Below are 230,686 nucleotides of genomic sequence, written 5' to 3' on the forward strand. Positions count from 1 at the left end.
AGTTTCCGACAGTTGCATCTACTTTGTCGGATGAAATACCGGATTTCAATTGTTCAAAATCCATTTTCACCAAGTTAACGTCGAGGCCCTCATCCTTAAAGAAACCTTTCTCATATGCTATATAAAGCGGAGCTTCGCATGTGCCGCCAGAATATGCAATCGTAAACGGATGAGTAGAACCCTTGCTTCCCTCAGATGTTGATGCAGTTTTCTCATTTCCGCACGCCGTCATAAGCCCCATGGCGAGCAGAATCGATAGTGCCCCTATTTTCTTTGCTTTCCTCATCGTTTTCCTCTCCTGCCCCTCTTTAATTTGTTACGTGATTTTGTACTGCCACTTTTTGGAGTGCTTGCTCGAGATCGGCAATCAAATCATCTGGATCTTCAATGCCAATGGACAGTCGAATTAAATCAGGTGTAACCCCTGCCTCTGTTAATTCTGCTTCCGAAAGCTGTGCATGTGTCGTGCTGGCCGGATGAATTACGAGAGATTTTGCATCCCCTACATTAGCTAAAAGAGAGAAAAGCTCCAGGTTATTGATGAAGGCTTTTCCTGCTTCAAGACCACCTACAATGCCGAATGTAAAGATTGCACCCGGTCCTTTCGGGAAGTATTTCTTTGATAGCTCGTAATATTCGTTATTTTTTAACCCTGGATAGTTAACCCACGCTACTTGCGGATGATTTTGTAAGAACTCGACAACTTTTTTCGTATTAGCTACGTGCTTTTCTACGCGGAGCGATAACGTTTCAATCCCCTGTAGGAACAAAAAGGAGTTAAACGGACTAATCGCTGCTCCTGTATCTCGTAAATACTGCACGCGTGCCTTTACCGCATACGCGGCCGGTGCAAAGCTTTCTTCAAAACGAAGGCCACCGTAATTGGCATTCGGTTCAACAAATTCCGGGAACTTTCCGCTGGCAGCCCAGTCGAATTTCCCACTATCGACCAGTAGTCCACCAATGGATGTACCGTGACCGCCAATAAATTTCGTAGCGGAATGAACGACGATATCTGCCCCATGTTCAATTGGTTTCAGCAGATACGGGGTAGCAAATGTATTGTCGACGATGAGTGGAATACCATTCTCATGTGCAATATCCGCTACTGCCTGAATGTCGATGATATTAATACCTGGATTCCCGATACTCTCGATGTAGATGGCTTTTGTCCGATCTGTAATGGTAGCACGGAAGTTTTCCGGATCGTCTGGATCAACAAATGTGGTATGAATCCCGAGTTTTGGAAGCGTAACGGAAAACAGATTGTACGTACCGCCATACAATGTGCCAGCTGATACGATCTCGTCTCCCGCACTCGCTACATTGAGGATCGAATATGTAATTGCTGCGGCGCCGGAAGCGACGGCCAGTGCTGCAACGCCTCCTTCAAGAGCGGCAATACGTTGTTCTAATACTTCATTCGTTGGATTACCAGTACGCGTGTAAAGATGCCCTGCTTCCTTGAGTGAAAATAAAGAGATCGCCTGCTCTATGTTCTCAAAGGAAAAAGATGTTGTCTGATAAATCGGCACCGCACGTGCACCCGTTGTTGCATCCGGCTTTTGTCCAGCATGAACTTGCAATGTGTCAAACTTCAAGTTTTTGTCTCCCATATCTCTTCCTCCTGTTACATGTGTCAACCAACAAAAAAAGACCAAATTTATTGTCGAAATAAATTTGGTCTCCAGACGTCTGGTCAACACGCACTAATAATAAAGTATTCTTATTAAATTTGTTGGTTTAATAATATAGTGCTTAGTTGTTTCTGTCAACAATGATTTTGAATGTAGAGTATGTACCAAAATCAGGCTCGAAAAGCGGCCTTTGTCCACAGATGTTTGTCCATACGTCTGTAACTGTACTCTCATATGATGGAAATATACCAGAGCAAAGGAAGTGTTAGAGTAATGTGTAACCGTGGATTCGATTCCTTCTTCAACGATATCGATTTTGGATTCCCATCATTTGACCGCTGCGATGACTTCTTTGATGGCTGCGATCGTGATTGTGACTGCGATTGCTGCTGTCGCCGAGTAATCCGCCGCCGTCGTCGCCGTGTAATTCGCCGCCGCATAGTCCGTCGTCGTGTACGTCGCGTAATTCGTCGCCGTGTATTTTAAATAAACAAAAACAGCCGGCTTTTTACCTAAGTCGGCTGTTTTTTCTGTTCCTTACGATACATCTTCAATACGCATGGAGCGAGTATGAGCGGTATGGCTCCATTCTGTATTGTTGCTTGTAAAGAAAGCAACCACAGTTACGGGAATCCATGTAATCAAAAACACCGGATACGCCAATAACCCAAGGTATCCCCTGAGAGGTACGCGCTCAATCATCATTGCAAGCGGTGTTTGTGCGTACAAGGCAATATTAATCGCCCACCAGAACCAGTTTGGCAGTGTTTTCGTTAGCCCAAGCTGGTCATACAGCGGAGTTGCCACCTGCAAGTACAGCATAAGCGTTGTCATCGCCACAATTAAGAGCCGCATCGGCTGGAACAAATACAGAGCCGCATCGAACTGAGAAAGATTACGAGTGCGGGCGGATTTGAACAGAAGCGGCCAGAAATAATGACGCGCACAGTAAAAATGCCCCTGCATCCAGCGCAGACGCTGCTTCATCGAGCTCGCAAGCGTCAGCGGTTTTTCATCATATACAATCGCATTATGCGCCCAGGACGGATAAATCTCCCGCTCGACACAGCGGGCCGTGAACTCCACATCTTCTGTAAGCGATGTAGCGTTCCAGCCCATTTCTTTGAGCAGATCTGTATCCACACAAATGCCTGTCCCTCCGAGTGAATTAGCCATTTTGAGATTATAGCGGGCAAGCTGCCACATCCGGTTCATAAACCAGTACGTCACTGCATACGAAATTGTCACCCAGGAATCGTACGGATTTTTTGTATCCAGATACGCTTGTACAACTTTCGAGCCGTCGACAAGCTTTTCATTCATTTCACGCAGGAAATTGCGACTGACAAGATTGTCCGCATCAAAAATAACGACCGCATTATACTGACGCTTGCGCTGCCATAGCTTTTCAAACATCCATTCCAGCGCATGTCCCTTGCCACGCTTCTCGCTATTAAACCGCTCCATCGCATACAAATTGTGCGCCCGAACGATATCTGCGGTACGATCCGTGCAATTATCACAAATAACAAAAATATCGAACAGCTCTTTCGGATAATCAAGCAACTTTAAGTTTTCAAGCAGCGGCGCAATGACTTGTTCTTCATTATGTGCAGCCACAATTACCGCAAATGATTTCTCCGGTGCATGCACACATTGTTCTTTCTTGCGAAAAAAGCCGGCAAGCCCAATCGTAATTTGATAGGTGCTAATGGTTCCGGTAATAATCTGCAGTATGATAAATAAATCATCCAGCAAATTTGCCAACATCGTCATAAACGAACATCCTCCTAATCTTTTTACCGCTTGTTTGGTTGAAAAGAAAGACTGATGTCTACCCCTTGATGTTTTGTCTCCCAGACGCCGATATCGGCACGGCCATTGCCGTCAAAATCCGCACACAGCGCCATGCTTCCCCCGCGTGCCCACGGCCCGTATGTCGGAAGAAGTTTCGTAAACGAAGAACCTGTACTCTGCCATACATCCCAGAGACCACTTGCGGGGTCATATGCGATCAGATCACATTTCCCATCCCCGTTCGTATCTCCAGTCAACCATTGTATATTCTTCCACTGATCACAAGATTTTAAAGCAATACCATTTGTTTTAAAATCTCTTCTATCTCGAAAAATATGCACCATGTGAGAAGATGATGATACTTCCATCCATTCATCTACTCCATCCCCGTCAATATCCCCTGTCAAAAGGACCGCATCTGCCGCTATCGTACCGGTTCGTCCGACTGTAAATTGCCCATTTGTATTGCGCATAAGCTTCCAACTCGTTGCATTCTGCCAGAGCACATCTTCATGCCCATCTCCATCAAAGTCTCCTGTTAGAAGAGCTACCCCCTCAGGTGGAAGTTGACCATATGCACGTGCCTTGGCAAAAGAAGTTCCAGTCGATTCAAAAACAGCCGTGCGACCAGATTTACGATCATACGAAAGCAAATCTTTTCGTCCATCTCCACTTATATCTGCGAGAGTAAGAATCTCGTCCGATCCAAAAGCGTGCCTCAGAAAACAACGTCTATCCGGCTGACTACGATTACGCGGCCAGCGGAAGTCCCCCATCTGTACGTAAATCGCTGATCCATCGTCTATGACAAGCGAAGCGAACCCGCTCCCCGTAACATCTCCCGTCATCAGGTGTACAGGCGCACCCGACAGCGACAGGCGATGCGCTGGCGTAAACGGCACAACCTCATGAAGCGACATCCAGGTAAACCCGCTTTTTCGCACACCGGCTACAAGCTGCTGTAGGCCCGATGTTTCTCCGGCACGGTATCGATAGAGCGGCAGGCCATCTTGCATAACCGGTGTACCATCTGAATGATGGACCGGCTCCATATGTCCGAATTCAAGATATGGATGATAAAACAGCGAGGCAAGCCCTTTATACGTCTGAAGTTTTTTGACGATCGTAGCCGATGAATGACCGGCATGCACATACGACAGAGGTGCAGGCACATACACAGAACCGGCCGTTTCCTTGTGGTATGTATTGGTTGTTTCATACACATTCATATCCCGTAACGAAACAAGCGAGTGAAAATCAGGCTGATATAAGATTCCCATATACGAGCGAAATACTTCTTCCTGTGCCCGTGTATCCGTGTAATGGGGCGATTCCCAGAATGCCGGAACAAGTCCAACACGGTCAAATGCCCGCAAACTTTTTTCGATTCGTTCTGCAGCATATGATGTTGTTTTTGTATCCGGGACACCCGCTACATTAAACTCAAATCCAACGCCTGTATTTTGAGTTCCATCTGGAAGTGAACGGTCACCGTATTGATGCGTATAGCCGTGCATGCCAAGCACCGCCCCCTTCGCCTGTGCATCCCGAAGCAGGCGAGCTAACTGGCGAACATTCTCCGCTGGCTTCTCATCATCAAACCCGTGATCATAACGTGAACCGTCCCCTCCTATGGATACCGCTCGTGGAATGACCGCTACAGAAAATGGGACGTTCTGTTCCTGCAAGTACGTAAATACCGCTCGCAGCCGTCCCAGTTCCTCTGGCGATCGATACGGGCTTCCCGGTGTAATATCCTCCAGCCTGAGAAGTGCATATCCTTTGCTGTAGTTTGGCAGTTCATTCGTGCGCCCAATCGATGGGAACGGGCTTGCGAGGACTGCGATAAGCAGTAGAATAAGCCCCCATCTTTTCATACATTCCCCCTGGTTTTCGACTATCCAAGCTTGGCAGCCGGGCAGATTTGGCGATAGTTGCACATGATACAGGTAGACGGCTCTCCCACACCATGGAAGGATTCTTCCGTGAGTGGGCGATTATAGTAATCATCTGCACTATACTGCTTCATGCTTTCCGTACTGACACGAATTTTATGCGCGATTATATCAAGCTCTTCTTCATTCGGCACCGTTCGATCGCATATTCCGTCCAGTAAATATTCAGTCCGTACCTCGATCTGCTCAAGCGGAACCCCATAGCATTCATTCACATACAGGGCATATAGCCAGAGCTGCTCGCGATTTTTTTCGCTAATCCGGCCGGTCTTCCAATCCGCAATTACCCAGATGCCATCCGGGCGGCGATACAAGGCATCCAGTTTGACATATACTTTTGTATCATGAATCGTAATGTGATTAAGCTGCTCTACTTCTACAATGGTGCACGTTTGATCTCTCACAAGTTCCCGCCACGTGTCGCTTTCCAGTAAGCCATGGGCGCATACAGGCATCCGGGCAGCGATAGCCTCTACACGAGCGGGAGCAAGCTCTCCTTCATAATACATCTCGTGTAACATCGTATATTGCTTCGGGTATGCCCACCATTCATCCTTCTTTTTTGATTCGACATATGCTTGATTCAGTGACTGGCGTAGAAAACGGTTTACCGCTGCTTCATCTGGATACGCTTGCTGCGTCTCCCGTAAATCAAGGAGCTTCTGAGCAGCCGTATGGACGGCATCTCCTAGCAGGATATATAAATTCTTCAGTTGCTTAAGCCGGTAAGCGGTGCGGGCGGTATCCGATGCAGTCATCAGCCACCCGCCATGCGCACCATAGTAATGGTAATAGTACTGACGCTTGCACGTATGAAACATATGATCGCGCGAAAGCGACCATGACCATTCTGGATAAGGTGAAGTCTGGTATGCCATGTCTTCTCTCCTTTCTGCTGGAGCATCCGGTTTCTTGTCCAGAGCCAAAAAGCCGGTATAATAATCATATGAAATATAGGATGGGGCATACACGGATAAATCTCACTAGTAGTATTTGTCAGTGATCCCTATATTTCCTCTATTTTTGCATAATCTATTGTACTTGATTTTCTAAAATATACGAGGACACATATATGACACCAAAAGCTTTGCTAGACTATCTTGTTTATTTTCACGCAAAACGTGATTATTTTGAATGCCACGAAGTTCTAGAAGAATATTGGAAAAGTCTTGACTCGGACCAAAATCGCGATGTATGGGTCGGTCTTATTCAGATTGCGGTCGGACTGTATCATCAGCGGCGCGGTAATCTGGCAGGTGCCAAGAAAATGCTGACTGCGGCTCTCACCCAGCTTGCACCTACAGAATTAGAGCAGCTCGGCTTTGCAGGAGATGCTCTTCGAAACGAGATCAGCAAACGCGTGCTCGATATCGAAGCGGGCATGTCGTATACCGATTTGAATCTTCCGCTACACCTGGAGTTAGCCGCACGATGTGAAAAACGGTGCGCAGCAGAAGGGATTCACTGGCTGTCTGCTACGGATTTTTCTGATACCTTTCTCATCCATAAGCATAAGCTGCGCGACCGCAGCGATGTTATCGCGGAACGAAATCGCCGCCTTACCAAGCGCAACCAGAGCGAATAACCTTTCATAACTAACCCCGCCCATTTACATGTGGGCGGGGTTAGTTTATCTCAAACAATTATTTTTATTTGAATTTTTTCCAATCGAGCTTACTTTCATCTAGCAGCTCAGAAAATGACTTGTTTTTCTCCCGCGCCTTCTGTTCCGCACGCTGCTGCTCTACTGCTGCTGCACGCTTTTTTTCCTCTTCCTCCCGCATCGTCCGCGACATATCTTTTAATTTATCGAGCGTTCCTTTTCCAAGCAAGTCTTTCAAAGTTGCTCCTTCCTCAGAAGGCTTCGATACTTGTCCGCCTGTTCGTTTTTGTTTCGCCATTCGACATTCATTCCCTTCTATTTACAAATTTTGTAGTTCTATTAGTCTCGTCCATGCATATACATGTACATAATCACCGGTGAAATCCAAATCCATTCTGTAGCCTTGTATGCAGACGAAAGGAGCTAGCACATGTTTACTTTTGTTAGAAGATTAATTTCGTACTGGATCATTGTTCTACTGGTACCCGTGTGTACTTTGTTTCTGGACACCCATACAACCCCATTATCGCATACGCCGTCGCGTGAGAAACTCCAGCAATCAGCCTCATCCGCTGATCTTCTTCCGAATCCGTTTTTGGCCCATCCTGCCTCTCCTCCCGTATCTACCCCGCTTATGGTGTCAAAAAAGTCAGCGCCAACCGTTCTGTCCGTTTCGACACCGAAGCGCATCCCTTCAATCGCTGTCCAGAGGAAACGTAACGAAATTCCTTTAAAAACAGCAACGTCTCCTCCTACGTCTACAACTAGCACGCAGAAACGCACAATCACAGCCAACAGCCAGACTCCTAAACAATACGCAGAAAAGTTCCGCGGCAATATCTCCGCGTATACGAACGGGCTAAGTGAAACCGGAAAAACGTCGCGCCATCCGGACTATGGAATTACAGCAAGCGGACATCGTGCAAAAGCAGGTGTTACGGTTGCAGCAGGTCGCCATATTCCGTATGGAACGGTGTTATACATTGAAGGCATCGGCTACCGGACTGTATATGACCGGGGTGGGGCCATCAAAGGAAACAAAATCGATGTGTTTATGTCTAATATGGCACAAGTGAACGCATTCGGTCGTCGCCATCTTGATGTATACATCGTCAAATGGGGCGATGGCAAACGAAAGCCTCGCTAGCTGTGCTGACTGATTGTTCGCTTACTCTCTTAGAGCACTTCATGATGTACCGTGCTTCCACGCCCGGACGGTTCCGCAGGGGTAACAATCAGGCGCTGCGGCAGGCGGGCGCGAAGCTCGGGCACATGGCTAATAATGCCGACCGATAAGCGATCGGTATGAAGCTTCTCTAATGCTGTAATGACCGTATCAAGCAATTCCTGATCCAGTGTCCCGAACCCTTCATCCAGGAAGAAAAACTCTAGCGGATATTCGCCGCGCAGCTGAATCTGTGCAGACAGCGCAAGCGCAAGTGACAAAGATGTCAGGAAGGTTTCCCCGCCGGATAATGTTGTCACCGGGCGTCGTACCCCGCCATTCGCATCGTCCCGCATGACAAACCCGCCGCTTGAATCGACTTCAATGGCATAGCGGCGGCGTGTCAGTTTACCAAGTCGAACCGATGCTTCCTGACTGACCTGCATGAGCTGTTCTTCTGCAATGAACTCGACAAACCCGTTGCCACGGAATACCGTCTGCAAGGCATTCAGCCGGTTTAGTGTTTCTTGTAGGCGGATTCGTTCCTCTTCAAGTGCCTGCCAGCGTGTATGACGCTGCTCCACATCCTCAAGATCACGCGCAGCTCGCGCCTGCTCCCGGGCGGCTTCTGCTGCTTGTTCTCGGGTGATTTGCAATGTTTGTTGTAACTTGTTCCATTCCTCTTCTGTCATGTGGCGTCCGTCAAGAAGTACCGCCAGCCGATGGCGCTCATTGGCTAGCTGTTTTTCTGTATCCCGATAATCAGTAAGTTCACGAACCCAGGTTGCACGCGTCTCTTCTGATGTGAACGCTGCCGCCACATCCGCTTCACTTGCAAATGCAGTACGTGAAAGAGCGGTAGCCCATTTCTGCTCCGCTTCTGTCTTACGCGCCGTCGCAAGCTCCTTTGTTTGCTGGGCCGCACTGCTTCGTTTTTCAACCTCACGCAGAACAGATTGTTGTTCTCTGGCACGTATATCAGCGATTCGCACAGCTTCTCGCAGACGGTGCAGTGCCTGCTCGACTTCCTGTCGCTGTACGATTGCCTGCACACCGCCTGCAATCTGCTGCAGGCGTTTATTTTTTTCCTCCCAGTTCGCCCTCATGCTAGCCGTTTCTGTCTCCAGTCGGATTAGCTCCCGATCACACGCTGCAAGTTTTTCCTGACCCGCTTTGATTTCCTGTTCTTTCTCTTCAATAAACGGTACGCTGCGTGCCAGCCTTTCGCGCAGCTGTTCCACCTCTGCATCCCACGCCGCAATTTGTGCGGCTTCCTGCTCAACGGTTTCGAGTATCCATTCACCGAAGCGCTCGGTCCATTGCATACGGGATTCCTCTACCTGTTTATGAAGTTCCTGTTCCTTGCCTTGCAGTTCAGTTGCTTGCTGAATACTTACGTCGTATGCAGTTTGCGCTTGCACCATTTGTTCTGCAAGACGGGAGCGCTGGATAACGAGATGTTTCCCATCTGTTTCACACGTTTCTGCCTGTGCTTTCGCCTGTGCCAGTTGTTCCTCTGTTCGGGTCAATGCGGCAAGCAGCTGCGCTACATTTGCATCTGCATCAGCCTGTGGTTCAAGCTTCATTTCCATATGGTTCTGTGATTGTCGAGCACAAGCAATTTCACTGTCAGCTTCATTTGTTTCTTGCAAACTATCGGCCAGTTGTTCCAATCGATACATAAAGGTATGACTCTCATGCTGTACCGTACGCGCACGCAAAAGCGCTGCTTCTAGCTCGGCAATCAGCTTTTCGGTATGTACCGTTGTTGTTTCAGTTTTCGACTGGATCGGATGAGGGTGGTTCGATGAGCCGCATAACGGACATGCTTCTCCCTCTTTCAGTTCTGTCGCAAGCTGTATCGCCAGAGCACGCCTCGTTTCCTGCACAGCAGCACTGCGAAGTTCGGACATCAGTTGTACAAGGAGCCCCTCCATATACCGTACATCCTGATTCGTACGATGAATCGTATCGTACAGCGTCTGAACATCGAGCAGCACTTCACGCGAGCGCAGCTGCAAATCACTCCATGCACTACGAACGAGCTCAACTTTTCGCCGTGCTTCTACCATGCGCTGTTCACTATTTTCGCGTTCCTGCTGCGCGGTTCTAAGCTGATTTTGTCGTGTTTGCAGAATATGCTTTTCTTGGACCGCCTGCGTGATACGCTGGCGTTTTTCATGTTTGATTGTTTTTTCTTGAATTTCTTTTTGTAGGATTGATTGTTTTGTTATTGCTTTTATACGCAGTATTTCTGAACTATCTACTAACTCTTTCGCTTTTGCTTGTTGCTGCTGCAGATCCGTTCGAGCAGCATCGGCTTGTTGGATCGCAGTCTGCAGGCGAGCTCCCTCTTCTTCTAACTCTTCGGCCTGCTTTAATTGCGCGATGCGAACCGTGCAGCCCAGCTCTTCCGCCTGCTGGCGTTCTCTAGCTGTCTGTGCATCAGCTTCGGACTGCCTGTATAGCGCCTCTTGCTTTGCAAGAATGTCCTGGGCACACGCTGCTTCTTCCTGTGCCACTTCTGCATCGCGTGTCGCGCGAAGACGTTCCTCATAGTACGGACGAATTCGCTCTGCCTGTTCGGCCCGTGCAAGCTGTTCTGCCAGTTGATCAATTCGTTCAGCATCTGCTTCGTGTAAGGCGATACGACGCTTTACTTCATTGTATTCGGCCTGCTGCTCCCAAACTCGCTTGCCTTCTTCATGTGCCGCCTCTGCCGCCTTGTTCACCTCTTCCGCCTGCACGAGACCTGCTGTCGCCTGTTTGCTTCGTGCTGCTGCCGCCTGTACGGCTTCTGCAGAAGCATCCCCTAGCCCCTGCTGTTCAGCGGCTAATTCCGCGATCTTCCCACGTGATTCGGCAGTTCGTCGTTTCAGCTTTGTATTCAACCCGTCTCCATACTGCTCCAGATGAAACAGGCGCTGCAGCATCTGCCGCCGCTCGCTGCCTTTCAGAGAAAGAAACTCAGCAAATTTCCCCTGCGGAAGCACAACAGCGCGAGTAAAATCATCCACCGTCAAACCGAGAACGTCTTCAACACACTGGGTGACGTCCCGCTCTTTACCTGCGAGTACTTTTTCACCGTCCTCCTCAATCTTAATAAAACGGCAGGTTGCGGTTCGCAGCTTCACATCATCCACCCGCTTATAGCGGCGCTCCACCCGATACCGCGCAGCGCCGTCCGCACTCCCAAGTTCAAACGTAAATGCCACGCTTAGCTGGTCTTCTGCCTGATTCATAATCCCCTGCGTACCGCCCGAGGCACGTTCTACTTTTCCATATAAGGCGAGGGTAATCGCATCTAGGAGTGAAGATTTTCCACTTCCGGTCGGACCGAAAATCCCGAACACGCCACCTTCACACAGCGTGGCAAAATCAACTTCCTGCTCATCTCGGAAGCTATTAATCCCAGCCAGCTTTAAATGAATCGGACGCATAATTACCCCTCCTTCTCCTCCAATACTTCCATAAACAGCTTCACCGTCTCTTCGTCCGGCACCGCACCACCCGTCTGCCGACTATAAAAACGGCGGAACAATTCGTCAATCGGCAGGCTAGCACGACGCTCCATCGCCTCTGCTGTTTCTTGCATATCCGGATAAATCGGACGGATGCCAATCATTCCTCCATGCAGGCGCCGCAGCTTCTGGATATCTTCGAGCGGAATTGTATCCGGTACATGCACCTCCAGATCAATCCATGCGTTCGCATCTCGTCCTTCATCAATCCAGCGGTATACCTCAGCAATGCCGTCTCGTGCCTTCCATTTTACAAGCGGACGACCACTTGATAAAAACAACTCGCTCACGTCAGCCGGAGCGCCCGGTGCAACATCTATAATCGTTACCGACTTCGCCTGCCCAGCTTCCGAGAAGCTGTAGGCAAGCGGCGAGCCGGAATAACGAGCGCGGGTCGGCGCTTTTGCTACCTCCTGCGGGCGGTGCAGATGACCAAGTGCTACATACTGCGCTGCCTCCGGGAGTGTCGTAGCCGATACCGTATACGCACCGCCTACTTGAATCGGACGCTCGGATTCACTTTCAAAACTGCCGAGCACATACAAATGGCTCATCACCAGGTTAACAGTATGCGGTGTGAAATACGCACTTTGCTTTGTAAACAAATGCGCCAAGCGCTCATCATACGCTCGACGTAATACTTCCTCTTCACTGCTCTCAGCAAGCAGCACTTGCAGGCGTGATTCAGACGGATACGGCAGGGCAAATACACGAGCCTCTTCTCCCGTACGCGGCACGGCTACCGACAGCATCTCCGCCGTCGGCAGTCCAAGCAGTGTAATGCCGTGTTTCGCTGCCAGCGGATGAGCAGCGGCAAGCCGGTCTGGATTGTCGTGATTGCCTGCTATGACAATGACCTTTCGTTTTCCGCCATCTGCCAGACGCGCCATGCTGTCGTAAAACAGCTGCTCAGCCGCAGATGGCGGGTTAACCGTATCAAATACGTCCCCTGCCAATAGCAGCACATCAATACATTCTTCCTCAACTATGCCGCACAGTTCATCAATGAACGCTTCCTGTTCCGGCAGGCGACTGCGTCCCTCCAATGTTTTGCCAAGATGCCAGTCGGCTGTATGCAGGATTCTCATGTTCTCCCCCTCTCCTACGGCACGTACAAGGTACGGCCACCATCTAAAAAGTACAAAACTTTCTCTTTGACCGATCCACCTGTAATCTGTTCGACCGCCCGGGCATAGTACGTCAGCTGCTCTTGATAACGCGCCAGCAGCAGCTCATCGGTAAGCCCTTCTGTGCGGTCCGTCTTATAATCGAGCACAATCCAGCCGTCTCCCTCGTCAATCAGGCAGTCAATGACGCCCTGTACAAGCACGCTTTCCTCTTCCGCTGCCGGCCATTCTTCCCCGTACGCTTCCCGCGCCGGAATCGAGAGAGTAAACACTTGCTCACGGTATACACGCGCCGGTTCATGCGTGCGCAGCTTCTGTCCAATCGGGCTAGTGAGAAATGAAACGATCAGTCCGACATCGATCCCATTCGCTTCTGTCTCTGTCAGCAACTCGCGTCCAACAAGCCGGTCAATAAATTCCCGAATAAGTCCCTCATCCGGCTCGATGCCGTGCGGCAGCTGCTGGAGCACCGTATGCATCACCGTTCCCCGTTCCGCTGCATTCAGCTCTTTTCTCGTAAGAAACTGCGGGCGTGGGGCGACATCACTTTTGAACAGGCCCGGCATCCACGCCGGTGCTTGCCATCCTGCTTCCTGCTGCTCAAGTGCGGCTTGCTTGCGCCGCTTTAGTTCAGATACAGATTGCTTCGGCAAAAATACGGTCGCCGCCTCATGATCGTATTTCCACGTCAGGCGTGCCACAACGTCAGCCGCATGTCCACCTGATACGGATACTCGCTCACCATTCTGCACCGCACGCGCAAGCTCTGTCCGCTCTTCCTGTTCCGCAGATGTTCCTGCCAGAAGCGACGAGGCTGTGCGGCATGTAATCGTCCAGCGCGACCGATGAGCTGCGATATCGGCTGGCGGACGTTCCGCACAGTCAATGGCATCACGCAATCCATCTGCCGCATCGTGACGCATGAGAGCAGGGCCAATCCAGTCCAGATATGTTTTGCCAGCCACCAGCTCATACGCAGGCAGATTCCAGTGCGGGGTATCCATCAGCTGTGTCCATTTTTCAATTGATGCCTGCAAATTTTTCGCCGTTCCAACTAAAATGAGCTTTTCTTTTGCCCGTGTTAGCGCTACGTACAGCACCCGCATCTCTTCAGCTAGCTGCTCCATCCGCATCCGGCGGCGCAGTGCCGCATACGGCAAAGATGGGAAGCTAATGCGTCGGTCAGGATCAATGTATTTCGGGCCGAAGCCTAAGTCTTTATGCAGCAGGAACGCTCGGTTCAAGTCCATAAAGTTATGCTGCTTAGAAAGCCCGGCCACAAACACAACCGGGAACTCCAGCCCTTTGCTTTTGTGAATCGTCATGATGCGTACCACGTCTTCCTGCTCGCCAAGCGAACGCGCCGTTCCAAGGTCGCCGCCCTGATCCTGCATGCGCTCCATGAATCGGAGGAAGCGGAACAGTCCACGGAAGGAAGTCGCTTCATACTGACACGCCCGATCATACAGCGCCCGCAAATTCGCCTGCCGCTGCTTGCCGCCCGGAAGCCCGCCCGCAAAATCGTAAAAGCCGGTATCCCGGAACACATCCCAGATCAAAGTCGAAAGCGCTCCCTGCCGCGCTTTCGTCCGCCATGTTTCAAGTTTTTGTAGAAAGGACGTAAGCCGCGTGCGAAGCACCGGATCCGCTTCTTCCATCTGTACGTAAGCGAGCAGCGCATCGTAATACGCCCCATTTTTATCGGCAAGTCGAATGTTCGCCAGCTCTTCCGCTGTCAGCTGGACGAGCGGGGAACGCAGTACACCGGCAAGAGGAATATCCTGATACGGATTATCGATCACATGAAGCAGCGAAGTCATCACTTCAATCTCTGTCGCTGTAAAATATCCCGTCGCAAGCTCCGCATACGCCGGGATGCCCAGCGCTTTGAATTCATCTGTCATAACAGGTGCCCACTGGCTTGTCGCCCGCAGCAGTACGACAACATCCCGATACTGCATCGCTCGCATTGCTTTTGTCTGCTTGTCATACACCTGATGACCAGCTGCAATCATGCTTTTGATCTTCTCGGCGATCAACCTTGTTTCGAGCTGAACATTCTCAAGTTCAGCCGTATCAAGCACATCGGAGGCTGTCTCTTCTACATCCGACTCGTCATCGTCCGTCCATGACGCCTCCTCTGCATCCGCTTCATGCCGATCAATCAGCATTACTTCTACCGATGTATCCAGTCCATCCATCTCGGGGTAATTCTCAAATCCAAATACAAGGGCGGCTTTCGTATCGTAATCAATCTCTGCTGCATCCTCACTCATAATCTGGTGAAACACAAAGTTCGCGCCATCAAGCACTTCCTGGCGGCTGCGGAAGTTTTTCGCCAGATCAATTCGCCGCCCACCCCCGGTGCCATCTGGCTGGAATGATTTGTACTTCGACAAAAACAGATCGGGTTCCGCTAATCGGAAACGATAAATCGACTGTTTGGGGTCCCCCACCATGAATAGATTCCCCGCCTCACCGTCTCCACTGCGTGAGACAAGGCGCACAATCGTTTCCTGCACACCGTTTGTATCCTGGTATTCATCGACCAGCACTTCCCCGAACTGCGCCCGGTAGTCAAGCGCTGCCGCCGATGGTGCAAGCTCGCCTGGCTTAGAATCCGGGGCACGTAAAATTTGCAAGCAGTAATGCTCCAAATCCGAAAAATCAACCAGCCCTTTTTCTTTTTTCAAGGCCGCATATCGCATACCGAATGTCTGGACGATGTCCACGAGCTTGCCGATCAGCGGTGACAATTCCTGATTGGTCACAAATTGTTCCTCGAGTGTCATGGCAAACAATTCACCGCGCAACTTCTCCAGCCGCTTCTTGGCCAGCTCGCGCACATCTTTTGCCTTCTGCACAAGAGTCGCATCATATTGATCGCCCCGACATGCCTTCAAGCGGCCAAACACAGCAGCAGCAAATTCGTCTGCCAATTCAGCCCACGACCGCTCACTGGCTGCGATCAATCCCTGCACCATCGTCAGCTCTGGGGTAAGATTAGCTAGATAAGGAGCAGGTCCCCCGTTCTCCTGTGCCAAATCCACGGCCCGTGTAAGCAGCGCCTCGATGCCTGCAAGTTCGAGCTGCACATCACGCGTAAGCGCCTGGAACCATTTCTGCTCATAAAACTCCTCCGGTGTACGGGCCTCATACATCGCCGCCATATCATGCAACCATTGATCGGGGTCAGGATGGCTGCGAGCAAAATCATACAGCCGCTGCACAAGCGCTTGCAGCGCCTCATCCCCCCGGTCCGTCGCATAGCTGTCCACCAGCCGGAAAAACCATGTATCTTCTGCTACATACTGCTCATCAAATAGCCCATCGAGCGCTTCTTGCCGCAACAACTGCGCTTCCGTCTCATCCGCGATGCGGAATGATGGGTCCAGATCAATAAAATAGTAGTAGCGCTGCAATACTTCCATACAGAATGAGTGTAAGGTCATAATCGATGCACGCGGCAGAAGGGCAAGCTGACGGCGCAAGTAAAGCGATGATTGCTCCCGTACCGCTTCTTCCAGCTTCTCGCCGATCCGCTGCCGCATCTCAGCGGCCGCTGCCTTCGTGAACGTCACAACCAGCAGATTATCGACGTTGATCGGATCACTTTCATCCGCAATCCGGCGAATGATGCGTTCAACTAGCACCGCTGTTTTTCCCGAACCCGCCGCTGCTGCGACGAGAATATGCGAACCGCGAGCGGCAATTGCGGACCACTGCTCATCGGTCCAGGTGCTTCCAACCGGTTTCTCCATCTCCATACGCTTCACCTCTCTCCTCTGCGCTCCATCTCATTCCACATCACATCATGGCCCGGACCACGCAGTACGTTATATTCACCCGGTTCGATCAACGTATCAAACTGACAAACCGGTTTAAAAGAACAGTACGTGCAAGCAGTTCGCTTCCTTCGCCAATATGGAGCAATCGTAACATCTCCAGCCGTAATCTCTGTCCCGATCTCGCGCATCAGTGTCCGCACATATTGGCGCAAGTGCGTGAACTGCTCCGCTGTCGCCACTTTGGCACTGCTATAAAATGATCCGTCCTTTTTCAACGCAACCGGCAGCATGTCCGAATACCCAGTGTCAAGCTGATTGTCCATCATCCGCACCACATCAGGGTCCGCCAGCACAAGCCCTTTCATTTTAAACTGCTTATGCAGCTCCGCTTCAATCGCCTCATCCGCAAGTGGGCGACTCGCCGCCAGCAGCGGATTGTGGACGTGGAAATACAATACACCAGCAGCCTGCGCAGACTGCCCGAAAAATGCCTCGGCATTTTCCAGCACAACATCCAAATATACAAGCATTTGCAGCGACAGACCAAAATACACGTCTTCTAATGCGAGTCCCTTTGCGCTTGACTTATAATCGAGCACGCGCAGCAAAAGTCCACCTGGCCCATCCGCACCATCTACCCGGTCAATGCGCCCAACTAGCTGCATGCGGGTGCCATCTGCTAATTCGACTTCGAGCGCAGGCAGGCCACCATCCCCCATGCCAAACGCGACTTCCAGCGCCCGCGGCGTAAATGCGCTGCGCCGTGCCTGAGCAGCCAGCACAGCCGCCGCACGCCCTACGACATTCGTCAATTTATGGGATAAGTATTCATTGCGCCGCGAGCTAAGCAAAATATTTTTCTGCAGCTTCGGCGTAAGCTCCGTCACCATTTCTTTTGCAAGCGCATGCGCCTGATCGGCTTCTAAGCTGCTCCATTCCCGCTTCTGCTCCACCAATCGATCTCCGACCATCTTAAGTGCAGCGTGAAACAATTGACCGATGTCTGGGGCTTCCAGCCGATACAACTCTCGCTCCTTCAACTTCAAGCCATACGTCGAAAAATGAGAAAACGGACACGATTTGTATTTTTCCATTCGCGACACGCTGGCCCGGATCGTCTCGCCGTACAGTCGCTTCGTGATCCGGGCAGGCAGCCGCGCTTCTTCATTGCGATAAAACAACCCGCGCGTAAGCAAACGAAGCTCGTCCTGGTTCCGGTCATACAGCACGTTATACACATCCCACCAGAGCGGGGCTAATGCATACCCTTTGTTCCACTGTCCAAGCAGCCCGATCAGACGAGATAAGGCCCGCCCAGACCCGGTTACAAATGACAGCTGCTCACTTTCGGACACATCACCCGGTTCATCAGCAGCAAATGCTTGATCGGCACCCGGGATCATCTCAGCAAAGCGCTTCAGGGCCGGAGCTGGAAGCAGCGCCTTTCCCTCTTCGTCCGCCAGCGGGCAGCTTACCCACAGCCGTTCACTTGGCGAAGCAAGCACTCGGTACAGCATCAACTCTTCATCCAGAATGCGACGACGCCCACTCGGTGCAAGCTCAATCCCCGTCGCCGTCAGCGCCTCTCGCTCTGCATCCGACAGCATTCCACTCTCGGGCGGACGTGCCGGGATCACTCCATCGTTCATTCCAAGCACAAACACACACGGCACATTCGCAAATCGGCTGCGCTCTACTTGTCCGACCAATACTTGATCAAGCGATGGCGGCACTAAAGAAAACGTCAAATCTTCCAGCCCAGCGTCCACCACATCGGCAAACAGATCGAGCGTCAATTTCTCATCTCCAAGCACTTCTACCAGTTGATCCATGAGCGTAATAATGGCCTGCCATACTTGACCATGCTCCCGTGCCTGTTCCGGCCGCCCGGCCAGCCGTGCTTCTTCACTCCACGTCTCAAGCCGGTCTGGAATCTCACACGCAAGTAAAAAATTATACAAGGCTTCACACATCGCCCGCACTGTTTTCGCTTTTCCGAGACCTTCTTCCAGATCGGCCAGTGGTTTCGCGATCCGGTGGCGCAGGGCGTTCAATTCACGTTCTATACGAGCTTCATCCGTCGACTGATCGCTTCCCTCCATTTCCGCATCCAGTCCACGATAGATGCGGTATGTCCACGAATCCGACTGCGTCCAGCGGTAGCTCTCAATGCCGTGTGCCAGTACATAATTTTCAAGCCGATCCAGGCTATGGCGCAGCGTAGACAGCTCTTCCGTCTCCTGTGGTACAAGCAACAAGTCCGTTTTCACGCAACGGAACACCGCATCATATTTCCACCCGTAGCGCACCGTCTCTAACGCTGAGCGAATCAGTTCAGTTAGCGGATGGTGCATCATCGGTCGCTTCTCATCAAGGAAGAATGGCAGCTCATAATCAGCGAACACCGTCGTAAACACATGCTCATAGGCATCAAAATTACGCACCACAACGGCAATATCCCGGAACCGGTAGCCTTCCTCCCGCACAAGTTCCACGATGCGGCGAGCTGCGGCATCCACCTCCGCACGTCGATTCGCAGCCGTACGTAGCATAATCGTCGCTGCCTCTCCCTCATATGGAGGGGCAGGGCGCTCCGACCAGTGTGCTTCTATATGCGCAAGCGCCGGATTGCGGCGGTAGCGCGGCGATGTGGCTGATGACAGCAAAATCGGGTCCTCTATCCGTACGCCACTCTCCCGTGCGAGCCGGACAAGACGCTCATACGCTACAGCCGGTGTATAAAACAAATCCAGCTCATTTGGCCCGTCTGCTTCTCCATAAATCCGGTCAAGCGGCAACGTAACCGTCACCCGATTCACCGTACGCAAAAGTGCAGCGATGACCAGCATCTCTTGCGGTGTAAACGTCTCGAATCCATCAATCCATATCTCTGCCCCTTCGAGAGCACGTACATCCGGCAGACGGGAGGCAAGCAGCGGCAAATAATGCTCACTGTCCAAATACCGCCCGGCAAGCATCTGCTCCAGCTCCCCAAAAATAAGCTGCATATCATGCAGCTTATCCGGCAGAAATCCCGCACCTTCTGTCTGTTCAGCAGTTTCCATCAGCGCAGTTCGCCGCGCTTCCAAATCGGCTGCACCTACGTTATAGCGCATCAGCTCACAATACATGCCTTCAAGCTGTTCCACGAACCCGGCACGTGATGCGGCGCGTCCGAACACTTTTAGTTCACCTGCATGATTAGCCAGAATTCGGCGCAGCGCCATCCGAATGCCCGTGCTATCAATATGAATCCGTGCCAGTCCTCCCGCTTCGCGCAGCACATTCCAGGCAAGACGCCGAAAGCTCAGCACTTGCGCCCGCATCATTCCTTGCTGCCCGGCAAGCGTCTGCTCAGCCTGAAAGCTCATCTGCGGCGGCACCATATAAATCAGCGGACTGCCAAGCGGTGAAATCGCAAGCTGTTCCCGAATTTCTGTGAGACAATGCGCACTTTTCCCGCTGCCTGCCCGACCTGCTATAATTCGTAAACTCACATGCTTCCCCTCCTCTTCTTTCCGTTTTCTATCATTCTATCATTGTAAAGCAGATCATTCGTTCGTACAAATTATTTTGTTCGCTTCTGCCAGCACCTCGCCAATCTTCCGCTCATGCACAACGAGATCGGCCAAGTAGTCAAGCTCTGTCGGCTCCATATTCACAATGACAAACTTAGCCCCATTCCGTTTTGCGACCTGTGGAAATAGATTTGCCGGTGATACTTGAAGGGATGATCCAAGTACAATAAACAGGTCAGCCGCATATGTCTCCCGCTCAGCCATATCCACCGCGTCATCTGGCAGAGACTCGCCAAATAATACGACAGATGGACGAAGAAAGCCGCCGCATTCACATACCGTTCCTTCTTCTTCGAGATAGTGCACTGCCGAATAGACGCGGGCACAGTGCTGGCAGTGTACGCGACTGATCGTGCCGTGCAGCTCAGCGACATAACGGCTTCCGGCAAGCGCATGGAACCCGTCCACATTTTGTGTGATAATCGAGTGCACAAGCCCTCTCTGCTCCCACTCTGCCAAAATACGATGTCCGTCATGAGGCGCACACGTCTGAAGCCCCTCAATGCGAGCACGGTAAAACGCGACAAATTCGTCCCGATTATGCTCCAGCGCATATGTACTCGCAAGTTTCGCCGGATCTTTATGCCGCCACATGCCTTGAGTAGCCGAACGAAAATCAGGGATACCCGACTCCGTAGACATCCCCGCTCCCGAAAAAATGACCGTATGTTTTGCTTCCATGATCAGATTCGCAAGCATGAACCGTCCCCCTTTTATCATCACAAGTTTTTCTATTATCCTACCACGAAAAAGAGCCTGCTGCTCGATAAGAACAACAGGCTCTCAAACTGAAAATGACTTACAAAATATACTTCACAATTTCACTAACTTCCTTGCGCGGTAACTTCTTCGGCTGATCCTTCGGATATCCAAGAGCAACGACCATATTGATTTGCTTTTCCGGTTCCACTTGCAAATACTCCGCCATTTTATCCTGCGCGAGTAGAATCGGTCCTGTCATCGCACAAGTTCCAAGTCCCCGTGCATGAGCTGCTAACATCAAATTCTGGATCGCTAAACAGCTGCTTTTAATTCCTTCCTCATCCCAGATAGCTGGAGGTACAAATTGCACCGGATCAAAAATTTTCTCACGGAACTTGGAGGTATAAGGAGTAGCCAGGCAAACAATCAGGACTGGCGCATCTCCAAAAGCAGTCGCATACGGGCCAAACGAGCGCGTAAGCAGCTTGCCTTCCTTCTCAAATCCTCTCTGTGCTGCCTCTTCCGATTTTTTATACAAAGCGTCCCATGTCATTTGTTCAATCGCTTTAATCGTCTCTTTGTTTTTAATCACAATAAATTCCCACGTTTGTGAGTTCGTATCACTCGGTGCATATCGCGCACAATCCATAATTTCTTCAATTTCTGCGATCGGAACCTCCTGCTCGGTAAACTTCCGAACGCTCCGTCGTCCATGAATAATATCTTTAAATGCTGTATAGTCCACGTTAAAAAACCTCACTTCTCATTTTCTTAAAGATGCTACGTCAACAATCGTATTATAGAACAAAATTCCGCCTCATTCGAATACAGTCTCCCCGGCCCTCATATCGCCATCGTACTGGAATCATTTTCAAAATATGAATAAACACTCCTCTCCTTACCCATTATAGGTAAGGAGTCTACTTTTTAAAGGAGGATGTATACGATGAGCAGCCGACAATCGCGGCCCACTGAACGCCCGCATAAATTATCCAAAACACAGGAAGTACTGTATAACCATGACTTTAAAGCAGCCGATCAGGCCGGTGGGTACCGCAATCAGACACACGCCCGCAATCCGCATACAAGTACATCTGAGAAACATTCCTAGATAGTAGGAAGCCTGCTGACTTACTGCACCAGCAGGCTTCGCTTTTTCCTACTCTTATTCACTCTTTCCTTGCTTCTCAAGCGCCGCCTTCAACAAATCCCCCAGACTTGATGAGAACGTTTCGTCCTTCGCATATTTCTGTACGAGCCGCTTCTCTTCACGCTTGTTCACCTTTTTTCCGACGCCTTTTACATCGTCTAGCTTCTCAACAATGCCGCACGGCTTACACTGAAAGAACTTACCTGCTTTACCGGTCCGAATCTCCATCTTCTTATGGCACTGTGGGCATCGATGATTTGATACTTGCGCTTCCGCAGCGCGGCGGTAGCCGCACTCACGATCCGGGCAGATTAACTGCTTACCGCGCTTACCTTTGAACTCCTGCAAATTCTTGCCGCATTCCGGGCATTTCGAACCCGTTACGTTATGCGGCTTGTATTCCACGTCACTTGTGCGAATTTCCGTCACAAGCTTGCCTGTCTGCTCCCGAATACCTGCCAGGAACTGACTGGCATTGCCACGACCGCGGGCAATATTTTCAAGCTCCTGTTCCCATTTGGCTGTCAGCTCTGGAGAGCGCAACTCACGGGCAACGAGCTTGACTAGCTGCTGGCCTTTCTTCGTCGGATGCAAACGCGTACCCTGCCGTTCAATTGTATCCGACTTTACCAGCTTCTCAATAATATCCGCACGCGTTGCCGGAGTGCCTAGATTATGCTTCTCCATGCGTGTCAGCAGATCAGACTCTGTAAACCGAAGCGGCGGCTTCGTCATCTGACTGCGCATCTCACATCGCACCACCGAAAGCTTCGTTCCTTCTGTGAGTGTCGGAAGCGATTGATCGGCCGGCTCGTCGCTGTCCGTTTCATCCTCTGGCACAGCTTCCATACCATATACCGTTTTCCAACCTGCATCTGTCACCGTCCGACCATTCGCATGCAGCGTCTCACCCGCTACATCGACCGTTACCTGAAGACTATTATATGTATACACCGGATAGAAAAGTGCAATGAACCGCCGTACAATGAGATCATACAGCTTGCGCTCGTCATTCGTCAGCTCACCGAGTCGTACCGGCTCCTCCGTCGGAATAATCGCGTGGTGATCGGTAACCTTCGCATCATTCACAATCCGCTTCGTTACCGGCAATTTCGAAAGCTTCAAAAGCGGACGCACAAGCGGGGCATACGGGCCGATTTCAATACAATCAAGGCGGCTTTTAAGCGTTCCTACCATATCGCTTGTCAAGTATCGTGAATCCGTCCGCGGGTATGTAACAAGCTTGTGCTGCTCATATAGACGCTGCAGCACATTTGAGGTCTGCTTCGCAGAAAATCCATATTTCTTATTCGCGTCCCGCTGCAATTCAGTCAGATCATACGCAAGCGGCTGCGGTTCGGTTTTCTCACTTGTTTTAACACGAATGACTTGCCCCTGTCCATTCTGGACGCGCTCACGTATCGCTTCTGCCCGGCTTTTATCAAACAGGCGGCTGTCCTGATTCGCTCGATCACGCCACATCCCTTTAAACGTACCGAAGTTTGCCTCGATTGTCCAGTATTCGACTGGCTTGAATGATTCGATTTCTTTCTCACGGTCCATCATCATCGCGAGCGTCGGCGTTTGCACGCGTCCTGCTGCCAGCTGGGCGTTGTATTTACTTGTAAGCGCCCGCGTACTGTTCAGTCCAATCAACCAGTCCGCTTCTGCCCGGCAAACCGCAGACTGATACAGGTTATCATAGTCATGCCCTGGCTTCAAATGAGCGAATCCGTCCCGAATCGCCTTATCTGTCTGCGACGAAATCCACAGGCGATAAAACGGCTTTTTCCACTTCACAAGCTCCATAATCCAGCGGGCGACCAGCTCGCCTTCCCGACCTGCATCAGTTGCGATGATCAAGTCTTTTAGGTCATTCCGCTTTACAAGCTGTGAAACGGCGCGGAACTGATGCGATGTTTCCCGAATGGTTTTTAGCCGCATTTTATTCGGGATGATCGGCAAATCCTCCAGCTTCCATGTCTTGTATTTCGGATCGTAGTCTTCTGGCTCTGCCAGTTCGACGAGATGGCCGAGTGCCCAGGTGACCACGTATTTTGGACCTTCAAAATAGCTTTTATGTTTCTGCGTGCAGCCGAGCACACGGGCGATTTCTTTCGCCACGCTCGGCTTTTCCGCTAGTACGAGTGATTTCATCTATACAATCTCCTGTTTCTCTAGTGTCGGTTTTAATTGTAGCGGGTTTACCAAAACCGAGCAAGGAGCGCATTCAGGAGCCTTCTCTTTATTTCGCAACCGTAAATCTTGCTACGTCGCTCTGCAGACGTTCCGAAAGCTCGGACAAAGCGGTAGCAGTAGCCGCTACTTCCTCTACGGTAGAAGCCTGTTCTTCTGCGGATGCAGCTGCTTGCTCGGACGCTGCCGCTGACGATTCTACCAATCCTGTAATGCTTTTAATAGCAACTAAAGAACGAGCTGCATTGTCCAGTAGATCAGCGAAAAGCACCTGAATTTGTTCGACATTCGTCTCCGTCTGTTCTACCTGTGACACGATCGTCTGCAGCGCTGCTCCGCCCGTATGAACGATATCAACCTGCTCTTCTACAGCTTGCAAGTTACTTTCCATAGCCCGCACAGTAACCGATGTTTCCGCCTGAATGTCGGTAATCAAGTCCGTAATTTTCTCGGCCGCATGATGCGATTGTTCAGCCAGCTTCCTCACTTCATCTGCTACTACGGCAAACCCTTTGCCTGCTTCGCCTGCCCGTGCTGCTTCAATGGCCGCGTTTAAGGCCAGCAGATTCGTCTGATTCGAAATATCCGTAATGACGGTAATAATGCCCCCGATCTCATCGGAGCGTCTGCCAAGCTTTTGAATCGAGTCTGTAGCCGACGAAACTGTTTTAGTGATCAAACTCAGATGCTTGATGGCTTCCCTAATCGCTTTTTCTCCCTCATGTGCCGCATGGGTTGCTTCTAATGCGTTTTCTTTCGTCTGCCGCACATAGCTTGTCCCCTGCTCGGCTTTCTCTACTGCTTCTTCCATACTTTTGAGAATATTTGTAGCTTCTGCTGCCTGCTCGCTTGATTTTTCCGCGATTTCACTTACGGTTACCGCTATCTGATTTGCAGACTCTCCCGTTTGGTGAGCGGCTTCCGACAATTCATGCGATGCGAGTGACGCATGGTTTGCTTCCTGCATCATACTGTCCACAATTTTGATTAAATTCTCATTCATAACCTGGAACGCCCTTCCTAATTGAGCGATCTCATCATTCCCCTTTGGTTGGAACAGCTCGGCTGTCAAATTATAATTCGCAATTTCTTGGGCTGAATCACGCAGTTTTCCCAATGGCGTAATCAGCATTCGTTTAATAAAGAATGAAAAAACAGCCGCAAACACAACAGCCGCTACAAATGCCACCAGTATATTTTGCAGCGCTGCTTTTTCGGCAAGCTTTTGATACGGCTCTTCTGGAACGCCTGTATACCAGATTCCAATCGCACGGCCCTGCGCATCTAAAATCGGCTCATAAGCAGCCAGGTTTATTTTACCTACTACATTCGCTTCCCCGATATATCGCTTTTTCTGCTTTATGACAACATCTTCAATTTCCGGCGTGATTTTCGTGTTAACCGCTCGCTGTCCGTCTGCTTTTTTAACGTTGGTTACCACCCGGGTATTATTTTGAAAAATTGTAACAGAGTTTCCGCCTGTCAACTCGCTAAGCTCATCGACAAGTTCAAAGTTGTTGTTGATTTTCACTGTTCCTTTATATAACTCATTATTTACGATCTCCCAATCACCAGGAACTTTTTTGTCGATATACTTGTAGCCTAACTGAAGATCAGAGATGAGCTTTTTATTAATGCTCTCGATCAGATTGTTTTTCGTCGTGACATAGCTAATCCATGATAAAACCCCGGCTAATCCGAATATACTAACAAGCATGCATAAAATGATCTTTTTCCCAATCGTCCACTTCATTTCCCCTACTACTCCCTTTTGTCCAGTTCTTTTATACCATAAAAATAGTGATTAAAGTTTTAGAACTGTTTTTATTATCATTATGAAACAATTATGTAATTTTACACAAAACACGATAACTTTACCATCATTCTCACATATTTCTCTTCTATAATCAGGAGCACGCCCTTCCTTATGATAAAGAAGCTGTAATATGAGACGAATCATGCTGGCACTCTTTCTATATTCCTCAAGATAGGGTATCTTAAAAATACCTGCATAATTAAAAAGGAGTGCGACCCTTATGACAGAAACAGAAACTTTACATAAAGAGGCAATGGATATGCTATTAGCAACCAGCCGAACGTTCTTTATTCCCATTCACCATTTACCATCCGGACTGCAAGAAGCGATTGCATCCGCGTATCTCTGCATGAGAGCGATTGATGAAATAGAAGATCATCCGACGCTTCCTTCCGATATCAAAATCCGCTTACTGCGCTCCATCAGTTCGCTTTTAGAAGAATCGGCTGAAGCAGCTGCCCTAACACAATTATTGCAGCCTTATCACGCTCTGTTACCGGACGTTACCTTGCGATTGGCCGATTGGATCAAGCTCAGCCCGTCCACCATTACCCCAAATATTTTGAAAGCAACCGCCACTATGTCAACCGGAATGGCCGATTGGGTGGCAAAGGAATGGAAGATTACCAGCGAAGAAGATCTGGACGACTATACGTTCTATGTCGCAGGCTTAGTCGGCATCCTGCTCTCGGAAGTGTGGAAGTGGTTTAACAGCGAGGTGGAAACGGATCCGGAACTGGCTGTCGCGTTTGGCCGTGGGTTGCAGGCGGTGAATATTATTCGCAATCGTGACGAAGATCTTGTTCGGGGAAGTGACTTTTTTCCTGATGGCTGGACAAGAGACGATATGTTTGCGTATGCAAGGCGCAATCTGGAATTAGCGAATCAATATGTGAGCGACATTGATTCAAGTCCGGTGCTTACTTTCTGTCGCATCCCTCTTCTTCTCGCGCACGGCACACTCGATGCATTAGAACGAGGCGAGGAAAAGCTGAGTCGGGCTGCTGTAGAAAGCCTCGTAAGCCAGGTGACCGAAGGAAAATAGACAGACAATGCAAAAACCGATCGGAGCTGCGATCGGTTTTTGTGTTTTTTTCCTTATAAACGGGAAGCTTGTATATATAACTCTCTTATTTTCGGTCCTGGCTCTTCTCGTAACTCTCTCGCCAACAATTCTTCGAAATCATGATACAAGGATACCGCTTTGGAAATATCCCCCGTACTTATGTAATGATTCATGAGTCGATAACAACATTCATCCTGATAAGGGTCCATAACAAATAACTGTTGTAATAAGCGCTCTTTTATTTTCTGGTCCTGACAATCTTCTGTGCTTACTTCCAAAAAACGAATGTACATTTCTCGCACTCGCTTTCGATATTCGCTTGCCCAGAAGAAATCTTCCTCGCCCATATAATCGCCTTTGTATGTGGTCAAAATTTTTTCTACCAAAGCATTGCTTATCGGTGTACTGCTTTCCTTTATGCCTTGCTCGATTTCTTCCACATCACTCGTCAGCTCTTGTACATTCAACGCATACTTTTCATCTGAGAACAGAACCGGCTGGGCAAATTTCATCTTTTTTAATGTACTTCGTAACTGATATACACTCGTATGCAGAAGAGATGAGGCCTTCTCCCCTGACAGATCCGGCCATAAATCGAGCATAATTTTATCACGATGGATCGCTTGACCACGATGATACCATAAATAGGCAAACAACTCTTTGGTCTTTCTTGTCCGCCATTTTACCGGTTGCCCTTCTTTATCATAGAGGGCAAATGTGCCCAGGCAGCAAATCCTTGCCGGATGTACTTCTTTTTCTTTATGTAGCTCTACTTGAACTGTCGGGGTTTGGCGGAGTCTCTCAATCGTTTTTTTCAACCGTTCTTTCCGTATCGGCTTCAGCAAATAATCAATCGCGTTAATCTCAAAAGCTTCCACCGCATATTGGTTATACGCTGTTACAAACACGATATGCACATGATCATTAATCTGCATCATGTTTTCCGCTGTTTTCAATCCGTTGATGCCCGGCATTTCAATATCAAGAAATACGACATCGATCTCTTGTTCTTGTACCGCCTTCATTGCATCAAAAGGGTTGCTATATTTACCGATAACGGTTACTCCTCCAACCTCCTTACACAAGATTTCTAGTACATCGAGTGCCATTTCTTCATCATCTACTAGTATCGCCCTCATGGTCTCCCCCTTCATGATCGGTTATAAAAGGTTTATCCAGGCACTGAATATTAGCTATAATAATCCGTTCTATCGCTTGAAATATTCTGTAATTTTTTTGTGTGCTTTGTCCCTGTATAATGCTCCGTATCCAGTCAGAGTTTTACGCAATCATTTATTACTCTAACATATTCCTTAATAGGGTAGTATGTCCGGTTTTTTATGTTCAGAATTTGTTCAGAGGCTTCTGATATAATGCGAAATTGTAAGGAAGACTTTACTTTATAGAGGGAGGAAGTAATGGAGCAGTTCGATTCAGCAATGCGACAAAAATCAAGTCTAAATCGATGCCATTTCTTTGCATGATTAAAGTCACTTGCCTCCATTGAATACTAATGAAGCATGGAAAAAAATCACTTCTAAAATTAATAAATTTTGACATGACGATCCTCGCAGAGATAAGTTCCATAAACCTTCAGCGTATATATTGGATTGGATGGATTATGGGGTTTATTAATGCCGCACATGTAATATTTTTTTGGGCTCATATTATCCCAGGCAATTCTGATCATATGATTAGATGGTCTTACCTTATTATTGTGATTCATTCTCTTATGTTATTTATAAATGGGATTTTAGGATTGCTCGCTTTTATTCTGAAAAAGAGAGAGAAACAGGCAACTAAAATTGCTTATTTTGTTCAATTTATTTCTGCTTTTATTAATCTTGTCTTTGGTGTCTTACTTTGTATAAGTGATCAGTTGGTTACTACGGACATTAATCCTCTTTTAACTGCATCTATAGGAGTTGGCGTTATTTTTTTAATTCCACCTATTGTTGCGGCGGTACTCTACTCCACTATATTTTTCTTGTTTTTCAATATGATAACATGGACACAAAATGTCCCTGAACTATTGGAACATGTGCGAGCTAATAGCTTAGCTGCTATTGGCATGGGGTTTGGGGTATCATGGTTGTTATGGATGAATAATGTAGTTAAGATTCAGCAAGAAAGACTAATCAAAGATCAGAAGAGGAAGCTTGAAGAAACAAATGAAAACTTGTGGTTTTTGGCTACACATGATTCCCTAACAGGACTTTTCAACCGATCCTATTTTATAGAATTGGTTGAAATGGAGAAAGACAAAGTTTGTGGTATAAAAAGTGAAGCTTGTATCATTGTATTAGATATTGATTTTTTTAAAAAGATTAACGATACTTTTGGTCATCCAGCAGGTGATGAAATTCTCCGGGAGACTTCACGCATACTTGTAAGTACATTAAGGAGCGTAGATGTTTCTGCACGCCTTGGGGGAGAGGAGTTTATCGTACTACTACCAGAAACTGACCTAGAAGCTGGGGAGAAAGTAGCGGAAAAATTACGCAAAATCATACAAGAATATTCTTTTTCATTTCATGGGAGATTGATAAAAGTAACAGCTAGTTTTGGTGTAGCTCGACTAACAGATTCGTTCCATATGTGTTATACCGAAGCTGATCAAGCACTTTATGTTGCTAAAAAAAGGGGACGGAATTGTGTTGAGATTGCTCATAATTCCTAAAGAATATAGTAACAGCCTGACATATTCCCTTATAGGGTAGTATGCCAGGCTGTTTTTGATGATTATAAAATACTCCATAGCACATACCAGATCGTAACAATGCTATTGCTTGTTTAACTCAACCCCGTATTTTTTTGCTAGGCTTTGCAAGTCACCAAGTAACTGCTGATCAAGTTCTCTTGCTTCTGCCATTAACTGATTAGCAGATGTCACCTTCGATGTATCTCCCGTATCAACAGCTGCAACTAATTCTGTAAAAGCTTGCACACTACTACCTACCATTTTATTTAATTTCTCATGTACATCGTGGAACTCTGCTTCTGGATGAATCGCGGCTAATTCCTCTTGCATTTTATTTCCTTCTGGAATCAGTGTATCACTAAGTAGTTTTGCAAAATCTGCATTAGAAAGTTGTCTGTTAGAAGATTGTGTTCTGGCTTCCTGAAACTTCGCCCCTAATTCCACGTTTTCCTGAAGAATTGGCCTGATGGAATCAAGATACTTTACAAAAGCATCCTTTCCAGCTTCCTCTTGTTTAGGTTGATTCTGAGTAGTCGTTTGCTTACTTTCTTGCTGCTGCGTTGAAGCACTTTTGTCGTCACCACAACCAGCCACTGTTACAGACAAAGCTGCTAAACAAGCGAGTACTTGCCATTTTTTCAAGATGATCTCCCCTTTGTATGTATGTAAACCTATTTACTCTTGCGAAATACACACTTTTACATAAATAGGCGTAAATATTAGACATACAGTGTATTACCTTTATTGTGTTGGAAAGGGTACTAGGATCTCTTAAAACAATTCACATCTGTCGTATGATATGTACCTATACGTAGCAATATGTCAGTCGACAGATCATCATGACATCACAAAAAGAAAAAAGACTGCCGCAAGCGCAAAACGATAAAGTGCAAACCACTCCAGTTTCAGGCGCTTAATCAAATTCAAAAACGTGACCACCGCAATCATCGCCACGACAAAGGCGGACACAAATCCAATCAGAAAGAGCACCAGATCATCCGCGGTCAAAAACTCGCGGCTATCATACATATCCAGCACCGTTGCCCCGAGCATAACCGGAACAGAGATGATGAACGTAAAATCTGCCGCCGCTTTCTGACTCGTCCCAAGCAAAAGACCGCCCGACATCGTTGAGCCTGATCTTGAAAAGCCAGGCCACAGCGCCAGGCATTGAAACAATCCGATGCCGAGGGCTTGCCTGTACGTAATGTCGTCCGTATTTTCAGCCGTTACGTTTCGTTTTACCCGGCTAGCTACGATCATGAGGACGCCGCCAATGATTAAACCAAGCAAAACAGGAGCCGGTCCGAATAAATACGATTTGATATAGTCTTTACAGACCAGATAAACAAGCAAAGCAGGAAACATAGCCATTGCCATGTGAATTGCATTCAATTTATTTTTGGCCGAGAAATTAAAGGTTAGAAGATTCTTTGCGATATCCACGTATCGTTTCCAATAAAGAATAAGTACGGCCAGCACAGCTCCGAGTTGGATCACGATCTTAAACGTAGTCGCCGCCTCTCCTTCGAAACGCAGCAGATGACCGACCAGAATCAAGTGACCAGTAGACGAGACCGGGAGAAATTCCGTCAATCCTTCTACAATGCCCAATAGTATCGCGCTAATAATGTCACTCATTATTGAATATCTGCCCTTCTAAAGTAGACTAGAGTAGCGATGAATCCAATGATTGAGGTAGCCAAAATAACCACATACGAATAAACCGGCGGATACGTCGGCAGAAGCGTCCCGTTTGCGATATCGAATGCAGCTGTCCACGGAACCAACCCTTTATATTCAGACTGAGAGCCCATCACATTGATCAACGTAATCACAATCGTCAGGACAATCGTCGGAACATAGTTTTTCAGCACGATCGTGGTCAGAATGATCGGAGTCGACAGGAGAAAGAGGAACACTCCAGCGACTATAAACGTCCGCAAAGTATTTACGATTAATGTGGTGCTTACCCCGTCAAACTGCCCAATCATACCTAAAAGCAGCGTCAGCCCCCATGCAAGTAACGTCAGCAGCATAATCCACAGAAACAAGAGAAGCATCTTGCTCAGTATAATGCTCGTGCGCGATACAGGAATCGTTAGCAAATTTTTCAACGTATCCTCTGTATATTCACGGCTAAAGAGATACGCCGTAACCACGCCGTACAAAGGGACTCCAATTAGTAACACCGTATACAAATGGGTATCAAAAAATAGTTCCTCAAACAGAACGACCTTTGTGGGCTCTTTCGTCTTACTATGAATATACGTAGAGATCACGACCATAAAAGGTGCCACCGCAGCGCCCATGATGCTTAACAGAAACATCCGCGAACGCTTTAGTTTTAAAAGCTCTGTATATAACAACCTACCCAATGGTGCCACCCCCTACCAATTTCGTAAAATAATCTTCGAGCCTGTCTTCACTGATCACAATTTTCAATACTTCGATATCATGCTGCACAAATACCTTATTGATCTGCCCTTGCTGTCCCAGATGAGAATAAACGCGAATATAGCCTCCGTCATGCACTTCATAGTCATAAATATGAAATTGGCTCTCCAGCAGCATCGCTGCTTTATTGTCGTTGGACACTTGAAACTCCAAATATTTACGGTTTATTTTCTGAAGTTGATCGAACCCAATCTCCTCCAGAAGTCTTCCCTCATGAATAATGCCCATCCGATCAGCTATCTGTTCAATCTCCGATAAAATGTGGCTCGAAATCAAAATCGTGATCTTTCTCTCTTCCGCCAGCGATTTAATGAGTCTTCGCATCTCCTTAATCCCAATCGGATCCAGCCCGTTCGTCGGCTCATCTAAGATCAGCAGCTCCGGATAATGGAGCAGCGCCCTAGCGATTCCCAGCCGCTGCTTCATGCCGAGAGAGTATTTCCCTACCAGCTTCCCCGTTTCATCCTGCAGCCCGACAATCTCCAGTGCTTCTTCGATTGCATATTTCTTATGAATCCCCATAATTTTGGCGTTAATCAGCAGATTTTCCCTCGCTGTGAGATTCTCATAAAAGCCAGGCACTTCAACAATGGACCCGATTCTACGCAAAATCTCCTTCTGATTCGTGAACAGATTTTCTCCAAAAATTTCGATTTGGCCGCAGGTAGGTTTGATCAATCCTAGCAGCATGCGAATTGTCGTTGTCTTACCTGCTCCATTGCGACCGAGGAAGCCGTAAATCTCCCCTTGCTTTACTGTCATATTCACACGATCAACCGACTTCTGATTGTCATACATCTTGGTCAGATCGGTTGTTTTAATCACGACACTCATGGTCGGACACCTCCTTCTTATCTGCATGGTCCCATTATAAGAAGACGGTTTTAACTGCTTCTTACCTATTTCTTAACAGTTTCTTAAATGCCATCCCAAACGTCGTCTTCTCCCACGGCATGCTTTTCACCCATATCCTTCCATCGTTCTTTTCAACGAGAGCTCTGGCGATCGCAAGGCCAAGTCCACTGCTCCCGCTGTCCAGATTCCTCGATTGGTCGCTGCGATACATTCTTTCGAACACATGCCCAAGATCCGCTTCTACAATACCCGGCCCACGATCCCAGATAAGCAGCTCATATTCATCATCATGTTCAACAAGCTCAATCCCGAGCACGTTTCCTTCTTTTCCATGATGAATCGCATTTTTAATCAGGTTGCCCGTAATGCGGAGCACACTTAGACGATCGGCGAGAATAAGACAGCTTTTATCTGGAATAAGAACCTGAAGCTCCATCCCTTGTTTTTTCAGCTCAGGCAAAAACTCGATGAGCGTCTCCCTCGTTAGTTCCGCAAAATCGAGCGGCTCCATTTTTTGTGGCATTTCGTCCGCATCCAGCTTCGCCATCGTAAATATTCCATCAATTAACTCCTTCAAACCGTTCGATTTCCGGGACAGAATCGCAAGGTACTCCTGCCTCTCCGATTCGGAAATGGCGATATCATCCCGCAGTGCATCGACATAGCCAATCATAGATGTAAGCGGAGTCCGGATATCGTGTGAAATACTGGACAACAGTCTTCTTCTGGCTGCCTGAGATTTACTTGTCTCGATCCGGTTGCTTTCTAACTGTTCCAACAATTCATTTACTGAAAAAATCACTTCATTCCATATGTAATCGTCCCTAGCAAGTAGTCTTGTCTTCAAATTCCCGTTCATAGCTCGTCTTAGCTCCCCGGACATATGTTTTAGTGCTGTGCGGGAATAGCGCCTGATCCAAAAAAGAAGTCCCGTTGTAACACAGAGCACAGCAAATAACGCCCATCTAAGCATCCCGGGCGTCTCGTCATAAAATTCAAGAAACACAAGAGCGGCGATGACGATGGATTGAACGAGCAGAAGAATGAGCTGTTGACTATGCTTCATCTTTTTCACCCGTGAATTTATATCCGATTCCCCAGACTGTTTGAATGAATTGCGGATTAGAAGGGTCCGCCTCTATTTTTTTACGGAGCTTTCTAATATGCACCATCACGGTGTTATCGTCTTCGATATAACTGCTGCCCCATACATTGCGAAATAGCTGTACCTTTGTAAATACTTGTTCAGGATGGGAAGCAAAAAACTTCAATAGTTCAAACTCTTTTGCTGTTAGAGAAATTTCTTCTCCATCAATCGTCACTGTGTATTTTTTTAAATTAATCGACATTCCTGTAAATGTAATGATCTCATCTTCCTGTGCATTTCCATTGTTGTTCAAAACGAGAAATCTCCGCATCAGTGCCTTCACTCTTGCAACTACTTCATTGATGCTAAACGGCTTGGTAATATAATCATCTGCCCCTATGCTCAGGCCTAAAATTTTCTCTACTTCCTGATCCTTCGCTGTGAGCATCACGATCGGAACATTTGTTTTATTCCGCAGGATTCGGCATACTTCAAGCCCATCCACCTTTGGCATCATAAGATCCAATATGACAAGGTTATAGTTATTTTGATCAAACAGCTGGAGTGCTTCTTCTCCGTTCACGGCAACGTCTACCTTGTATAGCTCTCGTTCCATATATTTTTTCAACAATTCTCGAATCTCTCGTTCATCATCTGCTATGAGCACTCGAACGTCTTCCATACCTCATTCTCCCCTTATTTTTCCCCAATTCCTTAAGTCCTCTCATACCCATGCATTAAAAAACCGTCATCGTATAAAATGACGGCAATGTAATGACAAGGAGTATATTGTGCTATTTTAGAAGCGCGAAAAATTCCGGTTTCAAACTATTTTTTAGTTTCGCTACTGGAATGGCGAATTCCGGTTGTCCCGCTGCATACGGTGCAATTTCATACGATCCGAAATGAATGATAATTTTCCCTTTTTCTAAAGAGAAGCTTTGCGCATCTGAAATGGATGTGAATGTATACCAATCCGCTTCGTTTTTCTTTGCCTGGATTTGCTTGCTGATTTCTTTGTTAATAATGGACTTATACCCTACTCCTGGCTTGAATAGATCAGCCAGTTGTACAGATTTCGTGTTCGGTTTATTGACAATGTTGTAGTATGTCGTATCACTATTTCCGTGTGCACCACCTGTAAATTCATACTGCGAAATAGCAAGCGATAGTATACTTCCTGTTTGTTTTACTTTATAATCCGCGAGCAGTTCATACGGAGTAAGCGGCCATCCATTCTCTTTGGCATCCGCTGCATATTCCTCTGCCTCTTTCTCCATTACTTCCTTGCTTTTCATCGCATTACGCAGCAAAATGTCGTTTAACTGCGCTTCATATTTTTTATCTTTCAGACCGGATACAATCGGAATTTTCATATCAAGATGAAGATCTGGTGTTTTACTCGAAACGTGCTTGGTTGTAACCTTGACTGCCTCTGTCTGTTTTTGTTTCGCAACAGACTGGGTCGCATATGCAGATGATGCTGGTATTAGTAGTCCGGTAGCGCTGCCTCCAACTACAATGCTTGCTATCACACCAATATGTAAAGCGCTATACCACTTATTTCCCATATATATCAATCCTTCCACTCCTGCATTTTTTGATTATATGTAAAATAGTATAAAAAATCCATAACTTGATGCTGCTCATGTGTTCCTCCTCAAAAGTTTTGACGAATTTCTCACTTAATTAGAGGGAAGGTGGCTAACTCTTCCCACATGACCTTCCGTATGATCTATATAAACTGGCACGTTACCGATTTATGGGGCAGGAATAGACCCTACGCACAAAAAAAATAACTATCAGCGCGCTGAATAGTTACGAACGAAAACCTAGTATTAAGTAATTCATAAAGATTACATCAACTTATACCGATATAATTCGCCTAAAAGTGGATAATCAATACTCGTGTTAAATATATCTACTTAAATAATTGTGCAGACCATTTTTTACCCTATCTAACGATTCATTCACTTCGAGTCTTTCATCATAGTTATCACACCAAATAAAATAATCTGATAACCCCACTCTGGGGGTATTGATACTTTTATATATCGCCCCTAATTCAAGCATCAATTCATTATATTGCTTGACATCCCGTGTTTCTTTTAAGCAATCATCTACTAATCTAATTGATATTTCCACCTGACTAATAATGTACTGTAATTCTTGATCATTCTCTGCTTTTATTATTTTCAACAAGCGATTATATAAATCATATATTAAATTTAGATTTTGTATCACTTAAATCTCACCTAATTTAACTTATTGTTGTTTTTTAGGGATTTTTATGGCATAAACCTCACATTTCACCCCTTATCGATCATCATTGATTTACCTTACACAAAACAACAAACTGAATAGTTACGTTATTTTTCCATTCGTTCTCTGAACTTTACTCATTAATTGAACTGTTATTTGATAACCATTGTCTAGCTTCTTCTCCTATAAAAACTATTGGATCTTCTGGAGTACCAACATTAATGCTTTTTATAAAATCCTCTTCTAGACTATTTATCCCTTCAAGTTTTGCTCCCTTCAGCAATACTTCTTCAAATGTTGAGGTGCTTACATCGGCATTTTGTAAGTTAGCATCACGAAAATCTGTTTGATAAAAAAGCGCATCCACTAATGTGACGTTCCTTAAATCAGCTCCGAGAAATACTGTTTCAATGCAATCACTTCTAGCAAATCTTGCATTTTGCAGGTTAGCATTCATAAAATTTGCATAAGATGCATCTGCTTTATAAAAATCTGCATTTTCTAAATTTGCATCTTCAAATGTTGAAGAACAAATTACCGAAGCAAACAAATCCTTTTTAAATAAATTCATACCGTCAAATGTGCAAGCTGTCAAATAAGCTTGATCTAAGGGATAACTTGTTAAGTCTATATTACGAAAGTCTACTTCATCAGCAGCTAATTTACTCCCCATTTTGCCAACAGTTTCAATCCATATTTTATGTGATTCTAAATGGCGAATTATTTCCCCTTTATTAAAAACGTTCATAAATTATATGCTCCTTGTTAGGGATACCAAATAATTCTGTCTAATATTCCTGCTTCTTGAATTGCTTTTTCCAATTGGTTGATATGCTTCTTAGTTAGGCTTCTTTTCAATACATGTCATAATGTACGTGCAAAGTAATCGGGGAATATTAAATATTTTCTAAATTCTATGGGGTATATTATTTGAACCTTTCTAAATCATAATATGGATTTAATATATTATCCCCAACCTCATCAATCGTTTCTAATATTTCTTTTAATATTAACTCATCTATATTTTTGTGTTGACTTATTGACTCTTTAATTTTTTGGAAACAATTCTCTAGTCCGAGGTTTACAACAATTGAAAGAATTATATCCACATCTTCATAAGAATCAGTATTCCATAGCCTACAAAGAACCTTGTCTACATCGTTTCTTACTTCGCTTTCCAATAACTCATAGGTCATAACTTGTCTATCCATCAATTGACTAGTAATTAAAAATAAATTCCTTTTGTCTATTTTTTTTAGTGTGAAATCATTCAATACATCCCGGAACATCAATGCTAATGTTTCTACTGGTAACACATCGGGTAACTTCTCAAACTCTTCTAGATTCATCATTTCCCCTCTTGGATTTTCTCACCTATTATTGGTGATATTTTCCCAAAAGAACTAGACTTATACCCATGTGCTGATACTTGAGATTCAACTAAATCTAATACATCGTAATATGCGAAGTTTGAACCCAACCTGTAAAATTTGTCCTCGACACTTTCGTCTAAAGATATAATTAAGGTTTCATTGTACTTTTCCTGAATAAGCGTAATTAAATCACTTAGGAAGTATTTGAACTGTTCATCCATTTTAATCTACTCCTTAGAATACCTTCAAAAATTTCTTTTTGTCCCATCTTCCTTTGAATGTCAGAAGGCCACTTTTTATTTATTAATACTTCCTGTTGCCTAGGGTCTAATTTCTCAAAATGCGGATTATATACGAATTCATGACTTACAAAGCTTTTAATACAGCCATGGGATGGCATTTTGCTACAACCTCTGCTAAATTTGCTCCGACAATAGAGTCAATGATTTGATCTACATCTTTATAAGCTTGCGGACATTCATCTAATATCGCATCTAATGTTCTATGATTAACAAGGATTTCTTCATCAGTCCCCACCTTCATTGATTGACTAAACTCGTCAACAGTTATCATTTGTTTTGTTGCTTTACGAGAGCGAACACGTCCTGCCCCGTGACAAATTGAGTAAAAGTTTTTTACTCCCGCATCCTTCCCGACCATTATATAAGACGCTGTTGCCATACTTCCTGGGATAAGTGCAGGATGCCCCGTTTCTTTATATGCTTTAGGATTAAGAAAATGCCCTGCCGGCAAAGCTCTTGTTGCGCCTTTGCGATGAACTAGCATGGGTTGATTCTGATGAAACTCTTTTAAAGCATAGTTATGCATTAAATCATACAGAACAGAGAACCTCACTTCTTTGTTTAAAGCCTCGCTAATTCCTTTTTGAACCCCATAAGCAATCAAGTGACGATTCGTTACTGCAAAGTTTAAAGCAGAGTACATTAAATTAATATACTGCTGGCCTTCTTGAGTATTGACTGGCGCATATACAAGTTGTGGATCAGGATTACTTACTCCCCACGCCCCCATAATGGCTTTAAACGAATTTGTATATATTCTACCCAACGAAGCCCCCCAAGCTCGGCTACCACTGTGAATCATAATCACGATTTGACCATCAAACAGTCCCCATTTTTCTGCTGTTTCTCTATTTTTCGGGTCGATCTCAATTGCTTGTAATTCAATAAAATGATTTCCGCCGCCAAGCGTCCCTAGTTGTCCTTTTGCTCTTGCCCACGACTTTTCAGGTACGTCATTTAAATAGTCCTTGTTATAGTTGAATTTGGATGTCTCTACTCGATCAGACATCCCATCAATGTAATATTTTTCAGGCAATGCATGAACGCCCTCTGTCAACACATCCTTTAAATTAACATCATCATAGTTTGACGTTGTTTTTTCGTTTGTAGGAACGTATTTTTCAATAGCGTCGATCATTGCACGTCTCGTTGATTTATCTTGAATATCATCTTTAGTCAGGTTTGTTAAATGAACACGCATTCCGCAACCAATATCAACTCCCACAATAGATGGGCTAACAAATCCATCATTCATGCTCCAAACTGCTGTAGTCCCAATGCAAGTACCAACCCCTACATGAGCATCAGGAGTATATGACATATATTGAACACGTGGAATCCTCAAGTTATTATCCGCCATTTCAAATATTCTTGACTCCATGCGATCAAAAACGGTTTCATTCGCAAAAATATGTAAACTTCCGTGTTTTAATTTTGTTTCTTTGTGGTTATTACCGTGATCTATAATGGACACCAACAAATCCTCCTTTTACCATTTTTGTTCTATTATACATTTCTATGTTTCTACCTTAATTCCTACTAACAGGTAAAGTAATCTTAAGCAACATGTAATTATTTGTATTCTATTTCCTAGCACTTATGCTTGTTAGTAGAAGGGAAGGTCACTCATTCAGCACTGGTAGCCCCTAGATGAGCAATTTACCACTACATAAAAAACGGCACACAATCCTTGCTCAATCCTCCAGCTACATATTTCATACCACTCCTGTCAGCAAACGCTACCCCATTCAACTTTCAAACCCATGCATGTTATACTAAAAGAAAAGGCAGGTAATCGGATGGAAACAAGGTGGATGAAGTTATACGTGGATTTCGCTTTCAAAAAACTATTCGGTTCCGGGGAAATGAACGCATTCTGATTGCGTTTTTGAATGCCATGCTAAAACCACCGACAGATAAACGAATTACAGGGGTTACGATTCTCGACAAGGAACTCGGTCGAGAGCATCAGGATGATCGGAATGCATTTTTGGACCTTCATGCGGAGTTGGACAATGGAACGAAGATCAATATCGAGATTCAGGTCACGAACGAGCACAATATGACGAAACGGACGTTGTATTATTGAGGACGTACGTATATGGAATGCTTTCAGAAGGACGAATCGTTTGACAAGCTGCCCCGAACGATTTCGATTTCCATCATTTATTTCATCTTGTTTCAGAAAGAAGCTACGGACCGGTACCATTTGACGTTCGATGTAATGGAGCGAGAAGAAGGCTTTTTATGGGATGACACGCTGGAGATTCACTTGGTGGAGATGCAGAAACTGGTCAAGTTATGGCGAGAGAAACGAATCGGGTTTGGCGATGATGAAGTGCTGGAATGGTTGTTGTTACTAGAAGCGGATGAGGACGCAGGACTTCGTAAAGAACTGGAGGGACGAGCAATGGACAATCCGGCATTACAGGAAGCGATGGAGAAATGGGAAGACTTAAGCCGTGACCCGAATGCAATTCGAGAGTATGAAGCACGTCATAAGGCGATGATGGACAAGTTGGCGGCGGAAGCAGAAAGTGAGCGGAGACAGTTCGCGAAGTATGAGGAAGGTAAAGCGGAAGGGGAACGCAAGCGTGCTCAAGAAATTGCCCGAAACATGTTGCTAAAACGTTTGGACGTAAATATGATTGCCGAAATGACCGGGCTATCTGTGGAAGAAATTAACCAACTACAAAAGAACTAGAAACCAGGGGTCTCCCTGTGTGTTGATGCTGGCACACAGGGAGGCCCCTGGTTTTCATGACGACGAGACAGCTCGATTTAGAATACTTTTTATTTTCGCGCTCTCGGTTCGATGTGTCCAAAACTCATCAAGTATTTACTTTTTAGGTCTATATTTCTCAGGCACATTCAGCACATACATTTCATTAACGCCTGGACCTCCTACTGTACTGAACACGATTTTGTCCCCCTTTGGCGACCAGTCAAGCTCAGCTACATCATAGTTTAAAATATGTTCAGGGGGAGAAGAACCATCACGCGGAACAATATAAATGCCGTTTTTCTCTCCAGATGGTCCACCTCGGTACGCGATCCAACGTCCGTCGGGAGACCAGGTGAGACTCTGCGTAAAATCACCTTCTTTTTCAACCTTATATAATAATTTGGATGTATGGGTTACAAAGTCGTACACATAGACTCCACTGTCTGCATAAGCCATCACCTTACCGTCTGGAGACCAGGCAGACTCGTAGCCTTCTATTATTTCCGTTTTTTTATGAGAGTCTACATCGTATAAATAAATACGCCAGTCTTCGTCATCCATACTGACTAGCAATTCATTGGATTGATGGGGATTACGAGATATTTTACCGATAATCGGTAAATCTTCAGCTAAAATCTTATTTTCGAGATTTCGTATATCAATTCTTCGGAGACGCTGGTCCCAACCAAAACGTTTCGATGGATCCGCATCGCAATATAAAATTTCTTGTGATTTATCCCAATTTAAAATTCTATCAAAATCATCACCTTTCAGTAGTTCTTTGGGTAAACTTCTATCCGAATCCATAATCCATATACTTCCATCGTAATTGTACGCTATCTTTTCACCATCTGGAGACCAAACCGGATTGTTATAGTACCCTCTTTTATAGGTAATATTGGACATTGTTAGACCATTTATCACTTTAGAAGAATTTGACTGTCCGCATCCTATAAAAAAAGTAAAAAGCAGAATCATAGCTCCTATTCTCATCCATCTACTTTTTTTGCTTGGTTCAAATAATTTTCTCCATTCTTTTTTTGTAGAGTCAGGCTCTAATCCCCAATGAGGATAAACTGCCCGATCGTTCCAGGTAGCGGGGTACTTCTTCGGATAAGCCATAAGAGCAGCCAGAATATTATCTCCATCGATCATGCCCCCTATCCATCCATTATAAGAAGCAAGATTTATCATTTCAGTACCCGTCACTCTGTACAGTACAGAATTTATAAAAGCGGCTTCCGCAGGAGTCTCGATTGCTATTATACCCGCTTCATCAAGTTTTTTAGTAGCGTCAACAATGGAGTAGTTATGGGCCAACCATAAATATCCACTCGTTTCTCGTAAAAAAGAGACTGCATACACTGACGCAATCTCTCCTCGTTCTCACTCTGCCTCAAAATAATACCAGTTATCTTTTATTTTTTTTGTTTTAGTTAGTCCTCCCTTCCCCCAGCCGTCTGGATCCTTTCCATCTCTAGTAAAAACAACCCCATGTCCAAATCGTAATCCTGTATCTTTCAATGTGAAATATATCCCATTTCCGCTATCATCATTAATATATTGGTAATTACACTTTCTAAATAGATACAAGATATCGCGTTTCACTTTCTTATCTGTTACTTCTACCTTCTTTTGCTCACTTGTTGATACTATTTTTACAACTAATTGACCATTTATTTTTTCTGCAAAAAATTTCCACTTTCTGTTTTGCTATATTCCACAACGTAAGATATGATGTTTTGAAACCGTTGCTCCTGATCGTTGAATTGCTCAATTACAGTCTCTTCTGCCATTTTAATTCCTACTACATTAGCGACTTCTCGATACATAACAGGAACGATTTCCATAACAAACCATACCCCACACAAGAAAAGTATTGTTACGAACATATATTTTATTTTCTGCTTGTTCATCGTCCTTTTAACTATTTCCTCTTATCCTCACATACTAGCATTAAAATAAATCTTCCATAGGAATTTGATTGTAAGCAGGTTTATGATCTAGATATGTTTGGTATAACCAATTAACCCCTCGTTTCAGGAGCCGAAACGTAGGCTGTTTTCTGGATCGTTTGGGCTTTCATCTTATTTTTCAATTTCCCAATCACTTCATCCTGATTAAGATTGCTTTGTAATCGCCTTGCCCCGGTTACGACCTTCCCCTTCATCCAATTCCGTACCGTCTTCTCTTCTTTCCCTGTCATACCCGCAAACGGGATACAAGCCGTAAGCATACTTCCAAGTGCAGATCCCCCTCCCCCACTCGGAATCATACTCGCCGCCTGTAAAGCCAGGTTCGCACGATCCGAAAATCCAGACTTTTCCTCTGACTTTTTCTCTTCTTTCGCCGCAGGCATAACTACAGGTTTCTTCAGCGAACCTTCAATTCGGAGACGCGAACCACGGATGTCGGTTACCCCATCCATCATAATACTGCTAGAACCACATAATAAGTACACCTCTTCACCAGCCTGAATAGCCAGTTTCTTATTTAAATCCATTTCGATATTTTTATCGGATGTGAACACAATCGAATGATCACTATGGATCTCGATTCCTTCTTTCTCATGCAGCTTAACAAAGAGCTGACTCTCTTTGTTCTTCTTAGCAGTCAGAAGCAGTTCCGTACCATTCATCTTGATCTCTTTCCCGTTATTGGTTCCCCAATACTTCGTACTCGGATCTACGGTCTTAGGATTTTGCTGTCCTCCTTTTCGAATAGAACGAACGACCAGCGCTTCGTCTTCCTGGCTGCTTGGAATGTACAATTGTACTACATCTTCAAGCTCCGGCATGCAGTACCAGCCACTGTTGCCTTCAGCAGTATAAGGAGTAGCATATGAAAACCAATAGGCTTCCTTCTTCTTCTGCTCGGGATCGATATCTAGGTGGATACGTACCATATCTTTCTTTACATCGATAACCTTCCCTTGCAGAGAAACACCTGAAATCTGGCTGTTTACGATAAAATTCTGCCGAATCCCTTTTTCAGGCGTCAGTATGTATTCATGTGTGATCATTCCATCTCTCATCATCGTAACCGACTGGGATACTTTCCGTTCTGTTCCCTTGAATGTAACCGGGTCGCCTATAGTAAAATACTCGTGGGTCTCAATCGTATAGCAGGAAAAATCTGCATCGGCTACACCACTATCGTAGTTTTCGCTTGTTTCCCGATAATCTGACAACATTTTCTTTATACTATAATGATGCTCTAACGCTGTTCGTGGTCTTCCTTCTGCCAACCCAAACCAAAATTTCGGGTCTGTAGCTGTAGCATCTGGAATGAGCACGGCTCCAAAATGTGAGGCCATTCGTTTAAGAAATTGCCAATCCGTTTCTTGATACTGAATGATACACTTCTGTAGTGCAGACGATTTCGATGCAGTATCGATGTAGTCTGCATCTGGATATGCTGTAAGAACTTGTTCAATAAGCTCCGTATATAGCATGTCCTTGTTTTGGAAAGAACGGCTTCGTAATTTACTGTCCATGCTACACGTATGCGACAATGCTTCGATTTCAAGATAATAAATGCCTCTTACTGTGGTAATTCCCACACTCGACACAAGACCCGCAAACAGCGAGCGTATGACCGCACCCTCTTCCACCTGATTCACTTGTACGGTATCCGTACGACTCGCCATTTCAATGTACTGGTCATGTTTTTCTTCTGGAATAATGGCTTTGACATAAAGCGTAGCATGGTCATTTACGGTTTTGATGATTTTGATTTCACTCAGACTTTTTACCTCATACGGTGATATCAGTTGAACATTTCCATACCCAGTCACTTTTGCTTTCACAGGCTTCCTCCTATCATGCAAATCTATACATTCCTATGCGCTTGATCTATTTGGTTTAGTCTGTCTCAGCTACTTGCTTAGCCTCCTTGAATGCTTGTATATCTTGCGAGAATGCCACTTCCTCCATATCTTGATAGCCGGTAAAAAATACGGTCTCGATTTGTTCATGATTAAATAAGTACGACTGATTCGGATCAATGTTTCCTTCTGGATATAAGCAAGCAATGTAATCCCATATTTCCTCACTGTCTGCCTGTTTCTGTATTCGACCATAAATCATGACTCTTTTTGCTCCGCCTGTTAGAAGCACAACGGAGCCGATCGGTAATAATGTATGCAATCTTATCTCCTCCCTCCATTCATCTACTCCCTCTTATATACATATATCGGTTTATTTGTTTATAAAAGTAAGATTAAATCCGAATGGTCTTCTAAAAAATTAGGAGGTTATACGTTACTGCTGTTTGCCAGATTTCGTCCCTCTAACAAAAATTCCTCTGTTGTTTGTTCCATATCCTATCGCTCCTTTATGATTTGTTTTTCCTTTTGTTCCTAGCACCAATGCTCAATTGTCTAAGCAATTAAGTCAGCCTCTCCTGTTACCTTGGTCTATTTTGCTATTGACTTTCTCCTCCCTTTTTTTGATTTTGGACATGCAAAAAAGGCTTACTCCTACTCATGGTTCAAGTTGGAATAAGCCTTTAAAAGTTTATCAAGTGTGTTTGTCAAGTTATTTAGTATTTGGTTTGTTGGTTGTATTATACGATCTAAGCGTTAGATATAAATCTCCTATCTATCGTTCTATGTACGTTGTTGCAGTCGTATTTGAAAAAACCGCAAGAAAACGAAGATAACAAGAAACAGGTTGATTATGGTGGTATCTCACCACAATCAACCTGTTCAACATAACGCTATTGCGTTAAATAGGGTATATTTTTGTAGCTTATGTGCGTACATCTCAATTCAAGAAAACTTCCTACAGGTATAACAAAGGTTATGTTGGTGATGATGAGGTAAAGTGTTTTATTCGGCACTGAGTAGCCTCACCGAATAGGTTATCTTTCCTCTCTACACAGATGAAGATATTGACCAAATCCAGGGAATGAATCCCAATTTTTCTCAAGAGTATCGCTAGTCTCACGTTCCTCGACTGAACCTGTGTTAAAATCCCTCTTTTCCATTGCTATATAACCATCTTCTCGGAAGCCCAAAATCAAACTACTTACTTCCTTGTCAGTTTCATCATCATATTCCCAATACATGGCTGTTCTTAAAAAAAGTTTACCATCACTCACAACTTCAAAATCATAATTTAAATACTTACGAGTCAGTTCATCATAAAACCCCACCGAAACCCATTCTTTCGTCACATTTACAATATACTTAGGTTTTTCATTTTCAGTTAACACTGCCGTATATGGTTGATTTTTTTGATGGTGTAAGTATGCAGTAGGTTCATCAAAAATGTTCCAAGGCTTCTTTTTAATGTCTGACCACTCGTCGCAATAATATATTTGCATAATCAATTGTACACCTTCCCGTTAATATCCCTAATAATAATCTTATTTTTCGTTGCCTCATCAAGAATTGCTTGTGGGATTGTTTTGTTTTGAACTGGTATTTCTAATATCAATTCACCTTTAAGTTGACTACCTTTAAGAGCATTCGGATTAAAAGGACCATTTGATATTTTCGAACCCGATGAGTATTTTTTGGTAAGTTCTCTTAAATAGCCTATCGCTGTGCTTTCCTTAACTTCGCTTAGTTGTGTAAACTTTCTCGATACTATTTCCTTATTGGGAACATATGAGTCAACTACATACTTTTTGCCACCGAATTCTTGTGCTTTCAACTCAACTTCATTATAAGGGTAACGAGGACGATTTTCCTTATTAAATTTATTTCCGGCGTCCCATCGCTCCTTAAGCCAATCTGGCAGAGGATTCTTTTTAGTAACATTTTCACCCGTCCCCTAAGTTGTAAAGCTACAACCTCATAAGGGAAAGGTGGGTACTCTAGTAGACTGGCCCCACCTTCTATTCTATCATCCTGCCTTCTGCTGTTCCGCTACAGGAGCGACATATGCGGTCTTGTGCTTCATCATGCCGTAGATGATATTAACAAGCCTACGCATGACACAGATTAACGCCTGACCTTTCGTTTTCCCTTCCGCCAGCTTTCTATGGTAATACTCGTAGAAGAAAGGGTTACGTGGCATCTTGCTTCCTTTTGCTGTCTGGACTTGTTGAACCGCTAACGAGTAAAAGAGTCCGTGTAACACTCGGTTTCCCTGTCTGCTTTTCTGGTTTCGTCCTTTTCCGCCCGAACTGTAGTTGACAGGGGCAATCCCTGCAAATCGAGCTAACTTATCAGGACTCGAAAACCTACGAATGTCGCCAATCTCTGCGACCAATGCGGAAGCCGTCACAAGGTTTATTCCCGCCATGGTTTCCAACTTGTAATCAAGCTGCGTCATCACCTTACTGATGGCTTGTTCCACCTCTGCAATTGCCTTTTTCTTAAATTGGATGTCACTCACCATGCTCTGAATGATAAAATCCCGTGACTCTTGATACTCTCGTCTCGTATCTCCGTCTGCTTCCACAAGCGCAAGAATCTCTCTCGCTTTCCGAGTGGAACAGGCTCTGGCACTTGCCTTTAAAAGAATCTCCCTCAGCTTCTCTTCTGTCACCCCTGCCAAGCAATGCGGGGCGGGAAAGCGACTCCAAAACACCAGTGCGGTTTTTCCGTCTATCTCCGAGAAGAACTTATTATAGCTGGGATACTGATAGCTTAACTGCATGTGCAGTTGATTCTTACAAGCGGACAGGCTTTTCACCAGCGCATTCCGTCTGGCAACCAGTTGCCCGATTGTCCAGTAAATATCCTGTGGGTTCGCATCGGGTAGTGTATCCAATTGGTTTAGCAGTATATGTGCCACACATTCGGCATCCCAACTGTCGCTTTTCTGCGTAGTCGGATAGCTTTTCCGTTGGGCATATGATAAAGCGGAGTTCACTTCCTTTACCATGTATCCGTTGTCTTTTAGATAGATGGCTAACGCTCTACCGTACCCGCCCACATCTTCCAAACCAAACACAGGAGTCAATTCTTCTTTCTTCGCCAACTTCTTGACCAGCTTTACAAGTTGAGGAAACGCACTTGGCTTGTTTTCAAATGTCAGTTCCCCCTTCTTCTCATGCCAGCAGTTAATGACTACGGCTGTATGCTGGTGTTTATGTAAGTCAACACCAATGTACAAATGCTTGAGTTTATGATGCACAAGACTTCACTCCTATTCTTGGTTCTAACAACAAACAACATGTCGGCAACCTCAGTTCAAGCGTTACTCGTTCGAGCCGCAATGGGACGCTAGCCAGTCCATGTTGTTCATCTTCCTAAAACCGTATCTTGCTACTTGCTACAGAATGGGTTGGTGTACCCCTTTGGATGCGATGTGACCGTATGTATACATACCTTTGTATAAACTTTCACGGTCGATGATTCGCTTAACTTGCACTTTCGTAAAGGACTTGCCTTGTTTCGTTCGGTATCCTTCTTCGTTTAACTGGGAAGCGAGTTCAGACAGCGACCATGTGGAGTTCTGCCCCCGCAAAGTAAACAGTCTACGCACCACTTCCGCCTGTCCTTCATCAACTTGTAATACCTTCTGTCCTTTCGTGGCTCGGTAGCCGAATGCCACACCACCTCCTGCATAGCCGCCCTGTTGGGCTTTCTTTCGTCTTCCTCTACCGAGTTTCAGGGCAATCTCTAACCGTTGATACTGGTCAAGCAGTTCCATCATGCCGTTGATAAGGAAATCGTTCGGGTCGTGTACGTAAATGCTGTAGTTCGGCTGTTCAATGGCTTTTACGTCTACGTTGTAACGCTTCAATTCACGTTGTACTAGCACTTTCACCATATCTGCCCGCCACAAGCGGGAAGTGTTCAACACAATCACCTGCTGGACCTCCTGTGTTTGAAGACTTGCCAATAGTTCCTGTAAGCCTTGTCGGTCTATCGTCAGACCTTCTTCATCGACCTTTGCACCGCTAATACCTTCATCTTTATAGATGTGAAGCAGTTCAAGGTCATGTTCCTTGCAGTATCGCTCAATCTCTTCTACTTGGTACGCTAAACTGTACCCGTCTTTTACCTGTCCTTTGGTGGATACTCGTACATATCCAACTACTTTTGCCATGCCAACACCCCCACCGTTACAGGAATTACAATCATTGTAACGCTTAACCGAATCATTATTCTTATTGTATACCGCTTAAGGGTAACATTCAATGACTTCTTCATCCTGCAGTGCTATAATAAGCGCAAACAATAGTACGCTTAAGCGTCACTTATTCTTTATGGAGGAGTTCGCATGGCAGTTTATATTAAACTCCGTCAGATATTGGAGCAAAAAGGCATCTCTCAACGTGAATTGGCACGTATGACAGGTCTTCGAGCAAGTACCATCAATCATCTTTGTTCCGAGAAGGTAGATAGGGTGTACCTTGAGACACTGGAACTTATCTGTAAAACTCTGAATATCCGCATTGAAGACCTGATCGAGATTGAGTAACGCATCATCCAGCTTTCACTCGGCTTACTGTTCCGCATAGTAAAGCGCATGGCACAATTACGTTTTCCTCCCACTGTTCCTGTGCAATCTGGTCAAAATCTACCGTTTCCTGTGATTCAAGCAATTTTTGAATCGTTCGTCTGTGATGGGAGGTAAAGTCATCCATGGTCATTAGTCCTTGCTGCACAGCCAACACCATCGCTCTTTTTTCAGGCTTTAATGGTGTTACATCAGTCAGGATAAAGCAGGAATACAGGTTATTAAACGTGGGTGGAAACTGAACTAATGAGTCCATCGGAATTTTCTCTTCGGGCTTGTACACAATTTCCACCCTCGTCAATGCCCCCGCCATCTTCTTCTTCTTCCTCTCCTTCTGCTCCTTGCACTTGTCGTACACCCTGCAATAACCTGCCTGTTGTCGCTGACTCTTCTTCCCGTAGTACCTTGTTCCCTCGTATAGGTTCATGCGTCTACCTGTTCTTGATGCCGTAAAGACCTGATTCATCGGGCACGGAATGTCAAAAGCTACGTCGCATCGGACAAACCAGATGGTACTTGCATTTGCCTTCAACCCATCAAGAATAGGCTGGAAATACTCCAAATGGTCAGGATGCGTTTCAATGCGTAACGTATGCTTCATGGACTTTGGCTCATGATAGGGCTGATATGAGATATGGAAGTAACGGTCAGAGCATTCCCGAATATGAAGATGGTACTTGAATCCCGTTTTCCCGATATACTCTTTAATCCCGTAGTAATCACAGATGCTCTGCTTGAACGGGTTGAAGAATGACCAATAGACATCTCTGTACTCGATGACGATTCTGTCGATGGATAGCTTGGTGTTGCTCATGTGTTCCCCCCTCAAAAATTTTAACGAATTTCTCGCTTAATTAGAGGGAAGGTGGCTAGCCCTTACCACATGACCTTCCGTATGATCTATATGAACTGGCACGTTACCAGATGGATAATGTCCTTCCTATACAGAATAATCGCTACATGTTCAGAAAAAGTTGCGATGTTTTTTCAGATGACATCCCACGGTTTTCAATTCTTCTTACTAATAACCGCAATATCCCGTTATAAAGTTGCGACAAAATACGAATTTCGGAAAATCAGGAGATAGCGAAGATAACATTTTCGGAGAAAGAAACGATGGAAACTGGTCATATCGAGGATGATATGAAAGGTCTTGGAACGAGGAATAGGTTATATTTTTCAATATATGCCATGATGTACGTACAGGGAAATCGCAGTAATATCGTATAGGCATAATTAGGGTTATGTTTGTTAGTAGTAAAGGATGCGACTTACTCGGCACTGGGTAGCCCCCGCCTGTACCTGCTTTACCATTGTCTTACCCCTTCAATTTTGGACATGCAAAAAAGGCTTATTCCTCCTTATCGTTCAATTTGGAATAAGCCTTTGAAAGATTCTCAAGTGTTTTTGTCAAGTTGTTTAGTGTTTGGTTTGTTGTTTGTAATCTTGCTGATGGAATTTTTAGTAATTATAGTTGCGGAATGTGTTCATTCGGTACTGGGTAGCCTAACCCCTTAAAAGTCTTCATCCCAATTCTCTTTAGCTTCACTTAGTCTACTGGATAAGAAATCATAAAAGTTGTCTGCTCGTTTCCCACTGAATCCTGCTACTCTATCCCAAGATATAACTGGACATTCACCATTCAATAAATCTCCTGTATCAAGACAATAAAAAAATTCTTCGCAATTTTCAATGACAATGTATTCAGGTGATAGTCCAAGATTACGAAGTCTTTCAGTATTTGATACTACAGAAGGAATTGAAGACTTCCCACAACCAAGTATATCTACACCAAACAGTCCGCCAGAGCCATAGTTTTTTAGAAACCATCTATAGCTTTGCGGAAACTCAACCTTTAGTTTACTTTCGATTTTCTCGGTGTCCTCATCGGGGATTCCACCAGTAAAATCAGTATCGTCAGAGTGTTCTTGAATAAAAGCAATCAATTCGTCACGTTCCAATTTTTACCCCTCCTGAAAATACAAATTATCTTACTCTTTCCCTTCAAGTTGTTTGGCTCTCCATCTCCAGTACTTTGACCTGAAATTGTTGTACTGTTTTTCTAATGCAGGATTATTCCTAAAACTACCACCATTTTCAACTAGTCCATGCAATATTTTACTATATTCATCATGTAAACTAGCAGGTAATTCTACCATTGGACCAGGTTCTAACTGGATGGTATGGTGGAGTTCTACTTTCGTACCATCTTTCCAATACGGTGGTCTACCTTTTTTCATTAACTCAAGGTTAGTTAATCCAGTTGCTGGGTCAACTTGATTCCAATCGATATCGCTCCTCTGATACACTCGCCTACTAATATCTTTCGTCTGCCCACCCACTTTAGTTGTACCTTTATATTCAACAGGAGTATAAGTATTACCCGTCCCCTATGTTGTAAAGCTAGCAATCTACAACGAATGGCGGCTATTATTTGTGCTAAACAATGCCACCTTTTTTTGCGGGTCAGCTTACTTGCTGTTCTACCTGTTCAGGCATACGAAAAGCAGTTTTATTTTTCATCATGCCATAGATGATATTGACCAAACGACGCATTATACATACTAACGCTTGCGTTGGCGTTTTGCCTTCTTCCTTTTTGCGGTTGAAGTATTCGTAAAATAGTGGGTTGCGTGGTTTTTTGCTGCCTTTGGATACCTGCACCTGCTGTACGGATAAATTGTAAAATAAGCCATGCAGTACCCGATTGCCCTGTCTGCTTTTTTGGTTCGTACCCTTACCGCCTGAACTAAAATTAACAGGCGCAATTCCGGCAAAACGTGCCAACTTGTTCGCACTGGCAAACCTGTTAATGTCGCCAATTTCCGCTACTAATGCGGAAGCTGTTACCAAGTCGATACCCGGCATTGTGTCCAATTGATAGTCGAGAAGCTTCATCATCCTTTTTAATTCGTCTTCTACACGGGTCATTTCCTTTTTATTGAACCGAATATCTCGCACATGGCTTTGAATTAAAAAATCACGCTGTTCCTGATAGCTTCTTGTCGTATCACCATCTGCCTGTACCAAGGCAAGAATGTCCTCTGCTTTTCGTGTCGAACAGGCATTGTTACTGGCTTGTCGTAAAAAATGCGCCAGTGTTTCTACAGACACTCCGTCTAGACAATGCGGCGCAGAAAAGCGGTGCCAAAACGCTAACGCACATTTGCCGTCAATGTCACTAAAAAACTTTCGGTAGCTGGGGTAATGGTAACTTAACTGCGTGTGTAATTGGTTTTTCAGCGCGACCAACCCTTTTACCAGTCCATTCCTCCTCGTTACCAGTTGACCAATCGTCCAGTACACGTCTTGCGGGTTTGCGTCCGGCAATTCGTCCAGTTTGTTTAGCAGGATTTTGGCTACACATTCCGCATCCCAACTGTCGCTTTTTTGCGTCGTCGGGTAACTTTTCCGCTCCGCATACGAAAGCGCCGAATTTACCTCTTTGAGCTTTTGTTTTCGTTCTAGAAGATAGACCGCTAATGCCCGGCCATATCCTCCTACATCTTCTAATCCATACACAGGGCTCATGCCTTTTTTCGTAAACGACTGTACATAGTCCACTAGCTCATCGAAAGCGGCAGGTTTATTTTCAAAAGTCAGTTCCCCTAGCTTTTCATGCCAGCAGTTGATCACCACTGCCGTATGGGTTTTCTTATGCAAGTCCACTCCGATATAAATATGCGTCTGCTTATAGTGCATCAAACAACCATCCTTCCTCTTTACGAATGGGGTTGAACAAAAAATAAACGTCGGCAACCTGAGTTCAAGCGTTAGTCCGAAGACCCGCAGTGGGACGCCAGCCTATCCGTTTATTTCTTGTTCAACGCAACCTGCTTAACCTATAATAAAAAGGGGCTATTTTTTAAGTGCCGTAGAAAATTTTTTATAAAATTGCTTCGTGCTGTCCAACAGCTTGTATGCCACCGTATGTATACATACCTTGGTAAAATGCCTTGCGGTCCAGCATATTTTTCACCTGTACTTTTGTAAACCGCTTACCTCGTTGAGTACGGTAGCCTTCCTTATTTAGCTGTTCTGCCAACTGCGACAGCGACCATAGTGGGTTTGTTTCTCTAAGCACAAACAAGCGGCGCACAATGTTTGCCTGTTCCGGGTTGACCTGTATCACTTTCTGTCCTTTTTTTGCTGTATAGCCAAACGCGACTCTTCCTCCCGCATATCCTCCTTCTTTTGCTTTCTTTGTTCTGCCTTTTCCGAGCTTCATCGCAATTTCCATCTTCTGATACTGGTCTAACAATTCCAGCATCCCGTTTACCAAAAAGTCGTTCGGGTCTTTCGTGTAAATACTATAGTTCGGCTGTTCAATTGCCTTTACATCGACATTGTAGCGGCGCAACTCTCGCTGTATTAACACTTTTGCCATGTCCGAGCGCCACAGTCTCGACGTATTCAGTACAACGATATTCTCTACTTCTCGCCATCGCAGGTCATACAACATGTCCTGTAAGCCTTCTCGTTCAATGGTCAACTCCGCCTCGTCTACTTTTGCGCCACTTATTCCTCTGTCTTCATACATATGTACAAGGTCAAGCCCGTTCGCTTCACAGTATCGTTCTATTTCTTCCACCTGATAGGCAAGGCTGTACCCGTCTTTTACCTGTCCAGTGGTACTTACCCGTACATAGCCCACCACTTTCTGCCTCATGTATTTCCCCTCCCGTAAAGAAAATTGTAATTTTCGTAACGCTTTACCGTTGATGCGTAGTATACGACCTCGTCCAAAATTTGCACAACCCGTAATTTTTTGCTCGTTTTCTTCATAAGCAGACCGTACACTATATCCAACCGTTACGTCATACAAAAGGAGGTGCCCCATTATGCCCTATACCGTCCGGCTTCGTCTTAACGAAATTCTGATCGAACAAAAAAAGACGCGAAAACAGCTTGCCCACCAAGCTGGTCTGCGTCCTTCTACTGTCAGTACGTTATGCAATCAACCGGTTCAACGTATCTATCTACGTACACTCGCTTCTCTCTGTGAAACACTTGATGTATCCATTAGCGATTTGCTTGTTCTCGAAAAACACTAAGCTGCCCCCAGCACCGCCATATACACCGGCTCAAGTATATTCTCCCACTCTTTCCTTGCCAGCCCGTTGAAATCTAGCACATACTGGCTGGCAAGTGCTTCTTTTACTCCTTTTCGTATATACGGCGTGTATACATTTGTTCCGTCCCGTATGTTTCGTATTTGTTCTACCTTTTTTTGTTTCATCGCTGTCCAGTCTATTATCACGGCCGCATAATAGTGCTTGTTCTGTTCCGGCGGACGGTTTCGTATCTGTGCCAACTCTACTTTCTCAACTGGCTTGTACACCATCTCAATGCGTGTTAACTCTCCTTCAATCTCGATCCCGTGCCTGTCCAAAAGCTCCTGCTTCTTATCGTACACCCGACAATAGCCATCCTGTTTTCGCTGGCGTGGCGCTCCAAAATACCGAGTCGTCTCATACAAGCGCAACACTCGCCGTACATCGCGGCTCATCATCACTACATTTTCTAGCGAAAACGGCACATCATACGCCATATCACAGCTTACAAAGTCTACTCTACTCGCTTTCTGTCCTAACCAGTCCCATATCTCGCTTAATCGTTTATAATATTCCGGTCGTGTCTCTAGACGTAACGTATGTAAAAATCCCTCCTTCTCCCGAAAGTTCTTGTAAAACACATGCAGATATTCCCCCTTTTCTAATCGTACATGAAACTGATAACAGTATAATTTTCGGTATGTTCTCCAGCGCACCTTGTACTTCTGCAACAACACACGTATAAAAAAACGGTAAAAGACAGACAGCGGCACGTCTTTATATTCCAGCACAATCTTGTCTACAGAAACGCTTGGTGTCATTCCTATTCTCCCCTCTGCTTGCTACACTTTTTTTCATAGGATCTATAAAAACTTAGTACTTAGTGGACTATATATTATATTCCCCCCCTTCCATTTTTGCGGCTTACAAAACAAAAAGCACCTGCATTACCCAGAAGGCAATCAAGTGCTCGAAGTGTGTTTGATAAGTTTTTGCAAGTGTAGAAGTTTTCGAAGGATGCGGACAATCCGCAAGCTACGCAGATGCGTAGGATATGGGTAGAAGTATGACACATGTCCCATCTAGTGTCAAGAATACTGTTTATACCTACGAGCACTTTCGCTCACGCCGTTTCTTCCCCGATCCGGTGTGTTCCGTGGGATTTCTTGTAGAACAACCTGTATGCCCGGTTCTCGTGGGTTATCGCTGTGCCCTCGTGCAAATCTGTTTAAGCATTTTCCCTTGTATCCTTGTTACTGCATTCTCAATCTTAATATAACGGAAAAAGTCTATTTCTTCTCGGCTTCGCTGCATCATTCTTGCTATACGTACCTCTTCCATGACATAAGGATTATTGATTCGTTGGTGAGGTTGTAAGCTATGTCGTTGCCGTAGCTTGTTTTGTTCTTGTGCTGTTAGCTTCTCCCACGTTATGGTTTCATACTCCCCTGTGGTAATCCTCGCTTTGTTGCCTGCGGCATTTTTGTTTCTACACAACTTTTCCCGGTCTTTTGGACCTGTACTTTTTCCACCGTGCATCCGGCATCTTCCGTTTTTCATCGGGATGTTTTGGCACCTTGTTCCTTTTCTAGTTGTTGCTCCGCAGGTAGTTGTTTGTCCTCGCATCATCGTTCTAGTCCTCCGTAACTTGCATAGGGTTTGTGTATGAAAATTTTAGGCGAAAAGAAACCCCAGACGAATATTGGTAATCGTTTGGGGTAGGTAATAGTTTTAATCATTCGTTTTTGTTTTCGATACTTTTTAGATATTCCTCCAAAAATAACCTATCATCTTCATCTTTTGGGATAAGGCCTAAATATTTATGTTCCCAAATAATACCTCTTTCATCATCATCTGCATCCGATAAGTCTTCATAATCATAGTCGATTTTAAAATTACCCTTATTATCAAAAATAAAAGTGATATTTGTCCAAGGTTCTTGTCCATTGTTCTTAAACTCATACCACAATTCTTCCAAACCATCTAACAACTGCCGCCATAATTCTACGTACTCTTCTTCATCTATTCCAAATAGGTTTGGAATATCATGGCTATATGTTGGAATATCATTATTATTTGGGTAATAATAAAAGAATGACGTTCTTACATCCTCAGTTATCTCACCGTATATAAATACCTTGAACCACTCTTCTGGTATTGTTTCAATTACGGTCTGTGCAATTTTTTGATAAATGCTATTCAATCTTATTTCATCCATATTCAAATTCCTCCAGGCTTATTTTTGAATTCTTTGAGTTTCCATTTCCCATCACCAATTTTATACTTTATATCAAAACTTACAGGACGCTGTGAATTCCCTTGATACCTAGGAGTTATTTTCACCTCCACACTTTTTTTCTGATCAAGCGCTTGAGCCCACTTATTCTCAAGCTTTTTCCATTCTCCTCTGTTCAGATTTGAATTCATAGGAACCATGTTGTCAAGACCGCCTGAACCCTTAAATCTAGTTGCTATTAAATGTCCGCCATCATCGTCTGCTAATCTATCGTTTCTACCAGCCACTTTCTGAGCATGGTTATTTCTTTTACTTTCTTCTAATTTAAGTTTTCCTTCACAACTTATTATACGTCCATTACTGTCTGTCTTATAAGTATGACCTGCTTCAGTGGTATATTCAACATTTGGTTTTAGGACTTTGTTTCGTCCCTGTCTAGTGTATTGTTCACCATCACTTTTTACCTTGGTATGAGTATTACCTGTTCCACCATTAGGTTTACCCTTCCCCTCAGTATTTTCCTGTTTCTTCTTATCATTATCAGAATGGGAGTTCTTTTTATCACCTGGCTTAGAGTTTCCATTGTTAAATTTTAACCCTTCTCCCGCGCATACCTTAAGCGCTTTTCCCACCACCCTAGTCACATAGGATGTTGCTACGTCTCCCGTAACGGCACCTAATGTTTTAGATATTCCATCCTTCTCGATCCTTTCTTGTATCTCCAAGGCTTCCTTGTCGACATCCCTCCAGAACTCTTGAACAGCATTCTGATACTGCCTATAGCTTTCTGCCGGATTTGTTATCGTAGTCCATGCCTCTCTAGCAGCCCTAATTGCTCCATACTCATTCGCTATATATCCAACGCCTATTATCGCCCCTACAGGATTCTCACAGATTGCCTTCCCACTATCATACATTGATTTCCCATTTTGGAAAACTTGCTGCACAAATCCTTCACCAAAATTATAGGCTTCATTCAGTAAATCCTCCAAAGAGAGCTCTTGTCCGTCATTCTCAATGCTAATCGTACCCCCATTGGAACATATCACCGTCGATTTAATCGATAGCGCCGGAGATCCTTCCACTTCTTTGTCATCTCTACCATTTATCCACGGCTTTTCGATCACGGGTGTACAAGTAACAGGCCGGAGTTCTGCTGCTTGTACTTTTGGATTCGATGAACTCGTACAGAACTTAAACGGCTTAATATTTTCGCCCACCTTATAGTCCTGTATATTCATCTGTGGCTTATCCTTTACGCATACCCCATGAGATACAGGCAATTCAAGTTTTTGTGTTCCACCTCCACAGCCACTACATCGAATCGTCGCCCCTACTACAACATAACTCTCCTCTTCCTGTTCGTCTTTAGTCTGAAAGTACTGTAAAACATCAGCACGGTCAGCCACCCTTCTTCCCCCTTCCCTGTTACGATTCCAGCTCCACCCGCTTCAACCGAATCCCCAGACACTCTCGTCTCAACAAGCTTTCTGCCACAGTGAGATTCACCACGATCGACCGTTCCCGAATTCCTGCAATCGTGAACATCGGATACCCCTTGATCGGTTCTTCTTCCAAGACCAGCCGCTTCACCGTACCATCCCGATGAAATTCGCTTTTCGCAGACAAACATTCCACATGTGGGGGCATGACATGCCAGTATACCTCCTGCTTCCCCTCGTTTCGATCGACGAGAACGACCAGCTTCACCGGCACATACGGATCGTGCATCGTCACCACTCTCTTCATCCGATCAGACAGAATCGGAAGTGGGCGCTCGATGAAATCGACAAATTCGCCTGACTCTCGAACCGGAATTTGAACGACAGGAGGGTCTTTCTCCTCCATGATCTGGGAGATTCCCACTGGCTCAACCGCATTTGGAACTCGTTCATCCTGGACGATCCTAAAATATCGCATTGGTTTCCTCCCCTTGTCACGATCTCCATATGACTCCGGCTCGCTGCCTATCATCCAGCACGATGGTGTCACGATCCTTCTCTGAAAACTGGGCCTGTTCTACATTCGCTCCGGTGAAATTGGTGTCCGTCAGCTTCGCCCCTGTAAATACCGCTCCCGTAAGATTCGCCCCACTGAAATCCGCACCGCTTAGGTCCGCACCCGCAAAATTCACCGCTTGAAATCCCGGTCGGGTCCAGTCAGAAGAATCGAGCAGCCCCCGTACGCCTTCCACCTGATGAAAAATCGCTCCCCGGAGATTGCTACCGCCGAAATTCGCTTCATGAATAAGACTGGAGCTGAAGTTCGCTCCTTCCAGACAGGCCTTCATGAAGTTTGTCCCGACTAGTACACATTGGCACAGGTTACTGTGGGATAAGGTGCTATGGCGTACGTCCGTGTAGCGCAAGTCGATGCCTGCATACTCCCCATCAAACAAGTCCAGGTTAGCAAACACTTCATAGGCGTACACTCCCTCTTCCTTTTCCTCCAACCATTCTTTCATCACGCTGGCGTCTTTCTCGCGCGTATCTTCCTTGTATACCACTTCACTAGAATCCAGGTATTCCCCGACGCGGACCTCTAGCTCCTCTTCTTTTTTGATCTCCCGATATTCGGCTACCTGGAGTGCCTGTGGCATCGCATATCGGGCCAGACTTACCATATACGCGTTATACTTTTTCGCTTCTTTTCGCTTCAACCGCTCAATATCTGGTACCGTAATCTTTCCCATATAGGCTTTCGCTTCTCGTTCCAGCTCATATCCCCACACATCCAAAAAATGAAAGGCCCAGCTCGCATCATACTCTTCCTGGCATTCCATCCGGTCGAAAAACCACCCTCGATCCGAAGCGTCGATCAGATAGTAATAGCGTCCCTCCATCATCTCCGTCCGCAGCATCGAGTACGTAATATACCCGATCTTCCCTTTTTCTCCTTGCGCTTGTTTTGTCTGTATCCTGCGGCAAAGCAGTTGAAAGGACCGAATAAACGCCTCTGCATGTTCATCCTTATGCCTGTGAAAATGCTGTTCTAGCTTCCCTACTGTTTCCTGACTTTTCGGTTGGGCTACCTCTTCTATAAATCGAGCAAGCGCTTCTTCTTTTCTCATCTGCCTGCCCCCTACTAGTTCGTCTTTAATTCCTTGCCCGTAATGCTCGTGTCTCCATTCATCGTAATGTTGCTCTCCTGACACGTGAGCGTAATTTCGTCTTTGGCCGAGATGATGACTTTCTTTTGCGCGTTCATTTGAATGTTTTGCTGCGAGATGATTTTGATGTTCTTGGTGCTGAAGATTTGGATGCCGTCTTTTTCATGCAATCTGATGAAAATTTCATCATCCTTGGCGGAGATCACAATCGCATCCGGACTTAACATGACCTCTTTCCCTGCTGCGGTTCGGAAGTATTTCACATCCGGGTCCCCTACTTTATTACTGTTCGTTGCACTCGAATCGTTTCGGATGGAGCGAACCGCCAAACCTTCTTCTTCCTTCTGACTGGGAAAGTATACGTGAACTACATCACCCAGCTCGGGCATACAGTACCAGCCGCTGTGTCCTTCTGCCGTATACGTTGGAGAATAGTGAAACCACCACGCTTCCGATACGGATTGTTCTTTGTCAATCTTCAGATGCAGTTTCACGTTGTCTTTCTCTACTTGGATGACTTTCCCTTGAATGGATACTCCCGTGATATCCGTCTGATATCTCGTATTTTGGCTCGTCCCTTTTTGGGAGCACAAAATGTACCGATGCTTTAACAAGCTATTGGTCATCTGCGTATACGCTTCTGATACGAGAAGTGTTTTGCCTTTAAAGCTCACGCGGTCTCCAATGTGCAGCACCTTATCCGTCTCGACTTCATAATAGATGAAGTCATTTTCATGGATCCCTGGAATGTAGTTATCCGAGGAAACACGGAAATCCGCTATTTTTTTTCTTACACTGTAATGAAAGTCCTCTAGCTTACCTTTCGTCGGTCCATCCGGCACACCGAAGTAAAACTTCGGGTTGTCAAATGTCGAGGCAGGCACGAGTCCTGTATGAAACCGGGATGCCAGGCGCTGCAAGAACTGCCAATCCGTTTCCTGGTACTGCATCGTAAATGTTTTAAGCAGCGCACCATGAGAAACCACGTCCATAACATCCACACCGGAATAACCCGCTACAACTTTTTGTAACAATGCCCCATACGGCATGTTCTTGTTTTGAAACGAACGACTTTTGCGTTTCACATCCAGATTGTACGTATGGGAGGCGGCTTCGACCTCGATATAATAAACATCCCGCACAGCCCGAATGCCCACATTCAAGACAATCCCTGAAAAGAGCGGAATACTTCCTGCCTTCTCATCCCGTTGATTTACTTTGATTTTCGTTTGGGCTTCTGTCATTTGTACATAGCTGTCTTTTAGCTTCTCCGGTACAATCCCTGTAAAGTAAAGTCGGGCATGTTCATTGATTTTTTTCGTGATGGTCAGCTCCAATATGTGCGTTAACTCATACGGCGCAATCTGTAAATTATGATAGGCGATCACCGAAAGACTCATCTTTTTTCCTCTCCCTTCTCGTTCGCATGCAGGGTTAGTGAATCCATTATCCCTCTTGCAATGGGCCTCCAATCTTTCCTTTCTTCTTCTGGGCAATTGAAGGTGCAGAGGAGAACCCGTTCGTCCAGTTCGGCAAAAAAGAACAAATTATATAGCGTATCATCCCAAACGGGAACGATGAATTCACAAAAACCGATGCGTTTTTCTCGCACGTTTCTCACACCTTGTTCTAACCAGCGAGCCAATGGTTGCGTTCGTTTCAAAATTTGGATCATATCGTTCGTAAACGTCTCCATATCTTCTTCGCGCAACGCGCTTTCCGTATGGTTGAATGCGATTGTAATGGAAAAGTTTTCATTCCCATAAATGACAGTCGGCCTTTTCTCCGATGCGTATTTGACAGCCGCCATTTCAGGAGGCATGAGGGAAAACGTCTTTGGCAACGGAACGCTAATCTTATTTTCAAGCAGGCTTTTCTCTTCAAAGGCCAGGATGTCACCTTTGATTTTTATTATCCTTTGAGGCGTCTGTTGTTGTGCCGAGTCATCCGTATGACTTTTTGTTTCATGTCGGGCCTTATCTTTCTGCCTGTCGCTCATTACTTCTACAATCTTCTCATCCATATATTCCATCAGGCATCTCATCCCTTCCACTACTCAGTCGATAATAATCCGCTGCGGTACGCCACCCACTCGCTTCGTCCTCCGTCCCCCCTTCGTATCTGCCAGAATATACGCCAAATATTTGTGGATCTGCACGTTCGAATAGTCCGTATAGTCGATGCCCATCCGGATTGCTAGATAGTGCAAGAGTAGCTCCCGGTTTATGGTTTCCCCCTTCATGCATTGCATGGCAAAACTAATATCATACGGATCAGAGCTACCGCTCTTCAACATGTCTGTAGCAAAATACCGTAACATAACCGGACTCAGCGTGCTGTTACCAAAGCTGGCATGCTCCACATGAATCAGATTGATCGTATTGTACTCGGTCGCAAAATCATCGAAGTCCTGGTATGTCGCCCGCAGACGCGCTCCTTTCTTCAGCTTAAACCGTCCCAATTCTCGCTCATCGTGCTGAATCTGAAGCTGATCATCCAATACAATTTCCGTACTGTATGATATAAAATCTGGCGAGACCACTTCTTCTATGAACCGGATTTTGAGCACCGTTTCTGTGCCAATTGCATAATACGGAAGCGAATACTCGCTCTCCAGCATATACATCCGACCCTTGTGCTTAACGATTCCTCTTGTAATCGTCAAGTGGTCGTCTCCTACTTGTACATTTGCGCCTGCGATAATGCCATCTGAATACGACTCGTACTGAATATCGAAGAAGGTACGCGGATAATCCCGAATATTCTCCAGCATTTCTTTTTTCAGAATTCTTCCTTTCGCAAAGCTTGGATACACATGCGTAAACAGTATCGTTTCCTCCCTTCGCCTTGTTACTTCCATCCATCAAAGTAATCAAGCTCGGACAAGTCTGCCTCAAATGCGACGAACGCTTTCTTTCCTACATACAACTGCTCATTCTGCCGGGACACAGGGACAACGTGGAAGCCCCAGTGATCCGGTCTGGCGAACACGAAGAACCGGACCTCTCCGTTTCCAATCGAGTCCGTATCCTCCTGCGGAATGTTCGACCCATACATCGCCGCAATGTCTTCATACTGTACCGCTCGATACTCTTCCGACCGATTCCGGTACGTATACGGATACCGCCTCTGTCCATCACTCCCATTCACATACAGCTCGACTTCGGATACACTGATCGGGCGGGAGATGAAGCCCTGAACTTGACTGAGCTTCTCGTGGTTCTGGATGAGCACTTTCTCCCGCTGATTATGGGTAAAGGCCGTCACCGAGTACGGAACGAGCGGGGCATGATTCGTGATGCTTGCTTCAATGGCCCCTGCTTTTCGGGCGCTCACATACCGGATCGCTCCGCGCAGGCAGGCAAGCTTTAGGTCCGGCACCTTGCCTGTGTCATCCGCCTTCTGCCGGAACTCGATGCTTCGCCCCGGTACGAATTCCTTGAGCGCTTCCCGGAACACATCGATGCGGCACGACTGGCCGGTCAGCTTGATGATCACGTATTCCTGAAGCTTCCCTTCCTCATAGAAGCCTTCAAGGAACTTGCGGACGATCTCATAAATGTCGGCCCGAATCAGCTGATTAATTTCCGTAATCGTAAACACAACATCCGGGCACTCATACCGATCCGTAAAGCGTCCATTCTCCCGGACGGATAAAAACCAGCGGTCTACCGGGGTAATCTTCAGATCATGTTCGCGCCGGTGCTCACTCTCTGCGTAGAAGCGGTTGCGCAGGATACCTGTCTTTTGGAAGAACTCTTTTTTCATCTCTTCTGCGATTTCCCACAGGAAATAGAAGTTATTTTTCACACGCTGGTATTCATCCCGTGTCCGATTCTCGTATTCGGTAAAGCGAGTCGGAATGATGTTCTCTGCTTCTCCATAAGCCGCATCAAACGCTTCATATACCGCCTGTACCCCACACTCATCTACATGCCGGAAAATGTCGGTACTCGGCACGGGAATCAGAATGTCCATGTCCGTCCGTACCCGTCCGGTGCTGTAGTACTCTGCAAAGATGATTTTCATGAATTGCATGATCCGGTACGTGATGTTGTTGCCGCCGAAGTTCGTATCTCCGTTTTCATAGTTGGTGTGAATGTCGATCTTATACGAAATTCGTCCATCCTCAATGCGAAAGCGGCACGATGACAGGTCTGTTGTCCCGCCCCCACAATCAATGACCAGTGCCTTATACTCTTCGCCATCGAGAAACTGATTTTTCTCAATCTGAGCGGCAATCGTATTGAACAGCACCGCCATTCCTTCATCAAGAGCATTGTCGGACTCGATGTGGTATTCCGGCAGAATGTTAGTGAACATGTCTAGAAACTGTGTTTTCAGCTTGACCGGACTTGAAATGTGTAAATTTTTGAACCGGCACTTGAATTGATGCTCCGCCGTTTGAATGACATACAGCATGTATGCCTGCAGGATATCGCTTCGCTTTACGAAGGCGGTGTTGCCGTGTCCGTCCATGACTTCCTCGGTTTTCCGATATCGATTCACCCATCGCTTGATGCCATGGAATACACTGGCATGACCGCTGTAGCCATTTTTCCGCATATATTTCAGCGCTTCATAGCCAAAGTGGTACGTGACGTGCTTCGGGTCGGCACAATCCGCTACAGCGACTACCGTCGGCAAAATCTCAATCCATTCCACATCTTTGCCTGTCCGGTCAGGAAATGTGACGAAGTTGATGCTACCGAGCTGAATGCGTCCATTAAGCAGATCGTTGCTGCACGGTGTGGAAACGTAGTGATTGTCGAGAAAGGCTCCGGCTGTCGTATTGGATGTTCCGAAGTCAATCGCCAATACCGTTTCTGTTTGCTCAAGCTCCCGGAATTCCAGATCGGCAATCGGGATTTTATAGTAATGCAGATTAGCAGGTGGCATCGTGGCATCGTTGTAGTACGCCCGGTATATGTATTCCGAATCCTGCTTGCGGAAAAAAAGCAGGCTGTAGTTTTTGTTGGTGGTCCGGCGAATTTCTACTTCATTCTTTGTGGTGAGATAACAGCTACCATCCACTTCATCCCGTACGAGATGCAAAATGCCGCACAGTTCCATATGGTCGTTCACGATCAGTACATTCGAATCCGTCAGACTACCGGCCCCTTCTACCCGGTATTGATCGAGGCGATCAATCCGTAAGCCGGTATAGATCATCATGCGAGCTGGAATTTTAATTTCTCCGCCCCCAGACAGCGGGGTTTGCAAATACTGCCGTAGGACGTCTTCTACTTTCTTGAATCCGCCTTCCTGACGCTCATCGATTAACAGACTTTCCTCCGCACTTTTGAATCGTAGAATCGTCTGAATGAGCGCTTCCCGATCCAGTGTGTTAATCAAGCCTTTCACCAGCTTCTCTTTATAACAAATGTTGCGAAGCTGAAAAGTCGTCATATCCTCCAGTTCACTTCGCGTATACCGCATCGTGCTTCGCTCTTCTTTTTGCCCGTTTTTATGCAAATGCAGCTTATATGAATAGCTCATGGCATTCTCCCGCTTTCTATCAGTACAATGCGATGCTGTCGATCTGCATCGTTTCTTCCACATCAATAATTCCGAAATGATTCCCCCAGTACACCTCTGTATGAAACGGAAGCGGAAGAAAAATCGTCTCAAGCAATGTCAGCTTGTCTCTCGCTGCGCTCGTTTCAGTCTGCCCGATATAGAGAAGCAACTCATCTTTCCCTTCCTGATTGGCGTACAAAATTGAGTTCTTGAATAACTTGCGTACCGTATCCTTGAACAAATGCAGCGCTTCTCCCGTTTCATACAGCCGCAGCAGGTTAGCGGCAATGACTTCCTTCTCAGCCTGGCTGAATAGCTTACTCTTCTCCCGACAGCTATCCCCGAACATTCCGGTCTCCATGTCATGAATGACAAATCTGCTGTAGTACTCCTGCTTGTTCATCCCTTGCATCCGATCAATGTCGGCGAGGAAATGAATGAGAATATCAAAGATCTGCTGGCGCAGTTCCATATGTTCGTTGTTGTTCGGATCGAATAAGTCCCGGAAGATGTCATAAAAGCGATAATACGGGTTAATCTCGATCTGCTCTTCCACAACCCGGGTATTGAGCATGACGTTGTTTACTTCCATATAAGGAGAGTACACGTCAGCGACAACGAAGCAGATATCTTTTGGGCTGCCCCCGTTCTGTTCTGCTTTTATGATCGCTTCCCAGATATAGTTCACGACAATACCCCTTCACACTTGTAATCAGGAAAATACATCTGTACTTCGGAGACAAGAAAGCTCATCATATCGTGCAGAATGAAGTGATTTTCTGTATGTGCTGTAAAATGAAGCCGGATGGTTTTTTTCTCGCTTTCTAGCCGAATGGCATCGAGGAGAAACGGGTTCATGTTATACGTTTCCGCGACTCGATCCGACATCGTGCCAACCTCGATATGGGTCAACTCGAAGCAGTCTGCCGCTTCAAAGGAATGAATGATTCGCATGATTTCTCCCCTGGCTCTGACTACGGCTGCCTGTTTACTGGCAAAGCCGTCAAGGAAACGGTCTTTTCTTTTTTTGTTGGATAGAAGCGCATATGCCTGTCTGCTACTTATTCCGCCCTGGGTCGGCTGTGTGATTTTGCGCACGTCCCACGTACCGGATTTTTCACAGGGCGAGACGATCGTGATTTCTTCTGGTGTCCGCTTGCTGTACCGGATGCTTGTCTCGTCTCCGTCTACGAGATAGCCATGCTCCGTCCCGGTCTTGCGTACCGACAGCACATGCTCAAAATTCACCCTGTCATCGGCCGGAACCGGGAAGCCGAGGTTTTTTAAGGTGAGGCATTCGATGTTCCAGAGTGGGATCATATCAATTTTTTTGTACGGTTCGTATTCTTCTAGATGCACACTGATTTCGATAATCTCCTCTTCCTCTGCAATCTCTCCTTCACAGCTGATCAGCAGCATATCAAAAAATTTATAGGCGTATGGATGATTGATTGTTTTCCACATAACGCCATTCTGCTGAAAAATCGTATGCAGCGCTTCGATTTCCTGAATGTACGCCCGGTTCTGCCGCAGGCGAACTTGAATGTTTCGCGTCCCCTGTGTGGTTACGAGTTTGCCTCCGAATACTCTAGGACGCTCGATAAGCTCGCGCACTTTCAGAAACTCACATGCTAAAAATACGGTCAGTAATTTGACTTCTTTCTTCTTGCCCAGTCCGGCCCGGATGCTTGCGAGATCGGGCAGTGTCCTCTCAAGGTCTTGCTGAAGCATCGGATACAAAAATTCATGAAGCGGATCAAGCTCATCCCGCGGGCATACTGTTGTATAAATGTCGTAGCGCTCCTCGGTTTCAGCTACTTGCTGAAAAACTCGCTCCTCTAGCTTGCGGTTCATTTCTTCCTGATACTCGACAAGCGGCAAAAAAACACCTGTCATGATGTTTTTTAGTAGCTTGCGTTGTTCGAGATCTTCGATTTTCTGCAATCGATCAAGGACAATCTCTTTCATGGACATTTTACTTGGCTCCTCCCTTTGCAGCTGGCGCAGGGCTTGCTGGTGCAGGCGGTGGTTCTTGGGCGGCTTCTGCTCCTGCTTCCGCTGCTGGTGCCCCTCCCTTTGGAACCGGGTTAAGCTTTTCTTCTGCTTTTGTAATTTTCCGCTCCATGCCTAGCACTTTCTCTAGCATGTCGATATCCTGATACACTTCTTGAGCAAGAGAATACGATTGGATCGCTCCTTCGAAGTCTTCCTCCGCTAAGCTTTTGTCTCCCTTCTTCTCCAGCTTCTCGGCATCAAGCTGCTTCTTTTCCCGTTCAAGCTCAGTCAGCTTTCCTTCGACTTCTTCCAGCTTTGTCTTCGCTTCTTTTTCACCGTTGGCAAAGGAAGCGGTAACCGCAGCTTTTTTCGCTTTCAAGTAGAGGGTTCTAGCACCTACGTAATCTTGCTTTTCCGCCTTCATGTCACCATCTTTTATCCAGCCTAAAATCTGGGCGAAGGAACGACAGTTGTTTATCTTCTCATCCAGCTCTTTCTCATTAAAGTCTTTGCGCCCCTCGATTGCCTTCTTTGCTTTTTCATATTTGCTAATCGCTTTTACGTAGTCGCCATCTTTAACGAACGTGTCACCGTCTGTAATCAGCTCAGTTATACTCAGCTTTCTTCCGATCAGCTGGGTATGTACTTTATCTTTAACTTTGATTGCCGCATTCCGTGCTTCGCTGTATTCTTTCAAAGCTTTGGCATACTCTCCATCCTTAATGAAAGCATCGCCGTTTTTGTCATGCTCCAGCATACTGGATACTGCTTCGGCCTGGCGTTCTGCTGCTTTTATCTGGTACACAAGAGCCCCACCGCCTGTCAGCAGCAAAACAAACAGGATGAGGGCAATGCGCTTGATAAGCCTGATTTTTTTCGTCGGATCTTCTTTGTATACTTTCTTGACGAAAATAGCAGCCGCCGTATAGTTTTGGATGGTTTGCTTTTGCTTGCTGAGCAAGACTTCTTCGAGTGTATCAACGAGCTGCGCGGGTTCCTGTGCTTCTTCTGCTGCGTCAAGCATTTCGCTGTTATTTACTTCCTGCCATAGTCCAGATGTGCCAAGGAGAATCACATCCCCGTCCACAAGCTTGTATTTCTGGGATACGAACGGCTTGAACTCATCCGGCTTGCCCAGGTATTCAAGCAGATTGCCCCGTTCTTCATGTTCGTCAATTTTATCCGGGAAGATTTCTTCCCGATCTGCCATTGTTTGTGCCAAACTCTGATCCTTGCTGCGGAGATTCAACCGTCCATTGCGAAAGTGATACATCCGCGTATTCCCCGCCCCGGCCCAGATCATTCTAGAATAGTCGGTGACGACCATAATCAGACTTGCTTTAAGCCGCACCCGCACGCTCTCCTCCTGCAGCAAGCGGTGCGCCTGTTGTATGTATTTCTTAATTCTGAACCGCGACATAGTAGGTCGGTTCATAAAATTCCCGAGTACACTTTTGACCGCAATCTCCGCGCTTTCGATCTCCCGGTCTGAATCCAGCCCTTGTGCCAGCACCCAGCAGGCTTTGCCGTCGAGCTCGATAAAAGCAAAGTAGTCTTTGTTTGTCAGCAATGTACCAGCTTCAGACAGAAAGGATGTCTGAAACTCACTGTTGTCTTTTCTCATCCGTATCCCTGCTCTCCATCTTCTACAATGACAATCGTTGCGTTATCCTGATTCCGCAGTTTTTTACAGTCAATGACTTCAATAATGTTCTGTGCTGCATCATACGGAGAGGCAGCCTCCGCGAGAATGTATGCCATCTCGATTTCTGTTATGCTGTTGTACACACCGTCACTGCACAAAATGACCTTATCACCTTTGTACAAAGCAAGCGGCTGCTGGCCGATTTCAATGTTTTTAAAGCCTTCGTAGCCGATGTAATTGATTAACCTGTGCTTCAGCGGATTATTGAGTACGTCCTGCTTTGTGATCTGTCTGGCCAGGTATTGCTCATGCAGCACCGATTGCAGCACATGCTTCTGATTCACAGTCATGAAGTCCTGATTGCGAAAAATCTTGATCAGACTGTCGCCAACCGCTCCCCAGTACAAGTAACCGTCTGCGATTACCGCCGCTACAATCGTTGTTCCCCCTTTCGTTCCGCGCAGGGTGTGAATAATCTCACTGTTGCTTAGACGAGAAGCGCGGGCAAAGAAGCTCTCGATCTGTTCGATGCTAGTCAGCTTTTGGAACTCCTGGATGAATACATCTACCGCGATCGTACTGGCCAGCCTGCCATTGGCCAGCCCACTGATTCCATCAGCAAGCACGGCTATCGTGCCAAGTGGAGTTGTCGCAGTTGCGAAATAATCATCCTGTTCCGCACGCCTGCCAATCGTTTGTCCATTCCCAATCTGGAGCATCTGCTTCGGTTCCTCCATCAGCAAGCGCTGCCTTATGTACCATAAAACAAGAAGAATAATGATAAACACACCGATCATGCCCATCCCAATTCCTGCTTTCCCATTATGTTTATCACTCGGTACCGCCATTGCCTTCCCACTCGAAGTGAGCACCGCACAACGGAATAAAAATAAACTTGCTTCTGCCAAGCTCTAGTACGTCATACGCGGTTAGCTCTACCGGAGAGTACACGGCTTCGTTATTGTGGTAAGCAAGACCGGAGGCGTCTCCCGGCAGCAAATAAAAGTTCCGTTTTTTCGGATCGTAGACGATTACCGCATGATTTCGTCTTGATATCGCGTTATCACCGATGATCTGAATGTGCATCTCCTCCGCCCGGCCGATAAAGTTCTTCTCCGCCATAATGCGATAATCCTGACCGAGCTGCGGTCCTTCTATGCAAACAAGCCAGCCGGTCACCGGCTCGATTCCGTCCATTTCCCCGAGGTATGGCATCGTTTTTTCATCTTCCTCTGCCATCATCATTCTTCTTCCTTCATTCTTCGCGCCTGCTTCTACCGAGATGTTGCAATAGGGGCATGTACTGCCGTGTTTTCTTGTACTAAACATGTGTCCATTTGCGCATCGTGCCAAACTCATATCATTCATTCCCCCGTCTACTTTAAGTCAAGACCTCTTATGTAAGCATGATTCGTGTATTCGCTATGTAAATCGTATCCCCGGCACCAATCGGATGCGGTGAATGGTCCTGCAGCTTGCTTTTTTGATCGGTATGAGCTTTCTGAATTCCAGTCCCATTCTTTGAATCGATGTCTTCGATATACCAGCAGCCGGCAGAATAATTCAGCACGGCATGCTGCTTGCTGATAAGTGATGCATATTCGGTTTTTGATAGATCAATATCTACTTCGTTTTGCTTTGAGCCTTTGCCAATTAATAGAGAGGTCATCCCCTGGATCGGCCACTCGCGTACATGTTCTCCTTCTTCATCTAAGAGAACAAGCTTCGTAATTTCGCTGCTGATTTCTTCCTGGTACTCGATATATTCATATTTTTTCACGGCATACACAGCAAGCAGCGCGATGAAAAAGAGTGTTGCTACAATTTTGATTCCGTTATGTTCGTTTATAAAATAGATGTAGATAAGTGCAGCTAGTATCACGATCAAAATCATACGATCCACGATCTTAATCTGGCGTGCTCGCTCTGTGCCAACATCCGTTGTATCTGTACGCAGCCAAAAGCTGGCTTTCTGCTTCATGTTTTATGCCTCCGTTTCCCCTTACACCGCACAGCCGGCCTCTCTTGAGCCATTACTTTTTCTTGACGCGAAAAAATTGCTCAAACAAATCTGTTGTATCAAACGGATTGTCTGCTTTCTTGTCGTGAGATACCCGTTCCTTTGTTTTAGGGTTAAAACCAAAAAAACGCTCAAAGCTTTTCCCCACATCCTCCATATCAAATCCCTGATCGACATGGGAGTATTGACGGGATTCTGTTTTGCTGCTTGAGCTGCCTGTAAAGCCAGGATTCGGGTTCTTCCTGCCATCAAGTCGATCATCATATGCCTGCCGAAGTGATTCATCATGCAATGTCCGATATGCCTCGTTCACATCTTTAAACATTGCTTCTGCTTCGCTGCTTCCACCATTAACATCAGGATGGTACCGCTTGGCCAGCTTACGGTATGCTTTTCTGATCTCATCTGCGGAAGCCTGTCTGGAAACTCCCAGAATTTCATAGTAATTTTTCATCGTTTCCATCCTTTATAGATAGAGGGAATTCCGGGAACATTCCCGGAAACCCCTCTTTTGTGTGAAATACCAGATATCGTTAGACAGCGTAGCCGCCTTCGATTTTGGCCATTTCGGTTTTGTCTTTTTTCTGCTTAATGAACAGTGTGAAGGTACCTACACCCTCGGTATCTCCAAATCGTTCTGTATAATCAACTACGAATGCATTCGGGAAGTGAATTTTTCGGATTACTTGATCCGCCGCAATCACTTCAAGCGTGGCTTTGCGGTAACAATCGGCCTTCTCAGCCGGAACGAGTGACCACAGGGCAAGCTTCATTGTATCGTCAGCGTTATCGCCATCTGTTGCTGTGATGATCTTGCCTGTAATTCTGAGCGTAGCACCCACATCTGTGGATCGTGCGTTTGAATCATCCGGTGTATCTGTGTCGTATGTTACCGTCATGATGTTGTCCATTCCTAGCTCGATTGTTTCGGCTCCTTCAATGTGGAGTTTGAAACCCATTGCCATAACCTCCTTAGAATTGTGCGTAATATATTTATGTAAAAGGCATGCTCATAAGAGCAGCCTTTAACACCAGAACATGGGGCTACACTTTAGCTGCAGCGGTCCCTTTGGTAATCGTGACTTCAAGGTTCTTCACATTGCCATTAAATACAAGGTCGATATGACACAGGTTGCTTTTCTCATCGATGACGTAGTTCATGTCATCTCCGTCATGAATAATGGAGTTGATATATCCTTTTGCATTCAGCCACTTGCTCTTCTGACTGCTCGGATTGTTGCTGAAGAACCGCACGATATTATCGTGTTTGAAGTCGCCAGTCTGGAAGCGAAGCAGACGCTCGATGTATGTGCTGACGAGCGTTTTATAGATCGAATCGAATCCGTCTTCCGTCATCGCCATGCTTCGTGCTTTATACACGGTAATTCGCTTGACGTCTCTGCCTTGTACTTGCGCATTTTCAGACGAGAAAACAAATCCGAAGTTTCGACGATTAATCGCATCCTTAATGCTGTTGGTAAACCCGGAGATTTCTTTCGCCATCGTTGTCACGACACGCAGACCATTGTCCCCGCCTTCAATATCGAAGCGCACACCCGGATATTCCCGGCTGACATTGCGGAATGCTTCTTTCAGGAATTCCGGACACTGATAGGCAGCCACAAGTCCAGCGGCTACATAGCTAGCCCCGACATATACGCCTTCAATCCACAGCTTCAAGATATCTTCTTTTTCCTGCGAGATTTTAACCCCGTCTTCGGTTTGCAACATTCGGCTGTCGATGACCACACCGGATTTATCTTTCGGAATAATCGTGAAATTAGGCATGCATGGAATCGCAAATTCACTATAATCCTTGCGAAGCAGGACCGAGCATTTATCCATGTATTTATCGATACCTGACGTTGCCATCGTGTTGAACGTTGTCTCTTCTCCTGCTGCGAAGTTGAAAAAGATCTGGATTTTATAATCTTTTACCACATGCAAAAGCATAGCGAGAGATTCCATCGTATTTCCATCTTGCTTCACAACTTTTTGGTTTCCACGGAAGCGTTCACGACTTACTTTCGCATTCCCGGAATGCTCCAGTTCAACAGCTGGCACGATCCCGAACCAGATTGTATCTGTAAAATCATTTTTCGAGTTTACTGTGTTCAGATACGTTTCAAGTCGTGGGATGTTATTGCTTTTCACTGTCATATCAAGTTTCGCATTCGTAATAAGAAGCGATGGTACCATGCCTTTGTTTTTCGTTGCATATTGATCGAAGAACATTTTGACACCAAGTAGTTTTTCTACCAATGGCTTCACGGTTTTTACGAAGTCGTCCTTGGAATTTTTATAGAATTCCAGATATGTATTGTAGTTCTGGATTTCTGTTTCTACATCAACCTCGTTCCGTACAGCAGGTAACGGGCAAAATGTACGGACAACAAGGTCTTTTACATAAGAGGACGATGTGTCCGTAACCGCTTCATAATCTTCCTCGAAAATAGCGGCTAGCTCTCCGCTTCCATTCTGATCCACAACCATCAGTTCTGCGCTTTCATTCTTAGGGGCTTCGATGATTTTTAACTCCCCGTTATCCCCAATGCTTAACATACCGATTGTGACGGCTTCTGACTGGTTTTCTTCCTGGCCGGCTCCGAGCAGAAGGCGTGTTTTGATATCATCGATGGCGAGCGGTAGCATAGCCATTACATTGTTGTAATTCCGGCTGGCATCTTCAAACATGTTGTTGAGCTTATCACCCATATCAAGCTTTTTCGGATCACCATCGTCAAGCTGATCATATTGTCCGTACAAATAATGGATTTCCTTCCGCACCTGCCGGATGTCATCCATTACTTTTTTCGGAGAAATCATATCGAGTAAATTTTCGAATTTAAAATCAACATTCGTAATTCCCTGAATTCTTTTTGTATCAATAAGCGTGAAGAGCATTTTGAGGAAATCATTATTCTGATCAATGCTGATTTCAGATATGGCACTGGCATCGATGCCTTCCGGTTTCCTCAAGGTATACATAACTTTCTGATTGGCTGCGTTATAGAATGAATATACCGTGGGCGAAAACTTGTCCAAAAATTCGTCAAAGCTTTTTACTACGAGAGTTTCGTTAATCTCTTTAATTTTGTCGTCACTTAAACTATCAATTCCTTTTACATCTCCAACAATCGTTATGAGATCAAGCTTTTCCGGATTGATTTCTTCGAACAAAATCGTTCGGTTCGTCTGATGAATAATTTCCATAAGCTTTTCCCCTCTGCTTTTCGACATAATATACAGTTACATACTCACATAGAAAAATATAGAATATAATTCCCAAAATTTCTCTAGTACTTTTTTCTTTATTTTACCTTTATTATACAAATCAAGAAGGTAAAACCTGTAATGTACCATATAAATCCATTTTTATCAGCTTGTTTTTACATTTATATGTATTTTTGGTTATAAAATAGTAGTTCATGAATATGCAACAGGAGGTAATACCCAAAAATAAACCATACAAAAAATTACAAATTTCACAAAAGAAATTTGTTGAAATTTGTAAATGAAAATAAAACAGCCTTTGACCTACATGGTCAAAGGCTGTTTTACAAAAAGTAGAAGGGTCTAAAGTCCCTTTTTAAAATTCTTCATTTTCAGAAATATGTACTCAGCTACGGCAGACGTACGCAAAAGCGAGAGTGATAAAGTTCGTCTACGATAATCAACTACCAAGCCTTTCATCACGATATAAGAGAAAAAAGACGATACTTTCCTATTCTGATCCTTAATCGCTACAAGATTATCTTCAATCATTCGCTGTGCCACATCAAGAGGAGGCTTCCCGCTCAAACAATAATAAATAGTAGCGGACAGGCTGTATACATCTGAATATACCCCCTGCCGACTTCTTGCTGAATAAAATTCTAGAGGAGAAAACCCAACTGTCGTAAAAATCTCGTACTGATCGGCAGATGTATAATATACAGCCGAACCGAAATCGAGAAGCTTCAGTTGTCCTTCTTTTGTACATAAAATATTTGCTGGCTTTATATCACGATGAAGGATGCCTTTTTTGTGAAGAGCACAGACAGCATCTAGCAGCGGTAGCAAGATATGTTTGAAGAAATCGGACGGACAGTAGCTGTCTACTTGCTTGATGTATCGATCCAATGTCCACCCTCGGCAATATTCCGTTACAATATATCCCGTGCCGTTCTCTTCGAAATGGTCCATATATGTAACAATATTCCGATGCTGTATGTCTTTCAAAATACGTGCTTCTCGGAAAAATGATGCTTTCAATTCCTCATATTTCTGTTCGAGAGACGGACGTCGACATAGCACCGTTCTTTGATCGAGATCTCGCAAAGTTAACTGCCTTGAAAACCACTCCTTAATGATGCAATATTCTTTGCTCACGATGTGGCGTCCGATATATACAATCGAAAGATCACTACAAGCAATCATTCTCTTCACTTGATATGTACGGTTAAGAATCGTATTTTTTTTCAGTCCCATTTCCCGTTCAAGCACCGCTATCCTACACCTCTCCGACCAGCTTCCGCAAATAATCCGCTGCTGCAATCATCCGTGAGCCATACCATGAAAACATCTCTCCATCCACCAGCACAACCGTACTGTCTGGGAACCGTGCCGCAAGCTCCTCCTGATGCTTCTCTGTAAACGGAAACGGCTCCGATGACAGGAACAAATAATCCGGGGCCGCCGCACGAATCTCTTCTTCCGTCACCGTCGGATAGCGGCCTTCTGCCTCCGCAAACACATTCACAAATCCGCAGCGCGAAAGCAGCGAGTGAATATACGTATGATCTCCCGCGACCATATAAGGATTTTGCCAGATGAAATAGGCTGCACGCACACCGTCTACATATGCCAGCTCCGCAAATCCTGCTTCAATCTCGCTAGTAATCTGCTTCGCTTCCCCACGTGCACCGACAACTTTACCAAGATCTCGGATCATATAAAGCGCATCCTCATACGTCTCCACATCCGTCACATATACCGGATACGATTCTGCGAGGCGCTCAACCATCTCTTTCGGATTCTCTTCTTTCTCGGCAATAATCAAGTCCGGAGCAAGCGATGCGAGTACATCGTCTTTGACCTGCTTCGTACCGCCGACACGCACAACATCTGCAAGCGCCTCCGCCGGGTGAATACAGAACTGCGTTCGTCCAACTACTCGCTCCCCTACGCCAAGCGCAAACAACGTCTCGGTCAGCGATGGGCAAAGCGAAACAATCCGCTTAGGTGGAAATGGAACGGCAACTGACCGCCCCAGATGATCAAAAACATGCTTGATCGTCATACAAATTCTCCTTCCAACTGCTTGATGTATTCGCATAGTCCGATTTGTTTCTCTTTTCCTTATCGTAGCACAAACGCTAGTGTCCCGGCTCTATTTTTCACATATCACAGGATATGATATAATATATAGTTGGTATATAAATCTGCAAATAAAAGGATGGAGATACATACATGATCAGCACAACTGGTCTTACGCTGCGCTACGGGACCCGCGCCCTGTTCACCGATGTAAACATTAAATTCACGCCGGGCAACTGCTACGGCTTAATCGGCGCAAACGGCGCTGGAAAGTCGACGTTTCTCAAAATTTTGTCTGGTGAGATTGAGGCGTCAAGCGGTCAGGTGAACATTACACCGGGCGAGCGCCTGGCAATTCTGAAACAGAACCATTTTGAATTCGATGAGTTCGAAGTGCTCAAAACGGTTATCATGGGCCACCGTCGTCTCTACGAAATTATGGTTGAAAAAGATGAGCTGTACGCGAAACCAGACTTCTCCGATGAAGATGGCATTCGCGCTTCTGAACTGGAAGGCGAATTCGCGGAGCTGAACGGCTGGCAGGCGGAAGCGGAAGCAGCCGAGATGCTGATGGGTCTTGGCATTCCGGTTGATCTGCATGATAAACTGATGCAAGATTTGGACGGAAGCCAGAAGGTCCGTGTTCTGCTTGCACAAGCACTGTTCGGCAATCCAGACATTCTACTGCTCGATGAGCCGACCAACCATTTGGATCTCGAATCGATCCAATGGCTGGAGAACTTCCTATATAATTATGAAAATACCGTAATCGTCGTATCCCATGACCGTCACTTCTTAAACAAAGTATGTACGCATATCGCCGATATCGACTTTGGAAAAGTTCAAATGTACGTAGGTAACTACGATTTCTGGTATGAATCCAGCCAGCTAGCATTGAAGCTTGCAAAAGACGCAAACAAGAAAACGGATGAAAAGCGCAAAGAGTTAGAAGCGTTCATTCGCCGTTTCAGCTCGAACGCATCCAAAGCAAAACAGGCAACATCGCGGAAAAAGCAGCTTGATAAGCTGACGCTTGAAGACATTAAACCATCTTCTCGCCGCTATCCGTATATTAATTTCAAAGCGGAGCGCGAAGCTGGGAAAGATATTCTGAGCGTACGCGATTTGTCAAAAACAATCGAGGGCGAGAAAGTGCTCGATAACGTAAGTTTTACCGTGAATAAAGGCGATAAAATTGCGCTCGTTGGTCAAAGTGAGCTAGCTCGCACGACGCTGATGCAGATTGTAATGGGCGAAGTGGAAGCAGATGCTGGTGAATTCACATGGGGCGTGACAACGTCACAGGCGTATTTCCCGAAAGACAATGCGGAATACTTCGAAGGCTGCGACCTGAATCTCGTCGACTGGCTGCGTCAGTATTCACACGATCAGGATGAAACATTCGTACGCGGCTTCCTTGGTCGGATGCTGTTCTCCGGTGAAGAAGCACTGAAAAAAGCAAGCGTACTGTCCGGGGGCGAGAAAGTTCGCTGCATGCTGTCACGCATGATGCTCAAGGGCGCAAACGTCCTGCTGCTGGATGAACCAACGAACCACCTTGACCTCGAATCGATCACAGCACTTAATAACGGCCTGATGGAATTCGACGGCACGATCATCTTCGACTCGCATGACCATCAGTTCGTACAGACCGTTGCCAACCGTGTCATCGAGATTACGCCGAACGGGCTGATCGACAAGCAAATGGAGTATGATGAGTACCTTGCAAACGATGAAGTAAAAGCACTGCGTGAGAAAATGTATAGCTAGAATGTGAGAATAAGCTGCCCCAAAAGCCAGGACATGGCGAACGGGGCAGCTTTTTTTGTGATATCGACAACGTGTGGTGGGGAGGGAGTGGGAGAAGGGAGGAGCCGTTCGCTTCGGTACGCTTGCAGGGAAGTATAGACTGTCCGCTCCGGGAGCCCGACGAACTCGCCCGCAAAGAAAAGCCTGTGATGCTCTTTCACTGAAGGATTGCGGGCAAAGGCCCGTTCGCCGTTCTCCCTCCGCTGAGTAGGCGCGTACAGGCGCTCTCTTGCTCCTCCCTTCTCCCACTCCCCGCACAACGTTTCGATTTACAAAAAAACTCTCGCCGCCAGAATGAATTTGCTCGGTAGCCACCGACCCTTCGCAAGACCATTTCTTTATTTTTTACCTGCATAGCAAAGCTCAGCATTTTGATTATTCTTGATGATTTTCATCTAAAGTGTGCTAGGAGCGGGATCGGGCGGGGCAGCGGAACGCCTGTACGCGCCTGCTTAGCGGAAGGGGTCAGACGAACGATTTTTGTCCACAACGCTTCGGTGTATATGCATCGCAGAAATCTTTTGTGGGCGAGTTCGTCTGGCACCTGGAGCGGACAGCCTCTACTTCATAGCAAGCGTACCGAAGTGACGAGGCCCCGCCCGATCCCGCTCCTCTACCACACGTTGGAGAAAACCACCTCCAAGAAAAGAAAGAGGCTGCCTCAGCCGCTGTGTTACAGCTTTCGAGACAGCCTCTTACTTTTTTATGAAGCTTGTGACTAGCAAACTATGAACGTCTAGTGATTCAAATCCGCAATATGCCCGGTTTTCATATAGAGGGTCCATTCCCCAATGTTAGTGGCATGATCGCCGATCCGCTCGAGGGCATGGAGAAGCTTGATATACTGGATCGCTTCCCGGAAGTGCTGCGGTTCTTTTTCAAGCAGCGATTCAAGCATTTCAACGTTACGACGATGCAATCCATCAATTACATCATCCATATCATTCAAAGTATGAAGCGGATTGATATCTTCTTTTTCGAACGCCTGAATGGTCGTATCAAGAATGCCTTTCACTGCATCTGCCATATCCATGATCGTAAACAGCGGCAGCGTTTTGTCCGTTTTATCCATTCGGATAATCGCATCCGCCATGTCTACTGCTTGGTCACCAATGCGCTCGAGATCCGTTACGATTTTCAAATATGCTCCAACCGTGCGCATGTCTCCTGCTACCGGAGCCTGTAAAGCGATCAGGCTAAGGCTGTGCTTAGATACGCTATCCGTTAAAGCATTCGCTTCTTCATCTTGTGCAGTAACCTCACGAGCCAGTTCGGCATTTTTCTGCTCAAATGCCTGGGTAGCCTGCAAGAAATGGCCCCGTACCATATAAGCCAGCTCAATAATTTGTTGTTTTACTTGTTCAAATGAATGTGTCTGCATGAAACATGTCGCCCCTTCTGCTCGATTCCTTACTTCCTCATAATAATGAAGAAACGAGGAAATGCGGGCGAATTTTACTATTCTTTACACCTTCTTTACATTGTGGACGAATCGTTAAGAAATTAATTCCTTTCTGTGCAATTGACGGATTAAATTTTCAGAAATACAATGAATGGAAAGAAGCGTACAGAAACGGGGAAATGGTATGAAAAACCAGTATATTTTTCTGGATTTTGAATTTACGACATTTGAGAAGAAAGAGGCCCCACGCGGATTTTTTCATGAAGTCATTGAAGCAGGGATGATTGTCGTAAAAGAAGAGGAAATCGTCGACACGTATTCATCCCTTGTGACCCCTGTGTTTTTTCCTGAACTTGGTGAGAAATGTCGAACGTTAACGGGCATTACACAGGATGATGTACAGAACGGAATTCCATTTGACCATATGATTATGGAACTGCTATCCCGCTACGAACCTGAACGAACGACGCTCGTGACATGGGGCGATCTCGATATTAAAGGGCTGCGCCGTAACTGTCGGGAGCATAAGGTGAAATTTCCATTCTCCGTTATGCTTGATGACTGGCTTGATCTGTCTAAAGCGTATCAGTTTTACTACGGGCATAAAGATACACCTGGACTGTGGGCCGCCCTGACGAAGTACGGACTCGCTGATAAAGCGCAGGCACACCGGGCGCTTGATGATGCAGTCGCTACTTTTAAGGTGATGCGGCAGATGGAACAGGACAGCTGGGTGTACGACCCGAAAAAACCGACGATGCAAACATCCATTGCCGACTTGATGGGCGGCAGTAACATGGCGCTGCTTGAAAAATTACGACAGCAGCTCTCCTAATGAAAAACTCTCCCGCTACCATGCATACGGGAGAGTTTTTTCATTAGGGTATCATCGCATAAGCATCTGCTCCGATTAAAAGGCAGGAACCACCGCTACACCGTATTTGTCCTCGATAAATTTCTTCACCTCAGGCGAAGTCAGCGCAGCATCTAGCTTTTTGATCTCATCCCGGTTTTCATCCCCTTTTCGGACCACGACAATATTAGCATACGGCGAGTTTTTATCTTCGCGGAACAGGGCCGTTTTTGGATCAATTTTCGCTTCGAGAACGATATTTGTATTGATAATGGCACCATCAAGGTCCGGGAGCGCTCGTACAAGCGTTGGTGTTTCTGCTTCCTCGAATTTCAGCTTTTTCGGATTCTCAACAATGTCTTTCGGTGTTGCTTCGTATGTAGAAAGACCATCACGCAGCTTGATTAATCCTTGCTGCTGCAAAAGTGACAGGGCTCTGTATTCATTCGACGGATTGTTCGGAATGCCAATTTTCGCCCCCTCTTTAATTTCAGCCTTCGATTTAAGTTTGTTTGAGTAGAATCCAATCGGCTCTACGTGAACTTTGACCGCTGGGACGAGATCATACCCTTTTTCTTTTTTCACGGACTCAAGATACGGAACATGCTGGAAGTAGTTCGCATCGATTTGTTTATCATTTAGCGCCGGATTTAATTGCTCCTCACTATCAAGAATGACAACCTCCAGGTTAATCCCTTCTTCTTTCAATTTCGGTTTGATCGAATTCAGAATTTCTGCGTGTGGTACGGCTGCTGCTCCTACTTTCAAGGTCACTTCCTTTTTCGTATCGGATTTCTCAGTCGCATTGCTGTTCACCGCCGCACTTGAACCGCAACCAGCCGCAAAAAGACTTACTGTCGTAAATAAAGCAGCAATAACCCCAAGATTTCTCTTTTTCATGTATATTCACCTATCCCTTTGCATTTTTTATTCGAATTTATATCGTTTCTTATTAATCGATCTGGCGATAGAATCCCCCGTCCATTGAATGACTTGCACGAGAATAATAATTAAAATGACCGTTGAAAATAATACATCTTCCCGGAATCGTTGGTAACCGAAACGTACAGCCAGGCTACCCAAGCCGCCTGCACCAATGGCGCCTGCGACCGCAGTAAACTCTATAATGCCGATAATCCCAATCGTCATGCCACGCACAAGTGTCGGCAATGCTTCCGGGATCAGTACGTTAAAAATAATCGTCCGATTCGAAGCCCCCATTGATTTGGCCGCTTCAATCTTCCCGCTACTGACTTCCTTTAAAGAGTTTTCAATAATTCGTCCGAGAAAAGGGGCTGCTCCAATCGAGAGCGATAGAATCGCTGCTGTCGGTCCCAGCGTTGTGCCGATAAGCAAACGAGAAAGTGGCAACAACAGGACAACTAGTATAATGAAAGGAAGGGAACGAACGCTATTAATAATCGTACTGATGACTTTATTCAATCGGGGCGCTTCAAAAATCCCCCCCTTATCTGTGGCGACTAACGTAACACCTAATGCAACCCCGATCAATGTGGCAAATAAAGACGACCAGAATACCATATATAACGTTTCGCAAAGCCCTTCCCAAAGCAGACCTACCAAATCGTCTCTCATATTCCCGCCCCCATGCCGTCCATGATCGTACGTGTGTCACGGTAATGCTGAATAATTCGAACGAAGCGTTTTGCCGTCTCGCTTTTCGGGTGCAAGAAAAACGTATCTACCAAACCGGTCTCCACGATTCTTCCCCCTTCCATAACGGCCATGTTATGACAAATATGCTGCAATACGTCCAGCTCATGTGTAATCAGGACAATCGTTACATTAAGCTGGCGATTAATATCTTGAAGCAGTTCGAGAATCGAATACGTTGTCTGGGGATCAAGCGCTGATGTTGCTTCATCGCACAGCAGCACATGCGGGTCATTTACGAGTGCCCGCGCGATACCAACTCGCTGCTTTTGCCCACCTGAGAGTTGAGATGGGTATGCCTGCTCTTTATCATGCAGTCCAACAAGCTCTAGCATCTCTCTAACTCGCTGCTCGATATATGATTTCTCATAGCCTGCTATTTGCAACGGAAACGCAACATTTTCAAAAACGGTCTTAGAATCGAGCAAATTGAACTGCTGAAACACCATCCCAATCTTCTGCCGTGCCTGCTGAAGCTCTTTCTGCCCCAGGTCCGTAATGACAGTGCCTTCAATCTCGATCCTTCCTGAGTCAGGTTCTTCAAGTCGGTTAAGGCAGCGAATCAGGGTTGATTTCCCTGCTCCGCTGAACCCGATAATCCCGAAAATATCTCCTGTTTCAATCGTCAAATTAATATTTTCTAACGCTGTGACTGTACTCGTTGCTGTTCGGTATACTTTATTCACATCTTGAATCACGATCATGTATTCACCTGATGACGTTCTTGTGTAAAACGATTGATTGGTTTTGGCAAATTAAAATGTTCTCGAAGCGTGTCTCCTTCATACTCGGTACGAAACAACCCGCGTTCCTGCAGCAACGGCACTACACTATTCACGAAATCTTCCAAAACATCTGGTAAAAGAGGTGCCATCAACATAAAGCCGTCCGCCGCTCTTTCGGTGAACCATCTCTCAAGCGTACTGGCTATTTTTTCAGGTGTTCCGACAAGATCAGGATCAGTAAACGAACCCGTCAGAATCGAATAAACCTCTCTAAGCGTAATCCCTTCCCTGGCAATCGCCTGTTGATGCTTCTTATAATCGGATTTCGTCTCCGACAGATTACCAAGTCCAAGGTCAGACGCTTTGGAATCAAGTGTCACGCCAGTAAAATCAACATCTTTGAAATAATCAGCCAGAAATGCCAACCCTTTTTCTTCTATTATAAGAGACTCCAAATACGCAAATTTTTGCTCGGCTTCCTCCTGTGTCGCTCCGATCACAGGTGATATGCCCTGTAAAACATACACATCATTCGGCGAACGTCCGACGTCAGCGACTTTTTTCTTGAAAGAACGGTAGTACTCTTTCGCTTCCTCGATGTTGTATTTAATCGAAAATGCAACTTCTGTTACACCCGCAGCGAAGTTCTGCCCAGATTCTGAGTTACCTGCCTGCACAAATACAGGATAGCCCTGTCTAGAGCGTGCAATATTAAGCGGACCTTGCACAGAGAAGAACTCTCCTTCGTGGTTAATACGATGCAGCTTCGTTCGATCAAAAAACTCACCACTTTCTTTGTCCCGAATAAAGGCGTCATCTTCCCACGAATCCCACAACCCTTTGACGACTTCGAGAAACTCTTTTGCTCGCTCATATCGCAAGCTATGGTTGTAATGCTCAGTCCGGCTAAAGTTTAATGCGGTATTGTTAGACAAGTCCCGTGTCGTAACAATATTCCAGCCTACTCTTCCGTTGCTGATATGATCCGCCGATAAAAACTGACGGGCCAGATTGTACGGTTCCGAATACGACGTAGAGACTGTTGCGACAAGCCCAATCCTAGAGGTAGCCCCGGCCAGTGCCGTAATCAGTGTAATCGGCTCATAGCGGTTCAAAATATTTACCTGGGATTCTTCATTAATCGCCAGACTATCAGCAAGAAAAGCGAAGTCAAACTTCCCACGCTCGGCAAGCTGCGCCAATTTTTTATAATAAGCCAGATCAATGCTTGCATCTGGCTGCGCGTTCGGATGTCTCCATGACGCAACATGCATACCGGTTCCTACCAGGAAAGCAGATAACTTAATTTGTCGGTTTTGGGTCATCGTAATGCCTCCTTGTTATATAGTGTCGGGTTCACTACCTTGCGTAAAAAAACAACTTTCCCAAGCACATTGTTGTCGTATTCATAGAACCGTTCATACCCTTTGCGCTCATACATCGGAATGAGCCACGGGTGTTTCTCGGCAGTCGCTAAGGTAACAGCAGGTGCTTGTAGGGTATCCCGAACAAATACCTCTTCAGCCCATGTGATTAGCTGATTGCCGATGCCTTTGCCTGCATAAGCCGGATCGACTGCAAACCAGCGTATGTACGGAAGGTCGGTCACATCTTTCATTTCATCGAATACGCCCACGGTAATGGTCGCAATGATTATGCCCTCTTCCTCCCATACAAAACAATCATGCTTCTTTATATTGTTTTGCACCATTTCCAGATCAGCTTGTGCCGTTGGAAACAAAATGCCCATGTCAAGAGCTGGGCCATACGCTGCAAGTGTAAGAGTAAGCAAGCGTTCCGCATCCTTTAGTGTAGCCAGGCGAATGTTGCTGTTCATTGTATCACCACTTATCTCATGAGGTATAAGAGCACTCTTCTGATGGGAGATTTAGATTTGTACTGATTTTGCATGTACGTAGCGATTCACAGGAACTGCTAGCCCGAGATGCTCACGCAATGTATCTCCTTCATACTCTAGGCGGAAAAGACCGCGCTCTTGTAAGATTGGAATGACATGGTTCACAAAATCCTCCAGTCCATCTGGCAAAAAGGACGTCACGACCATAAATCCATCTGCCGCTCCCTCACTAAACCATCGTTCCAATTCATCAGCCACCTGCACGGGGGTGCCAATAAATTTATCTGTCCCTTCAAAGCGGGCATATAGCTGTCCGATTGTAAGATTTTCTTCTTCAATGATCTGTCGCCATTGCTCTGAGACACTCTTCATCCCGTTCACATCCGGTAACGGGATATCGACAACTGGCGTATCTAAAGAGTATCCGGTTAAATCGGCACCGCTTAGACCGAGATAACCTGCGATAAAGTTCAAGGCAGCTTGCGGATCAGCTAGCTGTTGTAACTGCTGGTGCTTTTGGTGCGCAAGCTCCTCAGTCTCCCCGATAATTGGAGTAATTCCTTGCAGAATCACAAGCTCTTCAGAAGAACGTCCGAACGAAGCCGCCTTCTGCTTTAAGCTTTTATAAAACTCCTTCGCCGCATCGATGTTTTTCTTATGCGAAAACACAACCTCAGCGGTACGAGCTCCGAGCTGCTGACCGGGTTCTGAAGAACCGGCTTGCACAATAACGGGATGACCTTGCTTCGATCGTGAAATATTTAATGGGCCCTGCACGGAAAAAACTTCCCTTCATATTGCACACGATGCAATTTCGATGGGTCAAAGAAAACGCCACTTGCTTTATCTCGCACAAACGCATCATCTTCCCACGAATCCCATAATCCGAGAACAACATCAAGGAATTCTTCCGCGCGTTCATACCGGGCTGCATGATCGAGATGTTCTGTTTTCCCAAAATTCAGCGCAGTCTTTCCTGTCAAGTCTCCGGTCGTTACCACATTCCAGCCTACTCGCCCTTTGCTAATATGATCAAGTGAGGCAAACGTACGTGCCAGATTGTACGGTTCGCTGTATGTCGTAGACGCTGTAGCGACCAGCCCGATTTTACTTGTGACACTGGCCAAGTGAGCCTGCAACGTTGTCGGTTCAAAACGGGTTAAAATATTTGGATGCGAATCTTCATTGATTGCCAGACTGTCCGCGATGAATGCAATGTCGAATTTTCCACGCTCTGCGATTTGCACTAATTTTTTATAATAGTCGATGTCAATACTAGCATCTGCCTGCGCATCCGGGTGACGCCATGATCCAATATGCATACCAGTTCCGACAAGATAAGCGGATAATTTGATCTCTCTTTTTTTCACCATTTTCTACCTCCCTTTTGCCAGTAATGCTTCGATATGGGTATAATCCTGACGCGAAATCGGCTCGAAGTCAGTAAGCGCCTCGAATGCATGGTCGACCCCAATCTCAATGACCGGAACGTGACGAATTCCATATTTCAGCTCCAGAATGTCTCGCAAATAATCATTTCCTTCTACGTCTACAGAAGAATATACGTACCCTTCCTTCTCGAAATATTCTTTCAACTCGTCGCAATAATGGCAGCCTTTCCGCCCCCATAATACGATTTTTTTGTTGTGTGCCATCCTCTTTCCCCTCCTGTTATTTTTGAACAAAAAAAGCCCCTGCTATATAAACAGGAGCTTTTGGTGGTCCAATCAGCTGTACGATATTTTTTTGTGTACATCAATTGTTTCAGCAATTTATGATACCGATTATAGTTGCATTAATCATACAAGTCAACTAGGTTTTATATGATTTTTTTCTTTTTTTTCCGCAACCTTTCTGTTAGAATGATCCCAAAATTATGAAGTACCTAAGGAGGAATTACTGTGGGAATAAAATTAAGCATTTTAGATCAAAGCATTCTGAATGAATGGGAAACATCAACAGAAGCGTTAGGGCATACGATTACACTCGCTCAAAAGGCAGAAGAACTGGGTTATCATCGTTTCTGGGTTTCCGAACATCACGACTCTGATAAAGTAGCCGGTTCCTCTCCTGAAGTTCTTGTTTCATATTTGTTAGCCAAAACAGAACGAATCCGGATCGGCTCTGGCGGCGTTATGCTCCAGCATTACAGCCCGTATAAAGTGGCGGAGAATTTCAACGTTCTCGCTTCACTTGCTCCGGGTCGGGTCGATCTTGGTGTTGGTGGTGCACCAGGTGGACTTCCTCTCTCGACACAAGCTTTGCAACAGGACTACACATCCCAGCCAAAATCCCTTGCTGATAAAATAGTTGAGCTGGAGCAGTTTATCGCTAATACTTTGCCAGAAGACCATCCTTTCCATGGTTTACAGGCCAGTCCGCTTCCTGTACAGCCCGCCGATATTTACTATCTCGGACGAAGCGCTTCGAGTGCAGAAGCAGCAGCCAAGCTAGGTTTACCATACGTATACGCACAATTTTTCAGCAAAGATGACTCGAATCCACTCGAAGCATTCGAAACGTATCACAAGCATTTCACTGCCAAAAAAGCAGCCCAGCCACAGGCCATTCTCGCTCTTTCTGTTATTGTGGCCGATACGGATGAAGAAGCCGAACAACTGGCAGCTGAATCAAAAACAATCAAAATTTACTTGGCTAATGGAAAAGTTTTAAACGTTACAAGTGCTGAAAAAGCAGAAGAGTACGGGAAGCGTTCCGGGGAGAGCTACCGAATTGAATTGTCAGAAGCTCCGATTCTTCATGGCTCAAAAGAAACCATTTATCAGAAATTATCTGAACTGCAAAAAGCATATAATCTTGAGGAATTCATCATCGTCACACCGGTCAGAAATTTTGCAAAACGAATGCATTCATTCGAACTCTTAAAAGAAGCATTCTCAGGCGTGTCTATTACTTGATTGATAATCTAAAAGGAAGGTGACAACATGACTACTCTCGAACAAAAATTAATCGCAATTCGTCGGCATTTACACCAAAATCCCGAGTTATCGAATCAGGAATTCGAAACAACAGCAGCCATTCGCACCTGGTTAGAAGAAGCCGACATTACGATTCTGGATACTCCGCTACAAACAGGCTTACTCGCAGAAATACAAGGCGAAACAGATGGGCCTATCATTGCACTCCGGGCAGATATTGATGCGCTGCCGATCCAGGAGGAAAGCGGACTTCCTTTCGCTTCAACTATCCCGGGTAAAATGCACGCATGCGGTCATGATTTCCATACCGCCTCGATCCTTGGTGCCGCTTATTTACTCAAACAAAAACAAGCGGAGTTACGCGGTACAGTGCGGTTTATTTTTCAGCCCGCAGAAGAGAACGGAGGAGGTGCTCTGCAGGTTATTGAAACGGGGGGATTAGACGGAATACAAGCTATTTTCGGTATGCATAATAAGCCGGACCTTCCTGTTGGGACAATTGGCATTACATCAGGGGCCTTAATGGCAAGTGTTGATGGATTTAGAATTGATATCGAGGGAGTCGGCACACACGCTGCTGTTCCCGATAACGGAATTGATCCGATCGTAACAGCTGCTCACCTGATTACGGCTCTGCAGACGATTGTAAGTCGGAATATTAGCTCACTGCATAATGCCGTTATAAGTGTGGCAAGCATTCATGGTGGGAGTACATGGAATGTCATTCCACCTAGCGTAACACTAGAAGGTACGGTTCGTACGTTCCAGGAAGAAGTTCGCCAGCAAATTCCTGGGCATATCAAGCGTGTAATTGAGGGGGTCGCCGCTACATATGGAGCTAACGTAAGTCTGCACTGGCATGCCGGCCCACCACCTGTCCAAAATGACGAAGCATTAACGAATCTGGCCATTCAGGCAGCTCAAAAAACAGGGCTAGATGTCGTAAAACCTACTCCATCTCCAGCCGGAGAAGATTTCGCATTTTATCAGGAGAAAATCCCGGGTGTCTTTGTGTTTATGGGAACGTCTGGGACGCAAGAATGGCATCATCCTGCCTTTACAGTCGACGAACGCGCCTTACTGAGCAGTGCACAGTTTTTTGCTGTGTTAGCAGAGAAAGCGTTAGCCAAGCTGACGAGCAGCCTGGGGCTTCTGTAGTAGCATAAAAATAAAGGAAGCAGGCGGTCTCAGCTGCCATGTACTGGCTTTTGAGACCGCCTCTTCCGCTACTCACTTCTCTGAAATCTTATTTATATACGTTCCACCTCTACCCGTGTCGAGAAAAACACAGCCCCGCCGCCCATATCTGCGAGGCGGTCAGGCGTAAGTGCATTAGCCAAACGCGATTCCTCCGCTGCTCCTGCCCATAACCCCTGTGTAACCGTAACACCAGACAGTACAGTATCACCGACTGCTGCCGTAAGTACACAATCCCCCCGGTCGTTATATACGCGCACTTTGTCACCATTCGCGATGCCACGCTCTGCCGCATCTGCCTCATTCATATACAGGCGTGGAGTTTTTTCGAGTGTGGCATGCTTTTCATTATTGGAAAATGTAGAATTCAGGAAATTATGATTTGGTGCCGGGATGAACAATAGCGGATACGTATCCGGCTCCGCAATCGGCACATACGTTGGTAAGGCCGGATAGCCATCACGCTCCATCCGACTAGAACGCAGTTCAATCTTACCGCTCGGCGTCCGCAGACGACCCGGTGGAAGCGGTCGATCTGTTATCGTGAGCGAAACCACCGTTTTCTCCAGCAGTTGCTCGTATGTGATGTCTGCCAAATACGGATTAGCCGGATAATCTAACGCCTGGCGAATGATCTCTTCATCTGATTCGTATAGCGCAGGCTCAGTTAGACCGAGTGCTTTAGCAAGTAAGCGGAATACGTCTGCGTTTGATTTACTTTCGCCATACGGTGGAATGACTGGCTGCTGAAGCGCGATCGCATGCTGCCAATATGACGTATACAAATCAAGATTTTCATACGAGGATGTCGCCGGAAGCACAATATCAGCGTACCGGGCGGTGTCCGTTAAAAACAGATCGTGCACAACCGTGAACAAATCCTCGCGAGCAAGCCCCTGCTTGACCCGATTGTTATCCGGCGCGACCACGACTGGATTGCTGTTGTATACAAACATCGCACGAATCGGTGGATCCAGCTCAGTGAGCGCTTCACCAAGTTGGTTCATGTTAATCGTACGCACCTTTTTTCGCAGCAAATCCCGGCGTTCAACAGCACGAGCATTCAACGCATTGTAGGCACTGTTGCCCTTAATCGCACCGCCACCTGTATACTGCCATTGTCCGGTAAGCGCAGGCAAGCAGGCAATTGTACGCACGAACATCCCGCCGTTATCATGATGCTGCGGTCCATTGCCAATTCGAATAAAAGACGGTGTTGTCTCCCCATATAAGCGGGCAAGCTTCACAATGTCATCTTCCGGAACACCTGTAATCGCCGCCACGGTCGCCGGATCATACGCTTTTACATGCTCCCGCAGTTCGTCGTATCCGACTGTATAATCGCGCAGAAATGCTTCATCGACAAGCTGTTCTGCAAACAGTACATGCATAACGCCAAGCGCAAGCGCTGTATCCGTTCCTGGTAATACGGGAATAAACCAGTCCGCCCAGCGGCCTGTCTGGTTTTTGTGCACATCAATTACGACGATTTTCGCACCGTTCTTGCGTGCTTTTTCTGCAAATAGCACTTGATGCATGTTTGTACTAACCGCATTGCATCCCCACATAATGATCAGCTTCGCCTGTGCCGTATCTTCTGGGTTGATGCCATACGCACCGCCCATCGTATACGTATAACCAACTGTGCCTGCTACACTGCAAATCGTCCGGTCCAGTTGACTTGTACCAAGCGCGTGAAAAAAACGTCGGTCCATCCCTTCGGCACTAAGCAGCCCCATATTGCCATAGAAGCTGTACGGCAGAATGCTTTCCGCACCATGTTCAGCGATTAATTCCTGCCAGCGCCCGGTGATCTCCGCAATCGCTTGCTCCCATGTAATCGAAACGAATGAACCTTCCCCTTTCGCTCCCACACGCTTGAGCGGCTGTGTGAGCCGATTCGGATCATACAAGCGTGCCGTCATATGGCGCACTTTGTTACAAATCGCGCCCTGTGTTACCGGATGATTAGGGTCACCCGCTACTTTCGTGATGCGACCGCCTTCTTTATGAACATGCAAACTACACATATCCGGGCAGTCAAGTGAGCATACCGATGGAAAAACGCCATCAAGCTGTTCATGATATGATTGCACTCTTGTCGCTCCTTTTCTATGAAACTAGTAAAATTCTTGTCTCTATGATACGAGTTTACAGCCCAGTCCTGCAAGCCTATCACTTCACAACTTCCACACAATTGTGTCTTATACTAACCAAGACACCATAGAGAAAGGAACACTACTTATGAAAAAATGGCTTAGCTTTATATTCGTACTGCTGCTTTGCTTCCCAACCACTACATCGGCACATACGAAGCTAAAAACAGCGACTCCAGCACCAAGTTCTACAGTTACAACAGCGATGCGTGAACTGACGCTAACATTCGGAGGACGAATTGAAAATACGAGCACATTCCGTGTAGTAGATCAAGCAGGGAAATCTATTACCCCACTCACACTTACGCGGGAAGAAAAATCAATAACCGGTACACTCGCACACCCACTCTCCAACGGCTCTTATACCGTAGACTGGAACGTGATCGGAGAGGACGGACATGTAATGAAAGGTACGTATTCTTTCACCGTCAAGCTTCCAGAACAGAAGGCTGCTCCCGCACCATCTGCTACCCAACCGAAAGCATCCATTTCTCCGGCAGCTCAGGCTCCGCAAAAAGCGGAACAATCAGCAGAAGCAACTTCCTCTAGCCCCGTACTATGGATTGCCGGTATCCTTGGGCTCGGTGCAGCAGCAAGCTTGATCTGGCTGTTTGTAAGAAGGAAAGCCTAATGGTTATCCTAAGCCATCTGCTCTTTTATACAGGCTGTTCAGTACTTATCGGTGGACTTCTTATGCTCGCGGTTCCGCCGAGTCAGCGTCCACCTGTGCACCTTCCAAAAGGGTGGCTCCCTGGAGCGGCCCTTTTGCTTATCATTAGCTCATTCATGCCGCTTCTGGAACTGGCTACCTACGCTGCTGAGGAAGCTGGGACCGATTTTGGCACAGCGCTGCTAAACGTGCTGTTACATTTCAAACACGGTCAGGTATGGCTGCTGCTAACCGGTTCCTTGTTGTTTCTCATTATTTTCCTGCTGCTCGCAGACATTAGGCATACTCCAGCAGCCGCCAGATTGGCACTCGTATGGTCTACGGTTCCCATTGTATTAACCAGTTGGACAGGGCATGCGGCGTCACTTGCTCCAGTTAGTGGCTGGCTCTCGCATATACTTCATTTTCTAGCCGTATGTGTATGGACAGGTGTGTTATATACAGGCGCCTGGTTGACGCAAGGGCGAACAACGAACTGGCGGGCGTTCCTGCATTGGTACACTCCACTCTCCATCAGTTGTGTGCTTGCGTTAACAGCTGCCGGGCTCGTACTGATGCACTACACCGCACCAAACTATCCATTCTCTCTGGATGGCCTATATGAGAAAACACTGCTGCTTAAGCACATTTTGTTTTTTCCCGTTCTTGGTCTCGGCTTTGTGAATGGGTTCGTCATTCCGAAACGAATGCGTTTGGATGCAGAATTTGATGTGCTGCGATGGATGCGAGTTGAAAGCATACTTGTTCTGGCTGTATTCATTACGACCGCCTTTTTAAGCGAATCCCCGCTACCTATGTAGACAGCGGGGATTTTTTGTATGCCGATCTATCTTTTTTTATAACGAAGTTAACAATTTTTTCTTTTGCCGGAAAATCGCCCATTTTGTAAAACCGATTTCCTTGAGCTTTTGGCGGACTAATTCAAAATCCTCACCAACCCGCTCCGGCGCATGCGCATCCGAACCAAACGTAACATCTACGCCGTAATATAGCGCCCGCTCTAAAATATCATCAGAAGGATACCAGCCTCCAACCGCCTTCGTTTTGCCTGATGTATTCACTTCAATCGCCACATCGCATTCTGCAATAATTTGCAGCGTTTTCTCTACTGCTTCCGTCTGAATATCGGAAAAAGCAGGATAAAATCCTTTCATAGCATCAATGTGACCGAGAATTTGAAACATGCCGCTGCGAGCTGATTGCTCAATCAGCGAATAATACATTTCTTTGCTGTTTACTTTTTGCTTCTCGGTCAGTCCGTTCCACCGCTTCTTATTGAAAATACTCACCCCATCTACATTGTGAACGGAGCCAATAATATAATCGAATGGATATGGGGTAAAGCAGCGCCGATACACCTCTACATGTTCCGGAAAAAAGTCAGATTCTATGCCAAGCAGCACTTCGATCTTCCCGCAATATTCTTCCTTTAACCGCAAAACTTCTGCAACATATATAGGTAACTCACTTTTGCCCATGGCGATGCGGGGAAAAGCCTGATCTTCCTCGTATGAAAAATAAGGAGAATGATCGGCAATTCCAATGATATCGAGACCTTGAGTAATGGCTGCTTCAATATAGTCACGAATCGATTCTTTTGCATGACCGCAGCGTTCGTGATGGGTATGAAAATCAAAGGCTACGGGAGTATGTACTTCGCCCATATATATCGTCCTTTCTCCGTTTTCTTTCCGTCATACACTTTACTTCCTTGCCCAAAAGAAGTAAGGCGACCAAGCATCATGGACCGCCGTTCCTTGAAAACGAGGACGGATCTTCATCGTTTCCATCGCTTTTTTCCCTCGACTTGGATGAATCAGATACGCCGTAGCCTGTGATGTACTGGCGACATAAAGCCACTGTCGTTTTCCTTCTACACGCATGCCGGTTTCATCAAAATGAAGGACGGGTGTGTGTTTTAAGCTAACATATTTCCTTTTTTTCATATTTGCTATACATTAACCATGCAACAATGGAGAAAATAACGGGTCCAGCCACACTCCAAATGGTTGTTTGCATATCCCCTTCTAAAGCTGGCTGTATGATACTAAAGAAATTTGCAAATCCAACTGTTAGAACAACGATCCATGTCCAAACATTTGCGCTCAATTGCGTTTTATATACGATAAACGGCTTATTGATTTCCACTTTTTTCTTAAAATACGGGAATGCAAGTGCTATAAATACATACGGTATTGTCATAGCCACGTTAGTCATCGAAACGAGTATGTTGAAGAATGCGGCCATTGTGCTTCCACCGAAAGCGATTAATGCGATCATTACACTAACTATAGTAGCTTGAATCCACATCGCATGAACAGGCAGACCATTCTTTGTTTCTCCAATTTTTCCGGGCCACAATCTTTTAGGTGTTCCTTCAATCATTTGCTTTAGCGGTGAAAACATTAAGGTAAAGAACGCACCGGACAATGCTAGGAACATTGAAAGTCCAACAAATCTTGCAGCCCCATGTCCCAGGGCTGCAGCTGTAGCATCACTTGCTCCAAAAGCAGTGCCTAGTGAGTAGCCTAAATTGGCCATAACTATATAACTTGCGTTTCCTAGATTAACATTTGCAATCCCCATTACAGATGCCCAGTTTGTGAATATCCCAATTAATAGTATTCCTAATGAATACCCAACAGAGATTACTGCTGCAGATAAAAGAATTCCCTTTGGAAACGTTTTTTCTGGATTTTCTGTTACATCCACTAAACCGCCCACTGCTTCAAGTCCGCCATAAGCAAAAAGAGCATATACAATAAACGCTAACGAAGCAATAAGATCTCCTGCATATTTAGGATTTGGTGTTTGCGTAAATGAATGCAATCCTGTAATCGGCTGTGCCAAATGTCCATGATTGCCTACAAGTACTGCTATTGCACCCACCCAAAGAAATACATTCAATAACAAGATCGCAGTACCACCTAAAGAGGTTACTTTCTTAATCTTATCTAGGCCCTTTGTTGATGTGTAGGTGACGATAAGAATCCATACAATTCCTAAAACCCCCAAAACCTGAGGTCCTCGAAGATTAAATATAGTCCAGCTTTGTGTTGTATCTTGTCCAAAGATCGCATTTGACACCGGAACCCACATACCAGATGCGACATTAACCATCCAAGTGATATAAGAAAAATACCACATAAACGTTCCTATAAATGCAAATTTGGGACCGATGGATTTTTCCATCCAAGAATAGATCCCACCCTTTTCCTCTTTAAAGGCGGAACCATATTCAGCGACCATTAATGCAAAAGGAACGAAGAAGGCTATGGCTGAAAATATGAACCAAGGAATAGCAGCATAACCCATCTTATAAAATGATCTTGGAATGTTGTTGAATCCATAAACAGAAGTAAAGATCATTAAAACTAGGGATACTAAAGTCAACTTTCTGGTTATGTTTGTGTTTGACACACATTTTCCTCCCCTATATTTACCTTCACCACAATGTTTACTTAGTATCACCTAAAATGATTTTTTTAATTAAGCATTGGCAGTACTTTCGAAAACTATAAAAAACCCTTGATCTCTCAAGGGTTTCGTAGACGGTATCTATGGTGGAGCTTGAATGGGGGCAAAACATTATTATACATGTCGTAGTTTATCAGGATTTGCTACGGCATAGATCGTTTGGATTTGATTATTTTTAAAAGCAAGGCTCTGTTAAATTTTAATGTTGATTTTTCATCAAAATAATAGGGAATGTGATTTTCTTAGCATTCCCTGTTTGATTCACTCAGCGATATTTTTATCAATTATCTTATAAGTGAATCTATATAAACCTGGCTGTCTAAAACACGTTGCCCATTCAGCATTTAAAACTTCTTTTTCATCGAGTTCTATTTTTACAGCCTTATTATCCAAAACTTCATTGTATATTTTCGTTATTAACTCGATGATAAATATCTCTTGATTTTTATAATCGTCAAAATAGCTACTTCTCTTGTACTTGAGAATTTTCACTTTGCGATTATTAACTTTTATATTGATATGTTTATCTAATTTTTTATCAACCTTAATGGTTCTCACCCTCTCTTTGTAATTTGAAAAAGAACCTAAATATTAAATTTTGATAAACGCAAGCTATCATAACCTACCTTTAATTCGGTTTTATCCTTTTTCTTACCTCACTCCATAAACCAATGTCGATTCCTCAAGTACGATTTATATAAGTCTGTTAAGATATAATAAAAACAACTTAACTAAAGAAGGTGAACACATATGATAAGTATTCGTCCAGAACAACTATCGTCTAAAGAAAACTATAAACTATTAACCGGGACGATCATCCCACGCCCAATCGCTTTTGTGACCACTCTTTCCACCGTTAATAATAGTATTAATGCGGCTCCATTTAGTTATTTTACTATCATTAGCAGCAATCCTCCGCTTTTATCTATTTCTGTACAAAGAGCGAATGGAATCATGAAGGATACTGCTAGGAATGCTGTCGAGCGAAGAGAGTTTGTTGTACATATAAGTACGGAACATATGATAGAAGAAATCAACAAAACCGCCGCTCCCTTAAATCCAGATGAAAGCGAACTTGCTTTGACACAACTACACACTATTGATAGTATACATATTTCTGTGCCTGGTATTAAGGAGGCCCCTATTCGTTTTGAGTGTATACTCGAGAAGCACCTCACCTTTAATGGGGGGGACAGCACAATCACTACCGATTTACTTATCGGCCGAATCGTTTGTTATCATATCGCTGACGATTTATATGATCAGGAGAAAGGATATGTCTTTACAGATAAAGTAAAACCTGTGAGCCGTCTAGCTGGAGATACTTATGCTAAACTTGGCGAGTTATTTTCGATTCAACGGCCCACGTAATACAGAACCCCCCCCTTATATATCAAAGGGTTTACCTACACGTTCCAACATAATATCCTCATCGCGATCCTATCTTGCATAAGATACTTCTTTCTCCGCCAAACTACGAACACGTATTGGATTAGGAGGATCTGGTTATGGCATATGTAGAAGTGAATGGGGTTTCCCTGCACTATGAAATAAGAGGGAACGGAACTCCACTTATTTTGATTCATCCCCCTGTACTTAGCAGCGCCAATTTCCGCTATCAGCTCGATGAATTAGCAAAATATTTTACCGTGATTGTGTTTGATATACGCGGGCATGGAAAAAGCCAGCCCTCTGTGCAGACAATTACGTATCCGCTTATTGTCGAAGATATTAAGGGAATTATGAATCATCTTCACATCGAAAAGGCATTCATATGCGGCTATTCAACAGGTGGGTCGATCGCTCTTGAGTTTTTGCTAACAGCTCCTGAACGGTCTCAAGGCGGAATTCTTGTTGGCGGGATATCAGAAGTAAACAACCGACGATTACGAAATCTGATTTCCCTCGCTGTTGCCCTTGCCGGTGCCGGAGCAATTCCTGCGCTAGCCTGCTCCATTTCCTGGAGCAACGCTGACACAATGGAAACGTTTCGGGAATTACTTAAAGATGCCAAAAAAGCGGATAAAAGAAATGCGGAACAATATTATCGATACAGCCTAACGTATAACTGTACGGATCAGCTGCGAACCATCCCTTTTCCTCTCCTGCTCGTATACGGAGAAGATGATACACCTTTTCACTCATATGGAAGACTGATTCATGACAATGTCGCTCATAGCAAATTTGTCCTGATCCCGAACGTAAAACACCAGATTCCAACAAAAAAGCATGTGGAATTAAATCATCTCATCAAACAATTTATTTTGAAGCAAAAAGGACAGAACTAGTTGATTCTGCCCTTTTTCGTTTTGTGATTTAGTGCGGCAGGATTGTGCTTTCCCCTTCGTATCCATTGTAAACCGACAGAATGAAAGCGGAACTTTCATCGTCTTGTTCAGTCGGCACAGCCTTTGTGAGCAGGTTGTGTTCCTTTAAATAGGCAATAAACACTTCATCCCGAACAAGCCAGGCAGCGTGATTTCGTTTGACAAATCGTTCCGCCTCTTCAAAGGATAAGAACGGCTTAGACCTTTTTGTCCCATTTTCCTCTATAACCCATTTATCTTCTCCAAGCGGATAAATGAAAAACGTATCCTCCTGCCTGTTCTCATATAAAGAGCCATGTCTGGACCCTTTGCAGTTATGAACATTTTTAAAGGCATCTGCCCTCATCGGCTCAATCTGGAATGGTTCAGCCACATACAGTTGATAAGCTTCCTCTGTCAAGGAACAGCCTGACGCCTTCGCATGACCGCCACCGCCAAACTGCTGAGCGACTGTCGATACATCCACATCATCATGAATGGTGCGGAGGCTGATTTTCTTCCCGCCTACGTTAATGATCGCGATATAATCGAGATGAGTGTTATCTTTCCCTAATTCATTTCCCAGTTCGGAGTGATACGATTCCGCATGCACAATACCAGCGCAGTAGTCCCCGATAAAAGTTTGAACCAGCTCTCTTCGCTTTCTGCGCATATATCGTTCGATTTTACTGTCTTCCATGTCGAGTATTTTTTGCTCAAATTCATCGAAGCTAAAGGGCCCGCCCACAGCGATTTTTTGGATCATTCGCTCTTCGAATTCATCAATTGAAATCATAAAGAAAAGGTCATTCAAACGCTTGGCTTTCGTATTTTCATTTCTGTCCCATTCCCATGTGTCATACTGGCGAACCAGTTCGACAAATTCATTCAATGTCTGAGAAGGTTCGATCAGTTTGTGCTGCGTCAAATATTCGTAAAACAGGGACGTAGCGGAGGCCAGGCGTCCGTCTTCGTATTCAACTTGAACGAGCCCCCAGTCATATCGATTAAAATGAAGCGCTGTTTTATGGTGATCAATCAGTTGCACTCTGCCGCCTTTTTTGACATGCTCATCAAGCCGCTGTTCATTCTGTTCGTTCACGGAAAGATCAGTAATAAACAGACAATCTTCCTTCCGTCCTTTTGCTAAAAAACGTTCAACCTGAAAATCCAGTCCAGCTACGGAGTTGTAGCGGATTTCTACATTTTCTCCGAAAGCGATTTTGGCAATGATCCCGCATCCTACTCCATCAAGGTCGTTATGCGAATATAAACGATACATAGCGTTCCCCCTGTTTTTTTGTGTTAGTATGCGTCCAGGAGGTCGCTTTTAGCCGACAGTGTGAAGCTAATTTATGTTGCTAGTCTCCAGATGGAACTCAGGCTGCTCCTCTTCTTCTCTCGCCAGCAGGATCACCGTCGCTACAATGCAGATCCCCCCGATGATCTGATAAATGCCGAAGGACTGCTTCAGCCATCCGATTGCAGCAATAAACGTGACGAGCGGCTCAATGCTTGATAAAAGTCCTGCCTTGCTCGGTGCTACATAACGCAAGCTCCCGATGTAAAGCAAAAAGGCGAGGATTCCCATTACAACAACGATGGCTACCAGAATCATCATTTTTGTCCCTACTAGCAGTAATGTACCATCTTTTAGTAAGGCGGGATTAATGATACTGATGCCAACTCCGCCAATGAGCATGCCCCAGCCTACAATAACCGACGCCCCCCATTCTTTAATCATTTGTGTAGGACATACCGTGTAATAAGCAAATCCGATCGCCGTCATTGCGCCCCAGAAAATCCCCTCAGAAGATAAGAGGATGCGGTCTGGCGCTCCGTTTGTCACAAGAAAATAGACACCGACTAACGCAGCACACACAGCGGTAGCCTGTATTTTAGTGGGTAGTTTTTTCTGCTGAACCACTGCATAAATCGTAATCAAAACCGGGCCGAGAAACTGAAACAGCGTTGCCGTTACAGCATTGCTTACATCAAGTGTAACGATGAAGGCATACTGCGCTCCGAGCATACCGAGCAGGCCAAAGGCAAGCAAGGGAATAAACTGCCGGGGCTGCTTCCAGATGCTCCAGATGTCTTCTCCCTTCAATCCGAGGTACAGCAAAATAAACAGACCTGCAGTGATCAGGCGTAATGTTAACAGCTCAACTGGTTGAATTTTTGTATGCATAAATAACCACTCAATCACGGGTCCAGACAATCCCCACAATACCATGCTGGCGACGATCATAAGCAGACCGATGTTTTTTTTGTCTTTTAGTTGATTCATCTTGTTCTCCCTCCGTACTCAAATCTGATACTATACATAATATGAATTATTCTCGTTTCACTAGTGTCAGTAAAACGTATTATAGTCCCTCTCTGACATGTAAAGAAGAGTCAGAATTATAAAATCTAATGAGGTCAGATTGTATGACGGAGGTATTTAGTATGATAGAACTTACACCCGTACTGAATAGTAAAAGCCAGACACCGCTTTATGTGCAGCTGTATGAATACATAAAAAAAGAAATTAAAGTCGGCAATATCAGCAGTGGAACGAAGCTGCCTTCCAAACGAAAGCTGGCTTCTTATTTGAAGCTGGGGCAAAATACCGTAGAAGCAGCCTATCATCAGCTTGTGGCGGAAGGCTATATCGAATCAGTCTCTCGTGCAGGCTTTTTTGTCTGTAACGTACAACAAAATGTGCTATACAGCGAGCAAGACACGATCGAACATATAACCAAACCAGATATGAAGCCTGAGAAAGTGTATCAGTTTGATTTTAATCATATCGGTGTTGACGTACATCACTTTCCGTACGCTGTATATCGAAAGCTGATCAACGAGATTGTCCAGCCGGAGAATGCCCCGTTTCTGCTTATTGGACATGCGCAGGGAGAGCTGTCACTACGCACTGAAATTGCTCGCTATTTGTATCAATCAAGAGGAGTTCGCTGTTCTCCCGAACAAATTCTGCTTGGATCAGGAACGCAGTACCTCCTTACTCTGCTCTGCCAGCTAGTCGCGAATAAAGAGTTCGCCATGGAAGATCCGGGATACCATCGAGTTCGGGTTATTCTGGAAAGGAACGGAGTCTCGCTTACTCCTATTCCTTTGGATGAGAACGGAATTGCTGTTTCCCATCTCGAGCAAAGCAGTGCCGATGTTGTGTATGTTACCCCTTCCCATCAGTTTCCCTGCGGTATGGTAATGCCGATCTCAAGAAGAATGCAGCTGCTGCGCTGGGCTGCCCAAAAGGAAGGGCGCTATATTATTGAGGATGATTATGATAGTGAATTTCGCTATACGGGAAAACCTATCCCGTCTCTTCAAGGATTGGATACAGAAGGGAAAGTCATCTATATCAGTACATTTTCCAAGGCGTTGATGCCTTCTTTACGCGTAAGTTATATGGTGCTGCCGATGCCGCTTTTGGAACGCTATCGTCAATCTCATGCTCTGTATACCCAGACTGTTTCCCGTCTGGATCAAGAGATCTTGCGAAAATTTATGGTGAACGGCTACTGGGACAAGCATGTCAATAAGATGCGGATTTTGTACCGAAAAAAAAGAGACACGCTCGTTTCTTCTCTTCTCCGCTTCTTTCCGGAAAATACGGAGATCATCGGCCAGGATTCAGGGCTGCATATTTTGCTGCGTGTGAACAATGGGATGTCGGAAGAGGAACTGTTGAGCAGTGCCGCACAAAAAGGGATCAAAGTATATCCTGCCTCGATTTATTATGCGGACCAAAAAAGCCAACGTTCCTCTCCCATGATCGTGCTCGGCTTTGCTACCTTGACAGAAGAAGAAATAAAAGCAGCCATTCCTCTGCTATATGAAGCTTATTTTTCTACCTCTACCTGAAGTCCATCAGGGAAAATCAAAACATAAAAGCCGAAATACAGCATTTTTTTGCAACAGCGGAGTCCTTTATATCATCTGTTATTTTTCGAATACATATAGTTTGCCGTTTTCAGGGGTTTTAAAGGACTCTCCTATAAATCCTCGCTTCATAAGCTCTTTCCTCATATACATCATAAGTGCCGCATGGCTGACGATCAGAACATTTCCGTCCCCTTCTTGCATGGCCTCGTCAAGAACAATTCGGATTCGCTTTTTAGCCTCTGCAATGTCTTTTTTTGTTTTCGGATTGATGAGCTGCGACATGCGTATTAGAATCGCCCAGACAAGAAAGGGAAGCTTCACATTCGACTTGAAATCAGGCAGCGGAATTTCACGCAGCTGACTGGTGACAGCGATCGGGCCAGCATAAATTTTTGTCGCTGTTTGCGCCGCTCTCGGCATATCACTGGAAAAACAGGCCGTCCATTCAACATCACTCAGATTCACTTCCCCTTCTTCGATCTCCGCTTCGTCATATTCTTTGAACCATTGAACAAGCTCTTGTTTTGTTAGCCACATTTTTTCCGGAAATCCTTTTGTTACTTTAAAATGTCGTACCAGGCCGATTTTCATGTTCTTTACTCCTTCTCCTTTGTTTTGGAAGTAATCATTTCTTTTTATATGACTAATTTTATTTTTATAGTCATGTAATTGACAAAAGAAAAGACTGTGAGGTCCACAGCCCAATTCTTTACTTTCATTCGCTTGCTTGTTAAAATTAGTATAAATATTATATGACTATACGTCTATAAAAAGTCATATTTTTTTCGTAGGAGTATTCTATGCCTAAATTCACCGAAGCAGAGAAAGCACAAATCCACCAGTGCTTATTAACCAAGGGAAAAGAACTGTTCAGTAAGTACGGGCTTGCAAAAACAAGCATTGATGACATTGTCCTCGCCTGCGGAATTGCAAAAGGATCATTTTATAAGTTTTTTTCGTCAAAAGAAGAATTGTATTATGTAATTTTGCGGCACGAAGAGAAAATCAGAGAGCAAGTGCTAGGAGAACTTCTCCGAGAGGATCTTTCCCCGAAAGAACTGCTTACCTCTTTTTTCAAAAAATCACTTCAGCTAGTCGATGAAAATCCATTCCTGCAGCTTATGTTTCAGGAAGGTGAATATGAACGCATTGTCCGGAAACTCCCTCCTCATCTGAGACAGGAGACCGCTCAAGAAGATGTTGAAAAAGGAATGCAGGCGGTTGTCATGCTTATGCAGCGCGGTGTTCTGCGCGAAGAGGACCCGAATGTGATCGTTGGTGTGATTAAGGCAATTATGATGATACGGCTGCATAAAGAAAAGATTGGCGCAGATATATTTCCAGATGTTATGAATCAAGTCATTGAGCATGTAGTTGCAGGGTTAGCGGTAGAAAGATAAAGATGAGAAAAAAGCGGAAAAGGCGGGCACCTTCTCCGCTTTTTTTCACTCTTTTGGATGAATCATCTGTTCTGGCCGCACAATTTGATCGAACTGTTCTTCTGTTAGCAAATTTGTTTTGATCGCGGCTTCTTTGAGTGTTAAACCTTCTTTGTGCGCGAGCTTCGCGATTGCCGCTGCATTCTCGTATCCGATATGAGGATTTAACGCTGTAACAAGCATGAGTGATCTTTCTAGGTTACGTGTTAGTACCTCAATGTTTGGCTCTATGCCCACGGCACAATGATCGGTAAAGGACACCATTGCATCAGCAAGCAGTCTCGCAGATTGCAGGAAGTCATAAATAATCACAGGCTTGAACACATTCAACTCGAAATTCCCCTGGCTGGCTGCAAATCCGATCGTCGCATCGTTCCCCATAATCTGGCAGGCTACCATGGTAACCGCTTCGCTTTGCGTCGGATTGACCTTACCCGGCATAATCGAGCTGCCCGGCTCATTCGCCGGAATGGTGATTTCACCAATTCCGCTGCGCGGCCCGCTTGCCAGCCAGCGGACATCGTTGGCGATTTTCATCAAATCGGCTGCCAGCGCTTTGAAAGCCCCATGTACATAGACGATCGCATCATGGCTCGTTAAGGCGTGAAACTTGTTTTCGGCAGACAGAAACGTTTTGTTCGTCAGCTTGCTAATCTCGTCGGCTACCATCTCGCCAAATTTAGGATGAGCATTAATGCCCGTGCCGACTGCAGTTCCGCCAATGGCCAGCTCTCGTAAGGACTCCATACTTTCTGTAATCATCTTTTCGCTTTTCGCAAGCATAGCGTACCAGCCGCTTACTTCCTGTCCGAGTGTCAACGGGGTAGCATCTTGTAAGTGAGTACGCCCAATTTTAATAATGTCTGTAAACTCTTCTGATTTTTTATGAAGCACGTCTTTTAATTTGACTAAGGCAGGCAATACGTGGTCTTCGATCGCGACTACTCCAGCGATGTGCATGGCAGTAGGAAACGTATCGTTTGAGCTTTGTGATTTATTTACGTCATCGTTCGGATGAATGCGCTGGCTGCTGCCGCTTTGTTCTAGCAGCTGGTTTGCACGATGAGCGATCACTTCATTTACATTCATATTTGACTGCGTACCGCTTCCTGTCTGCCAGACGACAAGCGGAAAATGTTCATCCCATTTTCCTTCCACTATTTCATCTGCGGCTTTCATAATCACTTCTGCCTTATCGGCTGCTAATTTCCCAAGCTTCTGATTCGTTTGGGCTGCGCTTTTTTTTAGAATAGCAAAGGCACGAATCAACTCCAGCGGCATTCTTTCAGTGCCGATTTTGAAATTCTGGCTGCTGCGCTGTGTCTGAGCTCCCCAGAGTTTGTCTGCTGGCACCTTGATTTCTCCTAGTGTATCTTTTTCAATTCTGAACTCCATGGTACATCCTCCTTTAGCATGATCTCTTTAACTCCTGTGATTTTGCCCATTTTTTTGCTTTTTGAATCAACAAAAAAGAAGCGAGCTGGATTGTTTTCCGACTCGCTTCTTCCTCTACTTCTATGTGCTGTATGGATTAGATTTTTACGTTTTGATTTTCCCAGTAGACGTCGCGCAGTACTGTTTTGAGAATTTTACCGGAAGGATTGCGCGGAAGTTCGTCTACAAAGTCTACCGATTTCGGTTTTTTATATCCGGCTAACTTCCCTTCACAATAGTGAATGACTTCTTCAGCAGTAAGAGACTCTCCTTTTCGCGCCACAACGATAGCTTTTACAGATTCTCCCCAGACCGGATCTGGCACACCAATTACGGCAACCTCGAGAATTTGCGGATGAGCGTATAGTACCTCCTCGATTTCACGCGGATAAATGTTAACACCGCCGCTGATCAGCATATCTTTTTTGCGATCAACGATGTAATAAAATCCTTCTTCATCCTGAATGGCCATATCTCCTACGGTGAAAAAGCCGTTAAAGAACGAAGTCGCATCCGCTTCTGGATTTTTGTAGTAACCATCTAATAAGTACGGAGCCTTGAAATACAGCTCCCCTACCTCACCCTGCGCGACAGGCTCTTTATCCTCGTCTAAAATCAAGCATTCCACAAACGGGAACGGATGCCCTACGCAGCGTTCTTTCCGACGGATATCCCCGGGCTTAATGTTAAGCGTAATGGCACTTTCCGTCGAACCATAAAACTCATGCAGGTCAGCCCCGTTGAAAAAGTCGAGAATCTCCAGCTTCGTCTGTGTTGGAAGCGGCGAACCAGCCGAGATAAGCACACGCATGGAGGAAATATCATATTTATCCTGTATGTCCTTATCTGCGTGAAGCAGAAAGTTATACATCGTAGGAGCCAGGAATGTGTTGGTGATGCGATAGCGTTCAATATCAGCAAGCACCTGCTCGGCATCAAATGCTTCATGAATCACGAGCGTACCGCCTACAAGCAGCTGCATGACAAGGAAAATCCACGGTGCTGCATGGTAAATTGGCCCAGCTACGAGATGAATGTCAGCTTCGTCAATTTTGTATTCATAAGCAGCTGTCATTCCGGTAAGCAAGCGGGAACGGTGCGAGATGACAACCCCTTTTGGCTTGCCTGTTGTACCGGATGTATAACCAATGTAGAATGTGTCTTTTTCCTCTACGTCTGCTTCCGGCTCATGTTCCTGACCTGATGCGACAAATGCTTCATACTCTGTCATTGTGTCAGTAGACGAACCATCGACGATGAGAAACGTGTCCAACTGTGGAAGCTGTGGCAGAATGCTTTCTATTGTTTCCGCATATTCGGCTGAAACGATACATCCCCGACTGTCCGAATTTCGTATAATATAGTCAATTTCCAGTCCAACCAGGCGATAGTTAATCGGAACAATCACGACACCGATTTTTGACAGACCGGTAATAAGTTCAACGTAAGCAGCATGATTTTTCATCATAACGGCTACTTTGTCACCTTTTGTATAGCCACGCTCCAAGAAAGCGTTTGCAATCTTGTTAGCGCGAGTATTCAATTCATGATAAGTAAGCGTTTGATTTCGAAAGATAACAGCAGGCTTAGCACTGTATTTTTGCGTGTTTTGTTTCATGATCGTACCGAATGTCAGCATTCTCTCCACCCTTTTCGTCTAGTTGTATTATTTAGAAAAGTATATCATTTTTTTCTTCATAAAGTAAGAGGAAAAGCTGTTTCACTGATTTACGATACAACCTCTCCCTCATCTTTACTTGCAGACACAAAAAATAGAAGGGGCCCGAATCAGATACGATATCGGGCCCCTTCTATTTTTTATAATTATTAGCTGTTTTTCTTCTGGAACTCAACCATGAATTCGCTCAGCGCTTTACATGCTTCATACGGTACAGCGTTGTATGTGGATGCACGGCATCCGCCAACAGAACGGTGACCATTCAGACCAACGAAGCCTGCTGCTTTTGCTTCAGCAAGGAACTGTTTCTCCAATTCTTCATCACCAACGCGGAACGTAATGTTCATCAGGGAACGGCTGTCTTTTTCCGCATGACCACGGTAGAAGCCATTGCTTGCGTCGATTACATCATAGATAAGAGCTGCTTTCTCTTGATTGCGCTTCGTAATCACTTCGAGTCCGCCCTGCTCTTTTGCCCATTCCAGTACGAGGCCAAGCATATAAATGCCAAATGTCGGCGGTGTGTTATACAGGGAATTGTTCTTCACGTGCGTATCATAGCGCAGCATTGTTGGCACGTTCTCTGTGTTCGCACGTGCGAGTAGATCGTCACGAACGATAGCAACCGTTACGCCAGATGGACCAAGGTTTTTCTGTGCGCCCGCATAAATCATCGCGAACTTGCTTACATCAACCGGATGCGACATAATATCGCTTGACATATCTGCAATAAGCGGAATATCACCTGTATCCGGGAATTCAAACCATTCAGTACCAAAGATTGTATTGTTTGACGTGATGTGAACATACGCCGTATTGTCTTCAAATGTCAGCTCATCCAGTTTTGGAATGCGATTATGATTTGTCTCTTTGGATGTGAACGGCACATATGTATCGCCGAACATTTTCGCTTCTTTGTTCGCTTTCTCAGACCATGCGCCTGTCAGCACATACGCTGCCTTCTGGTCTGCCGGAAGAAAGTTCATCGGCACCATAGCAAACTGTGTGCTCGCACCACCCTGTAGGAATAGTACCTGATAGTTATCTGGAATGTTCATCAGTTCTTTCAGGTTGGCAATCGCCTGGTTGTGCACATTCTCATACGCCGGGCTGCGATGGCTCAGCTCCATAACGGACATACCTGTGCCCTGGAAATCCACCAATTCTTTTTGAGCTTTTTCCAGAACTTCAAGCGGCAGTGCAGATGGACCTGCGTTAAAGTTGTACGCGCGCTGTGCCTTTGTTAACATGATTCTCACTCCTTATATGATTGCGAAACTTTTCCTTTATCCTACACCTAATCCCGCAAAAAGAAAAGACATGTTTTCATAATTTCTAAAAAACATCCGGAAATGTTCACAAAACCACCTTTTTATCTCCTAAAAAAAGGTGGAATTTCACTTAAAACCGAACATTAAACAAGAATCAGCTTTATATATCAGTCTTTTCTGTTCATTCCGCTTCTTTTATTTTAAACGAAAAATAGCATTATATGTGTACATCGCTGTTTTTTTGCTACAATTAGTATAGCAAAGGAGTGAACAGGTTGTGAAAATTGGGTCTCACGTTTCGTTTTCAAAGAAAGGATTATTGAATGCGGTAGAGGAAGCAATTAGATATGGCTCCACCTCATTCATGGTATATACAGGTGCGCCACAAAATACGCGCCGCAAACCAATGGAAGAACAATATGTCGACGAAGGGCTAGCCCTGATGCAGAAGCACGGCATTGAGGAGATTGTGGTCCACGCTCCTTACATCATTAATCTCGGTTCGTACAAGCCAGATACATTCGAGCTTGCCGTTACCTTTCTCGCTGAAGAAATTCGCCGGGCCGAATACATCGGTGTTCAAAACATTGTGCTTCACCCCGGCGCTTATACCGATAAAGATGCGGAATACGGAATCAATCGCATTGCGGAAGGGCTAAACGAGGTCCTACATAGCGGCCAGACCGCAAAAATCGCGCTTGAGACGATGGCGGGAAAAGGCTCGGAAATCGGTCGCTCATTTGAGGAGCTTGCGGCAATTATCGATAAGGTAAAGCTGAATGATAAACTCTCGATCTGTTTTGATACATGCCATACGCATGATGCTGGCTATGATATTGTGAACGACTTCGATGGTGTCATGGAGCAATTTGACCGCCTGATCGGTGTTGACCGCATTGGTGTTTTCCATCTTAATGACAGCAAAAACTTCCGGGGCGCAGGTAAAGATCGGCATGCGCCGCTCGGTTCTGGCTTGATTGGGTTTGATGCGATCCACTACATTGCTCATCATGAGGCTGCCAAAAATAAGCCTGTCATTCTCGAAACACCGTGGATTGGCAAAAACAAAAACGATCAGTCCCCGATGTATGAAGCCGAAATCGCATTATTGCGCGGAACAATCGAAGAACGATTTGACGGGGCATTTCTCGAAGATGTAGAACGACTGCGCTCATTTTTTGCTCAGGAGGATATGGATCGTCGTACGTTCATCGTGCAGAACTGGGAACGCCTACAAGATAAGAAGGCGAAGAAAGAAGACTCTCGTGAGCCGCTCGAATTGTTGTTTGACCAGGTTGTTGAAGCCGACGTACTGCCAGGTGCATCTGAAGAAGGAATAAACAAACGCCTGATTGCCTGGCTTTCCGGTATCATCGAAAAATAGCAGCCAATGCTATATAATAAAGGCCCTGAATGATGAACACCTCATCATCCAGGGCCTTTCCTGTCTTTATTTCACTGCGAGCACAATATCTCCCCGCTTTTTTCCTTCTACGTACACCGTAAGCACCCAGGTGCCCGCATGTGGAAACAGAAGCGGAACTTTTCCCTGGGCCGCTGCAATCGAGGAAGACATCTCGGTAAGCTTCGCGGTTCTTTCCGGCAGCTTTTCTCCGGTAGCGGTCTGCACCCCGGAAATTTTAACTATTTTTCCGACCAACTCCTCTTTCTTCCCCCAGAAAAACAGCGTATGTTCCCGTTCCTTTCCTACGGTAATAGGTGCTTCGACAATTCCAACATTTCCTTTTTCTCCGCGCATGAAATATTGCGCCTTCCGCACCCGAATCACCCAGGAAGAAGCATCCCCCTTCTCGATTGTCTCCTTGCCAAGCATTTGTGCTTTCTCTTCAGGCGGTGCCAGAATAAAAGCGACGGCTGCAATAAGTCCAAGTATGAGTATGATATATCGCATCGTATCATCCCGCCTTTAGTGAATATTTTTCTTTTTAAAGTTCCCCCCTCGTACATCGTTAATCGCACCTACTGCAAGGAATGCATGTGGATCCGTGTCTTCAATAATGGATTTCAGTTTCGCTTCCTCCAGCCTTGTAATTACACAAAAAATCACTTGTTTACGCTCTCCTGTATAGGCGCCTTCCCCGTTCAAATACGTAACACCACGCCCGAGACGTGCGAGAAGCGCGTCCCCGATCTCTCTATGCATTTCACTAATAATCCATACCGCACGCGATTCATCCAGACCCTGGATGGTAACATCAATCATTTTAAACGCGATATAGTAGGCGATAAGGGAATACATGGCCCGTTCCCAGCCGAACACAAAGCCAGCGCTTCCGAGAATGAAAATATTAAAAAACATGACCGTTTCACCAACTGATAGCGGAAGCCGTTTATTAAACACAACGGCAACAATCTCGGTTCCATCAAGTGAGCCCCCGAAACGAATCACCATTCCCACGCCAATTCCAAGAATAATCCCACCAAACACCGCAGCCAGCAGAGGGTCCTCTGTTAGTTCCGGTACCGGGTGGAGAATGCTGGTGCCAATTGACATAATGACAATTCCGAACAACGTCGACAGCGCAAACGTTTTTCCGATTTGCTTATATCCCATAAACAAGAATGGCAAGTTCAATACAAATAAGAACACGCCCAACTGCACGTTGGTAAGATGAGACAAAATGATCGAAATCCCGACAATGCCTCCGTCAATGATATTGTTCGGGACAAGAAAAATCTCTAGTCCAACCGACACGAGTGCGGCTCCGAGAAAAATAAACAGCGCCCGCTTGAGCAAATTCCATTTACTAAGTTTTTTATGAGTCCTTTTTTCTACTTGTGCGTATTCCATACTATTCCCCCTTTATTTGTAGATATTTTTATTTTATCATATTTATCTATTGTTTTTTAGAAAAAAAAGAACTACCGATTAGTCGGTAGTTCCTGATTTACGTTAAAAAACCCGTTTTGCACCATAATACGTATAATTTTTTAAATACCAGTCTAAGTCGTCGACCCGAACGCTTTTGGTAGCTGCATGCGCCATCTTGTTATCTCCAACATAAATGCCCACATGTGTAATAGTGCCCTTCTTATCAGCATCAAAAAACAGTAAGTCTCCCGGCTCAAGCGGTGCGTCTGCATCCACAGCCTCTCCTGTGGTAAATTGAGCCTGCGATGTACGCGGAAGCTGTACCCCCATCTCTGCGAATACATAGGAAGTGAACCCGCTGCAATCAAATCCGTCTGTCGTCGTGCCACCCCACTTGTACGGGGTGCCGAGCAACGGTTCAATAACCCCACTTATTTCGGTAGGATGTGCTGGTTTTTTCGCTTCTTCTTTTATTGTTGGCTGTGCAGTTGCTACCTTAATTGTTGTTTTTGTGTCCGAGCTGCTTGACGTAACAGAACTAACGCTCGTTTTGCCCACTGCTACATAACTAGTTGTAGGTTCCTTGCTGGCGCTTCGACTTGTAGCGACCGTTCTATTAGGAATCTCTAGTACTTGTCCAGCTTTAATCGCATCTGTCTGCAGGCTATTTTTCTGCTTTAATGCCGCAACTGATACACCGAAGCGCTTACTTATGCTATATAATGTATCGCTTTTTCCAACGGTATAAGGAGCTGCCGCAACGGGAGATGCGAATGCTATCGATAAAATAAGTCCTAGTGCTATTTGTCTTTTCATATGTAATCACCGCCCCAAACTGTTTTTCCAATCTGGTACATTATTCACAACTTATATATGTATGCATGCATATCATTGCTTATGTTTTTATTTTAACGGGTACTTTCGTCTATGGGTACATTTTTTTTTGAAATATCCCATATTTACATCTTAATTCCTATTTTTATTTTCTGTTTTTTTGTGATAAACCTAGAACATTATACCCACAAAAAAAAGGCAGGAGATATGTCTCCCCTACCTTTTCTACTACCTCTATTTGATAAGCTGTCCGCGTGTGACACCAAGCTGATTCGTCGCCTTTAGCTCGCGCCATACGCTCGTACCGCTCCGTTTCCCGCTCAGTGCTTCCCGATACAAGCATAAAACGTGCTGTACCTGATCTGCATCTTCCTCCAGGAATTCTACCCGATAACGGCGAACTCCAAGTTCGAGGAAGTTTGGCAAATATTCAGCCCCTGACTGTTCAATCGCATTGTATACCGTGTTACGACAGCCTACATCGACACGAACTGGATGCGACATCCCAATTCGATCCTGCAGCGATACACGGTGGCTTTCACATGGACGTCCGCAGTTCGTATAGTCAGTTCCTTCACTTAAGAAAGTACAATATACGCAGTGCTCAGTATGGAACATCGGCAGATGCTGATGAATCACAAGCTCCATTTGACTTGTATCTGCTACCGCTAGCATATCGACCATCTGCTGAATATTTAAGTCATACGAAGGGGTAATCCAAGTCAGTCCGTTCTCAGCAAACACTTCTACCGCCTTATGATTGGCCACATTTAATGAGAAATCACCAAACAGCGGCAGTTCGACCCCTGCTTGACGATAATATGAGAGCGCTCCTAGATTGCGCACTAAAATCGCATCTGGCCCTGCTTTTACGATGCTATTTAGCACACCGTTCTCACCTGGCATATGAATGCGCGGCGTCGAGAGCGCAATGCGTTTGCCGTGATCATGGGCAATCTGCACAGCTTCTGGATAGTCCCGCGTAAATTCAAAATCAGCATATACATACTCCACATCTGCTGCAGCTGCCGCTCGCACCTGCTCCACTGTGCGACAAAGCGCAACGAGTTCCGGATCATGTTGTGCTGCGTTTGTCTGTGCAACTGCTTGCTGCACACTCGCTTCTTTACGTGCATACACACGCGGCTTCTGGCGCTGCTCCATCAACTGCTCCACCGCATCCCGACGCATGCGATTCAACTCTTTAACCGGAACAATTACCTCACCTGCAAGCTCCATATCAAGCGCGTGCAATTCATAGATCGTCCCGCCAAGTCGACCCCACTGCTCTGCTAGATAATCCTGACTAAGCGGACGCTTCATCGCTTTTTCCAGGTTCATCTCAGAAGTAACAGTTACGCGGTTTCCGGTATTTTCATCGATCCACTCAGCCGTAAGTGGTGTTCCTTCTTGTCCACGTACACTTACGGTCAGCGGGAACAGACGATACGGTTGGTCCGTTTCAAACGTTTTCCGCAGACGGCGATCAAGCTCTGGATCGTTCGTTTTCCAGATCTTGTCCCCTACCTGTACACGGCGCAGCTTCACATCATTCCGACCCGGTACAATCTCAATTCGGCCTTGTTCGACTTCACCCTCGACCTTGCGCCCGTTTCTACGCAGATCGTATACGCGCCCACCTTCTTCTTTCTCCTGCGGGTGGCCCGCATCGAACACGATGCCGTCCCCGCGCTTTAGCGGTGCTTCCAGGTCGCAAAGCACAGCATCTTTCAACACTTTTTTAACCGTTCCGAGATACACACCCCGGCTTTTTGGAAATGTACCATCGACGAGCTTTTTATTGTTGGTTCCTTCGAGGAATCCATGCGTAAAGCCGCGGCTGAAGCTTTGCTGCAATTCCCGCACTTCGCGATCAGACGGCGTGTAGTCTTTCCCTTCAAAGTACGCATCGATGGCGCGGCGATATTTGCTCACCACGTTCGCTACGTATTCCGGTGTTTTCATCCGACCTTCAATTTTAAAGGAGCTGACGCCCGCTTCAATTAAGTCTGGAATCAGGTCAATCGCCGCCAAATCCTTCGGTGACAGCAAATAAGCAACATTACCCATCTCTTTTTGTTCGCCATCAACCATCAGATCATACGGCAGGCGACATGCCTGCGCACATTCTCCTCGGTTCGCAGACCGTCCGCCCCACATCTCGGATGTTAGGCACTGGCCAGAGTAGGATACACAGAGCGCTCCGTGTACGAACACTTCAAGCGGCGTGTTAGTTTTTCCAGCAATGGTGCGGATTTGCTTCAAATTGTTCTCGCGTCCAAGCACAACAATCTCCATGCCGTACTGTGACGCGAACTCAACCGCCTCCGGTGATGTAATCGTCATCTGAGTAGAACCGTGAATCGGGAAGTCCGGTGACATCTCCCGAATTGCTTTGACAAGACCGAAGTCCTGCACAATTACTGCATCTACCCCTGCATTCATACAGGCATCGACGAGTTCACGTGCGTCTTTCAGCTCGTTCTCAAACACTAAAATATTAAACGTCAAATAGCCTTTTACACCATACGTGTGCAAATAAGCCATAATCTCCGGCAAATCATCCACCCGAAAATTATCAGCCCGAGCCCGGGCATTAAATTTTTCCACTCCAAAAAATATCGCATCGGCGCCATTCACTACGGCAGCCTTCATGCACTCCCAATTACCTGCGGGAGCGAGAAGTTCGACGCTATTTCTCGTAATCGCAGTCACTTTCTGTTCATCCTTCCTGCGCGTAAAGTTCTCAAACTCTTACTATACAACGAACCCGATCAGAAAGCGAGTCCCGAGGACTGCTTACTCTTCCTGTTCCGCTGCATATTCCCGGTAGCGGCGATGCACCGTAGCACGTGATGCTTCATAACCGAGTCCGCGCAGCACAACCGCAATATCTTCAAAGGTCAATTTTTTCGCTCGCAGACGTACAATCTCCTCAATAGGCAGTTCATTGCGCTTGCGGCCACCTTGGTCGAGATTTTTCAAGTTTTTTTCCGGCCGGAATCCTTCCGCAATTGCCCGCTGCATGCCGCGCGAAATCTTATGATTGATCAGGCGGCGCTGGTATTCTTCAACAATCGCGAGAATTTCAAGCACCATCCCTTCCATCTCGGTGACTTGCAGCTCGCCATCATTATCACATGCGAACACACGCGCTCCAAGCTTACGAATCTGATGCAGAAGTGCAATCTTACTATTGCCGCGCCCAAGCCGTGTCTCATCTTGTACGAGGATCGCTTCCGCTTCTCCATTCGTCAAAAGATCAAGCGCTTCGATCATGCCGGTACGCTCCATCTCGAATCCGCTCGCTTTTTCCTCGATCTCTCGTACAACCTGCCACCCGTGCTGACTCGCATACTGGCGCAGTTCCTCACGCTGTCGCACAAGGCTTGTCTCCTGTTCCTTCCGCTCTGTGCTGACGCGTGCATATATGACAACGTTCATACTATATTCTCCTCATCTACGTATTAAAAAAACCCTCCGGCTAGCAGGAGGGTTTTTGTCAATGCTTCGGCTTGTGCTTCTTCGAAATCGGACCAAGATCTTTCCCGTCTTCATCCACCAGGTGAATCGATTCGAGGTTGACTTGCAAAGATTGGCGTACAGCCTGAATATATTCAGCACGAAGCGCTTTCTGCTCCGCCTTCTCGTTATCCGTAAGGCCTGCCGGCGTTTTCGCTTTAGCCGCCAGTTCGTTAATTCGACGAATTTTCTCTTCCGTTACCATGCGTGAACCCCTCTCATAAAACATGAGTATTATTATAACACAGTTCTAGCATGGAATAAACGTTCGTAATTACGATTCTAGCGGAACGATCAATACGTCCCCTGGATGGATAATAGCACTGCTCAACTGATTCTCTTGCTGTATGTAATACATGAGTTCCTGGGTAGACATATGCGCCTGTTCGTTATAACGTTTCGCAATTTTCCAAAGCGTATCCCCGGCCTGAACGGTAACCTCGATGCCCGCTGGCTTCGTAGACTGGTCGCCCCCGATCGATGCAAATACAAGGCTCGCCGTGCTGCATACACACATTCCGATGATCATTCCGATCCATAATGACTTCCTGCTCATATTCACTTCCCCTTCCCGTATGTCTGCTTCTATGATTGATTATATGCTTGTCCTGTTGTAATAGAACGCCCACCAAAATAAGAACGTTCGTTCTGAAATCATAGTAAACCGAACCTGTGTTCTTGTCAACAAAAATTCGAACTTATGTTTGTATATAGCGAACAATACTGATATAATAGGAACAAAATATACCGTGGGGAATGGAGTTGTAAATCTATGAAAAAGCTTTCCAGCCGCCAGCTTGCCATCCTGGATTACATAAAGCGCGAAGTCAAAGAAAAAGGATATCCGCCTTCTGTCCGTGAGATCGGAGAAGCCGTTGGGCTTGCTTCCAGCTCAACTGTTCACGGTCATCTCGCTCGCCTGGAGAAAAAAGGGCTGATTCGTCGCGATCCGACTAAGCCGCGTGCCATTGAGATTCTAGATGGTGAAAGAGGAGATCTTGAACCAATAGGGATTAAGACTGTCACCGTCCCAGTCCTGGGCAAAGTCACAGCAGGTCTGCCTATTACCGCTGTAGAAAATGTAGAAGAGCATTTTGTTCTACCGGAGAACATGGTAGGAGCGGATACTGTCTATATGCTGCGCATTCAAGGCGAAAGCATGATAGACGCCGGAATTCTCGATGGCGATTACGTAATCGTCCGTCAGCAGCAGGTTGCCAATAATGGAGATATTGTTGTGGCGATGACCGAGGAAGACGAAGCAACTGTGAAGCGCTTCTTTAAAGAAAAAAATCACATCCGCCTTCAACCAGAGAATCAATCCATGGAACCAATTTTACTTCCAGCTGTAACGATTCTTGGCAAAGTTATCGGCGTATACCGCAACATTCACTAAGCCATACAAGAAGAAAGAAGACCCGCTGACTTTTAGTAGCCAGTGGGTCTTCTTTCTTCTTATATACGCGTTATAACACAACGATCAGGAACCAGATAATCATAACCAGTTGAATGATAATTTTTGCAACGGTGCTGCTTAAAAATCCGAGTACCGTTCCAGTCGCAATTCGCATTGCCAAGGCCCCTTTTCCTCGTACCACCTCAAGGCCCCAGACCGCAAGAAACGGACCAACCAAAATCGCAAATGGCCCCAGAAAAGCCCCGAGAAGCAGCGGTCCAGCCAATAGGCCGACCGTAGCCACGATCATGGACCATTTATCTCCCCCATACTTTTTCAGAAAATACGCGTTCGATAGCAAATCTGCCCCGATCAATAAAGCTGTCAGTACGGTCATCGGAACCCAGAACGTCCACGTTAACGGTACATGACCGAGCGCAAATTTGTATGTTAAAAATCCAATCCACACAAGCAGTGCATCAGGAATGATCGGGATTATAACACCCGCCAGGCTTAACAAAAATAACACGCCGATTCCTGTCCAAATTATCGCATCCACAGCCATCCCTCCTTTTTTTATCTTATCATGTTTTTATTTGGTATATGTTTATGTACGCAGTATTTTAGTACAATTAATTCATAGTATATAAATAAGAATTGTTTATATTAATCCTTGACGCCCGATTCCGCTTTTATATATACTAATCATAACGATATCGGTTGAACTTTATATGGTGATCCATTTCTTATCAAGAGCGGCGGAGGGAATAGGCCCGATGAAGCCCGGCAACCAGCAATTCTGCAAGGTGCCACATCCTACAGAACGAGTGGTTCTGACAGATGAGGAAGCGGACTTTTGCATTCACTTGTCCCTTTTCTCCGTACAGAATAGGGATTTTTTTATTTCAGGAGGCGACAATTATGGAACGAGTCATTCACATTTCCTACGATAAAATTGAATTAGCGGCCACTGTTCATTATCCAGCGCCCCACACACGCTGCGACCCGAATAAACGCTGGCCCGCGATTATTATTTGTCACGGATTCGTCGGTAGCCGAATCGGTCAGAACAGACTGTTCGTAGAGGCTGCACGTCGATTTGCTGAAGAAGGCTATTTCGTGCTCCGGTTTGATTATGCCGGATGTGGGGAAAGCGGCGGGAAATATGGCGACAATACAATGGAATCATTCATTGCCCAAACACGCCACGTACTCGACTATGTACGAAGTATCGATTGTGTCGACGCCTCGCGCATTACCTTGCTTGGACACAGTCTGGGCGGTGCCGTTGCTCGTCTGACAGCTAATCGCGATTCGCGCGTATCTTCTTTAATTTTATGGGCGCCAGTTGCACATCCATTTTATGATATTGTCCGCATTGTCGGCCGTGATGCATATGAAGAAGCCGAACAAACAGGCACGACGGATCATCTCGGATATGCCCTCCGCCCTGCATTTTTTCATTCACTTGCTCATGTGCAGCCATTAGCTGATACGGCGTCTGTATTTTATGGAGATGTATTTGTCGCACACGGCACAAATGATACAGACATTCCGTGCGATTATTGCGGCTTGTATCGTGAATCGCTGCGGCGACGCGCGGCTGGACGGTGTGACACAAAGCTAATTGACGGAGCGGACCATGTCTTCGCCTCTCTTGCTGGACGACGCGAATTATTCTCAGCTACTTCCGACTGGCTTGCGCAAGTTGAAGCGCAAAAAAGTGAATGGAGCGACTGGACGATCTAGCCTCTTTTTGTAGAATCAACAAGGGTTGGTGAGAGGGAGTAGGAGAAGGAAGGAGCTCTCGCTTCGGTACACTTGCACGGAAGTGGGGACTGTCCGCTCCGGGAGACCGACGAACGTGCCCGCAAAGAAAGGACTACGATGTTGATTCATCGAAGAATTGCGGGCAAAGGCTCGTTCGCCGCTCTCCCTCCGCTGTGTAGGCGCATACAGGCGCTCTTTCTCCTTCCTTCTCCCACTCCCCGCACAACGTTTTGATTTACAAAAAACTCTCTTCGCCAGAATGGATTTGCTCGGGTAGCCACTGTCTTTTCGAAAGCCTGCTTCCTTTATTTTTTACCTGCATAGCAAAGCTCAGCTTCTTGATATTGCTTGATGATGTTTCCCCAAAGTATGCTAGGAGCGGACAGCCCCTACTTCGTAGCGAAGTGACGAGGCCCTACCCGATCCCGGCTCCTCCACCACACTTTGGCGAAACCCTCCACCAAGAAAAACAAGGCTGTCCCGTTCGCCATCTTCTGACTTTCGGGACAGCCTATTTCTTATGACGATATTAGATCAAACCTTTCTGCAAACCACGGCGCGGCAAGCGCCATTTATAGAAAACAGACAACATACGCAGAACCGTAATGAGCGCACACAGCCCATACAACTGTATCGGATTGGAATGGGAAATGATCCCCGTTCCGATGAGAAGTCCGGCAAGAATCGCCCACAATGCATAAATCTCATCGCGCAGCACCATCGGCCTACGTCCAGCCAGCACATCGCGAATCATACCGCCACCGATTCCGGTCATAACGGCCGCTACCATAACCGCACTTAGCGGACGACCCAACTGTGTTGCATACAACGCCCCCTGTACGGCAAACGCTGCCAGTCCAATTGCATCCAGCAGCTGTTCCCAGCGCTTCCAATATCGAATTAGCGCAACCGGCAGGCAGAAACAAATTGCCATCGCAATGGTCGCCGTCCACAGAAGGGGTCCCTGCTCCCATAAGGTCGGAACCGGAATGCCGATAAAAATATTGCGCAGCACTCCACCGCCAAACGCCGTGGCCATTCCAAGGACGAATACGCCATATATATCATATTCCTCCTCCATGGCTACGACTGCACCACTCAATGCGAACGCAATTGTCCCAATCACGTTCAGGATATCCCATGTCATGACTGCTCCCCCTGTATTTCTTGTGTTGTTTTATCTTTTTACAGCGTATCAAGAATCTGAAAAAAAAGAAAGAGAAGTTCATCCGCTTCTCATGTAGTGATTAATCATCCAGATAATAAAAAACTACACCTCCAATTGTTAGTCGCTTCTAACAATTAGGGTGTAGTTCAATCAGATTTCTTCTTTATGCTACTTTGTTGATATTTATTTCTTTTCCTTCTTTACGCCGCTCTTTAAATTCAGCTGTTGCTGTGAAAAGTACGTCTGTAGATGAGTTAAGCGCTGTTTCACAAGAGTCTTGTAAAACACCGATGATAAAGCCTACTCCAACTACCTGCATAGCAACATCAGCTGGGATTCCAAATAAGCTGCATGCTAGAGGAATCAGTAACAAAGATCCACCAGCAACCCCTGAAGCACCACAAGCACATATAGCTGATAGTACGCTGAGGATGATGGCTGTAGGAATGTCCACCTGAATACCAAGTGTATGAACCGCCGCAAGTGTCAAAACAGAAATTGTAACAGCGGCACCACCCATATTAATGGTTGCACCTAATGGAATGGATACGGAATAACTATCCTTATCCAAACCCAGATTTTCACATAATTTCATATTTACAGGAATATTTGCAGCTGAGCTGCGTGTAAAGAATGCTGTAATACCGCTTTCCTTTAAGCACTTAAAAACAAGCGGGAACGGGTTTTTACGTATAGCTACGAACACAATGATTGGATTGACAACAAGCGCTACGAAGAACATACAACCAATCAAAACAGCAAGTAATCTCCCATAGCCTAGTAACGACTCAATTCCATTTTTAGTAATAGACTCAAATACTAGACCCATGATTCCTAATGGTGCAAACTTAATCACCCATGTAACCATTTTGGATACAGCATCTGAAAAATTAGAAATCATCGTTTTTGTCGTATCAGAAGCATTTCGTAAAGCCAAACCAAGGAGTACCGCCCAAGCTAAAATACCGATATAGTTCGCATTATAAATGGCCTTAACTGGGTTATCAACAACGTTTAGCAGTAATGTTTTGAGAACCTCTACAACACCATCAGGAGCCGTCACACCCTCAGCACCCTTTGCAAGTGTTAAGCTTACAGGAAAAATAAAACTCATAATAACGGCGATTAATCCAGCTAAAAAGGTTCCTAAAAGATATAGGAAGATAATGGACTTCATATTCGTTTGGTGTCCACTCTTATGTTGAGCGATGGCTGACATAACCAAGAAGAGTACCAACACAGGTGCGATTGCTTTCAAAGCACCTACAAATAAAGTGCCTAAAATTACAATAGGTTTTGCTGTTCCGGGGATCGTTACAGCCAGGATAATACCAATAATCAAACCTACAATTATTTGTTTTACCAGGCCCAATTGACCCCACTTTTTCAGTATACTTTTCATCGATGTTCCCCCACTACTTTAAGATAAAACTGTAATATTGCTACTATCGAGCTATCCATTTCTCATAACCCTGCGATAGAGTTACGTCTATTACAAATAGATCGTTCGAATATATAGGTGACTTTTATTAGATATGTACCAACCTTACTCCTAGGGTTTGGCTTTGATTTTCTCCTTTGGTTCTCTTTTATAGTCTCTCCAAAGGTTCATCTAATAGAGGCCAGCCTCATCATATTCCACCCCATAAAGACAACTGTCTTTATGACAAATATTATTATAATGATTTTTTCGATATATTACAACATTATTATATTTATCGATAAAGTTTTAAGTATTAAAATATTCACATAAATCATGAAGAGAAAACAATATGTATCGATAATCTCTTCGCGAGCGATTACTATTTCAAAAGAATTTATAGCTTTCAAAAACAAGGGGTTCTATGGATTTATGTACATATACATGAGACCTGCCTTCATAACTAAAAGAAAAAGCAGTGCTTTACTTACTCAAAAACACTACCCGTTTTCTTACTCAAACTTATTTTATGATAAAACCTTTACCACATTAAATGGCTGAAACAGTTTTGGAAAGTTTGACGACAATCTTGAAAATTCCCGTTATCATGACTGAGCGAAAAAGACTTGTCCTTGCTTTGACAGTATTACTCATTGCCAAAAAGAAAAAGACCCGTCAGCGACGGGGAATACCTTTCATGTTAGTACGATTCCTCATAACTAACCTAAGAAGGCAATAGAACGTTTTACTTTCCTTGCAAATGCAACAGGATTATCGATCGACTCCCAGTGAATATACATAAGACGTGGATTCTCAAACAGCCAGTGATTATGGACTGCTGTTACTTTGATCCCGTTCTTGCGAAGATTTGACAGCAATCGATTTACTTGGTTCTGGAAGAGGGCCGTTTCCCCTAAACACAGTGCGCGACCTGAACTGTCCAGTGATTCAAACGAGAACAGTTGATAACGAACCAATGGAGATGTGGTGCGTCTTCCTAAAATCGCGGCGTTAAATTTCCTATTTCTAGTAACAAAACAAACTGGACCTTTTGTAATTTCATGCTCTGTTCCACCTAAAATGGTTGAAAATTGGTTACATAGTCTTCTAAAACGAGGACTTGCTTTCACGTGTCCCTCCATACGAAATCATCCTTTCGGAATAAGATAATAATACAGCTTCACAGCTCCACTGCATTAACCCAAGAATGCAATGGACTCTTTGGTCTTTCTAGCAAACACAACAGGATTCTCAATGGCTTCCCAGTGCATATACATTAAACGGGGGTTTTCTTTTAGCCAGTGATTATGAAGCGCAGTCACTTTTATCCCACGTTTACGAAGATTCGACATCAATCGATTAACTTGATTTTGATGTACGGCAGTCTCGCCCAAACAAAGCGCACGGCCCGACTTATCAAGGGATTCAAATGAAAACATTTGCATTTGAACCAAAGGGGAGCGTGTTCTTCTTCTCAGGATCGTCTCCTTTAAATTCGTCATTCGCGTGACAAAACAAACCGGACCTTCATCAACTTCCGATGCACCACCTAGGATTTTTCCAAATTGCATACAAAGTCTTTTGAATTGTGGGCTAACCTTCACTTTTTCTGCCATATAAATCCTCCTTTACTCATTTTCAAAATATCTTATGATCAAAGAAGCAAAGTGCATTGGACGAAACACTAGTGATACGACAGTAAAAATAAGTTGTAGCTTTCAACCATTCACGCACTTACCCCAGTGCTACCAATGCGATTTCGTCGTTTACGGCCTCCACTACCCATCTGAATGTTATTTGAGGCGTTCAAGGTCTCCCCTTTCCTCTAAAATCCTATACCCTTATCAAAAAAAAAGCCGAGCGAAAATCAGGGCAAATACCTGAATCTCGTCGGCTTAGTGGTAAATGAAACGAATTTACGTGCTATCAGACTAGTAAAGCCCTCTATATAAAGGAAATTGGGACGTAATCTCACGTACACTTCCCAATATTTGATCTTTAACCGTCGAACTCCGGGGATTTTTAAAGGCAATCCCAATAAGCCGGGCAATTTCTTTCATTTCCTTGGGTCCTAATCCTCTAGATGTCATAGCAGGGGTCCCAAAACGAATGCCACTCGTTACTAACGGGCTTGCCGTATCATGAGGAATAGCATTTTTATTAGCCGTAATCCCCACTTCATCGAGTATTGTTTCAGCTTCTTTGCCCGTAAGTCCAATCGGGCGCAAATCAACCAATACAATATGATTATCTGTTCCTCCCGATACAACGGTTAACCCTTCACTCATTAGTGTTTCCGCCAATACGTTAGCATTTTCAAGAGTTTTTTTCATATACGTTTTGAAATCCGGTTGCAATGCCTCGCCTAGCGCAACCGCTTTTGCCGCGATGACATGCATGAGCGGGCCGCCTTGTGACCCAGGGAATATCGCTTTATCAATGGCTTGCGCCCATGGTTCACGGCACATGATGACACCGCCTCTTGGTCCTCGCAACGTTTTATGCGTTGTCGTCGTAACAAAGTGCGCGTGCGGCACCGGGTTAGGATGCAAACCTGCCGCGACAATTCCTGCAATATGTGCCATATCCACAAAGAAAATGGCCCCAACTTCGGCCGCAATTTGGGCGAACAACTCAAATTCGATCGTTCGTGGATAGGCGCTGGCGCCAGCAACGATCATGTGCGGAAGATGCTTATGAGCGAGCTTTCGCACTTGGTCAAAGTCAATGCGCCCCGTTTGTTCATCGACACCATAAGGCACAAAATTGTAAAGTCTTCCGGAAAAATTCACCGGACTCCCGTGTGTAAGATGGCCGCCATGTGATAAATTCATGCCCAGAATCGTGTCACCAGGCTTGACTGAAGCAAAATAGACTGCCATATTCGCCTGTGCGCCGGAGTGAGGCTGCACATTGACATGTTCAGCACCAAAAAGCTCTTTGGCACGGTGAATGGCAAGCTCCTCGATCATATCGACATACTCACATCCGCCATAATATCTTCTTCCCGGATACCCTTCAGCGTATTTGTTAGTCAGTACCGTACCCGTAGCTTCCATAACAGCCCGGCTTACAAAATTCTCCGATGCAATCAGTTCTATTTTATCCCGCTGCCGTGTAAGTTCTTGCCGAATAGCGTTGGCCACTGCTTTGTCTTGTTGTTCCAAATATTTCATGAACATCTTCCTTTCTGTCTGCATATTTCGTTTGTCACATTCTGTCGTGTTGCAAAAGCAACGATTGCCATGATAATATACCAATTAATGGATTGTTATTAAATATCCATAAATCAGAAGTTAGAGCAATCCATAATCACGGTAGAAACACTCGAGGTGAATGAATGCTAAAAGTAAACCGAGATGACAAACGTCCCATCTGGCAGCAACTTCTGGACCAAGCGATCCATAATATTACAACCGGAAAATGGCCGCCAGGCGAATTGCTGCTCCCATCCCGCGAACTCGCTCTATTGATTGGCGTTTCCCGCTCAACCATACAGATTGTTTACGAGGAGTTATTCAGCCGCGGGTACACCGTAACCTCTCGTCGCGGCGGGACAAGAGTTAGCGAATGTACATATGCGACTCGTCCTTCAGAGGATGCTACGACCCAAGGACTTGTCCCCCCCGAATTGCCTTTATTAAACGCTGCAGTCGGTCATTTGCACAGTTGGTTCGGAGACAAAGAAAATCGAAAAATAGAGATCGATTTCAGTCCCCATGAGCCTTATTTGGACGAACGTTTTCAAAAAAATTGGCGACAATCGTTTTTACAAGCCTCCACAGAAACGGACTTGGACAGTTGGGCTTACGGCGATGCCTATGGATTCCTGCCGCTACGAAAACAGATTCAACGTTATTTGTCACTTGAACGGGGCGTTCATGTGAGTATCGATCAAATCATATTAACCTCAGGCGCACAACATAGCCTCGATTTGATCGCCCAAGCTCTTTTACATGAAGGAGAAACGGTTTCGGTTGAAGATCCCGGCTTCCCTGCTGCCTGGATGGCGATGAAGTATCGACGTATGCAAGTTGTTCCCGTTCCGGTCGATGAGTACGGGCTATGCGTAGACCGCATTCACCCTCAATCCAAACTTGTGTTTGTTACGCCATCGCACCAGTGTGCGGTTGGAGTTATTATGTCGGAACCTCGCAGGCAACAATTGTTGCACATGGCTGCTGAGCAGCGGTTCTGGATTGTTGAGGATGATTACGACAGCGAATTTCGATATCGCGGTGACCCACTTCCAACCTTGTTCAGTCAGCGACCTCAGAACACGTTGTATATGATGAGTTTTTCCAAAATGGTTGCGCCTGGTATTCGGATATCAGCAATCATTGGTCCAAAAGAGGCCATTCGTCAGCTTGCCCAAGTCCAAGAATTAACCTATCGTCATCTTCCAATTATGGAGCAATTAACGCTTACTCATTTTATCGAACACGGTCATTTTATGCGCCATATGAGACGAGTTCGAAATGTATATCGGCGCAGACACGAAGCCATGACGAAGGCTATTATCATGACAAGTCTGAGCGAACACTTCACACTAAGCGGCGTAGAAACGGGGTTACATATGCTTCTTGAGGCTGATAAATCGTTTGACGAAGAAGCCGTGACGCACCTAGCGCTCGAAAAAGGCATCCGTGTTTATCCGCTTAGCACATATTGTTTGGAAAGCGATCGTAAAGGATGGGTACTGGGGTTTGCTAAAGTAGATGAAACTGCCATTGAAGAAGGCATTTATCGTCTGGCGGGGATGCTTTTATAGTACAAGTATCCCCGTCCGAGTTTGCCCTTGATTGCAGCTCAATTCGTGCTGCCATCCAGTTCCCTCAGCACATGACCTAGTATGTCGATCGCCTGATCTATTTCATCGTTGGTTACGTATAAGCTTGGCATAAACCGGATGACGTGGGTTCCTCCCGGCAAGACAAGCAGTCCGTTCTGATGTAATTTCTGAATAATTGGCGCAACAGGTTCCGTAAACTCAATGCCAATGAGCAATCCTAACCCTCGAACGGTACGAATGACAGGATAAGTTTTTAAATCATTTCCCAGCTTGTCTAGGGCATACATCCCCGCTTTTTTTGCTCGTTCAAACAATCCGTCCTCCATCAACATTTCAATGGTCGCAAGCCCGGCTGCCGTGGGAAGAGGTGAACCGCCAAACGTGGAAGCATGGCTACCGACTGAAAAGGCATCCCTAAGTTTTTCCTTTCCCATCATGGCCCCGATTGGCAAACCGCTAGCTAATCCCTTAGCCAGCGTGATGATATCCGGTTCGATCCCATAATGCTCATAGGCAAACATACTCCCCGTTCTCCCTATTCCGGTTTGCACTTCATCGACAATCAGGAGAATTCCTTTTCCCTTGCATAACGTAGCTAGATCAAGCACGAATTTTGGTTCGGCAAGATGAACACCGCTCTCTCCCTGTACCAGCTCCAGCATGATAGCAGCTGTTTTCTGCGTGATCCTGCTTCTTACACTCTGAATATCATTAAAGCGCGCATGCACAAACCCTTCCGGAAGCGGAAGACAACCATCCTTGACCTTCTCTTGTCCCGTAGCTGTCAAGGTAGCGAGTGTACGACCATGGAACGATTGTTCAAACGTAATGATCTCGTATCGTTCATTCCCCAGCACACGTTGGTGATACCTGCGAGCACATTTGATGGCTGCTTCGTTTGCTTCGGCGCCGCTATTACAGAAAAAAACGAGATCAGCACAGCTGATTGTCACAAGTTTTTCGGCAAGCTCTTCCTGCGTCGGGATATGAAACAAATTGGATACATGCCATACTTGCTCTAGTTGTTCCTGAATTCGCATCTTTACCCTTTCTGGGACGTGACCCAGATTACAAACGGCGAGGCCAGTCATAAAGTCCAAATACGATTTCCCTTCATCATCCCACAGTGTCGTTTTATTTCCTTTCACCAGTGTGAGCGGGAATTTGTTGTAGGTTGGGAATAAATAACTTCTCTCCAATATAACCACCACTTTCTGGCACGCTACGCGCCTGATCTATCTCTCTCCTAATCGTCCTGGCGCGCGTTTTCGTTCCAGTAGTAGCTGTCCGGCAAGTAACGTGGACCAAATACACTTGTCCCTACGCGGATGATGGTAGCTCCTTCTTCGATGGCCACCTCGAAATCACCGGACATGCCCATCGAAAGGATATCCATTTCTACACGCGGAAACTTTTTCTCCCTAATCTGTGTTTGAATACATTTTAATAATCGGAAGCAGTGCCGGGTCTCGTCGTTTGTAGCATTCAGTTTTCCAATCGTCATTAAGCCTTTCACGTTTAACGTTTCGAACTGGGACAATTGTTCCACCAACTCCAGCGCCGTTTCCGGAGAAGCGCCAAATTTGCTTTCTTCGTAGGACGTGTTGATTTGTACCAGAATATCCATGGTCTTGTTCTCTTTGACGAGCTGATGGTGCAGAGCCTGCCCCAACTTCAAACGATCCACAGAATGAATGAGCGTAACATATTTGACAACGTCCTTCACTTTATTCGTTTGCAGATGTCCGATAAAATGCCATTCCACTTGATTATATTGCTGCATAAGTGGAAATTTCCCCCGCAGTTCTTGCGCTTTGTTTTCCCCAAATAGAGTCTCACCCGCTTGTATAGCCATTTGTAATTTTTCGAGCGGTACGGTTTTGGTCGCCAACAATAATTTCACGTCCTCTATCTTGCGCCCTGAGGCTTGGCAAGCCAACTCCATCTGCTGTCTCACAGTTTTGAGATTCTCTGCGACTAGATGTCCCATGTCTCCTACCCTCCAGAGGAAATAATGCAAATGCTGCCGCATAAGTAACGGCAGCATTCATTTTTTAAATTCGATAATTTCAGAGAGACTCTACTTACACGGTTTTTCCAGGTTTGAACATTTTTTCTTCTTCAATCGGATTTTCTTTCGCAGTGATATGATATGGATCAATTCGGTACACCTGAACCGGACCACCGAATACTGCTGATCGATATTTATCTACGTGCTGCTGGGGTAACGGCCGATTATAGTAACCAGGGACATACTTATAAATCATTTCTTGCAACATGTGTGTAGCTTCATCCAGATCGACGATGGGCTGTGCCTTGCCAAAAATCATTACACTCATATATGCTGTGTCCGTCTTGGCTGGCACCGGATCAGTAATCGTTCCATATTCTTCACAAACCGTAAAACAGACCTCCGGATTCGCATCCATAACCTGATTTCGTCTCCCACCGGTGGCTCCATGGAAATAAAGCTTCCCATTTGTCCAAACAAAATTGAGCGGAACAACATACGGCAGATGACCATCGACCATTCCAAGATGTCCAATTCGAGCTCGCCGCAGAAATGTCTCAATCTTGCTCTTGTCCAACACTTCTCTTATCTTGTAACGCACTCCATCCATTGTTATCACTCCTATTGTATTGAAGTATTATTATGGAAGTTTATCAGCCATTGGAATGAAGATAAATGTCCATAATTACAGAAATATACCAATCCATATTTGACACTAAGTAATGCTCCCCTAAGTCAGAACTTATGATCAGCGCATACGTATTTTGTCTGTTCCATTTTCACAGTCAATGACGTGAGCACTTGCGTGTCGGGTACCGTCATGCCTGTGAAGTCTATATCGTACACATTGATTGGCTACAAGTCTTACAGATAGAAGAGCTTTTTTTTCCTGCTAAAAGAAAAAGCACGGATGAAACCAGGTGTTATAGCCTGCTTTTATCCATGCTCCAGGGAACAATCTTATCTTTCTGGGAAAAATTATTTTTTTCCTATTTACTGATTTTATTTTACGGATACATAGTAAAGAAATGAACATGACCTATCCTACAGAAGCACATCGATTTTTACTATAACCTCCTCAAGTATTCTTTTCTTGTTGTTCAATACTTGCGTCTCCTTCAACTCATTTAGTATTTTAACAACTTCATTTTTCGAGGGAGCATGGATAATTTTTTTCTGCTCTTTTCCATAAGGAAAGTACGGACTTGTATCTACCATCTGTTTCAAAGCATGTATAATCGTAGTTCTATGTCTATCTTCTAAATGAATCCATCTCATGATATCATCCCAAGTCGGTTTAGATACGGCAAAAAGGTCATCCCAACCTTCTGTTACAGGAAAACGTACATGTTTTTCCATCCATGAAATAACTTTATTAGAACGGAAATGACAGAGATTTCTCGCGACGTCTGCGTTTGTGTGACCTTCTAGATACGAATATACAAGCTCTAATCCTTTATCTTCCGCTACACAACATGCACAGTAAGATATGAGCGAAGTTCTTCCTCTATAAGATTGTTGTCTTTCCAAAGTTCAATAACCCAATCAGATGCAAACTCACCTAATACTTCTCCAATAATTTTGCAAGCTGTTCTTTTACGATGCCTATCTTCTTTTTTTAAACATATTTTTACTCTTTCAAATATTTCATTCTGGCTGTATTGTTCAAACATTTCCTTCTCTAGTTTACCGTGGTTCAATACATACTCAATCACTTGCTCCAAATCATTTGAAATATCTTCCTTCTTCACCTCTGTTAATAATTTGAGCCAGCTTTTCCACCTAATAGATGCTTCATTAGTAGGATTAAGTCCATTGGAATTCATAAAGGGTTCGTATTGCCAAATTTCCGCACCAACACAATATAAATCTGTTAGTTTCTCGATAAACGATAAAAAGCTATCCGCTACCAGAACCACTTCATCTTCTTCATGGCTCCAATAAACAACACTTTTTTTATTTCCATCGGAACTCATATCAAATGCTAAAATATCGCCATTACCCACATAAAAAAACTGAAGTTTATTTTTCAGTCCTTGTCCATATTCCTCATTCTCCATTTCAATGGAACTAGAAGTTAAATCTTCAATCCATTCTAAGTTCCATCCTAATTCCCCAGAAAAAATCTCACTAAATTCATCAGGTACATTAACTTCATCAGGAAGAGACCAGCGAAAATATACCGCCTTCGAAAAATTTAATAATAAATCTTTAAAATCCTCAGGAAGTGAGAAACCTAGTTTGTATTCAATATCATTAATTTCTTCTAGTGTTGCGGGACTATCAACAGAAAGGTCTTTTATCTTTCCACCAATCCCATGTATTTTAGACAAGATATCATTCCATTGCTCTATAAAAATTGTGTAGTTTTTGTTCAAAAATTACATATCCTTTCTCTTTATAGAGGATATTGCAAAACGCATACCCTCCTATTCAATAAAATGATATTTTATGCATAAATTGCAATCGGGATAATTAACATCGCAGGTCCCTCAACTCTTGTACTTATAGTCGGTATATCAAATTCTTCAGGAATACCGGATTCCATCTGTGAAAACATTTGTTCTAATGTGTTTTGATTAAATAATTTAAAACTTGTATTACGTAAAAGGTTTATTGCTTCATCTGAATTTTTCGGTATTATACTCACCACTTTTCCAAAGACAGTGTATTGTCCATCTATTAGCTCATTCATATTCCTATTAAAGAAATAGTCCATATAGACAGGTATTACAGCCTGGATATGACTCTCATCAGAAATTAAACAGACAAGATCCATCATTTCTCCTTGCCCTAGTAAACTTTCTTTCATTGTTTTAATTTGTTTTAATATAGTTTGGTCTTCTGATTTTTTCTTTTGTTTTGAACCCCCTTCTTCAAATCTGATTGCCATAACACCTAATTGCTCAAATGAATCCAAAAGGTTTATTAAAGGATTTTGTTTAAGAGTTGCTTTAAAAGAAACAAAATCTCCCGTATTAAGTTTACTTAATTCATAATAACTATTAACTGATCTTATAACATTTTTTTCATCTAAAAATGATTGTAATTTCGCAAATAAGGATGTTGGTGTGTGTATTCTTTCTTCGGTCACTACCTCTTTATCAGCTGAGATACGATTGCTTGTCAAAGCCGAACGTAATTTTACTCCTAGTAAACTAAAAATATTACTTGCGCCTATCTCACCACTAATATCAGCCGTTAATTTATTTTCAGTATTATGACCAGTCTCTAATTTTCTTACTTCCGAAAATCCATCCTGGATTACAGCTAATAAATCAAATACAATCTTTTGATTTAAATATATAGTAATCGGATAATCACTTCTTATATTCACAAAGTGTAACCTCCTATAAAAACCCAATTTATTGAGATCTTATTTACTTTATAGTCATATATTATCATTTTCTATCCTAAGTAAAATTGTTGATAGACTGAATTTCTTCAATGATTCAAAATCAAATATCCGTTCCCAGCTTTCTTCCTTCGTCATTTTTAATTCTCCACGATAAAAAGCATCCCATTCATTCTCATCCAAAGCTAAGAAACCATCGTTAAGAATACAATGCCATGCATCAAAGTCGGAAAGCAGGACACATTCACCCGGAATCTCCAATTCGAGAGATACCGCATGCGTCCCTTTCTCGAAATGTCCGCTCCGTCTTAAATCCGATTTTTCTGTTCACACCCATATCGGATATTCACCGTTGTAATAAGGTAATCGTTTGTTCATTTGTTCCATCATCCAATGATAAGACGCTTTAAATTCTCCCCATATATACTCAGGTTTTCCGATAAGGTATCCTGTTTCCAATGCTTCATTCCACGCTTCAATGGTTTGATTTGTCCAGAAAGTTGCCATCACCTAATAATTATTTACCGCTTCTTCAATCAACTTTAATACCATGTCTAAACTTGTTCCTTGATAAATCCACTGACAAGTCCCCATCTTTTTAGCTTTAGCTTCAGTTTCAGTAAGCACAGTTAACCCAGATACCACTGAAACCGGAACATTAAACTCTACTTTGATTTTGTTAGGGCTACTTACCAGTTTCAAAACCCTCCCCTTAACTCCAAAAAATGTTACTCCCGTCTTATTAAATTGTGGTTGAAATCCACTTCCAAGTATTGTTTGAACCTTATCAATCAATTCATTACTATGATTTAAAAATTGATATTTTTCTTTCTGATTTTGAGTATTGCTTATAAGTTTTGTACTAGTAAAAGTTGTAGACGTTTTCCCCAAAGAGATGCTTTGGTTTTCCCAATTAAAAATTGGCTTTAAAACTACATCTAACATTTTCTCGACAATTTGTCGGCAATGCTCATCCTCTAATTCACACCAATAAACCTCAAGCTCTCCCTGATACAAATAAAAAAAACGATGCCATCTCTTATCTTTCGTATCACCCAGTACTTCCTGAAATGATTCTTTATAATGGCTATATAACCTGTTGATTAATGGTTTAGCCTTTCCCACATACAATATCTGACCCATCGAATTCTTATAAATGTATAAACCATTCTTATTTGACACTTCATTACGTATATAATTCTTAGTGCTTACTAATTCGTTATTATTTTTCGGTTCTTTATGCTCGATTTTAAAAGAGCACCATCTTTTTTCTCCTTTGTTAAGTGGAAGAAATTTATTATCAATCAAAAATTGCTCAAACTCGTTTAACATCTGCTCCCCTCCTAAACAGCATTGTTTTCCACAATTTAACTTAAAATAATTTTAAACTATCATTCTACTTCTAACAATCTAAACTCAAGTAAAACAAAAAGCACCTGCTAATTATTCAGCAGATGCCTTTTGCTTTACTTCTATCTTCTTACTTTCCATCCTTCTGTACAGAATAAATAAACTCCTGACAAAAAACAGCCCTCCAACCCGCATTTCACCGTTGCCTGAGTAAATAAAGTTTTGCTACGAATCCGGCTTTTTTCGATTTTTTCTTCTCATTTTTTCTGTCAGAACTTTATTTTTTTCGTAATAATGTTTTGATAAAAAAATAGGGGAAAAGGCTTGATATGACTCGTTTTCGCCCTTTCCCCTCTTTCCTTTATCCTTGCCAAAAGCAGAACTTTATTTCGATTTTGGCAGATGTTTATTTAAAATAGCAGAACTTTATTTATTGGTTACACCTTCAAATATAGCCTTACCACGCACTCAACGTGTGTGCTCTGTTCAGTGTGAACAAGCTATACGATGTTCCCTCACCTTTAGGCCCAAGTCAACCTTAGACCTGTTAAATTAATAGTGATCTAAATCTTCTCTTAGTTCAGCCCTGATATCTTCCTGTTGAGACTTCCTGCTGTACTCGTCAGCAATGGAACGGAGTATTGCGGTGGTACGCGGCCAACGTACACTAGTGATATTTGCGTAGGCATTATATCTTTCAGCAAGTTTTTTCTCCTGTGCTCCTCCCTCAGTCGTACTTTTACTTATAACCCCCCTACTGTTATATACGCCTAGATTAAACCCTCTTTCGAGGTTTGTATTGCTAAATTGCTCTATAACATCTCGTACAGCTTCATGTGGCCATGCACCATCTTCCCCAACAATGGATGCACTTAAAACTTCTCCAATATGCTGAGCCCCAACTGTACCTCTTCCCAAGTCAAGTGTGGCTTGTAAAGAATTACTTACCCAATCAATCAACATTTGCTTATCAACAGTGTTATCTTCCTTTAAACTTGGTACTGTCCGCCAAGATTTTAATAGGTCATAACCTTGAGATGCACGCTGACGCTCCTCATTGGTAGGTTCTTTCGATTCTTCATTCTCTTCGTTATAGACCAAAGATATTACTTCTGCAAAAAAACTAGGGTTGCGTGCTAGTTCACGATGAAGAAGCTTAGGAGCATGACCATATCGATCTAGAATAGGGAGGTATGCCCATTCCAAAGATGCTATTTTCCCCTCATCAATGTCTTGAGAATTCTCAAGTTTCTTAAACAACTCAGAAAGATGATAAGAAAATGAGTTAGATGGAAAATTGTCTTTTGGTGATACTGCAAGAGATTTTGTCAAGGCCTCCACTATTTGATTGGGTTTGGCAAAGCTTTTACGCAATGCTAATAATTCAATTGCTGAATAGGGCAACATGTAATGTAAATACTTATCAACCGCCTTATCTAAGCCTTTCTCATCTATAGAATACAGTGAGATTAATGACCAGTATCTTCCCTCAACCTCATTACCTAATTGCTGTACTAAATTCCAAGTATCTTCATTAGAAGGTAAATAGATCAATATTTCTGCTTTTTTATTCGCCTCCCAATCCTTAGCAACTTCTAACATTCCTATTGCCCAATCATTTCCAAGACACTTAATACTACCTAAAATATATCCACGAGCGAACTGAGCAAACTTCTTATCGGGAGAGTCTAAGTAGTCTAGAAGAAGATTATCCTCTTCCTTTACAATCAATCGGATTTCTCCAAGCGTTGAACCAAACTGAAATGGATGCTCTACATTATTCAGTAGATGAATAACTTCTCTAATTCCAAATCTTTCATAGATATTAATTAATGCATTTGCCCTTACTTCATGAAGTTTTCGCTCACGTTCTTCCCAATCCCCTTCACGTCCCTCTAGCAACTCAGGCCAATCGCTAAAGAGCCAACTATAACGGGGGACTAGTTCTTTTGGTTCAAACTTGTGAAAAACTCCTTCTATTCGGTCTACTACTTTTTCAGGTAAAGCCCAGTCTGCATCTGGAAAAGACCGATGCCTCGATATTTCTTTTCTGAGTGAGTTCCAAATCTGCCCTTTATCTTCTGAAGCAATGTCTAAATCACCTAGTCTATTAAGTTCATTTAAAACAATTTCAAAGTCCTCTAAAGGTAACATTGGTAGAGCTTTAATGATTTCATCCCAACGCTCGCCTGAGACTCCTACTTCTGTTATTAGGAGATTCACAATCTCATGGGTTACCCTGTCGTACTCTGCTACTAAAACATCTCTTTTATGATCTGGAGCCCAATCTCTCCATTTTGGCTTGGGTGTATTGTGTCCTACGCCATGAAACTGTGGTAGCAAGCTGCATAACAAATCCCAAGCAACTTTCGGCTCCCTTTTTAAAAGTACTTCAAGGGTTTGAAGCCGCTGGTCAATAGAAGCAGAAGTTTGCGGATTCCAAGACAGAAATATTTCACGAAGACTATTCTTAGGTCTATTAGTTAATTTTCCACCAGGATCTATATTACAGAGCCTAGCTAATAATATCGAAACTCTACTTAGGTATTCTGGATTCCAAGCAAGTGTCTCAAGTGCCCAAAGCAGCCCTGTATGCGGAGAAGAACTAAACATAGCATCTTTTTGGTCATTAAATAGTTTTATAATTACCTCCTCATTTATTATTTCGTCTTCAAGTGCTTGAAGAAACTGTTCTGGTGCTGCCTCTGCAAGAAGTGGGAGGACAGAGGATAATGTAGACCACACTTGCCAACTTCCTTTTGAACTTTTAAATAATTCATAAATAATATTAGAGGCATTAGTCCTCAGCGATAAAGCAGGATGAAAAGAGTCTTCCTTAGATCCCATAAACGCTAGTGTATCTGCTATATTTTTTATGAAAAGTCCCGAATAATTAGATGAATGACCAATCGCCCCCGCTATCCACTGTTTCTCATTAGGCAGATCAAATTTAGGATCAATTGTGCTAAGCACCTTCAGAGCCACGGTTCTAAATTTTTCAATATCCGCTGGGGTAACGTAACGAATCAAGAGTGACCATGCATCTTCTTTTGAAATTATATACCACGCGTGTCCTATACGACGGATAGGAGGGTCAGATTCATTTGCCCATCTTACTAGCAACTCAGTAAGATCATTGTAAGAACTTTGTGCCAATTCGATGAGAGCCTCTTTATCACCATCTTTTGTTTCATTCCAAGCACCTGCTAATAATAGCGGAATCAGAGATCGTGCCTCAATTGGCCGTGCCCATAGGGGCTGCCTTATTTCTGGACTAAGAGCCGTCCGTCGACGGAATGTAGTAAGTCCTCTTCGAGCTAAAAGTCCGAGTTCACGTGAGTGGTTTTTATCAATTCCCTTTTCAATTAGGATTTTTGTCACTCTATCACGGGAAAGGCGCGGCATCATCAAAGTGTCTGACGTTGAACTATCGGAACGCCCCAGAGGTATCATGATGTGATGGCCATTCCTAATTGCACGACTTAAACCTTCTGAATCAAAAGCAGGTATTAGTAAAAGGTTATTTGGGGATGATGATAGATAAGTCCATGCTTCTGAATTATTTACGACTATTGCTTTTGATAGAAAAAAATCCTTCTCTATTGAGGGAAGCAGACTAATAGAGGCAGCAAACACAGCTATAGCTTCATCACGTGTTTCTGCTTGTAGCCTTAGTGGAGAATTTGGATTTTTCAGCCACTGATATATTTCTGTTGAAATATTTTCACGCCCTGCTAATACCATTTCTGGTGAGATAGCAGGTTGGGTTTCTTCCGACCAATCTGTCCAATAACTACCTAGATCAGTGCAGTTCTGGGGGTGCTTACCTAACAGTACAGACAACCAAACATGAACAGTAGGATTTTGGCTCAACCAAGTTTCAAGATCATCGGCATCATAAACACGAACTTCCTTCCAAATTCCTTCTTTTTGCCTTTCTTCAGTCCATTTATCTTTATCTCTCCACCGCCTAGGTGTGATAAAAACATATGTGGTTTCTGTAGGAATCATAAATAACGGATTTTTGCTTCGTTTCTCGTAATCGTCATCAGCTTTCCCTTTGACACTTCTGTTTACCCCCATTTCCCACACTGTTGTGCCTTTTGGTATAAAACTATCACTTTCCTCGGCAATAGTAATACCATCCCATCCACCAAGACTCACTCCTTCACCTGCAGCAAAGTTTATTTTTTCAATATGATCGCTACTTGAAAGTATTAAACTTCGAATAAGCTGGGGGAGTACAGATTGTGAGTCACGTCTATCTGCCCACTGAACTAGATCAGTTGCATCAACGAGTAATTTAGAATGCATGAAAATATCCTCCTATTCTTACAAATTCCAATTATAACCATTATACTAAATCAAACTAAGATTAACTAATTTGATGTGTATTGGTGCATAGCAAAAGCAATGAAAAATACACACCACATACCAAAAATAGATACCAAATGATATAGCGAAACTAGGCGTTTTTTGATGAATGTGTTTTTTCAATAACAATCTTTCACTTCGCTGTTATCCACTTTCGTGAAGTGCCTAATCTATATAAGATAAGTTATAGGGAGTGTGACTATATGTGATTCATCCAGTTAAAGAATGCATCCAAAAAACAGGCCTCACTCATAATGCATTCGCGGTATTAAACAAAGTCTCCTTTCAAAGATTAAAAAATTGCCTTTACGGCTATACTTCCTCGATCCCTTAGAAAATCATGTGCGTTATGATTCAAAGTGACTACGATGAAAATGACGCTCAGGCCCAGTATCTTAAATGGCGCAGATGGAAAGCGGAACAAGAGCTCCAATCCCCCGCTACCGCGATAGAAGGGAGAATGAATCCTTGAAAAGGTTACCGTTAGATACTTTTCTATCCTTGATGCGGCGCGACAACGTGCTTGGTCATGGATTTGATCTTGATGAACTTGTCCAAATATTCGTCTCTCACGTTAAAGACACGTTGTCACAGGAGCAAGTGAAGCTAGGCCTTGCATATTACCTCGCCAAATCCACCCACAAGGATGTCGTTCATCGGAATCAAGTATTAACGAAGGTTACTCGGTTCCTGAATCAGTACGGGTGGCATTTGTCAGATTATCATGCTGATTATTACAAAAAATATTTACCGTTGTTTCGGTAAATCTCCCCTGCCGTTATGGGAGGTTTCTTTTTTTTTAAAGCTTAACCGTCAAATCCGCAAGTCGTATAGGGAAAGTAATACACCTACAAAGGAGGAAATATTGAGTGAAAATATCGGATTACTTGATGACACTTGCTGAGGAGATTGATTTTCAGGTTTGTACTAATAGAGGATATGTAATTACACCAAATTGTGTAAGAAGGTGTATACGGGTTCCAAAAGAGGAGAAACTAGTTCTTTTCGAGATATACAGTCATTATAACAATGAAAAAGGGTATGCTTCTCCAACCCAACAAACATTAGCCTTATACCTAGGGATTTCTACTTCAACGGTCAGCAAACATCTGAAAAGCTTAGAGCAAAAAGGATTTATCAAAAGCCGAGGGGGGAAAGGAAGGTCCAACATCTATTTTCCATCCTTTGATTTGAAGAATAACTTTAATCATGGATTTTCCCCATCATCGTAACTAATGAAAAAAATAACTGAAGGCTCACATACCTTCAGTTCCAATATCACATGATATTACCATTACTTCAAAATATTTGTTTCCATGTTACATAAGGCCAACAGTGAAAAAAATCACTGGAATCCAGAATGCTCTAATATCACCCAACCTATATCCCAATCCGAGGATACATATGGTATTTCTTTAATAATCAAATGTTCAATATCCTTAATTCCCATTTTAGTTTGAATAAATAACTCACAAAACCTATTGTGATAAAATGCACTCCAACAATACTTACTAAGAATTCTTTCATTTGATTTAAATAGGGTAATTTTATTCTGAATTATTTCCTTATGCTGTAACAATTTATCTATATCATAAGTATTATCAGCCAAATTGATTACCGAAAAAAGATAGTTAACAAAATAGATTCCTTCTTCTCCTTTCAGAACATAAGGGATAGTTGAATTTCCACATATATCAAATTCCCTGTTGTATGGGAAAGGCGCCAAAACTTCTTTGTTGTATATCATTCTATCTATCATTTCTATAATTCGCTCACCCAGAACTATTCGCGGATATTTTGCATAGTCCGATTCTAATTTATATGCTGATATCAAAGGTTTTCCATATACAATCTTAGAATCCATGTAAAGCTTACCGTAATCCCATCCCCCTCTCACAAAAAAACCTTCAAGGATCATTGTTAATTGGTAATAAATTACTTGCTCAACAATTTTATTAAAATAATCTTCATATATCTCAGATAATACATCTCCTGAAGCGTAGCCTGAATAACTATTAACCTCATCTTCAGGACACCAAGCAGCAATTTCGGTAAGCTTCTTAAAAGGGATACCAATCACTATATTATCAGTAAACAATTTTAAACTATAGTCATCAGTTTCCGAAAATCTTGACATCCCCTTTTCTATTGCTTGTATTAAGCGAATGAGATGATTTTGTGAAGTTGCATTATTACTATTATCAATAATCTCTTGACTGAATCCTAGTAAATCCAAGAATAGACAATACGAATTTTCCAAAGCAACATTTTTATATGCCTGATTCATTTTAACTCACCTACCTATTTCTTATTAAATGTGCACACCTCACTAAAGCATATAAGAGTACATTCAAATATCCGAAGTCTCTTGTACATCGGCATTAATTCTCCTGTACAGAATAAATAAAGTCCTGACAAAAAACAACCCTCCGGCCCGTATTCCATCGTCGAGTGATTAAATAAAGGCTTGCTACAAATCTGGCTTTTTTCGAGTTTTTACTCTCATTTTTTCTGTCAGAACTTTATTTTTTTCGTAATACTGTTTTGATAAAAAAACAGGAGAAAAGGCTTGATAGGACTCGGTTTCGCCCTTTCCCCTCTTTCCTTTATACTTGCCAAAAGCAGAACTTTATTTCGATTTTGGCAGATGTTTATTTAAAATAGCAGAACTTTATTTATTGGTTACACCTCCCGATATAGCCTTACCACGCACTCCACATGTGCTGAGTAGACAGTGATAATATTTTATATTTTCCAATCACATCTAATCAGGTAGTGAATAGCATTTGCTCCTATCCTTAATTCGAATTATATTGTATAACTATACCAATAAAAATTTTGAAAATATCTCTTTGTAAATTTTCCCTTTAAAATAATGGTCCTTCTTTTAAAGTTAGGTCAACTTTACTTCTTTTGTACGAATTATGTTCCCTGATACATCCGTTAATCTCATATAGCCTTTCAGGCTTCCTTCAACAAGTAAAGTTGCCGCATAGTCCCTAATTGAATAGTTCTCAAAACAAAAACCAATGTTTGCTCGTACAATATCATTAGGTGGTATTTTTATATAGGTATTATCTTTAATTCTATTCCACCGCTCTGTTTGACCTGGAATAAAATAATTAGTATGTTGTAGAACTGCGATTTCAGTTGAATCTTCTAATAAAACTAATTCACCACTTACAATCATATTAATATTGATACCCGTGTTTAAAACATTTATTATACAAGTCCAATTTGCCTTTCCTTCATCAACCCCGTTAAAAGAAATGTTAGTAGGATTAGCAACATGTACATCTAATCTGTACGGAGGAACAACAATTTTATTTCTTTCTAAATACATTAAATCTAAATCAAATTTATCTGCTGGACGAGTCCCCGTAGATTTCCGTATTGGTATAAAATTTTGTATGTTCTTATGTTGTTTAATAATATGGGGCTTGTTGAAAGAACGAGGTACTTCTAGTACATATATTGTACGACCTTCTACAATGTATGGATAGCTTTCTATAGTCATCGGCTCTTGAATTTTTCTGTATACTAATTGTCCTAATTTAGCTGGGTCATTATATTTCCCCTCGCTAGGAAAAGGGGCATCATATAGTTCTCCATTTTCCTCATCTATACCAATTATGAAGTATCCATCTTCACCAGGTGTATTAACCATAGCTGCTACATCTTTAATAAACTCCTCTTGTCCTTCCACCCCCTCTAGCTTCCACCATTCTCTCTTTAACTCAATCTTTGGGTTTTCTACTTTTTCTCTAGCTCTAGCCATCTCGATATACCTTATAACATCTTCTTCCTTTAACAAAGCTACCACTCCCCCTTATTTCCTAATGAATTACCTTATTTTAACACAAATAGACATTGTAAAGTATCATGAGGAAGGATTGTGATAATAAGTAATATAATTGGTTATTAGGTGAACTGGGCAGTTAGCTACTTTAAACGGCTCTTGTAAAGAGTACCTAGTAACAGCGTATCATTCGTCTGCTGTCCGTAGAAAATAAAGTACTAGACTAATATTGTTGATTTGACGCAGTTTCTGTATAAAATAAACTCTTGCCTTAGAAAAATAAGTAGTAGACTATTCGGTCCTTCCGTACAAAAAGCCAGTCAAAACACGACAATAAAGTGTTAGACTGACTTCGGTTTATTTCACTATCGATCTCCGATAGTTCAACAATATTTCCACTATTTGCGATACGGTTCATCGCGATATATCGAAATAAGGTTATAATAACAGGTTTGAAAGACTATTTTGAATTAAAAAACATGCGGAGATTTCCATAGGCTTTTTCTTGTTACGAGGGAGTCTTTTCATTAGATATGATTCACCGTAACGGTTCTAATAGCGAAATATTTTAAAGCATTAATTTGGACGGTACTTATAATTGCAAGTATAATAAATATATCCAATATTTTCTATGGAGGTACAAAACATGGAGACAGTAAATACATGGCTTATAGAAATGGTTAAAAAAAATCCTGATTTTAATCTCAACCCTAAAGGCGGGGGCTTTACACCAAGAGCCTATAGATTATCAATAATAAAGGACTTAGAAGTACATGAAATAATTAACTTTATAAAGAATGACCAGCAGATATCAGATTACAATACCTTGATGGACAAAGTGACTAAAGCGTTTGAACAGCTACGCGCTGGACTCCCTTCAGTTTACGAAATAGATAAATTATCCTCATTTATTTATTTTATAACTGTTACTAAAAAGTTTGATAGGAACAATATAGATGATGCAGAAGAATTTTTAGCAGATGTGAAAGAAAAAGAAAATGCTTTCAAATTTATTGAAGACTCAAACTCCATGACTATTGAAAAGTTAGTTTATGTTGGTGAAACAATGGACATTAAAAATAGATTCATAGGGGGACATAGTGCATTAACACAAATTAACAAACATACAAGCGCTACTAAGAAAATATACATTGCCCAAGTACATGTTCTAGAGACTACTAATGAAATGCCTTACGTCAACTTTCCCGAATGTTTGGATGCGGTTAATCCTCCAAAATTAGTAGAAAACATTTTAAAATTTCTTGAGAGTTTATTTATTACTTACTATGGAATACCAGAATTTAATTATAGAGATAAGGAACCCAAAGTTAAATTCAGTAATGATCCTTGGGAAAAAATAGTAGGTCCTGAGTTTATTACAATAACTGAATATCAAAATTCAATTTTATTTAGGGATGGGGCACAAATTTTAATGTATGAAATTGATAATTTACTTAAGCCAGTAATTGAAAAATTTCTATCAAAATAATTTTCCACTATCCTTGTGAATTTGATAGCAATTAAGAACCAAAAGAACAAAAACCCCTTTTATATGTATTATCAAGATCTTATTGATAAAAATTCAAGAAAATACACAGTTGAGGAAAAGCCTGATTTATCAGGGATTTACGGGTCTACGCCCCTCTTGAAGTAGAAAAAAAGCCGAGGAAAAACGGGAGTAGATACCCGAAATTCGCTCGGCTTTTTGATACGATTTTATAAGTTTTAGGTCGACTTTATAAGCTTTGGGAGGAGTTTATTTGGTTGTTACACAGTAGGGATTTGGTTTAATAGGGGTATGGACTCTAAAATTAAACGATACCGCCACTGAGCGTTCTCATTCAATTCTCTCAGAATATTAAAAACTAACCTTATATTTGGGTTTTTATTTGGTCATTTGATCTGCACTCTAACGTAATCTTCACATACAATATTCCCCTGTCGATACACCCTACAAATCATCTTGTGAACCCCACGATAAGCAGTATGTTCTCTGACGCTTATTCCCTCCTTAAAATGTCCAAGGTCTTTTTCTTCTACACATTCATCACCATCATTTACGACTTCCCATTCCACTTTTGAAAAGTCGAAAAAGCTTGGTATAGCAGTAAATTGAATGTATTTGTCTTTGGGAATGGGTCCCAACACTTCATTCAGAGGAATAAATTCTCCAGGATTCCACTCTACCTGTGCTACAATTTCAACAGTATATCCCCCATAACTTTTCGCCAGCATTATACGATTTTCAGCAGTTTCCGTAATCAACTCACCCCAATAGGAGTGGTTGAAAAAATCTTTCCATGCTGAGAATGCCTGATTTTCGGTGCAGTCATCTTTAAATAATACATCCAGTTTACTAATGTAGTTTGTAAGCCTTGTGTGTAAATTCTTTACCTTTTGATGGTCTTTTGCATTTAAAAGCAAACTAGAGTCAGAATCCTTTGGATTATATACTTCCTTGTTATCTTCAAGGCGATCTCGAATAGCTTTTATCGTATAGTAGAAAGTTTCATCAATGCGGTCTTTCGATTGAATACATTCTTCAGCCAATACGGATTGGATTAACCCTCCAGGCATTGACCACCCGCTTCTTGATTTGCAAAACATCTTGAGCAAGCGAACCACTTTGCGAATGTTTCCATTTGAATCAGTGTTACTATCATTAAACCATTTTGTAATAACTTCTGGATCTCGATTTCGCCAAGCACTGCCGCAATGTTCGTACACGTCATTGCCATCTTCGTCTGTAGATTTGCGATATACGGCAAAATCAATATGGTATCCACTCGCATATTCTACCCGGACACAATTCGTTTTTGCTTCTGGCTCTGTTTTAAATCTCTTGCATTTTCGTTCTAATGCATCAACGATTATGTTTTTTGTTGCGATTGTTCCATCTGGAAGGTCGTCTTTGTTAAAGATGATCGCCACATCGATGTCATATTCATTTTCTTCATTTTGTACGATGGTGCTCATTGCCATACTGCCTTGTATTTTGTGATCAATCAGAGTGTGTTTCGTTTTATGTTCTTCGTTATATTCAGCTAGTCCAGACACTAGCCTATCTATGTTTAAGTCTTTCTTTTCTTTTAGCTCCGTTTGATCTGTTGCTCGAAGCACAACATGATCATTGTAAAATGCATTAAATTTAGCACTTGCGTTATACATGCTAGTTGACATCGTTCATCACCTCATCCAAATAAGATAAATTGCCCTTTCCTTTGACCGTTTAGAACAATCCCCCACGGATATTTTGGCGTTGATTGAACGTTGTATTGATAGTTGACAATGGCTTTCATGCGATTATCGTCAATCAACTTGCCCAATTCAAAAGCAAAACAACTTTGACCTGATATGACGAGATGAATATTTTGGAGTTTTGGTAATTTTCGATCCACTTTCATTAGCAAATTGTAGGCAGTATTCACATATTCCTGCAACTGTTCTTTGTATATGATGAGGTTGTCTGTTGATCCAGAAACAGCAAGATGGATGCAAGGACAGTTAAATTGCGACAACTGCTCGTCTGAAATTTGTGCAGTGAGACTAATTGCTACTACAACTTCGTCGCAAGTAGAAGCATCGATTGAAGCAAACGGATCCTGAACCTGTGTCGTTAATTGGGGATAACTTTTCCTGAATGGCTTTTTAATAAGCTGATAGTACGTCTGCTCAAACTTGTTGTATTCGAAGTATTCATCCATACGCTCCCGTTCGAAAAATTTTCCAGCCATCATCACAAATGGAATCGATGCAACACCTGTATACCCACGTTTCTTGTCCTTGCTCTCCATCTTGAAAGCATTAACCTTCTGCTCAATTTCTTCGACAATATCATTTGATATGTGTTCATTCACACCTCGTCCATATTGTCGAACAAAATCGATTTCTTTTTCTTTGAACTGAAATGAATTCATGCCGACATCCTTGTGATGGTTTTCAATTTTTCGTTGGTGAAACATTCCGTTAATGTTCATGATGTACATCTTGTTCTTAACATGGAACATCAAAAACAAACCAATAAGGAAAAGCACACCTCCTGTCCCCAATTGAACGAGATTATTTTGCACTTCATTATGGCTTAAAAATGCAAACACTTTATCATCAAACGTTCCAAATGAAGTGACAATCAGTTCAATACCAACCGTCATAATGAAGTCTGCCACCGCTTGCTCACTTTGCATATTTATCATGTGCTTGACGAAAAATATCCCACCGATAAGTAGTATGAAAAAAATAATAGTCAATGCTAATTCATAGCTTATATTCATCTCAATGCCCCCTTTCCTATTAGAAGTTATTTTACCATTTTTTCTTCCTAATTTTAAAAATATTAGTTTTTTTGTGATTTAAGATGATTCAAAGGTCGGTAAGACATGACAATTCATGACAATAGTTTGGTATGAGTTAGCGGGATTATCCAAAAAACGGTAGTGTTCTAAATCATAAAAGGACATGCCTTTTCCAACTTCTCTATATATGGGCTTAGGTGCGGGAAAATGATCCGAGAAAAAAGCCGAGGAAAGTCAGATGTGATGATCTGAAATTCGCTCGGCTTTTTAACACGACTTTATAAGCTTTGAATAGTAGGGATGAGCCCAAAAGGGGCTAGGATTTAATTTTTCAAAATTTTGATTCTCAGACTGGCAACTTATAGTTATATTTACTATCTTTAAGATTATATCTTTGACCGTTACTCCAAAAGATAATAGGCACATTGCCATTCTTCTCAATATACCTATCCACGCTCTTTTGAAGTTCATTCTTAACCCACTCTCTCCAACTATCCATTGGTGGAAGAAAGAAATATCCAGTATCATCATCTCCAATGGCGACATAGGATTCATTAAGAACAAGCATACCTATCAAACTACAGATTAGAGCAGCTCGTTTTTCATGATCCATTTCTTGGCTCAAACTCGTCCATATTGAATGATCTAAGAAAGTGCTGGATGCACGAAGTTTTTCAAAGAGACGATTTTTCTGACAGTAATCATATAAACGGTCAAAAGTGTCCCTACGACCTTTTTTCTTTGGAGGTAATTGGTTATAATCATTATCATTAAGGAGAATTCCCAATACGACATTGGGGCAAGTCTCTATAAAATTATTATCAGGTTCAACTTTTGGAAAATTGGTGATAAGATGTTGTTTATTTGACAGATACTCAATGAATTGAACAACTGTATCACCACCTGCTCGACGTAACCCATAGCCCGTATTGCCGACAATCTTATTGTGGCCGTCATAAGTATTCTTGGAATGCGTATGACCAGGTTTACAACGTGAAGGGAATACCTTGCCTAATGTGAAAAGTGTCTCTACTACACGAATAGCGTTTCCATCAACTCTCTTATTGCTATAAGTGTTGGGCAATAAAGGAGCATCTACACAAATGAGATCTATCTCCCTATCCAAGTTTAGCACCTCTAATTTGCTGATCTTATCCGAAAAAGTACGGAATACTTTCGTTTGTTGATTAACGATTTGACATAATCCAGTTGAATTAGTTGTGTACGACAACCCACAGTCGATTCCCAAAATATGCATACCGCTTTCTTCAACCTCCCTATCATATAAACAATAATACCGTAAGAAGAAAAACTAACCCAAACGGACTATAGATTTTTTATGCTTATTGACTATGAAAACCGCTTATAAAATTCCCTCTTTTGAAACTGTTCCTTTACTTTGCATTTCCCATAATTAATTCTTTAAACTCATCTTCTAAATCATCCAGGGTTTCTAACAAAGTAAGGTCAATTCTATCCTTATAAGTTTGGATTAATTCGCAATAAATTCTCTTTCTTGTAATTTCCCATGATCCATACATAGAATTCCTTAGCGATTCGATTCTTCTGTTCAACTCTCTAAATGCTCTATTCATAGCAAGGAGCATTTCTTCATCCCATTCCGCATACTCAAACCATGGAATAACTTCCCTCTCCCTGCTTCCAGTATTTCTTCCTATACTGTCAAAATCTACAGCAAAAAAATATGAACCACTACGAAGTATAAATTTATTAAATACCCTATGTTTTTTCAATACTTCAAGTTTTTCGTCATCAAAGTCTACACCTCTTATAATACTAAGGTCTATTCGTGAAGTTTCATTTATATCAATTTCACTTGAGTAATCCTTCAATAGTACACATAAAATGTCCCAAAAAATTGTATTTCTTCTACCAGCTATGAAACCAAACCAATTTCCCATCCATTTTGACAGAGAATCTTTTATAAATCTCCTCTCCAAGGAAACTGCTAAATTTAGTATTTGGGGAAAATGTTCATAGAAGCTTATGAAGTAATTGGAGTCACGCATTATACTTCTCACAAAACCCTCTTGAATACTCTCAAATTGTGATTCAACAATATCTTTCCAAAAGTCAGCATTATGAGCATTTATCACAAAGTGCACACTACTATTAAATCGTTCTAAAAATTTCGAGAAAAAATCTTGAGAGTCGTGCTTAAAGACAATATTAATATCATTAATCAGCAGTATTTTATTTTGATCGTCTTCAATATCACGATACTTGTAGTAATCCAATAATCTCTCTACAAGATACTCTTTTCCACCAAGTACATAGAACTTACTTAAGTTATCCTGGACATAATTCCAAAAACATTCAACCGTCGAGCTATCAATTGTACCTTTCTTTGCATGAGCACATTTATTTCTTATATTCTTCCAATAGTTATATTCATTTTTTGCTTCTTCACGATTTTCAAATAAAATAATTGCCCTACTGTATGACCTTGATGTAGGGTTAGGGTCTGCTTCAATTATTTGATTTAAATGCTTCTCCCATGTGTCATCATCTACTAATGGCTTTAAAATATTTTCTTGCCACTCTGCATCTTTTCCCTGATATAAGTCTGGTCTATAGGTACAGTTCAAAATCCTATCTTTAATAGTAATTTTAAAAGCAAGATATGACATAAGAAATGCCGATTTATATGCACCTATCTTATAACAGATAACAGATTCTCGAAATAACTCTTCGGCATTAGCGTCAAATGGTTTAAGTTTATCAACCCATTTTTCAATTTGTAGTTTCATTTTCTTTGTTCCTCCTACAATAATATATCCTTTAAAGACACCATTTTCTGTAATTGCTTGTATTATCATTTTAACGAGATAGCAATAATTTGTATACGGCATATTGTTTTAGTTGGTTTTAGCTTTTTATAGTTGTATAAACGAATATCGAAATAAACAGTGGAGGGGTTTTGTTGAACGGCAACTTTGTCCATATTGTTGGGTATCAAGTACATAGATAAGAACTTTAGGAGAATATGCCTACTAAAAGAATTAGAGAAGGCTCCTGAGATTAGAGACGAAGGGTATTGGAAAAACCGAGGATACCGCACTTGGTTCCCGCTGTTTCACTACATTTATTTTGAATTAAAACGACATTCAAAACGTTTTGATTAATGGAATATATATAGCGGCAGTAACAATCCAGTTATGAATTGGAGAGATGGTTGGCCCAAGAAGAAAATCCTGAGATGTGACATTGAGTTTTATTGGGAGTTCAACTACGAAGAATTCGTTTTAAAAGTATTGTTGGATAAAAATAAAAAGTTGTCTCAAACCGATTTAAATGAGTTGAGGGATAAAATAGCCGTTTTTTGCGACAGCGTAACTCAAAAAATGGACAACTAACACAAAATCGCTATGGGACTTTCAACTCACTATACAAATGGAATTTCGACTTCAAAAATCAAGGTTTTACTCACATCATGAAAGATATTGATGAAATAGTATATCAAAAGATCGAATCACCATAATTGAATTCTTACCCGCAGTAACTGCAACGTGCGAATCTGCGGGTTTTTTATTAATCCATGACATCTAAAAAATCTGTCCTATTACAATTATTCTCTAAATGAATTTAGTAGCTTCAAAATACCCTCACTAACATTCTTAGGACGAATCCCTGCTTTTTTCAAGACCTTCCACTCATTCACCTGTTCCCCTCTCTGTTCTAACTCTTGAATTGCCCACTTGATTTTCCTCAACCGATACTTTTCCCCGTTCTCAAGTACATGGTCTAAAAATTCTTTGGTTTTCGGCAATTTATCTAAATGCTTCCCCAACAATGCTCGCATGCCGACTACCGCCCCAACTCTGCTGACAGTTATCCTTTTCAGTTTCCCTCCCATATTTCTTATTTGTTCGACGGCTTTCTGAACTTTCTCAAAAACTACTGAATCTCTTTCAGTCCAATGTCACCTAAAAATAAAGTCATATCAATCCACCCACCCCCACCAATTCCCTCTCAGCCCTACTCCCACAAGGCTTCCCCCTTTTCCACCCTTATTTTCAAGTCCTTGTAGTAAAATAAAATCGTCTTAAAAATCAGGAGTAAGCCAGGGGAAAACTAGAGAAAATTAGGATCAAAAAAGTAAATAAAGTCAGCCCGTGAGGGCAGGGAAAGGCAGGGTGAAAAGCAGGAAAAAAAGCGGGATGAGGGAAAGGACGTAGGAAGAAAAAGTTGAGGAAAAGCGGGAGTAGATACCCGAAATTCACTCAGCTTTTTGATACGACTTTATAAGTTTTAGGTCAGCTTTATAAGCTTTGGGAGGAGTTTATTTGGTTGTTACATGTAACCATAAAAATAATTGTTCCCTGCCCGTGTTGCTTTCCCTGATAAAAGAAAAAGCATGAATGAAATCAGGTGTTTAAACCTGCTTTTACCCATTCTTGAGAGAACAACTTTATTTATCCAGGGAAGGAGTTACTTTGCTGAGGAACAATTATTTCTTGCGATAACACGAGTATTTTTCACTCTTATATAAATTACTGAGCAATCTAACTTGGTTACCGACTTTAATGTCAAGCAACATCTGCTCTATATAGAAAAGTCCTAATTACTCTATAGTTAAACTTTTAGCTATATTCCGTGGTCGGTCAACACTTAATATCCATACTAAATATACATAAAAACATCCAGTCTTGATTAAGACTGGATGTTTTGTGAGTTTGAAGCATAACCTTGCCGTTTGTATTTTGAAGCATAACCCTGCCAAAGCGGCAAGGTTATGGGTTAAGGAACAAGATTAGTAATTCATGTACTGCTCGCGCTCCCATGCGTGAACAGTTGTGCGGAACATATCCCACTCGATTTCTTTCGCTTCTACAAAGTGCTCAAGCGCATGTTCACCAATTGCTGCACATACTACTTCATCTTTCAGCAGCTCTTGAATCGCTTCTTTCAGCGTAGCTGGCAGACTTGCGATACCAGCCTCTTCACGTTCTGCTTCGTTCATAACATAGATGTTGCGGTCAACTGATGCCGGAGCTGGCAGTTTGTTCTCTACGCCGTCAAGACCTGAAGCAAGCAGAACAGCCAGTGCGAGGTACGGGTTCGCAGCCGGGTCCGGATTACGAACTTCAATACGAGTGCTCAGGCCACGGGAAGCCGGGATTCGGACAAGCGGGCTGCGGTTTTTCGCAGACCATGCCACGTAGCACGGAGCTTCATAGCCCGGTACAAGACGCTTGTAGGAGTTTACAGTCGGATTCGTGATCGCTGCAAATCCACGAGCGTGCTTGATAATACCAGCCAGGAAGTGCATCGCTGTTTCACTCAAGCCAAGCTCAGTAGACGGATCTTCGAATACGTTTTTGCCCTTAGCGAAGAGGGAGAGGTTGCAGTGCATACCGGAACCATTAATACCGAACAACGGTTTCGGCATGAACGTTGCATGCAGACCGTGTTTGCGTGCAATTGTTTTAACAACAAGTTTGAATGTTTGGATCTGGTCAGCTGCTTCTACTGCATCCGCATATTTGAAGTCAATTTCGTGCTGACCTGGTGCTACTTCATGGTGAGATGCTTCCATATGGAATCCCATTTGCTCAAGCGTCAGTACGATATCACGACGGCAGTTCTCACCGAGGTCAAGTGGTGCGAAGTCAAAATATCCACCTTGGTCGTTCAGTTCTGTAGTCGGCTGGCCTTTTTCATCCAGTTTGAAGAGGAAGAATTCTGGCTCTGGTCCAATGTTGAACTGATCGTAACCGAGTTCTCCTGCTCTTTTGAGGGAAGCTTTCAGAACTTGACGCGGGTCACCCATGAATGGTTTGCCATCCGGTGTGAATACATCACAGATAAAGCGAGCAACTTTTCCACCTTCTGTAATCCATGGGAATACCACGAATGTGTTGATGTCTGGATACAGGTACATATCAGATTCTTCAATGCGAACGAAACCTTCAATTGAAGAACCGTCAAACATCATTTTGTTATCCAGTGCTTTTTCCAGCTGGCTTGACGGAATCTCAACATTCTTGATTGTACCGAGCAAATCTGTGAATTGAAGACGAATGTATTTTACATTTTCTTCTTCAACCAAACGATAGATGTCATCTTTTGTGTACTTTGCCATCTCCAAACAGCCTCCTTAAGTCTCTCCCTCACTGCTGAGGAAACTCCATTGTGATTTATTGTAATATTAATGGAAGAAGCGGGATAGCTCCCCCCGGTTAAGCGGTGTGTGCCCAGGTCGGTTCGCATGTGTAATCATCTGCTGCTTTAACAGCTCGCGCAACTGACGGTTCGTCAATTCCTTGCGCTTCTCTTCTGTCTTCTCATTGATGATCGTCGCATCAGACATGCCCGTTTCCTTCATTGCTAGCACCTGTTTGATGCCTGCAATATTGAGCCCTTTCTCAAGCAGGGATTTAATCTCTAGCAAGCGGTCTACATCATTAAAGGAAAACAATCGCTGATTACCCTTAGTGCGCGCAGGCTCTATTAATTCTTGCTGTTCGTAATATCGAATCTGCCGGGCCGTAAGCTCTGTAAGCTGCATTACGATCCCGATCGGAAAAAGAGCCATATTGCGGCGAAGCTCATCGTTCATTTTCTTACTCCTTTCGCCGGTTTGATCTCCTTGCTCCTGAAACTTATTTTACACGTGTCAGCTTTCCTCGTCAATACGTGTGAGGTAACTTTACATGTATTTTTTTTAGATTTTACACAATCTTTTCTCAATCATCTCATTCAGTGCCGTTAATACTCCTACTTTGACATGAGAAGCTGTTAAGCCCCCCTGAACAAAGCCAAGATATGGCGGGCGTACGGGACCATCTGCCGACAGTTCGATGCTTGCCCCTTGAATGAACGTACCGGCAGCCATAATAACCGGGTCCAAGTAACCTGGCATAGCACCAGGCTGCGGAACAACATGTGAATCAACCGGAGATGCTTTCTGAATGCCCTGACAAAAAGCAATCAACCCTTCTGCTGTACCAAACTCAACGGATTGAATCAGATCGGTACGCGGCGCATCCCAGCGCGGATTCGTTTTAAATCCAAGAACCTCCAGCATACCAGCTGTGAATACCGCGCCTTTCAGCGCTTCTCCAACAACATGAGGTGCTAAGAAAAATCCTTGGAACATCTCCAGCGTGCCGTACAGAGTCGAGCCAACTTCTGCTCCAATTCCCGGAGCGGTCATGCGATAGGATGCCATCTCAACTAAGTCAGCACGCCCAACGATGTAGCCACCGCTTTTCGCCAGGCCGCCACCTGGGTTCTTAATGAGGGAACCCGCCATAATGTCAGCACCCGCTTCGAGCGGTTCACGAGCTTCCGTGAACTCGCCGTAACAGTTATCGACGAATACAATCAGGTCCGAACGAATGCCTTTAACGAATTCGATCATCTCTTCGATTTGGGATACGGTAAACGATGGGCGATCCGCATAGCCGCGCGAACGCTGAATACCGATTACTTTTGTGCGGTCTGTGATCGCGTGCGCAATCGCTTCCCGGTCGATTTCTCCAGTTGCCAATAGCGGAATGGATTGATAGCCTACACCGTACTCTTTGAGAGAGCCTTTGCCTGTACCGCGAACACCAACAATTTCTTCAAGCGTGTCATACGGCGCACCTGTGATGTAGATCAGTTCATCATTCGGACGCAAAAGACCGAACAGCGCAATCGCAATGGCGTGAGTACCACTCAGGATATGGCTGCGTACAAGGGCGGCTTCCCCACCGAATACGGTGGCGTATACTTTTTCAAGTGTTTCCCGTCCCATATCGTCATAGCCGTAGCCTGTCGATGGTGCAAAATGAAAGTCACTGACTTGATGCTTTTGGAACGCTTTCAATACTTTGAATTGGTTAAAATCAGCCATTTTCTCAATTTCGCGCAAGCGCGGCTGAATCATCTCTTCGACCTGCGCAACGTAAGGGGACAATGCTTCCCCGTGTGGTAAATACGAAAACACGTGTATCTCTCCCGACTTCTAGATAATATAGTGCGACAGTTCACGGGATACTTGTCCAAGATTACTTCCGCGAACTTCCATATGATAATGCATGCCGTCTTCGCTTACTTCTTCTTTCAGCACGTGCATGTGACGATGCAAGAGAGCGTGCAAATCACCCCGTGCAATCGGGATACGCAGCACATACCGGCTATGCTGCTTATTAATCTCTTCTTCGATTTTGACAAGCAGACGACTCATGTCTTCCTTGCGATAAGCGGATACATACATCGCCTCCCCGGACGTCGGCAGCACCGGACGCTCGGATACTTGATCCATCTTGTTAAACAATGTAAGACGCGGAATGGAAAGTGCATCGAGCTCACCTAGCACTTCGTCCACAACTTCCATATGAATCCCCGCCTCTGGATGCGAGGCATCCACAACTTGAATGATGAGGTCTGCCTCGGCTGCTTCTTCCAGTGTCGAGCGGAATGCAGCAACGAGCTGATGCGGCAAGTCTTGAATGAAACCAACGGTATCAGTTACGACAATGTCCTCTCCACCCGGAAGCGTCACTCGACGCGCAGTCGGGTCAAGTGTGGCGAATAGCTGGTTCTCTTCGAGTACACCGGCATCCGTCAGGCGATTGAGAACCGTTGATTTCCCTGCATTTGTATAGCCGACAAGCGCCACCTGAAATACATCGTTTTTCTTCCGACGTTCCCGGTGCAGCTGACGATGGCGTTTTACTTCATCGAGATGCGCTTCAATTTCACTGATGCGGCGGCGGATGTGACGGCGGTCGCTCTCAAGCTTCGTCTCCCCCGGTCCACGCGTCCCGATTCCCGCACCGAGACGAGACAGTTCGGCCCCTTTACCGGTCAAGCGCGGCAGGCGGTAATTCAGTTGAGCCAGTTCCACCTGCAGCTTGCCTTCCCGCGAACGAGCACGCTGGGCAAAAATGTCCAGAATAAGCTGGGTGCGATCAATGACCTTGCACGGAATGACACCTTCGAGATTGCGCACCTGCATCGGGGTTAGTTCATCATTGAAAATGACCAAATCTGCCTCAAGCTGCTCGACCATCCGATTCAGCTCATCCACTTTCCCTTTTCCGATGTACAGGCGTGCATCGACATAATCCCGCCCCTGCGTTAGCACACCGGCCACTTCAGCCTGCGCGGTTTGCGTCAGTTCTTCAAGTTCATCCATCGATAGGGCAAACCGACGTTCATCACTGCCCTTCTTATAATATCCAACCAGAACGGCACGCTCTGTTTTTTGTTCATCAACAATATGTATGGCGAACGCCCTCCTTTTCCTTCTTATCTTACCAAATGTGGGGGGAAAATACGACAAACTACAAAAAAGAGCTTGAAGGGTTGGAGGCTCCCCAACGTGTAGTGGAGGAGCGGAGAAGGCAGGCGTCTATCACTTCGGTACGCTTACAAAGAAGCGAATCAAGGCCGCTTCAGGGACCTGACACACTCGCCCATAAAAGGGCAGGATGTTAATCATAGAAGTGTTATGGGCAAAAGCCCGTGCGTCCGCTCCCTTCCGCTTGGTAGCGCGTACAGGCGTTCCGTGACGCCTGCCTTCTCCACTCCTACCCACGTTTGGGCAGTTAACGATCAAGCATTTTTATAGCTTGGCTTCGCGGTTTTTATTTTTTGAATCCCAACTTTGTTGGGATGAGAGAAGAGAGAAGCAAGAGAGCGTCTGTACGCGCTACCGAGCGGAAGGAGGACGGCGAACGAGGTTTTGCCCGCAATCCTTCCATGAAGAAGCATCCCTGTCCCCTTTTTGCGGGCACGTTCGCTGTTCTCCTGGAGCGGCCTTGATTCGCTTCCCTGCAAAGCGTACCTGAGCGAACGGCTTCTCTCTTCTCTCATTCCACCACCAAAGCCCCTCGATTCCAAAAAAATAAAAAAGGAGCCCCTCCGTTGACTCACGGACAGCTCCTGTCTACCGCATAAGCGGCCTATTTATGTATGATCATCACGGTCGGATGCAGGGGTCCACTGAAAGACGTAATCCGGCGTTGTTTTTTTCAATATCACACGTTCTCCCTTTACCTCACATTCCACTCGACCAAAGCCTAAAAGCTCATGAATCTCTGGAGGTAATAGGATTTGTCCATCTTCCGCTACACGGCATACAAATCGCTTATTCACCTGCTCTCCCCCTTCCTTTTTCCATTATATAACGCATCAATAGAATTGCCTATCGGAACTTTATTCCTATAAGGGTATCTCCAAAAACGAAAATTTTGTATGCTATGGACCGTCCGATCATGCTACCTTATGGGAACAGAACTGGCTCACAAGTCATGAGTCAGCTTCATTTTTAGTCTCTCATTTTTGTTTATGTTGTTTAAGCATATCTTCTAAGTATTCTAGAGACTTTCCTTTAGGAACACTTAAAGAAGACCAGTTTTCATTTTTAATTTGCTTACCAATGTAAACGATTTGCCCAATGTGGTATGAATAGTGGGAAACCTGCCTTTGTATAGCTTTTATAACAGAGTGAGCTTCGCCACGAATATAAATTGTTTTTAACAGATCATCCTCTGTTAGGCTGTGCAAGGTAGCAAAGAGAATCCCCCATCCATCCTCCCACGCTTGAAGAAGAGCTTTTTTGGTGGAGTATCCTTCTTCAAATTCATTATCTCGGTTTCTATTAGGCTTTTCACCATCTGTTGTTAGGAAGTCCGTCCATCTTGAAATCATATTTCCACTGATATGTTTAATGATAATAGCGATACTGTTTGACTCGCTCGTCGGAGACCAATGTAATTCTTCGATGTCCAACTGAGAAATGATTTTCTCCCCTAAATCCTTGATACTTTTGAAGTTAGCAATGACACATTCTAAGTATTCATTTTGAATGCTCATTTTCCCTTCCCCCTTTTTAATAACCTATCAATAAAATTATACAAAAAAAGGGAATATCCTTCTTAGAGAATTAATGCAAGCACCCAATGACATGTAACAATTATGCAACTTATCGGATCAGGAAGGCGTCTAGAAAGAGACTTATCTGAAAGCAAGAAAGGGGACTCACCAAACTATGAACCAGAAAAAATTAGGAAAAGCGCTGCTATGCGTGCCACTTCTCAGCGCCTGGCTGCTCACTTACACACCAGCTTCTGCACACGCGGAATCGACTACTGCCGTAGCACACACGATCACAGTAACAGGTAAAGGAGAAATTCGCGTTAAGCCAGATACTGCTTATATTCAACTCGGACTTACCACTACCGGAAAAACAGCACGGGAAGCCCAGCAAAAAAATGCAACTGAGTTCCAAAACATCCGCAAGACATTAGCAGCATTCAAAATTGCAGAAGCAGACATTCAAACTGTTCGTTATTCCACCTCCCCTGATTACTCGTGGGACAACAACAAACAAACGTTAAAAGGATATCAGGTAGAACAAATCATTTCCATCAAATACCGGGATCTAAATCGCGTCGGAGAACTGCTTGATCAGGCTACTGCGGCAGGTGCGAACCGGATTGACAATGTGACATTTACATCAGAGAAGCTCGATACGTACCGCATGGATGCGACCGACCGAGCAATTGACAATGCTCGACTGAAAGCAGACCGCATGGCAGCCCGTGCCGGGGTCAAAATCAATACAGTCCTTGCGATCAGCGATGGCTCCACGCCATCGGTCATATATCCTCTCCGAGACACAATAAGTGTGGGGTCTAGTATGAAAAGTCCAGCTGAATCATCCAGCCAGCTATCACCAGGCGAGCTTGTTATCGAAGACTACGTTACCGTTACATACGGCTACTAAAAAAAGCGGTCCCTCTCGCCATGTTTTGGCTTTGGGACCGCTTCTTCTTTTTACTGACATTCATCCTGACGAAGCCCTGCACGTTCTTCTGCCTCAGCCATCGACACCATACTTGTACGCGGTTTTTGACCGGTCAGCGGAATCTGGCCATCCCGTCCAAACTGATCCAGATCACTCGGATGACTGCGCGGATGCTGCTTATCAAGCGCCTGTTGCTTATTCTTATCGGACATACACATGCACCCCTTACTGTTTTCGAAGATGCAGTTAGTATGATCCAAACACGAATTTCTTATTGCTCCAATTACAGAATAAGCTTGTCAATTACTTTCACTAGATGCACAATCTCCGGCTTGCTCACCTGAGCATTTGCACCGACTTGTTCCCCCTTATGTCGCAGGTCATCTGTAATAAGCGAGGAGAAAATAACAACCGGAAGCTTGCGCAAGTCCTTATGCTCTTTAATTCGTTTTGTCAAATGATGACCATCCATCTTCGGCATCTCAATGTCGGTAATCACAAGGCTCACATGATCAGTCACTTCATCACCTGTACGCACAACATGCTCGAGATAATTCCACGCCTCATTCCCATCCTGACAAATCTCAATATGTACATACCCGGCTTCATGCAACGTTTCTTCAATTAATTTGCGCAAAATCGCAGAATCTTCCGCAAGTAAAATACGCTTCGTACTCTTATTACGTTCCCCTAATTCTTTCAACTGACCAACATTGATGCCGGACTCTGGACTAATATCTACCACGATTTTCTCAAAATCGAGCAGCAGAATAAACCGTTCGCCCATTTTCACAACACCCGTTGTGCTGTTTTCTACACCGCGTGCAAGCTCTGACGGCTTCTCAATTTGTTCCCACGAAATACGATGAATACGCGATACGGAATGGACGTAGAATGCCACCTTCATCTGATTGAGCTCAGCGATAATAAGCTTATCCTGCTCCGGGTGATCAGATGGCGGATATCCAAGTGCCTGTGCTAGGTTAATAACAGATAGCACTTCCCCACGCAGTTGAATAATCCCCATGACATGCGGATGAATTTTTGGCGTGCGCGTTACCGGAACTGGATTGATAACTTCGCGTACTTTAATAACATTAATACCAAAGGTATCTCCTCCGATACCAAATTCAATAATTTCCAGTTCATTCGTACCGCTCTCCAGCAAAATTCCTTTTTTATCATCAATTGCCATCTCAAACGGCCCCTTTCGTTATATCCCTACAGTGAGAAGAAGAAATATATTCCCTTGAGTCTATAGTACCGTATTTTCTATGTTTTACGCTAGATGGTAAACAAAAGAAAAATGCGCACGATCTTAAATAACCGCACGCTTACTCCTGTTCAAAGTCTTCGGCTTTTAACTCCATCAGCACCTCTTTATCTACCTGTAGAGCCGCATGATCGGTAACAATGCGAATCGCCTGCTGGCGAATCGCTTTTTCGATCACATTGCGCACGTAGCGGGCGTTACTAAAATGATTTTTCCCATTTTCCCGTTCGCGGGCAAGCATCCGGCGCAGTAGGTATCGCGAATCACTTGCTAGATAATATGCTTGTTCGTCACACATTGTATCGGCAATGTCTAAAAGCTGGTTCAGTGTATAATCTGGAAAATCAAGCTGAATCGGAAAGCGGGAAGGCAGGCCTGGATTCGATGATAAAAACGTATCCATTTCCTCGTTATAACCGGCTAAAATCACAATCAACTGTTTCCGGTCATCCTCGAGACTTTTAATTAATGTATCAATACACTCTTTACCAAAGTCTTTCTCTCCGCCTCGTACAAGTGAATACGCTTCATCAATAAACAAAACACCGCCGATCGCTTTTTTGATCACGTCCCGTGTTCTCGAAGCTGTATGTCCAATATATTCCCCGACAAGATCAGCCCGCTCCACTTCCACCAGGTGACCTTTTTCGAGAATGCCCATGTCTTTGAACAGCTTACCGAGAATGCGGGCTACGGTTGTTTTACCGGTTCCCGGATTTCCACGAAACAACATATGAAACATATGAGGTGCATTATGCAGTCCCTGCTCTTCCCGGAGCTTACGGATCGTTAAGAATGCATAAATTTCGTACACGAGCTTTTTCACTTCTTCGAGGCCAACAAGACTCTCCAGCTCTTTTAACGCACCTGATTCATTTTCGAGCGATTTTTCCATGCGTGAACTTATGATTTGCTCCCGGTTGCGGGCAGGCTGCGTTTCATTGCGGAATACAACTTTAATCTGATTACCACTTATGTGTCCTGTCGCTTTCATTCTCTCACCCCGCATGCTTAGCTTCTATTCACTGTATGCCAGAGAACAAGAAATTAGTTGCGGACAAGCTGAATTTTTCGCATCGTGATTCCATATGAAATAATTACCACGCATATACATCGGAATTGTATGTTACGATGGAACAGGTTCAGACGAGCCACTAAATTTATCGCAACAGGAGTGATGACACGATGAAAAAATGGATCGCAGCATCTGTACTGTGCACATCCTTACTCGGGTTCAACATGGCAGCTACAGAAGCAGCCACTACATGCCCAAACTCAGGTCAGGCAGAAAAGTTTACTGTAGTAAAAGGTCTGACATCATACAATAACGCTGATTTACAAGCGCTATTGAGCCAATATTTCAAGAATTGCAAATTCGTAAGCACTGTTCAGCCGACTACAGGTGTAAAACCAGCTCAACCAACTGTAACTACACCGCCGAAACAGCCGACTACACCGACAAATAATCAACCAAGTCAACCAGCAACTAAGCCGACTACACCAGCTGCTCCCGTGCAAGGACTGACAGCTGATGAGCAGCAAATGCTTGATCTTGTCAATAAGGAGCGCACGCAGCGCGGACTTGCTCCGCTCAAAGCTAATCTCGAATTAACAAAGCTTGCGCGTTTAAAAGCACAAGATATGATCGATAAAAACTATTTCAGCCACCAGTCTCCGACATACGGCTCACCATTCGATATGATGAACCGTTTTGGAGTCTCCTACCGTACTGCTGGTGAAAACATTGCCGGTAACTCCTCTGTTACAGCAGCACACACAGCACTGATGAATTCAGCAGGACACCGTGCGAACATCCTGAACACCGCTTACACAGAAGTAGGTATCGGGATTGTGAAGGGCGGACCGTACGGCGAAATGTTTGTGCAAATGTTTAAAGGCTAAGCTATCTAAACAAAACGAGGCTGTCCCGAAGCCAGAAAGTGGCGAACGGGACAGCTTTTTTCTTGGTGGATGATTTCTCCAAATTGTGGTGGAGGAGCCGGGATCGGGCGGGGCCTCGTCACTTCGGTACGCTCGCTACGAAGTTAAGGCTGTCCGCTCCAGGTGCCAGACGAACTCGCCCACAAAAGAGGACCCACGATGTATTCGCATCGAGGGATTGTGGGCAAAAACCCGTTCGCCTGACTCCTTCCGCTGGGGATCGCGTACAGGCGTTCCGTTGCCCCGCCCGATCCCGCTCCTAACACACTTTGGATAAAAATCATCAAGCAAAATCAAGAGTCCCAGTCTTGCTATGCAGGTAAAAAATAAGGAAGTGGTCTTGCGAAAAGCCAGTGGCTACCGAGAAAATTCATTCTGGCGTCGCATGTTTTTTGTAAAACAAAACGTTGTGCGGGGAGTGGGAGAAGGGAGGAGCACGAGCGCCTGTACGCGTCTACTCAGCGGAGAGAGACCGGCGAACGAGCTTTTGCCCGCAATCCTTCGGTGAATCAACATCGTCGGCTTTTCTTTGCGGGCACGTTCGCTGGGCTCTCGGAGCGGACAGCCTCCACTTCCCTGCAAGTGTACCGAAGCGAACGGCTCCTCCCTTCTCCCACTCCCTCACCACCACACGTTGTCGATATTACAAAAAGGCTACCCTGTTGCCATGTTTTGGCTTGGGGATAGCCTCTTTAGTTTGAGCTGCGGCTGTCGTCAAAACGTAGCAGCCGGTTCAGATGGCTTGATTGTAATCGTAAAGTTGATTTTCGTATTCGGATACGCACGCCCGTTATTCTGCACAAGCTCAGCGGAAAATGTATGTGCACCCGGCGTTAAATCCGCCGTATCAAAACGATTGTTGTATACCGAGGTCGTCTGGTTATCGACCATGACCCGGACATACCCCTGCCCGGAACGATTGGACTGCTTCTCTCCCGGTTTTACAAACGTAAAATTACGGGTCAAAAATGTCAAATTAACGCTTGCCCCCTCAATAGAATGAGAAACAGCAAGCGAAGGTGGCTGGGCCAATACCTCCCGCGTTTCTACCTCCTGAGGCTCGGACCCAGGCGATTTTGCACGAAATGTTCCACATCCGGAACATAGAACTACCACAGTAACTACGAAAAGTAACGTGCGCACCAGATTGATCATCATGTATTTCATCTCCTGTCTTTGGTATGCCACTTCTTTACACAGCATAGACAAATGAGATGGACACAATACGTGCTACTACATAGAAAAAACCGACACGCAGACAAAGCTGCATGCCGGTTTTACAAATGCTTACTGTGATTTCTTAACCGAAAGTTTTGCATCATCTGAAATAAGTGACTGTCCTTTTACTACTACTTGATCGCCTGCTGCCAGACCATTAACAAGCGATTGGTCACTGTTCTGCTCTACAATCGTGATCGTTTTGCGCACTGGCTTATCGCCCTGTGCAACATACACGTAAGACTTACCATCCGCTGATAGAAGCGCTGTCGTCGGAACAACAATGCCCTGTTTCGTATCCGGTGTCAGTACACTTACCTGCAGAATCATACCGCCTTTAATTTTGCCGTCTTGATTCGGCACTTCGATCGTAACCGGATACCCTTTGGACTGCTGATTAATCGGGCTGATGCTAGCTACTTTACCAGATCGCTGCAGCTTAACCGACGGAATGTCAATGTTTACGGCTTGTCCCATCGCAAACAGATTGATCATATTTTCCGGTACGTTAATAACCGCTTTTGCTGTCTCAAGATTAGCTAAAATCATGAACGGACTTTGCGGCGAAGAGAAGTCACCGACTTCCCCGTTAATTGCGCCAATCGTCCCGGAAATCGGGGCGGTAACGACTGCATTGTTCAAATTATCCTGCGCAATCTTCAAATTCAGTTCTGCCTGATTCAACTGCTGACGAGATACTTCAATTGCTTCTCCCCGTTTGGCGTTGCTTACTTGATCTTGCGCCGTTTGCATAGAGGATTGCGCATTTTTACGTGATTGCTCAGCGCTGCGGCGCGATGCATCCGCATTCTGCTTCGAAATTTGTGCCTCTTTTAAGGCAATCTCTGCATTCTTCAGCTGTGTTTGTGCCTGCTCAAGATTTTGCTTTGTCACAGCGCCTTGCTGGAATAACATAGCTGTTCGGTCAGCGTTTGTCTTCGCATCATTATACCCCTGCTGGGCACGCGTAATCCCGGCCGCTGCCTGTTCTAGACTATTCTTAGCCTGCTCATACGCTGCATTTGCCTGAGACAGACCATTATTCGCCTGATTCACGCCGGTCTGCGCAGAATCGATCCCATTCCGCTGCTGCAGCTGTGCCTGAGCGAGTGAGGCGCGAGAGAGCGCCACAGTTTGTTGGGCCTGGGCAACGGCATTGCGCAAATCTTTATCATCAAGCCGGAACAACACGTCTCCGGCACTTACTTTTTGTCCAACTTTCACCTGAATGGACGTCACTTTCGCGCTCACTTTTGGCACAATGTTCGCCTGCTGAAGCGGCTGGGCGGTTCCTGTCAGAACCCGCCCTTTATCTAGTGTACCTTGCTTAGCTGTCATTACCTCAACCGGTACAGTCTTGGCTTGCGGTGCCGTAGCTGGTTGATCGCTTTTTCCACAGCCCGCCAAAAGAGTGCTTGTCAGCACCAGACTTGTAATCGTCATTCCAATTACTGTTTTACGCATGGAATGTGTTCCCTCCTGTTTCCTGTTCGATTCGCTTCATTTTTTTCGCCCGGCGTTCCTCCCGGCGCTGTCTGCGTTTTATAATCCAATCGTCAAACAGGGTGTACACGACTGGCACAAGCACAAGCGTAATGAGTGTTGAGAACGTCAGACCGAACACAACGACAACAGCAAGCGGTGCCTGTCCTTCGCTTCCTTCCCCACCTCCAAATGCAAGTGGTAGAATCGCAAGGACCGTAGCAAGTGTCGTCATCAAAATCGGACGCAGACGAATTGGTCCCGCCTTTTTAATTGCTTCATTACGCTCCATGCCTTCTTTACGAAGCGTATTAATGTAATCCACAAGTACGATCGCATTGTTTACCACGATACCAATCAAGAGGATGTACCCCATCATTGCCGCTACACTGAGCGGCTGCTGTGTGACCAGCAGACCGATGACAACCCCAACCAGCGTCGGTGGAATCGAGAACATGATAATAAACGGATACAGAAGCGATTCGAACTGGCTCGCCATAACCATATACACAAGCGCAATCGCAAGAAGCATCGCAAGTGCCAGGCTCTGGAATGATTCTGCCATGTCTTTACTTTGACCGCCCTGAACCACATAATAGCCCTCCGGCAGCTTCAGATCTGCCAGCTTCTTATCAATCTCCGCTGTAACTTCACTCAGCGGACGCCCGGTAATATCGCTTGTAATCTGTACTTCGCGCGCCTGATTAGCTCGGGAGATTTGCTGTGGAATCTCAATCTTCTTAATGGTCGCCACCTGGCCAACCGATACTTGTGCACCGGACGGAGTCGAAATCATGAGTCCGTCAAGATTAAGCATTTCTGATTTGAAATTTTCCGGGAACTGCAGGCGAATATCAATTTCATCGTCACCTGTACGGTACTGGGTTGCTACCTGGCCATCAAACGCTGTACGTACCGCTGATAATACCTGATTGGCTGTAATGCCATATTGAGCGGCTATGTTGCTGTTTACTGAAACTTCTAATTGCTCGGTTGTCTTCTGCAAGGAAGATGTAACGTTACGTGTTCCATCAACCCCTTTCACAAGATCAACCGCAACCTTACTCAAATCCGTGAGCACATTCAAATCGTCCCCGCGAATGCTAAAGCTAATCGGTGAACCTGTTGGCATGCCGCCTGCTGAGCTTGCCCCAACGGTGATGTCGGCACCGGCAATGTTCGCTACCTGACTGCGCAGCTGTTCGATGACTTGATCAGTTGAACGCTTGCGCTCATCTTTTGGTACGAGCTTGACACTAATATTAGAAAAATTACTCGTATCAACTTGTGCAAGTGAAAATCCGCCCGGCTGTCCCACAGTCGTATAGACAAGCTTGCGCTCTGGAATCTGCTTGACATATGCTTCAACTTGCTTCGTAATCGCCTCTGTATCTTTGAGCTGAGATCCAGCAGGCAGCTCGATTTTGACTGCAATCTCACCCTGGTCGAATTCGGAGATGAACTCTTTCCCAATCAGCGGTGTTGCAAAAATCACCGCCGCTGCGATGAACGATCCACCTGCAACTAGCAGTACGCTTTTCCGGTGTGATAATGACCAGGAGATCAGGCGACCATAACGCTCACTTAGCGAATGGAATCCTTTCTGGAACAGCACCATTGGAGTTTTACGATCGGACTGCACATATTCTTCCTCAGAACGAGGTGGTTTGACAAGCAACTGCGATGACATCATAGGCACAAGTGTAATGGACGCAATAAGCGCTGCGATGTGCGAGAATACAACGGTCAGCGCAAGCGGCGTAAACAGTTGTGCCGCAAAACCGTTAACAAATACGATCGGCAAAAATACCGCGATCTGCGCCAGCGCAGATGCCATAACCGCTGTTCCTACTTCTTTCGTTCCGACAATCGACGCTAGCTTAATGTCAAGTCCTTCCTGCCGTTTGCGATAAATGCTCTCGAGCACAACGACCGCAAAGTCAACCAGCGAACCAAGACCGAGCGTCAAGCCAGCCAGTGAAATTAAGTTAATCGTTTGCCCGGAAAAATACATCAACGAGAACGTTCCAATAACCGAGATCGGAATCACGATCGCGACAACAAGTGTCGAACGAAAACTATGAAGGAACAAGTACAGCACAATAATCGAGAAAATGGCCCCTTCAATCCCGTGTTGTTTTACTGTATTAATCGAATCTTTAATAAATACAGACGTATCCATGATCGTATCGATCTTAACGCCTTTTGGAAGCTGCTTTTTCAATGCCTCAATCTCGGCATTTGCAGCATTGGCTACATTTACCGTATTGGAGCCGGATGCTTTCATTATATTCAAACCAATGCTCGGCTGGTCGTTCACCGTTGTTTTCTGGGTTGTTTTCTTATACCCATCTGTTACAGTGAGCAGATCAGCCAGTTGAATATTCCCACCACCTGGCAGAGCAATTGGGGTTTGTCCAATATCCTGCGGCGTATTAAACTCACCACTAACCTTAATACTAACATTCCGACCACCTTCCACTACATTCCCGGCGGTTCCGGACAGATTGCGCCCTTTTAAGCTTTGTAAAATCTGGTCAACCGTCAACCCATATGCATTCAATGCATCCGGGTTAATCGTAAGCTGAATTTCTCTTTTCATCCCACCATTTACACTAACAGACGCAACCCCGTCCACACGTTCGAGGTGGGGTTTCACCGTATCTTCTGCCAGCTTGTCCAACTCCGAGACACTCATCGGCCCGGATAAGGCTAACGAGATAACCGGCGAACTATTCGGGTCAATTTTGATAACACGCGGTGCTCCGGCTCCATCTGGAAGCCGATTTCGAATCAAGTCAATCTTCTCTCGCATGTCGAGTGCTGCCTGATCCATGTTAGTCCCCCAGTTAAACTGGACAATCACCTGAGAAGCACCATTAATGGATGTCGAGGAGAGCTCCTTTATGTTGCTGACCGTACCAATTGATTCTTCAATCGGTTTTGTAATGAGCTTCTCCACTTCTCCAGGTGCGGCCCCGTCAAACGATGTTGCTACCATCGCAACCGGAACGTTAAGCTCCGGATACAAGTCCACCTTGAGCATCGGCAGAGAAATAACGCCAAACAGTACGATCGTTACCATCAGCATAACGATCGTCACGGGCCTTTTTACTGAAAAATCCGCGATTCTCAACTCAACCTCTCCTTTAATTCCTCTTATAAATTTATCATATAACTTTTAAACTAAACGTGGATTCATACGTGAATCCATGTTCATTTTAAACGATTAGGCAAAAAAATCAAGCAAATTTTAGGTTGATGCTATTCTATATCGCAAGTATGAACAGGATGTGAACTGAATATGAAACGATCCATCTTCTCCCTCTCAAGTAAAAAAGCACCTCAAAAGTCTACCTTTTGAGGTGCCTTGTCGCGTGCTCGTGCAGCGTCCGCAAATGTCCGAACACTGATTCGACGTTGTTCATAAAATTCCGCACATCCTGTACCGATTGAGCAATTTGCTTCGCCTTCTCTTTGCGGTCCGACCATGTTGTGCGGCGACTGCGCTCCCATTCCTTCATAATGGACGTGTAGTTTCCACTTCGGGCCAATGCCTGCACTTTCTCTTGATTTTTTTTGGCCCAGGTGACAAACTGGGGATTTTTTTTGGCAAACCGCTTCATTTCTCGCCTGTTCATCTTCCCACCCTCTTGTTCCTGCGCTTTCTCTACATTGTACGCATAGAAAGCTGGGGGCGGAAGAGGGGCAACCGCCCATTCCATCGTATTAGACGGAGATACGCTCAATGTTGCTAAGCTGAGCCTCTAGCTGTTCAATATCCCGCTCGATCCGGTTGATATCTTCCTCTAGCATCTCCAACAAGCGGCGCTTTTCCTTCAACAGTTTCCGCATCTGCACAAGTCGCTCTTGCATGTCAAATACACCCACATACATGATTGTAATCCCCCCATCTGTCATTCACACCTTTCCATATATATGTGAATAAAAGCGGGATAGAACATATCTATTCAAAAAAGACTGTCCTATTTCTTCGGATCCTCTTCACTTTTCTCGATCATTTTGGTTCCATATACAAAGAGGAGAATAACCAAAATCATAACAAACGCAAAGCCGCCTAGAAACAGCCCGTTTAAATGCGTTGCCCCTAATTCCATCCACACTTCACCCCTTGTCTACATGTTATCTGCTTATTGTACCACGCTGTCAGTGAAGTTTTCGCGATAAAACGGTGAAAGATTCTTCACAATCTTGTTTCACTTGCGGGCAGGAGATGGTTTGTTATACCCTTGTTCACCAAACGGCTGCAGCGTATCCAACCATTTTTCTTCCAATTTTTTTAATTCATCTTTCAGATCAAAATATCCGGTTTCTTTCTTTTTCAGCACTTCCACAATTTCAAAAACAAAAGCATCTTCGCCGTATTCGTTCCATTCTTTTTGCAGCATTCGATTTTCGTGACTGCCCATTTTTAATTGAAACTGCTTACCGTTCAACGTTTTTAAATTCCGGCTGCTCCCAATAAAAATCTTCCCGTTTACTGTGTTTTTAATCTGATAAACGCCTGCCTCTACTTTTATCTCTTTATATTGCTGCTTTAATTCTTTTTTGCGCTCCATCTTTATTTTCCCCTCTTTCCACACGTCATTAATTTTTTACCCAGTACGCACTTCCATCAGATTTCCGATCTAGAAAACCGTACTCGATTAAGTACCGCCGTACGGTGACATGGTCATCGTACACCGCTTGCAAGATTTCATTGACTTCCTTTTCCTTGTAAATCCGTTCACTTTCAAACCGCTTGATGATTTCCCGAAGCACAATCAGCTTATGTTTCTCTTTTAAAGCGAACTTTTTTAACCGGCCATCCACTCCGTCCGGAAAATATTTCTTCACAATCTCATCTTGTTCTTTTTGCGTTACATTGTAACGATCGTCGACCATCTTCGCTGTTTTATGAACACCTACAAAAGCCGGAGCATGTTTGTCTTTTGTTTTTAAAAGTTCCATCATGGTCAGGAACACTTTGGCCTGCCGTTCTTTCTCTTTTAAGACAAAGCGATGATTCCGAATAGTGGACGCACTGCCGATTCCTAATTCTTTCTGGACTTCCGAGTCATTTTTCCCTTCATAAAAAAGGCGAAGCAGTGCATTCTGATGATCGGTAAGACCCGTTACCTTTTTATCGAGCTGAATCAAGTACGTAAATACCGATTGATGTGCTTTCTCAATATGAACGCGTATGTACCGCTTTGCTTCATAAAGCTTATCCTCATCCGGATAGATGATTCCTTTTTCAACGTTTTTGCCGCAGAGCAGACATACATACTGCTCTTCTTCCTCCACATACCCACATGTAAGTTCTTCAAGTGACGCACTCCAAAACTGTTCTGATACATCCATATAACAAACACTCCTATAATTCGTCAGTTTTATTATAAACAATATATTATATAGTTTGTTATTTTGTCAACGAAGATAACACAAAAAAGCACCTCATGATAGAAGTGCCTAAGCCGATTGTACCTGACTTACAAATGTTTGGACTTGAGAACTCTCTGTCGAACTGTTTTGTTCAGCAAACCGTATAACCACCGCCATGTAACTTTCCAGATAATCCACCTAGTATCTTGAACTATATGATATATTTGTATAATAGGGCATTTAACTGTTTTTACCTATTTAGGAATATTATTTTATATACATAATGAGGTACGCTGTATGGGATTACTCTATCTATTTTTTATTATCATAGGCGGTATAACTGCACTGTGTAGTGTTATCGTTCTTATCATTAGATTGGCTTTCAGATTGTTTAAAAAAAGACATGCACCCGCTCATAAAACGATTTTTATTTTTTTCATCTCCTGCTTATTTTTATTATTAGGCATATATAATCTCTTTTTTAATCTACAAACAGTTCCACGAGGAGACTTGCTTCGAGCCACCACTTCCCCTGACGGGAGATATGTACTAAAAACATACGTCTGCGATGATGATCCGTTAAGCGCAAATGCAGCCAGAGGCGAACTTGTAGATACCAAACAGCATACAAAGAAAACGATCTACTGGAATTACTACGATAACAATCCGTATGTCGAATGGGTAAATCACAATGTTGTTGTAATTGGAAATCAAACATTACATATCGATACAAATGAAGTATATGACTGGCGTACGGATGATAAATGGGTACGAGAATACCCTAGACAATTTTCTCAAAACAATAAATTCTAAAAAGGGGCTGTTACTATGTCCAATCAAAAAGGCTTTTTTCAGCTATTTTCCAAAAAAATCAAACAATCTATCGGACCTGGAAAATACGAAGCTTACGGGATTGATGTGATCTGTCCCCATTGCAAGCATGATCAATTTATTCACGGGTATGCCCAGTTAAATACCGCTTTTATGTCTTTTCTTGGTCTAGACTTTGCCAATCGTTCAGCCGAAATCGTGACATGTGATCGGTGTGGGTATATTCAATGGTTTAACAAGACCGTCAAACGCAAATATGAATCCTAGCACAATGATAGAATTGACTATTCACTATATGTAGCACTCTATCAGTGTGTGAAACTTGTATGAAAAGCAAAAGGAGCCACCGCAGTGACTCCTAAATTCCCCTTATCGCACCCAGTTATGTACAATCGGATAATGGAATCTCATACGCACATTTCAGGTAGTATCATATAGTTTTAAAAGTGTTGATGCTGTAAGGGTTTATCTGAAAGCTGTATACACTTTAGTTCGTCTAATTATAGGTCATTTCATTTGTTACGGTTGCAATTTCGGTTGCAAATAAGAAGCCCGACATTGATCGGGTTTCTTCCTATTTATTAAGTATCGAATTGAATGATGCTACAGGAGCTTCTTTCTTTATCATAATCACGTCATCTTCTGCTTCAATCGAAACTGTGCCATATCCAAGCTTCTTGCGTACTTCTTCTGGGAGTAGTATTCGACCTCTTTCATCAACTCGTAACAGGTACTTCATCTTATCTCCCCCTTTATCCTATTATACAAATAACAGGATAAAAGGGAGTAAAATATAAATTTTCTCATAAACAATAGATATAAAGGACTTTTAAATTTTTTACAGAATTATACTTACAATATAAACATAGATAAATAGGAGTGAATCACATGGTTCCATGTAAAGTGTGTAAAAAAGAACTAGCAAAAAGCGCTATAACTTGCCCTCATTGTGGTGCGAAACTAAAAATGCATCCAGCAGGAAAATTTTTCATAGGATGTTCAGTAGGATGTTTAGGTATCATCGTCATTATTGCCTGTGTCGTATTGTTTATCCCATACGTCAGTTACAACTTCAAATGAGATTTATGAAGATTAAAAAAGCTTTACAGATAAATTTAAATCTTATAGTCGTGCAGAGAAAAAATCCCCACCACCCAAACGGGCAGTGGGGTTATCTTATTTCTTGGCTTTCTTCTGTCTCCAATGCAGCGCAATGGCCGTCACGCCAGCTACCAGAGTGGAACCAGCATTCACAAGCGTCTCAGCGTCCGTAGTATGAAAGTAAAATATACAGACAAGCAGTAGGAGATTAGTTATCTAAGATGCTATAAATTCTGAAAATGTTTTATGCTTTATATCACAAAATAGATGTTCAATCTCTACACCTGTCTTAGAATAAAGTTTCTCTCCTTTTTCGTTTAATATGGAAAAGCCTGATTTTACGTATAGATTTTCTAAGATACGTTTTTGTTTTTGAAACTCTTCCTTATTAGAATCCTTCACTCTAAAGGGATAAGCTACAAGTATAACCCCATCTATTTCAAGTTCCTTCTTTAACTCTCGAAGTAATAACCAAATATACGGCCTAGCAAATCCCATTCTCCTATACGATGTAAAAATCTCAAAACTATGTAAATAGGCTATTTTTCCTTTTAATCTTACTTTGCTTGTATCCATCCAAGAGAATGTTTTTCGGAGATCGGACAAAATATTAAAGTGCTCTGGATCACTTTTATTCAGACAATATGAGAGATAATCAGTCTTCGATCCGAAAATCAATTCTTCGTTAAAAACAACCAATTTCGCCTTTCCCATATTTCGAGTTTCTCGTATTGATTCACTGACAATATCACCTTTTAAGTCAACATTCACTACAGTCAAATGGTCTAGTTCGGTCGTAAGTTTTACAGACAACGTTACTGTAGTATCTCCTGAATTATTACTTTCAGTACTCAACGTTCTTCTCATCTCCAGACACAAAGTATTTCAACGGAGTTCATTCTACTTCTACTTTGTGTGAGAAATATGTTAAATAAGCCTCATATCATTTCATAGTTTCCCATAGTTTAGCTTGAGCACACATTTTTAATCCATGCCAAACACTCCCACCATCCAAACGGGCAGTGGGAGTGTCTTATTTTACAAGTATAATCAATACAGGTCATTATACTTAATAACCAAATAGGAACTATGTTATACTCACAATTAGATTTTCATGAAATATGTACCTTTAATTACAAAATATACAGAAAGGAGATCTAGTCTATTTAATAATTAATTACATACAGGAGGAACACAATGAAAAAAACAACACCTTATAAAAAAATATTCCTATGCCTTATTATTTTAATACTTCAAATTACACTAGTAAAATTACCAATAGTAAATGCTAAAAGCAGTACAAGTACGCTTTCAAATCTTACAAATAAAGAGTTCGTCAGCCATCAAATTGATAATGTAAGAGATTTAGATTCAATTTTTTATTTAAAGTTTACATATGATAAAAATAATATCGTGAAAGGAACGTTGTTACAAACGGACCTTGGTGGTTTAAAATTTTCTAGTTACGCAACGGAAGTTGAATTCTCTGGAACCAAGAAAGGGAACTCTTTAGCAATTAAAGTTAACGAACGGTACCCTTACATGGCCGGTGCTTTTATAGATGGGAATTTTACTATTACAAATAATAAAATTGTAGGTAATGGTGATACATTTATTCAGTCATCCCGGAAGGAATATGAAAGGATTAAAGCTGACTTAAAAGAACGAAACAGTGTATTTTTCACACTGTTCAATGGATCCAAATTACAATATCAAGTAATCAATCTAGCTAGTAGCTACAATGGTGTATCTCAAGAAACCATCGAAAAAACTTTACAACCTAATTTTACATCTCGTTTTATCAACGAATTACTACGAACAGAGTTACAAAAAAAAGGAAGTAAATGGTTTGCTGTGGAGACAGAGTTCACGATTCTAGACAAATTTACATATGGTCATAAAACTAAAGTTACCTACTCTACAGACAAGAAAAAAGCGTATGTCTCAGAATATATAATTGATAATGGTTATGGAAATTATACTGAAACTGTAACCTTATTAAAGTCAGGTAACAGTTGGAAAATAGATTGGGTTCAAGTAAAATAAGAACGTAATTATAGAGACTACTGCTAAAAAATACCCCGCTGTCTACCTTACTCAGACAGCAGGGTATTTTTTCTTCACCAGTTCCTTTTCTGTATCTAATACAACATAGTAACAATCATATCAGCGATTTCAGTAGGATCAGCATTTATAATTCTCCGTCTACATCTCATAGCCAACTAGGATGAGCCCCCTGTTTACAAGCGGGATTGCGAACGGTTTGGCAAGGACGTTCATCAACAATTTATCTTCTTCATACCAGCTGCCACACGCACCTCATCAGCCAGTCTGCCGATCTCCTTCTGCTCATCCGTACTCTTTGCTGCCTTCCATACTGTCTGTAGGTATACGATCACTTTCTCTGCATCTGCTTGTTTCATCTTTGGTTCCTCCTTCTGGATCACCTGCTCTGGTTGCTTCACTGGCACATACGCTACATCAATGGCAGCCAGTACGCCACGCCCGATTGCTTCAGCTAGTCCAGATAGAAATGCCTGGTCTTTCATCAACGCTGCTTCTTTTGGATTGGAGATGAAGAAGCATTCGAGTAGCGCTGGTTGCGTTGGCTCACAAAATGTTACGAACGATCTACTTATTACTTTCTGAAAAAAAGCAATACGTTGAAATGCTATCCGGTGCGTAACCTATAAGTATTTCACCAAAATACACACCCTATACATGGGGATTAAAAAATGATAACCCTTGTTTTCTTATTGTCTTTTTCCGAAAAGGTATCATTTTTACACACTGTATCACTTCGTGATTTTCACAGAAAAAAAGCCTTTTTACGTCATGCTTAGGACGTGATCGTTTTACTTCGCAAAAGCTACTGTTTCTCCAATCTTTAGAAACAGAGGTAATGTATCATTAAATTTATTCTCTTTTTCTGCAAATAAAAAATATGCTACAGAAGTTTTATCCATATACATAATTGCCAAAATCGTACACTTTTCTTTTTCTTTTTCTATCTCTTCATTTCCTTTAACAACCACAGCGTTTCTATTCTTTGATATTATTAGTGTTTCAACAGGATTCTTTTGAATAGCTTCCGCTAATTCCTTATCGTTTTCACAAATAACCACTCTATCTCGAGGAACCCAATAATCTCTTAGGATTTCCTTGATATTATTAAACATACGGTCATCTTTCCCAACAGATTTTGTGACTACTAATGGAAGTTTAGATTTATTTTCTTTGTTAAAAGAAAACCCCGATTTAAATTCTATTTCCACACCATTCCCATTCGTTTCAGTAGCTCCTTTTGATATCTCTCCAAGAAACTCTTTTGAAAGAGGTTTACTATCCCCTGGAATTTTGTAGCTATACTTAGAATCCTTGGTGACCACCTCAGTTGTCATCCAAGTCTCTTCAGACTTTTTCTTACTTTCTGTAGAAGCTTTTTGACTTTCAACTGACGTCTGTGAGTCTTTAGCAGATGTGCAACCAATTACGAACGTTAGCATAAACAGAATGACCCAAACACTTATCCCTAGTTTGACCATTTAAGCAAACATCCCCCTTTTTTTTAGCAACCTTATATAAATTACATATAGTGGGTTTTTATCCCTCTTCTAAATATAATTTTTTTACATATTTGTAATTTGTATGATTAGAAAGAAGGAGGAGGGCGATAACTATACATGGCTATTCACTTAAAAAACTTGGCATAAAAATGACTTTATACCCACTGAATTTATCTTGTTTTATTCCCGTTAACCCTTGTGACCTCATAGTTCGCGCCTACGATTGCAAAATAAAAAACCTTTTTACGTCATGATTAGGACGCGATCGTTTTACTTCGCAAAAGCTACTGTTTCTCCAATCTTTAAAAACAGAGGTAATGTATCGTTAAATTTATTCTCTTTTTCTGCAAACACAAAATATGCTACAGAATTTTCACCCATATACATAATTCCCAAAATCGTACATTTTTCTTTTTCTATCTCTTCGCTTTCTTTAACAACCACAGCATTTCTATTCTTTGATATTATTAGTGTTTCAACAGGGTTCTTTTGAATAGCTTCCGCTAATTCCTTATCGTTTTCACAAACGACCGCTCCATCTCGCAAAACCCAATAATCTTTTAGAATTTCCTTAATACCATTAAACATACGGTCATCTTTCCCAACAGATTTTGTGGCTACTAATGGAAGCTCGGATTCAGTTTTGTTTTCTGTGTTAAAAGAAAAACCTGATTTAGTTTCTATTTCCACACCATCCCCATTCGTTTCAAGAGCTCTTTTTGATACCTCCCCAAGCAACTCTTTCGAAAGAGGTTTACTATCACCTGGAATTTTATAACTATACTTAGAATCCTTGGTGACCACATCATTTTTTATCCAAGCTTCTTTAGACTTTTTCTGACTTTCAGTAGATGTCTGTACATTTTTAGCAAATGTGCAACCCATTATAAACGTTATCGTAAGCAGAATGACCGAAATATTAATCCCTAGTTTGACCATTTAAGTAAACATCCTCCTTTTTTTAGTAACCTTATATAAATTACATATACCGGTTTAAATACCTTCTTTAAAAGATGATTTTTCCACCATTTTCAATTTCGATAAAGTTAGATTGAAGGAGATTAAAAAAAGCCGCTGTTAGAGAGTTTTTATCTTTTCTTCAAATGACTGTTGCGCTGGCTCGGTTGTAATGTTATGCAAAAGAAAAAGACCTACCTCATGAATCATTGAGGCAAGTCTCACTGGTTGGAACTTACTTTGTAGCAACAACTCTCAACCGCTCATTTTGTTTGAGCAATTGCGCGAAAACATGAGAAGGGGTTGATATAATGCCCGCTCTTCCTCCGTTTTTCCCCTTAAATATCCAAGGTACTGGAGCCATATTAAAACCTCCTTTCTATATCGCCCTTGATAAATATATTCTAACAGGATATATAAGATGAAAATGTAATCCGAATTACAAATCTCCGTTTTAGGGTAAAAGAAAAAGCACCGCGCAGGTACTTACTCCTTTTCCATAAACTCTTCAATTTTTCTTTTCTCCCATTCTGGTCCGAACAATCCTCCAAATCCTAAAACCGCTACACCATGTGCTACTAACCCAATTCCCCATCCAAACAAGGGATAGTAAAACCAGACACTATCACGGGAAAATACCAAGTCAATAAAAAACAAACCAATATTGACCAAAACAAAAATAACCAGATGGATATAAAAACCTTTTAATGCTTGCACCCTTTTCTTCGCCCTAAGGTACTTCTCATCTTGTTCCACTCGCCTCACCTCTCACCAATCACTTCGTCATAAGGAACTATTTTCCTTCAAGCCAGAGAAAAAGCCGTCCCATTTGGAACGACTTACTTGTCCATCTTACGGATTCAGGATTTTCTGTACGATCAGCACCAGGTCATTATCTTCTACTTTATCGTTTTTATCGACGTCAGCTTTCGGGTTTGTCCACTGAGCTTTATCTTTGGAGTGATGGAATCCGGCAATAGCTACATCACCCAAGCTATACTTACCATCTCCATTAACATCGGCATCGAAGCCACCTGTTACCGTAATTTCCTCACCGTCAACAGTTGGTTCTACCTCAGTACCTTTGGAGTCAGCTACTAGACCAGCGGAAATATCAATTTTCCCTTTGCCTGGGACGTTCTTCGCTTTGAACGTTAGCTTCAGCAGTTGCGCTTCCCCGTTCACTCCATATTGCTCACCATTACTTGCTACGATGAATCGCAGCTCACCAGGTGCTTCTTGCTTCTCATGGTAAATATGTAAGCCAGTGCTTGCTGGTTCTGCCTTTACGAATTCGAAAAGATTTGTATCGTACTTAACTTTTACATCCTCAGCGTATAGGTCTTTAGCGTTTTTAACGATAGCGTATGTTGTGAACTCTGTTCCGCCAGCTACAGTCGTTTGTGGAGCTTGGATATCAAGAGTTGGTGCTGTGGTGACAGGAGGAGCGATTTTCTCCATCATTTCTACTTCTTCAATAGTTACATAGTTTCTAGCTCCATTGTTAGCCGATATATTGATTCTATATTTAGAGTATGCCTTATCATTATCGAATACGAATTCATTCCTATTTTTCCAATTTGTTATATTTTCTTGATGATCCAAAACAATCCATTTTTGACCATCAAAGGCTTCGAAGTCCCATGTTTTTGGTGTTTCTCCTGGGACAACCAGCTGCGTCCTAGTTCTCAAAGTATATTTAGATATTTTTTTAGGAACATCAAATTCATACTCTAACCAACCTGTAGGAACCCCTTCTTTAGTAGCCCAAGTGTATGTATCACTTCTATTATCAAAGGCTTTTTGTGCAGTAAAAGAAGAGCTCCATGCACTGCTAGCTTTTATATTACCGTTAGGATTAGTTAAATCTTCTGTATACTCATCAGCGGCTAACACAAAATTTGACCCAGAGAACAATAATGTAGCAATACTAAGTGAAGCTAGTAATTTATAAGGTCTTTTCACAACAAAACTCCCCCTTTTATATGTAACAATCTCACCTCTCTATACTAGCAACACATTTCTATAAATGTAAATGTTTTACTAGGTATAATTTTGAATAAAATCCTATGAAAGTAATATAAAAAGACCGCTCCCCTCGGAACGGCCCCTTCGCTTATCTTCTGACACTATCATCATACCACCCCTATACCAAAACAGCGCGCCAAGCTTAAGCCAAAATCTCGCCATGTTCACGCCAAACTTCAGATTGTTTTAGCTACCATTCTTCATCAATTCTTAAATATTGTCGATTCTACCAAACATGTTTACCCACTTATCTTTCGACCCAACAAAAAAGGAACTGCCAAAAATAACATTTCCTATAATTTTTTAATTATATTATCTAGATTGTCAGATCACCTCAAAAATTACATCTATTCTTCATCATTATTAAATCTTGGAATTATATATCCGAACAATGTTCCCATTAAGGTGAGGATAACTCCAATTATAGAAAAAGCGTTAAACATATTCGGATGAGATTCCATAATGTCTTCAAGGTTGACTAATACATACAGAGCATAAAATAAAAATATCAGAGCAATAAATGTATATATACACCCCATGTTTTTATCAGAAGAGGAATAGAATATCCCAGCCATCCCCAATACAGTGAAAACGAAGCCAACAATTGAAAAGGTATTTACTACATATGAGCTAGAAATGAAATCATTCATCATTATAACTAATACTCCAGCAATAGAAAAACAAAGACAAAATAAAAAATAAAAATAGACAATAAACTTTTTTAATAACCATTTGCTAGTACCTTTAAATAATTTTAAATTATTATTTTCAACATAATCAATACCAGAAAATGTGATCTCTAATAAATACCCGTTCTCTACTTCCATTATTTTTATTAGTTTTTTATTCTCTAAATATTTGTAACCTAAATATCTTTCATGATACATATCAACGGATAATATGACTAAATGTTCAGTCGAAAAGTGGTTGTAGTATACTTCTCTTATAAGTTGATCTCTAAATTTCTTCCTTTTCCATATATACATTTCAGCACTCCTAGTAAAAGTAAAATTCATCTATAATTAAGTAGTCCAAATTCTAAGATACAATACCAATACCCCCCTAGCCGGTTTATGCCGGCTCTTTTTATTGCGTTAAATGATCTGTAATGCGAACTACTCATGCTCCATTCATCTCCCGAAAGCGTTGCGCTGCTTGTAGACAAAACCCGCGTTATTACTGACTTTTTTACTTTGATCGTTATCGCACCCAGTTGTGCACAATCGGATAATGGAAAGGACGCTCTTCAATGGCGTACCATATCCCTTTCAGCGGATAATACAGGGCAATAAGTCCAACAATCGGCACAAGCACCAATCCAATTAGCACAATGATAAGAATCGCGGCAATACCCGCAGCAATTATCATCATCACATGAAACAGCAGCGCTTCCGTCGCTTTCTCTTTCACATAATCATCCTGCGCGAGCAGCATAAATAAAAGCGGCACAATAATCGGAGCAAAAAACGTACTTGCATGAATAATAATACAGGCAGGTTTTGTATTCATTATGCGCTACCCCCAAGTCTTTATATCGTGTATACGGTTCACTCCCGAAATTGTTTCATTAACATCATTTGCTTTTTTTGCAATTCCGTATACACTAGAACTATATCCCATCTTTTGTTTAGGAGGAAACGACATGATTACATGCGATAACTGCGGCAAAACAACAAATCAGAACCAGGAGACAGGATCTCACTGGATTTGTGGAGACTGTAAAGTAGATGAGCCGGCTGAACAAAAGACCGATAGCGATAGCGAAACCCAAGCACACTAGTATACAAGAGGAACCCGAACAGGATTCATTCCCGTCCGGGTTCTTTTGTGTCGGTACACCTTATCTGAACAATTGTAACTGTGCAATCCGCTCTGCTGCCTCTTCAAGACGCGGTTCATCCACGAGCAGTCCAACACGCACATACCCTTCTCCTTCTGCTCCAAAGCCAACTCCTGGAGCAACGGCTACATGCGCTTCGTTCAGCAGCAGATCAGCAAATGACGATGATGTATATCCATCTGGAACCGGCAGCCAGGCAAAAAAGGAACCAGATGATGGCTTTGCCTGCCAGCCGATGCGCTGTAATGCGTTATACAAGGCATTGCGGCGCGACTCGTATTTGGCACACAGATCATACACACACTGCTGGGAAGCGGTTAACGCTTCGACCGCCGCCATCTGTACCGCCCCGAATAGACTGACAAAATAATGATCCTGATACAAATTGATCAGCCGAATGACTTCTGCATTTCCAAGCGCAAATCCAACACGCCACCCAGCCATATTGTACGTTTTAGACAACGTATATACCTCAATCCCGGCCTGCTTCATATCTGGATGAGCAAGGAAGCTTGGCGGTGTCACCCCATCGAATCCAATCGTACCGTACGCATAGTCATGTACGAGCAAAATGTTGTGATCAAGGCAGAACCGTACCGCTTCCTCGATCAGTTCTGGCGTCGCCACCGCACCTGTTGGATTGTTCGGATAGTTTAGAAACATCATCTTGGCCCGATCCGCAACATCAGGGGCAATTTTCGTAAAATCCGGGCGAAAATCGTTTTCAGCACGCAGCGGCATCATTTCCATTACCCCACCTGCCATCGCCACACCAGACCAATAATCTGGATAACCCGGATCTGGTACAAGGCAGACGTCGCCTGGATTTAAGAAAATGTTGCTTAACTCAACAAGTCCCACCTTGCCGCCAAATAAAATCGCCACTTCCGTATACGGATCAAGTTCTACACCGCGCTCCTGCTTATACCAGTGCGCAATCGCTTCTTTCAGTTCATCCCGCCCTTGGAAAGGCGAATATTTATGGTGCAGCGGATTCGCTGCCTCCCGCTGCATCGCTGCGACAATATGCGGCGGTGTGGGCTGATCAGGATTTCCTTGTCCTACATTAATGACATCATGTCCTGCCTGCACGATGCGGTGTACATTCCGGGTCAAACCGGCAAAAAACTGTGTCGGCAGTCGGTTCATCGCGTCCGAAGGTATAAAACTCATGTCTCTTCTCTCCTTACTATCCGAAACTGGTGGAAAATTACGAAAACATATTCGAAAACAAAAGGCGATCTGGCGAAGAAAGCCCCTTACTTTCTCCGCACATGCCGCCTGTATACACACGTTAATCTTTACGCATCGAGCGGGCAATGAAGTTCCCGATCATTTGCAAACACTGTACCATGACGATCAAAATAACAACCGTGATGACCATGACCAGCGTATCCCAGCGTTGGAATCCGTACGTATATGCTACGTTTCCAAGTCCGCCTGCACTAATCAGTCCGCCTGCCATCGCCGTAGCATCAATCAATCCAATCAATGCAATCGTAATCGCAAGCACTAAAGATGGACGTGCTTCTTTCAACATTACTTTAAAGATAATCTGACGGCGTGTTGCTCCCATCGCCTGAAACGCTTCAATGATGCCCGCATCTACTTCTAAGAGAGCAGACTCCATCAGACGCGCGATATAAGGCGCTGCATACACAACAAGCGGCACGATCGCCCCTTCTTTAAAGATAAACGTTCCTTCTGTCATAAATAAACCTGTTACAAACTTCGTAAACGGAATGATTGCAAACAGCAGAATAATGAATGGCACGGAACGAATAATATTAATAATCGTACTAACAATCTGGTACACGACACGCTGTTCCATAATGTGGCCAGGGCGTGTGATCACAAGCAGCACGCCGAGCGGGATCCCGATGAGTGTAGCAAAAAACACCGACAGGCCGACCATGTATAACGTGTCCTGCAGCGCGGGAAGATACAAATCCCACTGTGGGTCCATTCCATTAAACATGCTCAATCACCTCCGCTCCAATTCCTTGCTGCTTCACATACTCTACTGCGTTATCAAGCACCGCACTATCCCCATTAATGGCAATGACGAGATAGCCGAATGGCGTGTCCTTAATTTGGGTAATGTGGCCAAACAAAATATTCGGCTTCAATTGAAACTTCTCTGTCAACTCAGCTAATACCGGATGCCCGGTGCTTTCGCCAATAAACGTTAGACGCACAAGACGGCTCCCAGGCACATGCTGTACTCGATCCAGAAAACCTTCCGGAAGCTGATCATCAAAAATATTACGAATAAAGTTTTTGGTCGTCTGCTGCTGTGGACGAGAGAATAGTTCGAGAACGGTCCCCATCTCGACCACGTTTCCTTCTTCCATAACCGCTACCCGATCACAAATCTTCTTCACAACATGCATCTCATGCGTAATGAGCATGATCGTCAAGTCGTATTTCTTATTAATATCAAGCAAAAGGTCAAGAATGGACTCTGTTGTTTGCGGATCGAGGGCAGAGGTTGCCTCATCGCACAGCAAAATTTCCGGATCGTTCGCAAGCGCACGCGCAATCGCCACACGCTGCTTCTGACCACCAGATAACTGGGATGGATACGCTTGCGCACGATGCGCTAGACCAACAAGTTCGAGCAGCTCGTTTACTTTTTTCTGAACGTCTGCTTTTGGTGTTTTCGTCAGACGAAGCGGTGCTGCTACATTCTCAAACACGGTGCTAGAGGATAGTAAGTTAAAATGCTGAAAAATCATGCCGATCTTGCGGCGGGCCTGGCGCAGCTGATCTTGTGATAGTTTTGTCAGATCCGTCCCGTTAATAATAACCGAACCGGATGTCGGGCGTTCAAGCAAATTAACACAACGGATCAGCGAGCTTTTTCCGGCACCACTAAAGCCGATTACTCCAAAAATCTCGCCTTTCTCAATTTCAATCGTAGCGTTTTTAATCGCATGAACAGCCGTGTCGCCACTGCCGTATGTTTTAACTACATTGCGAATGGAAATCAACGAAGGTCCTCCTCATTATAATTTATATATAAAACAAAAAACCTCTTTTGTGCAGACAAAAGAGGGGGATGTTTAACTCTCTTATCTCTCAGAGTACGCGTAAAGCCGCTCCGCTGGAATTGGCACAGCTTATAGCATGATGCCGCCGCTGCCGGGTTTCATCGGGCCAGTCCCTCCACCTCTCTTGATAAGCTTCATATTAAGTTATAAATCAACAGATATGAATGTATCATGTCAGAACAATCGTGTCAATCAGAAAAAATTGCTTTAAACTGCTGATCAGTTATACCTGGATGAACAAGAATGCGCTTGAGCATGAGCGGTGGATCACCAGGCTGCACTTTCCCATATTTCGTCGTAAATGCCAGTTCATATCCTGCCTGTTTGACCATCTTAACGGTTTCCGCTGTATACGAGCCATACGGATAGGCGAAATAACGAGCATGAAACATCTCTTTCGATTTTAGCAGATCGGCAAGCACCGCAGCCTTCGGTTTCATAATCATGTTGCTAATCCACAATGTTTTATTATGCATGGCATACGTGTGCGATTGAATGTCGAAGACGTCCACATATTTTGGCATATCATCCCGGCTAATATAATCAAGTTCATCTGGATGAAAGCCAGAGTTACGATCTTGAATCGCATCGCCAATAGCAAATATCGTGGCGGTATATCCGTACTTTTTCAAGATCGGGTACGCGTACCGATAGTTGCTGCGATACCCATCATCAAATGTCAGCACGACCGTCCGGTGCGGCAACTTTATTTTTCCTTCTACATATTCCTGCAGCTGCGGAAGGGTAGCTGTATGATAGCCTGCTTCATGCAAGAACGACATCTGGCGCTCGAACGCTGCCACCGATAATACAGATGGATTGTCGCGAAACTTCTTATTTTCTTCGTCCCGCAGCAGATGATGATACCCGAGTACCACAACGCCCGTATCCGGCAGTTTTGGTTTTGTTTCTCCAGATACATGATACAGCGTCACACACATGAGCAGCACGAATAGAACGACTGCTGTTACCTTTTTCATGTTCCCTATATCTCCTGTCGCTTTTTTCTATCTTCTCTAGTAGCTTCTCTTTGCTACCGACCTTTATCTTACCCTGTTTTACAAGCAACGTCAGCAGATAAAACAGAAAAAAACCGAACAGCAATGTAGCTGTCCGGCTCGATGTGGCCATACGTTAGTTGTTAGTCGCATTGTCCGGCATCAGGGATACCGGGCGCTGCGGGAGGAATGTCGAGATCGCATGCTTGTATACAAGCTGCTGCTTACCTTCCGTATCAATCACAACTGTAAAATTATCAAACGCTTTAATCAGACCACGTAGTTGAAACCCATTCACGAGGTAAATCGTAACAGGCACGTTTTCCTTCCGCAGATGATTAAGAAACGTATCCTGAATATTAATTGTATTGGCCATGTTAAGTACCCTCCTATTTTTATCTTTAAGATTAAGGTTTATATATTCGGCGCTTGTCCGAACTTTCCTTCCGTTAACTTATAAATTGCTTCATAAGTCCCCGCAAGGTCTGTACCCGGTGTAAGATCAAACCAGACGATATCCTTCATCGCCCGGAACCATGTCAGCTGACGCTTCGCAAAGTTGCGCGTCCGCTTCTTCACAAGTTCAATCGCCGCCTCGCGTGTCATATGTCCCTGAAGATAGGCGATAATTTCTTTGTATCCTAGCGCCTGCATAGAGCGCAAGGAGGCATCATACCCCTGCTCAAGCAGTCCGGCTACTTCCTCTATCAGCCCCTGCTCTATCATCATATCAACCCGCAGGTTAATACGCTCATACAGAAGAGCTCGATCCATTGTTAAGCCAATCATCAGAAGATCATATGGCGACCGCTCGCTCCGCTCCTGATGTTCCGCCATCGACCGCCCAGTCAAATGGTGAATCTCAAGCGCACGAATTACGCGTTTCACATCATTTGGATGCAGTCTGGCAGCTGTCACCGGATCAATCTTCGCAAGCCTAGCATGAAGCGCCTCTCGTCCATGTACATCGACAAACTGTTCGAGCTCAGCACGATACGCATCATCTTGCCCTGCTTGCGAGAACTGATACTCGTACAACACCGACTGCACGTACAGGCCAGTACCGCCTACAAGCATCGGCAGCTTCCTGTTTTCGTTCAACTGTGCGATTAATTCCGTCGTTCGTCGTTGGAAATCCGCAACTGTAAATTCTTCATCAGGGCGGCAAATGTCGATCATATGATGGGGCACACGCATTCGTTCTTCTGCAGTCGCCTTGGCAGTCCCGATATCCATCCCACGGTAGAACTGCATCGAGTCGCCGGAGATGATCTCTCCATCATGTCTAGCCGCAAGCTCTAAGCTGAGCGCCGTCTTGCCAACGGATGTGGGGCCGACAATCGCCAGAACACGCTGCCTGCTATTTGTTGTCATCACGCATCACCTCCTGTATCGATGATGCCATATGTAAAGGTACGCTCTACTGCCTTCGGAATGCGGGTAAATCCAAGCCGTGCAAAATCCGGGCTCCGACTGTGGTTTTTCATCACAACGCGACGACGCGCCACCCGCATCGCTTCCGCCACCGCTTCCTCGGTAAGCGGCGTGTGATCTGCGAACGGTCGCAGGGGAGAGATGCTCTCCGATGCCTCAATGGGCACAAAAAACATCGGATCAAAGTATACAATATCAAAACTATTATCTTCACATTGTGCAAGAAAAGTCAAATGCTGCTCATTCCGCACTTCAATCCGGCGCATCGCCTCATCTAATTCCTGAATTCCGCTTTCGTATCGGATCAGTCCATCCGTCATGACACGAGCCAGCAGGCTTCTCGACTCTAGACCCACCACACGTCCAGAAGCGCCTACCGCGTACGAGGCAACAATCGCATCTCCTGCGAGACCAAGCGTACAATCAAGCACCTCATCTCCCGGCATCAGGGCAAACGCCTGAACCATGGCATCAGTATCGCCGCTACGCAAGCGTTTTATACGAAGCATTGCCATTCCCGGATGAAAGAACAGCGGTCGCGCTTCTCCTTGACGGTGCGCTTTGAACCCTGCTTCTGTTACCACAAGCACATCCGGGCTATGTACATATAGACGAGAGAGCGGCTGCTTACGGCGTTCCACGAACGGCACGTCCCATTTCCGTGCCAGCTCTTGCGCCTGTGCAATTACTGCCGCACCCGCTTCGTGCGGTGTTGTTACAATCATTGCGAATCACTCGTTCCTTTTCCCAGTTTTGCATCGTATCTATCATACCGCATTTTACCTGGTGAGGAAACCTGTACTACTTGCCCGCTGGTGGGGCCTGTAAGATCGCTTTGCTGCCTCGATAGCCGCGTCCATTCAGGAAGAAAAACTTCGCCGGAAGTGAGCCTGAACGGATCATCCAGTGGGCAACCGTGCGCACCATCGGCTGACGGCGCACTTTGCCATCGGATAAATACAGACCAAGAAGACCATCGATAATCATCCGATGAAATTTCGCATCTGGCAGCACCTCGACATGCTGCTGTGCCTGCTCCACGATGTAATGCAGACGACGATAGATATGCTGTTCATTTCCATAATAGGAGATGAAATTCAAGTCTCCACCAAGCTGGTCCTCTTCTAAATCAATTAAATAATCAAGCAAGATGTGCAAGGCACATACCCATGGAAAATATGCTTCACGAATCGCCTGCGCACGTCCAGCAGTAAGCGTATGTGAAGAGGCCACCTGAAACAGATGAAACACCCCAAGCGTTGATCCAGTAGCTGCCGCGAACTCCTGCCATTCAAGAAGAGGAGCCAGATGCCGCTTCTCCTGCCACCAGACGAACAGGCGCGACTCCCGCTGTTCAGGTGTCACATGCTTATGTATTTGTAAATCACAGTACAAAGACGCCAGTTCGATCACGTACTGCCGCACCAGAGCATACTGTGGAAGCCGAGCAATTTCGGCTTGGCATGTCGCAACGAGATCACGCAAATAGCCGCCGTCGTCTTTTTCTGCGTTATACGCATAATAATAGTCCACATCTCTTGGATGCTCTCCGCTCACCGCATCGAGCATCGCCTGATGAAGTCGGGTAAAATTATCCGCCTCCGCTGATGTGGAACGGTCGCACAAGTTATCAAGATAATCACTAATCGTCTGATACGCGACGATTAATCGGATGAGCTGCGGTGCACGTTCCATTTCTGCGGATACATACACACAGCCGCCTTCACAGTGAAAGGTTTTATTTTTGATGCTATCAAGCGCCTGCCTGCGCAATTCAGAATCAGGGATTTGTTCGGCCTGTGTGCGCCATCGGCTGATCTCCGCTTTTACGGCCGGAAAGATATGACGATACAGGCGGTACATCAGGCGTATCGGTCCTTTTGGGTACATGAAATCACCGCCTTTTTTGTAATATGCGGACTTATTTTATCATTGGATAGCGGGTTCACGCAAAAAATGACGGCAATCGCCGCCATCTCTAGTTGCTTATAGTCTGCTTCCCGGATCTAAGTTATTCTGCATCGTGTGCTGAACTGCATTGATCTGTTCTGCTGTCGCCTGCGCTACTTGATAGAGTCCTTGCTGCTGCATCGCGGTAAATAGCTGCTGCTGATTCGTACAGGCTGTCTCAAAGCTGCGTGTATAAATGCGGCGTAACTCTTCATGGCTCGTCTCCATAAGCGCACTACTGCTGCTGCGAATGCGTGCTTTTTCCAGTTCGAGACATAGCTGCATCATTTCCCGATCCGTCAAGCCATGCCCTGCGATATTATTCGGCATCGTATTCCCTCCTTACTTATTGCATATGCTTAGCACGATTAAAATATTGAGATAGCTCGCCCACTCGCAACTGATGCTGCTCGGCCATCTGTTCAAGCTGAGTGCGCATCGTCTGATCCTGACAGGTAGAAGCACACCAGTTCATCGTTTTGGCTGCCAGTTGTTCCGCGCGGATCTCATCTTCGATCATCATTAATTCACGTACGGTCAGTTGATTCATCCTATCCACCTCCACATGTCTTATCATGAACGGATTTGCCTACTCTATACACACAACATTCGCATACAATTCTCTGCAATTCCTTACACTATGTACACGATTATACAAAAAGGGGGGACTGGCTATGCTTCTTCGCGCACTTCTTCTTTTCTGCCTACTGCTTGTATCCGTTCCTACAAGTAGCGCTGCTGATTCTGCTTCCCTATCAGCCGCATTTATTCGTGACGGGTTCGTCTGGATCAAACAAGGTACAACCGAGTGGAAAATCTCACAGGGACAACCTTGCACATCACCGTGCTGGTCACCCGATGGCCGATGGGTGGCGTATCTACAAGGAACATCCAAGCAGCAGCTATATGTCTATGATACAAAAACAAAACGGACACATACCGTATACAGCGGTGGGGCCAGTCAGATTGCCTGGGCGCCGGATCACAATACACTTGCCTTCCAGATTGGTGGCGTGCTAAATGTATCCGACATCACCCCGGACGGCCCGACTCCGTTTCGCAATGTGGCACTCGCGGTCGACAACTACAGCTGGCAGCCGGACGGCAGCGGCTTTCTCGTGTCTTCTGCCGCCTGTCTAACCCCGGCTGGCTGGACAAATCCAAAGCTGTACACCGTCCCGACTGACGCCAAGCTCGATCCAAAAAAAGTACAGCTTCTCTATACGCTGCCAAATGAAATTAGCAAAGACGGAGCAACCATTCAAGCAATCGGTACCAGTTCGTTCAAATGGTCGCCGGATCACAGCTGGATCGCATTCATCGTCTCGCCTACTGCTTCGTTGTCTATGGACAGCGATATGCTCTGCATCGTATCGGCGGATGGCCGGACATTCCGTGTCATTGGAGAGATGTTAAACAGCGATTTGTGGTTTGCCTGGGCACCTTCTGAGAACCGTCTTGCCTACATCGCAGGTGGTGGACGCTATGCGTTTGAAAACAAGAAGCTGCGCCTTTCCTCTCCAACCGCCGTCCCATCTGCGCCGCTTACGCCAGACGGCTACGTAGACCGTGATCTGACCTGGGTATCTAACACGCATCTTGTTGTCTCACGTGCAAAAGAAAGCAAACTGTTCGCAAGTACCTCTCCTCCACCCTCCCGCTTATATGGCGTTACCATTCCAGGCGGTGTCGCACGTGCGCTAACCGACACACCAATGAATGGTGCGAGCGATATTGCACCTGTATACTTGCCACGCAGCAACCAGCTCGCCTGGCAGCGGGCACGAGGAACAGAGGCAGATGTGTGGCTTTCCCGCCCGGATGGAAGTGTTCCACGCATCTGGATCAATCGAATTGATGCTGCCCCTTCGTATTACGGACGCAGCCGGAGCGACGATGTGCTTAGCCTGTATGAGCGGACCGAACAGGCAGAGCAGAGCACGTTTCTACTTCCGTAGCGTTAAAAAACTGTAAAAAAACGATAAACTCAGTCCCCTGTACGAAAAGAGCGTAGTATAATGATGCTGCAACGCCACCTTATTGTTCTGGAGGATGTTATGAATGTGTCCATAAAAAGGACGGTCCGCTCCATCACCATCTCAACCTTGTTGCAGGGAATACTTAATGCGGCTCTTCTTGTTCTTGCCGCCGTACTGTGCATCCTGTTAGTTAAAGAAACACGACTGCTCCTACTGTCGCTGACGCAGGCCCCGGCTGTGCATGAAGTGCTCGAACACGTTCTGATTTTCTTCCTGTATTTTGAATTCATCGCGATGATCGCCAAGTATTTTCAGGAAAACTATCACTTTCCCCTGCGCTATTTCCTGTACATCGGAATTACGGCGATGATTCGGCTGATTATCGTTAACCACGACAATCCACTGCATACACTGCTATACGCCGGTGTCGTCCTTGTCCTGATTATTGCGTACTTCATCGTAAATTCAACCCCGCTACGCCGTGACCAACATTAAAAAAGGAGCGATCTCCATGCCCTGGTTGGCTTTGGAGACCGCTCCTTTCTGATTTACAATCTTATTTTACAAACAACTGCTGAAATATTTCATCTGCCTGCATGTTATCACGAAGAGTTTGACAGTTGTTCTCTGGTGACTCAATCGTCCAGGCCGCGACCTTCGTACCGCATACAACTGCTTCTGCAAGTGTCAAGCCACGAACAAGTCCCATAACCGTACCGGAGAAAAACGCATCCCCCGCTCCGCTTGAATCCACCATTTTGACCGGAAATACCGGCTGATAACCCGCTTCTTTCGTGTGGCTATCATAAAATACAGACCCATTCTCACCAAGTGTAACAACGAACTGGCGCAGACCGTGTTTTTCAGCAAATGCCGCCAATGCGGCTTGCTGGTCTGCACGTCCAAGATGGGTAAAGTCTATACCGAGCAGCTGATCTGCTTCAAAGTTATTACAAATAAACCCTTCCATCCCGTCAAGCAAGTCTGGATGCTTCTGAACAATATCCAGATTGCCTGGAATGCCATAGACTGGTCGGTTATAACGATGAGCTACCGTTAGTGTCTCGCGAGCGATCGCTTCCGTCAGATCGATTTCAAGTACAATATGAGTCGATTCAGACACGAGAGCATCGCCGTGCTGCTTCACTGCCGCTTCCAATGCGCCAAGGTTCGGCATCTGCGAGATCGAGCCAGCCAGATCGCCGTTCTCATTAAGAATGGCCAGCCACATGCCCATGCCTGCCTTTTCGCATGCTTGTACGTGCTTCGTCTCCACATTCACCCGCGCCAGGCGCGCGAGCACCTCATCCCCAAGACCTGTCCGATCTACCGACGACACAAGTCCAGTCGGCACTTCCAGGTTTGCCAGATTCTCCGCAACATTACGCCCTACACCACCGTGTACGAACTGAATGCTGCCAAGATTCCGACCATCTGGCTGGTATGCTTGTGCTGCAAAGCCTTTACAATCAATAAAAATAGTCCCGATTACCGAAACAAATGGTTTCATTTCCATTATCCCCTTTATCCGCTGCTGATTTCATTCGTCGACCTTAACTATATTAAGATTTCGTTAAGATTTCAAGCGGAAGATGAGAACCGGAAAACCAGAGAAGTACAGTGGCTACTCCGAAAACAATCACAATCAGATGCTCACGAGCCCGATCTTTTTTCGTACGAATTAACGGCAGACGCACAGTAGGCGGAAACGGATGCAAATACCGCACACCTGAAACCGTTAGCGTATCCGCCAACAAGTGCGAAGCATACCCGATAATCCCTGCCATAAACAGCCCTCCTATCCGAAGTGACGCTTCTGCTTCGTACCAGATCGCCCCCCAGACAGCAAGTGCCCATAACGTGTGAGAATATGTACGATGTGGAAAATGCGGAATGACGGCAATAAATAAGCCAAGCCAGATAAGCCAGCGCTCACTCCCCTGTATTCCCTGTGTCAGCCCAGGCAATGTAAACACATGCTCGCCAAGACGCCAATACAAGCTACCTGCAGCAAGCAGCACACCCATTAAGGATAGCATCCAGCGACGAGCCGATTGATCCTTTAACACAAACCCGACCCCGAGACAGAGCAAACCGACAATCGCAGTTCCAAACTGTTCATTGCGCGTACTGGGAAAGTAGCTAAGCAAAATGAGTATCACACCCACGTATCCAAACAGACGGCGGATCCATATAAGCGGACGCTCCGTAAGTCGCCGCATTAAAAGACCGTCCACATCAAGATCTGGAACAAGTGCTGATGCCGCAGCCAACGCCGTTATCCCTACTCCTTCTGGAAGTGGCGCCTGCACCCCTTGGGCAACGAGCAGGCCGCTCATAATCCCAAATGCAAGATGGCTTCGTCCCATCATACGCATCCCTCCCTTTTCTTCGCCATTATAACAGATTCACTCATGAGATACGGGGAAAATACACACACTAGTCATATCATTACGTTTCGGAAAGGAGACCGACTGCCATGAACATCCGTATCATCAGCCTGCTTGTACTGTCTTTCATTCTGTTCGTAGGGAACGGATCTGCTGCTTATGCCGGAAAGCGAACCCGTGCGTACTGGGAGGCAACCGGTGATATTATATGGGACGTGTCTACAACAAAAAAATACATCGCGCTTACATTTGATGATGGCCCACATCCCCTTTACACGAAACAAATTATGGCAGCTCTTGAAAAACACCATGCACACGCCACTTTTTTTGTCGTTGGACAACGGGTAGAACGCCATCCTGATCTCGTTCAGCAGATGAAAAAGCAAGGACATGAGATTGCCAATCACACATATAACCACCCGTCTCCGTCTAGAATCAAAGGGGCGGAACTAGAAAATGAAATCCGCCGTACGGATACGGTTATTGAACAAACAATCGGCCAAAAACCAATCTTATTCCGACCACCAGGTGGACAATATAGCGAGAAAGTTGTGAAAGCTGCGAAAGCTGCGGGGGGACATCGTATTATTATGTGGTCCTGGACGCAAGATACAAAAGACTGGGCCAACCCAAGAGCCGCAAAAATCGCCGAACATGTGTGCCGAAACGCCCGACCTGGCAATATTGTGCTCATGCATGATTTCGGGCGTGATCGCACTCAGACCGTACAGGCAGTCGAAACCATTCTTGATCGGCTCGAAAAAGAAGGGTTTCAGTTCGTTACCGTTTCCCAGCTTTTATCCGAACGCGGCAAATAGCATATTTTTCTTTTATCCAAAGAAAAAAGCTCCTGTTTTGTGAAAACAGAAGCTTTTTGTGCTACACATTAAACTTACGTACAACTCCCTCTAATTCTTCTGCCATTTTTGTCAGAGAAGCTGAAGTCGCAGACACTTCCTGCATCGAAGCAAGCTGCTCCTCCGTACTCGCCGATACTTCAGTAATACTTGCTGACGTCTTCTCTACCGTCCGCGTTACAGAATGAATCGACGTAACGACTTGTTCAGTGTGAGCGGTAATCTCTTGTACAGCAGCTGCCACTTGTTGGATTTCATGCGTTACGCGGCTTACCGCTTCATATATTTGCGCAAAGGAACTTCCTGCACTTCCCACAACGCTAAGTCCTTTTTCTACTTCTCCTCTGCTAGCGTCCATAGAATGCAGTGCGGTGTCCATTTTACTCTTAATATCGTGGATTAAATCGGCCACTTTTTCTGCTGAGCTAGACGATTGCTCAGCCAACTTCCGAACTTCATCCGCAACGACAGCGAATCCTTGACCAGCTTCTCCCGCCCTTGCTGCCTCAATCGCTGCATTCAGGGCTAACAGGTTCGTCTGACCCGAGATATCGGTAATCAGTTTAGCAAAGTTGCCGATTTCCTCGATACTTGTATGCAGATGTTTGATAATACCGGATAACTCTTGAACGGAATGATTAATAAAATCCATCTGCCGCACAGTTACCTGAATCGTTTCCTTTCCTTCTTGCGCTATGCCCGATGTTTGTACCATCGCCGCTGACGTACCTTGTGTATGTTTCGCGATCTCCTGAAGCGCTTGCGACATACCTGCAATGATCTCAGAAACTTTCTCTATATTTTTCGCTTCTTCTTCCGAGCTACTTGCAATATCTAATACAGTTGTAGAAATATGTTCGGTGGCTAGCGTTGTTTCCTGGGAACCAACCATCAATTCTTCCGATGACGCAGCCAGATGATCTACTTTTTCCTTTACCTCGCAAAGAACAGCCTGTAAAGCTCTTCTCATCTCATTAAAATGCTCACCTAATTGTCCAATCTCATCTTTCGAATGGATGACAACCTCTTCGGTTACATCTCCTTTGCTAATTTTGTCTGCCGCATGCTGCAACTGTGCAAGCGGCCGAGTAATGGAACGAATCACCACATACATCACCACAGCACCGATCAATAACGATACGATAATCGTAAGAAGCGTCGTCCAAAAAATCCCTTGGACTCCCTCTGCTACTTCAGTCATTTGCATTGTTCCAGCGATTTTCCAGCCTGTCCGTTTATTCGTGACAAAAAATAATTGTTTCGCTCCGTCTTGATCTGAATACGTAATGTTACCGGAATCTTTCTCGAACAGCTTGCTAGCAATCACTCCGGCTATGTTCTCGCCACTTTTTACTTCAGGATGTACTACCACTTTTTTCGTTCCATCTACGATAAATGCATACCCATGCTGACCGATTTTCTTTTGCTTTACGGTATTGCTTAAGTTCGTAAGATTTACATCAACCCCAATGACTCCACTTCCATCCTGCAGCGTTCTCGTTATGCCAACTACGACAGTATGGGTGATTTTGTCAAGATACGGCTCCGAAATAACTACGCTTCCTTTTGCTTCCATTGCGTTTTGATACCAGTCTCGCTTCCTGGGATCATAGTCCGAAGCAAGCTTGTCAGCTCCATCCGCAATCAAAAATCCCGCTGAAGTACCTACATAGGCAGATGTAACTTCAGGGTGTGTATTTTGAAAACGATGGATGATATCCATGACAATCGGGCTTGTTCGACCCGTATACATACGCGCATCAATGGATCGAGAGAGATTATCCACATTTTTCATTTGCCCTTCTATCGATTCCGTAATCAACTCATTAAGAGATTGTACATTGTCCATAGAAGATCTCATCATGTCCGCTTCAATACGATTTTTCGCAGCATTGTATGAAAAAAGTCCAATAATTAAACTCGGAATCAATAACAGTAAGATAAACGCAATCTGTAATTTTCTCCCTACACTTGTTGTCATCCACTTAACCATATATGCCACCTTCCAAAATATTGTTTATAACCCACGTGTAAATAGTAAATAGCAATTTTGATGCCAAAAAAATCAAATGAAAAAGCCCAGTAAAATAGACCTATTACCAGTACTTTAGGAAAAACAATTCAAAAATGAATAGTTTTCCATGCATGTTTGAATCATATCTGGATTATCTCCATAAAAATGATGCACCTACGTATATTCAAGACATCTGCGGATATTTGGGCACTTAGCTTTTTCACCTTTCTGCCCTACACACATATTTTAACTCAAGAAAAGAGTAAACCATTTAGGAGGTATACACATGAGTACAGACAGACAACAACAACAACCATGGCAATCCGGACAATCAGGGCAACAATGGCAGTCGGGACAACAATGGCATCACGGACAGCAATGGCATCATGGGCATCATTGTGCTCCATATCCATGGTATCCAGGGCAGCCGTGGCATCAATGGTATCATTTTTGTCATCCACATCACGGGTATCCAGGGTATCCAGGGCATCCGGGGTATCCGGGGTATCCAGGACATCCGGGAATGACAGGACAGCCAGGATATCCAGGGATGACAGGACAGCCAGGGCGTGAGTAACAGTAGAGGTATCTAAAGCAGCCCTCCTATGACTGCGATTTCATAAAAACAAAAAGCCTGCCCACTCTCTAAGAAAGAGAGTGGGCAGGCTTTTATCATAGAGCTTTTGTTTCTCTGACTGACAATAGAACGGTAATACACCCAAAAGCAACGAGCGCTAAAAACGGAATCGTGATAAACCCTAACCAATTTATATACTGACCGTTACAGGGAACACCCGTTGTGCACGGAAGAATGTCCTGCATACCAGGCACTTTTTGTTCAAGGTAGTGAAACAAAGAAAGCACCATTCCACTACTGCTTAGCACTCTAACATACGGAACGATATGATCGTCCTCCCGATACGCGGCCATTCCTAACAAAATAGCCAACGGATACATACAAATACGCTGGAACCAGCATAATTTACACGGTTCAAACCCCATAATTTCACTAAAATATAAACTCCCCAGCAGTGCAATAACGGAAATGATCCATGCAAAATACAGACGATACGTTCTTATAATCGTACTCACTTTTTCCTTTCGTCCTTACTCTTCAAAATTTCCGCTTTTAACGCTGTATAGTCAAATGCAGTATCATTGGAAAGTTTTTTGCCATTAATATAAATCGTTGGCGTACTATGGATACCCAGTTTTGTTACAATCGCTTTATCGTTTTTAACATCCTCGGCAAACGTACGATTTTCTATCTCTTTTTTCAATTGCTCGTAATTCACATGCAGATTGGACTTTTTCGCAAGTTGAACAAGAAAATCAGCCGTAGCCCAGTTTGTTCCCTCATCACCTTGCGCCGCATAAACCGCTTTATAAAACTTCCAAAACTCAGCCGGGTTCTGCTTATAAATCGCTTCGCCTGCTAACGCTGCTGTCATCGAGTCGGCTTTTGGACTGACAATCGGGTAATTAATAAAGTGTAATTGAACGACTCCGCTATCAATAAAATCTTTTTGTAACCTTGGTATAATAGATTGGGCAAATTTTTTACAGGCTGGACATTTAAAATCTGCAAATTCCACGATATTTACTGGCGCACGGGTAGATCCGATAGTTGGTTGTTTTTCGTACTGAAATTCTGCTTCGTCAACCGCTCCGACTGCACGCGATTCGGAAAATTTATGAAAGGCTACGAAAGTGACAACCACGACAAGAATAACTGCCAGTGTCCATAATACGATCCGCTGTATTTTTCGTCTGCTGTTATTTTCTGTGTATTCGTTTCCCATGCACTTCTTCTCCATCTATTTTATCATTCAATTAAATCCCAACTAGAATCCCTAACAAGTTCTTCTAAATCATGGGCAGGCACAGGTTTACTAAACAAATATCCCTGTATGTTTGTACAGCCATAATGAAACAAATAACGCAGCTGCTCTTCTGTTTCTACCCCTTCCGCCAACACAGACAACCCGAGCGATTGTGCCAGATAGATAACCATGCGAACAATCTTCTCGCTGCCCTCATGCTGACCAATTTGCCGAACGAACGACTGGTCAATTTTTAGTACATCAAGCGGATAATTTTGCAAGTAGCTAAGTGAGGAGTATCCTGTACCAAAGTCATCCATCGAGATGCGAATCCCAATGTGATGTAACTTCTCGAAAACTTTCATTACATGATCACTATGATTCATCGCCACATTCTCCGTAATCTCAAGCCCTAAACATTGCGGAGAAAGTCCTGTTTCTTGCAAGACTTTTTCGACGGTCGAAACAAACCCGCTATGAATGAAATGAGGCGACGAAATATTGACATGCACAGGAATCGGATCTCGTCCCCGCTCCTGCCAGCGTTTACTTTGCTGACATGCTGTATACAGCACTTGTTCTTCCACCGCAAAAATAAAACCTGTCTCCTCCAAAATCGGGATAAATACAGCCGGAGAAATCATTCCCCTTTTTGGATGCTTCCACCGAAGCAGCGCTTCTACACCTATGATTTTACGCGAAATAGCATCGACTTGCGGCTGGTAGTACACTAGAAATTCTTGATTTAATATGGCTTTTCGCACACTGTTAAGCAATTCTAGGTTTTCGCTATTCTCACTGCTCATCGCAGACGAATAAAACGCAATCTGATTCGAGCCTTTGCGCTTGGCCCGATACATCGCCACGTCTGCAAACTGAATTAACATGTCCATATTTTCAGAATCATAAGGAGACATACTAATCCCGACCGATGACGTCAAATAGTAATCTTCCTCATGAAGTTGAAACGGGTGCTGAAAGCAATCTAAGACCTTACCCACGACCTTTTCGACTTCCGCGACAAATTGAAATGGCAAACAGACAATAAACTCATCCCCGCCATAGCGAGCAATCTGGCACGATGCATCCAGATTACGTGTAAGACGTCTGGCAACCTCTTGTAAAATCTCATCACCTTTTGCGTGACCATACGTATCATTAATGATTTTAAAGCGATCCAGATCGATAAATAATACCGCCATCTTCTGTTTATGTACAAGAGCTTCTTTGCCTAATTCCTCTCGTACATAATTCCGATTTAACAATCCAGTAACCGTATCCCGATATGCAAGCTCATTAATTTTTTTCGTGTATGAGTGAAATTCTAGCGCAACCGCTGCAACTTTTACGATTTCTTCTAACAACTCAACTTCTTCTGGAAGCGGCTTGCGCGGTTTGGAAAAATAAACGGCAAACGTCCCTAAAATCTCCTTACTATTATGCTCACGGATGAGGAAAGACCAACAAGCTTCTAACCCGCTCTCACGTGCAATGTCCCGAAAGTCCCGCCACAATTCACTTTCCGAAATCTTGTCTACAATAACATTCTTATTGTAATAAATCGCTGTCCCACAAGAGCCTACATTCGGACCAACTTCAATCCCATCGACCGCCTTGTTGTAAAAAGAAGGAAGTCCTTGTGCTTCTCCAATGTACAACTTTCCCTCCTGTGATGAATACAACAGAATGGAACACTTAGCCTCTTCAAGGAAAACCGCTTCGAGAAGCTTACACAAATGAAGTAAAACGGAATGAATATCTTCCCCTTCATATATTTTTTTTAGCGTCTGATTTAGAATGACAAGCTTCTGATGCGTTCGCTTTCGATGGGTAATATCTTGCTGGATACCAATGAAATATAGAAGCTCCTGTTCTTCATTAAAAATCGGACTAATAAATACCTCATTCCAGAACGCCGTTCCATCTTTTCGATAATTTAAAATCTCAACAGTAACGGGCCTTTTTTCTACAATGGCCTCTCTAATTTTTTTTCTGTCATCCAGATTGGTTTTAGCCCCCTGAAGAAATCGACAATTTTTCCCCAGCACCTCTTCTTTTGTGTAGCCCGTGTTTGTTGTAAATACTTCATTGACATAAATAATTGGATTATCATCTTGATGCGGGTTGGTGATCAGAACAGATGAAGTAGTATGTTCGGCGAAATTTTGTATTACGTCCAGAAACACCGCTTTCTTTATTCCTCTAGGCAGTTTCGCGGCCATGTGTATACCTTCCTTCTTCCCCAGACAAAAGTCATAAAATACGTACCCACTTATTGTTACTATCATTATAGATCATACATTTATTGGCGAAAAGAGAAAAAGCTGCAGGTTTTTGATGCATTCCTACAAACTCTAGCAATTGCGTATTAGCAGGATATACACCCATTTATGCTCCCTATATGCATAATTAGGCCAATAACTATGCCCTGTACACGGGCGTATACATATACATATCGAGAAAGGAGCTGATGGGCCATGACCCGTTGTGTATGTCCGCGTTGTTCACCGATTTACGACCCGCCAAGAAGAATTTATCGAGATTTTTACCATCCACAAGAAGTTCCTGTGATCCATCCTATCCATATCATTAATCGCCACCACTGTGTCCCGGTTTATAAACATTCATATTGTTATGTAACGAAAAATGAGTTTTATAATCGAGGCTGTTGTCATCACAAGAGACAACACACGAAAACCTCTCCATAACGATGTACAAACAAAACAAAGGGCCACCTGTCCGACACGGACTGTGACCCTTTGTTTTATTGTCATATAGACTTGCTATGTATTATGATTTCAGCTGACTTACTTCTGCCAGGCAGCTCTCACACATTTTTTTCCCTTTGAATTCAGTTACTCCTTCAATCGAATCACAGAACATACATGCCGGCTGATATTTATGAAGAACTACTTTCTCCCCTTCAACAAAAATCTCCAGTCCATCTTTTATGTCGATTCCCAATGTGCGTCGGAGTTCGATTGGTAACACAATTCGTCCTAATTCATCTACTTTTCGTACAATACCTGTTGCTTTCATTTTTATCTCCTCACTCCTAATCCTTTAACATCACTATTATAGGGTATACATATGCTGGTGCAAGTGCAAAAACTGCATATCCATATATTCTTGACTTGTCTAACTAGGCAAACGCCCATTTTTTGTATACATAAAGGCATTTACCCAGTTATTTCATATTGTATTATGATCTAAAATTTAATTCAGAATGCGAGGATAAAAAATGGAAAATTCACAAACTCCCTACACATATGATTCAACTCAGGACTATACACAGGAAAATCATGTCGCTCCGGTAGCTTATCAGTCTGGCGAAAACGCAACGAGGCGTCCTGTTTTTGGTCACGGCTTTGGTCATGGCTTTGGTCATGGCTTTGGTCACGGCTTTGGCCATCCATTTTTCGGAGGACCGTTCTTTGGGGGAGGGGGGTCGCTACTGCCATTTTTATTCCTAACACCGTTTCTTTTTAATAATTCCTATAGTTCGTACCCATATCCGTATCCGGTTCCTTATCCGTACCCATATGGATATCCATACTAGGCACACTGTGAAACCGAACAACCCCGTGGACAATCGTAAGGCCACCTACCCAAACGGTAGATGGCCTTTTGCTATTCATTGATTGACACTCGTGTCAATATATTCTAATATTTTAATTGACATTGATGAAAGTCAAAAAGGAGTGTGCACATTGTCCCCACGATCCACCGAACAAAACGAACAAATTCGAACAGAAAGAATTGAACAAATTATGCAAGCTGCTCTGGAGGTGTATATCGAAAAAGGAATTAGAGGCACAGAAATGGGAGATATCGCAAAGAAGGCGGGCATTGCAAGAGGGTTAGTGTACTACTATTACAAAAATAAGCTGGATCTCTTTCGAGAGCTGTTCACTCGCTATATAGAACTCGCACAAACCTTCATCCAATCCCGTTTAACAGCCGAAGAGGACTCTCTTACGAAGCTGAAAAAGTACACACGATTTTATATGGAAATGGCGCAAAACAGACCCGATCTTATGAGATTTTACCGCAATATGGAGAACGACATTACGCTTGTGTTCGAAACTGATTCAGAAGCAGTGCGCAATAGCTATACGCTAAATACTCACCAACCCCTTATTCAAGCATTTGAACGCGCCATGAACGAAGGAAAACTAAAAAAAAGCGATCCTAAAATCATCGTCAATGTGTACTGGGGAGCTTTAACCGGCACGCTTGATCTGTTTGTGAATGGTCAAATCAAGAAAGAAGACCTGGAACAGACTATTCATCATGTCATCGATCTCATATTTAACGGCCTGCAACACAATAAGTGCGAAGGGATGTAGGAGAGTATGTTTGAATATGCACAAACATTCCCCGTAGACTTTACCGAAACTTCAGCTGCCATAAAGGACGGCTGCACCATTAAAGACGGTTCATATATGAGTCCATATGGCGGTAATGTGCCTGCTTATTTGATCGTTCCACATAAGAATGGTCCATTTCCAGCCGTGATTTACATGCATCCAGGTCAAGGGAGCCGAACAACTTTTATCGCGGAAGCTGAGTTTCTAGCATCCAAAGGCATTGCTTCTCTTTTGCTTGATGCCCCTTTTTTGCGTCGTGCTGTTCCGCAAGAGTTATCTGCTGAGCAGAGAGCTGCGAACTTACTAGAAGTGATCACTGATATTCAACTGTTCAAACAAACCATCGTAGATATTCAACGGGGAATTGACCTGCTTACTTGCTTAGACTATATTGATCCGAATCGTCTTGCTTATGTGGGACATAGCTTTGGGGCAACATGGGGCGGGGTTCTTGCCGGAGTAGAAAAACGTGTAAAAGCATACGCTCTCATCGCGGGTTATTCCCGTTCATCAGAGTGGCATCGCACAAGCAATCATCCGTTAGCCACTTTCATTCGCCACTCGTTATCAACTGAGCAATTTCACAATCTGGTAGTGGAGCTAGAACAGCTAGATGGAATCCATTATATAAAAAATGCGTCTCCCGCATCTGTACTGTTTCAGTTTGCCTGCAATGATGAGTTCGTGTCGCAAAAACAAGCCGATGAGTTTTATGCGGCTGCCTGCCCGCCAAAAGAAATGATCTGGTATGAAACTGATCATCTATTTACGAAAGGTACCTGTGCTGCTGCTCATCAGGATCGAACAAACTGGATTATTAACCATATAAGCTAGTGTCCTCAAATGTTTACGCGATAAACCATTAGAACATAAGCGAGGTCTTCACTATGATTTATTATGAAGTCGTTTGTTTTTATTGTAGACAACTGTTTAACGTATACGAGGGAACACCGGAATACAAATATGCAAAAGAAAGCCGAGACGGAAAACACGTCTGTGGATCATGCAGTCATACGATACAGCTAGAAGCCAGATTGAATTTTTTCAAGTAATTCTGGAAAGGAGAATGTCTAATGCAGGAACAGAAAACAGCATTGCTCGTTATTGATGCACAAATCGGGCCGCTCTGGGGAACGTATAAGAAAGAAGAAACATTGTCGGTTATTCAACATATAATCGCAAAAGCAGAAAAAGCAAGCATCACGATCATCTATATCCAACACGAAGAATTGCCTGGTGGTATGTTGGCCAAAGGATCACCATTCTGGCAGTTCACCCCGGAAATCTCTCCCCGACCGGAAGATTTTGTGATTCCGAAGCAGGCTGCGGATGCCTTTTATCAAACTACGCTCACAGACGAATTACAAAAACGAGAAATCAATCATCTTGTCGTGACAGGTGTTCGAACTGAGTACTGTATCGATACAACTTGCCGTGCCGCCATAACACGAGGCTTTCATGTCACATTAGTAGAAGACGGGCATACTTCTGCGGATGCTGTCATACCAGCAGAAACAATCATTCAACATCATAACCATACGTTACGTACAATTGGGACACCAGATAGAAGTATACATGTACTACCAGCCGATCAAATTGTGTTTTAGTCCCCTACTCAAAAGCGTGAATCCACCGTACAGCAGATTTCACGCTTTTACCTTCTAAATTATAAAAAAATAACATATGCATTCCAGCTCATATGAAGGAGGATGGGTACCGCAAGCGAGTTCGTCCGCTGATACAGGAAACCGAACACTAGACCTGCAAGCATCGACGAAACCGGATACCCCGGATGCATGATGCCAAACAGCACTGCTGACCCAAGTAAGCCGACAACTGGATACAAACGATCTGCTAAAATCCGATATAGAAACCCGCGAAACATTACTTCCTCTTTCACAGGCCCAACGATAATGAGTGCAATCAGCCACAGCACCTCCTGCCATCCTCCCGCCGTATGCCATTGCATATTGACTGGATTCGCCGTCGTCGTTTCAAACTGCCAGTATTTGATCATCAAAAAAGAAATAATAGATAAACAAACAAAGCCAAACATGATATACAAATACGTAGACAACCGCCGCAATGCTGACAAGCGAATCGACTGCATAATCGAAATCCTCACATCTCGGTATAGTGCTACGATACTGAATACTACACACGCATCGAGAAACTGCCCCACGCTTCCAGTAAGCAAACGATAAGCAAACGATGTACTCGTAATTCCGCCCACAATCGCCATCAGCACTGCCGTAATAATCGTAAACGCAATATAGGTAAGAATGACTGACCAGAAGATATGCCAGCCGATTTTTGTCGGTTCTGGGGCTATTGGTGGCAGCTCTCCCGAAGATGTAATTTTCTCTCTCATTTTTCACCCCTGGACATGTTTTGTATAGCTCTATCTTCTATCATTGTGCTGCATGTGTCCACGGCAAAAATCCAGAAGACTTAATAATCGTCCATTCTTTATGAAGTCTAGTCATTTTTATGTATTCTTGCATGTAATAAAGAGATTGCTGAAAGGAGGGAGTTCGATGGGCTGTTCTTTATGTGGGAAAAAGAAAGGAAGCGGTAGGAAAAAGTAAAGAATAACGCAAGAAAAACCCCCGAAAGACAGCACATAGTGGCTGGATTTCGGGGAGTATTTACACAACCGCAATATAAATATCAACCTCTGCGTTCGTTGGATCGCAGCTTCTCGCATCGTACCATTCAAAATCTCCACTAAAGGCTCGCCTTACGTCTGAACTTTTAAACCACTCCCAAATGTAGGTCCATGCCTTAGGAACGACCTCTGAAATGAGTCCCTTCTCTGTTGTAAAAACCATGTATGTCGCTGCAGGAATTACTTTCGCAACCATGCCATCTGGGAGCTGTTCAAGCTCGGTACTTTCCTTTCCAATCACTACTGAATACAAGCCGGACGCTCCATTCTCATAATCGGTATACAAACCAAACGTTACACCAGGGTTTATTTGAGCTGAAATTTTAGTAGGGATTTGCTCTGCAAAATACCGCTCCCATAATTGCGGTATTTCCCCAGCTCCCGTCCTCTCCGATTCATTCGTTGTACGAGCTTCGATCCCGATTATTTTCATCTCATCTTTCTTTATAATTTTTGGTGGATTCATTTCTCCTGCCTCCCTTCCATAAGCCATGTCTCAATCTTCTCTTTCTGGCGAAGGTGATGACGGTAATGCATTTCCACCAGCATATACCACTCCTTCGCATGTAACGCACCTAGCCGAGGATGACGGACTGTATAAGATAGTGGAATCGCAGCAAGCGTAGGCTCAAGTTCACGCATTTGGTCTAGTACCTGCTTCAAACCAGCAGCAACCTGCTCTTTACTCTCTGGCTGCAACGGTGTGTACTCTTTCGAAGATGGAACATGGATTTTTATCGGTGGAAAGCTGCCTTGGGCAAATATAGCCTCTCCGTCTTCTGTTTTTCCCTCGACTGTATTGACATGCTGACCGATCTGGTTCCGACATGCCTCCACATTCCGAAGCTGCATGTAGAGAGCCGAGTTGATTACATGCATATACATCTGCCCAAGCGACCATTCATTTTCAGATGGCTTATACATAAGCTGTTCTATGCTGAACTTCTCCAATTCTTGAAGATATGCAGCAGAGAGTTCTTCTAGGCGGGATAAAGATTCTTTCGTATTCATATCATTTCTCCTTTCGTTCTCTATCGCCTACTATACAAAAGCACTACTGACAACAGTATGTCAGTAGTGCTTTATCATTTTTGCTATTTCTTCCTGAACTCGCTTCCGCAATGGTTCCGGGCTTAACACTTTAGCATCTGCCCCCCAACTCAACACCCATGGAAGCACTTCCTCAAATTGACGAACTCTAAGTACAACAAGCAGACCTTCCGAAGTTTCCTCTACTGCTTCCGTGTAAAAATAATTGTATTCCTTTACCTTATCCAAGAGATCCCGGTTCAGTAAAATATGTACCAGAACGTTACGATCATCAGGCGGTTCATATGTTTGCAAGTTAAAGCTGGATGGTCTTTCAAACTTCTCATCCAATAATGTAAGTTCATACATGCGCTGTAAGCGAAAGTGACGAAGTTCCTGGCGCAAATGGCAAAACGCAATAAGTGTCCATGTGCCACCTACAAACACAAGACCGTATGGCTCAACGGTGCGGGAACTTTGGCGATTACCTGTAGGTTCCGGTATTTTTTTCATATAGCAGAAGTGTACTTTTCTCTCCTCTAGTACAGCGCGACGTAGCAATCCAAGCACTTCCTCCGATTGCTCACTATCTGCTGTTCCCGTAAGCAGTTTTAAGCCCGCGCGCATCCTTACTGCTTCCCTTTGTACCGATTCAGGTAAAATCGATTCGATTTTCCCCCTAGACGCACGTGCCTTCACACGATAATTCACATCAAACTGCTGCTCTATGAAGTCGATTCCGAGCAGTAACGTGACCGCTTCTTCGGCTGTAAAACTGACAGGAGGCAAAAAATAACCATCAACTAATGAATATCCTTGACCAGGGGCTCCTACAATCGGTACACCAGCCTCGCTAAGAGCCTGTATGTCCCGGTAAATCGTGCGTATGCTCGTCTCAAATATAGCAGCCAGATCTTCCGCTCGACTCGTCCCTGTACGCTGTAATTCTAGCACAATCGCTAACATACGATCCGTTTTATTCATAGGCTGCCCCTTTCCTCAAGCCATACTTATAACACCACGAAAATACCCGTTACACTTCGACCCAATGCCGAACAATCTCCACATCGTCTCGATACTCAACATGCTCAGGCAGATCATTCGTATTTACACATAAACAGGCCAGATGCGTTTCATCGATATAATAGTGACGAATCGCCCAATTATTCTTCACCTCTTCTATGGTAAAAAAACATGCCGGGGTAATCAACCCTGTTCCGATCGCTTTGCCAATCGCTTCTTTTTGCGTCCATTTTTCATAAAAAAACACCCAGCGATTCGCTTCTGTTTGCTGCAATAGCAAGGTAAACTCTTCTCGCGATAAACACGCAAAAACAGTCGCAAAATCAAGCGGCTGAATTTCCTCTATATCAACGCCTACTCTTCCCTTGTCTGTCATGGCACATATAATCCATTTTCCCGCATGACTAATGGTAAAGTCCCCCTGCCAACTCGAGGACGCCTCTATATAAGGGCGTCCTCGTTGGTCTCGTCTATACCATTTCATCACATCTATATCTAGCTCATACTGTTGAAACATATAGTTTACTGTTAACATGCCTAGCAATGCTCGCTGCCGATCTTCTATTCTTTTATATTGTAGAATACGCTGCTGCTCCTGCGCTGGCAACTTGGCAAGATAACAGCTTAGTTTATCTGCAGAAATATAGCCCGTATTTCGTACGGCTATCATGATCACCTTACTGCCACGTACTCCTTGGCAGCTGGGAAATATCCGATTGTAACAGCATGAGAGACTAGCACCTGTGTTAACGCCTGATCTGGCTTTGGACACTCGATTCCTTCTCTGCTTAAAATCTCTTGTGCTTCCTTACACACATACCGATATTCAGAATCGTGTGCTCCATCCCCTTCGAGCTGAGCTATCGCTAACTCAAACCCTTCAGTCTTTCTGCCGGAATCATCTAGCTGGAATAAATACTCCTGATATTTCATCGGTTCTAGAAGCGTAATCTCATAGCCTAGCACTCGTAATTGTGTAATGAAGTCTGCATAATGAATCTGTTCACGATTACATATGTGGAAGGTTCTTCCGTCCGCTTCTGGTTGACTGGCCAGCTTTACAATCGCTCGACTAGCGTAATCGACTGGTGTGATATCGACGTACCAATCCGCAGTAGGAGCAACACGTAAGAGCAGCATCGCTTTTATCATCCGGTAAAACGCATTGCTTTCAATGTTACGCTGGAATTTTCCAGACTGCGTACGACCAACCAAATTACCTACACGATAAATCGTCGCAGCAACACCTTGCTGCATTGCCGCCCGTACAATGTTCTCTGCCTGCAGCTTACTATTGGAGTACTCATTTTCTAATACCACATCATATGTGAAATCACCATGTTTCACAAAGTCATCCCATTGCCCGCTCATCGCCAGGTCTTCCGGTACACTTACCGTTGAGATGTGATGAAAATGAGCACCTTGCTTATGACGAATCATGTCAAGTAAGAGCGCTGTCCCTCTTACATTTATTTTTTCAAAATGGGCGGAGTCTCCGAAATGACGAACATCCGCTGCACAATGAATAATCGCATCCAGCTTATCAGACAACTCAGCGCGCACCTCAGAAGATAGACCAAGATCAGACTCACTTAGATCTCCTTCGACCATTACGATCCTATGCTGGAAGTCTTCTGTCTGAATATCTGGAAAATAAAAGTTCATCGTATCAAGCAGACGCTGACTAGGTGAAACGCCCCCGGAAACACGAATCAGACAATAAACGGTCGCTTTCGTTTCCTGCAACAGCTCATGGATGATGTGGGCGCCAAGATAACCGGTTCCTCCCGTTACAAGTACATTCTGTGCTTCCTTCCACGCCCGATTCTTTGCCGCTTTTACCGCAGGAGGTTCTGTTAACTCCTTAATCTGGCGCTCTTCATTAGACAATGCCTGTGTCGGTGCTAACTCTTTTGCTTGCTCCACATATTCTGCTAATGCCGCAATCGTACGATAGCGGAAAAAATCCTGGATCTTCAAGAAAGGAAACGTAGGCTTGAGCAAGACAAGAATGCTGATGATTTTTAATGAATGACCGCCGCTTTCAAAGAAGTCATCCGTAACCCCGATTTCCTCTACACCAAGCACTTTTTCCCATGCTTTGGCGATACATATCTCTGTCTCACTTTTCGGCTTTTCCCGATTTCCTTGTGTTAGGACAATCTTATCTTCTCTGCTCACTAATAGCTTCCGATCAATCTTACCCGTCGGAGAAATCGGCAGATTCTCCAGGAAAATAAACTGTTCCGGAATCATATACCCTGGCAGCAATTGAGCCAGAAATAATCGTATGTCCTTTTCATTCAACGGATGCATACTACCTGTACTGTAGTACGTTACCAGTCGTTTATTCCCGTCTTCTTCTACCTTTGCTACAACCGCTACATGTTCAACATCGGCTTGCTTAGCAAATGCATCTTCAATTTCATCGATTTCAATTCGGTGACCGCGAATTTTCACCTGATTGTCCTTACGTCCCACATACTCGATATTACCGTCAGCTAACAAACGGACAATATCTCCCGACTTATATAAATACTCTCCTGAAGTATCAGAGAATAGATGCGGTACAAAAGCATCCGCTGTTTTATCGGGCTTATTCAAGTATTCCTTAGCTAAGCCTACTCCACCGATATACAGCTCACCCGGTACATGAATTGGACATAACTGCCCATGTGGATCTACCACGTACGTTTCATAATTGTCATACGGCTTTCCAATCGGAATATATACTTGATCGGATGGAACTTCTTCTTCGACAAGATAAATCGTAGTCCCTACCGTACACTCTGTTGGTCCGTATGCATTAAAAATCTTACTAGAAAGTCCAAAACGGCGCTGCCATAGACGTACGGTTTCACCAGTTAGTGCTTCACCTGCTACAATGATTCTCTTAATTGTTTGCAGTTTAGGAATGCTTTCCTCTTCTAGATAAGCGGCAATTTGTTTAAAGAAGGCGGTCGGCAAGGCCAACGCTCCTGTTGCCTGTACCCTCTCGGCAGCATTCGCAAATTCTTCAATGGCCATCCGCTCCACATTCGCAAGCAAATGCAAACGCGCCCCCCAAAGCAATGCAGAAAATGTCTCGGCAATCGAGGCATCAAAGCTATAAGAAGCAAATTGCAGAAAAACATCCTCTGGCATACATTCATACGGTCCCCGCAAATATACGAGCAAATTGACGGCACCTCTATGAAGAATAACCGTTCCTTTCGGGTTCCCTGTCGAACCAGACGTATAAATCACATAAGCAGGATCTTCTGCCGCTGGATAGGTAGAAAAATGAATCGCGTCATACGGAATCAACGATGCATCATCCACATACAGTACCTGAGCAGCATGCTCGGTCGAACGAATACATTCCTCCAGGGTACTTGTATATGCTGGTTTCGTGACGATAAAAGCAGCCCGACTATCCCCAAGCATATACTCGATACGGGCAAGTGGATATTCCGGATCAATCGGGACATAAACACCACCCGCTTTCATAATTCCTAATAGGCCTACTACAGTTTCAAGACTCCGTTCCATGAACAGAGCGACAAAGTCTCCTGTTTTCAGCCCATGATCGCATAGCATTTGCGCAACCTGATTCGATTTGTTGTGCAGCTCTTCGTACGTAAGCTGTCCTTTCTCCGAGGAGAGGGCAATACGAGACGGAAATTTCGTCGCCGCTTCGATAAACAAAGCCGGAAGCGTCTTGTCTGCTGGAAATGCTCTTTTTGTATCATTCAGTGTCTGATACAGTTCCCGTTCTACCTGACTCAAAATCGTACATTTACGGAAATGAGCATCCGGTTGAGTTACCAGTGTTTCTAAAATTATTTGATATTGTTCAATAAAACGATGGATCGATTCCAACTTATATGCTGCAGCATGAAACTGTACTTCTACATCACACTCATTTGAATGTACATCCACATTCCAGATCATTGGTACCGATTGTTCATTGCACGCGGCATCCCTTGTCGTAAAGATGGCCGGATACTGAATCGGTGTAGCCGTATGGAGGAAAAGGCGATGTTCAAGCGCTTCCCCTACTCGCATTTTTACTTCCTGTAACAGCTGCTCGAATGTCTCGATTCCCGCAAGAGAAATACGGAGAGGAAGAATGTTTATGTCTTCCCCCTCATAAACAGCAGGAATACCCACAATCAGGTCTTCCTCATACGTAAGCCGATACATCCAAGTAATATAGGCAGACAGCAGCATCGCTTCTATTTCGTTGTCACTCGCTTGGCATACATGATGTACCTTCTGTAGCCACGGTCCTTGTATCGAAACCTTCACCGATTCTTTTTCCGCATCGTATAACGAAAATCGCGAGAAATCGGCTGGTATTTGAATAATAGGCAGCGGCTCAGCCAATCGATCAAGCCAGTACCGTTCGGTAGTTTTTTCTTTTGTATACTCTTCCATTACACTATCACCCTTTTATTAGTTTCTATCTTTGGCTGCTATTCGTGTAATTACAGATGGAAACGTTCAATCGTCTCTTTCAGCTCACAGACTACTTCATCTAATTCTTCTGTTTCCTTGGCAATCTCTTGCATCGATGCCAACTGTCTTGTCGACGATGAAGAAACAGCAGAAGCATTACCTGCAAACTCTTGGGAAACGCCTGCCACTGATTCCATCGATGCTGTTACTTGTTGTGAACTAGCTGCCATTTCCTCAGACGTAGCCGATACTTCCTGAATTTGTGCATTAATACTGTGAACTGCTTCTAAAATATAGGCAAAAGCTTGTCCTGCCTTTTCAACGACTTCCATTCCTACATTTACTTCCCTAACCGTATGATCCATCGATGAAATAGAATGAGTCGTACTTCCTTGAATTTCCTGTACAAGATTTGCGATTTGCTGGGCGGATTGCGTGGACTGCTCCGCTAATTTCCTCACTTCATCAGCTACAACCGCAAATCCCTTCCCATGCTCACCCGCACGTGCTGCTTCAATTGCCGCATTAAGTGCTAATAAGTTCGTTTGAGAAGAAATCTCGGTAATAATGTCTACAATTTTACTAATTTCCTGCGAGTGCTCTCCTAATGATCTCACATCAGAAACAGATTGATTGACCGAAAGACTAATGCTTTTCATCTGTTCGATTACTTTCTTCGTGATGATGTTTCCTTCTTCTGCTTCTGAAGCCATTGTATTCGAGACTTCAGAGATGCTGCCCGAGGTGAGCGCTACATGCTGAACTCCGTCTGCCAACTCCTGCGTAGCCTGTGAGCTGGCCATGATGCTCCCAACCTGCATCTCCGTACCGCTGGCAATTTCCTGAATCGCTGCCGAAACTTGCTGATTCTCTTGCACAGTATTTTTAATTTCGGATGATAGTCTTGTTGATAAATGAGAAATGCGGGACGAAACATCCGTTACGTTATGAATAATCCCCCGCAGATTTTTGAGCATCGCATAAAAGCTTTTTCCTAATTCACCAATCTCATCGTTACTTTTTATTTCCTCAATTTCAATATTCAAATTCCCCTCCGCAATCATATGTGCTTTTTCGGACAGGGATTGAATCGGTGCCATCATACGTCTGATGATAAAATAAATAAGCAATCCACTAACAATGATAAAGAACAGCATCATGTACAAAATTGTACTGGCTTCTTTCCATGCTTTTTGATTGACTTCCGCTACATTATAATCAACCACATAAAGCGCAATAACATTGTTGTTTTCATCTACAATCGGCGCAAGCCCTGTTTTGTATTGACCGTACTGATCGCCATATACATCTGTAGCTTGAATTTTCTTCTGTTCAAACGACGTTTTCATCAGAGCAAGCAAATCCGGTGAGAGGCCTACTTCGTTCAGGTTCTGATTATATGGTACATCTGCTTTTCTTAGACTTGAACTCATTGCAACATTAAAAAACTGTCCATTCTTATAGGAGGCAATAAATAAGTTGGCAATAATTTTAGAATTGCCCATGATTTCATCCATCTTTTTTGTCATTTGCAGTGCATCCGGGTTTTTATCATTCGGCTGCGCAACGATGGATCGTACTTGATCCTGATTTACTTCTTCTGCCAGAATAGCTGCTGCATCATTCAACTGCTTGCTCATACTATTCAAGTTACTATTTTTAATCATAGAATATGCAGCTATACTACTAAAAACTCCAAAAGCAACTAAGATAGCAAGAGCCGCAATAATAATTTTCATACTTGCCGAACTTCTAATCTTCCTCACTCATAACCCCTCCAGATCATCATCTTTCCTTATCCCCTGCAACACCTATAGTTCAACCCACCAAGTCAGCAAATTCTGTATATTCCCCCTTCAACAAAAAAACAACCCCTAATAAAACGAATGCACAAAGCAAGCAGGGGTTGTTTCGAATGCAACCTGGCAGCCGTAGTCAGAAAGACCGTAGGCCCATAGCTTTGCGTCCCATCTTTTCAGAAGGTTTGCCAACATTTACATATTATATATGTCACGTATGTTTAAATAACAACGAGGAAAATTTTACACTTTTCCTCAAATTTTTTCAATAACAATCTACTAAATAGTACTTTTTTATCACCAAAGAGAGCAATTCAGAGATATTGAAAGCATTTCCATGCGAAAATCGTAAAAATTAAATATAGAAAAAGATTTTATCCTATTATAAAGTTAGCATTTTACCGTAATAAAGGGTACAATTTAGATAGTTGAGTATTAATTCTAGGAGGATTCATACATGAAACGATTTACAGCCCTACTTTTTGTATTTGCAATGATGTTATCCGTCATTGCCGGATGCTCTAGTACTAGCAACAATAAAAAAGAATTAGTCATCGGTGTGGATGATCAGTTTGCTCCGATGGGATTTCGAGATGATAAAAACCAACTCGTTGGATTTGACATTGATTATGCACGTGCAGCCGGCAAAAAGATGGGATACAACGTTGTATTCCAGCCAATCGATTGGTCAGCAAAAGAATCCGAGCTGGCTAGCGGTCGCATTGATTTAATCTGGAATGGATATACCATTACGGATGAACGGAAACAAAAAGTATTATTTACAAAACCATATCTGAAAAATTCACAAGTGATCGTTATCCCGGCGGCATCACCTATTAAAACTCTAAACGATCTTGCAGGTAAAAAGATCGGGCTGCAATCGATGTCTTCAGCAGCAGATGCGTTAAATGCAAATCCAATCAAAGCAAAAGTCGGTAACGTATCCGAGTACAAAGATAATGTGTTAGCATTAAGTGATTTGAAAATCGGTCGCGTCGATGCACTTGTTATGGACGAAGTAGTTGCCCGCTATTATATGTCGAAAGAAAACAATACATTTAAATTACTTCCTGAATCATTAGCGCCAGAAGAGTACGGAGTCGGTGTTAAGAAAGGCAATGAAAAATTGTTGAATCAGCTGCAAAAAGCACTCGATGACATGAACAAAGACGGCTCAGCAGCCGAAATCTCTAAAAAATGGTTTGGCGAAGATAAGGTATTGAAATAACATACGAACATATGAGAAAGAAACCCGGATTTCTTCAACGATCCGGGTTTCTCAATTAGGAGTATCGATAAATGAGCATGGATTATATACTAACGACTACCCTTTCAATGCTAGAAGGCGCACAAATGACGATTTTGTTATTTCTAATCGCCATTGTTGTGTCCATTCCACTCGGATTTATTTTAACGATGATGGCAAATAGCAAGCTTAAGCCGCTTGCCTGGTTTGCCCATGGCTATATTTATGTCATGCGTGGAACCCCATTATTATTACAGCTGCTATTTATTTGTTTTGGTCTGCCTCTCATTCCGGTTGTTGGCGACTATCTGATCATGGATCGGTTTGTCGCGGCTTGTGTCGGCTTTATTTTGAACTACGCTGCCTACTTTGCAGAAATCTTCCGCGGTGGTCTGCTAGCGATTGACAAAGGACAATATGAAGCTTCACAAGTGTTAGGATTAAACAGATGGCAAACCATAACAAAGGTTATTTTACCGCAAATGTTCCGTGTTGCACTTCCTGCGGTTTCAAATGAGTCGATTACACTCATTAAAGATACGGCATTGTTATATGCCGTTGCCGTTCCTGAATTGCTTCATTTTGCGCAAACGGCTGTAAACCGCGACTTTACGATTGTTCCATTTTTTATTGCAGGTATCATGTACTTGCTGATGACGCTCGTATTGACACTGCTGTTTAAACTACTTGAAAAAAAGTTCAAATTTGAATAAAAGGATTGGCACCCAATGGATATGATTCAAGTTTCAAATCTAAAAAAATCGTTTGGACACGTGGATGTACTAAAAAAGATTACGTTTTCGATCCAGAAAAACGAAGTTGTCGCGGTTATCGGTCCCTCAGGCTCAGGAAAAAGTACGATGCTTCGCAGCCTGGTCGACCTAGAGCATGTCGATGGCGGGAGCGTTTGTGTGCAAGGGGACTATCTCGTTAAAGATGGAACGTATGCGAACAGCAAGGATATAAAGAAAGTCACATCGAAAATGGGCATGGTGTTTCAGCATTTTAACCTCTTCCCCCATCTAACCGTAAAAGAAAACCTGGAACTGGCACCTAAGCATGTAAAGAAAGAGCCAGCTGCAGAGATCAGTAAGCGCAGTCGTGAGTTGTTAGACAAAGTTGGCTTGGCTGCGAAAGCAGATGCGTACCCTGCCAATCTTTCAGGTGGACAAAAGCAGCGTGTTGCCATTGCTCGTGCCCTGATGATGAAGCCGGATATTATTCTTTTTGATGAACCGACTTCCGCACTTGACCCGGAACTGACAGGTGAAGTCTTGCAAGTTATGAAACAGCTTGCGGAAGAACACATGACCATGATTGTCGTCACACATGAGATGGGATTTGCCCGGGAAGTGGCGAACAAAGTTATGTTTATGGACAACGGTGAAATTTTGGAATCCGGCACACCTGAACAGCTCTTTACGAATCCACAATTCGAAAGAACAAAAGCATTTTTACAGCGAGTTTTGTAAAACAACAGCCTGGCATTCATCCCGTTAAAAAAGGGATGTGTCAGGCTGTTTTCCTTATCGTATCGCTACGGTACGTGTATGGTTTTAATATGCTGTAAATTCCAACATACCATCTCTCTATCCGCCGTAATAAGCGTAAGCCTGTTACGACCCACCTTCTGCAGTAAGCCTATTTTTTCATCATTGCCGCCCCCATCTAGGACAACGATCTGATTTTCTAATTTCTCACATTGGCTTTCAAACGTTCTGGCTAATGGGATAGAGGTAGGATTAACAGGTAGGGATTGGTTGCTTAATGAATACGGTACAGCAGCTTGCGGATACGGAAGTAGACATTTCAGATGGTTCATCGAGATAAACATCGTTTTGTACACAGGGGAGTAAAAAACAAAGTAATCGTTCATAATGCTTGTCAAATACCCATGAATGGATTTATTCCCTGTCACGTAAATTTGCACAAATTGCCCTTTCGCATTTGTGAGCGTTTTACGAAATGAGATCGAAGCAGTATCGCTTTCAATGGGTGTTTCTACTGGCAGACTATCTGTCGACGTTTCCTCCCTTTTGACTTCTTTTACCCGCTGAATATGGACAGTTGGAATATAGAAAAAAGCAGATGCGCTATGATCGTATACAACCAGAATATCCAACCCGCTATCTATGAGTGTACCTTTGTAGTAACTTTCCCCTGAAATCTTGACCTCTACATGTTTTCCGATGAAATGATGAAACTCATTCATAGTGTGTCTCCCTTCTCCTATAAAATAGAGCTTTAAAACAGCCAGGAAACCCAATAATATAAGACAACTAACGTAAATAGTGTGGCAGGCGGAATGACGACTAGTGTGATTTTTATATACTGCCACCAGGTGATTTTTACTTTTCCGCGTCTTACGATGTGCATCCACATCAGCGTAGCCAGTGTTCCCATTGGGAAAAGTAACGATCCCATGTCGCTTCCAATTACATTAGCTAAATACGAGATTTTTAGGGCGAGTGGGTCGAGGTTCATATTCATAAGTGTCAGGGTGCCAACCATAAGCGCAGGGTGATTATTAAATATATTGGATAGAACAGAGAGGAGCGCTCCCATCATGACACTCGCATGCAGCAAGTTGCCAGAAGAAACGATCGGATGCATGAAATCAATCAGCCGTGCCGTTAACCCAATGTTGTGCAGGCCGTAAATAATAACATACATACTAAAGGCGAAAACAAGAATATACCACGGTGTCTTTTTCAACATATCCATCGGGGATATCTTCAAGTGAACCCAACGCCATCCTAACAGTACAAGGGAGCCAATGACAGCTACAATCGAGACAGGAATCGCCAAATATGAAGCAACAAAAAGACTGACACGAACAATCAATACGAAAAGCAGGATATTTCGCATAAACCGGGAACGTTCCTTATCCAATGAAGGAGAAGGCCTCGTTTTGAGAGGATGATAGGTAGAGGTTGTAAGACCTGTGACTGTAGTAGGTACGGTTTGCGGAATGACTTTGTAAAAACGAAGAAACAGGAGCCCAACGAGGAACAACAACCCTAGCGTAGCAGGAACAAACATCATCGCCGTGTGCATGTACAAATCCATATGCACGATTTTTAATGCGATTAAATTCACAATGTTACTTACCCCAATCGGAGCGCTAGAAGCGGTGGCGATTAATCCCCCGGATAATAGGTAGGGGATTTTTTGATGATTTTTCAAGCCCATATTATTGAGTAACATCACTAAAATAGGTGTTGTGATTAAAATACTGCCATCGTTATTGAAAAAGAGGGTCATGAGAAAACTCAAAAGATTGACATACCAGAATAAGCGAATCCCCGATCCCCCTGCTCTGGCAGCGAGCTTCTCGGCCACCCAGTGAAAGAAGCCAAAGCTCTCTAAGACAATCGCCATCACAATCGTTGCCATAATCGTAATCGCTGCCCCGCTTATTGTTTCCGTGATCTGGCCTAGATCAGATAAGGAAACACTCCCGCTGAGCAAAACAAAGATCGCACCCACTGTAGCCGGAATAGCTTCATTTACTCCCTTAGGCCTCCACAGAATAAACACTAGCGTAACCAAAAAAGATAAGATGGTCATCCAAACCATAAGTTGGAACACACTTTTCCCCTTCCTTCTTGTGATTCATGATGTAATGTAAAAATAGAGCCCCCTTCATGTACAAGACGGCACTTGTCCTACCCTCCCCTCTGTCCTTATGATCAACTTGTACTATATGTATATGTAAATAGATAAGACAAGCTTTAGGCACGTCTCTATTTTTCGATAATTCCACTGCTGCGCATCCTTAATACATCCAAATAAAAAACCGCCCCCTTGGGAGCGGCATTGTAGTCTATCTTTAGATCATGAAGGGCTATTACACCATAATCTTGCAAATGTTATTTGTAAATTCTACTGGATCATGGATCGGTAGTCCTTCAATCAGAAGTGCCTGGTTATATAATAAGTTTGTATATAAATGTAATTTCTCTTTATCTTTTGCCAATGCATCCTGCAAGGAGCTAAACACCTCGTGATTCGTATTAATTTCTAAAATTTTTTCTGCTTGTATGTTCTGGTTATCCGGCATTGCGTTTAGTATTTTTTCCATTTCGATCGTTACTTCACCGTCTGTAGACAAACATACCGGATGTGTTTTTAATCGTTTCGATGCTCGTACATCCTTTACTTTGTCTGCAAGTATATGTTTCATCTCCTCAAAGAGGGCTTTGTTTTCGTTTTCTGCTGAATCCGTATCGTTTTGACTTTCTTCTGCTTCAATCCCTAAATCACCGCTTGATACCGATTTGAACTCCTTATCTTGATAAGTCGTGATCATTTTGATGGCGAACTCATCGATATCATCTGTGAAATACAGGATTTCATATCCTTTTTCCAATACGAGCTCTGTCTGCGGCATTTTCTCAATTCTTTCATACGTCTCTCCTGAAGCATAATAAATATACTTCTGATCTTCAGGCATTCGTGAAACATATTCCGCTAACGTAACGAGCTTCTTCTCTTTTGAGGAATGGAACATCAGCAAGTCTTGCAGCAGTTCTTTATGACTTCCGAAATCACTATATACGCCGTATTTTAACTGTCTGCCAAATGATGTATAAAATTGTTCATACTTCTCACGTTCATCTTTTAGTAGACTTTGCAATTGACTGGCGATTTTCGTTTTGATGTTTTTCGCAATAACCTTCAGTTGTCGGTCATGCTGTAACATCTCGCGTGATATATTAAGCGATAAATCTTCTGAATCGACCATTCCTTTGACAAAACTAAAATAATCAGGCAGCAAATCCGCGCATTTGTTCATAATTAATACGCCATTTGAATAAAGCTCTAATCCTTTTTCATATTCTTTCGTATAGTAGTCAAATGGCATGTTCTCCGGAATGAATAAAACGGCATGATATCGCACGACACCATCGACGCTAAGATGGATATGTTTGATCGGCTTGTCAAACCCGTACCGTTTTTCTGTATAAAAGTTCTCATAGTCTTCAGACGTAAGCTCACTTTTATTCTTTTTCCAGATTGGCACCATGCTGTTTACAATCTGTTCTTCCTGGTACTCTTCAAATTCACCTTCGCTGTCTTCTTTCGGTCTTTTGCGTGTAACATCCATTTTGATTGGGTAGCGAATAAAATCAGAGTATTTTTTGATAATGGCTCTCAATCCGTACTCTTCTAGATACTCACCATAATTCTCATCTTCTGTGTTCTCTTTAATTTTTAGGATAATCTCTGTTCCTACTGCATCTTTCTCAGTCGTCACAATTGTATATCCATCAGCGCCTGTAGATTCCCATTTGAAAGCCGTATCGCTTCCTACAGCCTTACTAATGACTGTAACAACGTCCGCTACCATAAAGGCTGAATAAAAGCCCACACCGAATTGACCGATAATATCATACCCATCTTTTAATTCGGTTTCCTTTTTAAAGGCTAACGATCCGCTTTTCGCAATCGTCCCCAGGTTATTTTCCAGTTCTTCTTTTGTCATCCCGATGCCCGTATCGGAAATTTTCAATACACGGGTTTCCTTGTCGGCCACCACTTTTATGTAGTAATGATCTGGATCAAAATGTAACGCATCATCTGTTAGTGCTTTGTAATACATTTTGTCAATGGCATCGCTGGCATTAGAAATTAACTCTCGCAAAAATATCTCCCGCTGCGAATAAATAGAGTTAATCATCATATCTAATAGTCTTTTCGATTCTGCTTTAAACTCTTGTTTTACCATTACACTCTCCCCTTTCCATACAAAAACAACTCGAATATGCGAGTAACATAATTAGCACTCAACCATACAGAGTGCTAATTATTATCTTGATAACACATTCTTGATTTTGTGTCAATATGTATACACCTGTTCGCAACGGTTTGTCGGTCGTTTTCAATGCGCTATTGCTTTGCCAAGCCTTGTTAACTCTGAGGATGTACGAGCCGCTTATAAAAAAGAAAGAGAAGCATATGGAATGGTGGAGTGGAATAGGATGATCCCTTCTACCCCTTATACAAATAAAGAACCTGCCTAATTTATCAACTTAGACAGGTTATAGAAATGCTAATCATTAAATTGTGGAATACCATTCCCAAGTACAACGAATTTTCCTTTTCCATTTGGTATCCAATCTTTAAAATCTCCTTTATAAGCCGCAATTCTACTTGGTGTATGATACAATTTATTTAAATGCTTTCTGAATTAATGGCATTGTCTGATTAATCATTTGACTACCAGCAACCATTTTGTCAGTCGCTTTATTAATATATGTTACATCATTCTTGTCGATACCTTTCGCAATTAAATCAGGGACTTTCTCAAACTCAGCAATTGCTTTCATATAAGAGTTGTGGACTTCTTGAAATCGTGGTGTCGGCTTTAATTTCTTCGCATCATCTACTCCATTTTTCAACATTGCCAAAGCTGCTGCCATCTTCTTTTTCCAATTATCCGAACCATCAAACTGTTGTGAGACTTCACTCATTTGTAGTAATGCTTTAGTCAGAGCTGTTGTATTCGCAACAAATGCACTCTGATATTCTTTATCTGCTTCTGATAATCCATTTGTTTCTACTTTTGGTTCAGGTTTAGGTTGTTCTACTGGTTTAGTTTCTTGAGCGGGTTGTGTTTGAGATTGTGTTGAAGTTTCTTTTGGTGCAGATGCTTCTTTTCCTCCACACCCAGATAATAATGCAAGGCTTATCATGACAGACAGAAAAATTGTGACTTTTTTCATTTGTTTCTTCTCCTTATATTGTATTTAGTACGGTTAAAACATTACCATATTATGTATTAAGATTGAAGAAACAAATTATATATTTTTACTACATTAGGGATAAATTTACAAAGTTATCATCCATATGGATACAACTTGAAAAGTTACGATCTCTACTCTAGAATTACACTCGCTCCATTCCCCATATCATTATTGAAATTAATCCCATCTATCAATTTTAATAATTCGTGTAGAGTTGTTTGATGTTATTTTCAGAGTCAAATTCCATTCACTATCTTTTGAATAACCTACTCCACATGCAGAAGCATTCTCAATTTCTTCAATTGGAGTATTTGCAGTATAAGCTTCTAATGTCTTGCGAATTTCATGAAGTTCAGATTTAAGCGTCTCATTAAAGAATCCTCTACCTTTCCCTTCAGACAAATCCTTACATCCGTCCAGCAAAAAGAAAATATGCTGACCTGAATGAGTAACCTTCTCTTCATTCCATAGATTTGGAGAATTGGTGATGCCTTTTACCTTAATAAAGTTGTTTAATTGAACATTCCATGAATTATCAGATGAATAGTTTGTGCTAGAGATGTTCGGGTGTTGTCCCTTAACATAGTCAAAAGTGAACACAGTCTCTTTGAAGCCAGTATTTCCGGCAATGCCATAATAGGAGTAAATCTGACCGTTTATTTCCAATTCTACCTTGAATGGAGTCTTTCCGTTTCCTCTTTCACAATAGTTGTGAACATAGAAGACGTATTCGTCTTTTGGTGCATGACCATTACTCCACCGAATGTTCTCAACTGGCGAATAGTCTCTGTGACTGCCACCATTCATATCAATATCCAACCAACCACCACATCTACTCTTTTTATCTCCGTAGTAAATGTGTTCACCAGTAGGAGTTATACAATGAAGATCAAGGTCTGTGTATCCTTCCCAAATAAGTGAGCATCTGATTTCGTTACCCTCGTATCTTCCTCCTGCACTTTCAACCCTACGCTTAATTTCACCATCAATCCCACCATGATAATACCAACTAAATGGATTATCCCATTGTAAGATGTTAGGAGCGTCTTGATCGGAAGCAGTAACAAGAGCCATCAGCCTGTTAGGACTGTCAACCATAACCTCGATACTTTCTGCTGTAGATAACACGGTTCTTTGGAATTTCTCCCATGTCATTACTGTGTTCGGCAAGTTAACTTTTGCTTTCTTTTCTTTAGGTGCTATATTGCTAAATACACCAGATTTTTCGCTTTTCTTACTAACACTTTCTTTTGCTTTCCAAAGAAAGTGCGGTATTTCCTCGAATGTTGCGTATCTTCTTTGTAGAGAGTTGGCAATCCCAAGTTTCTTAACAATTCTTTCAGCTTGTTCAATATTACCTTGTGATGGAGCCACTTGCGACCTCATATAATTAGATGGATTCATTTTCTCTGCAAATCTACGAGAAATTAGATCGAAAGATAATCCATTAACAATGTCATCAAGCAATGTTCCAATCATGCTACTCTTTACATGACAGAATCCAGCAGGAGCAGTAGCAACAGCTAACCAAGTTATATGGTCAAGATTACGACCACTCTTAGCATTACTACGTTTGTTGTGTACTTCTTGCACAAATTTAGCAACACCAAGAACTCTGTCAGACCTATAAAGAGATTCTGATTCCAATAATGTTACTGCTTGATTTACAGCCTCTAAAGGATATTCCACTAATCCAGAAACCAAAATCCTAAAGTCCTCTCTCTTTTCTGCCATTTCTTGCCTGGATGTTTTTAGTCTAGAGTGAAAAACTTTTTCTGTTGGAAGTGTTACTGATATGTGATCCCATCCACCAGAAGTAGGTGTACCAAGAACTCTTTCACTTGAAACAAATACCCCTGTAACTCTCGATTTAAGTATGATTTTCTTCATCGCTTTAACCGATTCGGCGAAGAATTTAGGAACATCATTTTCATTCCACAAAACCGAACTTACTTCACCATCTTCAGAAATAGATACAAGTCCACCAAAACGATTCACAAAATGTCTGCAACAGCTACAAGTATAATGTTGTCTTGCTTCATGTGGTAAATTTTCAAGAAATACTTCAAACAATTCCTCTGCATCAGTAGTAAATAGTGGAACATTATCAAAAGTAGAAAAATGACGTATAATCGCCTCACTGAATTGAGGATATTGGTCATTGCTATTATCATACTCAGCATTATTAGATAAAATTTTGTTATCGTTATTCACATTTTCCCACTCCTTTTTTATAGTTTTTATTTTAAAATAACATAAAATGGAACAATTAACTTCCTTTATTTTGTCAAATTGTTAAATTTACTTAGAAGAGACCGTTATTTCAGACAAATTTTTAAACTCTATTTCGTCTTAAAAATCTTTAAGAGCAAATTTCAACAACAAAAAAGCCACTCTTCCTTTAATTCGAATTGAATTAAAGGAAGAGTGGCTTTTATTTCTTATAGTGGGTTTCCGTCCGATCACTATAAGTTTTATTGGTGAGAAAATCCCATAATCCTTGCGTGCCAAGGCGTGATGCTGGTGACAGGATTTGAACCTGCGACCCCTTCATTACGAGTGAAGTGCGCGTCTGCCAATTCCGCCACTTCGGCAAATGGAGCGGGTGAGGGGAATCGAACCCCCGCCTCAGGCTTGGGAAGCCGGCATTCTACCATTGAACTACACCCGCAATATCATACTTACATTTACAACTATACTAATAACCGTGTCAATGTATTAATGACATAAATTATTATATCATAAATATACTTATTATGCATCATTATCCGGATTTTACACCTTCATTAATGGTAAAAATATGATAAGTTACATAATGAGGTGATACATATGCAAATTTTCCGTCCGTTTAAGTGTTATGATCAATCGGCTCGTTTTTTATGTGATTCCAGACTTAATAAGCAAGTTCTAGAGTGCTATCAAGTTGCTAAATCAATTTTAGTTCATATGACTATAATGGAGGGACGCGGAGGATACTTTAGACATCCCATCACCCAGCATGTATACAACAATGGAAGGCCCTATCTTCCATCACTTTATCAGTTTATGGAGGCTTGCAATCGCGAATGGCTACGTAGAGGGAAGAATCGCGGAAGCGAGTTTGCTGCCAAAATAGAGAATTTACGACTGATTGTTATTAAACACCACGATCAATTTAGCTGGGAGTATCTGCCGCCCTTTTACTGTTATGGTGATGACAGAGTTTATCATGAAGAACAGGTTTATCAATTATATCGAAAATTACTGAAGCAAAAATGGGGGACAGATAAAATCATTCCCAAGTGCAGTATTATTCTCAAGCATACGAATACATAAAGCACCAAAAAGCCCCACCATCACGGCAGGGCTTTTCCTTACCTCTACTTATCTTGTACTTGTCAATCGGTTCTGCTTTACTCAAGAAGGAAAGTCCCACAGCATGCCTCTATCTTACAAATGTAATAAAGTCAAGATTAACCGGTTCAATACCGCCTGCACGAAGTCGTGAATTCATTTGTCCTCGATGATACTGACCGTGTAATGCTACATGAGTTAAAATATCCCGTACAGAATTCGTAAACTCTTTTCCTTTACTATTTGTGTAGGATATTGTTTTATCTAAGTCAGTATTCGCTAAATTAGTTAAAAACGCTGTAAAGCTCTCTTCATTTTGTTTAACAAGTTCTGCACAGACTTCGATATCGACCTCCGACCAGATGGGAAGCTGTGAACTATCCAGTCCTTGTAACCTGGTAATCCATACTTTTTCTGCAAGAAGAATGTGGGAAAAGCACTGCTTCCCCCCCTTCGTTTATTTCATCATACAAAGCAATTCTTTCTTCTATGATAGCTCCTATTCGTGACTCGTACACACAATAATATGTTTGAGCTTATCAGGATTTACGATATAAAAGATTCGCTCTATCTTGTTTGTATTTTGATTCCAAGCAAAACTGAATATTCCAATAGCCTCGTCATTCTTCGTTACAAGAATCCCCGGTTGGTTATTCACTCTCACTGCCAGTGCCTTTTTCCCGGAAAAGAACTTCGTGGCAATGGCATGCAACAATACTAGGACACGTTTTCTACTTGCAATTTGGTTAATAGCTGTCACTACTTTACCTCCTCCATCTGCAACAAGGATTACATCACTTGTAAGGATATCCGAGATTCCTTGAATATCCCCTCTCGATAAAGCTGAAATAAATGTAGTGACTTGTGATTGTTGAGTCTGATATGACATGTCGGTCTCATTAGGAAGTACAGTCATCTTCTTCTTGGCTCGCCCAAACATTTTACGACAATTTGGCTCCGTAATGTGTAACATATCAGCAATCTCACTGTGTTTTAAATGCAATGCCTCTCTTAGAACATAAACGACCCGCTCTGCTGTAGACAGTCTCTCCATGAGAACGACAAATGCATAGTATAATTGCTCATTTTGAACCACTTGTTCTGAGGGTTCTATCTGTGAGCCGTGCACAATCGGTTCTGGCAGCCAAGTACCGACATAGGTTTCTCTCTTTTTCCTGCTTGATTTCACTTCATTTATACAACGATTTATGACCATCTTGCTTATATACGACTTTATACTGGTAATATCAACCTGACTATTCCCGTTTATTTGAAGTCTTACAAATGTATCATGGACAATATCTTCAGCATCTACTAGGGATCCGAGCATTTGGTACGCTATCGAAATCAAGTAAGATTTGTAACTTGTGTATAACTCGTTTAACTCTAAATCATGCTGCTTCACTGTACCCTCCTTATTACGACTACAAGCAATTTTTAAAGCCCTCAGACCAAGAAGGATAGATGGGCTCCCATCCATATTTGTTTCGAGCTTTATTGTTCGAAGCACCGCGCTCACCGCGATTCCTGCCTGCTTGAATAGAAGGTTGAGCTGCTCCGATGGCAGAAGCATAGGCTGGTAACCACAGAGTTCCTGGTGCAGGACTATCATCTACAATATTTACCAGACCAGATGGCCAATCTAGTGCCAACAAAGCCGCTCTTGCTGCGTCTTCAACATGTAGAAAAGAACTTACACCGTTGGTCGCTACAAGTTCCTTCCTACGTACCTGATCGGCCACGATTCCATCTATCGCATACCACGTTCCCGGACCATAAAGAGTCCCATATCGAAGTATGACAGATTCCGGCATTTCGGTCACCTTTTCTTCTAAAGCCGCAATGCCGTCAATCGTCGTTTTTCGAGGCATGGGAGCATGGATGTCCAACGGTACCTCTTCCGCAGCCGGAATATCACCATCTTCATATGCCCAGGAAATGCTTTGGGCAATCATTCGTTTAACTCCCACAGATTTTGCGGCATCTACAAGATTCCTTGTTCCCTCGATTCGTATTCTCGCATTATCAACCGAACTCCCTGTGCTCAATGATGTAAGTTGGTGAATGACTATATCCGGCTGAGATTTTTGCAGTGCAGCGAATACAGCATCCCGATCAAATGCATCTGCTACTACCGGTTTTACACCCATCTTTATTATTTTGTTTACATGTGATTCATCACGAATCATTCCAGATACTTCATGACCTTCTTCCACCAATAAAGGAATTAAAAAACGTCCGATCACACCAGTTGTACCAGCAACAAAAATTTTCATATCAGTACCTCCTCACAAAATACGAGATAGAAATACCTCGGGGTTCATAGTTAAGACAAATTAGACCCCTATTTTGTGACTTAAAATGAAAATTTCAACTGCTCGTACACCTGTGCTGTTAGGTTGCTTAGTCGAATCCCAAACAAACGAATCGGGCGATCCGAAAAATGCAGCTCATACGTCTGCATTGCGATTCGATAAATATCATCCGCTCGATCTGTTGGTACTTCCAGTGTGATGCTGCGAGAAACAGCCTGGCGATAATCGAATTTTACCTCTACCGAGACCGTTGCGGCCCGTTTATGCTGACGCTGTACTTTCTCAGCCAGCTTGTGACTAAACTCACGAGCCGTTTGCTCAATTAACGAGTGTTCCATCGTATCGATCGCAAACGTACGGGAAGAGCCAATACTTTTCTCCCCCTTCTTTCGCTCTGGATTAACTGGGGAAACATGCGCTCCCCATGCTGCCTTATACAAATACTCACCCTTTTTCCCAAACCACTGCTGTAAGTCTTCTACTGGGTGAGCTGCCAATTGTCCGATTGTATGAATTCCTTTCTGATTTAACTTCTCGGCTGTGCTTTTGCCGCAGCCATGCAGCCGCTTGACAGGCTGCGGCCAGAAGTATGCTTGAAACTGACGCTGCCCCATCTCCACAAATCCGCGTGGTTTTTTCACATCGGCACACATTTTCGCAATGAGCTTATTTGGTCCGGCCCCGATACTGCACGGAATGCGCAACTCGGATTCCAGCTTGTGTTGAATATAAGAGGTAACTTCTTTAGGAGAATGACCACGCTCGATGATTTCTGTGATATCTAGGTATGCTTCATCAATAGAAGCCACTTCGCAAGGTGCAATGCGAGCAAGAAAGCGCATGATGGCCTCGGAGTATTGACGATAGAGAGCATGCTCGGGCCGAACAAATACCGCCTTCGGACAACATTTCCACGCATCACGGTACCGCATTGTTGTATACACCCCGTATGCCTTTGCCTCGTAGCTGGCTGCCACCACAATCCCCCTCCGCTTCTGCGGGTCCCCTGCAACTATTATAGGTTTGCCGCGCAACTCTGGCCGCATGCTTTGATGCACAGAAGCAAAGAAAGAGTTCATATCACACAATAAAATCATCACATTCACCTACTTTTTCCATCCACTTTATCTTATCCTCATTATAAGAACATATATTCCTATGCACAATGTTTTTTATTTATTTTATTGAAGAAGAAATAAAGCCTCCCACTCATCCGGGAGGCCTTTAACTGTATACCACTCTTTGCTCGACTTAGTGTATGTTTGGATGCCAACTATTATTACACGTTATTGCTCATTATTTTAGAAACTATGCGTTTTGCAATCCCCTCTAATTCATCAAAAGTTAAAAGGTATTTCATATTTTTTTAACCGGCCTGTAATATACGTTCTTTATTATTTATCTTGTAGCATCAGGATTTACAATGCTAATGCATAGGAGAGGTAATGTACAATGATGGCAGCTAGCAAACTGGATAAGTATATAGAGAAATTGTTGCAACTGGGTATTTTCAAAATTAACGATCATCAACTGTATGAGTGTTCAGAGAAAGAAGTGAAGCAAGCACTGTTTCATGCCTTATTACAAAATAAAAAAATACAAATACAATAAGACAAACCCCACTACCCAAACGGGCGGTGGGGTTTGTCCTGCCTACTACCGATGAGGAACTATGATCAAAAGAACTCTCGGCAGCTTATTAGCATGGCCTTACTCTTTTTATTTCATTTTTTCAACATCAGTTAGAACACCATCTAATTCATCAATGGACTTATTAAGAACCGTTTTATCCAGCTTTTGAGCTTTTGCCCCACCTTGGATAATGCCGAGTGGCTTTTCTACTTTTTCGTAAAGATCAGGATGTTTCTCCTTTACTCCATCTTCGAATTTGCTCCACGATTCTTCCAGCTTTTCAGCACCTTCTTTTACTTTAGCTGCATGATCAGCCTGTACTTGCGTCTTCATATCTGCAAGTGTTTGCTTCATTGCTTTTGCTCCTTCACTAGGAGAGGAAGCTGCCTGTTCAGTAGAAGAGTTTACCGTAGTGGCTGTTTGAGAAGATGCTGCTGGCTGGGTATCTGCTTTCTTTGCTTCTTGTGTACCGCAAGCTGTTAATGTAAGAGATGCTGCGAATACGGCTGGTACGATTACTTTAGATAGTTTCATGTTTCATTTCCCCCTATGATGCTTTGTTTGTTTGTAATTTTTGATTTATTTTACTATCCTTACGCTTATTCCAAATAACAGTAGCAATGGCTGCTGTAAGCAGAATAGCCTGTGGAATGATACTCTCCCACGTAGGATAAATGGCAAAAGACTCAATCGAAGGAAGTCCACTAGCCTGCGTGGCGGGCAATAAACCTGCCAGCTGTAGACCGTGAATGCCCATCCCCAAGAATTTGAAGCACAAATAGAATACGAGAATGCTCGAAACGATGAAAAATGGACGCATCGGAATTTTTAATCCTACCTTGAGAATTAAGTAAGAAAGAATCACAAGACTAAGTAGTCCGATTCCAATCCCGGTTACCAGACTTGTTAAACTAATGGAGGAAGCCATCCCGATATAAAAGAGAACGGTTTCCGTTCCTTCCCGAAATACAGCTAGGAAGGACAAAATAGCAAGGGACATAAGACTTCCCGTAGCAAGTGCTTTTGTGCTTTGGTTCCGGATATATTCCTGCCATTGAGCCGTACTTGATTTGCTGTGGAGCCAATAGCTCATATAAAGGAGCATGACCGCAGCAAACAATCCAGTCCAGCCTGCTATTAAGAAGTTATTATTGCCAAACGTTCCGGCTGAAAACAGCATTTGAACAATAATGCCTAGAATGATACTGACAGCAAAGCCAGCACCCACTCCGTAAAAAATCCACTTCTTCTTATCTTCATGTCCTGCTTTTTTCAAGAAGCCAAGCAGAGCTACTACAACAAGTAAACCTTCCAATCCTTCGCGCAGGAGAATCGTAACAGCATCCACCATGGTATAGCTTGTTTTCGCTCCTAGTGGTGCAAGATAATCCCGCATCGTTTGCAGCGTTTTTTCAGCTTCCGCTTTTTTCGGAGGATTCGATGACAATAGCGCATAAGATGTCACCATATCCTTCTCGGCATCTGCGTACACTTTAGAGGACTGTGTCAATACAATTCCTTCCACATCCAGCCACATGGAGCGAACTTTCTCAACATCCCCTTTTGCGCCTTGAATGTCATTCTTTTTAACCTTAACAATGGCCTGGTCAATTAAAGAAACGAGCCCTGCTATATTCCCTTGATCAGCTTTCGGTGCTTTATCCGCAGATGATTCTGTCGGAAACTGACCTGCGATAAACTTTTCATTTACCTGCTCAAGCTGTTTCAGGTTTGTTAGCAGTGTATTTTTATCGACAGGCTGTTGAGCAAACGCAAATTGCACTTGCCCCATCGCATCTTCAATATCACGATATGCCTGCATGGACTGCTTTTTAATCCCATCTTCTACAGAAAGCCATGTAGAAGAGAAACTGTCTATTTTCTCCTGTGCTGCTTTTATATTTCCGCTCTGCACAGATTGGATCGCCTGTTCGACAAACTGGTTTTCTTTCTTCATGTCGTCCACTGCACTGTTAGCAAAAATACTAGCAGGCAGTATGAGCGTTAAGAATAGCAGGATAACCAGTCCAGCTCCTATTCTTCTTTTCATTCTTCTCCTCCCTATCTACGCATTTCCTAATCCTCACACTGTTACTTAACTAGCACGATTAGGAAATTAATAATCATTATCATCGTTTTTCTATAGTTATTCTATCCATCTCATTCTCTCCAGTCAATAATAATTTTCATTCTTACACTTTATTTATATGATATGAATTAAATGGTGTGTACAACCTTTTTAGTGTCCTCTACTATTTGGGCGATATATTCAATTATTACGCCCATTTTTTATTAACTCATGTTCCGCCCTCTGGGTATTCACATAGGATGTAACTGTTCAAATATGAAGGGAGATGACAGCATGCATTATCCGAATTATCCTGTAATGGGTGCAATGACTCCAATGCCGAATTATCCTGTGATGGGTGAAATGGCTCCGATGCCAAATGCCCCTGTGATGAGCGAAACAGCACCAATGCCGAACGCTCCTGTGATGGGCGAAACAGCGCCAATGCCAAACGCCCCTGTGATGGGCGAAACAGCGCCAATGCCAAACGCCCCTGTGATGGGTGCAATGTATCCTATGCATGGAGGAATGCACCACATGCACCATGTTCACTACGTATCTCCTGTAAATCCGTCTTTCGTGCATTTACTGTGTAAACTGATTGGACATAAGGTAGTAGTCGAAACCGTCCGTGATAAATGCGTAGGAAAACTTATAGATGTGAAGCCAGATCACATCGTACTTGAGTCTATGCATGCAGTTTTCTTTATTCGGATTCAAGAAATTGTTGCAATTATGCCAATTAAGCATTGTCATCATTGCCATCACCACAAGAAACACCGTGATGATATAGAAGTTCAAAGTACCTAAACAAGGCAGGAAGGAAACAATCAAAGAAAGAGATGCTGTCTCGGTCGCCATATTCTGGCCTTTGGGACAGCATCTCTTTCCTGTATGTATTGAAGTTTTAATTCAAAAAAAATTTAAAAATAATTCAGAATCGACTGATTCAGACGCTACATATACGAATTTTAGCGGTTTTCCCCTTGCTTTTTATTGGCATACAATTTGCTTCATATGAAATAATAGCAATAGGTTTCTCCTTTTAAAATTTCTGTTGGACTCTGACGCTTTAGGAAGCAAGATTGCACCCCTTTCTTGCTTCCTCTTTTTTTATGTGTTAGCTATACTACCACACCTTAATCAGTCCATATAAAATCAACAGCATACCCGGAAGATAATTTGCTCGACTAAGCCAGCGTATATCCCTACACATCGCACCCAATCGCAAACCGGTAATAAGGAGTATTCCGTTACTGATTCCAATAAAGAGTGCTGTTAGCCAGGGAGTATATCCGATTAGTGCCGCACCGATTCCGGCTCCGAAAGCATCCAGGGAAAGAGCAAGCCCTAAGAGGAGTGCCTCTATTCCCGTAATCGTTCCCGAATGATTGACATCTGCTTCAGCAGGTTGACGCAAGATCTCGCTCATAAGACCGATCGGTGTTTGTGTAGAATCATCCGAATTATGTGTACTCTCGTCTTCCTGTTTTGCTATTTCTGTCTGTTGACGGTACATTTGATAAACAGATCGGATTCCGATTAGTACAATTAACAATCCTCCAGCTGCTTGAGCAATGCCTGGCGAAATAAAAGAAGACAGCCCGCGACCGATTTGCATGGATAAGAACAGAGCGGTCCCAGAACAAACCATAATAATCAGTATGGAACGTATAGGTACACACATCCGTCTTATCCCATAAGTCATCCCGGCACTTAATCCGTCCAGGCTTACTGTACATGCAAATGCCAACAGCGAGATGACCTTCATTATCCCTCAGCTCTATCCTGTACAAGCGCAGACTGATTCATCATGTCAGCCGTTCTCTGTGGCAGACGTGCCATTCCTTCCATTACTGAATTGTTAAAAACGAGATTGCCTGCCTGCATCCCAACCGTGCGCCCTACTCGATCACCAAGAAGTCCGCCTACAACTGATCCGACTACCGTACCAACGCCTGGAAAAATAGTCGTACCAAGTATAGCCCCGTATTCGATTCCTGCCATAACACCTAGAGCGACTCCCACGTTTTTAGTCGTATGAGCTGCGTATTGTGTACCTGACATACTACCGCTTTGTAATTGTCGCGTATTTTCCCACTGCGACAAACCACCAGAAATCACACCGGCCCATAGTGATGTTCCGCGAAACATGACGATCCCTCCTTCATCTATTTACTTTGTAGTATGAACGATTTTGCTACCGTTATACTTACCTTTACCAGCGCCATATTTTAGGGAAAGAAATCCATGATAGAAGATTTAACTTGTGTTCCTTCCCCTGGGTTTTTACCATGCCAAAAAATTCGCCAAAAAACACTTCCCATTTCTTACCGATTTTCTCTTTGCTACTTTGATCGGTGAGCACCATTGCAATGCTTACACGCAGCGCCTCCCGTAAGTGGGCAAACGCCTGTTGAAGATGATGATCTACTTTTTGCTCTTCCATGCCAGATTCCTCTATTCGTAAATTTCTCTATCTACCCGTTTCTTAAGCCGATCAAACTGGGCTTCTGCCACAATGTCTTCTACTTCTTCTTTGGCGATACGGGCAGTCGTGCATAATCCAGTCCACGCAGCGGCTGCCGTTCTGGCCCCCATGTTTCCTGCAACACTTACAGTTGTTTTCACAATCGGGAGCAAAACGGGAGCAGCTAGCAGCATGGCCCCACCGATTACAGCACGTTCAAGATTTATCCTCATGCTTTCACTTCCTTATGCCGCCTGTACAACAGGACGAGATCGTATCGGTTCCGGACTTGCCCCCAAACCGCTAAGCAGCGGTTTGGAAACAAGACTTACTGTACTTCCTACAAGCAGAACTTGCAGGAGTTGATGCAGCCCAAGCGGAGCTGTGTGGAATATTCGGGCCAGTCCCGGTACGTAGATGACCGAGAAGAGAGCCAACCAGGAGATTCCAAGCGCCCCGACAAAGAACTTATCGCGCGTCCACTCTGAGAATCGCTGTCCCTTCTCCTGTCTCCAGGAGAATGTCTGACTTAGCTGCCCCGCTACGAGCGTGGCAAACGCCATTGTCCGGGCAACCGGCAGCGACACCCCGGCAGCCAGGCTCGTTGCGAACAAGCCGAGCGAACCAAGACCGAGGATCGAGCCGCGAATCATGACTTTCTTATACAAACTCCGATCGACAATATCCTGCTTTTCTGTGGTCAGCTCTTTATTGCCCGGATTAACAGCCAGCACTGCGGCTGGCAGCGCATCGGTCAATAAGTTCATCAGCAAGATTTGCACCGGCACGAGCGGAATTGGCATACCAGCAAGTACCGCAGCGCTGCTGACGATGACTTCAGCCAGATTGCCCGTCAGAAGGCAGCCAATAGCCTTCCGAATATTCCCGATAATCGTTCGGCCTTCTTTGACACCGTCCACAATCGAACCGAAATGATCTTCTTTCAGTACCATATCTGCCGACTGTTTGGTCACTTCAGTACCTGTTCTGCCCATCGCGATGCCAACGTCAGCTTTCTTAATTGCCGGGGCATCGTTTACCCCGTCTCCCGTCATCGCTACAAGCTGTCCAGTATGCTGGTACGCCTTCACAATTCGTAGCTTATGCTCAGGTGATACCCGGGCAAAGATTGAGACATTCGGAACAACCGCTATTAATTCAGCTTCGCTCATCCGGTTTACTTCTCCCCCGGTCAGTACGCGATCACCATCCCGATAAATCCCAAGCTGCTTCCCGATTGCCATTGCTGTGATCGGATGGTCACCCGTAATCATGACCGGTTTCACGCCGAGACGAATCGCTTCCTCAATCGCGATTGCCGCTTCCGGCTTCGCCGGGTCGATCATTCCTACCATACCGACATAAATCATCTGTTCGTCGGCCGCACTTTCACACGTTTCTTCTGTATTCAGCGGACGGTAGGCAAAACCGAGTACGCGCAATGCGTCTGCGGCAAATGCTTCATTTTGCTGGAGAATGCTTGCTCTGATCTCATCTGTTAGCGGATAAATAACACCCTGATACTGATAAGAGACACAGCGTTTCAGCGTCGCTTCCACCGATCCTTTAGACATGAGGAAGCATTCATTTTCTTTGCCTTCTTCATGGCAAATGACACTCATCGTGCCATGATACGAATCAAACGGAATCTCCCGCTTACGCTGCCAATGGGCAAGCTGTTCTTTATGCACTCCGCCTTTGGCCGACAGCGTCAGCAGCGCCCCTTCGGTAGGGTCGCCCTTCATCGTCCAGTTTCCTTCTTCCTGTGTAAGGGTACTGTTGTTGCAGAGCACACCGAT

General features: G+C 43.9%; 218 protein-coding genes, 2 tRNA genes, 6 pseudogenes and 3 riboswitches (2 of these 229 running past the window's edge). Of the genes and pseudogenes, 49 read left to right on the forward strand and 177 right to left on the reverse strand.

Annotated elements, in window-relative coordinates:
- Together PO771_RS10740 and PO771_RS10745 are read right to left on the reverse strand one after the other, a co-directional pair.
- On the reverse strand, positions 1–286 hold the beginning of the coding sequence (locus PO771_RS10740) for an ABC transporter substrate-binding protein (protein WP_272559671.1). It extends 722 nt beyond the left edge of the window; only the first 286 of its 1,008 coding nucleotides appear in the window; its start codon is at positions 284–286; the stop codon falls past the left edge of the window.
- Between the two features lie 22 nt (positions 287–308).
- Positions 309–1,616 carry an O-acetylhomoserine aminocarboxypropyltransferase/cysteine synthase family protein gene (locus tag PO771_RS10745; protein WP_272559672.1) on the reverse strand — a complete coding sequence of 436 codons (1,308 nt, stop codon included), beginning with the start codon at positions 1,614–1,616 and terminating at the stop codon, positions 309–311.
- Positions 1,617–1,910: 294 nt separating this feature from the next.
- Here PO771_RS10745 and PO771_RS10750 point away from each other — a divergent pair, with 294 nt between their 5' ends.
- Positions 1,911–2,123, forward strand: coding sequence for a hypothetical protein (locus tag PO771_RS10750; protein ID WP_272559673.1), 213 nt, complete (start codon positions 1,911–1,913; stop codon positions 2,121–2,123).
- Between the two features lie 51 nt (positions 2,124–2,174).
- Here PO771_RS10750 and PO771_RS10755 read toward each other — a convergent pair whose 3' ends face one another.
- Genes PO771_RS10755 through PO771_RS10765 form a run of 3 tightly spaced genes read right to left on the reverse strand, consistent with a single transcriptional unit; the run spans position 2,175 to position 6,267 of the window.
- Positions 2,175–3,413 (reverse strand): glycosyltransferase family 2 protein, encoded by a 1,239-nt coding sequence (locus PO771_RS10755; RefSeq protein WP_272559674.1) that lies wholly within the window; start codon positions 3,411–3,413, stop codon positions 2,175–2,177.
- 23 nt (positions 3,414–3,436) lie between these two features.
- On the reverse strand, positions 3,437–5,311 hold the full coding sequence (locus PO771_RS10760) for a DUF2334 domain-containing protein (RefSeq protein ID WP_272559675.1): 1,875 nt from the start codon (positions 5,309–5,311) through the stop codon (positions 3,437–3,439).
- A gap of 20 nt (positions 5,312–5,331) precedes the next feature.
- A complete protein-coding gene (locus PO771_RS10765; RefSeq protein ID WP_272559676.1) occupies positions 5,332–6,267 on the reverse strand; it encodes a PD-(D/E)XK nuclease family protein in 936 nt (311 codons plus the stop codon).
- Between the two features lie 194 nt (positions 6,268–6,461).
- Between PO771_RS10765 and PO771_RS10770 the strand changes: the two genes are divergently transcribed.
- On the forward strand, positions 6,462–6,974 hold the full coding sequence (locus PO771_RS10770) for a DUF309 domain-containing protein (protein WP_272559677.1): 513 nt from the start codon (positions 6,462–6,464) through the stop codon (positions 6,972–6,974).
- Between the two features lie 64 nt (positions 6,975–7,038).
- Here PO771_RS10770 and PO771_RS10775 read toward each other — a convergent pair whose 3' ends face one another.
- Positions 7,039–7,290 (reverse strand): YqkE family protein, encoded by a 252-nt coding sequence (locus PO771_RS10775; RefSeq protein ID WP_272559678.1) that lies wholly within the window; start codon positions 7,288–7,290, stop codon positions 7,039–7,041.
- Positions 7,291–7,422: 132 nt separating this feature from the next.
- Between PO771_RS10775 and PO771_RS10780 the strand changes: the two genes are divergently transcribed.
- The gene (locus tag PO771_RS10780) at positions 7,423–8,139 is read left to right on the forward strand and encodes a 3D domain-containing protein (protein ID WP_272559679.1); all 717 of its coding nucleotides are present in this window, start codon (positions 7,423–7,425) and stop codon (positions 8,137–8,139) included.
- Between the two features lie 29 nt (positions 8,140–8,168).
- On the opposite strand, the gene PO771_RS10785 is transcribed toward PO771_RS10780, so the two are convergent.
- From PO771_RS10785 to PO771_RS10810, 6 genes are all read right to left on the reverse strand, one after another.
- On the reverse strand, positions 8,169–11,597 hold the full coding sequence (locus tag PO771_RS10785) for an SbcC/MukB-like Walker B domain-containing protein (RefSeq protein WP_272559680.1): 3,429 nt from the start codon (positions 11,595–11,597) through the stop codon (positions 8,169–8,171).
- Between the two features lie 2 nt (positions 11,598–11,599).
- Positions 11,600–12,766, reverse strand: a complete 1,167-nt coding sequence (locus PO771_RS10790) for an exonuclease SbcCD subunit D (RefSeq protein WP_272559681.1) — start codon at positions 12,764–12,766, stop codon at positions 11,600–11,602.
- A 14-nt stretch (positions 12,767–12,780) separates the two neighbouring features.
- The gene (addA, locus tag PO771_RS10795) at positions 12,781–16,572 is read right to left on the reverse strand and encodes a helicase-exonuclease AddAB subunit AddA (protein ID WP_272559682.1); all 3,792 of its coding nucleotides are present in this window, start codon (positions 16,570–16,572) and stop codon (positions 12,781–12,783) included.
- A gap of 5 nt (positions 16,573–16,577) precedes the next feature.
- A complete protein-coding gene (addB, locus tag PO771_RS10800; RefSeq protein ID WP_272559683.1) occupies positions 16,578–20,090 on the reverse strand; it encodes a helicase-exonuclease AddAB subunit AddB in 3,513 nt (1,170 codons plus the stop codon).
- Between the two features lie 54 nt (positions 20,091–20,144).
- Complete coding sequence (locus tag PO771_RS10805; RefSeq protein ID WP_272559684.1) at positions 20,145–20,870, reverse strand: NAD-dependent deacylase; 726 nt, start codon at positions 20,868–20,870, stop codon at positions 20,145–20,147.
- Positions 20,871–20,970: 100 nt separating this feature from the next.
- Positions 20,971–21,618, reverse strand: a complete 648-nt coding sequence (locus tag PO771_RS10810) for a nitroreductase family protein (protein WP_272559685.1) — start codon at positions 21,616–21,618, stop codon at positions 20,971–20,973.
- 201 nt (positions 21,619–21,819) lie between these two features.
- Between PO771_RS10810 and PO771_RS10815 the strand changes: the two genes are divergently transcribed.
- A complete protein-coding gene (locus PO771_RS10815) occupies positions 21,820–21,984 on the forward strand; it encodes a YfhE family protein (protein ID WP_272559686.1) in 165 nt (54 codons plus the stop codon).
- 54 nt (positions 21,985–22,038) lie between these two features.
- Here the strand turns inward: PO771_RS10815 and PO771_RS10820 are convergent, their stop codons facing one another.
- Positions 22,039–24,180, reverse strand: coding sequence for a DNA topoisomerase III (locus PO771_RS10820; RefSeq protein ID WP_272559687.1), 2,142 nt, complete (start codon positions 24,178–24,180; stop codon positions 22,039–22,041).
- Between the two features lie 88 nt (positions 24,181–24,268).
- Positions 24,269–25,972 carry a methyl-accepting chemotaxis protein gene (locus tag PO771_RS10825; RefSeq protein WP_272559688.1) on the reverse strand — a complete coding sequence of 568 codons (1,704 nt, stop codon included), beginning with the start codon at positions 25,970–25,972 and terminating at the stop codon, positions 24,269–24,271.
- Positions 25,973–26,255: 283 nt separating this feature from the next.
- On the opposite strand from PO771_RS10825, the gene PO771_RS10830 reads away from it, so the two are divergent.
- Positions 26,256–27,080, forward strand: a complete 825-nt coding sequence (locus PO771_RS10830) for a phytoene/squalene synthase family protein (protein WP_272559689.1) — start codon at positions 26,256–26,258, stop codon at positions 27,078–27,080.
- 53 nt (positions 27,081–27,133) lie between these two features.
- Here PO771_RS10830 and PO771_RS10835 read toward each other — a convergent pair whose 3' ends face one another.
- Positions 27,134–28,240 carry a response regulator gene (locus PO771_RS10835; RefSeq protein WP_272559690.1) on the reverse strand — a complete coding sequence of 369 codons (1,107 nt, stop codon included), beginning with the start codon at positions 28,238–28,240 and terminating at the stop codon, positions 27,134–27,136.
- Positions 28,241–28,722: 482 nt separating this feature from the next.
- Here PO771_RS10835 and PO771_RS10840 point away from each other — a divergent pair, with 482 nt between their 5' ends.
- The gene (locus PO771_RS10840) at positions 28,723–29,781 is read left to right on the forward strand and encodes a GGDEF domain-containing protein (protein ID WP_272559691.1); all 1,059 of its coding nucleotides are present in this window, start codon (positions 28,723–28,725) and stop codon (positions 29,779–29,781) included.
- A 102-nt stretch (positions 29,782–29,883) separates the two neighbouring features.
- Here PO771_RS10840 and PO771_RS10845 read toward each other — a convergent pair whose 3' ends face one another.
- The 12 genes from PO771_RS10845 to PO771_RS10900 all read right to left on the reverse strand — a co-directional run bounded on the left by PO771_RS10845 (position 29,884) and on the right by PO771_RS10900 (position 39,612).
- A complete protein-coding gene (locus PO771_RS10845) occupies positions 29,884–30,444 on the reverse strand; it encodes a hypothetical protein (protein WP_272559692.1) in 561 nt (186 codons plus the stop codon).
- A 195-nt stretch (positions 30,445–30,639) separates the two neighbouring features.
- Positions 30,640–31,443, reverse strand: coding sequence for an undecaprenyl-diphosphate phosphatase (locus PO771_RS10850; RefSeq protein ID WP_272559693.1), 804 nt, complete (start codon positions 31,441–31,443; stop codon positions 30,640–30,642).
- The gene (locus PO771_RS10855) at positions 31,443–32,180 is read right to left on the reverse strand and encodes an ABC transporter permease (RefSeq protein WP_272559694.1); all 738 of its coding nucleotides are present in this window, start codon (positions 32,178–32,180) and stop codon (positions 31,443–31,445) included. The genes PO771_RS10850 and PO771_RS10855 overlap by 1 nt, the downstream gene beginning before the upstream one ends.
- The gene (locus PO771_RS10860) at positions 32,173–33,093 is read right to left on the reverse strand and encodes an ABC transporter ATP-binding protein (protein ID WP_272559695.1); all 921 of its coding nucleotides are present in this window, start codon (positions 33,091–33,093) and stop codon (positions 32,173–32,175) included. Before PO771_RS10860 ends, PO771_RS10855 begins: the two co-directional genes overlap by 8 nt.
- Before the next feature lie 61 nt (positions 33,094–33,154).
- The gene (locus tag PO771_RS10865) at positions 33,155–34,180 is read right to left on the reverse strand and encodes a sensor histidine kinase (RefSeq protein ID WP_272559696.1); all 1,026 of its coding nucleotides are present in this window, start codon (positions 34,178–34,180) and stop codon (positions 33,155–33,157) included.
- Complete coding sequence (locus PO771_RS10870; RefSeq protein WP_272559697.1) at positions 34,170–34,883, reverse strand: response regulator transcription factor; 714 nt, start codon at positions 34,881–34,883, stop codon at positions 34,170–34,172. Before PO771_RS10870 ends, PO771_RS10865 begins: the two co-directional genes overlap by 11 nt.
- A gap of 112 nt (positions 34,884–34,995) precedes the next feature.
- Positions 34,996–35,772 (reverse strand): DUF3298 and DUF4163 domain-containing protein, encoded by a 777-nt coding sequence (locus tag PO771_RS10875; RefSeq protein ID WP_272559698.1) that lies wholly within the window; start codon positions 35,770–35,772, stop codon positions 34,996–34,998.
- Between the two features lie 340 nt (positions 35,773–36,112).
- On the reverse strand, positions 36,113–36,445 hold the full coding sequence (locus PO771_RS10880; RefSeq protein WP_272559699.1) for a hypothetical protein: 333 nt from the start codon (positions 36,443–36,445) through the stop codon (positions 36,113–36,115).
- A gap of 151 nt (positions 36,446–36,596) precedes the next feature.
- On the reverse strand, positions 36,597–37,211 hold the full coding sequence (locus PO771_RS10885) for a pentapeptide repeat-containing protein (protein ID WP_272559700.1): 615 nt from the start codon (positions 37,209–37,211) through the stop codon (positions 36,597–36,599).
- A gap of 178 nt (positions 37,212–37,389) precedes the next feature.
- On the reverse strand, positions 37,390–37,815 hold the full coding sequence (locus PO771_RS10890) for a hypothetical protein (RefSeq protein WP_272559701.1): 426 nt from the start codon (positions 37,813–37,815) through the stop codon (positions 37,390–37,392).
- Positions 37,812–38,057 (reverse strand): hypothetical protein, encoded by a 246-nt coding sequence (locus PO771_RS10895; RefSeq protein ID WP_272559702.1) that lies wholly within the window; start codon positions 38,055–38,057, stop codon positions 37,812–37,814. Before PO771_RS10895 ends, PO771_RS10890 begins: the two co-directional genes overlap by 4 nt.
- Before the next feature lie 145 nt (positions 38,058–38,202).
- A complete protein-coding gene (locus tag PO771_RS10900; protein WP_272559703.1) occupies positions 38,203–39,612 on the reverse strand; it encodes an RtcB family protein in 1,410 nt (469 codons plus the stop codon).
- A gap of 336 nt (positions 39,613–39,948) precedes the next feature.
- Here PO771_RS10900 and PO771_RS10905 point away from each other — a divergent pair.
- A pseudogene (locus PO771_RS10905) lies at positions 39,949–40,842 on the forward strand (Rpn family recombination-promoting nuclease/putative transposase).
- 135 nt (positions 40,843–40,977) lie between these two features.
- On the opposite strand, the gene PO771_RS10910 reads toward PO771_RS10905, so the two are convergent.
- From PO771_RS10910 to PO771_RS10945, 8 genes are all read right to left on the reverse strand, one after another.
- Positions 40,978–42,228: a TolB family protein gene (locus tag PO771_RS10910; protein ID WP_272559704.1), complete on the reverse strand. Its 1,251-nt coding sequence runs from the start codon at positions 42,226–42,228 to the stop codon at positions 40,978–40,980.
- A gap of 311 nt (positions 42,229–42,539) precedes the next feature.
- Positions 42,540–42,779, reverse strand: coding sequence for a hypothetical protein (locus tag PO771_RS10915; protein WP_272559705.1), 240 nt, complete (start codon positions 42,777–42,779; stop codon positions 42,540–42,542).
- Positions 42,780–42,889: 110 nt separating this feature from the next.
- The gene (locus tag PO771_RS10920; RefSeq protein WP_272559706.1) at positions 42,890–44,671 is read right to left on the reverse strand and encodes a contractile injection system protein, VgrG/Pvc8 family; all 1,782 of its coding nucleotides are present in this window, start codon (positions 44,669–44,671) and stop codon (positions 42,890–42,892) included.
- Positions 44,672–44,726: 55 nt separating this feature from the next.
- The gene (locus PO771_RS10925) at positions 44,727–45,011 is read right to left on the reverse strand and encodes a DUF4176 domain-containing protein (protein WP_272559707.1); all 285 of its coding nucleotides are present in this window, start codon (positions 45,009–45,011) and stop codon (positions 44,727–44,729) included.
- A 715-nt stretch (positions 45,012–45,726) separates the two neighbouring features.
- Positions 45,727–46,191 (reverse strand): hypothetical protein, encoded by a 465-nt coding sequence (locus tag PO771_RS10930; RefSeq protein ID WP_272563142.1) that lies wholly within the window; start codon positions 46,189–46,191, stop codon positions 45,727–45,729.
- Between the two features lie 2 nt (positions 46,192–46,193).
- Positions 46,194–46,523 (reverse strand): hypothetical protein, encoded by a 330-nt coding sequence (locus tag PO771_RS10935; RefSeq protein ID WP_272559708.1) that lies wholly within the window; start codon positions 46,521–46,523, stop codon positions 46,194–46,196.
- A 192-nt stretch (positions 46,524–46,715) separates the two neighbouring features.
- On the reverse strand, positions 46,716–47,954 hold the full coding sequence (locus tag PO771_RS10940) for an IS110 family RNA-guided transposase (RefSeq protein WP_272559709.1): 1,239 nt from the start codon (positions 47,952–47,954) through the stop codon (positions 46,716–46,718).
- A 138-nt stretch (positions 47,955–48,092) separates the two neighbouring features.
- Entirely contained in the window at positions 48,093–48,872 is a 780-nt protein-coding gene (locus tag PO771_RS10945) for a recombinase family protein (protein ID WP_272559710.1), read from the reverse strand.
- 174 nt (positions 48,873–49,046) lie between these two features.
- Here PO771_RS10945 and PO771_RS10950 point away from each other — a divergent pair, with 174 nt between their 5' ends.
- Positions 49,047–49,247 carry a helix-turn-helix domain-containing protein gene (locus PO771_RS10950; RefSeq protein WP_043065508.1) on the forward strand — a complete coding sequence of 67 codons (201 nt, stop codon included), beginning with the start codon at positions 49,047–49,049 and terminating at the stop codon, positions 49,245–49,247.
- A 4-nt stretch (positions 49,248–49,251) separates the two neighbouring features.
- Here PO771_RS10950 and PO771_RS10955 read toward each other — a convergent pair whose 3' ends face one another.
- The 5 genes from PO771_RS10955 to PO771_RS10975 all read right to left on the reverse strand — a co-directional run bounded on the left by PO771_RS10955 (position 49,252) and on the right by PO771_RS10975 (position 53,955).
- Positions 49,252–50,100, reverse strand: coding sequence for a replication initiation factor family protein (locus PO771_RS10955; protein ID WP_272559711.1), 849 nt, complete (start codon positions 50,098–50,100; stop codon positions 49,252–49,254).
- A 700-nt stretch (positions 50,101–50,800) separates the two neighbouring features.
- Positions 50,801–51,247, reverse strand: a complete 447-nt coding sequence (locus PO771_RS10960; protein WP_272559712.1) for an SMI1/KNR4 family protein — start codon at positions 51,245–51,247, stop codon at positions 50,801–50,803.
- A gap of 30 nt (positions 51,248–51,277) precedes the next feature.
- A complete protein-coding gene (locus PO771_RS10965; protein WP_272559713.1) occupies positions 51,278–51,628 on the reverse strand; it encodes an HNH/ENDO VII family nuclease in 351 nt (116 codons plus the stop codon).
- A 124-nt stretch (positions 51,629–51,752) separates the two neighbouring features.
- A complete protein-coding gene (locus PO771_RS10970; RefSeq protein ID WP_272559714.1) occupies positions 51,753–52,988 on the reverse strand; it encodes an IS110 family RNA-guided transposase in 1,236 nt (411 codons plus the stop codon).
- 184 nt (positions 52,989–53,172) lie between these two features.
- Positions 53,173–53,955 carry a recombinase family protein gene (locus PO771_RS10975; protein ID WP_272559715.1) on the reverse strand — a complete coding sequence of 261 codons (783 nt, stop codon included), beginning with the start codon at positions 53,953–53,955 and terminating at the stop codon, positions 53,173–53,175.
- A gap of 172 nt (positions 53,956–54,127) precedes the next feature.
- Between PO771_RS10975 and PO771_RS10980 the strand changes: the two genes are divergently transcribed.
- A complete protein-coding gene (locus PO771_RS10980; protein ID WP_272559716.1) occupies positions 54,128–54,340 on the forward strand; it encodes a helix-turn-helix domain-containing protein in 213 nt (70 codons plus the stop codon).
- Here PO771_RS10980 and PO771_RS10985 read toward each other — a convergent pair.
- The 21 genes from PO771_RS10985 to PO771_RS11085 form a co-directional block, all read right to left on the reverse strand.
- Positions 54,337–55,161 carry a replication initiation protein gene (locus PO771_RS10985; protein WP_272559717.1) on the reverse strand — a complete coding sequence of 275 codons (825 nt, stop codon included), beginning with the start codon at positions 55,159–55,161 and terminating at the stop codon, positions 54,337–54,339. The genes PO771_RS10980 and PO771_RS10985 overlap by 4 nt on opposite strands.
- A 379-nt stretch (positions 55,162–55,540) precedes the next feature.
- Positions 55,541–55,969 (reverse strand): HGGxSTG domain-containing protein, encoded by a 429-nt coding sequence (locus PO771_RS10990; protein ID WP_272559718.1) that lies wholly within the window; start codon positions 55,967–55,969, stop codon positions 55,541–55,543.
- Positions 55,970–56,075: 106 nt separating this feature from the next.
- Entirely contained in the window at positions 56,076–56,558 is a 483-nt protein-coding gene (locus PO771_RS10995) for an antitoxin YezG family protein (RefSeq protein ID WP_272559719.1), read from the reverse strand.
- A 2-nt stretch (positions 56,559–56,560) separates the two neighbouring features.
- Positions 56,561–57,985 (reverse strand): DNA/RNA non-specific endonuclease, encoded by a 1,425-nt coding sequence (locus PO771_RS11000; protein ID WP_272559720.1) that lies wholly within the window; start codon positions 57,983–57,985, stop codon positions 56,561–56,563.
- Positions 57,986–58,004: 19 nt separating this feature from the next.
- Entirely contained in the window at positions 58,005–58,496 is a 492-nt protein-coding gene (locus PO771_RS11005; protein WP_272559721.1) for a serine protease, read from the reverse strand.
- Between the two features lie 16 nt (positions 58,497–58,512).
- Positions 58,513–59,646 (reverse strand): pentapeptide repeat-containing protein, encoded by a 1,134-nt coding sequence (locus PO771_RS11010; RefSeq protein WP_272559722.1) that lies wholly within the window; start codon positions 59,644–59,646, stop codon positions 58,513–58,515.
- Positions 59,647–59,660: 14 nt separating this feature from the next.
- Positions 59,661–61,085 (reverse strand): contractile injection system protein, VgrG/Pvc8 family, encoded by a 1,425-nt coding sequence (locus tag PO771_RS11015; protein WP_272559723.1) that lies wholly within the window; start codon positions 61,083–61,085, stop codon positions 59,661–59,663.
- On the reverse strand, positions 61,082–61,717 hold the full coding sequence (locus tag PO771_RS11020) for a hypothetical protein (RefSeq protein WP_272559724.1): 636 nt from the start codon (positions 61,715–61,717) through the stop codon (positions 61,082–61,084). The genes PO771_RS11015 and PO771_RS11020 overlap by 4 nt, the downstream gene beginning before the upstream one ends.
- A gap of 24 nt (positions 61,718–61,741) precedes the next feature.
- Positions 61,742–62,512, reverse strand: coding sequence for a DNA and RNA helicase (locus PO771_RS11025; protein ID WP_272563143.1), 771 nt, complete (start codon positions 62,510–62,512; stop codon positions 61,742–61,744).
- Positions 62,513–62,535: 23 nt separating this feature from the next.
- Positions 62,536–65,184, reverse strand: coding sequence for an acetate and sugar kinases/Hsc70/actin family protein (locus PO771_RS11030; RefSeq protein WP_272559725.1), 2,649 nt, complete (start codon positions 65,182–65,184; stop codon positions 62,536–62,538).
- A gap of 19 nt (positions 65,185–65,203) precedes the next feature.
- Entirely contained in the window at positions 65,204–65,899 is a 696-nt protein-coding gene (locus PO771_RS11035; RefSeq protein WP_272563144.1) for an iron-dependent peroxidase, read from the reverse strand.
- Positions 65,890–67,173: a normocyte-binding protein gene (locus PO771_RS11040; protein WP_272563145.1), complete on the reverse strand. Its 1,284-nt coding sequence runs from the start codon at positions 67,171–67,173 to the stop codon at positions 65,890–65,892. The genes PO771_RS11035 and PO771_RS11040 overlap by 10 nt, the downstream gene beginning before the upstream one ends.
- A gap of 7 nt (positions 67,174–67,180) precedes the next feature.
- Positions 67,181–68,824: a PP2C family protein-serine/threonine phosphatase gene (locus PO771_RS11045; protein WP_272559726.1), complete on the reverse strand. Its 1,644-nt coding sequence runs from the start codon at positions 68,822–68,824 to the stop codon at positions 67,181–67,183.
- Positions 68,821–69,693, reverse strand: coding sequence for a PP2C family protein-serine/threonine phosphatase (locus PO771_RS11050; RefSeq protein WP_272559727.1), 873 nt, complete (start codon positions 69,691–69,693; stop codon positions 68,821–68,823). Before PO771_RS11050 ends, PO771_RS11045 begins: the two co-directional genes overlap by 4 nt.
- Entirely contained in the window at positions 69,677–70,204 is a 528-nt protein-coding gene (locus PO771_RS11055) for an FHA domain-containing protein (protein ID WP_272559728.1), read from the reverse strand. Before PO771_RS11055 ends, PO771_RS11050 begins: the two co-directional genes overlap by 17 nt.
- 37 nt (positions 70,205–70,241) lie before the next feature.
- On the reverse strand, positions 70,242–70,826 hold the full coding sequence (locus PO771_RS11060; RefSeq protein ID WP_272559729.1) for an FHA domain-containing protein: 585 nt from the start codon (positions 70,824–70,826) through the stop codon (positions 70,242–70,244).
- Positions 70,827–70,878: 52 nt separating this feature from the next.
- Positions 70,879–71,319 carry a J domain-containing protein gene (locus PO771_RS11065; RefSeq protein WP_272559730.1) on the reverse strand — a complete coding sequence of 147 codons (441 nt, stop codon included), beginning with the start codon at positions 71,317–71,319 and terminating at the stop codon, positions 70,879–70,881.
- Positions 71,320–71,398: 79 nt separating this feature from the next.
- Complete coding sequence (locus tag PO771_RS11070; protein ID WP_272559731.1) at positions 71,399–71,824, reverse strand: membrane-associated protease 1; 426 nt, start codon at positions 71,822–71,824, stop codon at positions 71,399–71,401.
- A gap of 85 nt (positions 71,825–71,909) precedes the next feature.
- Positions 71,910–74,078 carry a transcriptional regulator gene (locus PO771_RS11075; protein WP_272559732.1) on the reverse strand — a complete coding sequence of 723 codons (2,169 nt, stop codon included), beginning with the start codon at positions 74,076–74,078 and terminating at the stop codon, positions 71,910–71,912.
- A gap of 363 nt (positions 74,079–74,441) precedes the next feature.
- Positions 74,442–75,350 carry a serine/threonine protein kinase gene (locus PO771_RS11080; RefSeq protein WP_272559733.1) on the reverse strand — a complete coding sequence of 303 codons (909 nt, stop codon included), beginning with the start codon at positions 75,348–75,350 and terminating at the stop codon, positions 74,442–74,444.
- A gap of 7 nt (positions 75,351–75,357) precedes the next feature.
- Positions 75,358–76,146 (reverse strand): ABC transporter substrate-binding protein, encoded by a 789-nt coding sequence (locus PO771_RS11085; RefSeq protein ID WP_272559734.1) that lies wholly within the window; start codon positions 76,144–76,146, stop codon positions 75,358–75,360.
- A 170-nt stretch (positions 76,147–76,316) separates the two neighbouring features.
- Here PO771_RS11085 and PO771_RS11090 point away from each other — a divergent pair, with 170 nt between their 5' ends.
- Positions 76,317–77,933, forward strand: a complete 1,617-nt coding sequence (locus tag PO771_RS11090) for an ABC-F family ATP-binding cassette domain-containing protein (RefSeq protein WP_272559735.1) — start codon at positions 76,317–76,319, stop codon at positions 77,931–77,933.
- Between the two features lie 775 nt (positions 77,934–78,708).
- Here PO771_RS11090 and phoU read toward each other — a convergent pair.
- On the reverse strand, positions 78,709–79,353 hold the full coding sequence (gene phoU, locus PO771_RS11095; protein ID WP_272559736.1) for a phosphate signaling complex protein PhoU: 645 nt from the start codon (positions 79,351–79,353) through the stop codon (positions 78,709–78,711).
- Between the two features lie 205 nt (positions 79,354–79,558).
- Here phoU and kapD point away from each other — a divergent pair, with 205 nt between their 5' ends.
- Positions 79,559–80,209 carry a 3'-5' exonuclease KapD gene (gene kapD, locus PO771_RS11100; protein ID WP_272559737.1) on the forward strand — a complete coding sequence of 217 codons (651 nt, stop codon included), beginning with the start codon at positions 79,559–79,561 and terminating at the stop codon, positions 80,207–80,209.
- A 75-nt stretch (positions 80,210–80,284) separates the two neighbouring features.
- Here kapD and PO771_RS11105 read toward each other — a convergent pair whose 3' ends face one another.
- The 7 genes and pseudogenes from PO771_RS11105 to PO771_RS11135 all read right to left on the reverse strand — a co-directional run bounded on the left by PO771_RS11105 (position 80,285) and on the right by PO771_RS11135 (position 86,139).
- Complete coding sequence (locus PO771_RS11105; RefSeq protein WP_272559738.1) at positions 80,285–81,127, reverse strand: MetQ/NlpA family ABC transporter substrate-binding protein; 843 nt, start codon at positions 81,125–81,127, stop codon at positions 80,285–80,287.
- Positions 81,128–81,154: 27 nt separating this feature from the next.
- Positions 81,155–81,823 (reverse strand): methionine ABC transporter permease, encoded by a 669-nt coding sequence (locus PO771_RS11110; protein ID WP_272559739.1) that lies wholly within the window; start codon positions 81,821–81,823, stop codon positions 81,155–81,157.
- Positions 81,820–82,605: a methionine ABC transporter ATP-binding protein gene (locus tag PO771_RS11115; protein ID WP_272559740.1), complete on the reverse strand. Its 786-nt coding sequence runs from the start codon at positions 82,603–82,605 to the stop codon at positions 81,820–81,822. The genes PO771_RS11110 and PO771_RS11115 overlap by 4 nt, the downstream gene beginning before the upstream one ends.
- Positions 82,602–83,951: an LLM class flavin-dependent oxidoreductase gene (locus PO771_RS11120; RefSeq protein WP_272559741.1), complete on the reverse strand. Its 1,350-nt coding sequence runs from the start codon at positions 83,949–83,951 to the stop codon at positions 82,602–82,604. Before PO771_RS11120 ends, PO771_RS11115 begins: the two co-directional genes overlap by 4 nt.
- On the reverse strand, positions 83,948–84,463 hold the full coding sequence (locus tag PO771_RS11125) for a GNAT family N-acetyltransferase (protein ID WP_272559742.1): 516 nt from the start codon (positions 84,461–84,463) through the stop codon (positions 83,948–83,950). The genes PO771_RS11120 and PO771_RS11125 overlap by 4 nt, the downstream gene beginning before the upstream one ends.
- Positions 84,464–84,514: 51 nt before the next feature.
- Positions 84,515–85,857, reverse strand: a pseudogene (locus PO771_RS11130) (LLM class flavin-dependent oxidoreductase).
- A gap of 3 nt (positions 85,858–85,860) precedes the next feature.
- On the reverse strand, positions 85,861–86,139 hold the full coding sequence (locus PO771_RS11135; protein ID WP_272559743.1) for a glutaredoxin family protein: 279 nt from the start codon (positions 86,137–86,139) through the stop codon (positions 85,861–85,863).
- 246 nt (positions 86,140–86,385) lie between these two features.
- On the opposite strand from PO771_RS11135, the gene PO771_RS11140 reads away from it, so the two are divergent.
- Both PO771_RS11140 and PO771_RS11145 read left to right on the forward strand, forming a co-directional pair.
- Complete coding sequence (locus PO771_RS11140) at positions 86,386–87,402, forward strand: LLM class flavin-dependent oxidoreductase (RefSeq protein WP_272559744.1); 1,017 nt, start codon at positions 86,386–86,388, stop codon at positions 87,400–87,402.
- Between the two features lie 27 nt (positions 87,403–87,429).
- A complete protein-coding gene (locus PO771_RS11145) occupies positions 87,430–88,581 on the forward strand; it encodes a M20 peptidase aminoacylase family protein (protein ID WP_272559745.1) in 1,152 nt (383 codons plus the stop codon).
- Positions 88,582–88,673: 92 nt separating this feature from the next.
- On the opposite strand, the gene PO771_RS11150 is transcribed toward PO771_RS11145, so the two are convergent.
- Complete coding sequence (locus PO771_RS11150; protein ID WP_272559746.1) at positions 88,674–90,716, reverse strand: molybdopterin-containing oxidoreductase family protein; 2,043 nt, start codon at positions 90,714–90,716, stop codon at positions 88,674–88,676.
- Positions 90,717–90,864: 148 nt separating this feature from the next.
- Between PO771_RS11150 and PO771_RS11155 the strand changes: the two genes are divergently transcribed.
- Together PO771_RS11155 and PO771_RS11160 are read left to right on the forward strand one after the other, a co-directional pair.
- Positions 90,865–91,407 (forward strand): copper resistance CopC family protein, encoded by a 543-nt coding sequence (locus PO771_RS11155; RefSeq protein WP_272559747.1) that lies wholly within the window; start codon positions 90,865–90,867, stop codon positions 91,405–91,407.
- Complete coding sequence (locus PO771_RS11160) at positions 91,407–92,246, forward strand: copper resistance D family protein (protein ID WP_272559748.1); 840 nt, start codon at positions 91,407–91,409, stop codon at positions 92,244–92,246. The genes PO771_RS11155 and PO771_RS11160 overlap by 1 nt, the downstream gene beginning before the upstream one ends.
- A gap of 36 nt (positions 92,247–92,282) precedes the next feature.
- Here PO771_RS11160 and PO771_RS11165 read toward each other — a convergent pair whose 3' ends face one another.
- The 4 genes from PO771_RS11165 to PO771_RS11180 all read right to left on the reverse strand — a co-directional run bounded on the left by PO771_RS11165 (position 92,283) and on the right by PO771_RS11180 (position 95,481).
- Positions 92,283–93,110: a histidinol-phosphatase gene (locus tag PO771_RS11165; RefSeq protein ID WP_272559749.1), complete on the reverse strand. Its 828-nt coding sequence runs from the start codon at positions 93,108–93,110 to the stop codon at positions 92,283–92,285.
- 39 nt (positions 93,111–93,149) lie between these two features.
- Positions 93,150–93,392, reverse strand: coding sequence for an IS66 family transposase (locus PO771_RS11170; RefSeq protein WP_422664940.1), 243 nt, complete (start codon positions 93,390–93,392; stop codon positions 93,150–93,152).
- On the reverse strand, positions 93,370–94,866 hold the full coding sequence (yjeM, locus tag PO771_RS11175; protein WP_272559750.1) for a glutamate/gamma-aminobutyrate family transporter YjeM: 1,497 nt from the start codon (positions 94,864–94,866) through the stop codon (positions 93,370–93,372). The genes PO771_RS11170 and yjeM overlap by 23 nt, the downstream gene beginning before the upstream one ends.
- Before the next feature lie 318 nt (positions 94,867–95,184).
- The gene (locus PO771_RS11180; protein WP_272559751.1) at positions 95,185–95,481 is read right to left on the reverse strand and encodes a hypothetical protein; all 297 of its coding nucleotides are present in this window, start codon (positions 95,479–95,481) and stop codon (positions 95,185–95,187) included.
- A gap of 192 nt (positions 95,482–95,673) precedes the next feature.
- Here PO771_RS11180 and PO771_RS11185 point away from each other — a divergent pair, with 192 nt between their 5' ends.
- Entirely contained in the window at positions 95,674–96,294 is a 621-nt protein-coding gene (locus PO771_RS11185) for a flavin reductase family protein (RefSeq protein WP_272559752.1), read from the forward strand.
- Between the two features lie 137 nt (positions 96,295–96,431).
- The gene (locus tag PO771_RS11190; RefSeq protein ID WP_272559753.1) at positions 96,432–97,211 is read left to right on the forward strand and encodes an alpha/beta fold hydrolase; all 780 of its coding nucleotides are present in this window, start codon (positions 96,432–96,434) and stop codon (positions 97,209–97,211) included.
- A 28-nt stretch (positions 97,212–97,239) separates the two neighbouring features.
- Here PO771_RS11190 and PO771_RS11195 read toward each other — a convergent pair whose 3' ends face one another.
- Positions 97,240–98,511: a DHH family phosphoesterase gene (locus PO771_RS11195; protein ID WP_272559754.1), complete on the reverse strand. Its 1,272-nt coding sequence runs from the start codon at positions 98,509–98,511 to the stop codon at positions 97,240–97,242.
- A 66-nt stretch (positions 98,512–98,577) separates the two neighbouring features.
- Positions 98,578–99,519, reverse strand: a complete 942-nt coding sequence (locus PO771_RS11200) for a DMT family transporter (RefSeq protein ID WP_272559755.1) — start codon at positions 99,517–99,519, stop codon at positions 98,578–98,580.
- Positions 99,520–99,680: 161 nt separating this feature from the next.
- On the opposite strand from PO771_RS11200, the gene pdxR (PO771_RS11205) reads away from it, so the two are divergent.
- Complete coding sequence (gene pdxR / locus PO771_RS11205; RefSeq protein ID WP_272559756.1) at positions 99,681–101,099, forward strand: MocR-like pyridoxine biosynthesis transcription factor PdxR; 1,419 nt, start codon at positions 99,681–99,683, stop codon at positions 101,097–101,099.
- Positions 101,100–101,177: 78 nt separating this feature from the next.
- On the opposite strand, the gene PO771_RS11210 is transcribed toward pdxR (PO771_RS11205), so the two are convergent.
- Positions 101,178–101,711 carry a histidine phosphatase family protein gene (locus tag PO771_RS11210; RefSeq protein WP_272559757.1) on the reverse strand — a complete coding sequence of 178 codons (534 nt, stop codon included), beginning with the start codon at positions 101,709–101,711 and terminating at the stop codon, positions 101,178–101,180.
- Positions 101,712–101,920: 209 nt separating this feature from the next.
- Between PO771_RS11210 and PO771_RS11215 the strand changes: the two genes are divergently transcribed.
- Positions 101,921–102,520: a TetR/AcrR family transcriptional regulator gene (locus PO771_RS11215; RefSeq protein ID WP_272559758.1), complete on the forward strand. Its 600-nt coding sequence runs from the start codon at positions 101,921–101,923 to the stop codon at positions 102,518–102,520.
- A gap of 45 nt (positions 102,521–102,565) precedes the next feature.
- Here PO771_RS11215 and fumC read toward each other — a convergent pair whose 3' ends face one another.
- The 3 genes from fumC to serC form a co-directional block, all read right to left on the reverse strand.
- Positions 102,566–103,954, reverse strand: coding sequence for a class II fumarate hydratase (gene fumC, locus PO771_RS11220; protein WP_272559759.1), 1,389 nt, complete (start codon positions 103,952–103,954; stop codon positions 102,566–102,568).
- 136 nt (positions 103,955–104,090) lie between these two features.
- Positions 104,091–105,632, reverse strand: coding sequence for a class I adenylate-forming enzyme family protein (locus tag PO771_RS11225; protein WP_272559760.1), 1,542 nt, complete (start codon positions 105,630–105,632; stop codon positions 104,091–104,093).
- Between the two features lie 188 nt (positions 105,633–105,820).
- Positions 105,821–106,921 carry a 3-phosphoserine/phosphohydroxythreonine transaminase gene (gene serC, locus PO771_RS11230; RefSeq protein WP_272559761.1) on the reverse strand — a complete coding sequence of 367 codons (1,101 nt, stop codon included), beginning with the start codon at positions 106,919–106,921 and terminating at the stop codon, positions 105,821–105,823.
- A 298-nt stretch (positions 106,922–107,219) separates the two neighbouring features.
- Between serC and PO771_RS11235 the strand changes: the two genes are divergently transcribed.
- A complete protein-coding gene (locus tag PO771_RS11235; protein WP_272559762.1) occupies positions 107,220–108,326 on the forward strand; it encodes a deoxyribonuclease IV in 1,107 nt (368 codons plus the stop codon).
- Between the two features lie 66 nt (positions 108,327–108,392).
- Here the strand turns inward: PO771_RS11235 and PO771_RS11240 are convergent, their stop codons facing one another.
- The 7 genes from PO771_RS11240 to yneA form a co-directional block, all read right to left on the reverse strand.
- Positions 108,393–108,854, reverse strand: coding sequence for a DUF4871 domain-containing protein (locus PO771_RS11240; protein WP_272559763.1), 462 nt, complete (start codon positions 108,852–108,854; stop codon positions 108,393–108,395).
- Positions 108,855–108,869: 15 nt separating this feature from the next.
- Positions 108,870–109,754 (reverse strand): YitT family protein, encoded by an 885-nt coding sequence (locus PO771_RS11245; protein WP_272559764.1) that lies wholly within the window; start codon positions 109,752–109,754, stop codon positions 108,870–108,872.
- Positions 109,755–109,856: 102 nt separating this feature from the next.
- Positions 109,857–110,591, reverse strand: coding sequence for a C40 family peptidase (locus PO771_RS11250; protein ID WP_272559765.1), 735 nt, complete (start codon positions 110,589–110,591; stop codon positions 109,857–109,859).
- 252 nt (positions 110,592–110,843) lie between these two features.
- Positions 110,844–113,264 (reverse strand): U32 family peptidase, encoded by a 2,421-nt coding sequence (locus PO771_RS11255; RefSeq protein ID WP_272563146.1) that lies wholly within the window; start codon positions 113,262–113,264, stop codon positions 110,844–110,846.
- A 144-nt stretch (positions 113,265–113,408) separates the two neighbouring features.
- The gene (locus tag PO771_RS11260) at positions 113,409–114,053 is read right to left on the reverse strand and encodes a YneB family resolvase-like protein (RefSeq protein ID WP_272559766.1); all 645 of its coding nucleotides are present in this window, start codon (positions 114,051–114,053) and stop codon (positions 113,409–113,411) included.
- Positions 114,054–114,111: 58 nt separating this feature from the next.
- Positions 114,112–114,336: a DUF896 domain-containing protein gene (locus PO771_RS11265; protein ID WP_272559767.1), complete on the reverse strand. Its 225-nt coding sequence runs from the start codon at positions 114,334–114,336 to the stop codon at positions 114,112–114,114.
- A 69-nt stretch (positions 114,337–114,405) separates the two neighbouring features.
- Complete coding sequence (yneA, locus tag PO771_RS11270; protein WP_272559768.1) at positions 114,406–114,687, reverse strand: cell division suppressor protein YneA; 282 nt, start codon at positions 114,685–114,687, stop codon at positions 114,406–114,408.
- Between the two features lie 216 nt (positions 114,688–114,903).
- Here yneA and lexA point away from each other — a divergent pair, with 216 nt between their 5' ends.
- The gene (lexA, locus tag PO771_RS11275; protein ID WP_272559769.1) at positions 114,904–115,527 is read left to right on the forward strand and encodes a transcriptional repressor LexA; all 624 of its coding nucleotides are present in this window, start codon (positions 114,904–114,906) and stop codon (positions 115,525–115,527) included.
- A gap of 70 nt (positions 115,528–115,597) precedes the next feature.
- Here lexA and PO771_RS11280 read toward each other — a convergent pair whose 3' ends face one another.
- The gene (locus tag PO771_RS11280; protein WP_272559770.1) at positions 115,598–116,086 is read right to left on the reverse strand and encodes a DUF456 domain-containing protein; all 489 of its coding nucleotides are present in this window, start codon (positions 116,084–116,086) and stop codon (positions 115,598–115,600) included.
- 184 nt (positions 116,087–116,270) lie between these two features.
- Positions 116,271–116,374: riboswitch (SAM riboswitch) on the forward strand.
- A gap of 74 nt (positions 116,375–116,448) precedes the next feature.
- Here PO771_RS11280 and PO771_RS11285 point away from each other — a divergent pair.
- The gene (locus tag PO771_RS11285; protein ID WP_272559771.1) at positions 116,449–117,276 is read left to right on the forward strand and encodes an alpha/beta hydrolase; all 828 of its coding nucleotides are present in this window, start codon (positions 116,449–116,451) and stop codon (positions 117,274–117,276) included.
- Positions 117,277–117,826: 550 nt separating this feature from the next.
- On the opposite strand, the gene PO771_RS11290 is transcribed toward PO771_RS11285, so the two are convergent.
- The 5 genes from PO771_RS11290 to PO771_RS11310 all read right to left on the reverse strand — a co-directional run bounded on the left by PO771_RS11290 (position 117,827) and on the right by PO771_RS11310 (position 123,061).
- Complete coding sequence (locus PO771_RS11290) at positions 117,827–118,444, reverse strand: trimeric intracellular cation channel family protein (protein WP_272559772.1); 618 nt, start codon at positions 118,442–118,444, stop codon at positions 117,827–117,829.
- A 184-nt stretch (positions 118,445–118,628) separates the two neighbouring features.
- Positions 118,629–119,867 carry a serine/threonine transporter SstT gene (gene sstT / locus PO771_RS11295; protein ID WP_272559773.1) on the reverse strand — a complete coding sequence of 413 codons (1,239 nt, stop codon included), beginning with the start codon at positions 119,865–119,867 and terminating at the stop codon, positions 118,629–118,631.
- A gap of 737 nt (positions 119,868–120,604) precedes the next feature.
- Complete coding sequence (locus PO771_RS11300) at positions 120,605–121,027, reverse strand: DUF1259 domain-containing protein (RefSeq protein ID WP_272559774.1); 423 nt, start codon at positions 121,025–121,027, stop codon at positions 120,605–120,607.
- A 54-nt stretch (positions 121,028–121,081) separates the two neighbouring features.
- Complete coding sequence (locus tag PO771_RS11305) at positions 121,082–121,501, reverse strand: DUF1259 domain-containing protein (protein ID WP_272559775.1); 420 nt, start codon at positions 121,499–121,501, stop codon at positions 121,082–121,084.
- Positions 121,502–121,816: 315 nt separating this feature from the next.
- Positions 121,817–123,061, reverse strand: coding sequence for a serine hydroxymethyltransferase (locus PO771_RS11310; RefSeq protein WP_272559776.1), 1,245 nt, complete (start codon positions 123,059–123,061; stop codon positions 121,817–121,819).
- A 164-nt stretch (positions 123,062–123,225) separates the two neighbouring features.
- Here PO771_RS11310 and pdxR (PO771_RS11315) point away from each other — a divergent pair, with 164 nt between their 5' ends.
- Complete coding sequence (gene pdxR, locus PO771_RS11315; RefSeq protein WP_272559777.1) at positions 123,226–124,656, forward strand: MocR-like pyridoxine biosynthesis transcription factor PdxR; 1,431 nt, start codon at positions 123,226–123,228, stop codon at positions 124,654–124,656.
- Positions 124,657–124,694: 38 nt separating this feature from the next.
- Here the strand turns inward: pdxR (PO771_RS11315) and PO771_RS11320 are convergent, their stop codons facing one another.
- The 9 genes and pseudogenes from PO771_RS11320 to PO771_RS11360 form a co-directional block, all read right to left on the reverse strand.
- Positions 124,695–125,885 (reverse strand): acetylornithine transaminase, encoded by a 1,191-nt coding sequence (locus PO771_RS11320; RefSeq protein ID WP_422665004.1) that lies wholly within the window; start codon positions 125,883–125,885, stop codon positions 124,695–124,697.
- 38 nt (positions 125,886–125,923) lie between these two features.
- Positions 125,924–126,667, reverse strand: a complete 744-nt coding sequence (locus tag PO771_RS11325) for a YggS family pyridoxal phosphate-dependent enzyme (protein ID WP_272559779.1) — start codon at positions 126,665–126,667, stop codon at positions 125,924–125,926.
- A gap of 94 nt (positions 126,668–126,761) precedes the next feature.
- A complete protein-coding gene (locus tag PO771_RS11330; RefSeq protein ID WP_272559780.1) occupies positions 126,762–127,298 on the reverse strand; it encodes a pyridoxamine 5'-phosphate oxidase family protein in 537 nt (178 codons plus the stop codon).
- A 434-nt stretch (positions 127,299–127,732) separates the two neighbouring features.
- Positions 127,733–128,047, reverse strand: a complete 315-nt coding sequence (locus tag PO771_RS11335) for a hypothetical protein (protein WP_272559781.1) — start codon at positions 128,045–128,047, stop codon at positions 127,733–127,735.
- Positions 128,048–128,154: 107 nt separating this feature from the next.
- The gene (locus tag PO771_RS11340) at positions 128,155–129,066 is read right to left on the reverse strand and encodes an SMI1/KNR4 family protein (protein WP_272559782.1); all 912 of its coding nucleotides are present in this window, start codon (positions 129,064–129,066) and stop codon (positions 128,155–128,157) included.
- 71 nt (positions 129,067–129,137) lie between these two features.
- Positions 129,138–130,025, reverse strand: coding sequence for a DUF6414 family protein (locus tag PO771_RS11345; protein ID WP_272559783.1), 888 nt, complete (start codon positions 130,023–130,025; stop codon positions 129,138–129,140).
- Between the two features lie 54 nt (positions 130,026–130,079).
- A pseudogene (locus PO771_RS11350) lies at positions 130,080–130,550 on the reverse strand (DUF3841 domain-containing protein).
- A gap of 3 nt (positions 130,551–130,553) precedes the next feature.
- Positions 130,554–131,375: a GIY-YIG nuclease family protein gene (locus PO771_RS11355; RefSeq protein WP_272559784.1), complete on the reverse strand. Its 822-nt coding sequence runs from the start codon at positions 131,373–131,375 to the stop codon at positions 130,554–130,556.
- A 570-nt stretch (positions 131,376–131,945) separates the two neighbouring features.
- Positions 131,946–135,707: a hypothetical protein gene (locus PO771_RS11360; RefSeq protein ID WP_272559785.1), complete on the reverse strand. Its 3,762-nt coding sequence runs from the start codon at positions 135,705–135,707 to the stop codon at positions 131,946–131,948.
- 528 nt (positions 135,708–136,235) lie between these two features.
- On the opposite strand from PO771_RS11360, the gene PO771_RS11365 reads away from it, so the two are divergent.
- Together PO771_RS11365 and PO771_RS11370 are read left to right on the forward strand one after the other, a co-directional pair.
- Positions 136,236–136,532, forward strand: coding sequence for a hypothetical protein (locus PO771_RS11365; RefSeq protein ID WP_272559786.1), 297 nt, complete (start codon positions 136,236–136,238; stop codon positions 136,530–136,532).
- Between the two features lie 104 nt (positions 136,533–136,636).
- On the forward strand, positions 136,637–136,999 hold the full coding sequence (locus PO771_RS11370; RefSeq protein ID WP_272559787.1) for a helix-turn-helix domain-containing protein: 363 nt from the start codon (positions 136,637–136,639) through the stop codon (positions 136,997–136,999).
- Between the two features lie 113 nt (positions 137,000–137,112).
- Here the strand turns inward: PO771_RS11370 and PO771_RS11375 are convergent, their stop codons facing one another.
- Complete coding sequence (locus PO771_RS11375; RefSeq protein WP_272559788.1) at positions 137,113–138,054, reverse strand: hypothetical protein; 942 nt, start codon at positions 138,052–138,054, stop codon at positions 137,113–137,115.
- A gap of 606 nt (positions 138,055–138,660) precedes the next feature.
- The gene (locus PO771_RS11380) at positions 138,661–139,581 is read right to left on the reverse strand and encodes an AlbA family DNA-binding domain-containing protein (RefSeq protein ID WP_272559789.1); all 921 of its coding nucleotides are present in this window, start codon (positions 139,579–139,581) and stop codon (positions 138,661–138,663) included.
- A 631-nt stretch (positions 139,582–140,212) separates the two neighbouring features.
- Between PO771_RS11380 and PO771_RS11385 the strand changes: the two genes are divergently transcribed.
- Complete coding sequence (locus tag PO771_RS11385) at positions 140,213–141,055, forward strand: hypothetical protein (RefSeq protein WP_272559790.1); 843 nt, start codon at positions 140,213–140,215, stop codon at positions 141,053–141,055.
- Positions 141,056–141,459: 404 nt separating this feature from the next.
- On the opposite strand, the gene PO771_RS11390 is transcribed toward PO771_RS11385, so the two are convergent.
- The 11 genes and pseudogenes from PO771_RS11390 to PO771_RS11440 all read right to left on the reverse strand — a co-directional run bounded on the left by PO771_RS11390 (position 141,460) and on the right by PO771_RS11440 (position 154,691).
- The gene (locus PO771_RS11390) at positions 141,460–142,746 is read right to left on the reverse strand and encodes a cyclic GMP-AMP synthase DncV-like nucleotidyltransferase (protein WP_272559791.1); all 1,287 of its coding nucleotides are present in this window, start codon (positions 142,744–142,746) and stop codon (positions 141,460–141,462) included.
- A gap of 11 nt (positions 142,747–142,757) precedes the next feature.
- Positions 142,758–143,837 carry an SAVED domain-containing protein gene (locus tag PO771_RS11395; RefSeq protein ID WP_272559792.1) on the reverse strand — a complete coding sequence of 360 codons (1,080 nt, stop codon included), beginning with the start codon at positions 143,835–143,837 and terminating at the stop codon, positions 142,758–142,760.
- 367 nt (positions 143,838–144,204) lie between these two features.
- Positions 144,205–145,116: a hypothetical protein gene (locus PO771_RS11400; protein ID WP_272559793.1), complete on the reverse strand. Its 912-nt coding sequence runs from the start codon at positions 145,114–145,116 to the stop codon at positions 144,205–144,207.
- 136 nt (positions 145,117–145,252) lie between these two features.
- Positions 145,253–146,629, reverse strand: a complete 1,377-nt coding sequence (locus tag PO771_RS11405; protein ID WP_272559794.1) for a hypothetical protein — start codon at positions 146,627–146,629, stop codon at positions 145,253–145,255.
- 818 nt (positions 146,630–147,447) lie between these two features.
- A pseudogene (locus tag PO771_RS11410) lies at positions 147,448–147,786 on the reverse strand (TnsD family Tn7-like transposition protein); the annotation flags it as partial.
- An 846-nt stretch (positions 147,787–148,632) separates the two neighbouring features.
- A complete protein-coding gene (gene glnA / locus PO771_RS11415; protein WP_272559795.1) occupies positions 148,633–149,964 on the reverse strand; it encodes a type I glutamate--ammonia ligase in 1,332 nt (443 codons plus the stop codon).
- A 66-nt stretch (positions 149,965–150,030) separates the two neighbouring features.
- Positions 150,031–150,441 (reverse strand): MerR family transcriptional regulator, encoded by a 411-nt coding sequence (locus PO771_RS11420; protein ID WP_272559796.1) that lies wholly within the window; start codon positions 150,439–150,441, stop codon positions 150,031–150,033.
- A 105-nt stretch (positions 150,442–150,546) separates the two neighbouring features.
- Entirely contained in the window at positions 150,547–151,815 is a 1,269-nt protein-coding gene (locus tag PO771_RS11425) for a methionine gamma-lyase family protein (RefSeq protein ID WP_272559797.1), read from the reverse strand.
- An 18-nt stretch (positions 151,816–151,833) separates the two neighbouring features.
- Positions 151,834–153,156: a GTPase HflX gene (gene hflX, locus PO771_RS11430; RefSeq protein WP_422664941.1), complete on the reverse strand. Its 1,323-nt coding sequence runs from the start codon at positions 153,154–153,156 to the stop codon at positions 151,834–151,836.
- A 626-nt stretch (positions 153,157–153,782) separates the two neighbouring features.
- Positions 153,783–153,971, reverse strand: coding sequence for a hypothetical protein (locus PO771_RS11435; RefSeq protein WP_272559798.1), 189 nt, complete (start codon positions 153,969–153,971; stop codon positions 153,783–153,785).
- 180 nt (positions 153,972–154,151) lie between these two features.
- Positions 154,152–154,691 carry a DUF1572 domain-containing protein gene (locus tag PO771_RS11440; RefSeq protein WP_272559800.1) on the reverse strand — a complete coding sequence of 180 codons (540 nt, stop codon included), beginning with the start codon at positions 154,689–154,691 and terminating at the stop codon, positions 154,152–154,154.
- A gap of 175 nt (positions 154,692–154,866) precedes the next feature.
- On the opposite strand from PO771_RS11440, the gene PO771_RS11445 reads away from it, so the two are divergent.
- On the forward strand, positions 154,867–155,604 hold the full coding sequence (locus PO771_RS11445) for an SIMPL domain-containing protein (protein WP_272559802.1): 738 nt from the start codon (positions 154,867–154,869) through the stop codon (positions 155,602–155,604).
- Positions 155,605–155,654: 50 nt separating this feature from the next.
- Here the strand turns inward: PO771_RS11445 and PO771_RS11450 are convergent, their stop codons facing one another.
- From PO771_RS11450 to PO771_RS11460, 3 genes are all read right to left on the reverse strand, one after another.
- On the reverse strand, positions 155,655–155,837 hold the full coding sequence (locus PO771_RS11450; RefSeq protein ID WP_272559804.1) for a hypothetical protein: 183 nt from the start codon (positions 155,835–155,837) through the stop codon (positions 155,655–155,657).
- A gap of 71 nt (positions 155,838–155,908) precedes the next feature.
- Entirely contained in the window at positions 155,909–156,814 is a 906-nt protein-coding gene (locus PO771_RS11455) for a chemotaxis protein (protein WP_272563148.1), read from the reverse strand.
- Between the two features lie 145 nt (positions 156,815–156,959).
- Positions 156,960–157,892 (reverse strand): AAA family ATPase, encoded by a 933-nt coding sequence (locus PO771_RS11460; RefSeq protein WP_272559805.1) that lies wholly within the window; start codon positions 157,890–157,892, stop codon positions 156,960–156,962.
- Between the two features lie 191 nt (positions 157,893–158,083).
- Between PO771_RS11460 and PO771_RS11465 the strand changes: the two genes are divergently transcribed.
- Complete coding sequence (locus tag PO771_RS11465; protein WP_272559806.1) at positions 158,084–158,800, forward strand: CAP domain-containing protein; 717 nt, start codon at positions 158,084–158,086, stop codon at positions 158,798–158,800.
- A 753-nt stretch (positions 158,801–159,553) separates the two neighbouring features.
- Here the strand turns inward: PO771_RS11465 and PO771_RS11470 are convergent.
- The 8 genes from PO771_RS11470 to PO771_RS11505 all read right to left on the reverse strand — a co-directional run bounded on the left by PO771_RS11470 (position 159,554) and on the right by PO771_RS11505 (position 166,903).
- A complete protein-coding gene (locus tag PO771_RS11470; protein WP_272559807.1) occupies positions 159,554–159,997 on the reverse strand; it encodes a hypothetical protein in 444 nt (147 codons plus the stop codon).
- Positions 159,998–160,126: 129 nt separating this feature from the next.
- On the reverse strand, positions 160,127–161,521 hold the full coding sequence (locus PO771_RS11475; protein WP_272559809.1) for an efflux RND transporter periplasmic adaptor subunit: 1,395 nt from the start codon (positions 161,519–161,521) through the stop codon (positions 160,127–160,129).
- Positions 161,514–164,675: an efflux RND transporter permease subunit gene (locus PO771_RS11480; RefSeq protein WP_272559810.1), complete on the reverse strand. Its 3,162-nt coding sequence runs from the start codon at positions 164,673–164,675 to the stop codon at positions 161,514–161,516. Before PO771_RS11480 ends, PO771_RS11475 begins: the two co-directional genes overlap by 8 nt.
- A gap of 217 nt (positions 164,676–164,892) precedes the next feature.
- Positions 164,893–165,180, reverse strand: coding sequence for a hypothetical protein (locus PO771_RS11485; RefSeq protein WP_272559811.1), 288 nt, complete (start codon positions 165,178–165,180; stop codon positions 164,893–164,895).
- An 88-nt stretch (positions 165,181–165,268) separates the two neighbouring features.
- The gene (locus PO771_RS11490) at positions 165,269–165,436 is read right to left on the reverse strand and encodes a hypothetical protein (RefSeq protein ID WP_272559812.1); all 168 of its coding nucleotides are present in this window, start codon (positions 165,434–165,436) and stop codon (positions 165,269–165,271) included.
- A gap of 89 nt (positions 165,437–165,525) precedes the next feature.
- Positions 165,526–165,657, reverse strand: coding sequence for a hypothetical protein (locus PO771_RS11495; protein ID WP_272559813.1), 132 nt, complete (start codon positions 165,655–165,657; stop codon positions 165,526–165,528).
- 99 nt (positions 165,658–165,756) lie between these two features.
- Positions 165,757–166,119, reverse strand: a complete 363-nt coding sequence (locus PO771_RS11500; RefSeq protein ID WP_272559814.1) for a GIY-YIG nuclease family protein — start codon at positions 166,117–166,119, stop codon at positions 165,757–165,759.
- A 28-nt stretch (positions 166,120–166,147) separates the two neighbouring features.
- On the reverse strand, positions 166,148–166,903 hold the full coding sequence (locus tag PO771_RS11505; protein WP_272559815.1) for a DUF2087 domain-containing protein: 756 nt from the start codon (positions 166,901–166,903) through the stop codon (positions 166,148–166,150).
- 318 nt (positions 166,904–167,221) lie between these two features.
- Between PO771_RS11505 and PO771_RS11510 the strand changes: the two genes are divergently transcribed.
- Complete coding sequence (locus PO771_RS11510) at positions 167,222–167,737, forward strand: DUF5412 family protein (protein ID WP_272559817.1); 516 nt, start codon at positions 167,222–167,224, stop codon at positions 167,735–167,737.
- Positions 167,738–167,752: 15 nt separating this feature from the next.
- The gene (locus tag PO771_RS11515; RefSeq protein ID WP_272559818.1) at positions 167,753–168,022 is read left to right on the forward strand and encodes a zinc ribbon domain-containing protein; all 270 of its coding nucleotides are present in this window, start codon (positions 167,753–167,755) and stop codon (positions 168,020–168,022) included.
- Between the two features lie 307 nt (positions 168,023–168,329).
- Here PO771_RS11515 and PO771_RS11520 read toward each other — a convergent pair whose 3' ends face one another.
- A complete protein-coding gene (locus tag PO771_RS11520) occupies positions 168,330–168,494 on the reverse strand; it encodes a hypothetical protein (protein ID WP_272559819.1) in 165 nt (54 codons plus the stop codon).
- Positions 168,495–168,643: 149 nt separating this feature from the next.
- Between PO771_RS11520 and PO771_RS19450 the strand changes: the two genes are divergently transcribed.
- On the forward strand, positions 168,644–168,835 hold the full coding sequence (locus PO771_RS19450) for a zinc ribbon domain-containing protein (RefSeq protein ID WP_422664942.1): 192 nt from the start codon (positions 168,644–168,646) through the stop codon (positions 168,833–168,835).
- A 237-nt stretch (positions 168,836–169,072) separates the two neighbouring features.
- Here the strand turns inward: PO771_RS19450 and PO771_RS11525 are convergent, their stop codons facing one another.
- Positions 169,073–169,711 (reverse strand): hypothetical protein, encoded by a 639-nt coding sequence (locus tag PO771_RS11525; RefSeq protein ID WP_272559820.1) that lies wholly within the window; start codon positions 169,709–169,711, stop codon positions 169,073–169,075.
- 342 nt (positions 169,712–170,053) lie between these two features.
- On the opposite strand from PO771_RS11525, the gene PO771_RS11530 reads away from it, so the two are divergent.
- Positions 170,054–170,902, forward strand: a complete 849-nt coding sequence (locus tag PO771_RS11530; protein WP_272559821.1) for a DUF3993 domain-containing protein — start codon at positions 170,054–170,056, stop codon at positions 170,900–170,902.
- A 233-nt stretch (positions 170,903–171,135) separates the two neighbouring features.
- On the opposite strand, the gene PO771_RS11535 is transcribed toward PO771_RS11530, so the two are convergent.
- The 7 genes from PO771_RS11535 to PO771_RS11565 form a co-directional block, all read right to left on the reverse strand.
- Positions 171,136–171,405 carry a hypothetical protein gene (locus PO771_RS11535; protein WP_336297941.1) on the reverse strand — a complete coding sequence of 90 codons (270 nt, stop codon included), beginning with the start codon at positions 171,403–171,405 and terminating at the stop codon, positions 171,136–171,138.
- Positions 171,406–171,711: 306 nt separating this feature from the next.
- Positions 171,712–172,401 (reverse strand): hypothetical protein, encoded by a 690-nt coding sequence (locus PO771_RS11540; RefSeq protein WP_272559822.1) that lies wholly within the window; start codon positions 172,399–172,401, stop codon positions 171,712–171,714.
- Between the two features lie 291 nt (positions 172,402–172,692).
- Positions 172,693–173,361 carry a hypothetical protein gene (locus PO771_RS11545; RefSeq protein ID WP_272559823.1) on the reverse strand — a complete coding sequence of 223 codons (669 nt, stop codon included), beginning with the start codon at positions 173,359–173,361 and terminating at the stop codon, positions 172,693–172,695.
- A 504-nt stretch (positions 173,362–173,865) separates the two neighbouring features.
- On the reverse strand, positions 173,866–174,135 hold the full coding sequence (locus tag PO771_RS11550; protein WP_272559824.1) for a 2TM domain-containing protein: 270 nt from the start codon (positions 174,133–174,135) through the stop codon (positions 173,866–173,868).
- Positions 174,136–174,231: 96 nt separating this feature from the next.
- Positions 174,232–175,344 (reverse strand): cohesin domain-containing protein, encoded by a 1,113-nt coding sequence (locus PO771_RS11555; protein WP_272559825.1) that lies wholly within the window; start codon positions 175,342–175,344, stop codon positions 174,232–174,234.
- Between the two features lie 410 nt (positions 175,345–175,754).
- A complete protein-coding gene (locus PO771_RS11560; RefSeq protein ID WP_272559826.1) occupies positions 175,755–176,393 on the reverse strand; it encodes a hypothetical protein in 639 nt (212 codons plus the stop codon).
- A 214-nt stretch (positions 176,394–176,607) separates the two neighbouring features.
- Positions 176,608–176,916, reverse strand: a complete 309-nt coding sequence (locus PO771_RS11565; RefSeq protein WP_272559827.1) for a magnetosome magnetite crystal formation protein family — start codon at positions 176,914–176,916, stop codon at positions 176,608–176,610.
- Between the two features lie 133 nt (positions 176,917–177,049).
- Here PO771_RS11565 and PO771_RS11570 point away from each other — a divergent pair, with 133 nt between their 5' ends.
- Positions 177,050–177,187: a hypothetical protein gene (locus tag PO771_RS11570; RefSeq protein WP_272559828.1), complete on the forward strand. Its 138-nt coding sequence runs from the start codon at positions 177,050–177,052 to the stop codon at positions 177,185–177,187.
- Between the two features lie 60 nt (positions 177,188–177,247).
- Here the strand turns inward: PO771_RS11570 and PO771_RS11575 are convergent, their stop codons facing one another.
- From PO771_RS11575 to PO771_RS11605, 7 genes are all read right to left on the reverse strand, one after another.
- Complete coding sequence (locus PO771_RS11575) at positions 177,248–178,420, reverse strand: pyridoxal phosphate-dependent aminotransferase (RefSeq protein ID WP_272559829.1); 1,173 nt, start codon at positions 178,418–178,420, stop codon at positions 177,248–177,250.
- Between the two features lie 121 nt (positions 178,421–178,541).
- On the reverse strand, positions 178,542–179,225 hold the full coding sequence (locus PO771_RS11580) for a methionine ABC transporter permease (RefSeq protein WP_272559830.1): 684 nt from the start codon (positions 179,223–179,225) through the stop codon (positions 178,542–178,544).
- Positions 179,218–180,240, reverse strand: a complete 1,023-nt coding sequence (locus tag PO771_RS11585) for a methionine ABC transporter ATP-binding protein (protein ID WP_272559831.1) — start codon at positions 180,238–180,240, stop codon at positions 179,218–179,220. Before PO771_RS11585 ends, PO771_RS11580 begins: the two co-directional genes overlap by 8 nt.
- A 78-nt stretch (positions 180,241–180,318) precedes the next feature.
- A riboswitch (SAM riboswitch) is annotated at positions 180,319–180,434 on the reverse strand.
- Positions 180,435–180,488: 54 nt separating this feature from the next.
- Entirely contained in the window at positions 180,489–181,280 is a 792-nt protein-coding gene (locus PO771_RS11590; RefSeq protein WP_272559832.1) for a polysaccharide deacetylase family protein, read from the reverse strand.
- Positions 181,281–181,434: 154 nt separating this feature from the next.
- Positions 181,435–181,674, reverse strand: a complete 240-nt coding sequence (gene hfq, locus PO771_RS11595; protein ID WP_272559833.1) for an RNA chaperone Hfq — start codon at positions 181,672–181,674, stop codon at positions 181,435–181,437.
- 38 nt (positions 181,675–181,712) lie between these two features.
- Positions 181,713–182,672: a tRNA (adenosine(37)-N6)-dimethylallyltransferase MiaA gene (gene miaA / locus PO771_RS11600; RefSeq protein WP_272563150.1), complete on the reverse strand. Its 960-nt coding sequence runs from the start codon at positions 182,670–182,672 to the stop codon at positions 181,713–181,715.
- A complete protein-coding gene (locus PO771_RS11605) occupies positions 182,672–183,457 on the reverse strand; it encodes a class I SAM-dependent methyltransferase (protein ID WP_272559834.1) in 786 nt (261 codons plus the stop codon). The genes miaA and PO771_RS11605 overlap by 1 nt, the downstream gene beginning before the upstream one ends.
- Here PO771_RS11605 and PO771_RS19455 point away from each other — a divergent pair.
- A pseudogene (locus PO771_RS19455) lies at positions 183,437–183,526 on the forward strand (hypothetical protein); the annotation flags it as partial. The gene PO771_RS11605 and the pseudogene PO771_RS19455 overlap by 21 nt on opposite strands.
- A gap of 7 nt (positions 183,527–183,533) precedes the next feature.
- Here the strand turns inward: PO771_RS19455 and PO771_RS11610 are convergent.
- The 3 genes from PO771_RS11610 to PO771_RS11620 form a co-directional block, all read right to left on the reverse strand.
- On the reverse strand, positions 183,534–184,622 hold the full coding sequence (locus PO771_RS11610) for a tetraprenyl-beta-curcumene synthase family protein (protein WP_272559835.1): 1,089 nt from the start codon (positions 184,620–184,622) through the stop codon (positions 183,534–183,536).
- A 96-nt stretch (positions 184,623–184,718) separates the two neighbouring features.
- Positions 184,719–185,012 carry a spore coat protein gene (locus tag PO771_RS11615; RefSeq protein ID WP_272559836.1) on the reverse strand — a complete coding sequence of 98 codons (294 nt, stop codon included), beginning with the start codon at positions 185,010–185,012 and terminating at the stop codon, positions 184,719–184,721.
- Positions 185,013–185,028: 16 nt separating this feature from the next.
- Complete coding sequence (locus PO771_RS11620) at positions 185,029–185,232, reverse strand: hypothetical protein (RefSeq protein WP_272559837.1); 204 nt, start codon at positions 185,230–185,232, stop codon at positions 185,029–185,031.
- Between the two features lie 124 nt (positions 185,233–185,356).
- Between PO771_RS11620 and PO771_RS11625 the strand changes: the two genes are divergently transcribed.
- Both PO771_RS11625 and psiE read left to right on the forward strand, forming a co-directional pair.
- Positions 185,357–186,640, forward strand: coding sequence for a TolB-like translocation protein (locus tag PO771_RS11625; RefSeq protein WP_272559838.1), 1,284 nt, complete (start codon positions 185,357–185,359; stop codon positions 186,638–186,640).
- 99 nt (positions 186,641–186,739) lie between these two features.
- Positions 186,740–187,156: a phosphate-starvation-inducible protein PsiE gene (psiE, locus tag PO771_RS11630; protein ID WP_272559839.1), complete on the forward strand. Its 417-nt coding sequence runs from the start codon at positions 186,740–186,742 to the stop codon at positions 187,154–187,156.
- Positions 187,157–187,217: 61 nt separating this feature from the next.
- On the opposite strand, the gene PO771_RS11635 is transcribed toward psiE, so the two are convergent.
- Together PO771_RS11635 and PO771_RS11640 are read right to left on the reverse strand one after the other, a co-directional pair.
- Positions 187,218–188,171, reverse strand: coding sequence for a carbohydrate kinase family protein (locus PO771_RS11635; RefSeq protein WP_272559840.1), 954 nt, complete (start codon positions 188,169–188,171; stop codon positions 187,218–187,220).
- A 52-nt stretch (positions 188,172–188,223) separates the two neighbouring features.
- Positions 188,224–189,033, reverse strand: a complete 810-nt coding sequence (locus PO771_RS11640; RefSeq protein ID WP_272559841.1) for a metal-dependent hydrolase — start codon at positions 189,031–189,033, stop codon at positions 188,224–188,226.
- Positions 189,034–189,140: 107 nt separating this feature from the next.
- On the opposite strand from PO771_RS11640, the gene PO771_RS11645 reads away from it, so the two are divergent.
- A complete protein-coding gene (locus tag PO771_RS11645) occupies positions 189,141–189,869 on the forward strand; it encodes a polysaccharide deacetylase family protein (RefSeq protein WP_272559842.1) in 729 nt (242 codons plus the stop codon).
- 61 nt (positions 189,870–189,930) lie between these two features.
- Here PO771_RS11645 and PO771_RS11650 read toward each other — a convergent pair whose 3' ends face one another.
- On the reverse strand, positions 189,931–191,901 hold the full coding sequence (locus tag PO771_RS11650; protein ID WP_272559843.1) for a methyl-accepting chemotaxis protein: 1,971 nt from the start codon (positions 191,899–191,901) through the stop codon (positions 189,931–189,933).
- Positions 191,902–192,208: 307 nt separating this feature from the next.
- Here PO771_RS11650 and PO771_RS11655 point away from each other — a divergent pair, with 307 nt between their 5' ends.
- A complete protein-coding gene (locus tag PO771_RS11655) occupies positions 192,209–192,499 on the forward strand; it encodes a hypothetical protein (RefSeq protein WP_272559844.1) in 291 nt (96 codons plus the stop codon).
- Positions 192,500–192,594: 95 nt separating this feature from the next.
- On the opposite strand, the gene PO771_RS11660 is transcribed toward PO771_RS11655, so the two are convergent.
- The 4 genes from PO771_RS11660 to PO771_RS11675 form a co-directional block, all read right to left on the reverse strand.
- Entirely contained in the window at positions 192,595–193,014 is a 420-nt protein-coding gene (locus PO771_RS11660) for a disulfide oxidoreductase (protein ID WP_272559845.1), read from the reverse strand.
- Positions 193,011–193,724, reverse strand: coding sequence for a DsbA family protein (locus tag PO771_RS11665; protein ID WP_272559846.1), 714 nt, complete (start codon positions 193,722–193,724; stop codon positions 193,011–193,013). The genes PO771_RS11660 and PO771_RS11665 overlap by 4 nt, the downstream gene beginning before the upstream one ends.
- Positions 193,725–193,747: 23 nt before the next feature.
- Complete coding sequence (locus PO771_RS11670) at positions 193,748–195,967, reverse strand: EAL domain-containing protein (RefSeq protein WP_272559847.1); 2,220 nt, start codon at positions 195,965–195,967, stop codon at positions 193,748–193,750.
- 568 nt (positions 195,968–196,535) lie between these two features.
- A complete protein-coding gene (locus PO771_RS11675) occupies positions 196,536–196,784 on the reverse strand; it encodes an AbrB/MazE/SpoVT family DNA-binding domain-containing protein (RefSeq protein WP_272559848.1) in 249 nt (82 codons plus the stop codon).
- Positions 196,785–196,986: 202 nt separating this feature from the next.
- Between PO771_RS11675 and PO771_RS11680 the strand changes: the two genes are divergently transcribed.
- The 5 genes from PO771_RS11680 (at position 196,987) to PO771_RS11700 (ending at position 199,722) form a co-directional block, all read left to right on the forward strand.
- The gene (locus PO771_RS11680) at positions 196,987–197,304 is read left to right on the forward strand and encodes a hypothetical protein (protein ID WP_272559849.1); all 318 of its coding nucleotides are present in this window, start codon (positions 196,987–196,989) and stop codon (positions 197,302–197,304) included.
- Positions 197,305–197,455: 151 nt separating this feature from the next.
- Positions 197,456–198,094 (forward strand): TetR/AcrR family transcriptional regulator, encoded by a 639-nt coding sequence (locus PO771_RS11685; protein ID WP_272559850.1) that lies wholly within the window; start codon positions 197,456–197,458, stop codon positions 198,092–198,094.
- A gap of 6 nt (positions 198,095–198,100) precedes the next feature.
- Positions 198,101–198,949, forward strand: a complete 849-nt coding sequence (locus PO771_RS11690) for an alpha/beta hydrolase family protein (protein ID WP_272559851.1) — start codon at positions 198,101–198,103, stop codon at positions 198,947–198,949.
- Between the two features lie 53 nt (positions 198,950–199,002).
- A complete protein-coding gene (locus tag PO771_RS11695) occupies positions 199,003–199,167 on the forward strand; it encodes a DUF2197 domain-containing protein (RefSeq protein ID WP_272559852.1) in 165 nt (54 codons plus the stop codon).
- Positions 199,168–199,188: 21 nt separating this feature from the next.
- Positions 199,189–199,722, forward strand: coding sequence for an isochorismatase family protein (locus tag PO771_RS11700; RefSeq protein ID WP_272559853.1), 534 nt, complete (start codon positions 199,189–199,191; stop codon positions 199,720–199,722).
- A gap of 59 nt (positions 199,723–199,781) precedes the next feature.
- Here PO771_RS11700 and PO771_RS11705 read toward each other — a convergent pair whose 3' ends face one another.
- The 7 genes from PO771_RS11705 to PO771_RS11735 all read right to left on the reverse strand — a co-directional run bounded on the left by PO771_RS11705 (position 199,782) and on the right by PO771_RS11735 (position 209,041).
- On the reverse strand, positions 199,782–200,486 hold the full coding sequence (locus PO771_RS11705) for a CPBP family intramembrane glutamic endopeptidase (RefSeq protein ID WP_272559854.1): 705 nt from the start codon (positions 200,484–200,486) through the stop codon (positions 199,782–199,784).
- Positions 200,487–200,763: 277 nt separating this feature from the next.
- Complete coding sequence (locus PO771_RS11710) at positions 200,764–201,249, reverse strand: GyrI-like domain-containing protein (protein ID WP_272559855.1); 486 nt, start codon at positions 201,247–201,249, stop codon at positions 200,764–200,766.
- On the reverse strand, positions 201,246–201,794 hold the full coding sequence (locus PO771_RS11715; protein ID WP_272559856.1) for a DinB family protein: 549 nt from the start codon (positions 201,792–201,794) through the stop codon (positions 201,246–201,248). The genes PO771_RS11710 and PO771_RS11715 overlap by 4 nt, the downstream gene beginning before the upstream one ends.
- 60 nt (positions 201,795–201,854) lie before the next feature.
- The gene (locus PO771_RS11720; RefSeq protein ID WP_272559857.1) at positions 201,855–202,796 is read right to left on the reverse strand and encodes a helix-turn-helix transcriptional regulator; all 942 of its coding nucleotides are present in this window, start codon (positions 202,794–202,796) and stop codon (positions 201,855–201,857) included.
- 49 nt (positions 202,797–202,845) lie between these two features.
- A complete protein-coding gene (locus PO771_RS11725) occupies positions 202,846–203,505 on the reverse strand; it encodes a 4'-phosphopantetheinyl transferase family protein (RefSeq protein ID WP_272563151.1) in 660 nt (219 codons plus the stop codon).
- Positions 203,506–203,507: 2 nt separating this feature from the next.
- The gene (locus tag PO771_RS11730) at positions 203,508–207,254 is read right to left on the reverse strand and encodes a non-ribosomal peptide synthetase family protein (protein ID WP_272559858.1); all 3,747 of its coding nucleotides are present in this window, start codon (positions 207,252–207,254) and stop codon (positions 203,508–203,510) included.
- A gap of 50 nt (positions 207,255–207,304) precedes the next feature.
- Positions 207,305–209,041, reverse strand: a complete 1,737-nt coding sequence (locus PO771_RS11735; RefSeq protein ID WP_272559859.1) for a methyl-accepting chemotaxis protein — start codon at positions 209,039–209,041, stop codon at positions 207,305–207,307.
- A 147-nt stretch (positions 209,042–209,188) separates the two neighbouring features.
- Positions 209,189–209,274, reverse strand: a riboswitch (cyclic di-GMP riboswitch).
- Positions 209,275–209,531: 257 nt separating this feature from the next.
- Here PO771_RS11735 and PO771_RS11740 point away from each other — a divergent pair.
- The 3 genes from PO771_RS11740 (at position 209,532) to PO771_RS11750 (ending at position 211,792) form a co-directional block, all read left to right on the forward strand.
- Entirely contained in the window at positions 209,532–210,302 is a 771-nt protein-coding gene (locus tag PO771_RS11740; RefSeq protein ID WP_272559860.1) for an amino acid ABC transporter substrate-binding protein, read from the forward strand.
- Positions 210,303–210,373: 71 nt separating this feature from the next.
- Positions 210,374–211,033 carry an amino acid ABC transporter permease gene (locus PO771_RS11745; RefSeq protein WP_272559861.1) on the forward strand — a complete coding sequence of 220 codons (660 nt, stop codon included), beginning with the start codon at positions 210,374–210,376 and terminating at the stop codon, positions 211,031–211,033.
- A 15-nt stretch (positions 211,034–211,048) separates the two neighbouring features.
- Positions 211,049–211,792 (forward strand): amino acid ABC transporter ATP-binding protein, encoded by a 744-nt coding sequence (locus tag PO771_RS11750; protein ID WP_272559862.1) that lies wholly within the window; start codon positions 211,049–211,051, stop codon positions 211,790–211,792.
- Positions 211,793–211,857: 65 nt separating this feature from the next.
- Here the strand turns inward: PO771_RS11750 and PO771_RS11755 are convergent, their stop codons facing one another.
- The 7 genes from PO771_RS11755 to PO771_RS11785 all read right to left on the reverse strand — a co-directional run bounded on the left by PO771_RS11755 (position 211,858) and on the right by PO771_RS11785 (position 219,740).
- A complete protein-coding gene (locus PO771_RS11755; RefSeq protein ID WP_272559863.1) occupies positions 211,858–212,532 on the reverse strand; it encodes a DUF2642 domain-containing protein in 675 nt (224 codons plus the stop codon).
- A 32-nt stretch (positions 212,533–212,564) separates the two neighbouring features.
- Positions 212,565–213,911 carry an arsenic transporter gene (locus tag PO771_RS11760; protein ID WP_272559864.1) on the reverse strand — a complete coding sequence of 449 codons (1,347 nt, stop codon included), beginning with the start codon at positions 213,909–213,911 and terminating at the stop codon, positions 212,565–212,567.
- A 259-nt stretch (positions 213,912–214,170) separates the two neighbouring features.
- Complete coding sequence (gene htpG, locus PO771_RS11765) at positions 214,171–216,051, reverse strand: molecular chaperone HtpG (protein WP_272559865.1); 1,881 nt, start codon at positions 216,049–216,051, stop codon at positions 214,171–214,173.
- Positions 216,052–216,493: 442 nt separating this feature from the next.
- Positions 216,494–217,048: a DUF7018 domain-containing (lipo)protein gene (locus tag PO771_RS11770; protein ID WP_272559866.1), complete on the reverse strand. Its 555-nt coding sequence runs from the start codon at positions 217,046–217,048 to the stop codon at positions 216,494–216,496.
- Between the two features lie 198 nt (positions 217,049–217,246).
- On the reverse strand, positions 217,247–219,283 hold the full coding sequence (locus PO771_RS11775; RefSeq protein ID WP_272559867.1) for a YfaP family protein: 2,037 nt from the start codon (positions 219,281–219,283) through the stop codon (positions 217,247–217,249).
- A 307-nt stretch (positions 219,284–219,590) separates the two neighbouring features.
- A tRNA-Thr gene (locus PO771_RS11780) sits at positions 219,591–219,657 on the reverse strand.
- A gap of 9 nt (positions 219,658–219,666) precedes the next feature.
- A tRNA-Gly gene (locus PO771_RS11785) sits at positions 219,667–219,740 on the reverse strand.
- 158 nt (positions 219,741–219,898) lie between these two features.
- On the opposite strand from PO771_RS11785, the gene PO771_RS11790 reads away from it, so the two are divergent.
- Complete coding sequence (locus PO771_RS11790) at positions 219,899–220,384, forward strand: pyrimidine dimer DNA glycosylase/endonuclease V (RefSeq protein ID WP_272559868.1); 486 nt, start codon at positions 219,899–219,901, stop codon at positions 220,382–220,384.
- Positions 220,385–220,493: 109 nt separating this feature from the next.
- Here PO771_RS11790 and PO771_RS11795 read toward each other — a convergent pair.
- The 4 genes and pseudogenes from PO771_RS11795 to dinB form a co-directional block, all read right to left on the reverse strand.
- Positions 220,494–220,832 (reverse strand): annotated as a pseudogene (locus tag PO771_RS11795) (DinB family protein); the annotation flags it as partial.
- 69 nt (positions 220,833–220,901) lie between these two features.
- Entirely contained in the window at positions 220,902–221,807 is a 906-nt protein-coding gene (sigJ, locus tag PO771_RS11800) for an RNA polymerase sigma factor SigJ (RefSeq protein WP_272559869.1), read from the reverse strand.
- A gap of 19 nt (positions 221,808–221,826) precedes the next feature.
- Positions 221,827–222,678, reverse strand: a complete 852-nt coding sequence (locus PO771_RS11805; RefSeq protein WP_272559870.1) for an NAD-dependent epimerase/dehydratase family protein — start codon at positions 222,676–222,678, stop codon at positions 221,827–221,829.
- Between the two features lie 80 nt (positions 222,679–222,758).
- Positions 222,759–223,814, reverse strand: coding sequence for a DNA polymerase IV (gene dinB, locus PO771_RS11810; RefSeq protein WP_272559871.1), 1,056 nt, complete (start codon positions 223,812–223,814; stop codon positions 222,759–222,761).
- Positions 223,815–224,169: 355 nt separating this feature from the next.
- On the opposite strand from dinB, the gene fbpA reads away from it, so the two are divergent.
- Complete coding sequence (fbpA, locus tag PO771_RS11815; protein WP_272559872.1) at positions 224,170–224,328, forward strand: Fur-regulated basic protein FbpA; 159 nt, start codon at positions 224,170–224,172, stop codon at positions 224,326–224,328.
- A 108-nt stretch (positions 224,329–224,436) separates the two neighbouring features.
- Here fbpA and PO771_RS11820 read toward each other — a convergent pair whose 3' ends face one another.
- Both PO771_RS11820 and PO771_RS11825 read right to left on the reverse strand, forming a co-directional pair.
- Positions 224,437–224,883, reverse strand: coding sequence for a hypothetical protein (locus PO771_RS11820; protein ID WP_272559874.1), 447 nt, complete (start codon positions 224,881–224,883; stop codon positions 224,437–224,439).
- A gap of 13 nt (positions 224,884–224,896) precedes the next feature.
- Entirely contained in the window at positions 224,897–226,399 is a 1,503-nt protein-coding gene (locus PO771_RS11825) for an FTR1 family iron permease (protein ID WP_272559875.1), read from the reverse strand.
- Positions 226,400–226,711: 312 nt separating this feature from the next.
- Here PO771_RS11825 and PO771_RS11830 point away from each other — a divergent pair, with 312 nt between their 5' ends.
- A complete protein-coding gene (locus PO771_RS11830; RefSeq protein ID WP_272559876.1) occupies positions 226,712–227,227 on the forward strand; it encodes a YuzF family protein in 516 nt (171 codons plus the stop codon).
- A gap of 319 nt (positions 227,228–227,546) precedes the next feature.
- Here the strand turns inward: PO771_RS11830 and ytaF are convergent, their stop codons facing one another.
- The 5 genes from ytaF to PO771_RS11855 form a co-directional block, all read right to left on the reverse strand.
- Positions 227,547–228,188 carry a sporulation membrane protein YtaF gene (ytaF, locus tag PO771_RS11835; RefSeq protein WP_272559878.1) on the reverse strand — a complete coding sequence of 214 codons (642 nt, stop codon included), beginning with the start codon at positions 228,186–228,188 and terminating at the stop codon, positions 227,547–227,549.
- A complete protein-coding gene (locus PO771_RS11840; RefSeq protein WP_272559879.1) occupies positions 228,188–228,571 on the reverse strand; it encodes a hypothetical protein in 384 nt (127 codons plus the stop codon). Before PO771_RS11840 ends, ytaF begins: the two co-directional genes overlap by 1 nt.
- Before the next feature lie 64 nt (positions 228,572–228,635).
- Positions 228,636–228,866, reverse strand: a complete 231-nt coding sequence (locus PO771_RS11845) for a hypothetical protein (RefSeq protein ID WP_272559881.1) — start codon at positions 228,864–228,866, stop codon at positions 228,636–228,638.
- Between the two features lie 11 nt (positions 228,867–228,877).
- Positions 228,878–229,120, reverse strand: a complete 243-nt coding sequence (locus PO771_RS11850; protein WP_272559882.1) for a DUF5132 domain-containing protein — start codon at positions 229,118–229,120, stop codon at positions 228,878–228,880.
- Positions 229,121–229,132: 12 nt separating this feature from the next.
- Positions 229,133–230,686, reverse strand: the end of a protein-coding gene (locus PO771_RS11855; RefSeq protein ID WP_272559883.1) for a cation-translocating P-type ATPase. 2,655 nt of this gene lie beyond the right edge of the window; the window shows 1,554 of its 4,209 coding nt (coding positions 2,656–4,209); its start codon lies beyond the right edge, outside the window; it ends in the stop codon at positions 229,133–229,135.

The sequence above is a fragment of the Aneurinibacillus uraniidurans genome (assembly GCF_028471905.1).
In the GTDB taxonomy this organism is placed as follows: Bacteria; Bacillota; Bacilli; order Aneurinibacillales; family Aneurinibacillaceae; genus Aneurinibacillus; species Aneurinibacillus uraniidurans.

Excerpts from the sequence above, each read along its gene's own strand:
- PO771_RS11360 (WP_272559785.1), bottom strand. The coding sequence starts at position 135,707 with ATGCATTCTAAATTACTCGTTGATGCAACTGATCTAGTTCAGTGGGCA.
- PO771_RS10835 (WP_272559690.1), bottom strand. The coding sequence starts at position 28,240 with ATGAGGGCGATACTAGTAGATGATGAAGAAATGGCACTCGATGTACTA.
- PO771_RS11615 (WP_272559836.1), bottom strand. The coding sequence starts at position 185,012 with ATGCCGAATAATATCGCAGGGCATGGCTTGACGGATCGGGAAATGATG.
- PO771_RS11215 (WP_272559758.1), top strand. The coding sequence starts at position 101,921 with ATGCCTAAATTCACCGAAGCAGAGAAAGCACAAATCCACCAGTGCTTA.
- PO771_RS11470 (WP_272559807.1), bottom strand. The coding sequence starts at position 159,997 with ATGATGATCAATCTGGTGCGCACGTTACTTTTCGTAGTTACTGTGGTA.
- PO771_RS11385 (WP_272559790.1), top strand. The coding sequence starts at position 140,213 with ATGGAGACAGTAAATACATGGCTTATAGAAATGGTTAAAAAAAATCCT.
- PO771_RS11120 (WP_272559741.1), bottom strand. The coding sequence starts at position 83,951 with ATGACCCAAAACCGACAAATTAAGTTATCTGCTTTCCTGGTAGGAACC.
- PO771_RS11590 (WP_272559832.1), bottom strand. The coding sequence starts at position 181,280 with ATGAAAAAGGTAACAGCAGTCGTTCTATTCGTGCTGCTCATGTGTGTG.
- PO771_RS10885 (WP_272559700.1), bottom strand. The coding sequence starts at position 37,211 with ATGAACGTTTTTAATAAAGGGGAAATAATTCGCCATTTAGAATCACAT.
- PO771_RS11165 (WP_272559749.1), bottom strand. The coding sequence starts at position 93,110 with ATGGGCGAAGTACATACTCCCGTAGCCTTTGATTTTCATACCCATCAC.
- PO771_RS11725 (WP_272563151.1), bottom strand. The coding sequence starts at position 203,505 with ATGATAGCCGTACGAAATACGGGCTATATTTCTGCAGATAAACTAAGC.
- PO771_RS11160 (WP_272559748.1), top strand. The coding sequence starts at position 91,407 with ATGGTTATCCTAAGCCATCTGCTCTTTTATACAGGCTGTTCAGTACTT.
- PO771_RS11655 (WP_272559844.1), top strand. The coding sequence starts at position 192,209 with ATGAGTACAGACAGACAACAACAACAACCATGGCAATCCGGACAATCA.
- PO771_RS10975 (WP_272559715.1), bottom strand. The coding sequence starts at position 53,955 with ATGAGGCAGAAAGTGGTGGGCTATGTACGGGTAAGTACCACTGGACAG.
- PO771_RS11580 (WP_272559830.1), bottom strand. The coding sequence starts at position 179,225 with ATGTTTAATGGAATGGACCCACAGTGGGATTTGTATCTTCCCGCGCTG.
- PO771_RS11300 (WP_272559774.1), bottom strand. The coding sequence starts at position 121,027 with ATGGAGGGACACGTGAAAGCAAGTCCTCGTTTTAGAAGACTATGTAAC.
- PO771_RS11675 (WP_272559848.1), bottom strand. The coding sequence starts at position 196,784 with ATGAAAGCAACAGGTATTGTACGAAAAGTAGATGAATTAGGACGAATT.
- PO771_RS11745 (WP_272559861.1), top strand. The coding sequence starts at position 210,374 with ATGAGCATGGATTATATACTAACGACTACCCTTTCAATGCTAGAAGGC.
- PO771_RS10890 (WP_272559701.1), bottom strand. The coding sequence starts at position 37,815 with ATGATGAATCTAGAAGAGTTTGAGAAGTTACCCGATGTGTTACCAGTA.
- PO771_RS11750 (WP_272559862.1), top strand. The coding sequence starts at position 211,049 with ATGGATATGATTCAAGTTTCAAATCTAAAAAAATCGTTTGGACACGTG.
- PO771_RS11535 (WP_336297941.1), bottom strand. The coding sequence starts at position 171,405 with ATGAAAGACCAGGCATTTCTATCTGGACTAGCTGAAGCAATCGGGCGT.
- PO771_RS11040 (WP_272563145.1), bottom strand. The coding sequence starts at position 67,173 with ATGAAAGAGATTGTCCTTGATCGATTGCAGAAAATCGAAGATCTCGAA.
- PO771_RS11245 (WP_272559764.1), bottom strand. The coding sequence starts at position 109,754 with ATGGAATACGCACAAGTAGAAAAAAGGACTCATAAAAAACTTAGTAAA.
- PO771_RS11605 (WP_272559834.1), bottom strand. The coding sequence starts at position 183,457 with ATGATTGTAACAACACCGCACGAAGCGGGTGCGGCAGTAATTGCACAG.
- PO771_RS11400 (WP_272559793.1), bottom strand. The coding sequence starts at position 145,116 with ATGCATATTTTGGGAATCGACTGTGGGTTGTCGTACACAACTAATTCA.
- PO771_RS11840 (WP_272559879.1), bottom strand. The coding sequence starts at position 228,571 with ATGTTTCGCGGAACATCACTATGGGCCGGTGTGATTTCTGGTGGTTTG.
- PO771_RS19450 (WP_422664942.1), top strand. The coding sequence starts at position 168,644 with ATGGTTCCATGTAAAGTGTGTAAAAAAGAACTAGCAAAAAGCGCTATA.
- PO771_RS11500 (WP_272559814.1), bottom strand. The coding sequence starts at position 166,119 with ATGGAGCGCAAAAAAGAATTAAAGCAGCAATATAAAGAGATAAAAGTA.
- PO771_RS11375 (WP_272559788.1), bottom strand. The coding sequence starts at position 138,054 with ATGAATCAGGCATATAAAAATGTTGCTTTGGAAAATTCGTATTGTCTA.
- PO771_RS11825 (WP_272559875.1), bottom strand. The coding sequence starts at position 226,399 with ATGAAAAGAAGAATAGGAGCTGGACTGGTTATCCTGCTATTCTTAACG.
- miaA (WP_272563150.1), bottom strand. The coding sequence starts at position 182,672 with ATGACAACAAATAGCAGGCAGCGTGTTCTGGCGATTGTCGGCCCCACA.
- PO771_RS11845 (WP_272559881.1), bottom strand. The coding sequence starts at position 228,866 with ATGGAAGAGCAAAAAGTAGATCATCATCTTCAACAGGCGTTTGCCCAC.
- PO771_RS11145 (WP_272559745.1), top strand. The coding sequence starts at position 87,430 with ATGACTACTCTCGAACAAAAATTAATCGCAATTCGTCGGCATTTACAC.
- PO771_RS11240 (WP_272559763.1), bottom strand. The coding sequence starts at position 108,854 with ATGCGATATATCATACTCATACTTGGACTTATTGCAGCCGTCGCTTTT.
- PO771_RS11475 (WP_272559809.1), bottom strand. The coding sequence starts at position 161,521 with ATGCGTAAAACAGTAATTGGAATGACGATTACAAGTCTGGTGCTGACA.
- PO771_RS11490 (WP_272559812.1), bottom strand. The coding sequence starts at position 165,436 with ATGTATGTGGGTGTATTTGACATGCAAGAGCGACTTGTGCAGATGCGG.
- PO771_RS10775 (WP_272559678.1), bottom strand. The coding sequence starts at position 7,290 with ATGGCGAAACAAAAACGAACAGGCGGACAAGTATCGAAGCCTTCTGAG.
- pdxR (WP_272559777.1), top strand. The coding sequence starts at position 123,226 with ATGCTAAAAGTAAACCGAGATGACAAACGTCCCATCTGGCAGCAACTT.
- psiE (WP_272559839.1), top strand. The coding sequence starts at position 186,740 with ATGAATGTGTCCATAAAAAGGACGGTCCGCTCCATCACCATCTCAACC.
- PO771_RS11255 (WP_272563146.1), bottom strand. The coding sequence starts at position 113,264 with ATGAAGGCTGCCGTAGTGAATGGCGCCGATGCGATATTTTTTGGAGTG.
- PO771_RS11690 (WP_272559851.1), top strand. The coding sequence starts at position 198,101 with ATGTTTGAATATGCACAAACATTCCCCGTAGACTTTACCGAAACTTCA.
- PO771_RS11390 (WP_272559791.1), bottom strand. The coding sequence starts at position 142,746 with ATGTCAACTAGCATGTATAACGCAAGTGCTAAATTTAATGCATTTTAC.
- PO771_RS10980 (WP_272559716.1), top strand. The coding sequence starts at position 54,128 with ATGCCCTATACCGTCCGGCTTCGTCTTAACGAAATTCTGATCGAACAA.
- PO771_RS10865 (WP_272559696.1), bottom strand. The coding sequence starts at position 34,180 with ATGAAGCATAGTCAACAGCTCATTCTTCTGCTCGTTCAATCCATCGTC.
- PO771_RS11665 (WP_272559846.1), bottom strand. The coding sequence starts at position 193,724 with ATGGGAAACGAATACACAGAAAATAACAGCAGACGAAAAATACAGCGG.
- PO771_RS11440 (WP_272559800.1), bottom strand. The coding sequence starts at position 154,691 with ATGAGCATTCAAAATGAATACTTAGAATGTGTCATTGCTAACTTCAAA.
- PO771_RS11135 (WP_272559743.1), bottom strand. The coding sequence starts at position 86,139 with ATGGCACACAACAAAAAAATCGTATTATGGGGGCGGAAAGGCTGCCAT.
- PO771_RS10870 (WP_272559697.1), bottom strand. The coding sequence starts at position 34,883 with ATGGAAGACGTTCGAGTGCTCATAGCAGATGATGAACGAGAGATTCGA.
- PO771_RS11200 (WP_272559755.1), bottom strand. The coding sequence starts at position 99,519 with ATGAATCAACTAAAAGACAAAAAAAACATCGGTCTGCTTATGATCGTC.
- PO771_RS11250 (WP_272559765.1), bottom strand. The coding sequence starts at position 110,591 with ATGAAAAGACAAATAGCACTAGGACTTATTTTATCGATAGCATTCGCA.
- PO771_RS11405 (WP_272559794.1), bottom strand. The coding sequence starts at position 146,629 with ATGAAACTACAAATTGAAAAATGGGTTGATAAACTTAAACCATTTGAC.
- PO771_RS11610 (WP_272559835.1), bottom strand. The coding sequence starts at position 184,622 with ATGTACCCAAAAGGACCGATACGCCTGATGTACCGCCTGTATCGTCAT.
- PO771_RS10760 (WP_272559675.1), bottom strand. The coding sequence starts at position 5,311 with ATGAAAAGATGGGGGCTTATTCTACTGCTTATCGCAGTCCTCGCAAGC.
- PO771_RS11355 (WP_272559784.1), bottom strand. The coding sequence starts at position 131,375 with ATGTTAAACGAGTTTGAGCAATTTTTGATTGATAATAAATTTCTTCCA.
- glnA (WP_272559795.1), bottom strand. The coding sequence starts at position 149,964 with ATGGCAAAGTACACAAAAGATGACATCTATCGTTTGGTTGAAGAAGAA.
- PO771_RS11125 (WP_272559742.1), bottom strand. The coding sequence starts at position 84,463 with ATGAACAGCAACATTCGCCTGGCTACACTAAAGGATGCGGAACGCTTG.
- PO771_RS11070 (WP_272559731.1), bottom strand. The coding sequence starts at position 71,824 with ATGGGTTTCAAACTCCACATTGAAGGAGCCGAAACAATCGAGCTAGGA.
- PO771_RS11715 (WP_272559856.1), bottom strand. The coding sequence starts at position 201,794 with ATGAATACGAAAGAATCTTTATCCCGCCTAGAAGAACTCTCTGCTGCA.
- PO771_RS10750 (WP_272559673.1), top strand. The coding sequence starts at position 1,911 with ATGTGTAACCGTGGATTCGATTCCTTCTTCAACGATATCGATTTTGGA.
- PO771_RS10860 (WP_272559695.1), bottom strand. The coding sequence starts at position 33,093 with ATGAGTGTCGTGATTAAAACAACCGATCTGACCAAGATGTATGACAAT.
- PO771_RS11055 (WP_272559728.1), bottom strand. The coding sequence starts at position 70,204 with ATGAGTTTGGCACGATGCGCAAATGGACACATGTTTAGTACAAGAAAA.
- PO771_RS11570 (WP_272559828.1), top strand. The coding sequence starts at position 177,050 with ATGATTACATGCGATAACTGCGGCAAAACAACAAATCAGAACCAGGAG.
- PO771_RS11420 (WP_272559796.1), bottom strand. The coding sequence starts at position 150,441 with ATGAACGATGAGCTTCGCCGCAATATGGCTCTTTTTCCGATCGGGATC.
- PO771_RS10830 (WP_272559689.1), top strand. The coding sequence starts at position 26,256 with ATGACAGAAACAGAAACTTTACATAAAGAGGCAATGGATATGCTATTA.
- PO771_RS11155 (WP_272559747.1), top strand. The coding sequence starts at position 90,865 with ATGAAAAAATGGCTTAGCTTTATATTCGTACTGCTGCTTTGCTTCCCA.
- PO771_RS11520 (WP_272559819.1), bottom strand. The coding sequence starts at position 168,494 with ATGAAGTACCTGTTACGAGTTGATGAAAGAGGTCGAATACTACTCCCA.
- PO771_RS10770 (WP_272559677.1), top strand. The coding sequence starts at position 6,462 with ATGACACCAAAAGCTTTGCTAGACTATCTTGTTTATTTTCACGCAAAA.
- PO771_RS11445 (WP_272559802.1), top strand. The coding sequence starts at position 154,867 with ATGAACCAGAAAAAATTAGGAAAAGCGCTGCTATGCGTGCCACTTCTC.
- PO771_RS10745 (WP_272559672.1), bottom strand. The coding sequence starts at position 1,616 with ATGGGAGACAAAAACTTGAAGTTTGACACATTGCAAGTTCATGCTGGA.
- PO771_RS11195 (WP_272559754.1), bottom strand. The coding sequence starts at position 98,511 with ATGTATCGTTTATATTCGCATAACGACCTTGATGGAGTAGGATGCGGG.
- hfq (WP_272559833.1), bottom strand. The coding sequence starts at position 181,674 with ATGGCCAATACAATTAATATTCAGGATACGTTTCTTAATCATCTGCGG.
- PO771_RS11310 (WP_272559776.1), bottom strand. The coding sequence starts at position 123,061 with ATGAAATATTTGGAACAACAAGACAAAGCAGTGGCCAACGCTATTCGG.
- PO771_RS11460 (WP_272559805.1), bottom strand. The coding sequence starts at position 157,892 with ATGAAAGCGACAGGACACATAAGTGGTAATCAGATTAAAGTTGTATTC.
- PO771_RS11850 (WP_272559882.1), bottom strand. The coding sequence starts at position 229,120 with ATGAGGATAAATCTTGAACGTGCTGTAATCGGTGGGGCCATGCTGCTA.
- PO771_RS11805 (WP_272559870.1), bottom strand. The coding sequence starts at position 222,678 with ATGAAAATTTTTGTTGCTGGTACAACTGGTGTGATCGGACGTTTTTTA.
- PO771_RS11545 (WP_272559823.1), bottom strand. The coding sequence starts at position 173,361 with ATGGTCAAACTAGGGATTAATATTTCGGTCATTCTGCTTACGATAACG.
- PO771_RS11115 (WP_272559740.1), bottom strand. The coding sequence starts at position 82,605 with ATGATCGTGATTCAAGATGTGAATAAAGTATACCGAACAGCAACGAGT.
- addA (WP_272559682.1), bottom strand. The coding sequence starts at position 16,572 with ATGGAGATGGAGAAACCGGTTGGAAGCACCTGGACCGATGAGCAGTGG.
- PO771_RS11635 (WP_272559840.1), bottom strand. The coding sequence starts at position 188,171 with ATGAAACCATTTGTTTCGGTAATCGGGACTATTTTTATTGATTGTAAA.
- PO771_RS11010 (WP_272559722.1), bottom strand. The coding sequence starts at position 59,646 with ATGAGAAAAGAAGAAGCGCTTGCTCGATTTATAGAAGAGGTAGCCCAA.
- PO771_RS11090 (WP_272559735.1), top strand. The coding sequence starts at position 76,317 with ATGATCAGCACAACTGGTCTTACGCTGCGCTACGGGACCCGCGCCCTG.
- fumC (WP_272559759.1), bottom strand. The coding sequence starts at position 103,954 with ATGGAGTTCAGAATTGAAAAAGATACACTAGGAGAAATCAAGGTGCCA.
- PO771_RS11015 (WP_272559723.1), bottom strand. The coding sequence starts at position 61,085 with ATGAGTCTTTCGGTGATCGCCTATCATAATTTACAGATTGCGCCGTAT.
- PO771_RS11640 (WP_272559841.1), bottom strand. The coding sequence starts at position 189,033 with ATGATGGGACGAAGCCATCTTGCATTTGGGATTATGAGCGGCCTGCTC.
- PO771_RS10915 (WP_272559705.1), bottom strand. The coding sequence starts at position 42,779 with ATGAACAAGCAGAAAATAAAATATATGTTCGTAACAATACTTTTCTTG.
- PO771_RS11565 (WP_272559827.1), bottom strand. The coding sequence starts at position 176,916 with ATGAATACAAAACCTGCCTGTATTATTATTCATGCAAGTACGTTTTTT.
- PO771_RS11560 (WP_272559826.1), bottom strand. The coding sequence starts at position 176,393 with ATGTATATATGGAAAAGGAAGAAATTTAGAGATCAACTTATAAGAGAA.
- PO771_RS11620 (WP_272559837.1), bottom strand. The coding sequence starts at position 185,232 with ATGAATCAACTGACCGTACGTGAATTAATGATGATCGAAGATGAGATC.
- PO771_RS11325 (WP_272559779.1), bottom strand. The coding sequence starts at position 126,667 with ATGGGACATCTAGTCGCAGAGAATCTCAAAACTGTGAGACAGCAGATG.
- PO771_RS10755 (WP_272559674.1), bottom strand. The coding sequence starts at position 3,413 with ATGACGATGTTGGCAAATTTGCTGGATGATTTATTTATCATACTGCAG.
- lexA (WP_272559769.1), top strand. The coding sequence starts at position 114,904 with ATGAAAAAGCTTTCCAGCCGCCAGCTTGCCATCCTGGATTACATAAAG.
- PO771_RS11510 (WP_272559817.1), top strand. The coding sequence starts at position 167,222 with ATGGGATTACTCTATCTATTTTTTATTATCATAGGCGGTATAACTGCA.
- PO771_RS10995 (WP_272559719.1), bottom strand. The coding sequence starts at position 56,558 with ATGGATGAAATAAGATTGAATAGCATTTATCAAAAAATTGCACAGACC.
- phoU (WP_272559736.1), bottom strand. The coding sequence starts at position 79,353 with ATGCAGACACATTCATTTGAACAAGTAAAACAACAAATTATTGAGCTG.
- PO771_RS11505 (WP_272559815.1), bottom strand. The coding sequence starts at position 166,903 with ATGGATGTATCAGAACAGTTTTGGAGTGCGTCACTTGAAGAACTTACA.
- PO771_RS10950 (WP_043065508.1), top strand. The coding sequence starts at position 49,047 with ATGGCAGTTTATATTAAACTCCGTCAGATATTGGAGCAAAAAGGCATC.
- PO771_RS11045 (WP_272559726.1), bottom strand. The coding sequence starts at position 68,824 with ATGAGAAAAGACAACAGTGAGTTTCAGACATCCTTTCTGTCTGAAGCT.
- PO771_RS10990 (WP_272559718.1), bottom strand. The coding sequence starts at position 55,969 with ATGATGCGAGGACAAACAACTACCTGCGGAGCAACAACTAGAAAAGGA.
- PO771_RS11075 (WP_272559732.1), bottom strand. The coding sequence starts at position 74,078 with ATGGAAATTATTCATCAGACGAACCGAACGATTTTGTTCGAAGAAATC.
- PO771_RS11730 (WP_272559858.1), bottom strand. The coding sequence starts at position 207,254 with ATGGAAGAGTATACAAAAGAAAAAACTACCGAACGGTACTGGCTTGAT.
- PO771_RS10945 (WP_272559710.1), bottom strand. The coding sequence starts at position 48,872 with ATGGCAAAAGTAGTTGGATATGTACGAGTATCCACCAAAGGACAGGTA.
- PO771_RS11695 (WP_272559852.1), top strand. The coding sequence starts at position 199,003 with ATGATTTATTATGAAGTCGTTTGTTTTTATTGTAGACAACTGTTTAAC.
- dinB (WP_272559871.1), bottom strand. The coding sequence starts at position 223,814 with ATGATTTTATTGTGTGATATGAACTCTTTCTTTGCTTCTGTGCATCAA.
- PO771_RS11720 (WP_272559857.1), bottom strand. The coding sequence starts at position 202,796 with ATGAATAAAACGGATCGTATGTTAGCGATTGTGCTAGAATTACAGCGT.
- fbpA (WP_272559872.1), top strand. The coding sequence starts at position 224,170 with ATGATGGCAGCTAGCAAACTGGATAAGTATATAGAGAAATTGTTGCAA.
- PO771_RS10985 (WP_272559717.1), bottom strand. The coding sequence starts at position 55,161 with ATGACACCAAGCGTTTCTGTAGACAAGATTGTGCTGGAATATAAAGAC.
- PO771_RS11540 (WP_272559822.1), bottom strand. The coding sequence starts at position 172,401 with ATGGTCAAACTAGGGATAAGTGTTTGGGTCATTCTGTTTATGCTAACG.
- PO771_RS10780 (WP_272559679.1), top strand. The coding sequence starts at position 7,423 with ATGTTTACTTTTGTTAGAAGATTAATTTCGTACTGGATCATTGTTCTA.
- PO771_RS11290 (WP_272559772.1), bottom strand. The coding sequence starts at position 118,444 with ATGACATGGGATATCCTGAACGTGATTGGGACAATTGCGTTCGCATTG.
- PO771_RS11575 (WP_272559829.1), bottom strand. The coding sequence starts at position 178,420 with ATGAGTTTTATACCTTCGGACGCGATGAACCGACTGCCGACACAGTTT.
- PO771_RS11265 (WP_272559767.1), bottom strand. The coding sequence starts at position 114,336 with ATGGTAACGGAAGAGAAAATTCGTCGAATTAACGAACTGGCGGCTAAA.
- PO771_RS11755 (WP_272559863.1), bottom strand. The coding sequence starts at position 212,532 with ATGAATGAGTTTCATCATTTCATCGGAAAACATGTAGAGGTCAAGATT.
- PO771_RS11495 (WP_272559813.1), bottom strand. The coding sequence starts at position 165,657 with ATGGAATTAGGGGCAACGCATTTAAACGGGCTGTTTCTAGGCGGCTTT.
- PO771_RS11085 (WP_272559734.1), bottom strand. The coding sequence starts at position 76,146 with ATGACGATCAAGCATGTTTTTGATCATCTGGGGCGGTCAGTTGCCGTT.
- PO771_RS10785 (WP_272559680.1), bottom strand. The coding sequence starts at position 11,597 with ATGCGTCCGATTCATTTAAAGCTGGCTGGGATTAATAGCTTCCGAGAT.
- PO771_RS10875 (WP_272559698.1), bottom strand. The coding sequence starts at position 35,772 with ATGGGAAATAAGTGGTATAGCGCTTTACATATTGGTGTGATAGCAAGC.
- PO771_RS11625 (WP_272559838.1), top strand. The coding sequence starts at position 185,357 with ATGCTTCTTCGCGCACTTCTTCTTTTCTGCCTACTGCTTGTATCCGTT.
- PO771_RS11005 (WP_272559721.1), bottom strand. The coding sequence starts at position 58,496 with ATGCGATATTTTAGGATCGTCCAGGATGAACGAGTTCCAAATGCGGTT.
- PO771_RS11110 (WP_272559739.1), bottom strand. The coding sequence starts at position 81,823 with ATGAGAGACGATTTGGTAGGTCTGCTTTGGGAAGGGCTTTGCGAAACG.
- htpG (WP_272559865.1), bottom strand. The coding sequence starts at position 216,051 with ATGGTAAAACAAGAGTTTAAAGCAGAATCGAAAAGACTATTAGATATG.
- kapD (WP_272559737.1), top strand. The coding sequence starts at position 79,559 with ATGAAAAACCAGTATATTTTTCTGGATTTTGAATTTACGACATTTGAG.
- PO771_RS11700 (WP_272559853.1), top strand. The coding sequence starts at position 199,189 with ATGCAGGAACAGAAAACAGCATTGCTCGTTATTGATGCACAAATCGGG.
- sstT (WP_272559773.1), bottom strand. The coding sequence starts at position 119,867 with ATGAAAAGTATACTGAAAAAGTGGGGTCAATTGGGCCTGGTAAAACAA.
- PO771_RS10930 (WP_272563142.1), bottom strand. The coding sequence starts at position 46,191 with ATGCAAATATATTATTGCGACGAGTGGTCAGACATTAAAAAGAAGCCT.
- PO771_RS11335 (WP_272559781.1), bottom strand. The coding sequence starts at position 128,047 with ATGGAAAAACATGTACGTTTTCCTGTAACAGAAGGTTGGGATGACCTT.
- PO771_RS10970 (WP_272559714.1), bottom strand. The coding sequence starts at position 52,988 with ATGCACTATAAGCAGACGCATATTTATATCGGAGTGGACTTGCATAAG.
- PO771_RS11515 (WP_272559818.1), top strand. The coding sequence starts at position 167,753 with ATGTCCAATCAAAAAGGCTTTTTTCAGCTATTTTCCAAAAAAATCAAA.
- PO771_RS11020 (WP_272559724.1), bottom strand. The coding sequence starts at position 61,717 with ATGGAATATATGGATGAGAAGATTGTAGAAGTAATGAGCGACAGGCAG.
- PO771_RS11680 (WP_272559849.1), top strand. The coding sequence starts at position 196,987 with ATGGAAAATTCACAAACTCCCTACACATATGATTCAACTCAGGACTAT.
- PO771_RS10815 (WP_272559686.1), top strand. The coding sequence starts at position 21,820 with ATGAGCAGCCGACAATCGCGGCCCACTGAACGCCCGCATAAATTATCC.
- PO771_RS11645 (WP_272559842.1), top strand. The coding sequence starts at position 189,141 with ATGAACATCCGTATCATCAGCCTGCTTGTACTGTCTTTCATTCTGTTC.
- PO771_RS11170 (WP_422664940.1), bottom strand. The coding sequence starts at position 93,392 with ATGAAAAAAAGGAAATATGTTAGCTTAAAACACACACCCGTCCTTCAT.
- PO771_RS10820 (WP_272559687.1), bottom strand. The coding sequence starts at position 24,180 with ATGAAATCACTCGTACTAGCGGAAAAGCCGAGCGTGGCGAAAGAAATC.
- PO771_RS11030 (WP_272559725.1), bottom strand. The coding sequence starts at position 65,184 with ATGAGCTATTCATATAAGCTGCATTTGCATAAAAACGGGCAAAAAGAA.
- PO771_RS11395 (WP_272559792.1), bottom strand. The coding sequence starts at position 143,837 with ATGAATATAAGCTATGAATTAGCATTGACTATTATTTTTTTCATACTA.
- ytaF (WP_272559878.1), bottom strand. The coding sequence starts at position 228,188 with ATGAAGGTCATCTCGCTGTTGGCATTTGCATGTACAGTAAGCCTGGAC.
- PO771_RS11830 (WP_272559876.1), top strand. The coding sequence starts at position 226,712 with ATGCATTATCCGAATTATCCTGTAATGGGTGCAATGACTCCAATGCCG.
- PO771_RS11225 (WP_272559760.1), bottom strand. The coding sequence starts at position 105,632 with ATGCTGACATTCGGTACGATCATGAAACAAAACACGCAAAAATACAGT.
- PO771_RS10790 (WP_272559681.1), bottom strand. The coding sequence starts at position 12,766 with ATGAGAATCCTGCATACAGCCGACTGGCATCTTGGCAAAACATTGGAG.
- PO771_RS11450 (WP_272559804.1), bottom strand. The coding sequence starts at position 155,837 with ATGTCCGATAAGAATAAGCAACAGGCGCTTGATAAGCAGCATCCGCGC.
- PO771_RS11770 (WP_272559866.1), bottom strand. The coding sequence starts at position 217,048 with ATGAAAAAAGTCACAATTTTTCTGTCTGTCATGATAAGCCTTGCATTA.
- PO771_RS10955 (WP_272559711.1), bottom strand. The coding sequence starts at position 50,100 with ATGAGCAACACCAAGCTATCCATCGACAGAATCGTCATCGAGTACAGA.
- PO771_RS10765 (WP_272559676.1), bottom strand. The coding sequence starts at position 6,267 with ATGGCATACCAGACTTCACCTTATCCAGAATGGTCATGGTCGCTTTCG.
- PO771_RS10895 (WP_272559702.1), bottom strand. The coding sequence starts at position 38,057 with ATGGATGAACAGTTCAAATACTTCCTAAGTGATTTAATTACGCTTATT.
- PO771_RS11530 (WP_272559821.1), top strand. The coding sequence starts at position 170,054 with ATGAAAAAAACAACACCTTATAAAAAAATATTCCTATGCCTTATTATT.
- PO771_RS11190 (WP_272559753.1), top strand. The coding sequence starts at position 96,432 with ATGGCATATGTAGAAGTGAATGGGGTTTCCCTGCACTATGAAATAAGA.
- yneA (WP_272559768.1), bottom strand. The coding sequence starts at position 114,687 with ATGAGCAGGAAGTCATTATGGATCGGAATGATCATCGGAATGTGTGTA.
- PO771_RS11185 (WP_272559752.1), top strand. The coding sequence starts at position 95,674 with ATGATAAGTATTCGTCCAGAACAACTATCGTCTAAAGAAAACTATAAA.
- PO771_RS11465 (WP_272559806.1), top strand. The coding sequence starts at position 158,084 with ATGAAAAAATGGATCGCAGCATCTGTACTGTGCACATCCTTACTCGGG.
- PO771_RS11050 (WP_272559727.1), bottom strand. The coding sequence starts at position 69,693 with ATGGCGGTACCGAGTGATAAACATAATGGGAAAGCAGGAATTGGGATG.
- PO771_RS11820 (WP_272559874.1), bottom strand. The coding sequence starts at position 224,883 with ATGAAACTATCTAAAGTAATCGTACCAGCCGTATTCGCAGCATCTCTT.
- PO771_RS11705 (WP_272559854.1), bottom strand. The coding sequence starts at position 200,486 with ATGAGAGAGAAAATTACATCTTCGGGAGAGCTGCCACCAATAGCCCCA.
- PO771_RS10825 (WP_272559688.1), bottom strand. The coding sequence starts at position 25,972 with ATGAAGTGGACGATTGGGAAAAAGATCATTTTATGCATGCTTGTTAGT.
- PO771_RS11330 (WP_272559780.1), bottom strand. The coding sequence starts at position 127,298 with ATGGATGGAGTGCGTTACAAGATAAGAGAAGTGTTGGACAAGAGCAAG.
- PO771_RS10840 (WP_272559691.1), top strand. The coding sequence starts at position 28,723 with ATGGGGTTTATTAATGCCGCACATGTAATATTTTTTTGGGCTCATATT.
- PO771_RS11305 (WP_272559775.1), bottom strand. The coding sequence starts at position 121,501 with ATGGCAGAAAAAGTGAAGGTTAGCCCACAATTCAAAAGACTTTGTATG.
- PO771_RS11670 (WP_272559847.1), bottom strand. The coding sequence starts at position 195,967 with ATGGCCGCGAAACTGCCTAGAGGAATAAAGAAAGCGGTGTTTCTGGAC.
- PO771_RS11260 (WP_272559766.1), bottom strand. The coding sequence starts at position 114,053 with ATGAACGTTGTCATATATGCACGCGTCAGCACAGAGCGGAAGGAACAG.
- PO771_RS11210 (WP_272559757.1), bottom strand. The coding sequence starts at position 101,711 with ATGAAAATCGGCCTGGTACGACATTTTAAAGTAACAAAAGGATTTCCG.
- PO771_RS11650 (WP_272559843.1), bottom strand. The coding sequence starts at position 191,901 with ATGGTTAAGTGGATGACAACAAGTGTAGGGAGAAAATTACAGATTGCG.
- PO771_RS10805 (WP_272559684.1), bottom strand. The coding sequence starts at position 20,870 with ATGCTTGCGAATCTGATCATGGAAGCAAAACATACGGTCATTTTTTCG.
- PO771_RS11740 (WP_272559860.1), top strand. The coding sequence starts at position 209,532 with ATGAAACGATTTACAGCCCTACTTTTTGTATTTGCAATGATGTTATCC.
- PO771_RS11790 (WP_272559868.1), top strand. The coding sequence starts at position 219,899 with ATGCAAATTTTCCGTCCGTTTAAGTGTTATGATCAATCGGCTCGTTTT.
- serC (WP_272559761.1), bottom strand. The coding sequence starts at position 106,921 with ATGTTAACAAAGGCACAGCGCGCGTACAACTTTAACGCAGGTCCATCT.
- PO771_RS11060 (WP_272559729.1), bottom strand. The coding sequence starts at position 70,826 with ATGAAGCAGAAAGCCAGCTTTTGGCTGCGTACAGATACAACGGATGTT.
- pdxR (WP_272559756.1), top strand. The coding sequence starts at position 99,681 with ATGATAGAACTTACACCCGTACTGAATAGTAAAAGCCAGACACCGCTT.
- PO771_RS11065 (WP_272559730.1), bottom strand. The coding sequence starts at position 71,319 with ATGAAAAATTACTATGAAATTCTGGGAGTTTCCAGACAGGCTTCCGCA.
- PO771_RS11710 (WP_272559855.1), bottom strand. The coding sequence starts at position 201,249 with ATGAATCCACCAAAAATTATAAAGAAAGATGAGATGAAAATAATCGGG.
- PO771_RS11485 (WP_272559811.1), bottom strand. The coding sequence starts at position 165,180 with ATGAACAGGCGAGAAATGAAGCGGTTTGCCAAAAAAAATCCCCAGTTT.
- PO771_RS11285 (WP_272559771.1), top strand. The coding sequence starts at position 116,449 with ATGGAACGAGTCATTCACATTTCCTACGATAAAATTGAATTAGCGGCC.
- PO771_RS11105 (WP_272559738.1), bottom strand. The coding sequence starts at position 81,127 with ATGAAAAAGAGAAATCTTGGGGTTATTGCTGCTTTATTTACGACAGTA.
- PO771_RS10850 (WP_272559693.1), bottom strand. The coding sequence starts at position 31,443 with ATGAGTGACATTATTAGCGCGATACTATTGGGCATTGTAGAAGGATTG.